Here is a 222,989-nt window from a genome sequence, read left to right on the forward strand (position 1 = left end):
GCGCATCGCCGCGCGACCCCAGCCGCAGCCGGAGGCGCGCACCCCGCTCGCCACCAGCTACGACGCCGACCGCGCCAGCCTCGACCAGCTCTTCGCCACCGCCAGCCGCCCGGCGGCCGCCGCTCCGGCGAGCAGGGGCGTCGCGACCGCCCGCGCCCGCGCCTCCGACGTGCGCGCCAAGGGCTGGATGACCGGGCCGAGCCCGGCGGCCGCGCTCGGCTTCTCCGAGACCGCGCCGAGCGAGCTCAAGACCAGCGGCTTCACCGGCCCGGCCGTGCAGCCCCTGCCGACGAATTTCGTCCAGAACTGAGCGGTCGCCGCTGCCGCCGGGATCCCGTGTCAGATGCCGGCGCCCTCGCTCGCCGCGCCGGCAAGCGCCCCGCGGCATGGGTCCCAGGTCGGTTCGCCGCCGAAGGTCTCGACCAGGCTGTCGATCAGCACGCGCACCTTGCCGGGCACATAGGCGCCCGGCGGCCGCACCACGTAGAGCCCGGTTTCCGGCAGTGGATAGTCGCGCAGCACCGCCTCCAGCCGCCCGGCCGCGATCGCGTCGCTGACGATGAAGGTCGGCACCATCGCCAGCCCGAGCCCGGCCTCGGCCCATTGCGTCAGCGTGTCGCCGCTGTCGGAGCGCAGCCGGCCCGAGGGGCGGATCGTCACGATCCGCCGGTTGACGCGGAAGTGCCAGTCCGGCAGCGCCGTGCCGGTATAGGCGAGGCATTCATGCGCTTCGAGATCGGCGGGAAGCGCCGGCCTGCCATGGCGGGCGAGATAGGCCGGGCTGCCGACCACCACGGTGTGGATCGTCGCGATGCGGCGCGCCACCAGGCTCGAATCCTTCAGGCTGCCGATGCGGACCGCGGCGTCGAAGCGCTCGCCGATCAGGTCGACCATACGGTCGCTCGCCTCGACGTCGAGGCGCAGGCGCGGATGGCGCACCGCGAGGTCGGCCAGCACCGGCGCGAGATGGCGGATGCCGAATGTCAGCGGCATCGACAGGCGCAGCCGCCCCGCCACGCCATCCGCCTGACGCGCCACCGCGTCGCGCGCCTCCTCCAGATCGGCGAGGATGCGCTCGCCACGCGCCTTGAACTCCAGCCCCGCCTCGGTGGGCGCGACTCCACGCGTGGTGCGGCTGAGCAGGCGCGTGCCGAGATCGGCCTCCAGCCGCGCCACCCGGCGGCTGACGATCGACTTCGCCAGGCCGAGCTGGTGCGCCGCACGGCCGAAGCCGCCGGCATCGACCACGGCGACGAAACTGCGGATATCGTCCAGCTCGGACATGAAGCGTTCCTCGACGAGCAACAGTTTAGTGCCCACTATGGGCATTCCGATGCCGCAAGTGAACCGCTACATCTGCCCCGAAGGCCCGCTGCCGTCGTCGCCCGGCGCAGCCGGCCCCGCATTCACCGGCCGACCGCGTCAGCCGACGCGATCCCAAGCCATCGATAATCGTGAGGAAGCCATGCTCGACAAGCTCAAGAAGCGCCGCACCCAGTACGCCCTCGGCAAGACCCTGCCCCTCTCCGAGGACAAGGTCGACGCGCTGATCCGCGAGGCGATCCGCCAGTCGCCCTCGAGCTTCAACTCGCAGAGCTCGCGCGCCGTGATCCTGTTCGGCAAGGAGAGCGACAAGTTCTGGTCGATCACCCGCGAGGCGCTGCGCGCCATCGTCCCGGCCGCCGATTTCGAGGCGACCAGCAAGAAGATCGACAGCTTCGCCGCCGGCGCCGGCACCGTGCTGTTCTTCGAGGACCAGGAGCCGATCAAGGCCCTGCAGGAGAAGTTCGCGCTCTACGCCGACAATTTCCCGATCTGGTCGCACCACTCGGCCGGCATGGCGCAGCTCGCCGTCTGGACCGCGCTGGCCGATGTCGGCATCGGCGCCAGCCTGCAGCACTACACCCCGCTGGTCGACGCCGAGGTCGCCAAGACCTGGAACCTGCCGGCGTCCTGGAAGCTGATCGCCCAGATGCCCTTCGGCTCGAACGAGGCCGGCTTCCCGGAGAAGAGCTTCATCGACGACGCGGTGCGCTTCCGCACCCATCGCTGAGACGCGCTGCCGGCGGGGCGGCGAGCCCGCCCCGTCTCCACGCCTGAAACGCAAAGCGCCGCCCGGCACGTGCCGGGCGGCGCTTTCATGTCCGCTACGCTTCGTCCGCGCTCAGGGCGTCTCGCCGACCGCCTGGAGATAGAGGTCGAGGATCGCCTCCTCTTCCTTGCGCTCCTCGAGGTCGCGCTTGCGCAGCGCGATCACCTTGCGCAGCACCTTGACGTCGTAGCCGTTGCCCTTGGCCTCGGCATAGACCTCCTTGATGTCGTCGGCGATGGTCTTCTTCTCTTCCTCGAGGCGCTCGATGCGCTCGACGATGCTCTTCAGCTGGTCGCCTGCAACCGGATCGTCCATTTTCAGACCTTTCAGTGGGTGATTGCCGGAGGGGTTCGCGCGGATGGGCGCCGAGGTCAAGCGCCAACCGGCGCGACTTCACATCTCCCGTGCCGCCGCCAGCGCACCGGGCATCAGGCGCGCCAGCCGCACGCCCCAGGCGCGGGCGGCATGGGGTTCGCCGATCAGGTCCTGCCGGATCTCGACCAGCGCGTCGAGCAGGCCGCGCCGCGTCGCGTGCCGGTCGATCGTGTCGCCCGGCAGCCCGCCGCGATAGGGCTCGTTGTCGCCGACGACGAGATCGCCCTCCGCCCGCAGCGCCGCGATCAGCGCGCGGGCGAGCCTGCCCTCCCCGTCCCAGAGCACGCCGGCCTGCCAGGGCCGCGGCACGCCCTTCCAGAACGGGGTAAAGGAGTGCAGCGAGACGATCGCCGGCGGATGGCCGGCGGCGAGCGCCTGCGTGACGGCGCGGTCGATCGCGGCGTCATAGGGCGCGTAGAAGCGCGCGACCCGCTCGGCGATGCCGGCCTCGTCGATGCGGGCATTGCCGGGCACGATCGCCCCGTCCGAGATGCGCATCACCAGGGTCGGATCGTCGCGGCCGCGATTGGGGTCGATCAGCAGGCGCGAGAAGCTGGAAAGCACCGCCGGCGCGCCGAGCGCGGCCGCCATGGCGCGCGTCATCTCGGCCGCGCCGATATCGTAGGCGATATGGCGCGTCAGCTGCGCAGCCGGCAGGCCGAGCCCGTCGAGCTGGGGCGGAATCGCATTGCTGGCATGGTCACAGAGCAGCAGCATCCCGGTCGCCGGATCGCCGGGGATGATCTCGACCTCGCCCGGCCGGAGGCCGCCGGCCTCGCTCTGCCCGTTCACATCCGCGCGCATCGCCGGCATCGGACCACATCGTCAAATCGCGGGTGACGCCCGCACGTCTGCGACATAGAAGGAGCCTGAACGAAAGTCGATCGTCGAGGGCGGGATCGCATGGGGGAGAGACAGGTGCAGCAACAAGATGGCGCAGTCGCGGCACGGCGCGCCGTCGCGCGCTCGATCTTCGACGCCGCCGTCGCCCGCGCCCATCCGCGCAGCTGGCTCGTCGACAATCTGCCCGAGCCCGGACGCGACGGCCGCCTGATCCTGCTCGCCGCCGGCAAGGCCGCCGGCAGCATGACCGCGCTGGCAGAAGCGCATTATCTCGACACGCTGCGCCTGCCACCGGCGCGCCTGCTCGGCCACGCCGTCGCCCGCCATGGCTACGAGGCGCCGACCCGCCACATCCCGATGGTCGCCGCCGGCCATCCCGTCCCCGACCAGGGCAGCATCGACAGCGCCGCGCACGCGCTGGCGCTGGCCTCGGCTGCCGGGCCGGAGGATTTCGTGCTGGTGCTGCTCTCCGGCGGCGGCTCGGCCAACTGGGTCGCGCCGGCCGGCACGCTGACGCTTGCCGAGAAGCAGGCGGTCAACAAGGCGCTGCTGCGCTCCGGCGCGCCGATCGGCGAGATGAACGTGGTGCGCAAGCACCTGTCGCGCATCAAGGGCGGCCGGCTGGCGCTGGCGGCCGCGCCGGCACGCCTGCTGACGCTCGCCGTCTCGGACGTGCCGCGCGACGACCCGACCGCGATCGCCTCGGGCCCGACCGTGCCCGATCCCAGCACGCTGGAAGAGGCGCGCGCCATCGTGGCGCGCTATCGCCTCGCCCTGCCGCCGGCGGCCGAGGCGCTGCTCGCCGATGCAGCGAGCGAAACGCCGAAGCAGGGCCACCCCGCCTTCGCCGGCAGCGAATACCGCATCGCGGCGCGCCCGGCCGACGCGATCGCCGCCGCCGTACGTGCTGCCGCCGAAGCCGGCTACGAACCGATCGATCTCGGCCCCGATCTCGAGGGCGAGGCCCGCGAGGTCGCCGCCGTCCAGGCCCGCCACGCCTTGGCGCTCAAGGCGGCCGGCCGGCGCGCCGCGATCATCTCGGGCGGCGAGCTCACCGTCACCATCGCCGGCGACGGCCGCGGCGGACCGAACCAGGAATTCGCCCTGGCGCTGGCGCTGGCGCTCGACGGTGCGCCAGGCATCGTAGCCCTCTCCGGCGACACCGACGGCACCGATGGCGGCGGCGGCGAGGCGACCGATCCGGCCGGCGCCCTGATCGACGAGACCACGCTGGCGCGCGCCCGCGCGCTCGGCCTCGATCCGGCCCAATCCCTGCGCCAGAATGATTCCACCGGTTTCTTCGCGCCGCTCGGCGACCTGCTGGAGACCGGCCCGACCCTGACCAACGTCAACGATTGCCGCGTGATCCTGATCGACCCATGACCCGCAGCGGACCGCATCTCCACAGCCGGCGCGCCTGGCGCGGCCTGCTCGCACCGGCGCTGGCCGCCGGCGCGCTGCTGGCCGCCAGCCAGCCCGCCTTCGCCGACCTGCGCATGTGCAACACCACCGCCAGCCGCGTCGGCGTGGCGCTGGGCTATCGCGATGCGCAGGGCTGGGTCACCGAGGGCTGGTGGAACCTGGCGCCGCGCTCCTGCGAGACGCTGCTCAGCGGCACGCTGGCGGCGCGCTTCTACTATGTCCACGCGGTCGACTACGACCGCGGCGGCGAGTGGACCGGCAAGACCTTCATGTGTACCCGCAACAGGGAGTTCACGATTCGCGGAATCGAGAACTGCCTGCCGCGCGGCTACGACCGGGCCGGCTTCTTCGAGGTCGACACCGGCGAGCAGAAGGGCTGGACCATCCAGCTGACCGACACCCAGGGCGGCGCTCCGGCGCGTCCCTGAGCGCGGCCTTACGGCGCGCCGTGCGGCCGGTGGCGATGAGGGCTTGCCCTCGGCCGCCGGATGCGCGAGGCCTGAACCAAACCACGTGACGAACGGCCGAAGGCCGACCAAGGAGATGACGACGCGATGAAGCGCGAACGGCGGATCAAGATCATCGCGACGCTGGGGCCGGCATCGTCCAGCCCGGAGATGTGCGCGGCCCTCTTCCAGGCGGGCGTCGACGTCTTCCGGATCAATATGAGCCACACCCAGCGCGAGACGCTGCCCGAGCGCATCGCCATGTTACGCGCGCTGGAGACGCAGTTCCGCCGCCCGGTCGGCATCCTCGCCGACCTGCAGGGCCCGAAGCTGCGCGTCGGCCAGTTCGGCGGCGACGGCGGCGCCATGCTGGAGAACGGCGCCCGCTTCGTGCTCGATGCCGACACCGCCCCGGGCGACGCGAAGCGCGTGCACCTGCCGCATCCGGAAATCCTCGAGGCGCTCGAGCCCGGCCACACCCTGATCCTCGACGACGGCAAGATCCGCCTCGTGGTCGAGAGCGCCACGCCCAAGCAGGCCGTGACCCGTGTCACCGTCGGCGGCCGGCTGTCCTCGCGCAAGGGCGTCAGCCTGCCCGACACCACCATCCCCGTCTCGGCGATGACCGAGAAGGACCGTTCCGACGCCGAGGCCGCGGCCGAGGCGGGCGTCGACTGGATCGCGCTCTCCTTCGTGCAGCGGCCGGAGGATATGGCGGAGCTCCGCAAGATCGTGCGCGGCCGGGCGCTGGCGCTCGCCAAGATCGAGAAGCCGCAGGCGGTACTGCGGCTGGAGGAGATCATCGAGGCCTCCGACGCGATCATGGTGGCGCGCGGCGATCTCGGCGTCGAGATGCCGCTGGAGAAGGTGCCGGGCACCCAGAAGCGCATCACCCGCATGGCCCGGCGCATGGGCAAGCCGGTCGTCGTCGCGACCCAGATGCTGGAGAGCATGATCACCGCCCCTGTGCCGACCCGCGCCGAGGTCTCCGACGTCGCGACCGCGGTGTTCGAGGGCGCCGACGCGGTGATGCTCTCGGCCGAGAGCGCCGCCGGCCAGTACCCGATCGAGGCGGTGACGATGATGAACCGCATCGCCGAGGAGGTCGAGAACGAGTCGGTCTACCGCTCGATCCTCGAGTCGCAGCGCGCCCTGCCGGAGGCCACCGGCGCCGACGCCATCGCCAAGGCCGCCCACGAGATCGCGACCACGCTCAACCTCAAGGCGATCGCCGCCTGGACCTCTTCGGGCTCGACCGCCTTCCGCATCGCCCGCGAGCGCCCGAACTCGACCGTGATCGCCCTGACGCCCAACCGGGCTACCGCCCGCCAGCTCACCCTGGTCTGGGGCGTGCACTCGGTGGTGACCAAGGACGCCAGCGACAATGACGACATGGCCTTCCGCGCCTGCAAGTTCGCGGTGCGCGAGGGCTATGCCGCGGCGGGCGACCGCATCATCGTCGTCGCCGGCGTTCCCTTCGGCACGCCGGGCGCCACCAACATGGTCCGCATCGCCTTCGTGGCGAAGGAGCATGTCGAGCGCGCCTGAGGCCGCGCCCGACCGCGCCATGGTCGGGGCCGGCGCCGGCCCCGACGCGCCCCCGCTGAGGCTGTGGCGCGCCGCATTGCCCTGCGGCGCGCGCGTGCTCTACTCCTGTGGCATCCGTCCCGGCAGGCAGCGACGCCCATGACCCTCACCGACATCGCCACCCGGACCTACAACCACAGCTGGCGGCTCGACCCGATCATCCGCAGCCTGCTCGACACCGATTTCTACAAGCTGCTGATGCTGCAGATGATCCGGCGCTTCCACCCGGACGTGCAGGTCACCTTCGGCCTGATCAACCGCACCGCCTCCGTGCGCCTCGCAGACATCGTCGACGAAGGCGAGCTGCGCGCCCAGCTCGACCATGCCCGCGCGCTGCGCTTCACCAAGAACGAGCTGATCTGGCTGGCCGGCAACAGCTTCTACGGCAAGACCCAGATGTTCGCGCCGGACTTCATCGCCTGGCTGGCCGAGTTCCGCCTGCCCGAGTACCAGCTGCGCAAGGTCGACGGGCAGTACGAGCTGACCTTCTCCGGCCCCTGGACCCACAGCATGATGTGGGAGATCCCGGCGCTGGCCATCGTCAACGAGCTGCGCTCGCGCGCCGCCCTGCGCGGCCAGGGCCGCTTCACGCTCGACGTGCTCTACGCCCGCGCCAAGGCCAAACTCTGGGACAAGGTCGAGCGGCTGAAGCAATTGCCCGATCTGCGCATCTCGGATTTCGGCACGCGCCGCCGCCACGGCCATCTCTGGCAGCGCTGGTGCGTCGAGGCGCTGAAGGAGGGGCTCGGCCCGACCTTCTCCGGCACCTCCAACGTGCTGCTCGCCATGGAGAACGACCTCGAGGCGATCGGCACCAACGCGCATGAGCTGCCCATGGTGCTCGCCGCCCTCGCCGAGGACGACGCGGCGCTGCGGCAGGCGCCCTATCGCGTGCTCGACGAATGGCGCCAGGTCTATGGCGGCAACCTGCTGATCGTCCTGCCCGACGCCTTCGGCACCACCGCCTTCCTCGCCGACGCCCCGGACTGGCTCGCCGACTGGACAGGCTTCCGCCCCGACAGCGCCCCGCCGATTGAGGCCGGCGAGCAGATCATCGCCTGGTGGCAGCGCCAGGGCCGCGATCCGCGCGGCAAGCTGCTGGTCTTCTCCGACGGGATGGACATCGATTCGATCGAGGCCGCCTATCACCATTTCCACGGCCGGGTCCGCACCAGCTTCGGCTGGGGCACCAACCTGACCAATGACTTCAGCGGCTGCTCGCCGGTCGGCGCGCCGGGGCTCGAGCCGATCTCGCTGGTCTGCAAGGTGATCAGCGCCAATGGCCGCCCGGCGGTGAAGCTTTCGGACAACCCCAACAAGGCGACCGGCACGCCGGACGAGATCGCCCGCTATCTGCGCGTCTTCGGCGGGGCGGACCGCAAGGCGCAGGCCGTCACGGTCTGAGCCCCTCGCGAGCGGAATCCTCACGACGCTGCGCCGACACCAGCAGCAGCATCGGCCGCTCCAGCTCCTCGGCGAGGCCGGGATTCTCGGCGATCTGCGCGGCGGTCGGTGCGAACTCCTCGACATGGCACACGGTGAACCCCGCCGCGATCAACCCATTCAACGTCGTGCCCAGCCTGCGGTGATGCTTGATCACCCCGTCGGCGAACCAGTTGGTGCGACGCTCGCCTTCCAGCGCGTAGCCGTTCACCGGCCAGGTCTTACGCCCGTCCTCGTCGCGGCTCCAATGCGGATGCGCCGCCGCCATGTAGATCGGGTGCTCGATGGTGAAGACGAGCCGGGCACCGGGTCGCAAGGCACGCCGGATCATGCGGACCAACCGGCCGAAATCCGCGATATAGTGAAAGGCCAGCGCGCTATACGCGAAGTCGAACGCCGCCGGCGCCAGGTCGAGCGTCTCGAGATCGGCGATCTCGTAGGCGATCGCCGGATCCTCGGTCAGCGCCTTGGCGCGCGCGATCATCCGGGCCGACACGTCCAGCCCCGTGACCGCAGCCGCCCCCTGCTCGCGCGCCCAACGGGCGAACCAGCCGAAGCCGCAGCCGAGATCGACCACCGCCTTGCCGGCCAGATCCGGCAGCAAGGCGCGCACCGCCGGCCATTCCGGCGCGGCGGCCAGCCCGTGCACCTGCCGCGGCAACTGGCTGTAGCCGGCGAAGAAGGCCGGATCGTCATAGATGTTCTGTGCCATTCAAGGCTCCGTCTCTGCCGGGGGGAGGCCAGGCTCGCGCGGCGCCCGCCGCCTTCGCGGTGAGACGGTCCGGCGAGCTGCGCACCTCGAGGCCGACGCGATCGGCACTCTGGCATCGCGCTTGTGCCGGCGGCCGGCGCACCAGGCGCGAAAATCGCGATGATGCGGCGACTATTCGGAAGCCCCCCGGAGGCTGTCAACGACCTCGCCGATCCGGAATACCCGCCCGGTGCCGGCCTCGCGGTAGAAATCCACCCGCACGCCGTTCCAGTGATAGTCGAGATGCCGGCCCTGGACCGGCAGCGTCGCGCGATCCGGCCAGAACAGGCCGACGCATGTGCCATCGGGGCGGCGCACGCTCGGATAGACCACGCCGTCGCTGCCCTCCCGGCGCAGCTTCGCGCCCAGCGCCTGCGCGGCGGCATAGTCGTCGGGCAGGAGACAGGGGCCTGCGCCCGCAGCCTCCCCGCGCAGATCGTGCAGCGACGCGTCGATCGTCAGCACCAGCTCGCGGAACTGCGAGGCCCAGCCCGGCGTCTCCGCCGTGCGCGCCATGAAGCGGGCATGATGGTGGATGGTCTCGAACAGCGCGGTCTCGAAGCCCTCCGCCGCATAGAGCACGCCGAAGCTGCCGTCGCTGAACCGGCTCGGCCGGTCGCGGCTGACATGGGTGAAGGGCGCCATCAGGAAGCTGGCGCCCGGGCCCGAGACGCGCCGCTCCGGCGGCACGAGGTCGAGATTGCCGACCGTCTCCATCAGCCGCGGATTGGTCTTCATCTCGGCGCTGAGCAGCAGCGGCCAGTCGGCCGGGTCGGCGATGTCCTCGAACAGGTCGATCGGCGGGAAGGCGCTGCGGATGATGCGCACCGCGCCCGGCCAGGCGACCCGCGACACCGACGGGGCGGCGCTCACCAGAGCCCGCGCTCGGCGTCGAGATAGCGGCGCACCCGCATCAGATCGGTGAGCTCGCCGCCGAGCATGACCTCCAGCGCCGAGCGGCCGGCGAAGGCGGTGTTGGCCGCCCTGATCCAGTCATAGCCGCGCTGGGGCTCGCGAAAGATCAGCCGCAGCGCCTTGTGGATGCCCATCAGGTTGGAGAGGCGCGCCTTGCCGTCGCGGTCGATCCGGCCGATCTCGCCGGCCTTCCAGCGGCGATAGCTGCGCAGCGTCTGGTCGAGGAGCACGCAGGCCTCCTCGTCGGTCAGCCCCCAGAGCCTGAACAGGTTGACCGCGGCACGGAACATCGCGGCCGCCTCGGCATCGCTGATCGCAGCCGGAGAGAAGGCGGGAGGAAGCGTCTCGACGGGCGAAAGCCGGTTCATGGCAACGTCTCCATATGGCATGATATGCAGATTTACTGCCATATGGCAAGAGACGGCCGATGAGAGTGCGGTGGTGTCCGCCGAGCGCGGCCTGAATCCTTGCGCGCAGAGGCGCCGGGAGGTCGACGACGGGAGAATCACGCCTGCCTTGCAATGGGGAGCGAGCCGCGGGCGTCGGCGAGCCTGCGTCTCGCGCGACTCACCGAAAGACGAAGCGGATGACAGGGCTGCGCCGGCGGCGATTCACGGCCGGCGCGGGCAACAGCCGGCTCGCGCGGACTGCGACTCAGGTGTCGCGGCCATCGACCTCCCTGGTCAGGGCCTTCACCGCGTCCTTGCCGGCCTCGAGCTGCGGGTAGACCGCCAGCGCCCGACGATAGGCCACCATGGCGCGCTTGTCGTCGCCCTGCTGGCTCAGGATCATGCCGAGCCCCATCATCGCGCCGTAATGGCGCGGCTCGCGCTTCAGCGTCTCGGCGATGTCGATCAGCGAGCGCGCCGGATCGCCGAGGAGGAAGAGCACGTTGGCGCGCTGGTTCCAGGCCTCGGCCCAGTCGGGACGCAGCGCGATGACACGGTCGAGCAGCTCGACCGCCAGCGGCAGATCCTGCGCCTGCGCAGCCGTGCGGGCCCGCGTCATCAGCAGGTCGGCGGTGTCGGAGCCCGAGCGGGCCCAGCGGCGCTGGATCAGCCCGGCGATGCCCTTCGCCTCCTCCGACGTCTTGGCGGCGGCGAGCCGCTCGAACAGCCGGTCCAGGGTCGCGGCCGGCCCGCGCGGCTCGGCGGGCGCCTCGACGGCCGGGGCTTCCCGCTCGGGCGGCGATTCGGCCTGGGCGACGGCGGTGCGCGGCACAAGCACGAGCAGCAGCGGGATCGACGCGAAGCGAAGGATGCGGAAGGCCTGCATGGCGGAAACCTGACGCCGCCGGCCGCCGCAGTCAAATCACGGGGCGGCGATGGCCGGCGCCCATGCGAAAAAAGCGGGCCGCAAGAACTGCGGCCCGCTCGATTCGGTGCGATGCGCGCGCAAGGCGGCCCGAAGGCCGCCCGCGACTCAGCCCTGGCGGGCCTTGAAGCGCTTCTGGACCTTGTTGATGATGTAGACGCGGCCCTTGCGGCGCACGAGCTGGTTGTCGCGATGACGGCCACGCAGCGACTTCAGCGAATTACGGATCTTCATAACTCAGACTCCCGTCGGCGAGCCTGCCGGCCCACCGGTCAAATATTCCCCGGCGCGACGTGGGCCGAGCGACCCTCATCGAACAAACGACCCGCGCGCCTGATGCGATGCCGGCTGTATAAGGATTTTTCGACGGAAGGCAAGGGGGAAGGCGCCCCGTCCCCTTACGCTAGGGCAAGAACCCTGCCATTGTGGCGCCATGCTCCCGTGGCTCCTGTCCGCCACGAAACGGAGCTCAGCCGGCAGGCGGTCGCTTCGGCGTCGCCGGGGCGGGCTGCAAGAGCTGGAGCCGACCGCCGATTGCCGACCCGGTTGCCGAAGACCTCGTGTCAGGACCTTGCGGGCTCCACGGCCGCAACCGATCTCAGGCAATGCCTATCTCAGGGAGCCTACCCCGATGTTCAACGCCAAATCTCTTCTCGATGCCCTGATCAGCGCCGGCAGCCAGGCCGGCGCCGCGGGCGGGGGGCAGCCCGGTGCCGGCGGCCAGCAGGGCGGCCTCGGCGGCCTGCTCGGCGGCCTCGCCGAACAGGTGCAGAAGGCGGGCGGGGCCGGCGGTCTCGCCGGCATGGCCGGCAAGATCCTCGGCCAGGCCGGTCAGGGCGTGCAGGACGCCGCCCGCGACACCGGCCTGCAGCGCGGGGCCGGCGACCTGGTCGGCCAGCTCTCGGGCAAGACGCCGGAGGAGATCGTCGCGCAGGTCCGCGGCATGCTCGGCAGCAACCAGCTCGCGGCCGGCGCCCTGCTCGGCGGCCTGGGCGCGCTGGTGTTCGGCACCTCGGCCGGCCGCTCCATCGCCGGCTCGGCCGCCAAGCTCGGCGGCGCCGCGCTGATCGGCGGCCTCGCCTACAAGGCCTGGCAGAACTATCAGGCCGGCAAGCCGATGCTCGGCGCCGACGACCAGCCGCTGCTGCCGGCGCCGCGCGGCTCGGGCTTCGAGGCGGAGGCGACGACCGAGACCGGCGCGCTGGTCTTCATCCGCGCCATGATCGCGGCCTCGACCTGCGACGGCCATATCGACGATGCGGAGCGCGCGGCGATCCTGGGCGGGCTGCGCCAGGTCGGCCACGACGCCGAGGCCAATGAATGGCTGGCGCGCGAGATGGCCAACCCGGCCAGCGTCGACCAGCTGGTCGAGGGCGCGCAATCGCCGGAGATGGCGGCGCAGATCTATACGGCAGCGCGCATCGCCATCAATCCCGACACCCCGGCCGAGAAGGACTTCCTGGCCGGGCTGGCCGGCTCGCTCGGCCTCGACGCCGAGCTGGTGGCGAACATCGACGCCGCCGCCAGCGCCGCCAAGGTTTGACGGCGCGAGACGAAAAAGCCCGGGCGGTTCACCCGCCCGGGCTCTCGTCGTGTCAGGCTCTCGCGCGCCTCAGGCGGCCGGGGCGCGCTTCAGGAACGCCTTCATCCGCTCCAGCGCCCGCTCGATGTTCTCCAGAGAGTTGGCGTAGCTCAGGCGGATGAAGCCCTCGCCGTGCACGCCGAAATCCGGGCCGCCGATCGTGGCGACGCCGGCGTCCTCGAGCAGGGCAGAGGCCAGCTTCTTGGCCTTCCAGCCGGTCTTCGAGACGTTCGGGAAAGCGTAGAAGGCGCCCTTCGGCGTGGCGCAGGAGACGTTCTCCATGGCGTTGAGCCCGGCGACCACCGCCTTGCGGCGCCGGTCGAACTCGGCCGCCATGGCGTGCACCGCGTCCTGCGGGCCGGTGAGCGCCGCGATGCCGGCCCATTGCGCCGGGGCGTTGACGCAGGAATGCGAGTTCACCGCCAGCTTGCGGGCATTGTCGTAGAGCGGCTTCGGCCAGACCGAGTAGCCCATGCGCCAGCCGGTCATCGCATAGGTCTTCGACCAGCCGTTGAGCAGGATCAGCCGGTCGCGGATCTCCGGATAGCTCAGCAGGCAGACATGCTTCTCGCCATCATAGAGCAGCTGGTCGTAGATCTCGTCCGACATCACCGCGACGTCGGGGAAGCGCGCCAGCCCGGCGACGAGCTTGTCGACCTCGGCCTTGGGCGTGACGCCGCCGGTCGGGTTGGCCGGCGAGTTGATGATCAGCAGGCGGGTGCGCGGCGTGATCAGCGACAGCGTCTCCTCGGCCGAGAAGGCGAAGCCGTTCTCCTCGCGGATCGGCACCGGCACCGGGGTCGCCCCGGTGAACTCGATCATCGAGCGATAGATCGGGAAACCCGGATCGGGATAGAGGATCTCGGCGCCCGGCTCGCCGAACATCAGGATCGCCATGAACATGGTGACCTTGCCGCCCGGAACGATCATCACCTCCTCGGGCGAGACCTCGACCTGAAAGCGCTTGTGCAGGTCGGCCGCCACCGCCTCGCGCAGCGGCAGGATGCCGTTGGCCGGGGTGTAGCCGTGATGGCCGTCGCGCAGCGCCTTCACCGCCGCCTCGACGATGTGGTCGGGCGTCGGGAAATCGGGCTGGCCGATGCCGAGATTGATGATGTCCTTGCCCTGCCGCTGCAACTCCGTCGCGCGGGCGAGCACCGCGAAGGCGTTTTCCTCGCCGATGCGCGAGAAGGCGGGAACGACGTGAAGCGTCATGGCGATCTTCCTCTCCTGACAGCCGCCGTCTTGCTGCGCGGCAACGTCACGGGCCTGTGTGCGGCCCCGGCAGTCTCTTGGCCGCAAAGCCTTCGGCGACGCAAGCCCGCCTTCGGCCGCCGGTACCTGCGCCAGAGGCCGAGCGGGGCAGCAATTGGAACACTTGCAAACTGGGCCGATCGGATTTTTGCTGGCGGCCGCGCCGAAACGGCGTCTGGCGCGGCCGCAACGGCTGCTGTATGCAGAATACAGCGCCCGTTCCGGTCATGCCGGCCACGTCGGCGCATGCCGGGACATATCGATCAAATCGTTTTAGGGTCTGACCAGGCGGCATGAAGTCCGCCCATGTCGCGAGAGGAAGACTGAGGATGGCCAAGACGCCGACAGGCAAGACGGGCGCGAAGAAGCCGGCCCGCCGCATCAAGCCGGAGCAGCTGCGCTCCAAGGCCTGGTTCGACAACCCCGCCAATGCCGACATGACCGCGCTCTATATCGAGCGCACCATGAATTTCGGCCTGTCGCGCGAGGAGCTGCAGTCGGGCCGCCCGATCATCGGCATCGCCCAGTCGGGCTCCGACATCGCGCCGTGCAACCGCCATCACCTCGAGCTGGCCAGCCGCGTCCGCGACGGCATCCGCGAGATGGGCGGCGTGCCCTTCGAGTTCCCGATCCATCCGATCCAGGAGACCTGCAAGCGGCCGACCGCCTCGCTCGACCGCAACCTGCAGTATCTCTCGCTGGTCGAGATCCTCTACGGCTACCCGATCGACGGCGTCGTGCTCACCACCGGCTGCGACAAGACCACGCCGGCCCAGATCATGGCCGCCGCCACCGTCGACATCCCGGCGATCGCCCTGCCCGGCGGGCCGATGCTCAACGGCAACTTCCGCGGCGAGCGCACCGGCTCCGGCACGATCGTCTGGAAGGCGCGCCAGATGATGGCCGCCGGCGAGATCGACTATCGCGGCTTCGTTGACCTTGTCGCTTCGTCGGCCCCCTCGGCCGGCCACTGCAACACCATGGGCACGGCCTCGACCATGAACGCGCTCGCCGAGGCGATGGGCATGACCCTGCCCGGCGCCGCCGCGATCCCCGCGCCCTATCGCGACCGCTACGAGATGGCCTATCTCACCGGCCGCCGCATCGTGGAGATGGTCTGGGAGAACCTGATCCCCTCCAAGATCCTCACCCGCGAGGCCTTCGAGAACACCATCGTCATCAACTCGGCGATCGGCGGCTCGACCAACGCCCCGATCCACGTCAACGCCATCGCCAAGCATATCGGCGTCAAGCTCGACAACGAGGACTGGACGAAGATCGGCTACGAAGTGCCGCTGCTGGTCAACATGCAGCCGGCCGGCGAGTATCTCGGCGAGGACTACTATCGCGCCGGCGGCCTGCCCGCCGTGATCGCCGAGCTGATCGCCAAGGGCAAGCTGAAGCCGGCCATCACCGCCAACGGCAAGACCCATATCGAGAACTGCGAGGGCGCCTTCGCCGAGGATCGCCGGGTCATCAAGACCTATGACGAGCCGATGAAGAAGGAAGCCGGCTTCCTCAACCTCTCGGGCAACCTGTTCGATTCCGCGATCATGAAGACCAGCGTGATCACCCCGGAATTCCGCAAGCGCTATCTCGAGAACCCGAAGGACCCGATGGCCTTCGAGGGCAAGGCCATCGTCTTCGACGGCCCGGAGGACTACCACCACCGCATCGACGATCCCTCGTTGGCGATCGACGAGCACTCGATCCTGTTCATCCGCGGCGTCGGCCCGGTCGGCTATCCGGGCGCGGCAGAGGTCGTGAACATGCGGCCGCCGGATTACCTGATCAAGAAGGGCGTCTCGGCGCTGGCCTGCGTCGGCGACGGCCGCCAGTCCGGCACCTCCGGCTCGCCCTCGATCCTCAACGCCTCGCCGGAAGCGGCGACCGGCGGCGGGCTCGCTCTGGTCAGGACCGGCGACATGGTGCGCATCGACCTGAAGAAGCGCACCGCCAACATCATGATCTCGGACGAGGAGCTTGCCGAGCGTCGCGCCGCCTTCAAGGCCGCCGGCGGCTACAAGTATCCCAAGAGCCAGACCCCCTGGCAGGAGATCCAGCGCAAGATCGTCGACGAGCTCTCCGAGGGCATGGTGCTGAAGCCGGCGGTCAAGTACCAGAAGATCCACAAGAAGTTCGGCGTGCCGCGCGACAACCACTGACCACGGCCGGGGCCGGCGGCGAAAGCCTCCGGCCCCGTTCGCATCCCGGTGCCCGGAGACGGCATGGAGCCCTTCATCGAGGCGATCGGCGCCGGCGGCATGCTGGCGCTCCTGGCGGTCGCAGGCGCCGTGCTCGGCGGGGCGCTGGGCCACTGGTTCGCGAAGCCCGGCCGCAAGCGGATGATCTCCGGCGCGATCATGGGGGCGCTCGCCCTGCCGCTCGGCGCCATCGCGCTGACGGTGCACCTCACCGCCCTGCTGATCGGGGCGTTCGCCATGGCGGCCGCGGTCGTCGTCGGCGGTTTTCTCGGCTGAGGCCGCCGGCGCGGCGCCGGCGCCTGGCATGAGCCACGTGCATCCGCATCCGCCCTGGGATGCGTCGCATCGGGGCTGACAATCCCTCGCGACGACGACACTATGCGCCACCAACCGAGGCGGCTCGTTTGAAACGATTGAAAATGCCCCAGCGCCCGCAGGCCGTTCCGCTCCTCGCATGTGATGGCGACCCTGTCGCCCCGGGCTGCGCGCGCCGCGGACGGGCGCTGGCCATGCACCGGCGGGCGACCGGAGCGCGCTCGTGAGCGGCTCCCTCCTCCTCGCCCCCGCCTGGGTCGGACAGAGCGGCCTCTGGCTCGTCGACGCCAAGGGGCGCCGCAAGCCGGTCGACGCCGAAGGTGCTGGCCTCTCGGACGATCTGGCCGACCGGCTCGAGAGCTGGATGGATTCCTTCGACGCGATCTATGACGAGGACGACGAGGCGGCCAGCGACTTCGCCGGCGACGCCGAGCGCGAGGCCTTCCTGCGCGAGGGCGAGGCGATCGCCGCCGCCATCCGCGCCGAGCTCGGCGACGACGAAGCGCTGGCGGTCGACCTGACCGGCTGGCGCGCGGGGGCCGCGCCATGACCCAGACCGTGCCGCCGCTGCTCGACTGGACTCCCCCGCCCTTCCCGCCCGCCAAAGTGCTCGACGGCCGCTGGTGCCGGCTGGAGCCGATCGACGCCGCCCGCCATGGCGACGACATCTGGGCGGCGATGCAGGGCCGCAACGATCTCTGGACCTGGATGCCGGCCGAGCCGCCCCCGACCCGCGAGGCCTATGGCGAGCTGCTCGCCGGCATGGCGGTCAAGCCCGGCATCGTGCCCTTCGCCGTGGTCGACAAGGCCGACGGCAAGGCCAAGGGCCATCTCTGGCTGATGGAGATAAGGCCCGAGCACGGCGTCTTCGAGGTCGGCTACATCACCTACTCGCCCTCGCTCCAGCGCACCCGCGTCGCGACCGAGGCGATCCATCTCTGCGGCGAGTACGGCTTCTCGCTGGGCTATCGCCGCTTCGAATGGAAGTGCAACGCCCTGAACGAGCCGTCGCGGCGCGCGGCGCTGCGCTTCGGCTTCCGTCACGAGGGGCTCTTCCGCCAGCATATGGTGGTCAAGGGCCGCAACCGCGACACCCACTGGTTCTCCATTCTCGACAGCGAATGGCCGGCCGTGTCAGAGGCCTTCCGCGCCTGGCTGGCGCCGGAGAATTTCGACGCGGCCGGCCGCCAGTTGCGGCCGCTGGAGAGCTTTCGCTCAGCCTGAGCGCATCACGTCCCGCCCGCTCGAGGGTCCGGGATCAGACAAGGACGAAGAAGGACCAAGGCGATGGCAGGACGTTTGAAGGGCAAGGTCGCGGTCATTACCGCGGCGGGACAGGGCATCGGCCGCGCGATCGCCGAGGCGTTCGTGGCCGAAGGTGCCACCGTCTGGGCGACCGACAAGGACGTCGCGCTGCTGGAGGGGATTCCGAAGGCCAAGAAGCGCAAGCTCGACGTGCTCTCGACCAAGGCGGTCGAGGCCTTCGCCGAGAAGGTCGGCCCGATCGACATCCTGGTGAACGCCGCCGGCTACGTGCATCACGGCACCGTGCTCGACTGTGACGACAAGGCCTGGGAGTTCTCCTTCGACCTCAACGTCAAGTCGATGCACCGCACGGTCAAGGCCTTCGTCCCCGGCATGCTCGCCGCCGGCAAGGGCTCGATCGTCAACATCGCCTCGGGCGCCGGCTCGGTGCGCGGCATCCCGAACCGCTATGTCTACGGCGCCACCAAGGCGGCCGTGATCGGCCTGACCAAGGCCGTCGCCGCCGACTACATCAAGAAGGGCATCCGCTCGAACGCGATCTGTCCCGGCACGATCCAGTCGCCCTCGCTCGACCAGCGCATCAAGGACCTGGCGCAGCTGCAGAACGTCAGCGAGGAGGCCGCCCGCCAGGCCTTCATCGATCGCCAGCCCATGGGCCGCCTCGGCACCGCCGAGGAGATCGCCATGCTGGCCGTCTACCTGGCCTCCGACGAGTCGAGCTACACAACCGGCCAGATCCATCTGGCCGATGGCGGCTTCGCCCTCTGAGCGGTCCGGCGCGATGCATGTCCTGATTACCGGCGCGGCCGGCATGGTCGGCCAGCGCCTGGCGGCGCGCCTCGCCCGCGAGGGCGCCTGCGCCGGGCGGCCGATCGCGCGGCTGACGCTGACGGACATCGTCGCGCCCCCGCGGCCCGCCGGCTTCGACGGGCCGATCACGATCCGCACCGAGGATTCCGGCACGGCCGCCAATGCGGCCGCGCTGGCCGCGCTGCGGCCGGACCTGATCTTCCACCTCGCCGCGATCATCTCCGGCGAGGCGGAACGCGATTTCGACAAGGGCTACCGCGTCAATCTCGACGGCATGCGCAACCTGCTGGAGGCGATCCGTGAGGAAAGCACCCGTAACGGCCCCTATGTCCCGAAGCTGGTGTTCTCCTCCTCGAGCGGCATCTTCGGCGCGCCCTTCCCGCCAGCGATCTCCGACGATTTCCACGCTACGCCCCTGACCAGCTACGGCACGCAGAAGGCGATCGGCGAATTGCTGCTGGCCGATTATTCCCGGCGCGGGCTCGTCGAGGGCGTCGGCATCCGCTTCCCCTCGATCGTCATCCGCCCCGGCAAGCCCAACGCCTCGGCCGGCGGCTTCTTCTCCGGCATCGTCCGCGAGCCGCTGCAGGGCCAGGAGGCGCTGCTGCCGGTCGGCGAGGACGTGCTCTTCACCCATGCCAGCCCACGCTCGGCCGTGGGCTTCCTGATCCACGCCGCCTCGCTCTCGCGCGAGGCGCTGGGCCCGCGCATCAACCTGACCATGCCCGGCGTCTGCGTCACGGTCGGCGAGCAGATCGCGGCGCTGCGCCGGATCGCCGGCGAGCGCGCCGTCAAGCTGATCCGCCGCGCGCCCGACGAGGCGGCGGCCACCATCGTCAAGGGCTGGCCGACGCGCTTCGAGGCCAGCCGCGCGCTCTCCCTCGGCTTCCGCGCCGAACGCGATTTCGACGAGATCATCCGCGTCCATATCGAGGACGATCTCGGCGGGCACCTTCCCACCTGATCCAAGAAAACACGAGGAAACACCCCATGCATGTTCTCGTTCTCGGCGGCGCCGGCATGGTCGGCCGCAAGTTCATCGAGCGCCTCGCCCGCGACGGCGCGCTCGGCGGCAAGCCGGTCGACAAGGTCACCGCGCAGGACATTGTCGCCGCCACCGCCCCGGCCGGCGCGCCCTTCGCCTTCGAGGCGATCGCCTCCGACATGTCGAAGCCCGGCGAGGCCGAGAAGCTGATCGCCTCGCGCCCGGAGATCATCATCCATCTCGCGGCGGTCGTCTCCGGCGAGGCCGAGGCCGATTTCGACAAGGGCTACCTGATCAATCTCGACGGCACGCGCTATCTCTTCGAGGCGATCCGCCATGCCGGCGACGGCTACAAGCCGCGCGTCGTCTTCACCTCCTCGGTCGCGGTCTTCGGCGCGCCGTTCCACGACAAGATCGAGGACGAGTTCTTCACCACCCCGCTGACCAGCTACGGCACCCAGAAGGCGATCGGCGAACTGCTGCTCTGCGACTACAGCCGCCGCGGCTTCTTCGACGGCGTCGGCATCCGCCTGCCCACCATCTGCGTACGTCCCGGCACGCCGAACAAGGCGGCCTCGGGCTTCTTCTCCAACATCATCCGCGAGCCGCTGAACGGCCAGGAGGCGGTGCTGCCGGTCTCCGACCAGGTCCGCCACTGGCACGCCTCGCCGCGTTCGGCCGTCGGCTTCCTCGTCCACGCCGCCACCATGGACACCGCCGCGATCGGCCCGCGCCGCGCGCTCACCATGCCGGGTTATTCCTGCACGGTGGCCGAGCAGATCGAGACGCTGCGCAAGGTCGCCGGCGACAATGTCGTCAAGCGCATCCGCCGCGAGATCGACCCGGTGATCGACGGGATCGTCGCCGGCTGGCCGCGCAACTTCGACGCTAAGCGCGCCGCCTCGCTCGGCTTCAAGGCGGAGAAGAACTTCGAGGAGATCATCCGCGTCCATATCGACGACGAGCTGGGCGGCACCTTCGTCGCCTGATCCGACACCGCAGCTGCAAAGCCGCCTGCGATGCCCGCCCCCGTGGCGGGCATCGTCATCTCCAGCGTCGCGATCGCGCTTCTGTCGAACGGCCGGCCGCCGCCGCCTCGCCGCCCCTCTAGGGCAGCTTGCGCAGCATCAGCGGCGCGCCCACGGCGGGGTCCTTGCGCCAGCCCCCGTCCTCGAAGACCAGTTCCACTGTGTGCCCGCGCCGGGCGATCAGGGCGAGCCTGCCGTCCAGGTATCGCCAGCCGACGGGATCGAAGATGGTGAGCCCGGTATCGGTGCAAGGCCCCTCGAACTGCACGAGCGCACCGCCTGCGGCCTTCCGCGGCTCGGCCGTCAGCCGCAGCCGGCAGGCCTCGCGCCCGCGCTGGCGCATCATCGCATAGACACCGGGCAGGCTGTCCCTGTCCGGGGCCGTGGCGGGATCGACCGGAGTCGGGCGGCTGGCGGCGGTGGCGGCCCGCTCGGCGGCGCTCGGCTCGCGCCGGGGCGCGGCACGGACATGGCCGGCGGGATCGAGCCCGTAGGCGGCGCCGTCGCTGCCCTTGCCCCGCCGGCCAGGCGAAGCCGCCTCGCCGAAGGCGATCACCACCTTGCCGGCGGCGTCGAGCAGGCGCGGCGCGCCGTCGACCACCGTCCAGGCCGTGACCTCCGCCAGGATCGGCAGCGCCCGCCGGCAGGTCGCCGGGAAACGGAGCTGGCGGCCATGCGGCACGGTCTCGGCGCCCAGCGTCACCGTGCAGCGGCGCGGCGCGCCGATCCGCTCGATGTCCCAGGCGCCGGCATAGGGGCGAAGCTGCGCCGGCAACTGCTCGCTGCCGGCGGGCAGCACGCGCGTCTGAGCCAGCGCCGGCAAAGCGCCGGCCAGCAGCAGAACCGCCGGCAGCAGCCGGCGGCAGGACGATGCCGGCCGCGCCATCGGGCGCGGCGGCGTCGTGCGGGCGATGCTCAGGCTTTCTTCCATGGCGTCTCGGCGACGGGCGTCTTCGGCCCCTTGCCATCGAACCACGAGACGAGGTTGTCCACCAGCAGCTGGCCCATCTGCTCGCGGGTGTGGACCGAGGCCGAGCCGACATGCGGCAGCAGCACGACATGGTCGAGCGCGATCAGCTCGGCCGGGACGCGCGGCTCGTCCTCGAACACGTCGAGGCCGGCCGACAGGATGGTCTTGTCCTGCAGCGCCTTGATCAGCGCCTGCTCGTCGATGACCGTGCCGCGGCCGACATTGACCACGATGCCGTTCGGGCCGAGCGCGGCCAGCACCTCGGCATTGATGATGTGGTGGGTCGAGGCGCCGCCGGGCGCGACCGAGACCAGCGTGTCGACACCCTTCGCCATCTCGACCAGCGAGGGATAGTAGCGATAGGCCACGTCCTCCTGGCGCGAGCGGCCGTGATAGACGATCTCGAGGTCGAAGGCCTCGAGGCGGCGGGCCACCGCCTTGCCGATGCGGCCGAGGCCGACGATGCCGACCTTGCGCTTGCGCAGCGAGCTGGTCAGCGGATAGGCGCCCTCCAGCCACTTGCCGGCGCGCAGATAGCGGTCGACCTGCGGCAGCTGGCGCACGGTGGCGAGCAGCAGGCCGATCGCGATGTCCGCGACCTCCTCGGTCAGCACGTCGGGGGTGTTGGTGACGATCACGCCGCGGCGGCCGGCCTCCTTGGCATCGACATTGTCGTAGCCGACGCCGAAATTCGCGACGATCTCCAGCTTGGGCAGCGCGTCGAACAGGCCGGCATCGATGCGCACATGCGAGCCGCCGCCGGCGACACCGCGGACGCGGGTCGAGAGTTCCGCCAGCATCTTCGCCTGGTCCGGGGCCTTCCACAGCTCGTGCACCGTGAAGCGCTGCTTGAGCTGGTCGGCGGCATAGGCCATCAGCGGGCCCGTCATGATGATTTCGGTCTTGGTCGCGTCCGTCATGGCCTGTGCTTTCGTGATGGGCTGATCAGGGATAAGCCGGTCCGGCTTGATTTCCAAACTTTGAAACGATTGAATAGATGTAGACCGCCCCGCCCCCCGGTGGAACGCCCGACATGCGCAGGGAGGGGCCGCTTGCGGAGCAGCCCGGCCGGCCCATGGCCGCCGGCCACGAGGCGACAGGCCCCGGCGGCGGCCCGATGCCGGCTATATAGTATGACTTATTCACGGCTGAGCGGGCCCCCCGGCCTCCCGGCGCGCCGCGAGGAAGCTCAGCGTGCTGTTGAGGCTGTCGATCACCAGCCCGCTCATCCGCACCGCCGCGAGCTCCGCATCCTGCTGCGCGATCGCCTCCAGCACGCGCTCGTGGTCGATCAGCGAGGCGGTGAAGACGAAGCGGTCGTCCGGCGCCTTCAGCAGCAGGGACCATTCGATCGTGGCGCAGACCAGCGGCACCATGCATTGCAGCGGCGGATTGCCGGTGGCGGCGAAGATCGCCGCGTGGAAGGCGAGATCGGCCCTGACACTCGGGTCCGAATAGGGCGGGTTGGCCGCTATGTCGCGGAAGGCGCGCTCGAGCCGGCGCAGATCCTCGCCGCTGCGCCGCTGCGCCGCGAGCCGGGCGGCGCTGGGTTCGACGAACTGGCGCAACTCGAAGAGATCGCGGATGAATTTCTCGGTCGGATCGGCACGGAAGTGCCAGGCGAGCACGTCCGGATCGAGCAGGTTCCAGGATTCGCGGGCCGCGACCCTTGTGCCGCTCTTCGGCCGCGCCTCGACCAGCCCCTTGCCGCTCAGGAACTTCACCGCCTCGCGATAGGCGGTGCGCGACACCGAGATCTCGCCCTTGAGATCCTCGACATTGGGCAACAGCGCGCCGGCGGGAACCTCGCCGCGGATGATCCTGACCGCGAGCTTCTGCGCCACCTGGGCGAAGAGGCGGTCGGGATTGATCCGGCTGCGATGGGCGGGCGTCGTCGGCATCGCGGATCGGTCCCGTTTTCTCCCCCGGCGCGACGGGCGCCCGGGCACCGATCCCGGCGCCCCCGGCGCTTGACACGCTTCTGTCTATGATATGACTTTATCGCCGGCTGAAACCGGCACCACAAGGGCTTCGTCCCTGCGCGCCGGCCTTCAGCCCGTCGGTCACATAAAAACCGATAAGTCACTCGCGGCAAATGCCGCCGAATTGGGAGGTGTGTCAGGCACCTCCGGGGAAACGAGACCGGGAGTTAAGGCAGTATGGCCTCAGTCCAGATCGCCGACGTGCGCAAGGCCTATGGGTCGACGCAGGTCATTCATGGCGTCAACATCGACATCGAGGACGGCGAGTTCGTCATTCTCGTCGGCCCCTCCGGCTGCGGGAAGTCGACGCTTCTGCGCATGATCGCGGGGTTGGAGAACATCTCCGGCGGCGAGATCCGCATCGGCACGCGCGTCGTCAACGACGTTCCGCCGAAGGAGCGCGACATCGCGATGGTGTTCCAGAACTACGCGCTCTATCCGCACATGACGGTGGCCGACAACATGGCCTTCTCGATGAAGCTGCGGAAGGCGCCGCAGGCGGAGATCGACCAGCGCGTCAACAAGGCCGCCCAGATCCTCGGACTGACCAACCTGCTCGAGCGCTATCCGCGCCAGCTTTCCGGCGGCCAGCGCCAGCGCGTCGCCATGGGCCGCGCCATCGTGCGCGATCCGCAGGTCTTCCTGTTCGACGAGCCGCTGTCGAACCTCGACGCCAAGCTGCGCGTGCAGATGCGCACCGAGATCAAGGAGCTGCACCAGCGGCTCAAGACCACCACCGTCTACGTCACCCACGACCAGATCGAGGCCATGACCATGGCCGACAAGATCGTCGTGATGCATGACGGCATCGTCGAGCAGATGGGCGCCCCGCTCGAGCTCTACGACCGCCCTGCCAACCTCTTCGTCGCGGGCTTCATCGGCTCGCCGGCCATGAACATGCTCAAGGGCACGATCACGGCCGAGGGCTTCGAGACCGTCGACGCGCAGGGCAAGAAGACGCTCTGGCCGATCGGCAATCACCCGGCCGATTCCAACGGCAAGGCCGCCGTCATGGGCATCCGCCCCGAGCATCTCGCCCTCGACCCCACCGGCATCCCCGCCGAGGTCGTGGTCATCGAGCCGACCGGCTCGGAGACCCAGGTCGTCGTGCGCAGCAGCGGCCAGGAAATGACCTGCGTCTTCCGCGAGCGCATCACCGCCAAGCCCGGCGAGACGATCAACATCCGTCCCGACACCTCGGTGACGCATCTGTTCGACGCCGGGACCGGCAAGCGCATCTGAGCGCCTCGGCCGCGGCCGCACGGAGAACACTCCGGCGGCCGGCACTGGCCCATCAGAAACAAACCGACGGGGCTCCCATGCAGGGCCCCGCGACCACAATCCGGAGGAGACAAACCGATGACCATTTCGAGACGTGACGTCCTCATCGGCGGCGCAGGCCTGGCGGCTGGCGCCACCATGTCCATGCCGTCCATCGCGCAAGCGAATATCGAGAAGGGCGCGACGCTGCGTGTGCTGCGTCCGACCAAGTTCGTCGATCCCGACCAGGCGATCTTCGACGAGAACACCGCGGCCTTCACCAAGGCCACCGGCGTCAATGTCCGCGTCGACTATGCGAGCTGGGAGGATCTCCGGCCGCAGACCGCGGTGACCGCCAATACCGGCGCCGGCCCCGACGTCGTCGTCGGCTGGGCCGACGATCCCCACATCTTTTCCGACAAGCTGGTCGACCTGACGCCGATCGCCGAGGACCTCGGCAAGAAGTATGGCGGCTGGTACCCGATCGCCGAGAAGTACGGCAAGAAGGACAAGACCGACACCTGGATCTCGATCCCGATGGGCGGCTCCGGCGGCCCGGCGGTCTATCGCGAAACCTGGGTCAAGGAGGCGGGCTTCGACAAGTTCCCGACCGACCATGCCGGCTTCCTCGACCTCTGCCGCAAGCTCAAGGCCAACGGCCACCCGGCCGGCTTCGCGCTCGGCAACGCCGTGGGTGACGGCAACGCCTTCTGCAACTGGCTCGTCTGGTCGCATGGCGGCTACATGGTCGACGAGAACAACAAGGTCGCGATCAACAGCAAGGAGACGATCGAGGCGCTGAAATACGCCAAGGCGCTCTACGAGACCTTCATCCCCGGCACGCTCTCCTGGCTCGACGTCGCCAACAACAAGGCGCTGACCGCCGGCGAAATCGGCCTGACGCAGAACGGCGTCTCGCTCTACTTCTCGATCAAGAACTCCAAGGACGAGAAGATCGCCGCGATCGGCAAGGACCTGAACCACGCGCCGATGCCGGTGGGTCCGGTCGGCCGGCCGACGGAAACCGCGCTGGTCATCAACGCGATGGTGTTCAAGCACACCAAGTTCCCGAACGCCGCCAAGGAATACCTCCGCTTCATGATGGAGAAGGAGCAGTACGACAAGTGGCTGACCGGCTGCTACGGCTACTGGACGCAGCCGCTCAAGGGCTATGCCCAGAGCAAGGTCTGGGAGGCCGATCCCAAGATCCTCGTCTATCGCGACACCTGGGAGCGCGCTCTGTGGAGCGGCTACAAGGGCGCGATCACCGAGGCGGCGGGCACCGTGAACGCCGAATACGTGATGGTGCAGATGGTCGCCTCCGTCTGCGCCGGCCAGTCGACGCCGGAACAGGCGGCGGCCGAGGCCGAACGCCGCGCCAAGCGCTACTACCGCACCTGACCAGTCGCGACCGCGCCGCCGGAGCCGGGCTCCCGCGGCGCGCTGCCATCACGGGGTAATGCGCCATGACGATAGCGGCGGAGACCCGGACCAATTACCAGCTCTCGCAGAGCTGGTTGGTCCGGCTGTTCGACTACAAGCCATTCCTGATCTTCATCTGCCTTCTGCCGGCCCTCGGGCTTCTGTTCGTCTTCCTGAGCTATCCGCTCGGGCTCGGCATCTGGCTCGCCTTCACCGATACGCGCATCGGGCGCAGCGGCGTCTTCATCGGGCTGGAGAACTTCCGGTCCCTGCTGGACGATCCGGTGTTCCTGATCTCGGTGTGGAACACCTTGCTCTACACCACGGTCGCGACCATCGGTAAGTTCGCGCTCGGCCTCTGGCTGGCGCTGCTGCTCAACAACCACCTGCCGTTCAAGTCGCTGCTGCGCGCCCTGATCCTGGTGCCGTGGATCGTCCCGACCGTGCTGTCGGCGATCGCCTTCTGGTGGATCTACGATCCCCAGTTCTCGATCATCTCCTATGTGCTGGTCGACGTGCTCGGCTGGCGCGACACCTATATCGACTTCCTGGGCTCGCCCTGGCCGGCGCGCTGGTCGCTGATGGCGGCGAATATCTGGCGTGGCATTCCCTTCGTGGCGATCTCGCTGCTGGCGGGCCTGCAGACGATCTCGCCGGCGCTCTACGAGGCGGCGATGCTCGACGGCGCCAATGCCTGGCAGCGCTTCCGCCATGTCACGCTGCCCATGCTGATGCCGATCCTGGCGATCGTGCTGACCTTCTCGGTGCTGTTTACCTTCACCGACTTCCAGCTGGTCTACGCGATCACCCGCGGCGGCCCGGTCAACTCGACCCATCTGATGGCGACGCTGGCCTTCCAGCGCGGCATCCCGGGCGGGCAGCTCGGCGAGGGCGCGGCGATCGCCGTCGCGATGATTCCCTTCCTCGTGCTGGCCACGCTGTTCAGCTACTTCGCACTCGCCCGGCGCAAATGGCAGCAGGGAGAAGACAATGACTGATCACGCTGCCACCGAAACCCGTGCACCGCTGACGGAGAAGGAGAATACGGGGGTGATCGACTGGTCCTCGGGACCGCGTCGCTTCATCACCGTCTACCTGCCGCTGTCGATCTTCGTGATCGTCCTGCTCTTCCCGTTCTACTGGATGGCGATCACCGCCATCAAACCGAACTCGGAGCTCTACGACTACAAGACCTACAACCCGTTCTGGGTGCAGTCGCCGACGCTGGAGAACATCAACCGGCTGCTCTTCCAGACGGACTATCCGCGCTGGCTCCTGACCACGATGACGGTCTCCGTCGCCGCGACCTTCCTGTCGCTCTTCGCCAGCGTCTTCGCCGCCTATGCGATCCAGCGCCTGAAGTTCAATGGCTCGCAATATGTCGGCCTGGCGATCTACCTCGCCTATCTGGTCCCGCCCTCGATCCTGTTCATCCCGCTGGCGACGCTGATCTTCCAGTTCGGGCTGTTCGACTCGCCGATGGCGCTGATCCTCACCTACCCGACCTTCCTGATCCCGTTCTGCACCTGGCTCCTGATCGGCTACTTCAAGTCGATCCCCTACGAGCTGGAGGAATGCGCCATGATCGACGGCGCGACCAGGCTGCAGACGCTCTGGAAGATCACCCTGCCGCTCGCCATGCCGGGCCTGATCTCGGCCGGCATCTTCGCCTTCACCCTGTCCTGGAACGAGTTCATCTATGCGCTCGCCTTCATCCAGTCGGCGGAGAAGAAGACGGTGCCGGTCGCGGTTCTGACCCAGCTCGTCGAGGGCGACGTCTACCACTGGGGCTCGCTGATGGCGGGAGCGCTACTCGGCTCCATCCCGGTGGCCCTGCTCTACTCCTTCTTCGTCGACTATTACGTTGCGTCCCTCACCGGGGCGGTGAAGGAATGAACGACCGCGGGCGGCATGCGCCGCCCGCATCTCACCTCAGGATCTGCAGACCGTGACCACCATTGCCTTCGTCGGCCTCGGCGCCATGGGCGCTCCCATGGCCGAGAATCTCGTCAAGCGTCAGTTCCGCGTCGTCGGCTTCGACATGCGCAAGGAGGCCAGGGAGGCGCTCGTCGCCGCCGGCGGCCACGAGGCCGACAGCGCCGCCGCGGCGGCCAAGGGCGCCGACACCCTCGTCCTGATGGTCGTCAACGCCGCCCAGGCCCGTGCCGTGCTGTTCGAGGGCGGCGCGCTCGAAGCGCTGGCGCCCGGCGCCTGCGTCGTGCTGATGGCGACCTGCTCGCCAGGCGACGTCGAGGCGATCGCCGCCGAGGTCGAGCGCAGCGGCCGCAGCTTCGTCGACGCGCCGGTCTCCGGCGGCGTCGCCGGCGCCCGCGGCGGCACCCTCACCATCATGGTCGGCGCCACCGCCGAGACCCTCGCCCGCGCCAGGCCGGTGCTCGACGCGCTCGGCGACAAGGTCTTCCATGTCGGCGGGAAGCCCGGCCAGGGCGCGACGGTGAAGACCGTCAACCAGCTGCTCTGCGGCGTCCATATCGCGGTGGCCGCCGAGGCGCTGTCGCTGGCCCAGAAGGCCGGCATCGACGGCGCAACCCTGTTCGAGATCATGGGCGGCTCGGCCGCCTCCTCCTGGATGCTGAAGGATCGCGGCCAGCGCATGCTCGCCGAGGACCCGCCTGTGTCCAGCGCCGTCGACATCTTCGTCAAGGATCTCGGCATCGTGCTCGATGCCGGGCGTGCCGCCAAGGCGGCGCTGCCGCTGGCCGCCGCGGCGCACCAGATGTTCCTCGCCGCCTCCGGCCTCGGCCATGGCGGGCGCGACGATTCCCATGTGGTGCGGGCCTACCGCGCCCTCAATCCGCGCGCCGACAACGATGCCTGATCCGGCCGCGGCGCAGCCCGCGCCCGGCCGTGACGCAAGGCGCCGCCGCCCCTCCTCAGCGGGGCGGCGCCGTCGTGCCGCGTACGACCAGCTCGGGCATCAGCACGATGCGCTGCGTCGGCGCGGCGGGATCGACGATCCGGCGCAGCAGCAGCTCGGCCGATTTCGCGCCCATGTCATGCTGGAAGTTCTTGACCGTGGTCAGCGCCGGATACCATTGCGCCGCCTCGCGGACATTGTCGCAGCCGACCAGCGAGAAATCCGTGCCGGCCTCCAGCCCGCGATGGCGCAGGCCGAGCATGGCGCCGAAGGCGATCAGGTCGTTGAAGCAGACGGCCGCCGTCGGCGGGTCCGGCAGGTCGAGCACCGCATGCAGGCCGACCAGCCCGTTCTCGCGGGTGCCGCTGGCGGCGTGGATCAGCGCCGGATCGAGCGGCAAGCCGTATTTGGCCAGGATCTCGCTGTAGCCGCGATGGCGGTTGAGCCCGGTCGAGACCCGCTGGTTGTCGCCGAGGAAGGCGATGCGGCGATGGCCGAGGCCGATCAGGTGCTCCATCGCCAGATGGGTGCCATGGCGGTCGTCCGAGCCGACGAAGTCGAGGCCGATCCCGTCGATCTCGCGCGAGAGCTGGAGCAGCGGCACCCGCTCCGCCATCAGCTGCTCCAGCGTGTCGGCGGTGCTGCCGCCGGCCAGGCAGACGATCATCCCGTCGGGCCGGTATTCCTTCAGCGTGGCGAGCACCCGGTCCTGCCGGTCGAGATCCTCGCCATAGGTGCCGAGCAGGATCGAATGCCCGTGCGCCGTCGCCGTCTCCTCGATCGCCGCGAGCAGCTCGGCGAAATAGGGGTTGGTGATGTCGTGGAAGCAGACGCCGATGATGTGGGTGCGGTCGGTGCGCAGCGCCGCGGCGCTGCGGTTGTAGCTGTAGCCCATCTCGCGGGCGATCTGCTGGACGCGCTGCTTCGTCGCCTCGGCGACGAGCGGGCTGTCGCGCAGCGCCAGCGAGACGGTGGCGGTCGAGACCGAGAGCCGGTCGGCGATGATCTGCAGCGTGACGCGGCCGCGATGGCCGTGGCGCGATCCGCCGGACGCCGCCCGCGATGACGCGATCGGAGCCGGTTCATCATCTGCCATCAGGCGTTTCTCCTCGGGCGGGGAGACCGCGGATCGCGAGCGCTGCCCGGCGATGCCCCTTCACCACCTCGTTTCCTCAATCTCACAGTTAACGGAGAAACAGAAGATGACCACTGCTAAAGAATCGATCGGCTTCATCGGCGTCGGCTTCATGGGCCAGGGCATGGCCTCCTGCATCGTGGGCAAGGGCTATCCCCTCACCGTCATGGCCCACCGCAACCGCGCGCCCGTCGAGGCGCTGAAGGCCGCCGGCGCCCAGGAAGCGGCGACGCCGAGGGAGCTCGCCGGTAAGGCCTCGATCATCTTCCTCTGCGTCACCGGCTCCCCGCAGGTCGAGGCGGTGATCAACGGTCCCGACGGCATCGCCGCCGGCGCCAAGCCCGGCACCATCATCGTCGACTGCTCGACCTCGGACCCGGTCCACACCGTGCGCATCGCGGGCGAGCTCGCCGCCAAGGGCATCCATCTCTGCGACGCGCCGCTCGGCGGCACCCCGGCCCAGGCCGTGCTCGGCCAGCTCTCGACCATGATCGGCGCCTCCGACGAGGTCTTCGCCCGCATCAAGCCGGTCTGCGAGACCTGGGCGCAGAAGGTGGTGCATCTCGGCCCGGTCGGCGACGGCCACAAGATGAAGCTCCTGAACAACTTCCTCTCGCTCGGCTATGCGGCGCTCTATGCCGAGGCGCTGACGCTCGGCGAGAAGATCGGCATCTCGCCGAAGACCTTCGACAGCGTCATCGGCGGCAGCCGCATGGATTGCGGCTTCTACCAGACCTTTATGAAGTATGTGCTGGAGCGCGACCGCGACGCCCACAAGTTCACCCTCGCCAACGCGCTCAAGGACGTGCGCTATCTGGAGAGCGTCGCCAACGCGGCCGGCGTGCCGAACCCGGTCGGCGGCACGGTGAAGAACGTCTTCGCCACCGCCGTCGCCGCCGGCAAGGGCGAGGAGTTCGTGCCGATGCTGTCCGATTTCGTCGCCGCGCAGTCGGGCGTCTCGCTCGCCGGCAAGAAGGGCTGAGTCCTTCGAACGCGGAACCGGGCCGCGCGCTGCGTTGTCCGGTTCCGGCTTCTACCGGGGCGGCCCGGCGCCGCTGTCCTGCGCCGGCTCAGGGCTTGCGGCTGGCACCTTCCGGCAGCGCCCGCACCCGCTCGCGATAGAGCAGGTAGAGCCCGGACGCGATGACGATGCCGGCACCGGCGAAGGTATAGGCGTCCGGCACGTCGCCGAAGACCAGCCAGCCCAGCGCCGCCATCCAGATGATCTGCGAATAGATGAAGGGCGCCAGCACGGTCGCCGGGGCGCGCTGATGCGCCAGGATCAGCAGCCAGTGGCCGATCGCCCCGAAGGCGCCGACCGCCACGAGCAGCACCCAGCTCAGCGTGTCCTGCGGCCAGGTCCAGACGAAGGGCAGCGCCGGCAGCAGCAGCACCATCCCGACCATGCCGGAATAGAACATCGTGGTCTCGGGCGGGTCGCTCGCCGCCAGCATGCGGGTGGTGATGCTGTAGAAGGCGTAGCAGAAGCAGCCCGCCACGCAGAACAGCGCCGCCGGATGCAAACCGCCGAGGCCGGGGCGCGTCACCACCAGCACGCCGATGAAGCCGACGCCGATCGCCACCAGCCGGCGCGGCCCGGCCCATTCGCCGAGCATCGGCCCGGAGAGCAGCGCCACCAGCAGCGGCCCGGCGAACATGATCGAGACCGTCTCGACCAGTTGCAGATACTGCAGCGCCAGGAAATTCAGCACTGTCGAGCCGAGCAGCAGCAGCGAGCGGAAGCCCTGCAGCCAGGGCCGGCGCGTGCGGGTGATGCCCGGCCGGCTCCACGGGTTCAGCATGAGCGAGACCAGCATCACGCTGACCACATAGCGCGCCAGCGCGACCTGCATCGGGTTGAGCGAGCCGCCCAGCCATTTGGCCGAGCTGTCGAGCAGGGAGAAGAACAGGACGGCGGCGGCGATCAGCGCGATGGCGGCCAGCCGGTTGCGACGCTCGTCTGGAGGCGGGGCGGGAGCGGCTGACACCAGGACGGACTCGTCGGGCCTTTTTTGAGGAACGCCCGACCATCAATGAACCGATTTAAATCGGCCCGCCAGCGTGCCTGCGCATGCCGATCATGCCCAGTGCGGGCACGCGCCGCCGGGGCCGCTCAGGCTGCGTCCTCGGCCTCGTCCTCGATGTCGTCGACATCGGCGCCGACCGCCGAGAGCCCCTTGGCCGCCTTGCGCAGCAGCTTGCGCAATTGCTTGCGCTCCTTGCCGTCGAGCCGCTCGAGCAGCTCCTCCTCGACCTGGGTCCAGACCGCGTCGAGCGCGGCCGCGGTCTTCTGGCCGTTCTCGGTGAGCGCGACCTGGACGAGGCGCCCGTCGCGGCCGCCGCCCTCGCGCGTCACCAGGCCCTGGAGCGAGAGCCGGCCGATGGTCTTGGAGACGGTCGGCGGCTTGACGCGCAGCAGCGTCGCCAGCTCGCCCATGGTCATCGGCGCCGGCTGGAGCGCCTTCAGCGCCTGCTCCTGGCCGGGAAACAGGCCGAGCGCGTTCAGCCGCTCGCCCATCCGCGCCCGGTGCAACCTCGCCGTGACCATCAGGGCCCGGCCCACACTTTTCTCGAGTGACTTGGTCATGAGCCGGCCCCTGGAAACGATTGCCGAAGCGGTTCGCCGGCTGTGCAATCGCGGGTTTTGATGACGGGCTGATGACAGCCGCGTCACGATCGCTAGACACGCGCCATTTTCGCCTCGACCCGGGCGAGAAAGGCGGCACGGCTCTCGGGCGTCGCCCGGTTCATGTCGTAATGGGCGAGATAGCTCATCCGCGCGGTGGGGTGGCAGAGCACGCGCAGGCCGCGCGTCACCAGCTTGCGGGGCGGATCGCCCATCAGCATGGTGCGCAGCCGCGAGCCGCCATAGCTGGTCACGGCGATGAGCCGGCGAACATGCCAGAGATTGGGGCGCACCCCGCCCTGGTCCATGGTGAAGGAGACGCCGGGCAGGAACACCCGGTCGAAATAGCCCTTCATGATCGCCGGGAACCCGTAGTTCCAGACCGGGAAGCTCAGCACCAGCGCCTCGGCCCGCTGCAAGCGCGCGACATGGTCGGCGACCGGCAGGCGGTTGGCCTGCGGGTCGTGATAGGCGACGCGCTCCTCGCGCGTCAGCACCGGCTGGAAGCCCTCGCCGTAGAGGTCGCAATCATCGACCGCGTGGCCGGCGCGCGCCAGGCTGTCGCGGATCGCACCGCGCAGCGCCGCGCCATAGCTCTCCGGATCGGGATGCGCGCTGAGGAGGAGAACCTGCATCGCCGCCTCAGCTGCCCGCGCCGGCCTCGCCGAGCGCCTTGAACAGGAAGGTCCGGCCCGAGCGGTAGTCGTAGTCCGGATCCTCCCAGGCGATCATCTTGCCGGGGTTGAGCAGGCCCTGCGGGTCGGCCTCGCGCTTGAAGGCGAGCTGGACCTCGTCGGTCTGCTTCATGCCGCCCTCCTCCAGCGTGTAGCGGTGGGGGTTGAAGATCGGCGCGCCCATCTCCTCATGGATCGCCATGATCTCCTCCAGCCGCTCCTCGCTGGTGAAGCGCACCATCGGCAGGCCGAAGCAGGTGACCTTGCCGTCGAAGCGGACGAATTCGAGATGGCAGGTCACCTCGTCGCCGAAGCGCGCATGGATCGCGTCGACCAGCTCGACCTGGTTCGGGAAGGGATAGAGCACCTGGAGATAGGTGATGCTCGGATCGACGCGCAGCGCCCGCAGCGTGGTGTGGTTCCAGGCCAGCTCATAGCTCGGCGGCAGGCCCTTCGCCTCCTCCGGCGTCAGCGTGTCGGAGCGCATCAGCAGCTGCGAGCCGCGGAAGCGCTGGGCGAAGGCGAGCAGCGAATCGAGCGCGAAATCGGCGACCATCACCAGCACGCAATGGCTGTTGCGCGGGATGAACTTGCGATGGCGCAGGAAGTAGTCGTGCGGCGCCGGCGCGGCGACCACGGCGAGGTTCTTGAGCGCCAGCCCGTCCTGCTCGCCGAGCGCATTGGCGAATTCGGTGGCGCCGCGCAGCGTGTCGAAGCCCATGATCACGTCGACCCAGGCATAGGCCGGGCCGAGCGGCATCTCGACCTCGGTGATGATGCCGTTGGTGCCGTAGGCATGCGCCACCTTGTGCAGGTCCTCGCCCTGGAGCTCGAGGATGCGCGGGCTCGCCTCCATGGTGGCGACGCGCAGGCGGATGATGTTGCCCCAGTCGCGCAGGCCGCCCCATTTGATCGAGCCGACACCGCCCGAGCCGCCGGCGACGAAGCCGCCGACCGAGGCCGTGTGGTAGGTCGAGGGGTGCAGGCGGATCTCCTGGTTCGAATGCGCCCGCGTCTCCGCGTCGATCTTCGAGAGGATCGCGCCCGGCTCGGCGACATAGCGGCCGGCCTCGATGCGCTTGACCTTGTTGAAGCCCGAGAGGTCGAGCACGACGCCGCCCGAAAGCGGCATGGCCTGGCCGTAATTGCCGGTGCCGGTGCCGCGCGGCGTCACCGGGATGCCGAGCGCATGCGCCGCCGCCAGCACCCGCAGCACCTCCTCCTCGCTGGTCGGCGAGACGACGATGTCGCCGACGACATGGTCGAGCTGGCGCTTCAGCGTCGGCGAATACCAGAAGAAGTCGCGGCTCTTCTGCTTGACCAGCGCCGGGTTCTCCTCGGTCCGGATCCCGTCGAGGCGGCTCTTCAGGGCGGCGATGTCGTAACGTGCGGTCATGCTCGGCTGCTCATCAGGTGATCGAGGTCGCGATAGTCCGGGAGGGTGCGGTCGATGGCGCGGCCGGCGACCAGCACGGTGCGGTCGGCCTGCGGCCGGGCGAAGAACTCGGTCCAGCTGCGCGCCCGGGTCAGGATCATGTCGGCCGGGCCGCCTGGCGCCAGCGTGCCGGCCCCGTCGAGCCCCATCACGGCGGCCGGCTCGCGGGTGATCGCCCGCACCCAGTCGCTCTCGCAATGGTCGAGCTGGAGGATGCGCGTGCCCTCACGCAGCACCTCGACCAGGTCGAGGTCGCCATAGGCGTAGAAGGGATCGCGCGTATTGTCGGAGGCGATCATCGCCGGCACGCCGGCCGCCCGCAATTCGTGCAGGGCGGTGACGCCGCGCCAGCGCGGGGTGCGACCGCGGCTGCGGTCCTGCAGGTACATGTTGCACATCGGCAGCGAGACCACGGCGATGCCGGCCTCGCGCACCTTGGCGACGATGCGCGCCTCGTCCTGCGGCGCCTGCAAGGCCAGCGAGCAGCAATGGCCGGCGAGGATACGCCCGCCGAAGCGATGGCGCAGCGCCGCATCGGCGATGTGCTCGAGCGAGCGCGCCGCCGGGTCGTTGGTCTCGTCGACATGGAAGTCGAGGTCGAAGCCATGCGCGATCGCTGTGCTAAACAGCGTGTCCAGCGCCGCATCGAGCTCCGGGATCATATAGGTGACGCAGCCGAGCAGCCCGTCGCCATGGCGGGTGACCGCATCGACGATCACGGCCATGTGCGCGGCATCGGCGACGAGCTCGACCCCGAAGAGCGGCGTGGCCTGCAAGGCGATGCGGCCGCGCCACTCCGCCCGCATCTCGGCGAAGACCGGCCAGGAGATGCCGATCTGCGCGCCGATCGAATCGAGATGGGTGCGGATCGCGGCGGTGCCGTGCGCCTGCGCACAGCGCAGGCCGAACGCCATGCGCGAGCGCAGGTCCTCCGCGCTCCAGTTCGCCTCGCGGTCGGCGCCGACCGCCGAGAGCGCGCCGGCGAAGGTGCCGTCGGGATTGGGCTGGCGCGGCCAGATATGGCCCTTGTCGAGATGGGTGTGCACGTCGACCAGCCGCGGCAGCACGATACCACGGTCGAGGTCGAGCACGGCTCCGCCGTCCGGCAGGCTGTCGGTGCCGGCCGGCAGCAGCGAGGCCAGCCGCCCCCCGGTGACGGCGATATCGGTGAGCGCGAAGCCGTCGGCATCGCTCGCCACGGTCGCGGCGTCGATCAGGCAGGCGGGCACCCTGGCATTGCGCAGCAGATAGTCCGCGGCGTCGGGGATTGCGGCGAAGCCGGTCGTCACGTCTGTCGTCTCCGGCTCGCCAATCCGCCCTCGCCCCGGCCCGAAGCGCCGGCGCGGCGCAGGATGCGGCCTCGGGTAGCCACGATCAAGCGCCATGCCCCGGCGACCGCATCGGCGTGAAGCGCCGCGGGGCCATCTCGCTGGCGCGGATATAAGCGCAACTGGCAGACGGCGCCCAGCCCCGGACCGATCGGAACCGGCACCGCCCCCTCCTTGTCCACCGCATCACGTCGCCGGAAGAGCCGCCGGGCCGGCATTTAAGGCCGAAGATCGCCGACTCGCGCCGCAGTCGCGGGTCTTCGCCCCTTGTCGCCTTCGCCGCAATGCAGCATGAGAGACGCAATCCTTTCGCAGCATCGGGGTTTCGCCATGACCGGACAGGCGCGCATCATCGACGGGAAGGCCGCGGCGGCCGCCCTGCGGGCCGAGATCGCGACGGAGGTCGCGGCGCTGACCACCTCCGGCCGCCCGGCCCCCGGACTGCACGTTGTCCTCGTCGGCGAGGACCCGGCCAGCCGCGTCTATGTCGGCTCCAAGGAAAAGCAGGCGGTCGAGGTCGGCATGGCCTCGGTCGTGCACCGCATGCCGGCCGAGACCGGCGAGGCCGAGCTGCTCGCCAAGGTCGCGGCCTTCAACGCCGACCCCGCGGTCGACGGCATCCTGGTTCAGCTGCCGCTGCCGAAGCATATCGACGTCGACAAGGTGATCGAGGCGATCGACCCGGCCAAGGACGTCGACTGCTTCCACCCGGTCAATGTCGGGCGCCTCGCCGCCGGCCAGGGCAAGCTCATCCCCTGCACCCCGCTCGGCGCCATGCTCCTGCTGAAGCAGGTGCTGCCCTCGCTCGCCGGGCTCGAGGCCGTGGTGATCGGCCGCTCCGGCATCGTCGGCCGGCCGATGGCGCAACTGCTGGTCCAGGCCGACTGCACGGTCACCATCGCCCATTCGCGCACCCGCGACCTGCCGGAGGTGCTGCGCCGCGCCGACATCGTCGTCGCCGCCGTCGGCCGCCCGCATTTCGTCAAGGGCGCCTGGATCAAGCCGGGCGCCACGGTGATCGATGTCGGCATCAACCGCCTGCCGGACGGCAAGCTCGCCGGCGACGTCGACTATGCCGAGGCGCTGACGGTCGCCGGTGCGATCACCCCGGTTCCGGGCGGCGTCGGCCCGATGACCATCGCCTGCCTGCTGCGCAACACCCTGACCGCCTACCGCGAGCGGCGCGGCTGAGCAGCCTGCCGCCTCACGGCCATCGACCAGCAAAAAGCCCCCGGCGAACGGCTCGCCGGGGGCTTTTTCGTCTGAGGGGTTAAGACGCGCACCAGGCGCGCCCGCCCTCACATATGGATGGCGCGCTTGTCGACGGCGAGCGCCGCCTCGCGGACCGCCTCGCCCAGCGTCGGATGCGCGTGGCAGGTGCGGGCGAGATCCTCGGAGGAGCCGCCGAACTCCATCAGCACGGTCACCTCGGCGATCAGGTCGCCGGCATGGGGGCCGATGATGTGGCAGCCGAGCACGCGGTCGCTCTCGGCGTCGGCCAGGAACTTCACGAAGCCGTCGGAATGCTTCATGGCGCGGGCGCGGCCATTGGCGGTGAAGGGGAACTTGCCGACCTTGTAGGCGACGCCCGCGGCCTTCAGCTCCTCCTCGGTCTTGCCGATCGCGGCGACCTCGGGGGCGGTGTAGACGATGCCGGGAATGGCGTCGTAGTTCACATGGCCGGCCTTGCCCGCGATGATCTCGGCCACCGCCATGCCCTCGTCCTCGGCCTTGTGGGCCAGCATCGGGCCGCGCACCACGTCGCCGATCGCGTAGATGCCGGGGACGTTGGTGCGGAAATGGTCGTCGATCACCACGCGGCCCTTTTCGAGCGCCACGCCGGCCTTGTCGAGGCCGAGCCCCTCGGTGTTCGGGCGGCGCCCGATCGCGACCAGCACGACATCGGCCGCGAGCGTGCTCGCCGCGCCGCCGGCCGCCGGCTCGACTGTGACGGAGGCGCCCTTCTTGCCTGTCTCGACCTTGGTGACCTTGGTGCCGAGATGGAAGGTGAAGCCCTGCTTCTCCAGGATGCGCTGGAACTGCTTGGCGACCTCGCCGTCCATGCCCGGCAGGATCCGGTCGAGATATTCGACGACGGTGACCTTGGCGCCAAGACGCGACCAGACCGAGCCGATCTCGAGCCCGATCACCCCGGCGCCGACCACGACGAGCTCCTTCGGCACGGAGGCGAGCTCGAGCGCGCCGGTCGAGGTGACGATCGTCTTCTCGTCGGTCTCGACGCCCGGCAGCGGGGCCGATTCCGAGCCGGTGGCGATCACGATCGCCTTGGCGTCCAGCTCCTGGGTCTTGCCGTCCTCGCCGGTGACGACGACCTTGCCGGCCGCCGGGATGCTGGCGGTGCCGTGGAAGGGCTCGATCTTGTTCTTCTTCAGCAGGAAGCCGACGCCGTTGACGTTGGCGTCGATCGTCTCCTGCTTGTGGGTCATCATCTGCTTGAGGTCGAGCTTGGGCGTGCCGACCACGACGCCGAGCGCCGGGAAGGTATGCGCGGCTTCCTCGAACATCTCGGAGGCGTGCAACAGCGCCTTGGACGGGATGCAGCCGACATTGAGGCAGGTGCCGCCATGGGTCTTGCGCTTCTCGACGACCGCGACCTTGAGGCCGAGCTGGGCGGCGCGGATGGCGCAGACATAGCCGCCGGGGCCGGTTCCGATGACGACGAGATCGTAGGCCGCAGCCATGGTGACATCCTTCCTTGCTGACGGGTGCGGGGCTGCGCTCAGCGCCCGCCCGTCACGTTCAATACGGTTCCGTTGGTGTAGGAGGCCTCGTCGGAGAGCTGCCAGGCGATCGCCTGCGCCACCTCTCGCGCCGTCCCCTCCCGCTTCATCGGCAGCTGGTCGCGGATCTGCGCCACGCGGTCGGGCTGGCCGATGCTGGCGTGGATCTCGGTGTCGATGATGCCGGGGCGCACCGCGTTGACGCGGATGCCCTCGGCGGCGACCTCGCGGGCGAGGCCGAGGGTGAACACGTCGATCGCGCCCTTCGAGGCGGCGTAGTCGACATATTGCCCGGCGCCGCTGAGCACGGCGGCCGCGGAGGACAGGTTGACGATCGCGCCGCCCTGCCCGCCATGGCGGGTCGACATCCGCTTCACCGCCTCCCGCGCGCACAGGAAGCTGCCGGTGACGTTGACCCGCAGCATCCGCTCGATGCGCGCGGCGCTCATCTCGTCGAGCCGGCTCTGCATGTCGACGATGCCGGCATTGTTGACGAGCGCGGTGAGGCGCCCGAGCCGGTCGGCCGCGGCGAAGATCGCCAGCACGTCGGCCTCGCTGCCGACGTCGCCCTTCACCGCCACGGCCTGGCGGCCATGGGCGTTGACGGCAGCGACCGTCTCCTCGGCGGCACGGGCGTCGGCATTGTAGTTGACGACGACGTCATAGCCGCGCTCGGCCAGGAGGACGGCCGTCGCCCGGCCGATGCCCCGGCTGCCGCCGGTCACGATCGCGATGCCAGCCACGCCCGCCTCCCTTCAGCCGTTCGTCTCAGAGGTCGAGGACGAGGCGCGCCGGGTCCTCCAGCGCCTCCTTGATGCGCACGAGGAAGGTCACGGCCTCCTTGCCGTCGACGATGCGGTGGTCATAGGAGACCGCGAGATACATCATCGGGCGGATGACGATCTGGCCGTTCACCACCACCGGACGCTCCTGGATCTTGTGCATGCCCAGGATCGCCGACTGCGGCGCGTTCAGGATCGGCGTCGACATCAGCGAGCCGTAGACGCCGCCATTCGAGATGGTGAAGGTGCCGCCCTGCATCTCCTCGATCTTGAGCTGGCCGTCGCGGGCCTTCTTGCCATAGGCCGCGATCGTCTTCTCGACGCCGGCGATCGACAGCTCGTCGGCATCGCGCACCACCGGCACCACCAGGCCCTTGTCGGTGCCGACGGCGACGCCGACATGATAGTAGTTCTTGTAGACGATGTCGGTGCCGTCGATCTCGGCATTGACCGCCGGAATCTCCTTCAGCGCCTGCACCGCGGCCTTCACGAAGAAGCCCATGAAGCCGAGCTTCACGCCGTGCTTCTTCTCGAACATGTCCTTGTACTGGTTGCGCAGCGCCATCACCGTCGACATGTCCACCTCGTTGAAGGTGGTCAGCATCGCGGCGGTGTTCTGGGCTTCCTTCAGGCGGCGCGCGATGGTCTGGCGCAGCTTGGTCATCTTCACGCGCTCTTCGCGCGAGGCGTCGTCGGCGACAGACGGGGCCCGGACCTGCGCCGGTGCCGGGGCGGGCGCCGCGGCAGCGCCGCCGGTCGCGATCGCGGCCAGCATGTCGCCCTTGGTGACGCGGCCATCCTTGCCCGAAGCCGGGACGGAGGACGGGTCGACGCCGCTCTCGGCGGCGAGGCGCGCCACGGCCGGGCCGGAATCGCCGGCCTTGGTCGCGGGCTGCACCGGGGTGTCGCCGGCGACCGCGCCGGCCTTGGCCTGCGCTTCGGCCGAGGTCGAGGCGCCCGACTTGCCGGCGGCCTGCGCCACGGCGGTCTCGTCCTTCTTCGGCGCGGCGGCGGCAGCGGCGCCGCCCTCGCTGATCGAGCCGAGCAGCGCGTTGACGCCGACGGTCTCGCCCTCCTTGGCGACGATCTCGCCGAGCACGCCGGCGGCCGGCGCGTTGACCTCGAGCGTGACCTTGTCGGTCTCGAGCTCGACCAGGGGCTCGTCGGCCTTCACCGCCTCGCCGGGCTTCTTGAACCACTTGCCGATCGTGGCCTCGGAAACGGATTCGCCGAGGGTCGGAACGCGGATTTCGGTCGCCATGTCAGGCCTCTTGTTCGTGTCTTTGTCAGGCGAAGGTCAGGCCGCGAAGGCCTCTTCGAGGAAGGCGTTGAGCTGGGCGAGATGCTTGGACATCAGGCCGGTCGCGGTCGCGGCAGAGGCCGGGCGGCCGACATAGCGCGGCCGCTTCGACTTCGAGCCGGCATGGCCCAGCACCCATTCCAGATAGGGCTCGACGAAGGTCCAGGCGCCCTGGTTCTTCGGCTCTTCCTGGCACCACACCACGTCCGCGCCCTTGAAGCGCGCCAGCTCCTGCGCCAGCGTCTTCAGCGGGAAGGGATAGAGCTGCTCGACGCGCAGCAGGTAGACGTCGTCGATGCCGCGCTTCTCGCGTTCCTCCAGCAGGTCGAAATAGACCTTGCCCGAGCAGAGCACGACCCGGCGGATCTTGGAGTCCTTGACCAGCTTGGTGGTCGAGGCGCCGCGCTCGGCGTCGTCGTGCAGCACGCGGTGGAAGGTCGAGCCCTCGGCCAGGTCCGACAGGTCGGAGACGCAGCGCTTGTGGCGCAGCAGCGACTTCGGCGTCATCAGGATCAGCGGCTTGCGGAAATCGCGGCGAAGCTGGCGGCGCAGGATGTGGAAATAGCTCGCCGGGGTCGAGCAGTTCGCCACCTGCATATTGTCCTCGGCGCACATCTGCAGGAAGCGCTCCAGACGGGCGGAGGAGTGCTCCGGCCCCTGGCCCTCATAGCCGTGCGGCAGCAGGCAAACGAGGCCCGACATGCGCAGCCACTTGCGCTCGCCCGACGAGATGAACTGGTCGAACACCACCTGGGCGCCGTTGGCGAAGTCGCCGAACTGGGCCTCCCACATCGTCAGCGCGTTCGGCTCCGACAGCGAGTAGCCGTATTCGAAGCCGAGCACCGCCTCTTCCGAGAGCATCGAGTTGATGACCTCGTAGCGGGCCTGGCCCTCGCGCACGTCGTTGAGCGAGGTGTGGCGGGCTTCCGTCTCCTGGTCGATCAGCACCGAATGGCGCTGCGAGAAGGTGCCGCGCTCGCAGTCCTGGCCGGAGAGGCGCACCGGATGGCCCTCGAGCAGCAGCGAGCCGAAGGCCAGCGCCTCGGCGGTCGCCCAGTCGATGCCGCTGCCGCTCTCCACCGCCTTGCGGCGGTTGTCGAGGAAGCGCTGGATCGTGCGGTGGACATTGAAGCCCTCCGGCACCGAGGTGATGCGGTCGGCGATCTCCTTGAGCACCTTTTCGGGCACGCCGGTCGCGCCGCGGCGCGGATCCTCGTCGTCCGAGCGGATCGCCTTCATGCCGGCCCAGCGGCCGTCGAGCCAGTCGGCCTTGTTCGGCTTGAAGGACTGGCCGGCCTCGAACTCGACCTCGAGCCTGGCCTTCCAGGCTGCGCGCATCTCGTCGAGCTCGCCGGCGGTGATCACGCCCTCGGCTTCGAGCTTGGTGGCGTAGAGCTCCAGCGTCGTCTTGTGGCCGCGGATCTTGCGGTACATCAGCGGCTGGGTGAAGCCCGGCTCGTCGCCTTCGTTATGACCGAAGCGGCGATAGCAGAACATGTCGATGACGACAGGCTTGTGGAACTTCTGCCGGAACTCGATCGCCACCTTGGCGGCGAACACCACCGCCTCCGGATCGTCGCCGTTCACGTGGAAGACCGGCGCCTCGACCATCTTCGCCACGTCGGACGGATAGGGCGAGGAGCGCGAATAGCGCGGATAGGTGGTGAAGCCGATCTGGTTGTTGATGATGAAATGCACCGAGCCGCCGGTGCGGTGGCCCTTGAGGCCCGACAGGCCGAGGCACTCCGCCACGACGCCCTGGCCGGCGAAGGCCGCGTCGCCATGGATCAGCAGCGGCAGCACAGTCGAGCGCTCGGTGATGTCGCCGAACTGGTCCTGCTTGGCGCGCACCTTGCCGAGCACGACGGGGTCGACGATCTCGAGATGCGACGGGTTGGCGGTCAGCGAGATATGGACGTTGTTGCCGTCGAACTCGCGGTCGCTGGAGGCGCCGAGATGGTACTTGACGTCGCCCGAGCCCTCGACGTCGTCGGGGGCGAAGGAGCCGCCCTTGAACTCGTGGAACAGGGCGCGGTGCGGCTTGCCCAGCACCTGGGTCAGCACGTTGAGGCGGCCGCGATGGGCCATGCCGAAGACGATGTCGCGCAGGCCGAGCGCGCCGCCGCGCTTGATGATCTGCTCGAGCGCCGGGACCAGCGACTCGCCGCCGTCCAGGCCGAAGCGCTTGGTGCCGGTGTACTTCAGGTCGAGGAACTTCTCGAAGCCCTCGGCCTCGACCAGCTTGTTCAGGATGGCGCGCTTGCCCTCGCGGGTGAAGGCGATCTCCTTGTCGGGGCCCTCGATGCGCTCCTGCAGCCAGGCCTTCTGCTCCGGGTCGGAGATGTGCATGAACTCGACGCCGATGGTCTGGCAGTAGGTCCGCTGCAGGATCGCCGTCATCTCGCGGATGGTGGCGAACTCGAGCCCGAGCACGTTGTCGATGAAGATCTTGCGGTCGAGATCAGCCTCGGTGAAGCCGAATGCTGCCGGCGACAGCTCCTCCGGATCCTTCTGGCCCTCGATGCCGAGCGGATCGAGCTGGGCGTGGAGATGGCCGCGCATGCGGTAGGCGCGGATCAGCATGATGGCGCGCACGGAATCGCGCGTCGCCTGCTGCACGTCGGAGGCCGACAGTGTCGCCCCGGCCGCCTTGGCCTTGGCGCCCAGCTTGTCGCCGATCGCCTTCTCCACCGCCGACCAGTTGCCATCCAGAGCCGAGACCAGCTCGCCGCCGGCCGGGATCGGCCAGTTCGGCTTCTTCCAGGAGGCGCCCTTGGCGTTGTCGACGACGGCCTGCCGGTCGTCGTGCAGCGCGGCGAAGAAGCCGCGCCACTGCTCGTCGACGGAATTCGGATCCGCCTGGTAGCGGGCATAGAGATCCTCGATATAGGCGGCGTTTCCTCCGTAGAGGAAGCCGGTCTGCGCGAGGGCCTCGTTGATGTCCTGACGAGCCATGATGCCTGCCGTCCTGTCCTGACCTTACCGCTTCGTCTTGTCGTCCCGCCCGGGGCGTCCCCGGGCGCAGTCTGTGATGCCGTCGCCTGCTCCGCCGCCGGGGCGGCGCGGCCGGGTCCGACCCCGCCGCGCCCTGGCCCGGCCGACGGCCGGAGGCGTCAGCCCTTCAACACCTCGACCAAGGTCTTTCCAAGGCGCGCCGGCGAGGGCGAGACCCGGATTCCGGCCGCTTCCATCGCCGCGATCTTGTCCTCGGCACCGCCCTTGCCGCCCGAGATGATCGCACCCGCATGGCCCATGCGGCGGCCGGGAGGCGCCGTGCGACCGGCGATGAAGCCGACCATCGGCTTCTTGCGCCCGCGCTTGGCCTCGTCCTTGATGAACTGCGCCGCGTCCTCTTCGGCCGAGCCGCCGATCTCGCCGATCATCACGATCGACTCGGTCTTGTCGTCGGCCAGGAACATCTCGAGCATGTCGATGAACTCGGTGCCCTTGACCGGGTCGCCGCCGATGCCGACCGCGGTGGTCTGGCCGAGGCCCTCATTCGTGGTCTGGAACACCGCCTCATAGGTCAGCGTGCCGGAGCGCGAGACGATGCCGACCGAGCCCGGGCGGAAGATGTTGGCCGGCATGATGCCGATCTTCGACTCGCCGGCGGTGACGATGCCGGGGCAGTTCGGCCCGATCAGGCGCGACTTCGAGCCAACCAGCGAGCGCTTCACCCGCACCATGTCGAGCACCGGGATGCCCTCGGTGATGCAGACGATCAGCGGGATCTCGGCGTCGATCGCCTCGCAGATGGCGTCGGCCGCGCCCGGAGGCGGCACGTAGACGACGGAGGCGGTCGCCCCGGTCTTCTCGCGCGCCTCGGCGACGGTGTCGAACACCGGCAGGCCGAGATGCAGCGCGCCGCCCTTGCCGGGCGAGGTGCCGCCGACGATCTGGGTGCCGTAGGCGATCGCCTGCTCGGAGTGGAAGGTCCCGTTCTTGCCGGTGAACCCCTGGGTGATGACCTTGGTGGTCTTGTCGATCAGGATGGACATGCGCTTTACCTCAAGCCTTCTTGATCGCGGCGACGATCTTCTGGGCGGCGTCGTCCAGATCGTCCGCCGGAATGACGTTCAGCCCCGAGTCGCGGATGATCTGCTTGCCTTCCTCGACATTGGTGCCTTCGAGGCGCACGACCAGCGGAACCTGCAGGCCCACGGCCTTGACCGCCGCGATCACGCCGCGCGCGATCACATCGCACTTCATGATGCCGCCGAAGATGTTGACGAGGATGCCCTTCACCTGCGGGTCGGCGGTGATGATCTTGAAGGCCGCGGTGACCTTCTCCTCGCTGGCGCCGCCGCCGACGTCGAGGAAGTTCGCCGGCTCCTCGCCGTAGAGCTTGATGATGTCGAGCGTCGCCATGGCGAGGCCGGCGCCGTTGACCATGCAGCCGATCGTGCCGTCGAGCGCGATATAGGCGAGGTCGTACTTGGAGGCCTCGATCTCCTTGGCGTCCTCTTCGGTCTCGTCGCGCAGCGGCATCAGCTCGGGATGACGGTAGAGCGCGTTGGAATCGAAGGAGACCTTGGCGTCGAGGCACTTGATCTGGCCCTGGGTGGTCAGGATCAGCGGGTTGATCTCGAGCATCGCCATGTCCTTGCCGACGAAGGCGTTGTAGACCTGCTCGATGACCTTGCCGGCCTGCTTGGCCTGGTCGCCGGAGAGGTTCAGCGCCTTGGCGACGGTGCGGCCGTGATGCGGCATGATGCCGGCCGCGGGATCGACCGAGAAGGTCAGGATCTTCTCGGGCGTGTCATGGGCCACGGCCTCGATGTCCATGCCGCCCTCGGTCGAGACCACGAAGGCCACGCGCGAGGTCTCGCGGTCGACCAGCGCCGAGAGGTAGAACTCCTTCTCGATGTCCGAGCCGTCCTCGATATAGAGGCGGTTGACCTGCTTGCCGGCCGGGCCGGTCTGCACGGTCACCAGGGTGTTGCCGAGCATCTCCTTGGCGAAGGCCTCGACCTCCTCCACCGACTTGGCCAGGCGCACGCCGCCCTTGGCCTCGGCGGGCAGCTCCTTGAACTTGCCCTTGCCGCGGCCGCCGGCGTGGATCTGGCTCTTGACGACGTAGAGCGGGCCCGGGAGCTTCCTGGCGGCCTCGACGGCCTCGGCCACCGACATCGCCGGGAAGCCGGCGGAGACGGGAGCCCCATACTCCTTCAGGATCGCCTTGCCCTGATATTCGTGGATGTTCATCTGCTCGGTTTCCCTAGAGGCGTGTGGCGGATGGCGGAGGCGGACGACGGCGCGAGACCTGCCCGCCCGCCATCCCGCCACGCGTTCGATGTCAGGCCAGCGACGGATCGACGGTCTTGCAGGCGTCGACCAGGCCCTGCACCGAGGCGACGGACTTGGCCAGCATCTCCTTCTCGGCGCCGTTCAGGCGGATCTTGACGACCCGCTCGACGCCCTTGGCGCCGATCACCACCGGCACGCCGACGAACATGTCGCGCACGCCGTACTGGCCCTTAAGATAGGCGGCGGCCGGCAGGACGCGCTTCTGGTCCTTGAGATAGCTCTCGGCCATGGCGATCGCGGAAGCCGCCGGGGCGTAGAAGGCCGAGCCGGTCTTCAGCAGGTTGACGATCTCGCCACCGCCCTTGCGGGTGCGCTCGACGATGGCGTCCAGGCGCTCCTGGGTGGTCCACTTCATCTTGACCAGGTCGGGCAGCGGCACGCCGGCGACGCCGGAATAGCGAACCAGCGGCACCATGTCGTCGCCATGGCCGCCGAGCACGAAGGCCGAGACGTCCTTGACCGAGACCTTGAACTCGTCGGCGAGGAAGTGGCGGAAGCGGGCGGAGTCGAGCACGCCGGCCATGCCGCAGATCATGTTCGGCTTGACGCCCGAGAACTTCTGCAGGGCCCAGACCATCGCGTCGAGCGGGTTTGTGATGCAGATCACGAAGGCCTTCGGGGCGTACTGGCGGATGCCCTCGCCGACCGACTTCATCACCTTGAGGTTGATGCCGATCAGGTCGTCGCGGCTCATACCGGGCTTGCGCGGCACGCCGGCGGTGACGATCACGACGTCGGCGCCCTTGATGTCCTCGTAGCTGTTGGTGCCGGTATAGGCGGCGTCGAAGCCGTCGACCGGAGCGGACTCGGCGATGTCGAGACCCTTGCCCTGCGGAATGCCGTCGGCGATGTCGAACAGGACGACATCACCGAGCTCCTTGAGGCCGGCGAGGTGAGCGAGCGTGCCGCCGATCTGTCCGGAACCGATGAGGGCGATCTTCTTGCGGGCCATTGGCGTATTCCCGTGGTTGGAGCCGAAAGCTGTTATGGAGCCTAAAAGCCGACGGTTCTTTGGCCCAAGCCGCCGCGCGGCTCAACCCTGCCCGCGACCCGGCTTTTTCGGGCATTTCGACCCGATTTCGCGCATGATGCAGCGAATAGCCCGTAGAATCAAAAGCTTAAGAAATCGGTGCCGCAAAAGCGCCGCAAAGCGGCCCGAAACCGGTCTGATGACATATTACAAATAATGTCATCTTCCCCGATTTTCTAGATCACCCCCGTCGCCAGCGTGCGCAGAACCACCCGGATCAGCGTGGCGAGCCGGGCATCGACCGAGGCCTGCGGCACGTCCCCCTCCAGTTCCAGCGCGGCCGGATGGATGAAGCGGTGGGTGGCGTCGATCACGAAGGCGATCGCCCGGTCGCGATCGCGCGGCTCGAAGGCGCCCGTGGCGATGCCCTCGTCGATGACCCGCTCGAACAGCGCGCGCACGCGGGCGCGATTGCGCCGACTGACCGCATGGCGCTTCGCCACCGCCTGCGACAGCGCCGCGAACAGATGCGGCTCCTCGTGCAGCAGGCCGCGATTGGCCCGCGCCAGCGCCAGGATCAGGCGCTCGAGCTTGTCGTCGGCGGGGTCGGGCCCGTCGGCGATGTCGGCAAGCCCGCGCTCGGCCGATTTCAGCCAGACGTCGACCACCGCGTCGATCAGGGCCGTGCGCGAGGGAAAGTAGCGGTAGACGTTGGCATGGGTCATGCCCGCCTCCTCCGCCACCGCGACCACGGTGAAGCGGCGCAGGCCGTGGAGGCGAAGATGCTCGCCGGCGACCGAGAGGATGCGGATCTCGCTCGGCTCGCGGGCGACCATCTCAGGTCTCCACCAGCCCGGTGCTGTCGCCGCTGGCCTGCGAGTCCCCGCGCCCGTGCGGATGCGCGAGATACTCGTCGGAGCGCATCTCGATCAGGCGCGAGACCGTGCGGTCGAATTCGAAGGCCTCGCGGCCGCTGGTCGCGACATAGAGCCCGGTCGGCTCGGCCGCGGCCGAGGCCACCAGCTTCACATGCGTCTCGTAGAGCGCGTCGATCAGGATGATGAAGCGCTTCGCCTCGTTGCGCCGGTCCATGTCCATCACCGGGATCTCGTCGAGGATGAGGGTATGGAAGCGTCGGGCGAGCGCGAGATAGTCGCTCGCCCCATAGGCGTTGGCGCAGAGATCGGCGAAGCTCGCCCGCGCCACCCCGCCGGCCGCCTGCGGCAGCCTCAGCGCATGGCCCTTGACCTCGATCGTCTCCGGCTGCCCTCGCGCCACCCCGGAAAGCCGCGCGAAGGCGCGGTCCAGCGCGGCACGCGCCGTTTCGTCCGCCGGCACATGGTAGACCGGGGCGTCGCCAAGCTTCTCCAGCCGGAAATCGGTGCGGGCATCGAGGCGCAGCACCTCGACCTTGCTCTGCAGCAGCGTGATGAAGGGGAGGAAGAGCGCCCGGTTCAGCCCGTTCTCGTAGAGCCGCGACGGCTCGACATTCGAGGTCGCCACCACCACCACGCCGGCGGCGAAGAGCGCGGTGAACAGCCGCCCGAGGATCATCGCATCCGCGATGTCGGTGACGGTGAACTCGTCGAAGCACAGCAGGGTCGCCTCGGCGGCGAGCGCGGCCGCGACCGGACCGATCGGGTCCGGCTCCTTGACCGTGCCGGCCTTCAGCGCCTGCCGGTAGGCGTGGATGCGCTCGTGGACATCGGCCATGAAGGCGTGGAAATGCACGCGCCTGCGGCTGGCGATCGGCGCCGTCTCGTAGAACATGTCCATCAGCATGGTCTTGCCGCGGCCGACCGAGCCCCAGACATAGAGCCCCTTCAGCGCCTCCGGCGCCGGCTGGTTGCGGCCGAACAGCCAGCCGAGCGCGCTGCTCTTGCGGGCGAGGCGGCGGCTGGCGAGCGCATCGCTCAACGCCTGCAGGCGCGCGACAACCGCCAGTTGGGCCTGGTCGCGCTCGATCGCGCCGGATTGGACGAGGGCGTCGTAGCGTTCGGGAAGAGTGCCGGGCATGGCCTGCAGCATGATGAGGGACCGCCCGGGGTTAAGCCAGCCGGCGCATGGCCGCAACCCCGGTGCAGCGCGTAAAACGCCCGCCTCGCCAGCACATATCGGAGGTCCGGCCTGAAATTGCCGCATTCCTCGGGCTTGCATCGGCGGCGGAAACGCCCATCTTCGGACACATCCAAGGGAAGATTCGCCTCCTGGCGGGCAGCGCGGACCAGCGCGATGTCAGGAGTTGCTCAGTGAACCGATCAGACGAACCGTCAGCCGGCCGTCTCGCCCGACAGGGCGAGGTCCGGCGCCTGTGGCCCGCCGAGCGGGACCTCTTCACCGCCCATCTGCTGCGCCTCGACCCGGCGACGCGGCGGGAGCGCTTCGGCACACCGGTCAACGACGCCTTCCTGCGCGACTACGCCGCCACGACCTTCGGCATCGACGGGCTGGTCTACGCCTATGTCGAGGCCGGCGAGGTGCGCGGCGCCGCCGAGCTGCGCGGGCTGGAGGAGATCGTGGTGCAGACCGGCGAGGCCGCCTTCAGCGTCGAGCGCGACTGGCGCCGCCGCGGCATTGGCGAGGCGCTGTTCCGCCGGCTGATCACCGCCGCGCGCAATCGCGGCATCGGCACGCTCTATATGACCTGCCTGCCCGAGAACGCCGCGATGCGGCGCCTCGCCCGCAAGTTCGAGGCGGAGATGGTCGGGGGCTTCAACGATGTCGAGGGCCGGATCGCGCCCGGCGCGCCGACGCCCTTCACCCTGCTCGACGAGGCGCTGGACAACGCCCAGAGCTTCGCCACCGCGGCCCTGTCGCTGCAGCGGCGCTTCTGGCGCCCTGCCCTGCTGCGCTGGCGCTGAGCGGGCCCGCCGCTCAGCGGTTGAGCGAGAGCGCCGCGCCGGACTTGGCGATGGCCCCGTTCATGGCGCCGCCGCTGGCGACCTTCAGCCGGGCCACCACCGAGCCGCCGCGCTGGTAGAGGTAGACCTCGCCATTGCGGTAGTCCCAGGCATTGACCTGCTGCAGGTCGCGGTTGCTGCAGCCATTGGCGCTGGCGCGGTAGAGATCGAGCGCGGGCGAGCTGGAGAGTTGCACGCGGCAGGAGCCGCCGGTCGCTTCCTGCGCCGTCCAGTTGCCGACGACGCCGTCGCGCGAACCGACCGAGCCGCCGCGACCGCCGCTGGTCGACGGCGCGGGACGCGGGTCGGCATTGGCGAGCTGGCCGCCGGGGGCGGCACCGGGCGCAGGCGCACCCGGCTGCGGTTCGAAGAAGGGATCGCTCTGCGGCGGCAGGCCGCCGCCAGGCTGGGCCGTCTGCGGCGGGGGATAGCCGCCCTGCGGATAGCCGCCCGGAGGCGGCAGCGGCTCGGCCGTCACCGGCGCCGACTGGATCGGCGGGGCCGTCTGCACGGGCTCGTTATAGATCGGCGCGCGCGCCACCGGCTGCCCGCCATAGCCGGGCCCGCCACCGAAACGTTGCGAGCCGGCACAGGCCCCGAGCGCCAGCAAAGGCAGGAGGCTCACGATCCGCAGCAGCGGCCGTGTCGTCAGGAGCGGCCTTGTCTTGGCAATCATCGTCGGCTTCTCGATGCTGGCTAGGTCGATCCGATTCTCGGTCATGCCGCCTGAACATGGCATGACCACGCCCCTGTATGCAAAATCACGGCACCCAGCCGCGCCCCGGAGTGTTCCCGCATGAAGCCGCTCAACCCGGACAGCATCCGCCCGCCCTTCGCCCGCTACAGCCATGGCGCCGAGGTGCCGGCCGGCCATCGCCTGGTGTTCTGTTCCGGCCAACTCGGCATCGCCGCCGACGGCACCATTCCACACGGCGTGCGCGAGCAGGCCGATCTCTGCTTCGCCAATATCGCGGCGATCCTGGCCGAGGCGGGGATGACGCTGGCCGACATCGTGCGCGTCAATGCCTATGTCACCGACCGCGCCCATATGAAGGGCTATATGGAATCGCGCGACGCCCATGTCGGCACGCCGCCGCCGGCCTCGACCCTGATGATCGTCTCCGGCTTCACCCTGCCGGAATTCAAGGTCGAGATCGAGGCCGTCGCCGCGGCGCCCGACCGCCGCCGGAAACCGGCCGCCGCCCTCACCGCGCCGCGCTTCTGAAAGCCGGGCCTCAGGCCGGGTCCGGCGCGCGCCAGGGATAGGTCCAGGTCTCGGTCAGCGCCTTGTCGCCATTGCGCAGGAAGGCGCGCAGATCCGCGGTCTGACCCGGCTCGACCAGCACGTCGACGAAGGCGCGGAAGCCCTTGGTCTTGGCGTTGGGCACCAGGAAGGCGCGCTGGATCGTGCCGTTCGAGATCGAGGGCACGATCTCGACCTTCTCCGGCTGCTTGAGATGGTAGGCGAGATCGCCGCCGGCGAAGTCGACGATGAAGCGGCGCGCATTGGGTGGCACCACCTCGCCCGAGCCCAGCGCCTTCGGCCGCGCCTGATAGGTGTTGAGCGCCCGCCCGCCCGGGTGCAGATCGTCGGCGTCGAGCATCGCATAGAGCTTGTAGCGGAAGCTGAACTCGCCGCCCGGCTCGAGCGGCACCTTCGGCGTCCACAGCGCCACGATGTTGTCGTTGGTCTCGTCGGTGGTCGGCAGCTCGATCAGCTCGACATGGCCCTCGCCCCAGTCGCCGTCCGGCTCGATCCAGTAGGACGGCCGCAGCTCGTAGGCGAGGTCGAGGTCCTGATAGTGCTCGAAGACGCGGTCGCGCTGCAGCAGGCCGAAGCCGCGCACATTGCGCTCGCCGAAATAGGAGGAGACCTGCTCACGCGGATTGCGCAGCGGCCGCCAGATCCACTCGCCGCTGCCGGAATGGATCATCAGCCCGTCCGAATCATGCAGCTCCATGCGGAAATCCTCATGGAAGCGCCGGTCGTTCTCGCCGGTGAAGAACATCGAGGTCAGCGGCGCCAGGCCGAGCCGCTCGATGCGCCGGCGCGGGAACAGCGTCGCCTGGATGTCGAGCACCGTCTCCTGGCCGGGATAGATCGCGAAGCGATAGGCGCCGGTGACCGAGGGCGAATCGAGCAGGGCGTGGACGATGACGTGCTCGGCATTGGCCGCCGGCATCTCGACCCAGAACTCGCGGAAGAAGGGGAACTCCTCGCCGTCGCGCACGCCGGCGCCGATCGCCAGCCCGCGCGCCGAGAGCCCGTAATGCTGGCCGCGGCCGAGCGCCCGGAAATAGCTCGCTCCGATAAAGGAGATCAGCTCGTCGAACACCCGCGGATCGTTGAGCGGATAGTGCAGGCGGAAGCCCGCGAAGCCGAGATTGACCGGCAGCGGTTTGTCGAACTTGGCGCGGCCATAGTCGAACAGGCTGGCCGAATACGGCACCGGCATCGGCACGCCGTCCCGGACCACGTTCACCGTCACCGGCCGGTTGAACAGGAAGCCGGGATGGAACATCTGCATGCGGAAGCCGGATTTCGACTGCGCCAGGAGCGCCTTGTCCGGCCGGAAGCGGATCTCGCGCCAGGTGTCGAAATCGAGCTTGGCCAGCGCTTCCGGCAGGCTTGGGCCGACCTCGTAGGGGGCGCTCGAAATTTCGCGCGCGCGCCGCTGCACGTCCGCGTAGCCGAAGCGCGGCTGCGGCGGCGATCCGGCCTGCTGCTCGGGCTGCTGCTGGGCCAGAACGGCGAAGGGCGCGGCGGAGGCGCACAGCACGGCGCTGAGGCCGGCGAGGACCCGGCGGCGGTCGGTCACGATCATGGTCGAAGTCAGTCCCGTCGAAAAGGCAGCGGAAGGCACGTTACGACAACGACTTAGGCGATGAAATGGGGCCGGTCTAGGGCGCGGCGGCGGCAGGGCGGCACCTGCGGCGACGCGTCCATGACCGGCGCGCGGGCTGCCCCGAAATTTCCATGATTCAACCGCCAGAAAACACTTGAAGCGGGGGGCGGTCATCCGTATATCGACCTCACCCAATTCGCACGTGCCTGTGGCCGCGTGCCGGTCGGTGGGCATCCGGACAAGAGGCCGGACAGCCGCCAGGGATGGGAAACGGACGGAGGGGGATGGACATCCCCTCGAGTCACGCTCCCGGCTTCCGCGCAAGCGAGAGCCGCTCCCGAACAGCGACCGGCAGCCGGAGGCGAAACCGGCGAACCCCGCACTCCACGGGGGACGCAGCTTAAAGCAACGACGGAGCGGGCTTTTTTGGTCTCGCCGGCTTTCCAAAGGCCGGCACCGAAGAGGCTTGTCCATCATTGCCGGGCGTGCGGGGTCTCCCCAATCGACGGTGTTCTCGGGTCCGGACGTCTCGTCCGCGGTCCTTGGCGTCTCCATCGCGCCTCGGAAAGCTGACGTGTCAACCGGCTACACGTCGTATCGGCGCCGATCGCGCCGGAAGAGGAGTCGCGCCGATGACCGAGCGCATCCGTGAATTTCTTCGCGACCGCCGTGAGGATGGTCCCTGCGTCGTGATCGACCTCGAGGTCGTTCGCGAGAACTATGTCGCCTTCTCCCGGGCGCTGCCGGACACCCGCGTCTTCTACGCGGTCAAGGCGAACCCGGCGCCGGAAGTGCTGCGCCTGCTGGCCAAGCTCGGCTCCTGCTTCGATTGCGCCTCGGTCGTCGAGATCGAGCTGGCGCTCTCGGCCGGCGCCACGGCGGACCGCATCTCCTTCGGCAACACCATCAAGAAGGAGCGCGACGTCGCCCGTGCCATGGAGCTCGGCGTGCGCCTGTTCGCTGTCGACTGCCAGGCCGAGGTCGAGAAGATCGCCCGTGCCGCCCAGGCCACCAAGGCCGAGGAGGTCCGCATCTTCTGCCGCATCCTCTGCGACGGTGCCGGCGCCGACTGGCCGCTCTCGCGCAAGTTCGGCTGCGTGCCCGAAATGGCGGCAGACGTGCTCGAGCACGGCCATCGCCTCGGCCTGCAGGCCTATGGCATCTCGTTCCATGTCGGCTCGCAGCAGGCGAACGTCAACGCCTGGGATTCCGCCCTTGGCTCGGCCTCGGCCGTGTTCAAGGAGTGCGCCACCCGCGGTCTGTCGCTGTCGATGGTCAACCTCGGCGGCGGCTTCCCGGCGCGCTATCTCAAGCCGATCCCGGGCGTCCCGGCCTATGGCGATGCGATCTTCCAGGCGCTGTCGAAGCATTTCGGCAACCGCCTGCCGGAGACCATCATCGAGCCGGGCCGCGGCATGGTCGGCGAGGCGGGCCTGATCGAGGCGGAGGTCGTGCTGATCTCGAAGAAGAGCGAGAGCGACGACGTTCGCTGGGTCTATCTCGATATCGGCAAGTTCAACGGCTTGGCCGAGACGATGGACGAGGCGATCCGCTACCCGATCCGCACCCAGCGCGACGGCGACATCACCGTGCCGTGCGTGCTGGCCGGCCCGACCTGCGACTCGGTCGACGTCATGTACGAGAAGGCGCCCTATATGCTGCCCTTCTCGCTCGAGATCGGCGACAAGGTCCTGATCGAGGGCACCGGCGCTTATACGACGACCTATTCGGCCGTCGCCTTCAACGGCTTCCCGCCGCTGAAGCAGTACGTCATCTGACGACGCGGGGGCGGCCGGTCCGCCCCCGTCTGCGATCGGGTCCGGCGAAGCGCCCTGCCCTCTCGGGGACAGGCCGTCCGGGATACCGGGCGGAGCGTCGCGCGCCTTCCTCGCGGAGGTGCGGGCGTGGCTCCCGCCGGACCCATTTTCACCATCCACGCTGCTGTGGCCGCTCTCGGGCGGCGCCGGGTAGGCCCGTGAGGACGGGCGCGCCGGCAGGAGGTGCGTCATGATCACGATCCGCGACGAGATCGCTGCCGATGTCCCGGCCCGCGAGGCCCTGCTCGACCGCTGCATGGGCGAGCGCCGCACCGCCAAGTCGAGTGAGCGCCTGCGCGAAGGCCGCCTGCCGGCCGAGGGCCTCGCCCTGACGGCCGAGCGCGACGGCGTCGTCGTCGCGACGGTGCGCCTCTGGCATGTCGAGGCCGAGGGCTGCCGGGCGCTGCTGCTCGGCCCGCTCGCGGTCGCTCCCGAATTGCAGGGCGAGGGACTGGGCAAGGCGATGATGCACGAAGCCATCGCGCGCGCCGCCGCGCGCGGCCACGGCGCCATCCTGCTGGTCGGCGATGCGCCCTATTACGCCCGCTTCGGCTTCGACGGCCGCGGCATGGCCGATCTCGCCATGCCCGGCCCGGTCGAGCGCGCGCGCTTCCTCGGCCTCGAGCTGCGCCCCGGCGCGCTCGCCGGCGCCAGCGGCGTGCTCCAGCCAGCGGGGGCGCTGGTCACCGCCGAGGGAACGGACGGGCTCCGACGTCGCGCCGCCTGAACCGGCCCGCGCGCCGGCAACCTCCGAAAGGCATTCCTGAGCCGGCTCGCGAGCACTGGCCGCGCGCCTTCCGTCATGCGATCGTCATGCGCGGCCGGCATCTGGACGGTGCCCGCCATCGCCCCATGCTGATCGCCCATATCTCAGACCTCCATATCCGCCCGCCCGGCCAGCCTGCCCATCGCGTCTCCGACACCTACGCGCGGTCGGCGCGCGCGCTGCAGGCCGTCGCGTCCCTCGACCCGCGGCCCGATCTCCTGCTGATCAGCGGCGACCTCGCCGATCGCGGCCTGCCGGAGGAATACGCCCATCTGCGCGCGCTGCTGGCGGGGCTCGACCTGCCGGTGCTGATGCTCCCGGGCAATCACGATGTCCGCGCGGCGATGATCGCCGGGCTCGACCTCGGCCCCCATGCCCACACCGGCGACGGCTTCGTGCAGTTCCTCGCCGATCTCGGCGGCCTGCGCCTCATCGGCCTCGACACGCTGGTGCCCGGCCAGAGCGCCGGCGCACTGTGCGAGACGCGGCTGGCCTTCCTCGAGGAAGCGCTGGCGACGGCGGGCGAGCGCCCCGTCGTCATCGCCATGCACCACCCGCCCTTCGACAGCGGTATCGCGCATATGGACCGGATCCGGCTGATCGAGGGCGCCGATCGTTTCCGCGCCATCGTCGGCCGGCACGCCGGGATCGAGCGCATCCTGTGCGGGCACCATCACCGGCCGATCCAGGCGCGTTTCGCCGGGACGATGGCGCAGATCGCGCCGAGCGTCAGCCATCAGGTCACGCTCGACCTCGCCCCCGACGCGCTCGCGACCATCCAGATGGAGCCGCCGGCCTATCACCTGCACAGCTACCGGCCGCAGACCGGGCTCGTCACCCACACCGCCTATGTCGAGCGCTTTCCCGGGCCGTTTTCCTTCGTCCGCGCGGCGGAGGCGACCTGAGCGCCGGATCGGGCCCGGGGAGGCCCGCAGGTTGACGCCCGCGGGCCCGCGCCATACCAGCCTCTGTTTGGCATCCAACCCAGGAGTGGAAAAGAATGACGGATTGGCCCGTGCACGGCGAGATCACAGGCCCGGTCGTGATGATCGGTTTCGGTTCGATCGGCCGTGGGGTGCTGCCGCTGCTCGAGCGGCATCTGAAATTCGACCGCAGCCGCTTCGTGGCGATCGCGCCGGATGACGACAACCGCCATATCCTGGACGAGCGCGGCCTGCGCTTCGTCAAGAAAGCCGTGACGCAGGAGAACTACCGCGAGCTCCTCACCCCCTTCCTCACCGAGGGCGGCGGGCAGGGCTTCTGCATCAACCTCTCGGTCGATACCGGCTCGCGCGACCTGATGGAGTTCTGCTCCGGCCTCGGCGCGCTCTATATCGACACGGTCAACGAGCCCTGGCTCGGCTTCTATTTCGACCAGAGCAAGGGCGTCGCCGACCGCTCGAACTACGCGCTGCGCGAGACCACGCTCGCCGCCAAGCGGGCGCGGCCGGCCGGTACGCCGACCGCCGTCTCCTGCTGCGGCGCCAATCCCGGCATGGCCTCCTGGCTGGCCAAGCAGGCGCTGGTCAACCTCGCCTCCGACCTCAACCTCAACACGCCGCTGCCGCGCAGCCGCGGCGAATGGGCCGCGCTGATGCGCCAGGCCGGGGTGAAGGGCATCCACATCGCCGAGCGCGACACCCAGCGCTCGCGCAACCCCAAGCCGCGCGGCGTCTTCGTCAACACCTGGTCGGTCGAAGGCTTCATCTCGGAATCGCACCAGCCCTCCGAGCTCGGCTGGGGCACGCATGAGCGCTGGATGCCGGACAATGCCCGCACGCATGAGAGCGGCTGCGGCGCGGCGATCTACCTGCTCCAGCCCGGCGCCGAGACCAAGGTGCGCAGCTGGTGCCCGACGCCCGGCGCCCAGTACGGCTTCCTCGTCACCCATAACGAGGCGATCTCGATCGCCGACTATTTCACCGCCACCGACGAGACCGGCAAGGCGATCTACCGGCCGACCTGCCACTACGCCTATCACCCCTGCAACGACGCCGTGCTCTCGGTGCACGAGATGTTCGGCAATGCCGGCAAGGCGCAGGAGGAGCACCACATCCTGACCGAGGACGAGATCGTCGACGGCGTCGACGAGCTCGGCGTGCTGCTCTACGGCCATGGCAAGGGCGCCTACTGGTTCGGCTCGCAGCTCTCGATCGAGGAGACCCGGACGCTCGCCCCCTATCAGAGCGCGACCGGCCTGCAGGTGACGTCCGCCGTGCTTGCCGGCATCGTCTGGGCGCTGGAGAACCCGAAGGCCGGGATCGTCGAGGTCGAGGAGATGGACTTCGCCCGCTGCCTCGAGATCCAGAAGCCCTATCTCGGCCCGGTGAAGGGCTACTACACCGACTGGACCCCGCTCGACGGCCGCCCGGGCCTGTTCCCGGAGGACATCGACACCAGCGATCCCTGGCAGTTCCGCAACTTCCTGGTCCGTTAAGCCGGAACCGCTGACCGCATGAAAAAGGCCCGCCTCGCGGCGGGCCTTTTTGCTGTCTCCCGCCCTGCGCGCTCAGTAGCGCGGCGAGGCGAAGCTGTTGGCGAACGGGTTGGCGCCGGAGCCGATGCGCGCGGGCAGCGTGCCTTCGCCATAGAGCTCGCCCGCCGCCGAATAGACCGGGCTCGCGATCGCGCCCTGCGTGGCATAGCGGTTCAGGCTGCCGACCGGCACGACCTTGCCGGGATCGAGATAGCTGCGCTTCTGCACGGTGACGCGCAGCGGCTCGCGCTTGCGCGCCTCGGCGGCGGAGGCGACGAGCGTCGTCACGGAGGCGGCGATGGCGAAGCCGGCGGCGAGGCGGACGAAAAGGCGCATGGACGTCTCCTTGAGCAGAGCCTCGGCCGAGCCGTGGGCAGGTGAAGCGACACCCCGGTCGAAGACCGGGCGGATGCAGTTGTTGTCGCCGCGCGCGCGGCGCGACGCAAGGGAATCCTCCGCTCAGCGCCCCTGCTGCGGCCGCCGCGGCGGGATGCGCAGATCGGGCGGTGGGCCATCGGGATCGAGCCAGGAAGCCTTGTGGCCTGACGACGCGACGCGCTGCACCGTGCAGGCAGCGTTGCGGACCTGCCCGAGCTTGGCGAAGGCGGCGCGCAGGCCCCGATCGTCGCCGGCGCTGAGAAGCTCGATCCGGTCGATCACGCAGCCGAGCTGGGCGCGATCGGCCGCGCGCCCCGGCGCAGCACACCACCAGCCGGTGAAGCCGAACGCCGCTTCCGCCCCGCCATGGCGAAAGCCGATACAGGCGCGGATGTGCTCGCCGTCGCTCATGCCGATATCGGCGGTCTCGACCGGTCCGAACTTGGTTTCCAGCGTGGTGACCGCGCCGCTCCGCGTCACCGAGAGCGCCCGCGCCGCGCTGTCGCGCACCAGCGAGACCAGGAAGGGCTGTCCCTCGCCGGCCGCGGTCTCCGCCTCGGGCGAGGCCGGCCGCATGCGCAGGGTCAGCCCGAGAAACGGGGTCTCGCCCTCGAACGCGCCGAAGGTCAGCACGTCCTCGCGGCGCTGGCCGTCGGCGCTGCGGCGCGCCTCGTAGCCGGTGCGGCGGCCGGCTTCGCTGGCCTCCAGCCCGAACAGCGCGACGGGCCTGGCGATCTCGACCCAGGCGGAGCCGTCCATCGCCGCCGGGAGTGCCTGCACGCGGACATCGCGCACGGCCGGCCGCGCAGCGGTCTCGGCCTGCGGAGCGACCTGGGCTACGGCAGGCTCGTCCGAACCGACCGAGAGCGCCGCCACCAGCGTCGCGGTGATGCCGACGCCGGTCGCAGCCGCGAGCGCGCGCCAGAGCAGCCCGGCCGGCAGCCCGGTCCGCAGCCCCATGCCGCGCGCCTGTCGCGGGCGCGCCCGCTCGGCCTTGCGGCGGGCGAGCCATGTCGCGAGAGCGCGCCAGCCGCGCAGGCCCGCGCGCCAGGCGCCGGCCAGCCCGGCCTCGACCGCGTCGGCGATGTCGATCAGCGTGCCGGCGAGATCCCGGCGCGCCGGCGCCCACCCGGTTTTCGCCGCGCGCTGCGGCCAGACGGCGCGCAGCCGCGCCCAATAAGCGACGATGAGTTGACCAGCCACCTCGGCACCCGTTTCCCGCCGGGCGACGGCGCCCCCGCGCCCCCGCCCGCCTGTCCTCGACCCTGCCGACAGGCTGCGACAGGGCGGTCAGCGGCGGGTTACCTCCGGCGCGCGATCGCGCGACAGGGTCAACGCCGGGTTAGACGACAGGGTTAACCGGAGGTCGCCCCGGCGGGCCGCCAGGCGCCGCATTGACTTTTGCCACGGGGGAGTGTTTGGGATGCCGTGACCGGCACGGCTCGCGTTCCGGCATTCGCGATGATGTCCAGCTCTGGTTTGTCCCCGTGACGATGCGTCCGACGACCAAAACCACGACCAAAACGGCGACGGGCAAAACCCGGACGCTGCGCTGACACGTCGCCTCGCTTCCGGGACACTCCCCCCCGGCCGGGGTCAAACGGCCGAACCCGCGATCACGATCAGCGGCACCGGCCTTCCCGGGGAGGCCGAACGGTTCGCCAGAAGGAATTCCGATAATGGGCTACAAGGTCGCGATCGCAGGCGCCACGGGCAATGTGGGCCATGAAATCCTCGACATCCTCGCCGAGCGGGCTTTCCCCGTCAGCGAGGTCGTCGCCCTCGCCTCGACCCGCTCGGTCGGCACCGAGGTCTCCTTCGGCGACAAGACGCTGAAGGTCTCGGCGCTCGAGCATTACGACTTCTCCGACACCGACATCTGCCTGATGTCGGCCGGCGGCGCCGTCTCGAAGGAATGGGCGCCGAAGATCGCGGCCCAGGGCTGCGTCGTCATCGACAACTCCTCGACCTGGCGCATGCATCCCGACGTGCCGCTGATCGTGCCCGAGGTGAACGCCGCCGCGGTCGCCGGCTTCTCGAAGATGAACATCATCGCCAACCCGAACTGCTCGACCGCGCAGCTCGTCGTCGCGCTGAAGCCGCTGCACGAGCGCTACGGCATCAAGCGCGTCGTCGTCTCGACCTATCAGTCGGTCTCCGGCGCCGGCAAGGAGGCGATGGACGAGCTGTTCAACCAGACGCGCGGCGTGTTCTCGGCCGGCGAGGTCGCCGCCAAGAAGTTCCCGAAGCGCATCGCCTTCAACCTCATCCCGCAGATCGACGTCTTCATGGAGGACGGCTTCACCAAGGAAGAGTGGAAGATGATGGCGGAGACCAAGAAGATCCTCGATCCGAAGATCAAGCTCACCGCCACCTGCGTGCGCGTGCCGGTCTTCATCAGCCATTCCGAGAGCGTCAACATCGAGTGCGAGAAGCCGGTGACGGCCGAGGAGGCGCGCGAGCTGCTGCGCCAGGCTCCCGGCCTGCTCGTCATCGACAAGCACGAGCCCGGCGGCTACATCACGCCCCACGAGGCGGCCGGCGAGGACGCGACCTATATCTCGCGCATCCGCGAGGACAACACGGTCGAGAACGGGCTGGCCTTCTGGTGCGTTTCCGACAATCTGCGCAAGGGCGCGGCGCTGAATGCGGTGCAGATCGCCGAGGTGCTGGTCAACCGCAAGCTGATCAAGCCGCGCAAGCAGGCCGCCTGAGGCCTCTCTGCTGCAAGAATATTGCGAGGCGGGCCGTGTGCCCGCCTTTTTTCTTTCGCCGACGCATGGCGGGCGTGTGGTAATCGCGCAGGAAGTCGCCATGCTCTTCGGCTAGCGTCAGCACGAATCGAGATCCGTGCCGCCTTGCCCGACACCATCACCCGCGTGCCCCTCTCCCCGGAGCCGGCCAAGGCCGAGCCGCCGCGCCGCGACAGCAGCCTGCGCGGCATCGGGCTGATGCTGCTCGGCAGCGTCTTCCTCTCCGCCGCCGACGTCGTCTCGAAGTACCTCACCGCCACCATGCCGGCGCTGCAGATCATCTGGCTGCGCTACGCCGCCTTCGCGGTGATCATGATCGCCATGGCGGCGCCCGGCGGCTTCGCGCTGATGCGGCCGAAGCGCGTCGGCATGCAAGTGCTGCGCGGCGTCGCGGTCACCGTCTCCTCGATTCTGTTCGTCTCCTCGCTGAAATACCTGCCGATCGCCGACGCGACGGCGACGAGCTTCGTCTCGCCGCTCTTCGTCACCGCGCTCTCGATCCCGCTGCTCGGCGAGAAGGTCGGCTGGCGGCGCTGGACGGCGACGGTGGTCGGGCTGATCGGCGTGCTGATCGTGGTGCGCCCCGGCGGCAGCGATTTCCAGGCCGCCTCGATCCTGCCCGTGCTCTCGGCCTCGAGCTGGGCCTTCGCCCTGATCGTCACCCGGCTGATGAGCGCGACAGAGAGCCCTGTGACCACGCTTGCCTGGTCGGCGATCACCGGCTGCCTGCTACTCTCGCTGGTCCAGCCGCTGACCTGGCAGCCGCTGACACAGGAGGCGCTCTGGCTCGGCCTGTTCATCGGCGTCTCCTCGACCATCGGCCACTGGTTCGTGATCCTGGCCTTCCGCCATGCCGACGCGTCGCTGCTGGCGCCGTTTTCCTATATCCAGCTGCTCTGGGCCTCGGTCTTCGGCTTCTTCCTGTTCGCGGTGCTGCCGGACCTCTTCACCCTGGTCGGGGCGGTGATCATCGCGGCCTCGGGGCTCTACACCGCCCATCGCGAGCGCATCCGGGCGCGCCAGGCGCTCGGGCGCTGAGCCGGCCTCATGCCGCCGGTCGCGCCGCATAGCGCGCCAGGAACATCCTGACCGCCTCGTCGACCACGCGGGCGACCTCGGCCTCGGAGGGCGGCTGGCGCAGCGCGTTGAACAGGCGCGGCCGCATCAGGGTCGACTGGCAGAGATCGACGAACTGCGCCGCGGCGAGCCCCGGCTCCTCGATCGCCAGCTCGCCGCCCGCACAGCGGCGCGACAGGAAGGCCGCCAGCCGCTGCGCGCCGACCATCGGCCCGCGCTCGTAGAATTCGCGACCCAGTTCCGGCATGCGCTCGGCCACGCCGAGCACGATGCGGTGCGCGCTCAGGGCGAACTCGCCGGTCAGCAGCCTGACCAGCCGTTCGCCGAAGCGCGACAGCGCCCGCACCAGATCGGGCTCGTCGCTCAGCGCCGCATACATCGCCTCTTTCTGCGCCTCGCGCTCGCGCTCGATCAGCGCGACGAAGAGATGCTCCTTGTCCTGGAAATACACGTAGAGCGTGCTCTTGGAGACGGTCGCGGCGGCAGCGATGTCGCTCATCGAGGCGCCGTCGAAGCCGCGCGCCGCGAAGACCTCGCGCGCGCCTTCGAGGATCTGGTGACGCTTGCCCGGATCGCCCCCGGCGACCCGGCGGTTGCGGGCCCGCGGCTTCGTCCGGGGCGTCTCGTCGCGCGTCTCTTTGGGCATCCCGCCCGCTTGTTCCACTCGCGCCATGCGCGCCACCCCTGCAAATAAGTCGAACCACACGGTTCGATTTGATCTTGATATGCAGTGCGCCGCCCTCTATTTCAACCGCCTGATCGAACCGGCCGGTTCGAATTATCTTCCGCCGGGACCTCGCATGGAGGCTTGCCGATGACCGCCGAGTCCAGCACCGGGACGACCAGCGACACGCGCCGCGACAGGCTGCGGCTCGTGCCCGCCGAGGCCGAGGGCGCCACCTCGCCGGCGGAAGCCCGCGCCGCCGAACAGCCCGCCGCCGCAACCAAGGCGCCGCCGCGCCAGCGCTCTGCCCTGAAGCGCGGCCTGCTCATCGCCGCCGGCATCGCAGCGCTGGGCGCCGCCGGCTGGTACGGGCTCGACTGGTGGCGCAACGGGCGCTTCATCATCACCACCGACGACGCCTATGTCGGCGCCGACATGGCGACGATATCCGCCCGGCTCTCCGCCAACGTCGCCGCCGTGCCCGTGACGCGCAACCAGCAGGTCAGGACCGGCGACACGCTGGTGCTGCTCGACGAGGGCGACCAGCGCATCGCGCTGGAGAGCGCCCGCGCCAAGAGCGCCACCGCCCGCGCCACGCTGTCGCGCGTCGATGCGCAGATCGCCGCCGCCGAGGCCGGGCTGACCCAGGCCAAGGCGCAGCAGGTCTCGGCCGAGGCAGCCGTCACCCGCACCGCCGCCGATTTCGACCGCGCCAACAGCCTCGCCGCCAAGTCCTACGGCTCGCAGGCGACGCTGGACGCCGCCACCGCCGCCCGCGACCAGGCCGCCGCCTCCCTCGCCAGCGCCCGCGCCGGCGTCGCCCAGGCCAGCGCCAATATCGACGTGCTCAAGGCACAGCGGCTGGAGGCCGCCCGCCAGATCGACGAGCTCAAGGTCGCCGAGGAGAAGGCGGAGCGCGATCTCTCCTTCACCCGCATCGTGGCGCCGATCGACGGGCTGGTCGCCAACACCAATGTCCAGCTGGGCGACCTCGTCGGCGCCGGCAAGCGGCTGATGTCGGTCGTCCCGCTCGACGCCGTCTATGTCGACGCCAACTTCAAGGAGACGCAGATCGGCCCGATCCGGATCGGCGACCGCGCCACCGTCACGGTCGACGCCCTGCCCGGGCGCAGCTTCGCCGGCACCGTCAGCGGCATCGCCGGCGGCACCGGCTCGGTCTTCACCCTGCTGCCGCCCGACAACGCCACCGGCAACTTCACCAAGATCGTCCAGCGCGTGCCGGTGCGCATCGCGCTGACGCCGGAAGCCAAGGCGCAGCATCTGCTGCGGCCGGGCATGTCGGTGGAGGTCTCGATCGACCCGCGCGGCCGCCCCGCCGCGCCCTGAGAGCCCCGGCTCTCGCCCCGAGGAGCCATTCCGCCCGGGAATGGCGGTCCGCCCAGGCCCGATCGCCCCATCGGGGCCTGGGCTGGCCGCGCCTGACGGCGCTCCTCGGGCCGGGAGCCGGGTTCCGTTCCGGGCCCTTGCAGGCCCATCACCGCGAGGCCCGCCATGGCCGCCGTCACTCCCTCCGCGCCGGCCGGCGCCAAGCCGGCCGAGGATGCCATCCCGCTGCGCCGGATCCTCGCCTTCACGGCGATGGTCTTCGGCATGTTCATGGCGATCCTGGACATCCAGATCGTCTCGGCCTCGCTGGCCGAGATCCAGGCCGGCCTCTCGGCCTCCAGCGACGAGATCGCCTGGGTCCAGACCGCCTACCTCATCGCCGAGGTGATCATGATCCCGCTGTCCGGCTATCTCAGCCGGGCGCTCTCCACCCGCGTCTTCTTCACCATCGCCGCGACCGGCTTCACCATCTCCAGCGTGCTCTGCGCCATGTCGAGCTCGATCAACGAGATGATCCTGTGGCGCGCGGTGCAGGGCTTCATCGGCGGCGGCATGATCCCCGGCGTCTTCGCCGCGGCCTTCACGATCTTCCCGGCCTCGAAGCGGCCGATCGTCTCGCCGCTGATCGGCCTGATCGCGACGCTCGCCCCGACCATCGGCCCCACCGTCGGCGGCTATCTCAGCCACGCCTTCTCCTGGCACTGGCTGTTCCTGGTCAACCTCGTGCCCGGTATCGTCGTCGCCATCGCCGCCTGGACGCTGATCGATTTCGACGAGCCGGACCACAGCCTGCTGCGCCGCTTCGACTGGCTGGGGCTCGCCGGCATGGCCGCCTTCCTCGGCAGCATGGAATACGTGCTGGAGGAAGGCACCCGGCTCGACTGGTTCGAGAGCCACGAGATCACCGCCTTCACCGTGCTGATGGTCGCGGGCGCCGTGATGTTCTTCTGGCGGGCGCTGACGCGCGACGACCCCATCGTCGACCTCTACGCCTTCCGTGACCGCAACTTCGCCTTCGGCTCGCTGTTCTCCTTCTCGATGGGCATCGGCCTCTACGGGCTGACCTATCTCTACCCGGTCTATCTCGGCCGCATCCGCGGCTATGACGCGCTGATGATCGGCGAGACGATGTTCGTCACCGGCCTGTGCATGTTCCTGACAGCGCCGGTCGCCGGGCGGTTGTCGCAGAAGCTCGACCCGAGGCTGATGATGATGATCGGCTTCGCGGGCTTCGCCGGCGGCACATGGATCGCCTCGCACATCACCTCGGACTGGGATTTCCACGAGCTGCTCTGGCCGCAGATCCTGCGCGGCTGCTCGCTGATGCTGTGCATGGTGCCGATCAACAACCTGGCGCTCGGCACGCTGCCGCCGCAGCAGCTCAAGAACGCGTCCGGCCTCTACAACCTCACCCGCAATCTCGGCGGCGCGGTCGGCCTCGCGCTGATCAACACCCTGCTCAACAACCGCACCGACCTGCACATCACCCGGCTGCACGAGATGGTCTCGGCCGGGCGGCAGGTGGCGGAGGAGAACATCGCGGCGCTGACGCAGCAGTTCTCGGCCTTCGGCGACGCGGCGGAGGCCATGGCACTGGCGGTGATCAACCAGCGTGTCCACAAGCAGGCGCTGGTCATGGCCTTCGGCGACGTCTTCCTGGCGCTGACCATGATCTTCGTCGCGCTGATCGTGCTTTCGCTGTTCATGCGTAAGCCCGCCGCACAGGCGCCCGCCGGGGCCGGCCACTGAGCCGCCGCGGGGCACCGCGCGCCCTGCGGCAAATCCGCCACGATGCGTCCCGGACAACCCGGAATGCCGGCCGGCGCAGGCCCGAGAGATTGACACGCGACTGCAACAAAGCCAAAAATACCATTAATATCAGTAGTTTAGACGTTTTCTAAACTACGCGATCCCGAGAAGATGAGTTCGGAAGGCGTCTTATGAGCATCGTGTCCATCAAGAGCGGCGGCGTGGCCAAGTCTCATGCGGACCAGATCCCGTGGCCGCAGAAGTCGCCGGCCGCCTGCCCGATCAACGCCGTGAAGGCGCGCCTGCGCAGCGTCGGCCTGCGCCCGACCCGCCAGCGCATGGCGCTGGGCTGGCTGCTCTTCGCCAAGGGCGACCGCCATGTCAGCGCCGAGATGCTCTATGAGGAGGCGCTGCGCGCTCGCGAGCCGCTCTCGCTCGCCACCGTCTACAATACGCTGCGCCAGTTCTCCGAGGCCGGCCTGCTGCGCCAGGTCTCGGTCTCGGGGCCGAAGACCTTCTTCGACACCAACGTCTCCGAGCACCACCACTTCTACAACGAGGACGACGAGACCGTCGTCGACATCCCCGGCTCCGAGATCCAGGTCTCTGGCCTGCCTCAGGCCCCCGACGGCATGGTGATCTCCTCGGTCGAGGTCATCGTGCGCCTGCGCAACGCCGACGGCCAGGAGACGCTGACCAAGCTCGCAGGCGGCCAGCGCGCGTGATCGTCTGCTCCTGCAACGTCCTGTCCTGCCGCCAGATCAAGGGCACGATCGCGCCCGATGGCAGCGGTCCGCGGACTGCGGGCGAGGCTTATGACTGCCTCGGCTGCAGCCCGGACTGCGGACGTTGCGCGCGCGAGGTCAGGGCCCTGCTGGCCGAGGCGCGCGCCGCCTGCGCCAGCCAGTGCGGCTCCTGCGCCAGCCGCGAGATCGAGTGCGCGGTCCATGTCTCCGTCGGCCTGATGATGGCCGGCGTCGAGCTCTCCCGGGACCGCGACGCGGCCTGATCCGACCCGCTGCGCGGCGACGCCGCCATACGCGCCTCTCCACTCTTTCCTTTCTGCTCCGGCTGCCCTAGATTAGGATCATTCTAAGTTAGCCGACCAGCAGGAGAGCCGGGATGAAGGGCGACAAGAAGGTCATCGACTACCTCAACAAGGGCCTGCGGTCCGAGCTGACGGCCATCAACCAGTACTGGCTGCATTATCGCCTGCTCGACAATTGGGGCCTGAAGGACATGGCCGCGATGTGGAAGAAGGAATCGATCGAGGAGATGGTCCATGCCGACCGCTTCGTCGACCGCATCCTCTTCCTCGAGGGCTTCCCGAACATGCAGCAGCTCGATCCGCTGCGGATCGGCGAGAACGTGCAGGAAGTCATCGAGTGCGACCTCAAGGCCGAGCTCGAGGCCCGCTCTCTCTACCAGGAAGCGGCGAAATACGCCCGCGAGGTCGGCGACTACCCGTCCGAGGACCTGTTCAAGGCGCTGATGAAGGACGAGGAAGGCCATATCGACTTCCTTGAGACCCAGCTCGACCTGATCGGTCGCATCGGCATCGAACTCTACACCCAGAAGCATGTCGGCGGCCTCGAGGGCGGCGACCACTGAGGCCGAGGGCGCGGCCGCCTCGGCCTCCTCGCCACGCGATCGGGCCGGCCCCACGGGGCCGGCCTTTTTCATGCGCCGGCCGGCGGCGCCGAGCGGGCTCGACGCCTGCGGAGCGCCGCCGCACCCGGCATGAATCGCTTTTCTCTGGCCGGCGCCCGACCATTGATTGCCGTGTCCCCGGCGCGCCGTCTACACGGTGCGTGCGGACTGCCAGCCGGCGCTCCGCCCGCGCGACAGGGACGATCGAGATGAGCTATCCGGACCTCCTTTCCTTCGCCGCGGGACTGCTCGTGACCGGAGCGCTCTCCGGCGTGCTCGCCGGCCTGCTCGGAATCGGCGGTGGCGGGATCATCGTGCCGGCACTGGCGCTGGCGCTCGCCGCGATGGGCTATGGCGGCGATGTCGGCCAGCATGTCGCAGTCGCGACCTCGCTCGCGATCATCATCCCGATCGGCCTCTCCAGCGCCCGCGCCCATGACGCCAAGGGCGCGCTGGACAGGCCGACCTTCAGGCTCTGGGCGCCGGTCATCTTCGTCGCCACGCTCGCCGGCGGCATCTCGGCCGGCCTCTTCCCGGGCAAGGTGCTCCAGGCGGTCCTCGGCTTCATGGCCTTCTTCATCGCCGCCAACATCCTCCTGCCCTTCCTCGAACGCCTGATGCGCCGGGTGCACGGATCGGCGACGGCCCAGCGCCTCTGCGCCGCCGTCATCGGCTATCTCTGCGCCCTGATGGGCACCGGCGGCGGCGCACTGAGCGTGCCGACGCTGGCGGCGTTCGGCCTGCCGATACACACAGCGGTCGGCACCGGCGCCGCCCTCGGCGTGCCGATCGCGCTGGCCGGCACCCTCGGCTTCCTGATCTCGGGCTGGAATGCCGAAGGCCTGCCGCCGCTCAGCCTCGGCTACATCAACCTGCCCGCTTTGGTCCTGATCGGCGGCGTCGCCTCGCTCACCGCGCCCTTCGGCGCCAGGCTCGCCCACAGGTTGCCGGCACGCACACTGAAGAAGGTCTTCGCGGTGTTCCTCGTCGTCGTCGGCGTCTCCATGCTCTGGGCGGCCTTCGGCTAGCCGGGCGCGGCGGCGCTTGCGAGCCATATTCGCGCCGCCTTTGCCGGCAGACTGGCCGTCACGATGCCGATGCCGCGCAGGAGAAGAGCATGAGCCGCCCGTCGCGCCCGCCGAGCCGCAGGGGGCTGCTCGCTGCCGGCATCGGGCTCGCCGCCCTGTCCCCGGCCCTGACGGCGAGGAGCGCCATGAGCCAGACCGCATCCGCCCATCCGATCGTCGCCTTCGCGCGCGACTTCGGCGCCGACGAAGCCCTGCAGACCAGGGTCGCGGCCTTGGTGGAGCAGCCGCCGACGACGGAGGAGGCGATCGGCTTCTACGGGACGACGGCCTACAACGCCACCGCCCGCAGCTTTCTCGCGACGGTAAAGCTGCTTGAGGACGCCAAGAAACTGACCTCCATCGAGGACAAGTACATCTACGAACTGCTGCAGCTCTGGAGCGAGGAGCGCACACTCGATTTCGCCAGCCTGCCGGAGCCGGCGAAGACGGTTTTCAGCCCCTTCGTCACGGGCGAGACGACGTTCGACGGCGAAGCGCAGGCTGCCGCCTACCGCCGGACGGTCTGGGAAAACTATGCCCGGGCGACCGAGCAGATCGAGGCACAGATCGCGGCCGGCGGCCGGGTTCTTCTCTCGATCGACGCCACCGGGGGCGACACGCTGTTTTTCGCGCTCGTCGCGCCCGAGATCGCGGAGCGCTGGCGCGACAGGGCGCTCGCCGAGCAGGACGGCTATCGTTCCGGCGTGCGCAGCCCGATGTGGGACCGCTTCTGGGACCATCTGAGCTACGCCGCGCGCGGCTTCTTCGCCGCCGAGGACAGCAAGGGCTACCCGCCGGGCACGCGCCGGCGCCGCGACGACATCCCCTTCGCGCAGGCCGGCTGAGAGCCCTGCCCATCGAGCATCCGGCCGCGCCTCTGCACGCAACGAAAAAGGCGGCGCGACCACCGGGTCGCGCCGCCTTTCGACTGTCTCGTCGGTCGTCGAAGGCGCCGGCCAGCGGCGCCTTCCACGCCCTCAGACGTAGCTGATGTTCGCGGCCTCGGGGCCCTTCTTGCCGGCGCGGATCGAGAAGCGCACGCGCTGCCCGTCCATCGGCGGCTGCAGGCCGCTGCGGCTCAGCGAGCTGACGTGCAGGAACACGTCCGGCCCGCCCTGATCGGGGGCGATGAAGCCGAAGCCGCGATCGGCGTTGAAGAACTTCACGGCGCCGTCGAACGGACCTTCCATCGGGGCGCTGGCGCCACGATCGTAGCCGCCGCGATCGCCGCGATCATAACCGCCGCCACCGCCATAGCCGCCGCCGAAATCGTCACGCGGGGGGCGCGGCGAGAACGGGCGCGCGCCGCCCGGGCCGCCTGCACCGCGCGGAGCGGCCGGGGTCGCGGTCGAGGCGTCGATGTCGTGCACGGCGACCACCTGCAGGCCGCGACGGCCCTCGCCGAGGTCGCACATGATGGTCGCACCGGGCTGCAGATCCTGCGGATCCAGCGGGCCGATGGAGGAGACGTGAACGAACACGTCGCCGGAGCCGTCCGAGGGAGAAGCGAAGCCGAAGCCCTTCTCCGGATCGAACCACTTGATCTTGGCTTCGATATTTTCGTGAGTGACGAAGGGAGCCGGGGCAGCGGGCTTGCGACGATCGAACATGAAACTTCAGTGGATAGTGACCGGGAGGCGGCAATCTAGCGCATGGATGCGCGCTCGTCATCGGGTCCGGGCGCAAAATTATCGCGCGATCACGGGCATACAACTAATGGATGCCCCTGCTGCGCCGACCACTATTCGCAGCTTTTAGGCCTCGCTGGCGCGGATCATCTGCACCTTTTTCGGCATATCGCCGACCGCCGGGACGAACTCGCCCGTCTGCTGGTCGAGCAGCATCAGCACGCCGGTCGCCACCGCGAAATACGCCCCGTAGAGCCGCAGCCGACCCTTGCTCTCGAGGATATTGACGCAAGGGAAAGAGCGGAGATTGTCGAGCGATTGCCGGATCGAGGCGAGCGCCAGCCGCTCGACATAGACGTCGAGCGATTCGTTGCGACCGCGCCCGCCGCTGCGCCGCGCCGCGGGCTCGATCAGCGTGATCCACTTGCCGATGAAGTCGCCGGGCGAGAGCGGACCCTGCGCGTCGTCGGCGAAGGCGCGGATGCCGCCGCAGCGCCCGTGGCCGAGCACGACGATGTGCTCCACCTTGAGCGCCTGCACGCCGTATTCCAGCGCGGCCGAGGTGCCGTGCAACTGGTCGTCCGGCGAGAAGGGCGGCACGAGATTGGCGACGTTGCGCACCACGAACATCTCGCCGGGGCTCGCATCGAAGATCACCTCAGGCGAGACCCGCGAATCGCAGCAGCCGATCAGCATGATCTTGGGCGTCTGGCCCTTCTCGCCGAGTTGCTCGTAGCGGCTGCGCTCGCGCACGAAACGGTCGTCGAGGAAGGTCCTGTACCCTTCGGTCAGGCGCTCGGGAAGCAGGGGAACTGGCTGGTCCATGGCGTATCTGGGAACAGGAGCGCGCGCTTTCGTCAAGAGCGAGCGCGCCGGCGACGCCTCAGTTCTTCGCGAGAACCGCCTCCAGGCGCTCGACCAGCGGCGCCGGATCGCCCTTGACCAGCAGGCGCTTGAGCCTTGCGCCCGCCCCTGCGGCGAGCACCACCTGCGAGCGCGGCACGCCGAGCGCCTTGGCGACCAGCGCCGTCAGCGCGGCATTGGCCTCGCCCTCCGTCGGCGCGGCGCGCACCCGCATCTTGAGCACCTGCCGGCCGTCCGACAGCGTCTCGACGCCGTCGACCGCGTCGCGCCCGCCCCGCGGCGTCAGCCGGACCTGCAGCTGAAGGCCCTCGCCCACCGCGCTCCAGGCCGCCATCGGGTTCAGAAGACGTTGGGATAGATGTAGCGGGTGATCACGCTCTGGATGAAGAAGATCAGCAGCAGCAGCAGCACCGGCGAGATGTCGATCCCGCCGAGATTGGGCAGCATGTTGCGGATCGGCCGCAGCGCCGGCTCGGTGACGCGGTAGAGGAAATCCCAGACCGAGGCGACGAACTGGTTGCGCGTGTTGACGACGTTGAAGGCGATCAGCCAGCTCAGCACGGCGGAGGCGATCAGGATCCAGACATAGAGGTTCAGCGCCAGCATCACGACGTCGAGAACGGCACGCATCGGGGATCCTCTTTCCAGCTCGGGCGCGCGGACGAGACCGTCCGCAATTGTTCCTGCAGAAGCGATTGACAGGAACACGACGCAGGGCCTAGAAGGCCAGCGCCTTGGGGCTGTAGCTCAGTTGGGAGAGCGCTGCAATCGCACTGCAGAGGTCAGGGGTTCGAATCCCCTCAGCTCCACCAAGGCTCTTCGTTACATCGTTGAAATTGCTGCTTTTCTCCCGAGGCAGCGGGGCTGTTCCCCAACTTGTTCCCCAACTTGTGATGCAATTCGGAACGGGCTGGAACGGGCCGATACGGTGATTTGCCGCACCTAGCCTGTCGTCATGAGATGCCGGGCCAGTCGAGCGGCATCGCGCTTGGCCTGCGTGATCCCATCGGATTACGTCGAGCCGGGCGGCAGATCGAACAGCGCGACGGGAAACGAGCGCGGCATCTGCGCCGCCTTAACGGTCGCGCAGATGCCGGAGCGCTGATCGCCAAGCTGCTTGGCTCTTTCGCGACGCCATACTCACCAGCGTTCGCCAGCTAGGCCGTGGTCATCCATGACGATCCACCTGATGAGGGACGCATCGCCGTCGGCTACTTAGTTCGAGTGACGGGGCGAAGATAGAAGCACCAGTGGCGTCATCATCTTTCTGTCACCTGCAAGGCGTCGTAGGGAACTCGGAGTGAGAACTTCTTTGATCGAAAGGAGTTAACCGAGGCGCGAGAGGATGGTTCGTTTTCTCCGGCAATCAAATGGGAGGAAAAGGCGTGCCGATACCCTATCCACTACCGGCCAACGAGGAGGATCGCCTCGCAGCTCTGGCGGAGTTCCATCTCATGGATACGCCGCCAGAGGAGGACTTCGACCGGCTTGCAAGCCTTGCCTCGCGCCTGTTTGACGTACCGATCGTGCTCGTCTCGCTGCTTGAGCGCGATCGGCAGTTCTTCAAGGCTCACATCGGGTTGGACGTATGCGAGACCAGTCGGGAAGTGTCTTTCTGCGCGCATGCCATCGTCCAGAATGATATTCTGGTTATCCCTGACGCCACCAAAGACCCGCGCTTTGCGGCCAACCCACTCGTCTTGGGGCCGCCCTTCATTCGCTTCTACGCCGGACACCCTCTGGTGACCCGTACCGGCGAGACGATAGGCACCGTTTGCCTGATCGACAACAAGCCTCGGGATGTCTTCACTGTCGAGGATCGACGTAACCTCGGCGATATCGCCATGCTCGTGATGGATCGCATGGAAATGCGACGCCTGGACTACTTCCGGTCGGTCAGCCAGGCCCGCTTCGAGAATATCGCTGAAACCTCGCCGGACGCGATCATTTGCTCGAACTCGGAAGGGGATATCACCTTCTGGAACAGGTCGGCTGAAAGGCTCTTCGGCTCCACCGCCGCAGAGATGCTTCATCATACAAGCGAAGTCATAGTGCCGGACAGCTGGCTGCGCATCTACGACGCCGAGATCGAAAGGCTTCGTAGCGGTCAGAGGATGGAGCTCGCCGACCGGACGATCGAACTATCGGGACTCCGCAAAGACGGACAGGAGTTTCCGGCAGAATTCTCCTTGTCGACCTGGCAGGAAGGTAACACGACGAGCGTAGGCGCAATCGTGCGTGACATCACTGAACGTCGCCAGAATGAGGATAGGCTTTTCCGACTTGCGTCGCTGGATGCCCTAACGGACCTGCCGAACCGGGGGGCTTGGCGCGAATGTGTGAAGCAGGTGCTTGAAGAAAGACATCCGGCAACGGTGCTCCTAGTCGATCTCGACGGCTTCAAGGAGGTCAACGACACGCTCGGCCATTCGGCCGGCGATGCCGTGCTCAAGGAGGTCGCCGGACGCCTTGTTGCCAATTGCGAGGATGCGATCATGGTCGCACGGCTGGGTGGCGACGAGTTCGTGGCGCTTATGCCCGGCAATGATGAGAAGCGTGCGCGAGCTATCGCGAGCCGATTGGTCATGGACATTGCCCAGCCATACGAGTTTGCCGGCCAGCCGATCGAGATTGGCGCGAGCGTTGGCGCCGCCTTGGCGCCGCAGCATAGTGACCGGCCAGAAGAGCTGCTCAGTGCAGCCGATCTTGCGCTGTATCGCGCGAAGGCAGCGGGTAAAGGACGCTACGAGATGTTCACGCCGGCCTTGCGTGAAGTTGCCATAGCGCGGCGAGCTTTCGAGCAGGAGCTGAAGCGTGCCTTTGAGCGGGGCGAGTTCGAGCTATTTTATCAACCGCAGTTCTCTACCGAACATCGTGACCTCACGGGCGCCGAAGCACTCATCCGTTGGCATCATCCGGACCGCGGACTGCTGACGCCGGCTTCATTCGTAGATGTACTCGGTAAGAAGCAGAGCGCCCCGGAGATCGGCCGGTGGATTCTGAGAACGGCCTGCCAGCAGGCCGCCCATTGGCGCTCCGAGGTCCCTGGGTTCCGAATGGGGGTCAACCTGTTCGAGGCACAGTTCCGATCGAACCACCTGCTCGATGTCGTCAAGGAGGCGCTAGAGGAAACCGATCTCGCGCCTGATGCGCTGGAGCTGGAGATTGTAGAGACCATTCTGCTGCGAAACGATACAGGCACGCTGCAGCTGTTGAGCGATCTAAGGACGCTCGGCGTGGGTTTGGCGTTCGACGACTACGGTACGGGCTTCGCTTCCCTGAGCCTACTGAAACGATATCCTGTGTCGCGCCTGAAGATCGACCGGTCTTTTATCCGTGACGTCAATGTCGATCAGGAAAATGGAGCCGTCGTCCAGGCGGTTCTCTATCTCGGGCGAAGCTTCCACATGGACGTCATCGCCGAAGGGGTCGAGACCGAAGATCAGTTCGAGTTTCTGAAGCAGCATGGCTGCCCGGAGGTTCAGGGCTATCTGTTCGGCAGGCCGATGCCGGCGAGTGAGTTCCACAAGCAGTTCATAGCGCCTCATTAAAAGCCAGCGCCAGCTCGTGTACGGGACCGAGAAAATCGGCCGGAGCGGCTACGGGCTCGGCGGACGAAATTGTCAGCATGCTCCTTCCGCTATCAAGCGCCATGCTCTGTGGCGGTCCGGTCCTCCATCCCTCATCGTCGCATGACGCGCCAGTCGCGCCCAGTCTCGCTTCGCCTGGGCTGCGCCAGCGCCGTAAAGCGCGCCGCCCGGCGGATCGGGCCCGGCGCACGCCTCCCCGGGCATTGTGGCGTCGTCGTCCGCCGGCACGACGCACGAACACTTCAGCGCGGCACGACTCAGACATAGAGCCGCCGTCGCGCGCGCGCTTCGAGGGCCAGCGAGGCGCCTGAGGTTTCAGACACAGCGGCGCATTTCGGCGGGCCTCATTGCGAGCCAGCGCTCCACGACTGCCCTCTCGCCACGCAGCATGGCGAGTCGGGCGGCCGGGAACAGCTCGCCGTCCTGCGGTCGGCGATTGCGCGGGATGCGGCTGCGGGGGATGCGGCTGCGGGGGATGCGGCGGAGCGGACGAGCCGGCACTGAAGCGAGCCCTGTCAAACCGCACGCCGCACGGCATGGCGGCCGCGCGATCCGGTCGGGACGGGCTCTTAGGATGAGATTAATTTATTTGAACGAATGCGAGCTGGATCGGCGGAGTCACTGCCCGTCAGCTCGGGCGCCCCAGTAAGGCCGTTAGCTCGAGCGGTTACGGCCTATCGGAGCGAGATCATGAAGGCGACCGTCAAGTTCAAGCTGTATCTCGCATTTTTATCCCTGGTTTGCTGCGTCATGGTCGTCTTCGCCTGCGGGTTCTTCGCCCTGCAGTCGGTCACCAAGCGGGTCGACGGCGTCGTCCAGGGCAATGTCATCCCGATGCAGGATCTGCAGATCGTCAGCGATTCCTACGCGGTCAATATCGTCGACACGGTCTGGAAACTGCTGAGCAAGCAGGTCGGCTGGGATGTGGCCGAGCGCAACGTCGAAACGGCTCTCGTCGAGAGCGTGAAGAGCTGGAAGCGCTACACCGAACGGCTGGTCGATCCGACCGAAAAGCAACAGGCCCAAGAGACCAGCGCGCTCATGGCGCGCGCCAACAGTGCCGCCGCGACCATCACCGCCTTGATCAAGGCCCGCGACGAAGCCGGCCTGCGTCAATTCGCGAACGAAGACCTGTACAAGGCCATCGAGCCCGTGACCGCCAAACTGGGCGACCTGACGAACCTGCAACTCAAGCTTGCCGGCGAACAGGGCCTTCAGGCGCAGTCGACGGCCGGAACGGCCACGATCCTCCTGTCCGCTCTGATGGTTCTGGCCCTGATCGCGGGCGTCATCGCGATGGTTTTCGTGTCGCGCGGCGTGGTGCGGCCTATCGGCGACATGACAGGAGCCATGACGCGTCTGGCCCATGGTGAGCGCGATGTCGCGGTGCCGGGCGTCGGCCGCCGGGACGAGATCGGCGAGATGGCCGATGCACTGCAGATCTTTCAGGAGAACGCCGCGCGGGTTCGTGCCCTCGAGGAGCAGGAGCGCGCGGCGGCTGCGGCGCGCCTGGCGCGCGCACAGGCGATGGAGTCCGTCGTCTCCGATGTCGGCGAGGTCGTGACGGCGGCGGCAGCCGGTGATTTCTCGGCCCGGCTCGATATCGAGGATGCCGATGCGCAGATGCAGAAGCTCGTCGCCGGCATCAACGAGATCAACGCCGTGGTGGATTCGGCGACGACGGAATTCGCAGAAGCGCTTCAGGCCATCGCGTCGGGCGATCTGACGCAGCGTGTCGAGACGGGGTATCGCGGCCGCTTCGCCGATCTCAAGAACGCCATCAACGACACGGTGGACCGGCTGTCGGCGACGGTCTCGACGATTCAGATGGCGGCATCGGATGTCGGAGTGGCCGCGCGCGAGATCAAGACGGGCGCCGACGACCTGTCGAAGCGGACCGAAGACCAGGCGAGCTCGCTGGAGGAAACGGCCGCGACGACCGAGGAGTTGGCGGCGAGCGTGAAGGCATCGGCGCAAGGGTCGAAGGATGCGGCGCGCATCGCCGACGTGGCGCGTCAGGCGGCCGAGAACGGTGGCGTCATCGCCGGGCAGGCCGTCGAGGCCATGGCCCGGATCGAGGGTGCCTCGCAGAAGATCTCGGACATCATCCGGGTGATCGACGACATCGCCTTCCAGACCAACCTGCTGGCGCTCAACGCGGCGGTGGAAGCGGCCCGGGCCGGCGACGCCGGCAAGGGCTTCGCCGTGGTCGCCTCCGAGGTGCGCACGCTGGCGCAGCGCTCCGGCGAGGCGGCCAAGGACATCTCCACCCTGATCTCCTCCTCCAACAGCGAGGTCGGCGAGGGCGTTAAGCTGGTGCGGCAGGCCGGCGAGGCGCTGACGCGCATCGTCGACGCGGCCCGCAAGGTGCAGGAGACGGTCGCCGAGGTCGCCGCGGCGTCCGCCGAGCAGGCCAACGGCATCGACGAAATGAGCCAGACCGTCGCGCATATGGACGAAATGACCCAGCAGAACGCGGCGCTGTCGGAAGAGAGCGCGGCCTCGGCCAATGCGCTGTCGGACCGGATTGGCCAGCTCAACGACCTCGTGGCGCAGTTCAGGACCAGCCGCGAGGCCAGGGCGATGCAGGCACAAGCCTACCCGGCCCCGGCCTATGCAACGGGAGGCGGCTCTGCCCGCAGCGCTGCGCGCCGCGCGCCGATATCCGCCGCCATCCCTGCGACGGCAGCCAACGACCCGGCCGGAGACAGCGAGCCGGAGCGCCTGCGCCAACTGGCGAAAGCCGCCTTCGCCCAGACCAGGGCCGCCCCGCTCAAGGTCGCCAACGCGCGCGCCCATAACGATGGCTGGGAGGAATTCTAGGCGCTGCCTCGACGCCGAAAGGACGCCGTTTCCGGCATATCCTTCGGCGCCCATGCGCTGCTGGCCGCATGAGGCCGAAGCATCCGAACCCCGATAGTTTGGGCCAGCACGACCGACTGAACCCGAACGCAAGAACGCCTCGCTGGCCAGTGCCAGCGGGGCTCACAGGCGCGGCCATCCGGCAGGCGTGCTGCCGGGCAAGCTTCGCAAGGACTGAGGCCATCTCATGGCTTCGGCGCCCCGTGCGGCTCCGCAAGCCACGTCGCGCGCGGCGCCGGTGCTGAAATCTCTTTCGAGCTGTGTCCTGCGACTCGTCGCAGCCGCGTTTCGGATGGGTGTCGACCCCGCGCCCTCAAGGTCGGCGAACGGCCGCTAGACCGCCACCTCGATGCGTCCGTCGTGCCGGCCTGTGTTGTCGATCTCCACGATGCGCGCCGGGTGCTCGGCTCATCGAAGCGGACTGGGCGGCTCATGCCGAGAGCTAGCCCTGCGGGCCGGAAACGCCCCTCAATCAGCGCGGGCCCTCTCTGTGGAGGCGACCGCCTAGAGCACGCCCTCGATCAGGCCGAGCTGCCGCGCCTCTTCCGCTTCGAGATACCAGTTCTCGGGGGCGCGGCTCAGCACCTGCTCCATGGTCACCGCCGAGCCGGCGATCAGGTTTTCAAAGCCCTCGTTCTGGATGCGGATCGACTGCTCGATCTCGTTGAGCTTGGCCTTGAGATTGGCGACGCAGGTGGTGAGGGGGCCGTCGAGCGTCACCGTCGCCTGGAGCTTGCGCTCGTGGATCATCAGCCGCGTGCCGCGCGAGAGATAGCGGTTCGAACGGGTGAAGAAGCTCATGAACGTGGCGCCCGCCGAATAGATCGCCGCCTTGCCGAGAAAGACGAAGCGCCGCGCCGGCTCCAGCGCGCTGTGGAAGCGGATGTCCTCCCCCATCATCCGCGCCACCTCCGGATCGCCGCCCAGCGTGCTGAGCTCGACGACGACGAGGCCCTCGGCCGGGGCCGCCAACAGCCGGTCGCGGAAGAAGGCGTACATCTGGTTGTCGACGGCACCGGCGAGCAGGATCGGCGGATTCATGAAGTCCCGTGCTTGCAGGCTGCGCCCGTGCAGATCGCCCGCCTCCGGGCTCTCCTGCGGCGCGAACCCGCTCGCGGCGCCCGCCGTTCCGCCTGTGGTGAAGCCTTGATCCGCCATGTCCGCTCCTCGTCCGTCTTGTGCGAAAATGCCCGAGGCGAGGATCGGTTCCGTCCCCGGGCACCATGACCGGATGCGCCCGAAACGGGCCGTTTGCGGGAACCCTGCGCCGCTTTCCGCGTAGTCTTGCTTCAGGGACGCCTTGCGCCATGCGCATGGCGTCCGTCACCAGGCCGGGGGGCTTAGCGCTTTGCAACCGAACCACGCCGATTCGACCGCGCACTGCGCGCACCGAAGCGAACGCATGCCGCGCGCGCGGCCGTCTCCCACGCAGCGTCGCAATCGCCGTGCCAAGGCCGCGATCGGCCCTGCCGAGCCCGAGCGACCACCTCACGCCGCCATCAGACGCAGACGCTGATCCGACCGTGCCACCGGGGGTCTTCTGCGCCCGGTGCCTCCTTATCGCCAGTACCGACAGACGCTTTTCAGGACGCTGCCCCGGCAGCTCCGCCTTTTCCGGGACCGTCGCCATGCCCAAACCTTTCGTGATCAACCCGCCGGTGTTCTTCGGCTCGCTGCTCATCATCGGGCTGTTCCTGGCTGTCGGCGTCGTGCTGCCCTCGCAGGCGGAGGCGATCTTCAGCGCCTTGCAGACGCGCATCCTCGCCGGCTTCGGCTGGCTCTATTTGCTGGCGGTCGGGGTCTTTCTCGCCGCGATGCTGCTGCTCTGCTTCAGCCGCTCCGGCGATCTCAAGCTGGGGCCCGACGATTCGACGCCGGATTTCAGCTTTGTCTCCTGGGTCGCGATGCTGTTTGCCGCCGGCATGGGCATCGGCCTGATGTTCTACGGCGTCGGCGAGCCGATGACGCATTACCTCACCCCGCCGACGGCCGAGCCGCGCTCGGTCGCCGCGGTGCGCGAGGCGATGTCCGTCACCTTCCTGCACTGGGGCATCCATGCCTGGGCGGTCTATGCCGTGGTCGGCCTGTCGCTCGGCTATTTCGGCTATCGCTACAACCTGCCGCTGACCATCCGCTCCGGCCTCTATCCGCTGCTGAAGGATCGGATCAACGGGCCGATCGGCCATGCGGTCGACATCTTCGCGATCGTCGGCACGGTGTTCGGCCTGGCGACGTCGATGGGCGCCGGCGTCACCCAGATCAATTCCGGCCTCAACTTCCTGCTCGGCGTGCCGATCGCGGCGCCGGTCCAGCTCGCGATCATCGTCTTCGTCACCGGACTTGCGACCATCTCGGTGCTGACCGGCCTCGACAAGGGTGTGCGCATCCTCTCGGAGCTCAACCTGCTGGTGGCGATCCTGTTGATGCTGTTCGTGCTGCTCGTCGGCCCGACGACCGAGCTGATGCGCGATTTCGTGCAGAATCTCGGGCTCTATCTCGACAGCATCGTGCTGCGCACCTTCAACATCTACGCCTATCAGCCGACGCCGTGGATCGACGCCTGGACGCTGTTCTACTGGGCGTGGTGGATCTCCTGGTCGCCCTTCGTCGGCATGTTCATCGCCCGCATCTCGCGCGGCCGCACGGTGCGGCAGTTCATCGTCGCGGTGCTGTTCATCCCGGCCGGCTTCACCTTCCTCTGGATGACCATCTTCGGGAACACCGCGATCTTCATCGACAAGGGCGTAGCGGCGGGGGCGCTGGGCACCGCGATCGCGCGCGATCTCTCGGTCGGGCTGTTCGAGTTCTTCACCTATCTGCCCTTCCCGGCGATCACCTCCACCCTCGCCATCATCCTGGTCGCGATCTTCTTCGTGACCTCGGCGGACTCCGGCTCGCTGGTGATCGACTCCATCGCCGCCGGCGGCGAGACCGAGACGACGACGCTGCAGCGGGTGTTCTGGTGCGGCTTTTCCGGGCTGGTCGCCGCGGTGCTGCTGCTGGCCGGCGGGCTGGCGGCGCTGCAATCGGTGACGATCGCCAGCGCCCTGCCCTTCGTGCTGACCATGCTCGCCCTGCTCTGGTCGCTGCTCGTCGGCATGCGCTCCGACCTGGCGCAGCAGCGGGCCGGCCTCGGCGGCGCCGCCACCGTCCCCGCCCATCCCGCCTCCGCCATCCCGTGGCAGCGGCGGCTGGCGCTGATGCTGCGCGCCCCGCGCGAAAGCGAGGTGAAGGCCTTCATCGAGCAGCATGTCCACCCGGCGCTGGCGCAGGTCGCGGGCGAGCTGACGGCGCGCGGGCGCCCGGCGAGCGTCGAGGACGGGGAAAACGGCGCTGTCGCGCTGCGCGCCACAGCCGAGACGGTGCGCGACTTCATCTATGGCGTCGCCGTCGCTAGCCACCGGGTGCCGGTGCTGTCGCCGCTGGTCGCCGGCAAGCCGGAGATGCGCTTCGAGGCCCGCACCTATTTCTCGAACGGCAGCAGCGGCTACGACGTGATGGGCATGGGGCGCGACCAGCTGATCGGCGACGTGCTGCTCCAATTCGAGCGCTATCTGAGCCTGGTGCAGTCTCCCGAGGCGCAACTGGTCCAGGCGGCGCCCGAGCATCTCCCCGATTCCTGAGCCCCGGATCGGCGATCCCCGTCACAGCCCGGCCGGCCTGACGAGCCGGCAAACCTTCGGCACGCGAAAAAACCGCGCGCGTGGCGGAACCCGGACGCCATTTGCGCGTAGTGACGCGTTGAGGGCGACTGGGCCGTGTGCTTGTCGTGTTTCCCACGGGCCGGGGGGCAGTTGCATTGCCGTTGAACGACGCACTCACGAGATTGCGCTCGCGCGAGGACGAGCTGACGCGCGTCCAGCGCATCGGCCAGATCGGCGGCCTCGAGGTCGATCTGCGCGAGGGTGGCTTCCGCAATACGCGCTCGCCGGAATATCTCGCCGTACACGGGCTCCCGCCCGACGCCGTCAACGAAAGCCACGAGGCCTGGGTCGCGCGAATCCATCCGGAGGATCGCGACCGCGTCCTCAGCCATTTCCACCGCAGCGTCTTCAGCGCCGATATGGACTACGAGTGCGAATACCGCATCGTGCGGCCCTCCGATGGCGAGACTCGCTGGATCCTCGCCAAGGCCGAGATCCAGCGCGACGCCGCGGACAAGCCGATCCGGCTGGTCGGCGCCCATATCGACATCACCGCGCGCCGCACCGCCGAGGAGCAGCGCGAGCTGATCGCCCGCGAGCTGCAGCACCGCATCGGCAACATTTTCGCCGTGGTCGGCAGCCTGATCTCGATGGCCGCACGGGCCGAGCCGGCCTCGGCCAAATTCGCCGCCGACATCGCCGGACGCATCGCGGCGCTGAGCCGGGCGCACAGCCTGGTGCTCGACCCCAAGGACGACGGCGCTAGCGACAATCTGCTCGATCTCGTCGGCCGGCTGATCGCGCCCTATCGTTCCGGCGAGCCGCCTCAGATCACCGTCGCAGGCGCGCATGTCGCCGTCGGGCGCGCGGCGGCGACCGCGATCGCGCTGGTGATCCACGAGCTCGCGACCAACGCCGTCAAGCACGGCGCGCTGTCCGTGCCGACCGGCCATGTCGAGATCGCGATCGAGGCGGCGGACGAAAGGGTGCTGCTGCGCTGGTCTGAGCGCGGCGGGCCGGTCATCGTCGGGGCGCCGCAGCGCCGCGGCTTCGGCAGCCTGCTGGTTGACCGGGCCGTCAGCGCGCAGCTGCGCGCCGAGATGCAGTTCGACTGGCAGCCCGCCGGCCTCGTCGTCACGATCGACATGCCGGCGGCCCGGATCCGGGTCTAGCGCGCCAAGCGGGCCTGCGCCGCGCACAGAGAGCCGCGCCTTTGCCGGGCGGCCCGCTGTTGGCGAGCGCGCCTCAAGCCCCCGCCGCAGCGGCCGGGGCGAAGGCGGCCTCCATCTCGCGGCGCACCCTGACCGCCAGGCTGCTCGCGTCATAGTCGACATCGGCCCAGCGCAGGCGCTCGCCCGCCTTGACCGCGCTCTTGAGCTTGACCTTGTGGGCGAGGCCGAGCGGCAGATAGCCCTGCGCCAGCGAATCCGCCGCCGGGGTCTGCTTGCCCCAGACGCAGAAGCCGCCCTCGCCGTCGAGCATCTCGCCGGCGGCGAGATCGCGCTTCGCCGTCGCGACCACGTCGGAGTTGAAGCAGACCGGTGCGCCGGTGGGCTCGCGCCGCAGCGCCACCGAGGCGACCGAGAGCCCGAGTTCGAGCCCGATCATATGCGTCGGCCGGTAGAGGCAGGCATAGCGCCCCGTGCTGTCGGGCAGCATCGCATATTCGCGGAAGCACTCGCGCGTATAGGCGCTGTCGCTCTCGATCACCACGAAGGTGCCCATCGGCAAAGCGTGGGCGACGTCCTTGCCGGCGCGATCGATCGAGGAGGTCACCTCGGTGACGCCGGCCTTCTCCAGCAGGCCGCCCTCGCTGCGCGGCTTGCAGATCTCGGCATGCTCGAAGCGGCTTGCCGGCGGAAAGGACAGCCCCTCCGCCTGCGCCTGCAGGCCGGTGGCGTTGCACACCGCCGTCATCTCGATGCCCGACTTGGTGCCGTCGATGAAGGAATTGAACATCTTCGGGTTGATCGAGCTGCGGTCGCGGATCTTGATGTAGCTGTCGAGGATGTCCCAGACCGTGTCGGGCGTGGAGGCATGATAGGTCGGGTGGTAGCGCGTGCCCTTGCCCGCCGCGACCACGGTGAAGCCGCAGGCCCGCGCCCAGTCGACCTGCTCGCAGATCAGCGCCGGCTGGTCGCCCCAGGCCAGCGAATAGACCACGCCGGCCGCCCGCGCCTGGCGCGCCAGCAGCGGCCCGGCCAGCGCATCCGCCTCGACATTGACCATGACGATATGCTTGCCGTTGGCGATCGCCGCCTGGGCGAAGCGGATGCCGGTGCCGGGATCGCCGGTCGCCTCGATGATCACCTCCACGGCCGGATGGGCGATCAGCCGGTCGGCATCGTCGAGGATCGCGGTCGTGCCGCGCGCCAGCGCATCGTCGAGCGAGGCGGCACCGTATTGCTGCTCCGGCCAGGAGGCGAGCCTCAGCTGGGCCCGCGCCCGCTGCGGATCGAGATCGGCGACGCCGACGAGATGCAGGCCCGCGGTCAGCCGGCACTGGCTGGCGAACATGGTGCCGAACTTGCCGGCGCCGATCAGGCCGACGGTCACCGGCCGGCCCGACGCCTGCCGCTCGAGAAGCATCCTGTGGAGATTCATGCTGACGATCGTCCTCCCGCTGCGCGTCCGCATCGCCGCCGGGCCGCGCGGGGCCGAAGGCGCGGCCCACCTGCGGACAAGCCCGGCCCGGTCGCGTCTGCCTCCCCCCGCGGCCCATTCTCGGTCGAGCCTTCGACGTCTGGCGGAAGGCTACAGCATCGCCGCGCGGGCTGGGAACCGGTGTCCGGCGCCGGCCGGCCATGCCGGCGCTCAACCGGGCGGGCCGGCCGCCGGCTCGGGGATGGCGTGGCCCTCGGCCGCGTAGCTGCCGAGCTTGTTGCGGAGCGTGCGAATGGCGATGCCGAGGAGCCTTGCGGCGCGGGTGCGGTTGCCGCCGGTTTCGCGCAGGGTCGCCAGGATCAGGTCGCGCTCGACCTCGGCGACGGGCAGGCCGACGAGCCGCTCCACCGCGCCGGTCTCGCCGCCCGTCCCGGCATCCGGGTCACGCTCCAAATCCCGGTCACGCTCCGTGGGCCGGGCTGAATTCTGGTCGAGGTCGTGCATCGCTCACGCTTGCCTTTCTCGCCCCCATCGCCCCGTCTGCCGGCGGGCAGAGCAGCAGCGCATGGTTAATGAAAGGTAAAATCGGCAGAGGCGACATTGACCGGGCGCCGACATGGCGGGCGACGCGACATCTTGCCCCCGCGAGCGGTTCCGGTGAGAATGGCGCCATGAGCAAGCCCCTTCTGACCGCAGCGGCCTGCGCCGCTCTTCTCGCCGCCTGCGTCCCCACCCGCGAAGCGCCGCCGGTGGTCCAGCCGCAGGCCTCCGCCGCCAAGATGATCATTCGCGACGGCGGCTCGCTCGTCCTGCCGGACGGAACGCGCGTTGTCCCTGACGCCGCCGGCGGCTTCTCGCTGCCCAATGGCGACTATGTGCAGCGCCACCGCAGCGGCGCGCTGATCCTGCCGACGGGTGCGCGCTGCGCGCCGACGCCATCCGGATATCGCTGCCCCTGAGCGGCACGCGACACGTCTTCTCTTGAAGGAGACGGGGCGCGGCCACCCTTGGCCGCCGCGCCCCGTGCCTGATCAGCTCTTCAGGCGGGCGTTGCACTGGCTCCAGTAGCCGCCGCCCTTCTGGATCCACTTCAACTCGCCATTGGCGTTGGCGGCCTTGTTGGCGTTGTACTGGTCGGCGCAGGTCTTGAGACGGGCCTTGCCGGCGGTCTCTTCCGAATATTTCGGCGCGACGGCCTTGGGGAACACGGCCGGCTTGGCCTTGCCCATCGGCTTGGCGGGCATCGTGTTGGCCGGCGCCGTGGCGGCGGGCGCCTCGTTCACCGCCGCGGCGGCTTCCGCCTCGGCAGCGTCGTCGTCACCGCACTGCGCGGCGCGGAACTGGTTCCATGTCTGGCCCTTGAGCGTGTTGGCGGTCTTGGCCGCCTGATACTTCACGCTGCACTCCTTCATGGAGAGTGCGGATGCCGGAGACGCGACGAAGGACGCCGCGAGACAGGCCGCGGCAGCCGACAGGACGAGATTTCTCATGGGAGCACTCCTTGGCGATGAGCCGTACTCATCCGCCTCAATCTAGGCGAGGATGCGACATTCCGCCACCATTCCGCAGCACGGCGCCGCGGCTGATTCGGAGCCTGCCAAGGAACCCTGGCGCCGCTGCTTCGTTACCTGCATCGAACCTGCCGATTCCATGCTCGGATCAGAGACGGAGCTTTGACGATGGACAGCGACAAGCGGATGCCCCCGGACGTGGAGAACGCCCAGGACCGGATCGAGGATGCCGCCGAGGGCGTGGCCGATCGCGCCGCGGATTTCGCCTCGCGCGCGGTCGACGAGGTCAAGGATCGCTATGACCGGACCAAGGCCAAGCTGGCTGAGATCGACCCGGCCGAATCGCTGCGCGATGCCGGCCGTTATGTTCAGGAGGCTGGCGAGGCGGCGGTCGATACCGTCGAGCGTCATCCGCTGGCGGCCTTCGCGCTCGGCGCGGCCAGCGTCGGCCTGATCGCCTGGGCGATCACCGGCCGCCGCGCCTCTTCGGAGTGGACCACGCTGCCCGACACCGGCCGCTTCACCCGCCTGCTGCGCGACTATGGCGAGGAGGCGCTGCAGACCGGCCGCAGCCTGCTCGGCAGCGGCCGCGAGCAGCTCGACAATTCGCGCGACTACCTCTCGCGCGGCCGCGACTATATCGACGCCGGCCGCGACTATGCCCGCGAGGGCGGGCGCCTGCTGGTCAAGCGCAGCCAGCGCGAGCCGCTGGCGGCCGCCGTCGGCGTCGGCCTGGCGCTCTATGCCGTTGCCTCGCTGCTGGGCTCCGGCTCGGCCAAGGCGCAGCCGGCCCGCCGCCGCACCAAGCGCTGAGCGCAGCGACATACATAGCCGGGCCGGCCGTGGCAGACGCCGCGGCCGGCCTTCGCTTGTCCGCGGCAGCTTTCGCAGCGCATAACGGCATAACGCTGCCAGGGAGCGCCGCCATGCCGTTCGAAGCCGACCTGCCGCCGCCGTCGCCGATCCTGCGCGAGCGCCTGGCGCCGGGGAACCTGCTGCGCGCCGGGATCAACCTCTCCAATTTCCTGCTGGTCAGCGGCCGCTCCTCCTCGGGCGAGCCGGAAGGGGTGGCGCCGGACCTGGCGCGGGCGCTCGCGGATCATCTCGGCACGGGCCTGCGCCTCGTGCCCTATGCCAATCCCGGCCTGCTGGCCGATGCTGCCCCGCGCGATGAATGGGATGTCGGCCTGATCGGGGCCGAGCCGCAGCGCGCCGAGGCGATCCGCTTCACCCCTGCCTATGCCGAGATCGCAGCGAGCTATCTGGTGCGGGCGGATTCGCCGCTGCGCGCGATCGCCGATGTGGATGCCGAGGGCGTCAGGATCGCGGTCACCGGTCGCACGGCGTATGGGCTCTGGCTCGACCGCGCCATCCGCAAGGCCGAACTAGTGCGCTCCGCCACTCTCGACGACGCCGCGCGCGATTTCGCCGAGAAGCGGCTGGACGCGCTGGCCGGCCTGCGCCCGCGCCTGCTGGCGGACGCCGTCGCCATGCCGGGCACGCGCATCCTCGATGGCCATTTCATGACGGTCCAGCAGGCGATCGGCGTGCCCAGGGCCAAGGCCGAGGCGGCGGACTACCTCGCCGGCTTCGTCGCCGCGGCCAAGCGCTCCGACTTCGTCGCAGCCCTGATCGCGAAGCACGGCGTGCAGGGGCTGAGCGTCGCCGCCTGACGCCGGCGCCTCACGTCCCGTCGGTGCCGGCGCCGCAGACCAGCGCGCAGATGCGGGCGCCGGCCGGCGGCACATAGCGCCCCGAACGCAACGCCGCCACCGCGGCAGCTCCCGACAGATCGGCGGCGATGCCGAACTCGAACCAGAGCGCGCGCGCCGCCTCCTCCATCTCCTCGTCGCTGATCAGCACGATCTCGTCGACATGGCGCGAGGCCTGCTCGTAGATGGCCTGGTCGGTGCGCCGGCAGGACATGGTGGCGACGCGGGTCTCCAGCCTGTCGAGCGTCACGAGATGCCCGGCGGCGAAGCTGGCATGCAGGGTCGGCGAGCCATAGGGCTCGATACCGACGATGCGCACCCTGGGCTTCAGCGCCTTCACCGCAGTCGACAGGCCGGTGATCAGCCCGCCGCCGCCGATGGCGACCAGCACCACGTCGACATCGGGAATCTCGTCGAGGATGTCGAGGCCGAGCGTGCCCTGCCCCGCCACCACCACCGGATCGCTGAACGGGTGGGCATAGGTCGCACCCGTCTCCTTCGCGAAGGCCAGCGCCGCCTCGTTGGCGTCGTCCCAAACCGCGCCGACGATCTCGACATCGGCGCCCCAGCGCTTCAGCTTAGCGACCTTGTCGGCCACGACATTGGACGGCAGGAAGATCTTGGCCCGGGCGCCGAGCACATGGGCGGAGCGGGCGATGGCGAGCCCGTGATTGCCGCCCGAGGCCGTGACAACGCCGCGCGCCAGCTGCTCGGGCGCCAGCGTCAGCAGCCGGTTCATCGCGCCGCGCGCCTTGAAGGAGCCGGCCGCCTGCAGCAGTTCGAGCTTGAGCGTCACCGCACCGCCGAAATCGGTCCCGCTGCCGAGCTGGCCAAAGGGCAGGATCGGAGTGCGCCGGACATAGGGCGCGATGCGGGCGCGGGCGGCGCGGATATCGTCGAGCGCGATCACGACAGGCTCCCGCGATAGGGTGCGGCGACGATCAGGCAGCAATTGCCCGGCTTGACCCGGCCCGGCTGGCGCCGCCCGTAGAGAATACCGTCGGCGGCGTAATGCAGCGTCTCGGGCGCCCGGGTCGGGTCCCAGGTGCAATGGATGCGCCCCGCCGGCTGGCCGGCGCTGACGCGCGCGCCATTGGCGTGGAAGGGCTCGAACACCCCGTCCATGGTGGCGTAGACATAGGCCGAGATGCCGGGCAGTTCGAGCACCTCGCCATCGCCGCGCCGTGGCTGCGGCGCCTCCTGCGCCAGAATGCCGAGATGGTCGAGCACATTGGCGACGCCGCGCCGGCAGACCTTCAGCGCCTCCAGCGAGACGGTGCCGCCGCCGGCCATCTCGGTGCCGACCGTGACCAGCCCCTGCCGGCAGGCGGTCGCCGTCGCGGTGCGCGGCTCTCCGAGATTGGAGATCACCACCGTCATCGGCGCGTCGAAGGCCCTGACCGCCGCGACGTTGCGGCGATGCAGCTCGGGATCCTCCGTCGGCTCGACGATCGCGCTGGGAATGATGTCGAGCGAGGAGCCGCCCGAGTGCAGGTCGAGGAAGGCGTCGCCCAGCGGCAGGATATGGTCGCTGACATAGGCGGCGATCTGCTGGGTGATGGTGCCGCGCGGATCGCCCGGGAAGCTGCGGTTGAAGTTGAGCCCGTCCACCGTCGAGGTGCGCTGGCCGCCGATCACCGCGTGGACATTGTTCGCCGGCATCAGGATCAGCCGGCCCTGGACGCGGCCCGGATCGAGGTCGCGGATCATCTCGCAGATGGTGATCGGCCCCTCATACTCGTCGCCGTGATTGCCGCCTTCGAGGATGGCGGTCGGCCCCGTGCCGTTCTTGATGATCGCCACCGGCACGCGCGTCGCGCCCCAGGCGTCGTCATGCGGCGAATGCGGGATCATCAGGAAGCCGACCTGCTTGCCGTCCTTCTCGGGATCGACGGTGAGGAAGGCCGAGGACGGCCGCGGCGCGGGCTTCTGGCGGGGCTGGGTCATGGCGGGGCTCGGGACAGAGGGATCGCGATGGCACGCGCGGGACTGAGCCGCTCCGGGCGGAAGCGGGCAGGATGAGGAGCGTTCCCCGCGCAGAGCGGGGAACGCGTCGCGGGCCGTCAGAGCGTCGGCAGCGGGTCCATCGGCATGTCGAGATATTTCCGGTGCAGCCGGTCGAGCTCGCCGTTCATCGAATTGAAGAAGATGAAGCCGTCGAGCCAGCGCACCAGATTATGCTGGTCCATCTGCACGCCCATATGGGCGGGGCTGCGCCGGATCACGAACTTGCGCTCGAACTCCTTGTTGGGGTTCTGCTTGGCCAGCGCCTGCGCCACGATCGAGTTCGTGGCGAGGAGATCGGCCTGGCCGGTGATGTAGGCCGCCGCAGCGGTGGCGTCGTCCTCGGTGCGCATGATCGAGGCCTTCGGCGCGGTGGAGGTGATGGCGAGCTCCTGCGTCGTGCCCTTGGCGGCGGCGACGCGGTTGGAGCCGATGGTCTCCGCACTGGTCACCGGCGAGGCCTTGGCGCCGTAGACGGCCAGGAAGGTGTTGGCATAGGGCGCGGTGAACTGGATCTGCTTGGCGCGCTCCGGCGTCAGCCCCATCACCGAGATCACGATGTCGACCTTGTCGGTCAGCAGGAAGGGGATGCGGTTGGCGCCGGTGATCTGCTGCATCTCCAGCTTCACGCCGAGGCCCTTGGCCACCATCTCCGCCAGCTCGATGTCGAAGCCGACCGGCTTGCGGCTGGCGTCCTGCGAGCCGAAGGGCGGCGCGTCGAGCGGCACGCCGATGCGTACCACGCCCTTCGACAGGATGTCCTGGAGCTTGTCGGCCCGGGCTTCCGCCGCGCCGAAGGCAGCGATGGCCATCGCCGCGAGACCTGCAAACAGCTTGCGCATCGTCTTCTCCCCTCGTTGTCGTGACCGGGACCGGTCCCTTTTGGCCTCAGTGCAGGACCGCGCTGAGGAAGGTCGTGAGTTCGGGCGTATTCGGCGCGGCGAGCACCGCCGCGGCCTGGCCTTCTTCGTGGATGCGGCCCTCGTGCATGAACACGACGCGCGAGCCGAACCGGCGGGCGAAGCCCATCTCGTGGGTGACGAGCATCATGGTCATGCCCTCCTCAGCCACGGATTCCAGAACCTTGAGCACCTCGCCGGTCAGCTCGGGGTCGAGCGCCGAGGTGACCTCGTCGAACAGCATCAGCTTCGGCCGCATCGCCAGCGAGCGGGCGATGGCGACGCGCTGCTGCTGGCCGCCGGAGAGCTGCGCGGGATAGGCGTCGAGCTTGTCCTCCAGCCCGACGCGGCGCAGCACCTCGCGGGCGATCTCGCGCGCCTCCTCGGGCGGCTGCTTCTTCACCACCCGCGGCGCCAGCGTGATGTTGTCGCTGACCGAGAGATGCGGGAACAGGTTGAACTGCTGGAAGACGATGCCGACCTGCTGCCTGAGCTTGCGCAGATTGGTGGCCGGGTCGTTGACCTTGACCCCGTCGACGGTGATCGCGCCGGCCTGGATCGGCTCCAGGCCGTTGACGCAGCGCAGCAGCGTGCTCTTGCCCGAACCCGAGCGGCCGATCACCGCCACGACCTCGCCGGCGGCGATGTCGAGCGACACCCCCTTCAGCACCGGCACGGCGCCATAACTCTTGCTGACATCCCGGATTTCAACGAGCGACATCGAGCTTCCGCTCGAGCGAGCGGCTCCATTGCGTGAGGGGGAAGCACATCGCGAAATAGATGCAGGCGACGGTGATGTAGACGGCGAAGGGCTGGTAGGTGCCGGCTGCGGTGAGCTGGCCCTCGCGGGTGAGCTCCACCAGCCCGATCACCGCCGCCAGCGAGGTGTTCTTGATCAGCTGCACCAGGAAGCCGACGGTCGGCGGGATGGCGATGCGCACCGATTGCGGGATGATGACGTGGCGCAGCTGCTCGGTGAGCGAGAGCCCGAGCGAGGCGCCGGCCTCCCACTGCGTCCGGGCGATAGAGGTCAGCGCGCCGCGCCAGATCTCGCCGAGGAAGGCCGCGCCATAGACCGAGAAGGCCACCGCCGCCGCCAGCCACGGATTGACCGAGATACCGATCAGCGGCAGGCCGAAGAAGATCAGGAAGAGCCAGACCAGCAGCGGCGTGCCCTGCACGACATGGATGTAGCAGGCCGCCAGCCAGCGCAGCGGCGCCACCGCCATGATCCGCATGATCGCGATGGCGAGCCCGAGCACGGAGGCGCCGATAAAGGCGGTCGCGGTCAGGGCGAGCGTCCAGCGCGCCGCCGCGACCAGGTACATGACGTCGACGAGGCCGAATTCGCGGATCATCGGACGAACACCAGCCGGTAGACCAGGGCGAACAGCCCGCGGAAGCCGAGCGCCAGCCCGAGATAGAGCACGCCGATCACCGTGTAGACCTCGAAATCGCGGAAGGTGCGCGACTGCACGATCGAGGCGGCGTGGAACAGGTCCTCGACCGAGATCTGCGAGGCGACGCTGGTCGCCAGCATCAGCAGCACGAACTGGCTGGCCAGCGCCGGGAACATCGCCTTCAGCGCCGGGAAGACCACGATGTAGCGGAAGACCTGCAGGCCCGAGAGCCCGAGCGAATGGCCGGCCTCGATCTGCGCCTTGGGGATCGCTTCCAGCCCGGCACGGACGATCTCGGTGGTGTAGGCGCCGAGATTGATCACCAGCGCGATCATCGCCGCGGTGAGCCCGTCGAGCCGCAGGCCGAGGCTGGGCAGGCCGAAGAAGATCAGGAAGAGCTGGACGAGCAGCGGGGTGTTGCGGATCACCTCGACATAGGCGCCGATCAGCGTCCTGAGCCAGGTCGGCCCATAGGTGCGGCCGGCGGCGCAGAGAACCCCGATCACCAGCCCGCCGATCATCGCCACGGCCGAGAGCAGCAGCGTGACCATCACGCCGTCGAGGATCGATTCCCACGCGGCGAAGACGTCCCGAAACTGCAGGCCGTATTTCATCGCGGCCGCCTCCGCCCGCTTCGGACGCGGCGGCGCTGTGCGGCCCTGGACCTGTGCGCCGATGGCGACATGTCGTTTTCCCCTCTTTACGGGGAGGCTGGTTTGTTTCTTATTTGATGTCAAGCTTCACATATGAAACGAGAACGGCATGAGCGAGCCCATCGATCCGCCGGCCGAGGACCGGACCGCCTATGCCGCGCCGGCGCTCGAAAAAGGGCTCGACATCCTCGAACTGCTCGCCGAGGTCGGCGAGCCGATGTCGACCCGCGCCATCGCCGAGAGCCTGAAGCGCTCGAAAAGCGAGATTTTCCGCATGGTCTTCGTGCTGCAGCAGCGCGGCTATCTCGAGCGCGAGCCCGGCTCCGACCGGCTCGGCTTGTCGCGGCGGCTGTTCGACCTCGGTATCCGCACGCCCGGCGGCAAGCAGCTCACCGGCGTCGTCCTGCCGCTGATGGAGCGCTTCAGCGAGGAGACCGGCCAGGCCGCCCATCTCGTGGTGATCAGCCGGGCCCAGACGGTGGTGCTGGCGACGACCGCCGGCCATCTCGACGCCAGCGTGATCGTTAGGCCGGGCTATGGCCGCCCGGCGCTGGAGGCCAATTCCGGCCTGCTCATCCTCGCCTTCCAGTCGCAGGCGCGCCGATTGGCGCTGATGCGCCATGCCGACGCGGCGACGCAGGACCTGCTCGCCGCCCCCGAGACATTGCAGATTTTCGCGCAGATCCGCGAGGACGGCCACCGCATCGCCCCCAGCCGCGACATCCTCGCCGTGACCGACATCGCCTGCCCGGTGCTAGGCCGCGCCGGCCATGCCGAGGCGGCGATCCTGGTGCCCTGCCTGCGCCGCCACGGCGTCGCCACCGACGAGCGCGCGATTCTCGCCGCCCTCAAGGCGCGGGCGCAGGAGGCGGCGCTGCACCTGCCCTATGGCTGAGAAATCGCGCAATCGGGCGCGATTGCCCCATGCGGACCGCATGACGGCCACAGACTATCCAAGATCGCGCGCGAAAACCCTCCTCACAGCAACAAGGGGCGCAAGAGGAGGATGTCGATGAGCCAGACCCAGACCCACACCGAAGCGCCGGTGATGACCGATCCGGAATGGATCGCGCTGGAGAGCATCAGCGAGGAAACCCGCCGCTTCATCTTCGGGGACGCCATGCTGCGCTTGCTCCAGGGCCGCGGCTTCGCCGAGCCCGGCGACGAGCGCTGGAACGTGACGCCGGAAGGCCAGCAGGCGCTCGAGGCGCGCAACTGACCACGTCCGCCCGCTCAGGCGGGACAGGCTTGCATCACGGTCGCCGACCGCCCATCTGCGGCGGACGCGATCCGTTTGCGCCCGGAGGCCCGTCCCGATGAAGCGTCCCGTCACCGTCAGCATTTCGCATTCGCTCGGCCGCGACGGCGCCAGGGGGCGTCTCGTCGGCGGGCTCGACCGCGTCAGGGACCGTATCGCCGGCTTCGGCCTGAGCCTCGTCGAGGAGCGTTGGGAGGCCGATACCCTGCATTTCGGCGTCGCCGCGCTCGGACAGACCGTGTCCGGCCGCATTGAGGTCGAGGAAGACTTGGTCAGGGTCGAGGTCGCCCTCCCCTGGCTTCTCGCCAGCTTCGCCGACAAGCTGCGCGACCGCGTCGAGGCGCAGGGGCGCATCCTGCTCGAACATCTCCCCAAGAAGAGCTGAGAAGCGGCCCGCCGCGCCCGGCTCAGCCCTCGCCCGCCAGCGGGTGCAGGTCGCGCACCAGGCTCTTCAGGCGCTCGTCGAGGATATGGGTGTAGATCTGCGTCGTGGCGATGTCGGCATGGCCGAGCAATTCCTGCACGACGCGCAGATCCGCCCCGTTCTGCAGCAGGTGGCTGGCGAAGGCATGGCGCAGCACATGCGGGCTGACCTTGGCCGGTGACAGCCCCGCGGCCGCCGCGAGCCCCTTGAGATCGCGCGCGAAGGCCTGCCGCGTCAGGTGCCCGCTCTCGCCATCCGAGGGAAAGAGCCAGCGGCCCTCGCCGGCCCCGCCGGCCTTCAGCGCATCGAGATGCGCCAGCGCCGCCAGGCGCGCCGCCTCGTTGAGCGGCACCAGCCGGTCCTTGTCGCCCTTGCCGCGCACCACCAGGAAGCGCTCGCGCGTCGTCGCGGCCGAGAGCGGCAGCGCGATCAGCTCGGAGACGCGCAGGCCCGTGGCGTAGAGCATCTCGATCAGGCAGCGCATGCGCAGCGCCCGGGCCCGCGCCGCCGGCGACAGGTCGTCGCGCGCGGCCTGCGCCTGCGCCGCGCCGAACAGCGCGTCGACCTCGGCGACGGACACCATCTTGGGCAGCGGCCGGCCGAGACGCGGCCCCTCGATCGCCGCGGTCGGATCGGTGCCGACGAGCCCTTCCGTGTAAAGGAAGCGATGGAACTGGCGCACCGCCGAGAGCCGCCGCGCCGCCGAGGATGCCTTCAGCCCGCGCTCGGAGAGGTCGGCGAGGAAGGCGCGCACCCCGTCCGGCGTCATCTCGCCCGGCCCGCCTCTGGCAGCGGCAAAGGCGAGATAGTCGGCGATGTCCCGCTCATAGGCGTCGAGCGTGTTGCGTGCCGCGCCGCGCTCGGCCGCCAGCATGTCGAGGAACGCCTCGAGCCAGCGGCGCCCCTGCCGGCTCATTTCTGCAACTTCTCGGGCGGGATCACCTCGATCATCTCGCGCGGCTGCGGCTGGACGAAGGTGACGAGCGCCAGCATGCCGCCGGCGATCAGCCCGGCGATCACGGCGAGGAAGGTCAGGAACTTGAACAGAGTCGGCACGGCCGGCCTTTCCTCTCGTAACCCCTCGGTTATTCCCGATCGCGTGGCCGGGAGGCAAGGCCCGCCGTCTCGCCCAGCCGCGCCGGACGCAGGCCGCGCAGGCTGCTGCCGGTCAGGAACCCGTCCGGCCCGGCGAGATCGGCGAGGCGCAGCGATGCCTCCCGCGCCTGCCCGCTCTCGATCAGGGCACGGCGCAGCACGCCCGGCAGCAACCCGTCGCCGACCGGCGGCGTCAGCAGAACCCCGTCGCGCGGCAGGAAGACATTGGCGCGGGGCGTCTCGGTGACGAGCCCTTCGCGGTTGAGTAGTAGTGCATCGTCGAAGCCGGCGGCGGTGGCCGTCGCGAACGGCCGCTCCCAGCGCCCGCGCCGCGTCGTCTTGTGGCGCGCGAACGGGTCGGCGGCATCGCTGCCCTCGATCGCCATCAGCACGGCAGGCTTGGCCGGAGCGCTGTCCTGCGGCAGCGGGACGGCCTGCAGGTCGAGGCGACCATCGCGCCGCACTTCGAACCGCACCCGCATGTCGCCCGTGCCGTCGAACCCTGCGACGAGCGTGTCTAGCCGGCTCATGATCTCGCCCCCGTCGTAGGCGAAACCCAGCAGCGCGGCGGAGGCTTCCAGCCGCGCAAGATGCAGCGGCAAATGGCGGTAGCCCGCGCCGGCGACCCAGCGCAGCGTCTCGAACAACCCGTAATCCGCGGCGAGATCAGTCAGCACCCGCGCCTTGAGCCGGCATTCGGCATATTCCGCCTTAGGATCGGAATCGACGACGATGCCGCCGCCGGCGCCATAGACGCCGCTGCCGTCCGGCATCAGCGTCGCGGTGCGGATCGCCACGTTGAAGCGCAGCGCCCCGTCGGGCGCGATCGCGCCGATCGAGCCGGTATAGGCGCCACGCGGCCTGTCCTCGAGCTCGGCGATGATCTCCATCGCCCGGATCTTCGGCGCCCCCGTCACCGAGCCGCAGGGGAACATGGCGCTGAGCAGCCCGCCCGGCGTCACCTCCGGCCGCAGCCGGCCGACCACGTCCGAGGTCAGCGTGTGCAGGGTCGGATAGGTCTCGACCCGGAACAGCTCCGGGACCGCGACCGAGCCGGTCTCGCTGATCCGGCCGAGATCGTTGCGCAGCAGGTCGACGATCATCAGGTTCTCGGCGCGCTGCTTCGGGTCTGCGCGCAGGGCCGCGGCCGCCGCCACGTCGGCTTGCGGATCCGCGCCGCGCGCCGCGGTGCCCTTCATCGGCCGGGTCAGGGCCGCACCATGCGCCGCCGTCACGAACAGCTCGGGCGAGACCGAGAGCAGCGTCGCCTCGCCGGTCGAGACCAGCCCGCCATGCGCCACCGGCTGCTCCGCCCGCAGCGCCGCATAGAGCGAGAGCGGCTCACCCGCATGGCGGAAGCCGATCGGAAAGGTCAGGTTGATCTGGTAGGCGTCGCCGGCATGCAGATAGGCGAGCACGCGCCGGACGCGCGCCGCATGGGCCTCGGCATCGAGCCCGAAGGCGAGATCGTGCAGCGGCGCCGGCGGCGGCAGCGCGCCGAGCGCCCTGTCGAGCCGGCCCGGCGCGATGATCTCCGGAGCATGGAACAGTCCGAACCAGAGCAGCGGCAGCGCGCGCTCGCGCGGCAGGAGCGGCGCCAGCCGCGGCTCCAGCACATGACCGAGCTCATAGGACAGGAAGCCGGCCGCGTGCAGCCCTTGCGCCTGCGCATCCTCCAGCCGGGCGAAGGCGTCCGCCACCGCGTCGGGCGCATCGGCGCGCACGATCGCGACCGGGTCGCGGTAGAGCGTGGCCGGCGCAGCCGGCGCGTTGCGGTCCTCCAGCAGGACATGGGGCGTCCGCGGCCAGTCGATCCCGCCGATCTCGCGCCGCCCCGTCATCCCCATCCCCGTCAAGCCGTCCCGACCACCCGGCGGGTAGCAGCCAGAGTTGCGCGCCGGGGTCAAGGCTGGGCCATCGCGACGCCATGAAGGCGTGGCGACGCGCCGGCACCCATGCTAGAGCGGCCGAAGGGGAAACGATGCGACGATGATGCCTGACACGGTCGAGACCACGGATATCGCAGCGCTGCGCGCCGCTCTCGGCGGCCGCGCCGTGGTTCTGGTCGGGATGATGGGGTCCGGCAAGAGCTCGGTCGGCAAGCGCCTGGCGGCCCGTCTCGGCCTGCCCTTCGTCGATGCCGACACCGAGATCGAGACCGCCGCCGGCATGACGATCCCCGAAATCTTCGCCCAGCGCGGCGAGGCCGAGTTCCGCGACGGCGAACGCCGCGTCATCGCCCGCGTGCTCTCGACCCGCGCGCCCCTCGTGCTCGCCACCGGCGGCGGCGCCTTCATGAACCCGGAGACACGCGCACGCATCGCCGAGCTCGGCGTCTCGCTCTGGCTCAAGGCCGAGCTCGACGTGCTGATGCGCCGGGTGCGCAAGCGCGCCAACCGGCCGCTGTTGAAGACGCCCGATCCCGAAGGCACGATGCGCCGGCTGCTGGCCGAGCGCGAGCCCGTCTATGCCGAGGCCGACGTCACCGTGATCTCGCGCGACGATCCCCATGAGGTCGTCGTGTCCGACACGCTGGCCGCCCTCGGCGACTATCTGCACCGGACCAACGCCTCATGACCGCCGCCCCTTCGTCCGCCGCCGCTCCGGCGGCTCCGATCACCGTGCCGGTCGCGCTGGCCGAGCGCTCCTACCACATCCGGATCGGCCGCGGCCTGCTGGCCGGCGCCGGCGCGGCGATCGCCGGCCTCGCCCCCGGGGCGCGGGCGGCCATCGTCACCGACGAGAACCTCGCGGGCCTGCACGCCCCGGCGCTCGAGGCTTCGCTCGCGGCCGCCGGCATCGCCGCGACGCGCCTGACCATCCCGCCGGGCGAGGCGTCGAAATCCTATGCGCGCTTCGCCGCACTCTGCGACGGCCTGCTCGCCGCCAAGATCGAGCGCAACGACCTCGTCATCGCGCTGGGCGGCGGCGTGGTCGGCGATCTGTCCGGCTTCGCGGCGGCGGTGCTGCGTCGCGGCGTCCGCTTCGTCCAGATTCCGACCAGCCTGCTCGCCCAGGTCGATTCCTCGGTCGGCGGCAAGACGGGCATCAATTCGCCCCATGGCAAGAACCTGGTCGGCGCCTTCCACCAGCCGGCGCTGGTGCTGTGCGACACCGCCCTGCTCGACACCCTGAGCGAGCGCGAATTCGCCGCCGGCTATGCCGAGGTGGTGAAGTACGGGCTGATCGACGATGCCGGCTTCTTCGACTGGTGCGAGGCCAATTGGCGCCGCGTCCGTGCCGGCGGTCCGGAGCGCGACCATGCGGTGGCGACCTCCTGCCGCGCCAAGGCGGCGATCGTCGCCCGCGACGAGCGCGAGGACGGCGACCGCGCCCTGCTCAATCTCGGCCACACCTTCGCCCATGCGCTTGAGCGGCTCACCGGCTACGATTCGGCCAGGCTGGTGCATGGCGAGGCAGTGGCGATCGGGCTCAGCCTCGCCTTCCGCTTCTCGCAGGCGCTCGAGCTCTGCCCGGGGCAGGATGCGGGGCGCGTCGCCGCCCATCTCGCCGCCTGCGGCCTGCCGACACGGCTTCAGGACGTGCCCGGCGGCACCGGCGACGCCGACGCCATCGTCGAGGCGATGACGCAGGACAAGAAGGTCCGCCGTGGCGCCCTGACCTTCATCCTGGCCCGCGGCATCGGCCGCAGCTTCATCGCCCCGGGCATCCCGGCCGAGACGGTGCGCGACTTCATCGCCCGCGAACTCGCCGGCGCCTGAGGCGTGGGCGGTCTCCGCCAACTCTTAGTCGGCTGCCCTCATTCGCCGGCGGTCACCGGGCGGTCCTGCACGAGATACTGCGCGCGGGCGAGCGCGGCGAAGCGGCCGCCGCGGGCGACCAGCTCGTCGAAGCTGCCGCTCTCGACCACCCGGCCCTGCTCGAACACCAGGATGCGGTCGGCGTTGCGGATCGTCGCCAGCCGGTGGGCGATCACGAAGGTGGTGCGGCCGCGCATCACCTCGTCCAGTGCCTTCTGCAGCTTGGCCTCGGTGGCGGCGTCCAGCGCCGAGGTCGCCTCGTCGAGGATCAGGATCGGCGGGTCCTTCAGCAGGGCGCGGGCGATGGACAGGCGCTGGCGCTCGCCGCCCGAGAGCGTGCGCCCGCGCTCGCCGACGATGGTGTCGAGCCCGTCGGGCTGGCGCGCCATCACCTCGGCGGCCTGCGCCCGCTCCAGCGCCTGCATCATCTCGGCGTCGGTGGCGTCCGGCTTGCCGACGCTGAGGTTCTCGCGGATCGTCCGGGCGAACAGCATCGGCTCCTGGAACACCACGCCGATATTGCGCCGGAGCGAGATCAGCGAGACGTCGCGGATGTCGATCCCGTCGGCGGTGATCCGCCCCGATTGCGGATCGAAGGCGCGGTGCAGCAGGCCGAGCGTCGTCGACTTGCCCGAGCCGGTCGAGCCGACGATCGCGATGGTCTCGCCGGGCCTGGCGGCGAAGGAGACGTCGCTGACGGCCGGGCGCTTGCCGTCATAGGAGAAGGAGACGTCCTCAAAGGCGACCGCCCCGCTCAGCCGGCCGGCATCGGGCGCCGCCTGCAGGTCGCGCACGGCCGGCACGGTGTCGAGCACCGCGAAGAACTCGCGCATCTTCGGCGCCTGCATGAAGATGAAGTTCACGAAGCCGACGATCTGCTCCAGCCGCCCGATCAGCATGGTGGCGAAGCCCATGAAGGTGACGATCTCGCCGACCGTGGTCTGTCCCTGCATCAGAAGCCAGGTGCCGACCACGAAGATCGAGAGCACGGTCAGCGTCGCGGAGGCGCGGGTGGCAATCGTCGCCACCGCCCACCAGGTCAGCACCGGGATCTGCGCCTCGAGCAGGCTGGCGATGGTGTTGCGCAGGCCGCGCACCTCCGCCTCGACCCGCGTGAAGCTCTGCACCACGGGAATGTTGCCGAGCGCGTCGGAGGCCCGCTCGGCCAGGCTGGAATGATAGCCCTCGACATGGCTCTGCAGCCTGTCGGTCTTGCGCAGCACATAGGCCGTCAGCGCCCCGAACAGCACGACCAGCCCGATCAGCACCAGGCCGAGCTGCCAGTTCTTCCAGAGCGTGAAGGGCAGCAGCACGAAGAGCGCGACGAAGCTGGCGCAGTGCTCGCGGAAGAAGGAGAGCCACAGCCCCCACATTGCGCTGGTGCCGTCGAGCATCACCTTCAGCACGCGGCCGGAATGGGTCTGGGCGTGATAGGAGAGCGGCAGGCTGAGCGCGTGCTCGAAATAGCGCGCCATCACCGCCAGCCGGCTGCGATGGGCCAGCCGGTCGGCGTGCAGCGCGACGAAGACGCCGATGCCGATATTGGCCAGGCCGAAGCCGATCCAGGCCGCGAGCAGTACGGCGATGTCGGCCCAGCCCGGCCGCTGGCCGCTGCCCTGGAAGGCGGTGAGCCGGTCGATCAGCGCGCCGAACAGCATCGGCTCGGCGAAGGCGGCGCCGGCCAGCAATACGTTGGCGAGCGCCAGCAGCGCGCCGAGGCGCCGCTCCGGCCCGAGTTCGCCCAGCACGCGGGCATAGAGGGCGATCAGGCTCATGCGGGCGCCATCCTTCCGGCCGGACCGGGCGATCGAGGTCTCCCGTCCTTAGGCCGCGGTCGATAAACGCCGGATGAACCGGCCGGCCGCCACCCGTCAGGGCGCGACGATCAGGGCCCAGTAGACCTTGTATTTCGAGCTCGGCGAATAGGCGGTGGCGATGCCCATGCGCGTCGCCTTCGGCGTCTTCATCACCCGGTCGTGCTGGGGCGAATCGCGCCAGCCGGAGAACGCCTCGGCCAGGCGCCGGTAGCCTGCCGAGAGATTGGCCTCGGCTCCGGCCTGCCCGCCGCGGGCGAGCCGCGCCTTGACCGCCTCCGCCTGCGCCGGCTTGTCGGCCGCCGCCATGGCGCGCGCCTCCTCCTCGGCCGCCTGCATCAGCGCCGGATCGAGCGCCAGCACGCCGAGGCCGGCATTGAGCCGGTAGGCGGAGATCGTCGCGCGCGCCGCCTCCGCATCGACCTGCGCGGAGGCCGCGCCGAGATCGCGATAGAAGGCAGGCTGCTGCTGGCGCGCCGGCTCGGTGCAGCCGGCGATGTTGAACAGGGCGAGCGCGGCTGCAAGTGCGACCGGGCAGCTCATCGCCCGGCTCCGTGCCGGCCGCGCGCATTGGGTGTCCATGGAATCATTCCTTGTCGTCTGGCTTGGCGGCGGCGGGCGCGGGGGTCTCGGCGGGTGCCGGTTCCGATGGCGTATCCTCGTCTTCAGCGGCAGGCGCGGCCGGCGGCGGCGCCTGCTCCTCCGTCCCGGCCGGGCGGCGGCGGCGGCGCACGCCGGCGACCGCGGTCGCGATGTTCTCCAGAGAGCCCTCGATCCCCTCCAGCCCGCGCACGGCGAGCTGCGGCACGGAAGCCGCCGGCTCCATCGTGGCTAGCTTCTTGTGGATGACGAAGTTGAGGTCGCTGGTGACCCGCCCGACGATGTCGACCTCGCCCACCACGCAGACCAGGTCGAAGTCCATGGTCGTGGTGCCGAGCTTCTTGAACATCACCGACGGCGGCGGCTTCTTCAGCACGTCGCCATGGGCTTCGCCGGCCTCGGCCAGGAGCGTGCGTACCGCCTGCGGATCGTAGCTGCGCGGCACGCTGATCGAGATCAGCACGCGGCCGGTCCGATCGCTGCGGACCCGGTTGCGCACCACGCCGGTGATCAGGTTGGAGTTCGGCACCACGACGGTCGAGCGGTCGAAGGTCTCGATCTCGGTCGAGCGCACATTGATACGCCGCACGATGCCCTCGGCATCGCCGACCACCACCTGGTCGCCTACCCGGATCGGCCGCTCCCAGAGGAGGATCAGCCCCGAGACGAAATTCGACACCACCGATTGCAGGCCGAAACCGATACCGACCGAGAGAGCCGAGGCCACCAGCGTCAGCCGCTCCAGGCTGAGGCCGAGCGACGACACCGCCAGCGCCACCGCCGCGATATAGCCGACATAGCCTGCTGCAGTGGTGATCGAGTTGCGCAGGCCGACATCGAGCGCCGTCGTCGGCAGGAACTTGGTCTCGAGCCAGCCCTGCAGCGAGCGCGTCGCGGTCAGCCCGAGCACGAAGACCAGCACGCCCACGACGATCGAGGAGAGCGAGATCGTCACCCCGCCGACCTGGAAACCGAAGAAGGCCGCGCGCAGCGAGGCGAAGAAATCGTCCGATTCCAGCCCCCAGGGCGCGAAGGCCAGCATGATGACTGCGACGATCAGCACGATCTTCAGGAAGCCAGTGAGAACCACCGCTATCTTGTCGAGCGTCGTGGCGCGCAGGCCGACGCCGGCGCGCAACATCAGGGCGAAGCGCCCCTCGCCGGTGAGCAGGCCGGAAATCCCGTACTCGATCAGCGGGCTCAGCAGCAGGAACATCCCGGCCAGGATGCCGAGCCAGAGCACCTGCTCGGTCAGGAAGGTCGCGAAGACGACATAGCCGAGCGACACCGAGACGATGACGGCGAGCCCGACCGCCCAGCCGATGAAGCGCCCGGAGCCCAGGCTCTTGCCGTCGACCGGCACATAGGGGCCGAGGCAGGCCTCCTGCTCGATCTCGGCATGGTCGCGCAGCTGGTAGAGCCCGACGATCAGCGCGGCCGCGAACGTGAGCGCCACCACTCCGCGCACCGCGATCGACAGCATCAAGCCCGCCGCGATCGCCTGCAGCCAGGCCTCCAGCACAGAACCGACCGCGAGCACGGCCGCCAGCGCGCTGGCCGTGCGCAGCACCGCGCGCGCCGTATGCTCCTGCACGCTGACCAGCCGACGCTGCGGCTCGCCCGGCGCGAACAGCGCCTCCGCCAGGCCGCGCACGAAGGCGAAGATCGCCAGGCCGAACACCACGGCCAGCACCACCGGCTGGATGCGCGGCGGCAGCAGGCCGGCGGTCTTGAGCGCGGCGTAGAGCAGCCAGCTCGCCAGGGCCGGCGGGGCCGCCAGCGCGATCAGCCGGATCGCGGCGATATAGGGAACGAGCGCGCCGCTGCCGCTCTGCTGCGCCGCCAGCCGCGCCTTGAGCCGCGGCATGTAGCGGGCGCGCGCCAGATAGAGGCCGATCGCGCCGAGCAGCGCGAAACCGACCAGCAGCCCGCGCTCGGTGAACAGGGCGCGCGCGACGATCGACGACCAGTCGCCGAAGACCTGTTGCGAGGCGGCGATGTCGGAGGGCAGCCCGTAAGCCGCCATGGTCCAGACCTCGGGCGCCAGCAGCGACGGACCGGCTGTGAAGAGCTCCTTGGCGAAGAGATCCCGCCGCAGGTCGCCGATCTTCACCTGGGCCTGCTGCGCCTGCACCAGGGCGGCGCGGGCGATCTTGAGGGTCTCGTCGGCCTCGGCGAACTGCTTCTCGCGCGTCTCGCGCTCCTGCACGACCTCGGCGGTCTCGGCCGGAGCCTTGGCCTCCGGCCGCGGGCCGAGCTGCTCGAGCCGCACCTTTGCCTGCTCGACGCGCGGCGCCTGCTCGTCGATCAGCGTCCGCAGCTGGTCCTGCAAGGGCTGGAGACGCTGCCGCTGGCGCTGCAACTCGGCGTCGGTGATGCCCTGGCGCGCCATCACCGTCTCGACCTGCGCGATTTCGGCGCGGAGCGAATCGAGCTGCGCGCGCGGCGCGATCGTCTGCGCCGGCGCCTGGGCGAAGGCGGCCGGAGCCAGAGCGACGGGCGCCAGGGCGACGGCAAGCGCCAGCATCAGCGCGGCGGCGAGGCGGGCGAGCGCCGGGGCGAGCCGGAGCCGGTCTGCGAGGGTCAGCGACATGCGGGAGCAACCGGGTTGATTCGCGCTGCGGCCGAGAATCGCCGCGAGACAGCTGCCGAGGCAAGGCGGCACGAAGGGGCGTCGAAGAGCCGCGAGGACATCGGCATCCTGTGAAGCGTGGCAGGGCGGGCGTTGTCCCCGGCAAAACCGTCAGCATCATGGCGGAGACGAGAGGCCTCGGCTATCAGCACGCCCCCGTGCCGCCGTCCGTCATGCTGCGGGCACAGTCCTGTCGGAGATGCGGCGAATGCCACGCCTGCCTGCCCTCGCCCTCCTGCTGCTGCTCGTCCCCGTCGCCGGCCTCGCCGTGCCGGAGCCCGATCCCGGCCTGCCGCGCGGCGCGGTCCCCGCAGCCGCGATCCAGCTTGATCCCCGCCCCGACACGGATACGGCGCCGGCCCGGCCGGCCCCCACGCCAGACCCCGCCCCCGCGCCGGCTCCACCGCCCGGTCCGGTGCCGGCGTCGCGCCCGACGCCGACGCCCTTCACCTTGCCCGACACCGAGGTCTGGCCGATCCGGGCGAACGCGCTCGGGCGCGACTACCGGGTCTATGTCGGCCTGCCTGAATCCTATGCGCGCCAGCCGCAGCGGCGCTATCCGGTGCTGTTCGTCACCGATGCCGACTACGCCTTCCCGCTGATCCGCAGCATCGCCGCGCGCCTCGGCAACCGCGCCCATGGGCTGGAGGAGTTCATCCTGGTCGGCCTGTCCTATTCCGACGGCGACAGCCCGCTCTACAGCCGGCGGCGCGACTACACGCCGACGCCGAACGGCGAGCGCACGCCCGACCCGTCCGGACGCCGGCCGGTCTTCGGCGAGGCCGAGGCCTATCGCCGCTTTCTCGCCGACCAGCTGATGCCCTTCGTCGCCGCGACCTACCGCACCGACCGCAACCGCAACATCTATGCCGGCCATTCCTATGGCGGGCTGTTCGGCCTTCACATCCTGCTGACCGCGCCGGAGATGTTCTCGCACTACATCATCGGCAGCCCCTCGCTCTGGTTCGACGACCGGGTAATGATCAAGCGCGAGGCCGAGCGGGCGAAGACCGAGAAAGACCTGCCGGCGAGGGTCTACATGGCTATCGGCTCCTACGAGACCACCGCGCCGGGCAATGACGATCCGCGCCACAGCCGCAGCCTCGACATGGTCGCCGACCTGCGCGGCTTCGAACGCGCCCTGCGCTCGCGCGCCTATCCCGGCTTGGCCCTTGAGACCGAGGTCGTCGCCGAGGAAGACCATCTCAGCGTCTTCCCCGCGATCATCTCGCGTGGGCTCGCCTGGGCCCTGCCGGCGAGGCGCCGCTGAGGCGGGCCTTCAGTCCTTGCGGCGCTTGCCCGGCTTGGTGCGGTTGCGGAAGCTGGCATTGCCGAGCCCGGTGCCGATGGTCAGCACGGCCCAGTGCTCGACATCCTGCATGAAGGGCGTTTCGCTCAGCCCCTGGACCACCGCGTCGTTGTGCATGGTCACGATGGTCTCGTGCCCGCCGATCTCCGGCATCATCTCGCGGATGCTGTCGACGAGGTTGAAGCGCTCGCTCGACCAGTTGCCCGGCAGGTTCTGCGCGCCGCGGTTGATGGCGCCGTCCGGCTCGATCAGGCCGGGACAGCCGACGCCGATGAAGGGCGCCGGGCGCAAGCCATCCTTCTCCGCCGCCTTGATCTGCTCGCGCAGCATCTTGCCAAGCCGCGCCACCGCCTCCTCGCGGCCGGGCTCCTCGTCGGCATGGCGCCAGAGTTCGCTGGTCGAGACCCGCGCCTTGGAGAGGTCGGGCACCTTCTTCTGGCGCAGTTCGACGATGCCGGCGCGGATGTTCGAGCCGCCGATATCGACCGCGACCAGGCTGTCGAAGGCCTCGAATATCCAGGCGGGGGCGAGATGGGCGCTGCCGACCAGCCCGGCCTCGTCGGGATGATGGCGCACCGGCACCAGGTCGATGGCGTGGCCTTCCGTCTGCAGGATGATGCCGGCGCGCGCGATGGCGAGTTCGCCGACGCGGCTCTGCCGCAGCCCGCCGCCGATGACGATGCGTTCCACCTGCTTCCAGGCCTTCTGGCGCAGGAAGCGGCGGATCACGAAGGCGAGCGACTGGGCGAAGCGCTCGATCGCGGAGAGGATCAGCGCGGCCTCGCGCGCTTCGCCGTTCTCGATCAGCGCGTCGAGCTCCGACTTGCTCGGCTCCTTGCCGATCCCCGCCAGCGGATCCTCGCCCGCATCGGCGAGATGGCGGCGCAGCTCGGCCAGATGCTCCATGAAGGCGCCGCGGCTGGCGCGATCGCCGACGAAGCCCTCGCCGTCGCGGATTTCGAGATTGTAGCTGGTCACCACCACCGAGGGCAGCTCGTCGGCTCCGTGGACGCCCTTGGCGCCCGGCTTCGTCGCGACTGCTACCGCCATGGCTTTCCCCCTTGCTGCTGGTTCCGCGCGAACCGCGCATGGTCGGAAACCACCCAGGCGCCGCTCGGTTCCGCGCCTCCACAGCCGCATGGCCCTCCTGCGGCATTTGCGCGCCCGCGGCGATTGACCTGCGCGGCCGCTTCGGCCTCCATGGCCGCAGGCGACCCGGCGAGACGGACCGGCGCATCCGTTCCGGGGGGACCAGGCCATGATCGAGACAATCCTCCGCGCGATCGTGATCGGCATCGGCGCGACCGCGCTGCTCGATCTCTGGGCGCTGCTGCTCAACCGCACGCTGGGCCAGCCCATGGCGAACTGGGCGGTGATCGGGCGCTGGTTCGCCTATCTGCCGCGCGGCCGCTTCATGCACGACACCATCGCCCAGACGCCGCCCGTGGCCAACGAGCTCGCCATCGGCTGGACCATGCACTACCTCGTCGGCATCCTCTTCGCGGCGAGCCTGCTGGCGATCTGGGGGCCGGGCTGGGCCCTGGCGCCGACGCTCCTGCCTGCGCTCATCGTCGGCGTGGTCACGGTCGGCTGCGGCTGGTTCATCCTCCAGCCCGGCATGGGCTTCGGCATCGCCGCCAGCCGGCGGCCCAATCCCGGCCAGATCCGGCTGATGGGACTGATCAACCATGTGGTCTTCGGCCTCGGCCTCTACCTCACCGCGCTCCTGATCCGCTGACCGGCGAACGCGGCGGCGGATTGACCGGCGCGCGCCGGCGCGGCAAGCCGGGCGGCAGCGCAGCCTTGCGCGGCTTCAACCCGTCGGATGCCTGCTCGTGAAACCCTGGATCCAGCTCGGACAATCTGCCCTGCCGGATGGCGGCACGCTCAAGCTCCTGCAGCGCGGCGAGGCCGAGTTCTCCATCACGCTCGGCGCCAACGAGCTGATGAATTCGCGCCTGCGCGGCTCCGAAGAGGCGCTGGCGACGCTCGTGCTGGCGCGTCTGGCCGATCGGCCTGCCCCGCGCCTGCTGATCGGCGGGCTCGGCATGGGCTTCACCCTGCGCGCCGCGCTGGCCGGCCTGCCGCCTGCCGGCGCCGTCACCGTCGCCGAGCTGCTGCCGGCGGTGATCGACTGGGCCCGCGGGCCGCTGGCACCGGTCTTCGCCGGCAGCCTCGACGATCCCCGCGCCGAGATCCGTCAGGCCGACGTCTCGCGGGTGATCGACGCCGTCCCGGCCGCCTGGGACGCGATCCTGCTCGATGTCGACAACGGCCCGGACGGGCTGACCATGGCGGCGAACGACCGGCTCTACGACCATGCCGGCCTCGGCCGGGCCCGCGCGGCCCTGCGCCCGGGCGGCGTGCTGGCGATCTGGTCGGCCGCGCCCGACCGGGCCTTCACCCGCCGGCTGGAAAGCGCGGGCTTCGCGGTCGAAGAAGCGAAGGTGCGCGCCCGCCCCGGCGCGGGCGCCCGCCACGTCATCTGGCTGGCGACGCCGAAGCCGGCCGGCTCGCGCCCGGCACCTGCGACCGCGCGACCGGGAACAGGGGGGCGCCCGCGCCGTTGATCGGGCAGAGATGGTCTTCGCGAGGAGGACGTGATGCCCGCCAGATCCAAGGCCCAGCAGCGCGCCGCCGGCGCGGCGCTCGCCGCCAAGCGCGGCGACATGCCCCGCAGCGAGCTCAAGGGCGCCTCGCGCGAGATGGTCGAGAGCATGAGCGAGCGCGAATTGCGCGAGCTCGCGGCGACCAGGCGCAAGGGCAAGCCCGAGCGGATCGGCGAGGACTGACCGGCTAAGCGCGCGACGGCACAGCGATAACACCCGCCACCAACGAAAAAAGGCCAGCCGCGCGGGCTGGCCTCGTCGCGACGCGCCAGGGCGCGTCGTCATCGCCTCCAGCTCACTCGGCCGGGGTCATCTCGATGCTGTAATGGCCGCACCAGTCGCTGTTGGCCACCACCGGCCAGAGGCCGCGCGCATCGGGACCGGGCTGCGAGACCGGCGGGTTGAAGCGGCACAGGCCCTGGGCGGAGCGCACATCGCCGCTGTTCGACTTGTGGGCCTCGAAGAACTTGCAGCTCTCGCAGTGCACGGACGCGGACATGGGATCGACCTCTCGGAAACGGCAAGGGCCCTGAAGCCCCGATGACTTCAGTTTAGAATAATTATAATTCTAAAGTCAACGATCGGAGGAACGCGCCGTGCCGCTCGCAGAGCCTGCCGGCCCGCCTTATCCGCAGCCTCGCTCCGTCGACCTGCATCGATCGCGCCGAGGCGCGACGCGCCGCCGGAGGCTTTCGCGTCGATCCGCGCGGCCAGCAGAGCGCGCTCAGCCGCCGCCGCTGGTCAGGAAACCGGCGCCCTGCGCGCAGTCATTGCCGCTGGTGACCACGCCGACGCCGTCCTCGCGCGGCACCACCGTGATCTTCATGCCGCGGTCGAGCGTGCCGAGCATCATGCCGCCCTCCCAGCGCGCCGTGCCGCGATAGCGCAGCGTGTGGGCCTTGCGGCCCCTGCCGACGACGCATTCCATCTCGACCGTCCAGCCCTTGCCGGCCTGGCGCGCCGCGATCACCGTCGAGCGGTTGCCCTGGCTGACCTCGGCGCCCCAGCTATAGGCGTCGCCACTCAGCTGTGCGCGGGCGGGCAAGGCGACGAGGCCCGTAGCGGCCACAGCGACCGCGAGGGCAAGGGTGGCGAATGACGTCATGGTCGGTCTCTCGAAAAGGGGCCGCGCGCCCGAAGCGTCGTCGCCGCGCCGAAGCCCCATAGCGCGCGTCGGATGACGGCCGGAAGCGGTGCAGGACGCGCCGGCCCATGCGTTGCAAGGCGGCTCTGACGCGCAGGCACCCGTCATGTCATAGAAGAGCGGTAAGCGAACGGCGTGCGGGGCCCTCGGGAGCCGCGTCCGGGACAGACGACGAGAACCGCGATGACGCGCCAAGGATCGCCCGCCGAGGTCTTCGCGGCCTTCCTCAAGCTCGGCCTGACATCCTTCGGCGGGCCGATCGCCCATCTCGGCTATTTCCGCGACGAGCTGGTGCTGCGCCGCAAATGGCTCGACGAGGCCGGCTATGCCGAACTGGTGGCGCTCTGCCAGTTCCTCCCCGGCCCGGCCTCCAGCCAGGTCGGCTTCGCCCTCGGCCTTCTGCGCGGCAACAGCCTGCTCGGCGGGCTCGCGGCCTGGTTCGCCTTCACCATGCCCTCCGCGCTCCTGCTGCTGGCCGCCGCGCTCGGGGCGAAAGCCACGGGCGGCCCGCTCGCCGACGGCGTGATCCACGGTCTCAAGCTGGTCGCCGTCGCGGTGGTGGCGCAGGCGGTCTGGGGCATGGCGCGCACGCTCGCGCCCGACCGCAGCCGCGCCGCGATCGCACTCCTGGCGGCGGCCATCGTGCTGCTCGCCGGCGGCTCGCTCGGCCAGATCGGCGCCATCGCGCTCGGCGCTCTTTCCGGCCTGTGGCTCTGCCGCGGCCCGACCGCCGACGCGCCTGCCGGAATGCACTTCCCGGTCGGCCGGCGGCAGGGCGCTGTGGCGCTGGCGCTCTGCGCCGGACTGCTCGTCGCGCTGCCGTTGCTCGCCCATGCCGGCGCCGGGCCGGCGCTCCAGCTCTTCGACGCCTTCTATCGCGCCGGCGCACTGGTCTTCGGCGGCGGCCATGTCGTGCTGCCGCTGCTGCAGGCGGAGGTGGTGGCGCCCGGCTGGACGACGAACGAGGCCTTCCTCGCCGGCTACGGCCTGGCGCAGGCGGTGCCGGGCCCGCTCTTCACCGTCGCGGCCTATCTCGGCGCGGTGATGATCCCGGCGCCGAACGGCGTCGCCGGCGCGCTGATCGCACTCTCAGGCGTCTTCCTGCCCGGGCTGCTGCTGGTCTACGGCATGCTGCCCTTCTGGGAGGCGCTGCGCGCCCGCCCCGCCGCCCGTGCAGCGATGCGCGGCGCGAACGCGGCGGTTGTCGGCATTCTCGGCGCGGCGCTCTACAGCCCGATCTGGACCAGCGCGATCCTGTCTCCCGCCGATGTCCTGCTGGCGCTCGCCGGCCTGCTCGCGCTCACCATGTGGAAGGCCCCGCCCTGGACGGTGGTGCTGGCGCTGGCCGCCGCCGGCGCGCTCACTGCTCTGGTGTGAAGCCGAGCCCGGTCGGCCCAACGGAAAAGCCGGCCGCTAATCATCGAAAAAGCGGAGAACGGATGGTGTCCCGGAAGGGATTCGAACCCCTGACCTACGGTTTAGGAAACCGCCGCTCTATCCTGCTGAGCTACCGGGACGCCTGGGACATGGCCTTGTCTCTGGCTCATAGCACACCGCTGCGGCAGGTCAACGAACCGGGCTTCCGGCCTGGTCGAAGCGGCCCTCGCGCATTTTTTTCAGGCTGCCGCGCGATTCGCCGCCAGGCGCCGACAAGGCCCGGGCATGGCGAATGGTTCGCCACTGGCTACCAGACCGGAGAACGAACATGACGCGCACCAGGAAGAGCCTCGCCGCCGCCGTCGCCGCTCTCGCGCTCGGCGCATCCGTCTTCGCCACCGCCTCGGACGCCGAGGCCCGCCCGCGCTATCGCGGCGCCGCCATCGGTGCCGGCATCGTCGGCGCGCTCGCCGTCGGCGCGCTCGCCGCGGCTGCCGCCCGCCCCGCCTACGGCCATGGCTATTACGAGCCGGTCTACAGCTACGGCCCGGCCCCGGTGCGCCGCTGCCACCTCGTCGACCGGGTCAACTATTACGGCGATGTCATCGGCACCCGCCGGGTCTGCCGCACCTATTACTGAGACCGCCTTTTCCTGAGACCGCTTGCCTTTCGAGACCCCGACGGCCGCCCTCCCCGGCCGTCCCCACTGCCCGCCGATTCGCTCGGCGGGCTTTTTTTTGCGTGGGAGGCCGCTCTGTCGTCCGGCGTCAGCCGGTCGACATGGTCAGCGGCGGCTTCACCTCCGGCGGCACCGGCGAGACATAGCCGCCGGCGGCCGCGACGCGCCGGGCGTGGTCGGCCTTGGCCGCCGCCATCAGCGCCGGATCCTCCAGAACCGCGGCGCCGAGCCCGGCCATCGCCTTGGCGACCTGGACCATCGCCTTGTGGGCGGCGGGCGTCTTGCCCTGCGCCACCACCTGCCAGCTGTGCAGCGGCGTGCCGATCGCGATCGAGGGCGCGTGCGACTGCACCGTCGGCACCACCCAACTGACATCGCCGATATCGGTCGAGCCGATGGCCGGGTTGCGGGCGGCGTCGAGCGGCACGGTGAAATCGGCCAGCGGCGCGTCGGTCGGCGGCATGCCGATCGCGTGCCAGGCGGCGGCGATATCCTTGGGCGAGAGCGTCGCGCGGATCTGGCGGGCGAAGGCGAGGTCGGCCTCGTCGAAGCGCGGCGGCCCGAGCTCCTCCATCACGCCCTGCAGGGCGCTTTCGAGCGGGCCGTTGCCGATCACGTTGGAGACCGCGCTGACGATGCGCATCTCGACCGAGGTTTCGGTCATCAGCGCGGCGCCCTGCGAGATCTTGCGGACACGCTCCACCAGTTCGAGCATGCTCGCGAGGTCGCGGGCGCGGATCGAGTAGCGCACGCGGGCATGGGCCTGCACGACGTTGGGCGCGATACCGCCGGTATCGAGCACCGCATAGTGCACCCGCGCATCGCTCGGCATGTGCTCACGCATATAGTTGACGCCGACGCTCATCAGTTCCATCGCGTCGAGCGCGCTGCGCCCGAGCTCGGGCGAGGCGGCGGCGTGCGAGGCGCGACCGGTGAAGATGAAGTCGGCGCGGGTGTTGGCGAGCGAGAGCGGCGGCGCCACCTCCCAGAAGCTATTGGGATGCCAGGAGATCGCGACATCGGCGTCCGAGAAGGCGCCGGCGCGCACCATGAAGGCCTTGGCGGCGCCGCCCTCCTCGGCCGGGCAGCCGTAATAGCGCACGCGGCCGGGGCGGCCGGTCGCTGCCAGCCACTCCTTCATCGCCACCGCCGCCAGCATCGCGGCCGAGCCGAGCAGGTTATGGCCGCAGCCATGGCCGTGGCCGCCGGCCTCGACCGGGCGCGGCTCGGCGATGCCGGCCTCCTGGCTCAGCCCGGGCAGCGCGTCGTATTCGCCCATGAAGGCGATGACCGGCCCGCCCTCGCCGGCCTCGCCCATCACCGCGGTCGGAATGCCGGCGATCTGTTCGGTGACGCGGAAGCCCTGATGGCGCAGCTCGGCGGTGTGCTCGGCGCAGGAGCGGGCCTCGGTGTAGCAGACCTCGGGCATGCCCCAGACCCGGTCGCTCAGGGCGATGAGCCTGTCCTTGCAGGCGTCCACCTGCCGCCAGAGATCGTTGCGGTTGTCCATGCCGGGCCTCGTCGTCCTGCTCCGTGATGGCTCCCCTTGTCGCAAGCCGGCGGCGACGCGTCCAGAGAGCCCGCGCGACGCTTGACCTTCGCGCCGGGTTTTGCCTGATGCGCGTCATGGCCCGCCGCAAGCTTCTCTTCGTCGCGACCGAGGACTGGTTCTTCGCCTCGCATTTCCTGCCGATGGCCCGCGCCGCCGCGGAGATGGGCCTCGACGTCGCCGTGATCGCCCGCGAACGCCGGCATCGCGCCGTCATCGAGGCGACGGGCGCTCGCCTGATCCCGCTCGAGGCGGAGCGCCGCAGCATCGCGCCGCTTGCCCTGATCCGGCAGGTCGCGGCGCTGAAGCGGCTGATCGCCGCGGAGAACCCCGACATCCTGCACTGCATCGCGCTGAAGCCGATCGCGCTGGCCGGGCTCGCCGGGCGCCTCGCCGGGGTCCAGCGCCGGGTCTACGCCCTGACCGGGCTCGGCTTCCTCGGCGCCAGCCAGGGCGTGGCGGCCGATGCGGCGCGCCTCGCGGCGCGTCTCTGGCTGCGCCAGGTCGTCGACGGGCCGCAGGTGCGCTTCCTCTTCGAGAACCCGGACGATCCGCTGACGCTCGGGCTCGATCCCGCTGACGCCGCCAAGGTCGCGATCGTCGGCGGTGCCGGCGTCGACCCGCTGATCCTGATGCCCGAGCCGATGCCGGCCATGCCGCCACTGCGCGTCGCTGTGGTGGCGCGCATGCTCTGGTCGAAGGGCGTCGATCTCGCGGTCGAGGCTGTGGCGCTCGCCCGCGAGCAGGGCGCGCGCGTCGAGCTGACGCTGCACGGCGCGCCCGACCCGTCGAACCCCAAGGCCGTGCCGGAAGCGACGCTGAAGGCCTGGGCCGCCCGGCCGGGGGTCAGCTGGGCCGGCCCGACCCGTGACATCGAAGGCGTCTGGCGCCGCAACCATGTCTGCTGCCTGCCCTCGCGCGGCGGCGAGGGCCTGCCGCGCACCCTGCTCGAGGGCGCGGCCTGCGGCCGGGCGCTGCTCACCACCGACGTGCCGGGCTGCCGCAGCTTCGTGCGCGACGGGCAGGACGGCTTCGTGGTGCCGCCGAACGACGCCACGGCGCTGGCGCAGGCCCTGGTCAGGCTCGCCGCCTCGCAGGGCAAGCTCGAGCGCATGGGCGCGAGCGCCCGCGCCCGCCTGCTCGCCGGCTATACGGAGCGCGACGTGATGGACGCGGTGAAGGCGCTCTACCGCGATCTGCTGGCCAGGCCGCAGGCGGAGCTGACGGTGTGAGCCCCGCCCCGCAGGCGCCGATGCCGGCCGAGGACCGCGCCGCCTTCATCCGCACGCATACGCGCCTGCTCCCGGTGCCGCACGCGCCCGAGATCCTGCTCCACGTCGCGCAGGAGGCCACCGAGCTCTGGCAGAAGACCGAGGAGGAGCTGGCGACGATCGGCCTGCCGCCGCCCTTCTGGGCCTTCGCCTGGGCGGGCGGACAGGCGCTGGCCCGCCATCTGCTCGACCATCCGGACCTGGTCGCAGGCCGCACGGTGCTCGACTTCGCCAGCGGCTCGGGCCTGGTCGGCATCGCCGCGATGAAGGCTGGCGCCCGCCATGTCCTGGCCGCCGATATCGACGCCTTTGCGGGCAGCGCGATCGGCCTCAACGCCGCGGCGAACGGCGTCGCGCTGGAGGTCACGCTCGACGATCTGGTCGGCCGCGATGGCGACTGGGACGTCGTGCTCGCCGGCGACATCTGCTACGAGCGCGAGCTGGCCGCGCGCGTCATCGCCTGGCTCGACCGGCTCTCGCGCCGCGGCGCCACCGTGCTGATCGGCGATCCGGGCCGCAGCTACCTGCCCAAGGACAGGCTCGACGCGATCGCCACCTATCAGGTGCCGGTGACGCGGGCGCTTGAGGATGCGGAGATCAAGAAAAGCTCGGTCTGGAGGCTGAAGCCGGGCTAGCTGGCGGCCCGCCTTCAGGTGATCGCCTCTTTCAGGTCGACCGTGCCGCGCACCCCGATGGCCGCGTAATTGCGCTTCAGCCAGCGCTTGGCCGCGGCGCGGCCCATGTCGCGCAGGCGCAGCAGGAAGTCCCATTCGGCGTTGAGGCGCGACGAGCTGGTCAGCTTGGCCAGTGGCTGGCCGCCATCGATCCGGTGCACCAGCACGCGCTTGTAGTCCTTGGTCGAGAGCTTGCCCTCGTCGATCAGGCGCGTGACGAAATCGATGGCGCGCAATTCGCGCAGCAGCGAGGCGTTGAAGGTGATCTCGTTCAGCCGGTCCTGGATGGCGCGCGCATTGGTCGGCAGCTCCTTGCGCTCCAGCGGGTTGATCTGCACCAAGAGCACGTCGTCGCCCTGCGTCTCGTAGAACAGCGGGAACAGCGGCGGATTGCCCATATAGCCGCCGTCCCAATAGGGCTGCCCATCGATCTCGACCGCCTGGAACAGCATGGGCAGGCAGGCCGAGGCCATCAGATGGTCGGCGGTCAGCTCGTCGCGGGTGAACACCCTGATCTTGCCGGTGCGGACATTGGTCGCCGAGATGAACAGGTTGACGTCGGCGCAGCCGCGCACCTTGTCGAAGTCGATCAGGTCGGCGATCACCCCGCGCAGCGGATTGATGTTGAGCGGATTGATGTCGTAGGGGCTCGCCACCTTCGAGAACAGCTCGAACCAGATCAGCCCCGGCGGACGCCCGTCACTCCAGGCGCCGAGGAAGGTGTCGATCAGCGAGCGCTCCGAGCCGCCATATTTGCCGTCGACGCTGATGCGCCGCCAGAAGCCCTCGAGCGCGCTTCGCGCCCCGTCCGCCCCGCCGACCAGCCAGCCCTCGGTGAGCACGACCGCGTTCATCGCGCCCGCGCTCGCCCCGGTGATCGCCTCGATGGCGAGGCGTCCGTCGGCGAGGATCTCGTCGAGCACGCCCCAGGTGAAGGCGCCGTGCGCGCCCCCGCCCTGCAGCGCCAGGCTGATCGGCTTCTCGGCCTTCGGCCCCGCCAGCCCCCGGACCGGCGGGACGCGCCGCTGCTTGCGGCCGGTCACGCGGCGGTCCAGCCGCCGTCCATCGGCAGGACGGTGCCGGTGATCGACTTCGCCGCGTCCGAGCAGAGATAGACCGCCAGCGCCGCCACCTGCTCGACCGTGACGAACGCCTTGGTCGGCTGGGCGGTGAGCAGCACGTCGTTGATCACCTGCTCCTTGGTGAGGCCGCGCGCCTTCATCGTGTCGGGGATCTGCTTCTCGACCAGCGGCGTCCAGACATAGCCGGGCGCGATCGCGTTGACGGTGATGCCCTTGGTCGCGACCTCGAGAGCGACCGTCTTGGTGAAGCCGGCGATGCCGTGCTTGGCCGCGACATAGGCGCTCTTGAACGGCGAGGCGACGAGCGCGTGGGCGCTGGCGGTGTTGACGATCCGGCCCCAGCCCTTGCGCTTCATGCCCGGCAGCGCGGCACGGGTGGTGTGGAAGGCGGAGGACAGGTTGATTGCGATGATCTGGTCCCACTTCTCCAGCGGGAACTCGTCGACCGGCGCGACATGCTGGATGCCGGCATTGTTGACGAGGATGTCGACCGCGCCGAACTCCTTCTCGGCCTCGGCCACCATGGCCGCGATCTCGGCCGGCTTGGTCATGTCGGCGGCGGAATAGCGCGCCTTGACCTTGAACTCGCTTTCGATGGCCGCGCGCTCCTTCTCGACCGCGTCAGCATCGCCGAAGCCGTTGATCACGACATTGGCGCCCTCGGCGGCGAGCGCGCGGGCATAGGCCAGCCCGATGCCGGAGGTCGATCCGGTGACGAGGGCGGTACGATCCTTGAGGAACATGGGCGGCTCCTGACATTTGGCCCGGGAAGGCTTAGCTTACCGGTGAGAGCTGGCCGATGGGCCAGCGGGCGGCTCCGGTCGCAGGACGGTGCCCCATGTGTTATCGCGACGCAACATGAGCAGACCCGAAACAGCCGATCACGATCACGCGCACAGCGGGCACGGCCATCATGACCACGATCATGACGGCTGCCGGCATGCGCATGACCATGCCCGCTCCGCCGGCGCCGGGCTGGCGCGCGCAGAGCGCATCTGCCGCGAACGCGGCCTGCGGCTGACGCCGATCCGGCGCAAGGCGCTCGAGGCGCTCTATGCCGATCACCGCCCGGTCGGCGCCTACGACCTCGCCGACCGCGTCTCGCCGCCGGGCGGGCGCCGCCTCGCGCCGATCTCGATCTATCGGGCGCTGGAGTTCCTGGTCGAGCAGGGCTTCGTCCACCGGCTGAGCTCGCGCAACGCCTTCATCGCCTGCCCGCACGGCCATGGCGCCGGCGAGGCGGTCGCCTTCCTGATCTGCGAATCCTGCGGCGGCGTCGACGAGGACGCCTCGGCGGCGATGCGCGAGGCGGTGCGCGGCATGGCCGAGCAGCGCCGCTTCAAGCCGCGGCAGCAGGTGGTCGAGATCGTCGGCCTGTGCGAGCATTGCCGCGGCACCGAGAGCGCTTGACGATCGGGAGATGAGGGCGCACTTCAGCCCCGGCGACCCGATCCAGGCCCGAAACCGGACCAGCCCATGACCGAACCGCTTTCCGACTGCCTGCCAGAAGGCCCGCGCGCCGAACCCGCGGAACGGCTGCGCACGGTGCCGGTGATGGTCGGGCACGTCCAGGTCGGCGGCGGTGCGCCCATCGTCGTCCAGTCGATGACCAACACCGACACCGCCGACATCACCGCGACCGTCGGGCAGGTGGCGGCGCTGGCGCGCGCCGGCTCGGAGCTGGTGCGCATCACGGTCGACCGCGACGAAGCCGCGGCCGCCGTGCCCCATATCCGCGAGCGGCTCGACATTCTCGGCATCGACGTGCCGCTGGTCGGCGACTTCCACTATATCGGCCACAAGCTCCTGGCCGATCATCCGGCCTGCGCCGAGGCGCTGGCCAAATACCGCATCAATCCCGGCAATGTCGGCTTCAAGGACAAGAAGGACCGGCAGTTCGGCCAGATCGTCGAATTGGCGATCCGCCACGGCAAGAGCGTGCGCATCGGCGCCAACTGGGGCTCGCTCGACCAGGAGCTGCTCACCGCGCTGATGGACCAGAACGCCCGCTCCGCCCGCCCGCTCGAGGCGCGCGCGGTGATGCGCGAGGCGATGGTGCGCTCCGCCCTGTTCTCGGCCGCACGCGCCGAGGAGATCGGCCTCGGCAAGGACCGCATCATCCTCTCCGCCAAGGTCTCCGGCGTGCAGGACCTGATCGCGGTCTATCGCATGCTGGCCCAGCGCGCCGACTACGCCATCCATCTCGGCCTGACCGAAGCCGGCATGGGCTCCAAGGGCCTCGTCGCCTCCTCCGCCGCGCTCGGCGTGCTGCTGCAGGACGGGATCGGCGACACGATCCGCTTCTCCCTGACGCCGGAGCCCGGCGGCGACCGCACGCTCGAGGTCAAGGCCTCGCAGGAGCTGCTGCAGACCATGGGCTTCCGCGCCTTCGTACCGCTGGTCGCGGCCTGCCCGGGCTGCGGCCGCACCACCTCGACCGTGTTCCAGGAGCTGGCGCGCGACATCCAGAGCTGGATCTCGACCTCCATGCCGGAGTGGAAGACGCGCTATCCCGGTGTCGAGACCCTGAACGTCGCGGTGATGGGCTGCATCGTCAACGGACCCGGTGAATCCAAGCATGCAGACATCGGCATCTCGCTGCCCGGCACCGGCGAAAGCCCGACCGCGCCCGTCTTCATCGACGGCGAGAAAGCGGTGACGCTGCGCGGCCCCGGCATCGCCGCCGAGTTCAAGGCGATGGTCCAGGATTATGTCGAGCGCCGCTACGGCGCGCGTGCCGCCGCTGCCGAATAGGAACCGCCCGGCCGCTGCGGCGTCTTTGCCTCGCGCAGGCGGCGTGCTAGAGCGCGCGGCCTTTTCGTTGCGCCGCAACACTTCCGGAGCGTCCCCATGACGCAGGACCAGCAGACCCGGCCGGCCACACGGCCGGAGGACGATCGCTACGGCCTCGACGAGCCGGGCTCCGGATCCGGCCACGGCTCCCAGGGCATGGCCGCGCTGATGCTCGGCGCGCTGGGCGTCGTCTTCGGCGACATCGGCACCAGCCCGCTCTACGCGCTGCGCGAGACGGTGCTGGCCGCCGCCGGCGGCGAGAGCGGCGCGCCGGTCCAGCGCGAGATCATCATCGGCGTCCTCTCGCTGATCCTGTGGTCGCTCGTCATGGTCGTCACGCTGAAATACGTCGTGCTGCTGCTGCGCGCCGACAACAACGGCGAAGGCGGCATCCTGACCCTGGTGGCGCTGGCGCAGCGCGGCCTCGGCCGGGCGCGCACCGGCACGGTGCTGTTCCTCGGCATGGCCGGCGCCGCGCTGTTCTACGGCGACACGGTGATCACGCCTGCGATCTCGGTGCTCTCGGCGATCGAGGGCATCAAGCTCGTCACGCCGGTGCTTGACCCCTATATCGTGCCGCTGGCCTCGGTGATCCTGATCGCGCTCTTCCTGGTGCAGAGCAGCGGCACGGGCAAGATGGCGATCTTCTTCGGCCCGGTGATGCTGGTCTGGTTCCTGACGCTGGCCGGGCTCGGCGTGCTGCACATCACCGACGATCTCAGCGTGCTGCACTCGATCAACCCCTATCACAGCCTGCGCTTCTTCGTGGACCATCCCGGCGTCTCGCTGGCGGTGCTCGGCTCGGTCTGTCTCGCCGTCACCGGCGCCGAGGCGCTCTATGCCGACATGGGCCATTTCGGCCGCTCCCCGATCCGCGCCGCCTGGCTCTGGCTGGTCTTCCCGGCGCTGTGGCTGAACTATCTCGGCCAGGGCGCGCTGGTGCTCTCCGACCCGTCGGCGATCGAGAACCCGTTCTACCGCCTCGCGCCGCAGGGCCTGCTGCTCCCCTTCGTCATCATGGCGACGGTGGCGACGATCATCGCCAGCCAGGCCGTGATCACCGGCGCCTTCTCGCTGACGCGCCAGGCGATCCAGCTCGGCCTGCTGCCGCGCATGGAAATCCGGCACACCTCCGAGCACACCTCGGGCCAGATCTACATCCCGCGCATGAACCTGCTGCTGCTGGTCGTGGTGCTGGTGCTGGTCTGGACCTTCCGCACCTCCTCCAACCTCTCGCACGCCTACGGCATCTCCGTGTTCGGCACGATGGTGGTGAGCTCGCTGCTGGCCTGCATCGTCATCCGCCACCATTGGGGCTGGAGCTGGCCGGCGACGATCGCGCTGATGACGCCGTTCCTGATCGTCGACGTCGCCTTCTTCTCGGCCAACCTGCTCAAGCTGCTCAGCGGCGGCTATGTCCCGATCCTGCTCGCCTTCGTGCTGATCGTGCTGATGTGGACCTGGGTGCGCGGCTCGAAGATCCTGTTCGACAAGACGCGCAAGAGCGACGTGCCGCTGCTGGAGCTGGTCGGCATGCTGAGCCGCAGCCCGCCGCACCGGGTCAAGGGCATGGCGGTGTTCCTGACCGGCGACCCGGAGACCGCGCCGGCCTCTCTGCTGCACAACCTGAAGCACAACAAGGTGCTGCACGAGCGCAACGTCATCCTCACCGTGCGCGCCGCCGATACCCCGCGCGTCGCCGATGCCGAGCGCGTGCGCCTGTCGCGCATCACCGACGATTTCTGGCGGATCGAGATGGTGTTCGGCTATATGGAGAGCCCGAACGTGCCGCGCGGCCTGGCGCTGCTGCGCAAGCAGGGCTTCAAGTTCGACATCATGTCGACCTCGTTCTTCCTGTCGCGCCGCTCGATCAAGCCGGCGGCGAAATCGGGCATGCCGATCTGGCAGGACAAGTTCTTCATCGGCCTGACCAAGAGCGCCACCGACGCCACCGACTTCTTCCAGATCCCGACCGGCCGCGTGGTCGAGGTCGGGACCCAGGTCACGGTCTGAGCCTCGCGGCCCGGCGGGCCGCGATCAGTTGCGGCGCCGCGCGCTGAACTCCGCCGCCGCCCGCAGCATCGCCGCCTCCGGCCCGAAGCCGGCGAGCGCGTCGATCGCCTCGGCGCTGAAGCGGTCGCGGGCGCCGCGCGCCGCGTCGAGCCCGAGTGCCGCCACCAGCGTCGCCTTGCCCTTGGCGCCGTCCTTGGCGGTGGCCTTGCCCATCTCCTCGGGGCTGGCCTCAACGTCGAGAATGTCGTCGGCGACCTGGAAGGCCGCGCCCAGCGCCCGGCCATAGCGCTCCACCGCCGCCATGGCGGCGGTGTCAGCCCCGCCCAGCCTTGCGCCGATGGTGACGCTGCCGGCGAGCAGCGCCCCGGTCTTCATCGCCTGCAGCCGCAGGATCTCGGCCTCGTCCAGCGCCTGCGCGACGCCGTCCGGAGAGAAGCGCGCCTCGGCCGCGAGATCGAGCATCTGGCCGCCCGCCATGCCGCCGAGGCCGAGCGCGCGGGCCAGCCCCAGCACGATCGCGGCGCGCGTCTCGCCGTCGGCGCAGGTCGCGGGATCGGCCATCACGTCGAAGGCCAGCGTCAGCAGCGCGTCGCCGGCGAGGATCGCGGTCGCCTCGTCGAAGGCGCGATGCACGGTCGGCCGGCCGCGGCGGGTGTCGTCGTCGTCCATCGCCGGCAGGTCGTCATGGACCAGCGAATAGCAATGCGCCAGCTCGACCGCGGCGCCCGCTCGCAAGCCCGAGGCCTCCGGCACGCCGAAGAGCCGCGCGGCCTCGACCACGAGGAAGGGGCGCAGCCGCTTGCCGCCGCCGAGCGCGCCGTGCCGCATCGCCGCCACCAGCCGCTCCGGCCGGTGGATCTCGCCGGGCAGCACGCGCGGCGCCAGCAACTCCCCGAGCAGCGCCTCGATCGCCGCGGCGGTCCGGCCGAGCGCCTCGGAGAGATCGGTCGCGGGGGCGATCGCAGCTGCGGAACTCATGGGCCATACTCGCGTTCGCTGCAGGGCTCGCAGCGATCGGGGCTTGCCGGAGGTCGTCCTGATCGTCAAGCGTGGGGGCATGGCGCGCATGACAGACACTCCGGCTTCCGGACGGCCCCGCCGGCGCGGCGGCTTCGTCCGAATCGTTCTCCTGCTCTGCCTGGGCCTCGGCCTGAGCTTTCTCGCCGCGCTGCTGGCCTATCGCGTCCTGCCGGCGCCTTCGACGCTGATGATCGGCCGCTGGCTCAGCTTTCGCGGCGTCGAGCGCGACTGGGTGCCTCTGGAGCGCATCTCGCCCCACCTGGTCCGCGCCGTGATCGCGGCCGAGGACCAGCGTTTCTGCAGCCATGCCGGCATCGACTGGGGCGAGCTCAACGCCGTGCTGCGCGACCGCGACGGACCGAGCCGCGGCGCATCGACGCTGACCATGCAGACCGCCAAGAATCTCTTCCTCTGGCCGGGCCGCTCCTATGTCCGCAAGGCGATCGAGCTGCCGATGGCGCTGGCGCTGGACGCCGCCTGGCCGAAGCGGCGGATCATCGAGGTCTATCTCAACGTCGCCGAATGGGGCGACGGGGTCTTCGGGGCGGAAGCGGCGGCGCAGCGCTATTTCAGGAAGCCCGCCGCCCGGCTCACCCAGGCCGAGGCTGCCCGCCTTGCCGGCGCGCTGCCAAACCCGATCCTGCGCGATCCGTCGCGGCCGAGCCGCGGCCTGCAGGCGGCATCTGGCCGGGTGCAGCGGCGCATGGCCCAGCTCGGCCCGCTCGGCGACTGCGCCCTGCCCGCCGCCGGTGCACAGCTCGCGCCAGATTTTCTGGGCCACACACTAGCCAGCGCCCGCGCGAGCGTGTAAAGGCCACGCCTCAGCACGATGTGACGTCGTCACGACCGTGGTGCGGGCCGAACGGCCCGGGCACCACCTCGCGGCGGCATGATGGAGAGTAGCATGGCCGTTCCGAAGAGAAAGACGTCGCCGTCGAAGCGTGGCATGCGCCGCTCGGCCGACGCGCTGAAGCAGCCCACCTATGTCGAGGACAAGAACTCCGGCGAGCTGCGTCGTCCGCACCACATCGACCTGAAGTCCGGCATGTATCGCGGGCGTCAGGTTCTCAAGACCGAGGCCTGAGACCGGCCGGGCGGCCCTCGCGCCGCCTGCCCGACCAGACGTGAAGCCGGCCGCGAGGCCGGCTTTTTGTCGTTGGCGGTTCAGATACCTGCTGCGCCGATGACGGCGCCAGACTAAAAGCCCACACGAGCACGACCGACGCGACGAAGACCTGTGCCAGGCAGCGCGGGCGATGCCCGCTAGCTGCGGCGCTGCGTCGGCTGTCCCGAGAGGCGTGGCGCCGGTTGTGCCGCCTGGCGATAGGCCCGGGCCGCCTCGGCCGGCGTCGCCCGCCCCGCCCCGGCGAAGGGGCCGATCTCGGCCCGCGACGCCGCCATCTGCACGATCAGCGCCGCCGGGACGCGCGCGCCGAGCATCGCCCTGCGCTGCGTCCGCCGCCGCTCGCCCGTCGCGGGCCAAGCGCTTCCCGCCTCTGGCTGATCCACCATCGCTTTGTTCCGGCACGCCGAGGATGTCGGCGGACCTGAAACAGCAACCGCGATGCCACGCTTAACCGACCCTTAACGCAAAGACGTGCATCATTTCGAAACAGGTGATGCCGCCCCGGCAGGCGCGCACTCGCCTCATTCCCTGCCGTCGAGGCTTCAGACAGATGCCCGCGCCTTCCATCCTCGACAACCGAGGCAACTGGATCGTCGAGCCCCGGAACCTGCTCTCCTCGCTGGGAGAGGTCGTCTACACCTGGGACATGGAGAGCGACGAGCTGCGCTTCGGGCCGAACGCGGTCGAGGTGCTGGGCGCGATCTCGCAGGCGGCGCTCACCCGCGGCCTCGCCTTCGCCGGGCTGGTCGAGCCCGGCAGCGGCCGCAGCCGCTACGACGCCATCGTCTCGACCGGCGCGCGCGACCTCGGCGAGGGCGCGGTCTACCGCACCCGCTACGCCGCCAATCTCGCCGGCCGCCGCATGTGGATCGAGGATGCAGGGCGCTGGTTCGGCGGCCTCGACGGCCGCCCGGCCCGCGCCCATGGCGTCCTGCGGCTCGAGCGGCTGGTCCGCCCAGAGGAACTCGATGTCGAGCGCGGCGATTTCGGCGAGCGCGCCACGCTGATCGACCGGGTCGAGACCACCCTGTCCGAGGATCTTCCGGCCGAGAAGCCGGTCGCGCTGCTGGTCGCGGCGATCGACGGGCTGCAGGTCGACGGGCTCAAGATCGACGGCTGCATCGACCCGGAGATGACCGAGGAGGTGGTGCGCGAGGTGCAGCGCCGGCTCTATGCGGTGATGCGCCGGCGCGACCAGTTGCTGCGCTATTGCGGCGACCAGTTCGCCGTGCTGCTGAGCGGCTGCCCCGCCGACCAGGTCGAGGCCGCGGCGCGGCGCTTTTCCACCGCCGTCGCCCGCTCGGCGATCGAGACCTCGCGCGGCATCGTGCTGGGACGCCTGCGAATCGGCGCCGCCATCGCGCCCGACCTGACGCGCCATGCCGGCACACTGGTCGAGGCGGCCGAGCACGCGCTGGAAGACGCCCGCGCCTGCGCCGCCGAGGACGCCGTGCTGGCCCGGCGCGCCCCGCGCCAGTCGAGCGGCCAGCCGCGCCCGGCCGTCAGCCTCGAGGCCGAGGCCCTGGCAGCGCTCAACGACCGCCGCATCCGGCTCGCCTTGCAGCCGGTCGTGCGCGCCGCCGGCCGCCAGGTCGCCTTCAGCGAGGCGCTGCTGCGGGTCGAGCGTCCGAACGGGGGCGGCTTCATCGCCACCGCCGAGCTGATCCCGCTGCTCGAGCAGCGCGGGCTGGTGCGCCTGTTCGACCATCGCGTGCTGGAACTGGCCATGGGCCTGCTCGCGGAGGATCCGCATGCGGTGCTCTCGGTCAACGTCTCGCCGCGCTCGCTCGACGATCCGGAATGGCTCGCCGCCTTCCTGTCCTGCACCGCCGGACGCCAGGACATCGCGACGCGCCTGATCGTCGAGATCACCGAGACCGCCACCGTCGAGAACCCCGAGCGCGTCGCCCGGCTGCTGACCCAGGTCAAGGAGCGCGGCGCCCGCATCGCCATCGACGATTTCGGCGCCGGGCACACTTCGCTGCGCCATCTGCGCACCTTCCCGATCGACATCCTCAAGCTCGACGGCGCCTTCACCCAGAACCTGCGCCGCTCCACCGACGACCGCTTCTTCGTCCGCACGCTGCTCGACCTCGCCCGCCATCTCGAGGTCGAGACGGTGGCCGAATGGGTCGACGACGAGATGCAGGCGGCGATGCTGTGCGAATGGGGGGTGACCTATCTGCAGGGTCACCTGATCGGCAAGGCCGAGCTGCCGCAGCCCGAGCCTGTCGCGGCCGAGCCGGCACTGCCGGCCCGCCGCAGCGCGCGGGCCTGACGGCCCGCCGCAAAAGCGCCCGCCGGGCTCAGCTGCCGGCGAGCTTGTCCAGTCGCTCGCGCATGGCGTTGAGCTCGCGCTTCAGCTCGCCGAGATCGTCGGAGGCCGGTGCCGCCTGGTTCTCCTGCTGCGCCTGCGCGGTCGCGGCGGCGAACGGGTTGAACATCCGGAAGGCGTCGGTGAACATCGCCATATTGGCGCGGGTCTGCGCCTGCAGCGCGTCGATCGCCCCGCCGCCGAAGGCCTTGCTCATCTGCTCGCGGAACTGGTTCTGTTCCTGGGTGAGCTTGTCCATCGAGAATTCGAGATAACGAGGCACCAGCGCCTGCATGCTGTCGCCATAGAAGCGGATCAGCTGGCGCAGGAAGGCGATCGGCAGCAGGTTCTGCCCGTCCTTGCTCTCTTCCTCGAAGATGATCTGCGCCAGCACCGAGCGGGTGATGTCCTCGCCGCTCTTGGCGTCGTAGACGACGAAGTCTTCGCCCTTGCGAACCAGCCCGGCCAGATCTTCCAGCGTCACATAGGAACTCGTACCCGTGTGGTAGAGGCGACGATTGGCGTATTTCTTGATGACGGTCGGTTCTTTTTCGTTGGCCATCGACATCCACACGACTTGATCCGGACTGTCACCCACAGGGGCGGATGCGTCCGGCTTGCGTTTCCCTGACGCGACGATAGCCCTTCAGCAGTGCGCTGCAAGCTTTTTGAGGGCGGGTGCGAAATGACCAGCGCCCCGCCGCCCGCCGCGACGCTGCGCCTGTCTTGACGCCGTCGCTTCGCCCTTCGAAGGTGAGCGCGAAAGCCGTACGGCGCAGCCGCGGCGGCTCGCGATCTGGAAGGAAGACAATGCCCATGGCCGATAATGACATCGTGATCGTCGGTGCAGCCCGCACCGCCGTCGGCGCCTTCAACGGCGCCTTCGCCACCGTGCCGGCGCATGATCTCGGTTCCGCCGCCATCAAGGAGGCGCTGATCCGCGCCAAGGTCGAGGCCGGCGAGGTCGACGAGGTCGTGATGGGCCAGATCCTGACCGCGGCGCAGGGCCAGAACCCCGCCCGCCAGGCGGCCATGAACGCCGGCATCCCGCAGGAGGCGACCGCCTGGGGCCTCAACCAGCTCTGCGGCTCGGGCCTGCGCGCCGTGGCGATCGGCCTGCAGCAGATCGCCAATGGCGACGCCGACATCATCGTCGCCGGCGGCCAGGAATCGATGTCGCTCGCCCCGCACGCCGCGCATCTGCGCTCCGGCACCAAGATGGGCGACACCAAGTTCCTCGACACCATGATCAAGGACGGGCTCTGGGACGCCTTCCACGGCTACCATATGGGCACCACCGCCGAGAACGTCGCGGCCAAGTGGCAGATCTCCCGCGACGAGCAGGACGCCTTCGCCGTCGCCTCGCAGAACAAGGCCGAGGCCGCCCAGAAGGCCGGCAAGTTCAAGGACGAGATCGTCCCCTTCACCATCTCGACCCGCAAGGGCGACGTGGTGGTCGACACCGACGAATATCCCCGCCACGGCGCCACGCTCGAGTCGATGGCCAAGCTCAGGCCCGCCTTCTCGAAGGACGGCACCGTGACCGCCGGCAACGCCTCGGGCATCAATGACGGCGCCGCGGCGCTGGTGCTGATGACCGCCAAGGAAGCCGCCAAGCGCGGCCTGACCCCGCTCGCTCGCATCGCCTCCTGGGCGACCGCCGGCGTCGATCCGGCGATCATGGGCTCCGGCCCGATCCCGGCGACCCGCAAGGCGCTGGAGAAGGCCGGCTGGAAGATCGGCGACCTCGACCTGGTCGAGGCCAACGAGGCCTTCGCCGCGCAGGCGCTCGCGGTGAACAAGGATCTCGGCTGGGATCCGGCGATCGTCAACGTCAATGGCGGCGCCATCGCGCTCGGCCATCCGATCGGCGCCTCGGGCGCCCGCGTGCTGGTGACGCTGCTGCACGAGATGGCCAAGCGCGACGCCAAGAAGGGTCTGGCCACGCTGTGCATCGGCGGCGGCATGGGCATCGCCATGGCAGTGGAGCGCTGATCGCGCTCCGCTCCCGGCCGGCGGCCGGGCGGACGGCGCCTTGATCGGCGTCAAACCGCCCGTCGCCGAAAGGGGGCATGGTCCGCGGGCGGACGGTTCGCCGTCCGCCGCGCCCGGCCGCAGAGGGGTCGAGCGTCGCAAGAACGGCGCAAGAACGTAGAGCACAGGGAGAAGATGGCATGGCCAAGGTCGCATTGGTTACCGGGGGGACGCGCGGCATCGGCGCCGCCATCTGCAAGGCTCTCAAGGAGGCCGGCTACACGGTCGCCGCCAATTACGGCGGCAACGACGAGGCCGCCGCCAAGTTCAAGGCCGAGACCGGCATCCCGGTCTATAAATGGGATGTGGGCGACTACGACGCCTGCGCCGCCGGCATCGCCAAGGTCGAGGCCGAGAACGGCCCGGTCGACGTGCTGGTCAACAATGCCGGCATCACCCGCGACGGCTTCTTCCACAAGATGACCAAGGAGCAGTGGTCGGCGGTCATCCGCACCAATCTCGATTCTCTGTTCAACATGACGCGGCCGGTTATCGAGGGCATGCGCGCCCGCAGCTTCGGCCGGATCATCGTGATCTCCTCGATCAACGGCTCGAAGGGCCAGATGGGCCAGGTCAACTATTCCGCCGCCAAGGCCGGCGATATCGGCTTCGTCAAGGCGCTGGCGCAGGAGAACGCCAACAAGGGCATAACCGTCAACGCGATCACGCCCGGTTATATCGGCACCGACATGGTCTCGGCCATGCCGGAGGAAGCGCTGAAGCGCGTCGTCGCCGGCATCCCGATGGGCCGCCTCGGCAAGCCCGAGGAGATCGCGCAGACCGTGGTCTTCCTCGCCTCCGACAACGCCGCTTTCGCCACCGGCGCGACCTTCGCGGTCAATGGCGGCCAGTACATGGCCTGACGCCCTCGCCGGGCGGCGCTCCGGCGTCGCCCGGCCCCCGCCCGGATGCGGGCGCGGCGGTTTGCGATGAGCCCCGCCGCTGGCGTATGGCGGGAGGCCCGCCGGCGCCGGCGGCCTGCCGCCACCGGACTGCCGCATGACCTCCCGTACCGCCACCCTGTCCGGCTTCGTCGCCATCCTGCTCTGGTCGACGCTCGCCCTGTTCTCGACCATGGCGAGCCGCGTGCCGGCCTTCCAGCTCGTCGCCATGACCTTCGCGATCGGCGGCCTGCTCGTGCTCGGTCTGGCGGCGCTGCGCGGGCGCCTGCATCTGGCGCGCCCGACGCTCGCCTCCTTCCTGCTCGGCTTCTACGGGCTCTTCGGCGACACGATCCTCTATTACGCCGCGGTCAGGACCGCGGCGCCGGCGGAAGCCAACCTGATCCATTATCTCTGGCCGCTGCTGATCGTGATCTTCGCGGCGCTGCTGCCCGGCGGCCGGCTGCAGCTGCGCCATCTGCTCGGCGCGCTGATCGGGCTTGGCGCGACAGCCCTGCTGATCTCGGCCAATCTCGGGGCGGGCGCGGGGCTTCAACCCGGCCATCTGCTCGCGGCACTCGGCGCCGTGGTCTGGGCAAGCTATTCGGTTGTCTCGCGCCGCTTCGCCGCCGTGGCCTCGGAGAGCCTCGGCGTCACCATGCTCGGCTGCGCCGTGCCGGCGCTCATGGCGCATCTCGCCTTCGAGACGACGCTATGGACCCCGACGCCGGGCGAATGGGCCGGCATCGTCGGGCTCGGCCTCGGCGCGATCGGCTTCGCCTTCGCCAGCTGGGACATCGCGATGAAGCAGGGCGACGTCGCCCTGCTCGGCGCCGCCTCTTATGCCTCGCCGCTGATTGCGACGATCCTGCTGGTGCTGGCGGGCTATGCCGCGGCGAGCTGGCTGCTCGCCGTCTCCTGCCTGCTGATCATCGCCGGCGCGCTGGTCGCGACCTTCGGGCCGGGCGCGCGAAGCGCCGCCGCCTGAGCCGTCACGGCGCGAGCATGCGGGTCTCGTAGGCGTAGACCGTGCGGAAGCCCAGCCGCCTGTACAGCTCATGCGCCAGGCCGTTGGTCTGGTCGACCTGGAGATAGGCGAGGCGACAGCCCTGCCAGGCGGCCCAGCCCATCAGCCCCTGCACGATCGCCTTGCCGAGGCCGCGCCCGCGCAGGCTCTCGTCGACGATCACCGCGCCGATCTCGGCCATGCCGCGCTCGGCCACGCTCATCGCATAGGCGGCCGGGCGCCCCTCCAGCATCAGCGTGGCGAAGGCCGCCGGCACCCGCACGCCGCCGACGATCGCGGCGAGATGGTCCCGATTGCGCTTGGCGCCGGTCTGCAGCGCCGCGACGCCGTCGGTCCAGGCCGGTTCGGCTACCGGCGTCAGCACCAGCCCCTCGATCGAGGCCGCCGCGGCCGGATCCAGCTCCGCCACCATGCCGTAGGAGGCGGTCTCGACCCGGTAGCTGCGCGCATCGAGCCGCTCGCGCAGGCCGTCCGCCATCAGCGGCGTGAAGCGGATGCGCGGCGGCAGTCCGGCCTCGCGATAGCGCGCCTCGACGAAGGCGAGCGTCGCATCGTCCATATCGGCCCCGGCCCGCAGCGCCGTCGCCGAATTGGCGCGGCCGGAATAGCCGTTGGCGAAGCGCACCACCCAGTCGTCGACGATCAGCGTGGTCGGCGCCGGCCAGGCGTTGACGATACGGGTCTCGCAGGCGCTCGCCAGCGCCAGATCGGTCTCGACGGGGCTCATCGCCCGCCTCCCGCGGGCCGCGGACGCGGGCGCCAGCCGGGCTCGGCCATCTCGAAGCCGGCGAAGTCGAAGCCCGGCGCCACCGTGCAGCCGACCAGCGTCCAGGCGCCGAGCGAGGTCGCGCTCTGCCAGCAGCCGGCCGGCACCACGATCTGCGGGCGCTGGCCGGTGGCGAGCGCGGTGCCGAGATGATGCGCCGAGGCATCGTGGCCATTTGCGGAGAGCGTGATCACCAGCGGCGCCCCGGCATAGTAATGCCAGATCTCGGCGGCATCGACGCGATGCCACTCAGAGGTCTCGCCGACGCCGAGCAGATAGTAGATCGCCGTCGAAAAGCCGCGCCCCGCCGGCCCCTGCGGATCGCGGAAGGTCTCGCGGTAATGCCCGCCTTCCGGATGCGGCCGCAGGTCGAGCAGGCGCACGACCTCGGCCGCCGTCATGTCGTCGAGACGCGTCATCGCGCTGGCGGGCTCCGCGGCTCAGAAGCGGTTTTTGGCCTCGCGCAGCGCGGCGAACACCGCGCCCGCCGGCTTGCCGACCAGGCCGAGCGTCGCCGCCAGCGCCTCCTGCCCGGCGCGGAAGAACGGGTTGCTCGCCTTCTCCTCGCCGACCGTGGTCACCGACCAGAAGCGCCCGCTCTCCTTGGCGGCTTCCGCCTCGGCGAGACGGCTGGCGACCGCCGGGTTGGCCGGGTCCATCGCCGCGGCGAAGCGGGCATTGGACAGGGTGTAGTCGTGGCCGGTGATCAGCGTGGTCGCCTCCGGCAGTTCCATGATGCGCGAGACCGAGGTCCACATCGCCTCCATGCGGCCGGGCATGACGCGGCCGCAGCCCATCACGAAGACCACGTCGCCGACCAAAGCGAGCGCGGCGCGCGAGCTGACCAGGCTGAGATGGCCCTCGGCATGGCCGGGCGTCGCCCAGACCGCGAAGGGATAGTCGCCGACCGAGACGCTGTCGCCCTCGGCGATGACGGTATCGACCGGCGCGCCCTCGCGGGCGGCGGCGGGCGCGAAGACCTGGGCGCCCGTCGCCTGCTTCAGCGCGGCGATGCCCTGGACATGGTCGGCATGCTCATGGGTGACGAGCACGCGCGAGATCTCCCAGCCCTTCTCCTTCGCCGCGGCGAGCACCGCCTCGGCGTCGGGCACGTCGACGGCGGCGCAGATCCCGCTCGCCGGGTCGCGCAGCAGGGCGCCGGTGTTGTCGCTGAGCGTGCGGAAGACGTGAATGTCGAGGGCCATGCCGGACTCCTGGTCGGGACGATCGAGGTCTGCCCTCTCCTTAGCGCCTGCCGGCCGCCCGCCCAAGCCCGCAAGCCGGGCGCCCCTCCGGCCCGGAGCGGACTTGCGCCGGCGGGCCATGCAGGCCATCTCCTCTGGCATGGCCCTGGATATCGTCGACCTGCGCGCCTTCTACGCCGGCCCGCTCGGGCAGATCGCGCGCCGCGCCGTCGGGCGGGCGATCATCGGCCTGTGGCCGGACTGCCGGCGCCAGCGGGTGGTGGGCCTCGGCTTCGCCACCCCCTATCTGCCGCTGATCGGCGGCGAAGCCGAGCGCGTCATCGCCTTCATGCCGGCAGCGCAGGGCGTGGTGAACTGGCCCTCGCGCGGGCTCTCCGCATCGGCCCTGGTCGAGCCGACCCTGCTGCCGCTGCCGACCGCCTCGGTCGACCGCATGCTGGTCGTGCATGCGCTGGAGGAGACCGAGAGCCCCGAGGACCTGCTGGAGGAGGCCTCTCGCGTGCTCAGCCCCGGCGGACGGCTGATCCTCGTCGCGCCCAATCGTCGCGGCCTCTGGGCGCGGATGGACACCACCCCCTTCGGCCATGGCCGGCCCTTCAGCCGCTCGCAGCTGGAGAAATTGATGCGCGGGGCGATGTTCTCGCCGGAGAACTGGGCGGAAGCGCTCTATGTCCCGCCTCTGCGCCGCGCGCTCTTCCTGCGCTCGGCCCCGGCCTGGGAGAAGGTCGGCGCCGGGCTGTCGCTGCCCTTCGCCGGCGTGCACGTCATCGACGCCACCAAGCAGTTCCACCGGCGCGCGCCCCTGCGTGCGACGCGGCGCAGCTTCGCCTTCCGGCCGATCCTGCTGCCGCAGCCGAGCCCGAGCGCCCGCCAGCCCCATTCCGTCACGAAGACGCCGTCTTCGGGTTGACAATCGCGCCACCTCGCGGCCAAGGTCCGCCGCCTTTTCCCACCCGCCACGAACCGCGCACGCCACGCAAGCCGGCCGTTGCGACGCAATGCGGGATCAGAACCGGATGTCGATGCGAAGCTATCTCGATTTCGAAAAGCCCGTCGCCGAGCTCGAGGCGAAGGCCGATGAACTGCGCGCACTCGACGAGAAGGGTGACGACTATTCGCTCGGCGAGGAGATCGCCAAGCTCGAGGCCAAGGCGGGGCAGACCCTGAAGGACCTCTACGGCGCGCTCTCGCCCTGGCAGAAGACCCTGGTCGCCCGCCATCCGCAGCGCCCGCATTTCCTCGATTATTGCGCCGGGCTGATCACCGAGTTCACCCCGCTGGCCGGTGACCGCAGCTTCGGCGAGGACGAGGCGATCGTCGGCGGCTTCGGCCGCTTCCGCGGCGAGCCGGTCTGCGTAATCGGCCAGGAGAAGGGCAACTCGACCGAGACCCGCCTGCGGCACAATTTCGGCATGCCGAAGCCCGAGGGCTATCGCAAGGCGATCCGTCTGGTCGAGATGGCCGACCGCTTCGGCCTGCCGGTGCTGAGCTTCGTCGACACCGCCGGCGCCTATCCGGGCATCGAGGCGGAGGAGCGCGGCCAGGCCGAGGCCATCGCCCGTTCGACCGAGAGCTGGCTCGGCCTGCGCACGCCGAGCGTCGCGCTGGTCATCGGCGAGGGCGGCTCCGGCGGTGCCATCGCCATCGCCGCCGCCAGCCAGGTGCTGATGCTCGAGCACGCGATCTATTCGGTGATCTCGCCGGAAGGCGCGGCCTCGATCCTCTGGCGCGACACCGCCAAGGCGCGCGACGCCGCAACCGGCATGAAGATCACCGCGCAGGACCTGCTGAAGTTCGGCATCATCGACGGCATCGTCGGCGAGCCGACCGGCGGGGCCCATCGCGATCCGCAGGCGGCGATCGCCCGCGCCGGCGACGCGATCGAGGCCGCGCTGGCCGGGCTCGCTGACCTCGGCGGGGAGGAGATCGTCGACCGCCGCGCCGAGAAATATCTGGCGATCGGCCGTTCGCTCTGAGCCGGCGCGACGCTGCGTCGCCCTGCGTCATCTGGCGCGGGCGGCCGATGTCGTGCTAGAATTCGTCAAGGCTAACGGCTCCTCAACCGTCGACGCGGCATAATTCGGCCGTGATCTGCGGCTCAGGGTCGAGCCGTGACGCCCGAGTGATGGGATTGACGACGTGGCTGTGAAACATCTCGCGCTCACCGCGCTGATCGCTCTCACGCTGGCTGCCTGCGAAGAGGACCGCTATCGCGGCTCCGCCCGCCATAACATCCCGATCCCGTCGGCGACCTATGCGCTGATGTCCGAGAAGGGCATGAGCAAGAGCCAGCCCATCCTGATCCGCTCCTACAAGAAGGAATCGGAGCTCGAGGTCTGGAAGCAGCGCGCCGACGGCAAATACGCCCTGCTCAAGACCTATCCCATGTGCCGCTGGTCGGGCCAGCTCGGCCCGAAGAAGCGCGAGGGCGACCGCCAGGCGCCGGAAGGGTTCTACGCCATCGGCCCGGCGCAGATGAACCCGAACTCGTCCTTCTACGTCTCGTTCAACATGGGGTATCCCAACGCCTATGACCGTTCGCATGGCCGCTCCGGCGCGCATCTGATGGTGCACGGCGCCTGCTCCTCGGCCGGCTGCTATTCGATGACGGACGACCAGATCGGCGAGCTCTACGCCCTGGTGCGCGAGGCCCATAACGGCGGCCAGCGCGCCGTGCAGATGCAGGCCCTCCCCTTCCGCATGACGCCGGAGAACCTGGCCAAGCACCGGCTCGATCCCAACATCGCCTTCTGGAAGAACCTGAAGGAAGGCTCCGACATCTTCGAGGTGACCGGCCAGGAGCCGGCTGTCGGCGTCGCCGGCGGCCGCTACGCCTTCAACGGCGGCAACAGCCCCGCCGTGGCGCAGAAGCGCCAGGAAGACGAGCTCAAGGTCGCGGCGCTGGTCTCGAAGGGAACGCCCGCGGTGCGCCTCGTCTATGACGACGGCGACCAGCACGCCTCCTTCAAGCGCCAGCTCGCCCAGTCGGGCGCCGACACCATGAACCGCTCCGTCTCCTGGGGCTCGCGCGATGTCGGCATCAGCCGCGTCGACGCGCTGATCGGGCCGCGCGTCGTCGTCCTCGACGACAAGGGCCGCACCAAGGCGACCGTCCGCGCCAGCTCGGCCGACAACGATGTGGTGCTCGCGGCCGTCCGCGGCGCCGCCGAGGAGCCCGCCGCCAAGGAGCCGGTCGCCGAGAGCAAGCCTGCGGCCCGCGACGCCGCCAGCGCCGTCGCCCGGGCGACGGCCGCCGCGGCCGAGCCCGCGCCGCTGCAGACCGCCTCCGCCGCCACCGACGCCCCCTTCTTCCGCCGGGCGCTGAGCTTCATGCCGCTGTTCGGCAACAGCTCGTCGAGCACGCAGGAGCAGGCGCCCGTCGCCTCCGTGGTGCCCGACAGCCCGCAGGCCGTCACCGCGCCGCTGCCGCCCCGCCGCGCGCCGGCGCTGCGCACCTCGCGACTCGACCAGCCCGAGGCCGCCTACGCCAGCAAGCCCGGCAATCGCTGATCCTTAAGACGCGGCGCCCGACGGTCCCGCGCTCGTCCGACGACGAAACGCCCGCCCCCGGTCTACGGGAGCGGGCGTTCTTCGTTTCAGGGGCGTCGACGCACAACCTAGGCCGGGCGGCACCGGCCGTGACCGCTGTCGAAAGCAGCCGACCCCAACCCGCCCGGCAGAAACGCGCTATGCCGCGAGCGCGCGGAGATCGGGCGTACGCAGATGCCAGTCGGTGACCCGCTGGAACGCGCTGCCGAGGCCGGCGAGGAAGCGCTCGCTCGCCGGTGCGCCGAGCAGCTGGATGCCGACCGGCAGGCCGCCCTGCGAGAAACCGGCCGGCAGCGCGAGGCCCGTGGCATCGACGAAGTTGCCGGCGCGGGTGAACACCGCCGGCGAGCTCATATCCTCGGCGACATCGCTCAGCGGCACGGCCGGATCGGCGAGGCCCGGCGTCAGCAGCGCATGATACTGCCCGCACCAGCGCCGCCAGAGCGCCTGCATCTCGGCGTGATAGGCGAGCGCCGCCAGATAGTCGCTGGCCGCAATCGCCCGGCCGCTCAGCACGCGGGTGCGGACGCCCTCGCCGAAGCGCAGGCCGGGCTCGTCGATCTGCCCGCCATGATAGGCATAGGCCTCCGCGGCGATGATCACGCCATTGGCCGTCATCAGCCGCAGGAAGTCGAAGGGCACCCGCACGGTTTCGACGCTGGCGCCGAGCGCGCGGAAGGTCTCTTCCGCCGCGACGGTGGCGCTGCGCACATCGGCGTGCACCGGCACCGGATAGTCGGCCGGGTCGAGCGCGGCGATGCGGATGCCGGCGAGGGGGCGGGCGGGATCGGCCTGAGGCGCCGGGGTGACCGGGCCGCCCTGGCCTGCGCCTGTGCGGACCGCCTCGGTCAGCAGCAGCGCGTCCTCGGCGGTGCGCGCCAGGAAGCCGATCGTGTCGAGCGTCGGCGAGAGCGGAATCGTGCCGGCGGCCTCGATGCGCCCGCGCGAGGTCTTGAGGCCGGTGACGCCGTTGGCCGTCGCCGGGATGCGGACGGAGCCGCCGGTGTCGGAGCCGAGCGCGGCCGGCACCAGCCCGGCCGCGACCGCAACCCCGGACCCGCTCGACGAGCCGCCGGGAATGCGCGGCTCGGCCAGGTCCCAGGGATTGAGCGGCGTGCCGAGATGGGGGTTGGTGCCCCAGCCGCCGAAGGCGAACTCGACCATCTGCGTCTTGCCGAGCAGCACCATGCCGGCGGCGACGAGCCGGCTCACCACCGGCGCCGTCTCCTGCGCGACGCGCTCGCGCCAGGCATGCGAGCCGGCGGTGGTGACCTGCCCGCGAATGTCGCAGAGATCCTTCACCGCGATCGGCAGCCCGTCGAGCGGCCCGAGCGGGTAGCCGGCGGCGCGGCGCCGGTCGGCCGCCTCGGCCAGATGTCGCGCGCCCGCCTCGTCGACCAGGACGAAGGCGTTGAGCGCTCCGTCGAGCCGCCGGATCCGGTCGAGATAGTGATCCGCGAGCTGGCGGCTGGTGAAGGTTCCGGCCGCGAGGCCGGCGGCGAGCGCGGTGAGGCTCGCCGACGTCAGGTCAAGCATGGAGATCTCGAAAAGGAATGGCCGACGGCTCGGCCGCCGGCCGGGGCAAGGGTCAGCGCTTGTTCCAGGCCGGGATCGGGAAGACCGGCTTGGTGGTGGCGACGTCCTTGGGCCAGACCGTCTCCATCTTGCCGTCGGGCTGCGCCTGCAGCACCGGGAACGGCATCTTCAGCTGCTTGCCGGTCTCGTCGATCGCATAGGGGCCGGCGAGCACGGTGACCTTGTCGGAGAGGTCGAGCGAGGCCTTCTTCAGGGCAGCGGCATCGGTGCCGCCGGCCTTCTTGATGATCTCCTCGGTCAGCACGCCGGCGCCATAGGCCAGCACGGTCTGGTAGTCCGGGGCGAACTCGGCCTTGGGGAACTTGGCGGCATAGGCGTCGGCGAACTGCTGCCGGTTGAGGCCCGCCGTCACCGCCCAGTTGATCGCCGGGTGATAATTGGTGTGGCTGAAGATGTAGGCCCCGTCCTTGCCGACGGCGGAGGCGAACTGCGGCGTGGAGGCGTACTCCATGAAGACGAAGGGGAAGTTGATGTTCAGCTGCTTCATCTGGCGCAGGATGCTGATCTGGTCGCCCTCATAAGCGGCCGGGAACAGCGCTTCCGCCCCGCTGGCGCGGACCTTCTGCAGGATCGTCGAGAAGTCCTTCTGCCCCTTCGGGAACTTCTCGATCATCACCAGCTCCATGCCGGCCTGCTTGACCAGCTCGCGCCCGCCCTCGGCCTCGCCGGTCGGATAGGGCTCGTCGGAGTGGATGATCGCCACCTTCTTGATGCCGAGATCCTTCGCCAGCTCGGTCGAGGCGCGCAGGATCGCGGAGACCGGCATCTGCGTGCCGGAGACCATGAACTTGAAGCCCTGGCGGTAGAGATCGTTGCTCGCGGCCGACCAGACCATCATGTACTTGCCGTGCCGCTCGGTCACGGTCGCGGCGGCGGCCGTCAGCGTCGAGCCGAAGGGGGCGAACACCATGTCGACCTTCTCGTCGACGATCAGGTTCTCGTAGACCCGGGTCACCATCTGCTTGTCGCTGCGATCGTCGAGCTTGACGATCTCGACCGGCACCTTCTTGCCGTTGACCTCGATGCCGCCGCGCTTGTTGACGTCCTCGACCCAGATGTCGACGCCGCGCGCGCCCGACTGCGACGCCAGCGCGAAGCTGCCGGTCGACGACACCGTCATGCCGATGCGGATCTTGTCCTGCGCCTGCGCCTGCGAGGCCGCCGCGAGCGCACCCAGCGCGATTCCCGCCGCCATCCGGACCAAACGTGCACGCATGAAACTCTCCTCCCTGCTATCCAAAGACATCGGTTCCCCACCGATGTGAGCCCTTTCGGCTTGCGACGGAGCCTTATCCAGACAACATATAACGTCAAGTAATAGTTGTGGTGCCCATGAAGCTGAATTTCAGACAGACGGAAATCCTGTGGGCCATCGTCATGGCCGGCTCGTCGAGCGGCGCCGCGCGCCTGCTCAACGTCAGCCAGCCCGCGGTGAGCAAGATGCTCTCGCAGATCGAGGCGCAGCTCGGCGTCAGCCTGTTCGAGCGGGTCCGCGGCAAGCTGCAACCGACCGACCAGGTGCGCCTGCTCTTCGAGGAGATCTCCAAGGCCCAGAAGGTCATGCGCCGGGTCAACGACGTCGCCGACAGCCTATCCAAGCAGGGGGGCGGCGCCCTGACCCTGGCCTCGATCCCCAGCCTCGCCCAGGCCATCCTGCCGAAGACCATCGCCCGCTTCCACCAGGAGCATCCGGAGATCGTCGTGCGGCTCGACACCGGCGCCGTGCCCGAGCTGATCGAGGCCGTGCTGCAGGGCGAAGCCGAGCTCGGATTGCTCGTCATGCTCACGGATCACCCGTTTCTGACGGTCCTTCCGCTGCTGGAGGGACGTTTGCTCGCCGCGATCCCGCGCACGCACCCGCTCGCGGCCAAGACCTCGGTGGCGCTCGCCGACCTCTCGCCACACCCGCATATCCTGGTCGGCAGCCGCATGCCCTTCGGCATGCTGGCGAGCAGCGCCTTCGAGCAGGCCGGCCTGCCCTGCCGCGTCTGCGCCGACGTGCCCAACAGCCAGCAGGCCTGCGCGCTGGTCAATGCCGGCGTCGGCATCGCCCTGGTCGACGAGTTCACCACCAGCAACATGTTCTGGCCCGATGTGGTCACCCGCCCGCTGAAGGAGCGCATCGGCCTGCGCACCAGCATCGTCTACAGCCGCGACCGGCCGCCGAGCCCGCTGGCCCGCCACTTCATCGACCTGCTGCGCTCGTGACGGCCAGCGGACCGACCGAGCCGAAGCACCGAGGACGATCAAGCTGCCGACAGTTAAAGGGTGATGACAAGTAACCTGTGGTTATGATAGCCCTGCCGTCGTGTCCGGATGAACACGGGACCGGCGGAGCGGGAGGCGAGATGTCAGCTGCGGGCACCATCACGGCGGACGAGGCCAGCGAGCGCCACGACAGGCAGGGCGAGCGGCTGCGCGGACGCATCGCCGCCGGGTTCTTCCTGGCGGTGATCTGCGCGCTGGCGATCGTGCCTGTCGCGACCGGCAACACCTCCTTCGCCTTCTACCTGATGCTCTGGATCACGCTGGCGAGCGCGCTCAACATCGTGGTCGGCTTCACCGGCTACCTGCCCTTCGGCTACGTGGTGTTCTACGGCGTCGGCGCTTATGCGGCGGGCATCTGCTACAAGGTGCTCGGCTGGCCGATCCCGCTGGCGCTCGCCGCCTCCGGCGCCGCCGGCATCTGCCTGGCGCTGCTGCTCGCCCCGACGCTGCGGCTCAAGGGCGTGTATTTCGGCATCGTCAGCCTGGCGCTCGCCACCATCGTGCGCCTCGTCATCGCCAACCTGCCCTCGGAGGTCACGGGCGGCAGCATGGGGCTGATCCTCTCCTCGTCGAACAACCCGACGCACAGCTACTACGCCATGCTGATCGTCATGTCGGCGACGCTGCTCTGCGTGCTCTGGCTGGCGCAGTCGGCGCTCGGCAAGGCGCTGAAGGCGATCCGCGACGATGACGGCGCCGCCGCCTGCATCGGCGTTGACGTGCCGCGCACCCGGATGATCGCCTGGCTGCTGGCCGCCCTGTTCCCGGCGCTCGCCGGCGGGGTCGAGGCCTGGCACACCAACATCATCGACCCGGAATACGCCTTCCACGTGCTGATCACCGCCAAGAGCATAGTCTACGCCATGGCCGGTGGCTTCGGCACCATCATCGGCCCCGTGGTCGGCGCCGCGGCGCTGCTCGGGATCGACCATCTGATCTGGCAGAAGTTCCCGCTGATCAACCTGCTGCTGCTCGGCCTGGTGATCATCGCGCTGATGCTCTTCCTCCCGCGCGGCATCGTCGGGACCGTCCTGAAGCGCCGGCCGCAGCTGCGCCGCTACATCGCCTGAGGGAGACATCTGGTGAGCGGGCTTCTTCTCCAAGGCATCGTCAACGGCCTGATCATGGGCGTGATCTACGGCCTGATCGGCGCCGGTCTGAACATCGTGTTCGGCGTGCTGCGCGTCGTGAACTTCGCCCATGGCGAGTTCGTCATCCTGGGCGCCTATTTCGCCTGGTTCCTACTGCAGGCGCTCGGCATCCAGCCCTTCCTGGCCATGCCGCTGACCTTCGCGGTCTTCTTCGGCGCGAGCTACCTGCTCTATTTCGCGCTGATCCCGCCGCTCAACAAGGCGGACGATCCGGAGATCTCGTCGCTGCTGCTGATGTTCGGCGTCTCGATCTCGCTGGGCGCGCTGATGCTGCTGGTCTTCGACGCCGACGCCCGCTCTCTGGCGATCGACATCGAGCCGGTCTTCCTGACATTCGGCGACGTGGTGGTGCCGACGGTGCGCCTGCTGGCGCTGGCGGTCGCGCTGGTCATCGTCGCGCTGCTCGCCTTCTTCCTCTACCGCACCCATACCGGCAAGGCGCTGCGCGCCATCATCATGAACCGCGACGCGGTGCGCATCGTCGGCATCAAGGTCGAGCAGCTCTCGGCGGTGGCCTTCGGCCTCGGCATCGGGCTGGCCGGCGTCACCGGCATCCTGACCGCGCTGGTCTTCCCGTCCTTCTCGCCCTTCGTCGGCGCCGACTACACGCTGATCGGCTTCGTGGTGATCGTGCTGGGCGGGCTCGGGCATCCGATCGGCGCCATGCTCGGCGCCATGCTCTTCGCCGTCACCGAGCAGGTCGCCTCGATCTACTTCAACCCGTCGATCGCCACGATCTGCGGCTTCGTCCTGATGGTCGCCACCATCTTCATCCGCCCCACCGGCCTGCTCGGCCGGCAGGCGCTGCGCTGAGGGAGGCCGGACATGCTCAAGGTCGAAGGACTGAAGAAGCGCTTCGGCGGCGTCGTCGCCCTCAAGGGCGTCGACTTCCATCTGCCGCGCAAGTCGATTCTCGGCGTGATCGGGATGAACGGCTCGGGCAAGACCACGATGCTCAACTGCATCAACGGCATCTACCTGCCCGATTCCGGCAGCATCCGCCTCGACGGGCAGGAGATCGGCGGCCTGCCGGTCCATGTCGTCGCGCGGCGCGGCATCGGCAGGACCTTCCAGGTGCCGCGCGTCTTCTCCCATCTGTCGCTGCTCGACAATCTCGACGTCGCCCAGGGCCAGATGGGCCGCAGCGCCTCCGAGCGCTACGAGGCCGCCTCCTACTGGCTGCGCAAGGTCGAGCTCTTCCCGCTGCGGCACAATTTCGCCGAGGAGCTCTCGGGCGGCCAGCAGAAGCTGCTGGAGCTCGCCCGCATCATGGTGGCCAAGCCCAAGGTCATCCTGCTCGACGAGCCCTTCGCCGGCGTGAACCCCGGCCTGGCGCAGCTCCTGATCGCGATCATCGCCGAGCTGCCGCGCGAGCACGACTGCTCGGTCGTCCTCGTCTCGCACGACCTCACCTCGATCTATCAGCTCTCGCATCATGTGATCGTGCTGAACGAGGGCGCCCTGCTCTGCGAGGGCGACGCCGACACCGTGCGCAACGATCCCGCCGTCATCGAAGCCTATCTGGGAACCTGAGATGTCCAGCCCCGCAATGGCCATCCGGAACGTCACCGTGGCGTATCACGGCGACATCACCATCCTGAACGACGTGAGCATCGAGGCGCGCGCCGGCCAGGTCACCGGGATCATCGGCCCCAACGGCGCCGGCAAGTCGACCGCGCTGAAGACCTTCTTCGGCCTGCTGCCGCTGCGCTCCGGCGCGGTGACGCTGCACGGCCAGGACATCAGCCGGCAGAAGCCGCATGATCGCGCCGGCCAGGGCGTCGCCTTCGTGCCGCAGCACCGCAGCCTGTTCGCCGACCTCTCGGTCGAGGACAATCTGGTGCTCGGCTGCTGGGTGTTCCGCAAGGACAAGGCCCGGGTGCGCCGGCGCATCGAGGCGATCTACGAGCGCTTCCCGATCCTGCGCGAGAAGCGGCACGACCCGGTGTCCAGCATGAGCGGCGGCCAGCAGCGCTTCGTCGAGTTCGGCCGGGCGCTGCTGCTCGAGCCCTCGGTGATCCTGCTCGACGAGCCGACCGCGATGCTCGCGCCGAAAATCTCGCGCGAGTTCTACACCCTCATCCGCGAATTCGCCGACGAGGGCATGACCGTGATCCTGGTCGACCAGAACGTGCGCCGCTGCGCCGAGATCTCCGACCATCTCTACATCCTGGAACTCGGCCGCAACAAGGCGGACGGCAGCCGCGAGCAGTTCCAGGAAGGCTCCGCGCTGCGCGACATGGTCGCCGCCTGGATGGACTACAAGATCGACTGACGACGGAGCATGCAGGTGACCACGACGATCGGCTTCATCGGCCTGGGGATGATGGGTCTTCCCATGGTCGAGAACCTCGCGAACCGCGGCGAGGCGCAGGTCGTCGCCTTCGACCGCGACCCCAAGGCGCTGGAGCGCCTCGCGGCGCTGCCCGGCTACGGCACGACGCTGTCGCATTGCGGCCGCATCGAGGACCTCGCCGGCTGCGACGTGGTGATCACCATGCTGCCCAACAGCGCGATCACCTCGCGCGTCATCGCGGGCGAGCCGGGGGCACCCGGCCTGGCGCAGATCCTGCGCGCCGGCGCCACGGTGATCGACATGGGCTCCTCCGACCCGACCGAGACGCTGCGCCTGGCGCCGATCCTGGCCGAGGCCGGCATCGGCTTCGTCGACGCGCCGGTCTCGGGTGCCGTCGCCAAGGCGCGCACCGGCACGCTCGCGATCATGGCCGGCACCGACGAGGCAACCTGCGCCCGCATCGAGCCGATCCTGTCGCGCATGGGCGCCACCCTGATCCGCACCGGCGCGGTCGGCTCGGCCCATGCGATGAAGGCGCTCAACAACTATGTCTATGCCGCGGGCCTCCTGGCCGTCTCGGAAGCGGTGCTGATCGCCGAGCGCATGCAGCTCGACCCGGCGATCTTCGCCGACGTGCTCAACGCCTCCAGCGGCCGTAACGTCGCCAGCGAGACCAAGCTGAAGCAGTTCATCATCCCGCGCGACTTCGCCGGCGGCTTCGCCATGGCGCTGCAGGCCAAGGACATCGCCACCGCGACCCGCCTGCAGGCGGTGACCGGGGTCGATGCGCCGCTGCTGGCGCTCTGCGACGGCTTCTGGAAGGAAGCGCTGGCGCAGGCCGAGCCCGGCGCCGACAATACCGCGATCTACCGCCATGTCGCCGCCCGCTCCGCGGGCGAGGCGGCCTGAGCGGCGGACAACTGCCTAGAGCCCGAGGGAGGCCCCATGTCGCTGATCCAGATCCGCAAGCGCAGCCTGGTCGTCGAGACGACCTATCACGAGGGCGGGCCTACCCCGGACAAACCGCTGAAGCTCGCCGCCGCCAGCGCCGTCATCGCCAACCCCTATGCCGGGCGCTACGAGCCCGACCTGATGCCGTTCATGGCCGAGCTGCGCTCGCTTGGCACCCTGCTGGCGACCGAGCTGGTCGAGACGCTTGGCGGCAAGGAGAATATCGAGGTCTACAGCAAGGCCGCCATCGTCGGCCTCGACGGCGAGATGGAGCACGGCGCGGTCTGGCACGAGGCCGGCGGCTGGGCGATGCGCACCGTGCTGGGCGAGCCCAAGGCCATGGTGCCGGCCAACAAGGCGGTCGCGGTCGCCGGCTACCGCATGATGGTGCCGGTCCACTACATCCACGCCTCCTATGTCCGCAGCCATTTCAACAGCATCGAGATCGGCATCCAGGACGCGCCCAAGCCGCGCGAGATCCTGTTCGCGCTGGTAATGGGCACCGGCGGGCGCGTGCATTCGCGCCTCGGCGGCCTGCTCAAGGAGAAGGTCAGCGTAGGCGACGGCCAGCGCTGATCAGCGCTCCCGCCCCTGCGGCAAGATTGCAACGCCCGCCCCTATTCTCGGGGGCGGGCGTTTTTTCATGCAACGCGACAGATCCGACCCGCCCCTTTGCTTAGCCGGCGGGCAGGCTGCCCAAAGGATCGCCTTGCCGATATCCGGGAGCCGCAGATCAATCATGGTGAAAGCGTGGCAGCGCCTGCCTCGTCTGTTCACTGTGGGAGATCGCAATGGCCTTTCAGTATTTCCGGTCGGCGGGCGCTGCGGCGGCCCTGTCTCTCTGCGTCGCCGCCTCGGCCGCATCGGCCTCCGACCTGCCGAGCCGCAAGGGCGCGCCGCCGTCGGCACCCGTGCCGCCGAGCATCACCTGGTTCGACGTCGCCGTCAGCATCAAGGGCATGACGGACTATAATTTCCGCGGCATCTCGCAGACCGACCGCAAGCCGGCGGTGCAGGGCGGCGCCGAGCTGCAGATCTACGACAACCTGGTCTATCTCGGCGTCTATGCCTCGAATGTCGACCTGACCACGCGGCCCAATGCCGAGATCGACTTCTACGGCGGCATCCGGCCGAAATTCGGTCCCATCACCGTCGATCTCGGCGTCTGGCAGTATTACTATCCCGGCGAGAAGCAGTATATCGACCTGGCTGGCACCTATTGGACGCCGCGCAACACCGACTTCACCGAGGTCTACGGCAAGGTCAGCTACAATTACGAGGACAAGCTGACCCTCGGCGCCAACGTCTTCTATGCCTGGGACTGGCTCGGCACCGGCGCGCCCGGCACCTACGCCTCGCTGACCGCCAAGTACAACCTGCCCTTCCTCGAAGGCCTCTCGGTCTCGGGCGAGCTCGGCCATTACTGGCTTGGTACCACCAATCTGGCGATCTGGTCGAGCGTGCCGCCGGCGAACCTGCCGGACTACACCTACTGGAACGCCGGCCTGTCCTACACCTACAAGAACGTCACCGCCGACCTGCGCTACCACGACACCGACCTGTCGAAGAACAAGTGCTTCGCACTGACGGCCGACCCGCGCGGCATCGTCTCGGGCACCGGCCGGTCGCGCTGGTGCGGCCCGGCCGTGGTCGCCACCCTGTCCTTCGACATCACGGCGAGCAGCACCGGCATCTTCGCGCCGAAATGAGGTTGACGGGCGCGGCCACCGGGCCGCGCTCTCCGGCTTCCCTTTGACCTGCCTTGCGCCTCAGCCGGGCCCCATCAGGCCGCGGCCGAGCAGTTTCTCATAGGCGGTGATGACATGCTCCGGCACGGCGATCGCGCCGTCCGCGCCATAGGCGTAGCGGCGGCTGAGATAGCCGCGCGCGCCCATCAGCACATGCACCACCACCTCCAGCTCCTCGTCGCTGTAGTCCTCGACCTTGCCCGGCCCCCGCGCGCGCTTGAGCAGGCGGACATAGGCCGTCGAGATGTTGTCGAGATGGTGCTGGTAACCCTGCGGCGCGAAGATCTCGGCTTCGTTCAGGATGCGCAGGAACTCCGGCGTCTCGCGCAGGAAGTCGAAGAAGGCGCGGAAGCGGCCGACCTCCTTGGCGAGCTCGGGCGCGGCCGCATCGATGCGCTGCCGGATGAACTCGATCATCTCCTGGCCGATCGCCGGCAGCAGCTGGTCGAGCAGCTCCTGCCGGTTCTCGAAGTGATTGTAGAAGGTGCCCTGCGCCACGCCGGCGAGTTCGGTGATGCGCGCGACCGAGGCGTCGGCATAGCCGTAGCGACCGACCACGCGGGTCGCGGCCGCGAACAGCCGGCGCTTCACCTCGTCGTTCTTCTCGCTGCGCGTCAGCTTGCCTGCGCGTCGCCCGCTTGTCTTGCTGGCCTGTGCCGTCGACACCGTCATCTCCAAGGACGGGCCGTCCGGCCCGCCAGTCCTGCCGCCAGAATAGGCGAATCCGCCCGCAGCCTCCAGCCGCGCCGTCTCGTCGGATAGGTGGGGGCCGCCATCGTTCGCGGGCCCATCAGCGCAGCTCCTCGCGCAGCACGCGCTTCAGGATCTTGCCGGAGGGATTGCGCGGCAGCGTCTCACGCAGCATCAGCGCGCGCGGCGCCTTGAAGGCGGCGAGCCGTGCACGGCAATGCGCGACCAGCTCGTCCAGTGTCAGCGCCGTGCCGGGCTCCAGCACCACGAAGGCGACCGGCCGCTCGCCCCAGCGCGGATCGGGGGCGCCGATCACCGCGACCTCCCGCACCTGCGGCAATTCGAAGACCACGCGCTCCACTTCCGAGGAGGCGATGTTCTCGCCGCCCGAGATGATCATGTCCTTCATCCGGTCGGTGAGAAACAGGAACCCCTCGGCGTCGAGATAGCCCATGTCGCCGCTGCGGAACCAGTCGCCGTGGAAGGCGGCCGCGGTCTTCACTGGGTCGTTCCAGTAGCCGCGGGTGATCTTGGGGCCGCGCAGGCAGATCTCGCCGGCCTCGCCCGCCGGCAGCGCCTGCCCCGCCTCGTCGCGGATCGAGATCTCGACATGGGCGAGCGCCCGGCCGACCGAGCCGATCTTTTCGAGCTCGCGCCCGGCCTCCATCAGCGTGTCGCCGCTGCAGGTCTCGGTCAGCCCGTAGGCGTCGATATAGCGCCCGTTCGGGAAGCTGGCCCCGAAGGCGCGGATGCGGGCCTCCGGCGTGCGCTCGCCGCCGCCGATCACCCAGCGCAGGCTCGACAGGTCGAGCCCGCAGCCCGGCGCCTCGGCGAGCACGCCGCTGGTCATCACCGGCGCCATCCAGGCGCAATCCAGCTGCTCGGCCGCGATCGCCTCCAGCACCGCACGGGGCGTGTAGTCGCGGATGATGTGCAGCATGCCGCCCTGCCAGAGCACCGCCATGCCCGGCAGGTCGAAGGCGCCGACATGGTAGAGCGGGCCGACCACCAGCAGCCGGCTCTCCGCCGAGAGGCCGAGCGCCATCACATGGTCGCAGCACTTCCAGTAGAAATTCTCGTAGCTGTGCATCACCCCCTTGGGCCGGTCGGTGGTGCCGGAGGTGTACATCAGGCGAAACAGATCCTGCGGCCGGCGCGGCACCGCTTCCGCCGGCACAGCCCCTGCAGCCAGCCGCGTGCTGTCGGCACGCGCCGCGACGTCGACCAGCACCACCGGACAGGGCGTCCCGGCCGCCGAAGCCAGCTCCTCGTCGGCGACCAGCAGCTTCGCCCCGGCATCGCCGCAAATATAGCCGACCTCGTCGGCCGACAGCCGGAAATTGATCGGCAGGAACACCCCGCCGACATGGCCGACAGCGATGGCGATCTCGACGAAGGCGGCGCTGTTCTTCATCAGCACGGCGACGACGTCCCCCTCGCCGATGCCGCGCCCGCGCAGCCAGCCCGCGGTCAGCGCCACGCGCCCCGCCAGGGCCGCGTAGCCGATGCGGTGGCCCTCATAGGAGAGCGCCACGCGCTCCGGCGTGCGTGCCGCGTGGAAGCCGATGAAGCGCGAGAGATTGATCATTCCGTCCCCGTCGCAGGCGCCGCCCATGGCCGGGCGATCTCGTTTTCTGATTTATGACTCGTAATTCATATTTTGCTTGACGTCACCTGGTTCCGCCTCGACTATCCAGCCCGAAACCGCAGGCGGGCAAGGCCGTCGCGCGGTCTGCACGCCCGCCGGACCACGGCAGATAAGGGCGGCAGGAAGCCAGGGAGGAACGCATGTCCAAGACCGAATCCGGGCCGGACAGGGCCGGCATCGACCGCCGCAGCTTCATCGCCATCACGGCCGGCGCCGCCGGCACGGTCGCCGCGCCCTGGGTCGCACGCGCCCAGGCCAAGACCATCAAGGTCGCGATGCCGACCATCCTCTCGGGCCGAGTCGCGCAGCTCGGCACCTCCTCGCGCAACGCCGCGCTGATGGAGGTCGAGAAGATTAACGCCGCCGGCGGCCTCGCAGGCCGGACGATCGAGCTGGTCATCCGCGACACCAAGGGCCAGCCGCAGGAGGCCGCCCGCGTCGCCCGCGAGCTGATCAACACCGATGGCTGCGAACTGATGATCGACGCGGAGGCCTCGACCGGCGCCTTCGCCGTGCACGAGGTCGCCCGCGATCTCGGCGTGCTCTGCGTCCACACCAATTCCGAGACGTCCTCGCTCACCGCCGATCCGAAGCTGCGCCTCCCCAACGCCTTCCGCTGCTGCCGCCAGGGCATCCACGACTCCGTGGCCGGCGGCACCTATGCGGCCGAGATCGTCAAGGCCAAGAACCTGACACGCTGGGCGACCTGCTCGCCGGACTACGCCTACGGCCGCGACACCACGGCCGAGTTCGTGATGTACCTGAAGCGCTTCGCCCCCAATGTCGAGGTCATCAGCGAGGCCTGGCCGAAGATCTTCCAGGCCGACTACACCGAGGCGGTGACGAAGCTGCTGCAGGCCAAGCCGCAGGCGCTCTATTCCTGCCTCTGGGGCGGCGACCTGACCTCCTTCATCGACCAGGCCGCGATCTACGCGCTGTTCAGCCAGATGCAGTTCTTCGCGGTCAACATGGCCGACTACACCGCGCTGACCGCGGTGAAAAACCTGCCGCCCGGCATCCATTCCGGCAACCGCTACATCAAGACCTTCCCGAACACGCCGCAGAACGCCGGCTGGGGCGACGCCTACAAGGCCAAATACGGCGAGTATCCGACCAACTGGTCCTGGCAGAACGCGCTGGCGATCAACTTCCTCGCCGCCGCCGCCAGGAAGGCCGATTCCGCCGACGGCAAGAAGATCGCCGAGGCGCTGCGCGGCCTGACCATCGACTCGCCCTTCGGCGCCGACGGCAAGGTCACCATGCGCGCCGAGGATTCCACCCTGGTCGGCTATGCGGTCGGCTGGGGCACCACCATCCCGAAGGAGCCCTATGTGCCCGACATGAAGAGCGTGCCCTGGGAGCGCATCTTCGAGCTCGAGGCCGAGTGGAAGAAGAGCAAGGGCTACGCCTGACGCCGCCCCGGCGGGTGGCCGCGCCGGCGCGCCTGCGCCAGCGGCCGCCCGCCGACGACGCCCCTATGACGGATGGCCGCTGCTGCCGTCCCCCGCGCCGGCGAGACTGCCATGGACCTCAACGCCCTGACCGATTGCTTGGTCGCCCCGTCATGCCTGGTCACCCAGGTGACCAGCGGCTTCATCATCGGGATGCTGCTCTTCCTCGTCGCGGTCGGGCTCACGCTGATCTTCGGCGTGATGAAGATCGTGAACTTCACCCACGGCGCCTTCTACATGCTGGGCGCCTATTTCGCGATGACGGCGTTCCAGCTGACGCAGAGCTATGTGCTCGCCCTCCTGGCCGCCGGCCTCGGCGCCGGCCTGATCGGAGTCGTGGTCGAGCGCGGCTTCATGCAGCGCATCTACGGCGCCAACGTGCTGATGCAGCTCCTGGTCTGCTACGCGCTGGTGCTGATCATGGACGATCTGGTGCGCATCGTCTGGGGGCCGGAATTCAAGTCGATGGGCATGCCCGACGCCTTCCGGGTGCCGCCCTTCTTCGTGCTCGGCGGCGTGGTGCCGCCCTTCTACCTCTTCCTCATCGCCATGGCGCTGTTGATCGCGATCCTGCTCGGGCTGGCACTGGCACGCTCGCGCTTCGGCAAGACCATTCGCGCCGCCGCGCACAACCCGGCCATGGTCTCGGTGCTCGGCATCAACACAGGCCTGATCTTCACCTGCGTCTTCGCGCTGGGCTGCCTGCTCGCCGGGCTCGCCGGCGGGCTCGCCGCCCCGGTGCGCTCGCTGACGCCGGGCATGGGCTTCTCGATCCTGATCGAGTCCTTCATCGTCACCGTGATCGGCGGCATGGGCTCGATCGCCGGCGCGCTGGTCGGCGCGATCCTGCTCGGCCTGATCCGCACCTTCGGCGCGCTCGGCTTCCCGCTTTTCACCGAGGCGCTGATGTACCTGGCCATGGGCGTCGTGCTGATCGTGAAGCCGACCGGCCTGTTCGGGCGGGAGGGTGCCTGAGATGAACCGCCCCTCCCCCGCCCGCGACGTCGCCTTCGCCGCCATCGGCTTCGCCGTGCTCGCCGCGCTGCCGCTGCTCGTGACCAGCAGCGCCATGGTCGACTTCGTCATCCGCTGCGCCGCGCTCGGCCTGTTCGCCACCTCGCTCAACCTGCTCGTCGGCTATGGCGGCATGGTCTCCTTCGGCCACGGGCTGTTCTTCGGCCTCGGCGCCTATTCCTTCGGCATCGTCATGCAGCGCACCGGCATGCCGATCCCGCTCGCCATGCTGGCCGGACTCGCGCTCTCGGCGGCGGTCGGCCTCGTGGTCGGCGCGATCTGCGTCCGGCTGAAGGAGATCTACTTCGCCTTCGTCACCCTGGCCTTCCAGATGCTGGTGCACAGCATGATCATCGCCTGGGTGCCGGTCACCGGCGGCGACCAGGGCCTGCGCGGCGGCATCCCGCGCCCGCCCTTCCTCGGCATCGACCTCAGCGACCAGCGCCAACTCTACTGGTTCAGCGCCGCCGTGCTGGCGCTCGGCCTGCTGGCGCTGCGCCACATCGTCTCCTCGCCCTTCGGCTATTCGCTGCGGCTGGTGCGCGACAATCCGGTGCGCGCCGGCTTCCTCGGCATCGACGTCTACCGCACGCGGCTGCTCGCCTTCGTGCTGGCCGGCGTCTTCGCCAGCCTGGGCGGCATGATCATGAGCCTGTTCGTCTCGGGCGCCTATCCGGAGTTCGCCTTCTGGACCATGTCGGGCGAGGCCGTGTTCATCGTCATGCTCGGCGGCACGGCGAGCTTCCTCGGCCCGATGGTCGGCACCGTGCTGCTGCTGCTGCTGAACGACTTCGTCACCCGCGTGGCGGAGCATCACGGGCTGGTGCTCGGCCTCGTCATCCTCGGCTTCGCGCTGGGCTTGCGCAAAGGCCTGCTCGACTTCCTGATGGACTGGCTCGCCGCCCGGCGGCAACCCCGCGCCGCCGCGCCGGCGCCGACGGAAAGGACACGGTGATGGACGAGCGGACGATCGCGGTCGTGACCGGCGGTGCGAGCGGCATCGGCGCCGCCTGCTGCCGGGTGCTCGCGGCCAAGGGCTGCCATGTCGTGGTGCTCGACATCGACCTCGCCCGGGCGGAGGCGGTCGCCGCGGAGATCGGCGGCTCGGCCCGACGCGGCGATGTCGGCGACGAGGCGGCGCTGCGCGCCACCGCCGCCGCGATCGAGGCCGAGATCGGCCCGGTCGCGATCCTGGTCAACAGCGCCGGCGTGCTGCAGCCGGCGCTGCGGCCGACCGAGCTCTCGATGAAGACCTGGGACCATGTCGTCCATATCGACCAGCGCGGCACCTATCTCGCGGCGGTGGTCTTCGCCGAGGCGATGCTGCGCCGGCGTGCCGGCAGCATCGTCAACATCGCCTCGATCGCCGGCTCGCGCGCCATGCCGCTGCACGCCTATGCCCCGGCCAAGACGGCGGTGATCGCGATCACCCGCTGCCTCGCCGCCGAATGGGGGCCGGCCGGCATCCGGGTGAATTCGGTCTCGCCCGGCTATACCCGCACCCCCGCGCTCCAGGACGCGATCGACAAGGGCGAGCGCGACGTCACCAACCTCGTCGGGAGCGCGCCGATGGGCCGCCTCGTCGAGCCGGGCGAGATCGCGGAGGCGGTCGCCTTCCTCGCTTCGCCGCAGGCTTCCGCCGTCACCGGCATCGACCTGCCGGTCGATTGCGGCTGGCTCGCCGGCACCTCCTGGCACAGCTATGGCGGCTTCCGCGATCCCGGGAACGGCGCCGATGCTTGAGGTCCGCAACCTGGTGAAGGCCTTCGGCGGCGTGCGCGCCACCGACGATGTCAGCATGACCTTCCCGTCCGGCTCGCTGACCGCGATCATCGGGCCGAACGGCGCCGGCAAGAGCACTTTCTTCAACCAGCTTTCCGGCGCGCTCCGGCCCGATAGCGGCCAGATCCTGCTCGACGGGCAGGACCTGGTCGGGCTGAGCATCGGCGAGATCGTCCGCCGCGGCGTCGGGCGCGCCTTCCAGGTCGCCAGCATCTTCCCCTCGCTCACCGTCGAGGAAACCATGCTGGCGGCGGTCAGCGCCCATCACCGCCACGCCATGGCGCTGGCCGGCCGCTTTCCCCTGCCCTCGACCCGCGCCCATGCCGAGCACTGCATCGCGCTGGTCGGGCTCGCCGACAAGCGCGCCATGCTCGCCGCCAACCTCTCGCATGGCGACCAGAAGCTGCTCGACATCGCGCTAGCCCTGGTGCTGGAGCCGCGCGTGCTGCTGCTCGACGAGCCGACCGCCGGCATGGGGCCGGAAGAGCGCTGGCGGGTGATCGAGAAGGTGCGCGAGCTCTGGGAGACCCAGAAGATCACCGTGATCTTCATCGAGCACGACATGGACATCGTCTTCCGCATCGCGCCCTCGATCCGGGTGCTGAGCTATGGCCGGGTGCTCGCCGAGGGCACGCCGCAGGAAATTCGGACCAATCCGGCGGTGATCGAAGCCTATCTGGGCACCGACCACGAGGTGGCGGCATGAGCGGGCGCAGCGTCATCGAGATCGCCGGCATCGACGTCTTCTACGGCGCCAGCCAGATCCTGTTCGGCGTCGGCTTCAGCGTCGAGGAGGGCCAGACGATGGCGCTCCTCGGCCGCAACGGCGCCGGCAAGTCGACCACGATGAAGGCGATCGCCGGGCTCGCCCCGCCGAAACGCGGCAGCATCCGGGTGCGTGGCAGCGATTCAACCCGGATGAAGCCCTACGAGATCGCCCGGATCGGACTCGGCTTCGTGCCGGAGGACCGGCAGGTCTTCCCCGAGCACAGCGTCGACGACAACCTGCTGATCGCCCATAAGCGCGGGCCGGACGGACGCGATGACTGGAGCCTGGCCCGCATCTACGAGGTCTTTCCGCTGCTGACGCCTCTGCGCGCCCGCATGGCCGGGCGCCTCTCCGGCGGCGAGCAGCAGATGCTCGCCATCGCCCGCATGCTGATGGGCAATCCCGCGATCCTCCTGCTCGACGAGCCGAGCGAGGGCCTGGCCCCGATCATCGTCCAGCGCATCGGCGCGCTGATCCGGGCGCTGCGCGAGACCGGCGTCACCATCCTGATCGCCGAGCAGAACATGCATTTCTGCCTGGGGCTGGCGAGCGACGCCACGGTGATAGACAAGGGGCAGATCGTGTTCCGCGACAGCATCGCCGCCCTCAAGGCGAACGACGCCGTGCGCCAGCGCTATCTCGCACTCTAGACCCGCAGACCGCCGGGGAGCCAAGCCATGCCGACCATCAGCCAGGATCTCGCCCGCTTCGTCGCCGGCCTCTCGCCGCAGAGCCTGCCCGAGCCGGTGGCGGCCAAGGCCCGCGCCTGCCTGGTCAACGCCCTCGGCATGGCGGTGAACGGCTACGACACGCCCTATGCGCCCGTGGCCCGCAAGGCGGCGCTGGCGATGAACGGCGAGGTCGCGGCCGGCGCCACCCTGTTCGGCGACGGCCGGCGCAGCACGATCGGCGCGGCCTGCCTGGCCAACAGCGCCCTCTTCCACGGCCGCGCCCAGGAGGACAGCTGCGGCGCCGCGCATTTCGGCACCATCTTGATCCCGATGCTGCTCGCCATGGCGGAAGCCCGCGCCTATCCGCTCGAACGGCTGATCCCGGCGCTGGTCGCCGGCTACGAGGTCGGGGGCGTCTTCGAGACCGCCTTCGCCGGGCAGACGACGCCGAACGGCTTCCGCTCCTCGGCCACCTATGGCTGCATCGCCGCCGCGGCGGCGGCCGCCCGCTTCATGGATCTCGGCGAGGCGCAGATCGCGGCCGCGCTCGCCAATGCGGTCTCCTTCACCGGCGGCGTTCTGCAGCCCTTCGCCGACGGCAGCGACGAATGGCGCTACCAGGTCGGGCTCGTCGCCCGCAGCGGCCTGCTCGCCGCCGAGCTCGCCGCGGCCGGCTCGGTCTCGGCCGCGCACGCCTTCGAGGGCCGCGCCGGGCTGGTGCGCGCCTTCGCCCGCAGCGACGTGCCGGCGGACCTCCTCGCCGGGCTGGGCAGCGACTGGTCGATCCTGCGCGTCACCTTCAAGCCCTTCCCGGTCTGCGCCTTCAACCAGACCCCGGTGACCGGCGCGCTGGCGCTGCGCGACAGGCTCGGCGGGCGTGCGGTCGCGGCGGTGCGCGTGCGCATGAACCCCTACGAGACCGGCTATGCCGGCATGGATGCCACCGGCCCGTTCGCCTCGATCTCGGGCACGCTGATGAGCATCCCCTTCTGCATCGCGACGACGCTGGTCCACGGCGCGCCGAGCATGCGGCGCATGACCGATTACGCCGACGAGGCGGTGAACGCCCATGTCGCCCGCATCGCGCTGGTCACCGACCCGTCGGTGCCGGTGCTGAGCGCCATCCTCGAGGCCGAGACGGCGGAGGGCGACACCATCGTGCACGAGCAGCGGATGACCCCGGCGGACTACGCCTTCGACCGGACGACGTTGCGCGCCCTGCTCTCGCGCATCGGCCGCGAGCAGGGCCTGCCCGAAGCGCTGTTCGACCGGATCGAGGCGGTGGTCGACCGGCTGCCCGAAGGCGAGATCGGCGACCTGACCGCCCTCTTCGACACCCTGCCCGCCAGCCGCGCCGCCGCCTGAGGCGCAAGGCCGGCCCCCGCCGCTGCGGCCGGTCTGAGCGGCAGCGGCGGGCCTGCCGCCCCAGGGCCTTGCCAGATCAAAAATATGAACTATGAGTCATAAATCATATTATCAGGATTCCAGGAGGAGGCGATGACGGGAGCAGGCGAGGCCGCCGGCCGCAACGACCCCGTCGACCTGCCGGCGCTCTACCGCATGCTTATGCTGATCCGGCGCAGCGAGGAGCGCCTCGGCACCATGTTCGCCGATGGCGAGGTGCCGGGCTTCATCCATCTCGGCATCGGGCAGGAGGCGGTTTCCGCCGGCGTCATGGCGGCGCTGACGCCTGAGGACACCATCGCCTCGACCCATCGCGGCCACGGCCATGCGCTGGCCAAGGGCCTGCCGCTCGAGGGCTTCTTCGCCGAGCTGCTGGCGAAGGAGACCGGGCTCTGCCGCGGCCGCGGCGGCTCGATGCATGTCGCCGACATGTCGGTCGGCATGCTCGGCGCCAACGGCATCGTCGGCGCCGGGCTCTCGATCGCGCTCGGCAGCGCGCTCGCCCATCGCACCCTGAAGCGCGACGCGGTCTCGGTCGCCTTCTTCGGCGACGGCGCGCTGGCCGAAGGGCTGCTGCACGAATGCCTCAACATGGCGGCGCTCTGGCGCCTACCCATGCTGTTCGTCTGCGAGAACAATGGCTGGGGCGAGTTCCTGCCGACCAGCAAGCAATTGTCCTTCAAGCTGAAGGACCTCGCCGCCGCCTACCGCATCCCGCACCGCGCGGTCGACGGCAACGACGTCGCCGCGGTCGCCGCAGCCGCGGCCACGCTGGTCGCCGAGGTGCGCCGCGACGGGCCGCGCATCCTCGAATGCACCACCCACCGCGTGCGCGGCCATTTCGAGGGCGACGCGCAGAAATACCGCGACGCCGGCGAGCTCGCCGAACTGCATCGGCACGACCCGCTGACCATCGCCGCGCGCCGCCTCGCCGAGGCCGGCCTCGACGCGCAGGCCCTCGCGGCGATCGAGGCCGAGGTCGCCGCGGCGATCGAGACCGCGATGGCCGCCGCCCGCGCAGCAGCGCCGCCCGCCTTCGCCGAGGCGCTCGCCGACGTCTACAGCCCCCGACCGGCCGGGGAGGCCGCCTGATGGCCGAGATCCGCTATCTGCGCGCCATCAACCAGGCGCTGGCCGACGCGATGGCCGCCGACGACAGCGTCGTCCTGCTCGGCGAGGACGTTTCGGAGGCCGGCGGCGCCTTCGGCGCCAGCCGCGGCCTGCGCGAACGCTTCGGCCCTGAGCGCGTCATCGACACGCCGATCTCGGAGGCCGCCATCGCCGGCGCCGCGGTCGGGGCGGCGCTGAGCGGCCTGCGCCCGGTCGCCGAGATCATGTTCATGGACTTCACCACCCTGGTGATGGACGCGCTCGTCAACCAGGCCGCCAAGGCCCGCTTCATGTTCGGCGGCCAGCGCTCGGTGCCGCTGGTGCTGCGCACACCGCATGGCGGCGGGCTCGGCGCCGGGCCGCAGCACTCGCAGTGCCTGGAGGCCTGGTTCGCCCATGTGCCTGGGCTGAAGGTCGTCTGCCCGGCCGATCCGGCCAGCGCCTACGGGCTGCTGCGGGCGGCCATCGCCGATCCCGACCCGGTCGTCTTCGTCGAGAACAAGGCGCTCTACGCCATGAAGGCTGAGGCGCCGGAGACGATGCCGGTGCTGGAGATCGGCCGCGCCGCCACGGTGCGTCCCGGCCGCGACGTCACCATCGTCGCCTATGGCGCCGCGGTCCACACCGCGCTCGAGGCCGCCGGCACGCTCGCCGGCGAGGGCGTCGAGGCCGAGGTGCTCGACCTGCGCTCGCTCCAGCCCTGGGACGAGGCGGCGGTGCTCGCCTCGCTGTCGCGCACCCACCGGCTCGTCGTGGTGCACGAGGCGGTCGAGGCCTTCGGCGTTGGCGCAGAGATCGCCGCCCGCATGGCCGATATCGGCTTCGACGAGCTCGACGCGCCGATCGTGCGCGTCGCCGCGCCCTTCATGCCCGTGCCGTTCTCCAAGGGGCTGGAAGCCGCCTATCTCCCCTCCGCCGCACGCGTTGTCGACGCCGTGCGCCGCACCCTCGCCTGAAGGAGGCCGCGAATGTCCGCCCCCGTCGCCGACCGCGTCACCCTCGCCCGCCACGGCGCCGTGGCGGTGCTGACCATCGACAGGCCCGCCGCCCTCAACGCGCTCGACATGGAGACGCTCGCTGCGCTGGACGCGGCGGTTGCGGCGGCCGCCGCCGACCCCGCCATCCGCGTCGTCGTGTTCACCGGAGCGGGCGAGCGCGCCTTCGTCGCCGGCGGCGACATCGCCGATCTCGACAGCCGCCAGGGCCTGCGTCACTACCTCGAGCTCGGCGAGCGCCTGCACGGCGTCTTCCGCCGCATCGAGACGCTCGACAAGCCGACCATCGCCGCGGTCAACGGCTGGGCGCTCGGCGGCGGCACCGAGCTGGTGCTCTGCACCGACATCCGCATCGCCGCCGCTTCGGCGAAGTTAGGCCTGCCGGAGATCAATCTCGGCCTGTTTCCCGGTGCCGGCGGCTCGCAGCGCCTGCTGCGCCAGCTCTCGCCCTGCAAGGCCAAGGAGCTGATGTTCACCGGCGATCGCATCGACGCCGCCGAGGCGGAGCGGCTCGGCCTGATCAACCGCGTCGTGCCCGACGCCGCGCTGATGGAGCAGGTCCTCGCCATGGCGCAGGCCATCGCCGCCCGCTCGCCGCTGGTGCTCAAGCTGTTGAAGCGCACGCTCTCGGATGGCGCCGACATGCCGCTGCCGGCGGCGCTGCGCCACGAGCAGGCGATGATCGGCCTGGTGCTCGACAGCGCCGACGCGCATGAGGGCTGCCAGGCCTTCCTGCAGAAGCGCAAGCCGACCTTCACGGGCGCCTGAGCATGAGCGCCGCCACGCCCATCGTGATGCCCAAGCTCGGCCTGACCATGACCGAGGGGCTGCTCGCCGCCTGGCAGGTCGGCCCGGGCGACACGGTGCGCGCCGGCGACGTGCTCTTCGTGGTCGAGACCGAGAAGATCGCCACCGAGATCGCCGCGCAGCAGGACGGGCGGATCGGCGCGATCCATGTCCCCGAAGGCGAGACCGTCGCGGTCGGTACCGTGCTCGCCGAATGGGGCGACGGCACCCTCGTTCGCGAGAGTGCACTGCCGGTTTCCATTGCCGCGACGCCTGGCGCGTCGCCGTCGCCTCCGGCCGCTCTCGCCTCGGTAACCGCCGCGCCATCGCCTGCCGGCCGCTTGGTCGCCACCCCACTGGCCAAGCGCCTCGCCCGCCGGGCCGGGCTCGATCTCGGCGGCATCGCCGGCTCCGGGCCGCATGGGCGGATCAAGGCGATCGACGTGCAGGCGGCGCTCGACGTCGCCCCTGTGCCGGCCGAGGCAGCGCCTCGCGATGCCACACCCCGGAGCGGCGGCACGCGCCGCCCCGCGAGCGGCGTCGAGAAGGTCATCGCCCGCCGCCTCGGCGAAGCGAAGCGCACCATCCCGCATTTCTACGTGCTGGCGGAGGCGGACGTGACCGCGCTGCTCGCCCTGCGGGAGGAGCTGAACGGCGAGCCGGACCGGCCCCGGCTGAGCATCACCCACTTCATCATGGCCGCCGTCGGCCGCGCCCTGCTGGCGATGCCGGACTGCAACCGCGTCTGGGAGGACGAAGAGATCGTCTCCCTGTCGGCGAGCGATGTCGGCCTCGCCGTCGACGGCGAGCGCGGGCTGATGGTGCCGGTGCTGCGCGATGCCGGCAGGCTCTCGCTCGACGACGTGGCGCAGGCCTGCGCCGCGCTGGTGACGCGCGCCCGCGCGGGACGGCTCGACACCGCCGACCTCGCCGGCGGCGCGATCAGCGTCTCGAATGTCGGCATGTTCGGCGCCTCGCATCTGGTGCCGATCGTCAATCCCGGCCAGGCCGCCATTCTGGGCGTCGCCGCCGAGAAGCCGGTGTTCCGGCCCGACGCCGCCGGCGCGCCGGTTCTGCGCCGCGAGATCGGCCTCGTCCTCTCCTGCGACCACCGGGTGCTCGACGGCGTCCGGGCCGCGCGCTTTCTCGACCATGTCGTCGCCTTGCTCGCCCATCCGCTGCGCCTGCTGCGCGGCGCCCCTGTCGAACGGGACCAGCCATGAATTTCGACCTCACCGACGAACAGGGCATGCTCGTCGAGACCGCGCGGCGCGTCGGCGAGCGGTTCGGCCTCGACTACTGGCGCGATCTCGATGCCAACAAGGCCTTCCCGGCCGCGATCTGGCAGGAGATCTGCGACGCCGGCCTGAGCGCCATCGCGATCCCGGAGGACTATGGCGGCGCCGGCCTCGGCATGACCGAGTTGGCGCTGGCGGTGCACGCGCTCTGCGCCGCCGGCGGCGGCTCGACGCTCAGCCAGCTCTTCATGTGCAATCCGGTGTTCGGCGGCGTCACCATCAGCCGCTTCGGCACGCCCGAAATGAAGCGCGAGCTGCTGCCGGCGCTGGTCTCCGGCAAGGCGATGTTCGCCATGGCGCTGACCGAGCCCGACGCTGGCACCAACACGCTGGCGCTGCGCAGCTTCGCCCGTGCTGACGGCAATGGCTGGCGCCTCAACGGCCAGAAGCTCTGGATCACAGCCGTGCCGCAGGCGACCAAGATCCTGGTCGTGGCACGCACCCGCAAGCTTGAGGATGTCGGCCGCAAGACCGACGGCATCAGCCTCTTCCTCGTCGACACCGACCGCGCCGGCATCACCCACCGGACGATCGACAAGCTCGGCACCAGCACCATCCCGTCGAGCTCGGTCTTCTTCGAGGATGTCCGCATCGAGGGCCATGAGCTGGTCGGCACGCTGGACGGCGGCTTCCGCGAGCTGCTCGACGTGCTCAACACCGAGCGCATCGTCACGACCGCCGGCCTCACCGCCACCGCCGAGCTCGCCATCGCGCTGGCTTGCGACTATGCCCGCGAGCGCAAGGTCTTCGCCGGCGGGCCGATCGGCTCCTACCAGGCGATCCAGTTCCCGTTGGCCGAAGCGCGCATCCAGCTCGAATGCGCCAGGCTGATGAACCTCAAGGCGGCGACGCTCTACGATCTCGGCCGCCCCTACGGCACCGAGGCCAACATGGCGAAATACCTCGCCGGCCATGCCGCCGGGCTCGCCACCGACCGCGCCATCCAGACGCTGGGCGGCATGGGCTATTCCAAGGAATACCATGTCGAGCGGCTCTGGCGCGACGCCCGCCTGTTTCGCGTCGCCCCGGTCTCCGAGGAGATGATCCTCAACTACGTCGCCCAGCACGATCTCGGCCTGCCGCGCTCCTATTGAGCCGGCAGGCGGCGCGTTCCGGCGCTCAGCGCGGGAAGGTGACCAGCGTGCCGTAGAGCTCCTGCAGCTTCGCCTTCGCCGCCGGCGAGCTCTGATAGATCGCGACGAAGCGCAGCAGGCGCGCATCCTGCGCGCGGTCGCGCCGGGCGACGAAGCGGAAGGCGTAGATCGCGTCGTTCTCGAACAGCAGGGCGGAATCGGGCGCCAGCCCGGCCATGCGCGCGAAGGTCGGATAGGTCAGCGCCGCATCCATCTCCTCCAGCGTGCGGGCGATCTGCGGACCGTCGAGCTGCACGATGCGGATCGGCTTGGGATAGCCGGTGATCCCGTCCATGCCGACGCGGAAATCGGCGCCCGGCTTCAGCGTGACATAGCCGGCCTTCTGCAGCAGCAGCAGCGAACGGCCGGTGTTGACCGGATCGCCCGAAATCGCGATGCGCGGATTCTCCGGCAGCTCGGCCAGCGCCTTGTAGCGGCGCGAATAGAGGCCGAAGGGCGTGTTGTAGGCGATGCCGAGCGGCACCAGGTCGTAGCCGGTCTGGGCCTTGGTGAACTCCAGGAACGGCACATGCTGGAACAGGTTGAGGTCGATCTCGCGGTCGGCAAGCGCCCGGTTCGGCGTGTTCCAGTCGTTGAACTCGATGGTCTCGACCGGCAGGCCCTGCGCCGTCGCCTCCCGCGCCGCGATCTCGGCCGCCTGGTTGGAGACGCTGGTCGCCAACCCCAGCCGCAGCGGCTTCTCCTGCGCCACGCCGCGTCCGGCGATACCGGCCAGCGCGCCGGCGAGGATCAGGCGGCGGCTCGGGCGCGAAGCGCGGTCGGAAAGCAAAACCATAACAATTCCAATTCGATATCGCGTATGGACTGCGGCGCCCGACAGCACTATCGCTATGGCCGCCGCTTGGGAAGCCCTCGCGGCGACGCATGGCCACGGACGAGGGCGGAGAACGCGATGCATGGCGAATACAAGGTGCCGGGCGGCAAGCTCGTCACCGTCGATCTCTCCGTCGCCGACGGCCTGCTCGCCGCGGTGCGCGTCGCCGGCGACTTCTTCATCGAGCCCGACGAGGCGCTGGACGACATCGACGCCGCGCTGCGCGGCCTGCCGGCCACCGCCGATGCCGCGACGCTGGCGGCCGCGATCCGCGCCGGCCTGCGGCCCGAGGCCGAGCTGCTCGGCTTCAGCCCCGAGGCGGTCGCCATCGCTGTCCGGCGCGCGCTCGGCGTCGAGCGCAGCTGGCGCGACCATGAATGGCGCATCCTCGAGCCCGCGCCGCTGCCGCCGACCCTGCATCTGGCGCTCGACGAGGTGCTGGCCCGCGAGGTCGGCGCCGGCCGCCGCTCGCCGACGCTGCGCTTCTGGGAATGGGAGCGCTCCTGCGTGATCATCGGCGCCTTCCAGTCGCTGCGCAACGAGGTCGACATGGCAGCGGCCGTGCGGCTCGACGTCGAGGTGGTGCGGCGCATCTCCGGCGGCGGCGCGATGTTCGTCGAGCCCGGCACGATCATCACCTATTCGCTCTACGCCCCGGCCGAGCTGGTCGCCGGGATGAGCTTCGCCGAATCCTACGCCTTCCTCGACGACTGGGTGCTGGAGGCCCTGCGCTCGCTCGGCCTCGCCGCGAGCTACAAGCCGCTGAACGACATCGTCGGCCCGCTGGGCAAGATCGGCGGCGCCGCGCAGAAGCGCCTCGGCTCGGGCGCGGTGCTGCACCACGTCACCATGGCCTACGACATGGACGCGCAGAAGATGACGCAGGTGCTGCGCATCGGCCGCGAGAAGCTCAGCGACAAGGGCACGACCAGCGCCGCCAAGCGCGTCGACCCGCTGCGCAGCCAGACCGGCCTGCCGCGCGCCGAGATCGTCACCCGCATGCGCGAGACCTTCGTCGCCCGCCATGGCGGCACGCCGGACGAGATCACCGCCGAGGAGTATGCCGCCGCCGAGACGCTGGCCCGCGAGAAGTTCGCCAGCCGCGACTGGCTGGAGCGCCTGCCGTGAACGCAGCTCAGTTGACCCTGCCCTCAGCGCGGCTCAGCTGACGCGGCGCTTCTCCAGCTTGCGCGCCAGGGTGCGCCGGTGCATGCCGAGCCGGCGCGCGGCTTCGGAGATGTTGAAGCCGGTCTCGGCCAGCGTCTCGTGGATGCGCTCCCATTCGAGGTTCTTCAGCGAGGTCTGGCGGTTGGTCAGCGGCGCCTCGGTGTCGCCCTCGCTGCGGCCGAAGGCGGCCTCGATATCGTCGGTGTTCGACGGCTTTGCGAGGTAGTGGCAGGCGCCGAGCTTGATCGCCTCCACCGCCGTGCCGATGCTGGCGAAGCCGGTCAGCACGACGATCCGCATCTGCGGGTCGCGCTCGTGCAGCAGCTTGACACACTCCAGCCCCGAGCCGCCGACCAGCTTGAGATCGACCACGGCGTAATGCGGCAGCGGCGCGGCGAGCCGCTCGACCAGCATCTCCATGCCGTTGCAGACCGAGACCTCGTAGCCGCGCCGCTCGAAGGAGCGCGCCAGCGTCCGCGAGAAGGTCGGGTCGTCCTCGACGATCAGAAGGCGACGCTCAGTCGTCATCGTTCCGCTCCTGTGCCAGCCCGCCGACGGGCAGGGTCATCACCACCGACGCGCCGCCCTGCGGGCGGTTCCGCGCGCTCACCGTCCCGCCCATCTTGCGCATGACGTTGACTACGAGGAAGAGGCCGAGCCCGCCGCCTGGCCGCTGCTTGGTCGAGCGATAGGGTTTGCCGAACTCGGCGAGGATCGCCTCGTCGAAGCCGGGGCCACGATCCTCGACGGTCAGGACGAGGTCGTCGCCGCGGCGCGCCACCTGGATTCCCACCCAGTGCGGCGAGGCCTCCAGCGCATTGTCGAAAACGTTGAGGATGACCTGCTTCAGCGCCACGTCGGACACCATCGCCGTGTTCGGCGCGAAGCGGTTGAGATAGTGCAGCCGGGCGGGCGAGCGCAGCGTGCGCCATTCCGCCACCAGATCGTCGACGAAGGCACGCACATCGGTGCGCACCGAGCCCTCGCCGCGCGCTTCGCCCGACGACATCAGGATGCCCGTCACGATCGCCTTGCATCGGTCGAGCTGGGCCTGCATGTCGTCGATGTCCTGCATCAGCGAGCTGTCGGACGCGATCGGCCGCATGCGGCGCCAGTCGTTCAGGATCACCGACAAGGTCGCCAGCGGCGTGCCGAGCTCATGCGCCGCGCCGGAGGCGAGCAGGCCCATGCGCACGATATGGTCCTCCTCCGCCGCGCGCTGGCGCAGATCGGCGAGGCGCTGGTCGCGCAGGCGCAGATTGCGGCTGATGCGCTGGATGAACACCGCGAGCAGCCCGGCCGCCAGCACGAAGCAGACGAACATGCCGCTGATATAGAGCCGGAACAGGTCAAGCGCCCGCTCCGGCGGCAGCACCAGCGGGCGATGCAGCCCGGTCAGCACCACGAAGAGCCCTGCCGCGACCGAGGCCAGGACCCAGGTCGACCAGGCCTCGAGCAAGATGGCGCCGAGCGCCACCTGCATCAGATAGAGCACGATGAAGGGATTGGTCGCGCCGCCGCTGAGATAGAGCTGCAGGGTCAGCGCCGCCACGTCGACCAGGAGCTCGGCGAAGAGCTCGCCATTGCTGATCGACTGGCTGCTGCGATGGCGCAGCAGGCTGAAGACGTTGAGCAGGGCGAGCAGCGCGATCACCAGCGCCATCGGCGCCACCGGCAGCGCGATGCCGAACCAGCGCTCGACGATCACCATGGTCAGGATCTGCCCGCCGACCGCGACCCAGCGCAGCTGCATCAGTAGCTGCAGGTTCTCGCGATTGGTGCGGTCCTGCACGTTGAGCACGGCGGGGCTCGCCGGCCGCAGCGCCCTCAAGGTTCCGCTCCCGCGGGCCGGCGACGCCACTCCCAGCGCAGCACGAAGCCGGCGGCGAGCACCACCATCAGCGCCAGCGCGAACCAGGTCAGGGCATAGACGAGATGATGGTCGCGGAAGCGCACGATCGTCAGCCCGCCGACCGGCCAGCCGCCCGGATTGGCGCTTGCGTCGGCGTCGATGAAATAGGGCGCCGCACCGTCGAGCCCGGCATGGACGGCGATGGCCGCGACGTCGCGCGAATACCAGCGCCCGGCCGCGGGGTCGTTATGGCGCAGGAAGGCGCCCCCCGGCTCGCTCGGGCGCAGCAGCCCCGTCACCGTCACAGGGCCCTCCGGCAGGCCGGCCGCGCGGCTGTCCCGGCGGCGCCGCTCGGGTGGCACGAAGCCGCGATTGACCAGGACGGTGAAGCCGTCGGCGGCCCGCAGCGGCGTCAGCACCCAGAAGCCGCCGCCCAGTTCGGTCACGGCCTGCACCAGCGTCTCGCGCTCGTGCTCGAAGTGACCGGTGGCCGTGACGCGCAGATAGTCCTGCGCCGCGACGCCCGGCCAGAGCGACGGCCCCGGCGCCGGCACGGGCGCGGCATGGATGCGGGCCTCGACGCGCGCGATCAGGTCGCGCTTCCAGACCATGCGCTGGACCTGCCAGATGCCGAGGGCGCCGAAGCCCGCGGCACCGGCGAGGCCGAGCACGGCGATGACGGCGAGCCGGGCGGTGATGCGCATGGTCTCGTCCGGGCGGGTCCGCGGGGCTCAGCCGCGCGGACTCATCTCCTGCATCGGCATCATGTTGGTGTTGAGGTGGTACATGACCCAGAGCGAACCGGCGAGCGTGATCACCACGACGATCAGGGTGAAGACCAGCGCCATCATGGTCCAGCCGCCCTCGACCTTTCCGTTCATGTGCAGGAAGTAGACCATGTGCACGACGATCTGCACCACGGCGAGGCCCATCACGATGAAGGCCGTGACCTGCTTGTTCTCGATCGCGCCGCTCATCACCAGCCAGAACGGGATCGCGGTCAGGACGACCGAGAGCACGAAGCCGATCACATAGTCGCGCAGCGAGCCGTGTGCCTCCGCGACCGCGTGCGCGTCGTGCCCGTGATGATCATGGGCGACATGGCTGTCGGCGCTCATCGCAGCATCCCCATCAGGTAGACGAAGGTGAAGACGCCGATCCAGATGACGTCGAGGAAGTGCCAGAACATGCTCAGGCAGGCGATGCGGCGCCGGTTGGCCGCGATCAGGCCGTAGCGCTTGACCTGCACCATCAGCGTGACCAGCCAGAGGATGCCGAAGCTGACATGCAGCCCGTGCGTCCCGACCAGCGCGAAGAAGGCCGAGAGGAAGGCCGAGCGCTGCGGCGTGGCGCCGAGATGGATCAGGTGGGCGAACTCGTAGAGCTCGATCCCGATGAAGGCGAGGCCGAACAGGCCGGTGAGGCCGAGCCAGGCCAGCGTCCCGCCGACCCGGCCCTTGGCCATCGCCAGCATGGCGAAGCCGTAGGTGATCGAGGAGAACAGCAGCATCGCCGTGTTGAGGGCGACGAGGTTGAGGTCGAACAGGTCCTTCGGCGCCGGGCCGGCGGCGTAGTTGCCGCCGAGCACGGCGTAGACCGCGAAGAGGATCGCGAAGATGAGGCAGTCGCTCATCAGGTAGATCCAGAAGCCGAGCGCCGTGCTCGACCCTTCCGGATGGTGCGGCTCTTCCTTCAGGTGGAAGACCGGCGGCTCCGTGCCGGCGGAAAGCGTCTGGCTGGCCATCGCTCAGGCTCCCGTGCCTGCGAGCACGCGGGTGCGCTCGTCTTCGGTGCGCCGGACCTCCTCCTCCGGGATATGGAAGTCCCGGTGGTAGTTGAAGGTATGGGCGATGGTCACGGCGATGATCGCCGCGAAGCCGGCTGCCGCCAGCCACCAGATGTGCCAGATCAGGGCGAAGCCGAGCATGATGCTGAGCCCGGCGATCACCACGCCCGTGCCGGTGTTGCTCGGCATGTGGATCGGCTTGAAGCCGCCGAGCGGGCGCTGGTAGCCGCGCCGCTTCATGTCGGTCCAGGCGTCGTTGTCATGCACCACCGGCGTGAAGGCGAAGTTGTAGGCCGGCGGCGGCGAGGAGGTCGCCCATTCCAGCGTGCGCCCGTTCCAGGGGTCGCCGGTCAGGTCGCGCAGCTCGTCGCGCTTCCAGATGCTGTAGGCGATCTGCAGCAGGAAGGCGATGATGCCGAGCAGGATCAGGAAGGCGCCGAACCCGGCGATCCAGAACCAGATCTGCAGCGACGGATCGTCGAACACCCGCATGCGCCGCGTCACGCCCATCAGGCCGAGCACGTAGAGCGGCATGAAGGCCAGCCAGAAGCCGATCACCCAGAACCAGAAGGAGAACTTGCCGAGCAGCGGGTGCAGGCGGAAGCCGAAGGCCTTCGGCCACCAGTAGACCATGCCGGCGAACAGCCCGTAGAGCACGCCGCCGATGATGACGTTGTGGAAATGCGCCACCAGGAACAGGCTGTTGTGCAGCACGAAGTCGGCCGGGGGCACGGCGAGCAGCACGCCGGTCATGCCGCCGATCACGAAGGTCAGCATGAAGGCGATGGTCCACATCATCGGCGCCTCGAAGCGGATGCGGCCCCGGTACATGGTGAACAGCCAGTTGAAGATCTTCGCGCCCGTCGGGATCGAGATGATCATCGTCGTGATCCCGAAGAACGAGTTCACGCTCGCGCCCGACCCCATCGTGAAGAAGTGGTGCAGCCAGACCAGATAGGACAGGATCGTGATGACGACGGTGGCGTAGACCATCGAGGTGTAGCCGAACAGCCGCTTGCCCGAGAAGGTCGAGGCCACTTCGGAGAAGATGCCGAAGGCCGGCAGGATCAGGATGTAGACCTCCGGGTGGCCCCAGATCCAGATCAGGTTCACGTACATCATCGGGTTGCCGCCGAAGTCGTTCGTGAAGAAGTTAGTGCCGACATAGCGGTCGAGCGTCAGCAGGGCGAGCACCGCCGTCAGCACCGGGAAGGTCGCGACGATCAGCACGTTGGTGCACAGCGACGTCCAGGTGAAGACCGGCATCTTCATCATCGTCATGCCCGGCGCCCGCAGCTTGACGATGGTGCAGATCAGGTTGATGCCCGACAAGGTCGTGCCGACGCCGGCGATCTGCAGCGCCCAGATGTAGTAGTCGACGCCGACGCCGGGGCTGTAGCTGATGCCCGAGAGCGGCGGATAGGCCAGCCAGCCGGTCTGCGCGAACTCGCCGACGAACAGCGAGAACATCACCAGCACGGCGCCGGCCGTGGTCATCCAGAAGCTGAAATTGTTCAGGAAGGGGAAGGAGACGTCGCGCGCGCCGATCTGCAGCGGCACGACATAGTTCATCAGCCCCGTGACCATCGGCATCGCCACGAAGAAGATCATGATCACGCCATGGGCGGTGAAGATCTGGTCGTAGTGATGGGCGTTGAGATAGCCCTCGGAGCCGCCGAACGCCATGGCCTGCTGCAGGCGCATCATGATCGCGTCGGCGAAGCCGCGCAGCAGCATCACCAGGCCGAGCACCATGTACATGATGCCGATCTTCTTGTGGTCGACGCTGGTGAACCATTCGCGCCAGAGATAGCCCCAGAGCCGGAACCAGGTCAGCGCGCCGACGAGCGCGATGCCGCCCAGCGCCACCACCGCGAAGGTGGCGACCACGATCGGCTCGTGCAGCGGGAAGGCCTCGAGCGAGAGCTTGCCGAAGATCATCGTCTGAAGGGAGGAAGTGTCGGACACCGGGACTGCTCGCGTCAGGACTTCGAGGGCCGCGCCGGGACGAAGGGCAGCATCACGGACTGCGCCCGGCGGGAGAGGATGTCGGGAAGGGAGAGGCCCGAGCCGCGGATCGCGGTCGCCCGGCGGGCGGGCTCCTCCGGCCGCTGCCAGGTCAGCATGGCCTCGGCCTCCTCGACGGTGCAGATGCTGGCGATGTAACTCGCCTGCGGACCGAGTCCGCCGCCGCGCCGCGCATATTTGTCATGGGCCAGCGGCAGCGTCGTCGCGATGCCGGCGAGGCCGAGCCCGCCCTGCGCGTCGATCGCCATCATCTCGCTCTGACACATCTTGCCGGGCTCGACGCACATGTTGCGGATCAGGTCGAACAGCTTGGCCTCGACCGTGCCGTAGCGGCTGACCGGGACGTTCTCGCTCGGCCGCTCGAGCGCGAGATAGGCGGCGCGGTCGAGCCTGCCGCTCTCCGCCTTCGCCTTGGCGATCCAGGCGTCGAACTCCTCCTCGCTCTGGCCGAGGAAGGAAAAGCGCATGCCGGAGAAGCCGGCACCGCTGTAATTGGCCGAGAAGCCGACATAGCTGCCCGGCCGGTTGATCACGCCGTGCAGCCGCGTCTGCATCGCCGGCATGGCGTAGATCTGGCCGGCCAGCGCCGGGATGTAGAAGGAGTTCATCACCGAGGAGGCGGTGATGCGGAAATGGATCGGCCGGTCGACCGGCGCCGCCATCTCGTTGACGGTGGCGATGCCCTGCTCCGGGTAGATGAACAGCCATTTCCAGTCGAGCGCGACGACCTCGACCTCAAGCGGCCTCACTTCTTCCGGCACCGGCCGCCCCTTGGCGATCTGGTCGAGCCGGCGATAGGGGTCGAGCAGATGCGTGCCCATCCAGGTCAGCGCGCCGAGGCAGATGATGATCAGCAGCGGCGCCGCCCAGATCACCAGCTCAAGCCCGGTCGAGTGATCCCAGTCCGGCTCGTAGCGCGCCTTGTCGTTTCGGGCCCGGTAGCGCCAGGCGAAGATCACCACCAGCAGCATCACCGGCACGATGATCAGCAGCATCAGCGCGGTCGAGATCACCACGAGGTCGCGCTGCCGGGCGGCGATGTCGCCAGCCGGCTGGAGCACGACGAAGTTGCAGCCGCCGAGGAGCGCGAAGAGGGGCAGCAGACAGGCGACGCGGACGCGGCTCACGGTACAAACCTCTCCGGTTAACGCGGGACCAGCGAGCCGTATTTGCGCTGCAGCAAAGTTGACATTGGACAATTTGCCCAATGCGCTGGACAATTTGTCCAATCCCCCCGCCGCCGGCGATTGGGCAGGGAAAGGTCTGGAGGCCGCGTCGCTGCACTGCAACACGGCAAAACCCTCTCCAGCGGGCAGGATCCATGGCGCAGAGATCGATCATCGCCGAGAGCGACACCAGCCATCTGCCGGAACGGCACGGGGCGGTGAATCCGGGCGAGATCGCCATCGGCGTGATCATCGGCCGCACCTCCGAGTTCTTCGACTTCTTCGTCTATGCGATCGCCTCGGTGATCGTGTTCCCCAAGCTGGTCTTCTCGTTCACCGACCCGCTGACCGGCACGCTCTACTCCTTCGCGATCTTCGCGCTCGCCTTCGTCTTCCGGCCGCTCGGCACCCTGGTCTTCACCGCGATCGACCGCTCGGCCGGCAAGAACGCAAAGCTGACGCTGGCGCTCTTCCTGCTCGGCATCTCGACCTGCGCCATCGGCTTCCTGCCGGGCTATGACAGCATCGGCGCGGCCTCGATCTGGCTGCTGGCGCTAGCGCGCATCGGCCAGGGCGTGGCGCTCGGCGGCAGCTGGGACGGGCTGGCCTCGCTGCTCGCCCTCAACGCGCCGCCGCGCCATCGCGGCTGGTACGCGATGATCCCGCAGCTCGGCGCGCCGCTCGGGCTGATCGTCGCCAGCGGGCTCTTCGCCTTCTTCGTCGGCAACCTGACGGCGGAGGATTTCTACAGCTGGGGCTGGCGCTACCCGTTCTTCGTCGCCTTCGCCATCAACGTGGTCGCGCTCTTCGCCCGGCTTCGCATGGTGATGACGCCCGACTACCAGAAGCTGTTCGAGACCCGCGACCTTCAGCCGGCCAACGTCTCCGACACGCTGCGCCATGAAGGCCGCCATGTCGTGGTCGGCGCCTTCACGCCGCTCGCCAGCTTCGCCATGTTCCACATGGTCACCGTCTTCCCGCTCTCCTGGGTCTTCCTGTTCACGCAGGAGGGGCCGGCGCGCTTCCTCGGCATCGAGATCGTCGGCGCGATCTTCGGCACGCTGGCGATCGTTGCCTCGGGCCTGATCGCCGACCGGATCGGGCGGCGCTCGCTGCTCGCCGGCTGCGCCATCGCGATCGCGGTGTTCAGCGGCTTCGCCCCGCAGCTGCTGGATGCCGGCATCGTCGGCGAGAGCGTGTTCATGATCGTCGGCTTCGTGCTGCTCGGCCTGTCCTTCGGCCAGTCCTCCGGCGCCGTCGCCAACGCCTTCTCGCCGGCCTATCGCTATACCGGCTCGGCGCTGACCTCGGACCTCGCCTGGCTGTTCGGCGCCGGCTTCGCGCCGCTGGCGGCGCTGGTGCTCTCGACCAGCTTCGGCCTGCTCTCCGCCGGCGCCTATCTGCTCTCGGGCGCGGCCTGCACCCTGCTGGCGCTGCGCCTCAACCGACGCTGGGAGGCGAACCGCGCCGACAGGATCTGAACACCGCAGCCGGCGTGCGAGCCATATCGCCGCCATCTTCCCTGCGCACGGAGCGGCGGTAGCCCCCGCACGAAGCGGGCGGCCCGCAGGCAGGGACGGGACCGAGATCGCCATGAGCGACCAGCGCATCACGCTTCAACCCGTAGCCACCGCCGAGCTGGCGCGGTTCCGCGAGGAGCTGCAGCAGGCTTTCGCGGTCGCGGTGATCGAGGAGTTCGGGGCGGCTGACGACGGACCGGTGCCACCCGACGCGGTCGTCATGGAATCCTGCGAGGCACCGGGCGCCGAGGCGCTCCACATTCTCGTCGACGGCCGACGCGTCGGCGGTGCCGTCGTGCTCATCGACCGTGAGACCCACCGCAATTCGCTCGACCTGTTCTTCATTACCCCGGGCGAGCATGGCCGCGGCATCGGCCTCGACGCCTGGAGGGCGATCGAGCGGCGCTATCCCGACACGCGGGTCTGGACGACGCACACGCCCTATTTCGAGAAGCGCAACATCCATTTCTACGTCAACAAATGCGGCTTCAGCATCGTCGCCTATTATCATGCGCGCCATCCCGACCCGCATCGCGACGACGAGCCGGACCTGCCGGGCGACGGCGGCATGTTCCGCTTCGAGAAGGTGATGGCGCCTGCCATCTGAGGCCCGCGCGGGCGGCCGCCCAGCCCGGCCAAGTCTAGCCCAGCCAGGTCTTGACCCGGGCGCAGAGCGCGTTGGTCGAGATGCCGTAGCGGTCATGCAGCGTCGGCAGCGCGCCGGCTGCGAGAAAGGCGTCGGGCAGGCCGACCATGCGGAAAGCCGGGTGCACGCCGGCGCGCATCAGCAGCCCGGCCACCGCCTCGCCCAGCCCGCCATGCACGCTGTGGTTCTCCGCCACCACGACGAGCCGGCCCGGCCGCGCGCAGGCGGCGAGGATCGCTGCCTCGTCGAGCGGCTTGATCGTGGCGACGTGCAGCACGCCGCAGTCGACTCTGTCCGCCGCCAGCGCCGTCGCGGCCTCGAGCGCCCGCATCGTCATGATGCCGGAGGAGACGAAGAGCACGTCCGCCCCGTCGCGCAGGAGCTTCGCCTTGCCGAGCTCGAAACTGTAGCCGTATTCGTCGAGCACCAGCGGCACCTGCCCGCGCAGCAGCCGCATGTAGACCGGGCCCCGATGCTGCGCCATCGCCGGCACCGCCTGGGCGATCTCGTGGGCGTCGCAAGGGTCGATCACCACCATGTTCGGCATGGCGCGGAACAGGGCGAGATCCTCGGTCGCCTGATGCGACGGGCCGTAGCCGGAGGTCAGGCCGGGCAGCGCGCAGGCGATCTTCACATTCCGCTCTTCCTCGGCGATCGTCTGGTGGATGAAGTCGTAGGCGCGCCGCGAGGCGAAGACCGCATAGGTGGTGGCGAAGGGCGTGAAGCCTTCCGCCGCGAGCCCGGAGGCGGCGCCGAACAGGAGCTGCTCGGCCATGCCCATCTGGTAGTGCCGCTCGGGAAAGGCCTGCGCGAAGACGTGCAGGTCGGTGTATTTGCCGAGGTCGGCGGTCATGCCGAGGATCGACGGATCCTCCTGCGCCAGCGCGACCAGCGCATGCCCGAAGGGCGCCGCCATTGTGCGCTGGCCCTCGGCGGCGATCGAGGCGATCATCGCCGAGGTGGTGAGGCGCGGCCGATCGTGCTGCCCCCTGTCGCCAGCCCCCGTCATGCCGGCTTCCTCTCGTCGAGCGCGTCGAGCGCGAGCCGCCATTCATGCGGCTCGACGCGGATGAAATGGTTCTTCTCGCGCGCCTCGAGGAAGGGGACGCCCTTTCCCATCAGCGTATCGGCGACGATCATCGCCGGCCGGCCGCTGCCGGCCTGCGCTGCGGCGGCATCGAAGGCGTCGCGCACCGCCGCGAGATCGTTGCCGTCGACGCGGCGGACGAACCAGCCGAAGGCCGCGAGCTTCTCGGGCAGTGGCTCGAAACCCAGCACCGCGGTCGACGGCCCGTCGGCCTGCTGGTTGTTGACGTCGACGATGGCGATCAGATTGTCGAGCCGGTGATGGGCCGCCGCCATGATCGCCTCCCAGACCGAGCCCTCGTCGAGTTCGCCATCGGAGAACAGCGTGTAGACGCGGGCATCCGAGCCCTTGTGCTTCAGGCCGAGGCAGCGGCCGACCGCGATCGCAAGGCCGAGCCCGAGCGAGCCGCCCGACATCTCCATGCCCGGCGTGTAGCTCGCCATGCCCGACATCGGCAGCCGGCTCTCGTCGGCGCCGTAGCTCTCCAGCTCCTCCTCGGGCACGATTCCCGCCTCGATCAGCGCCGCATAGAGCGCAATCGCATAATGGCCGTTCGAGAGCAGGAAGCGGTCGCGCCCCTCCCACTCCGGATCGTCGGGCCGGTAGCGCATGGCATGGAAATAGGCGACCGCCAGCACATCGGCGATGTCGAGCGCCTGGGCGATGTAGCCCTGGCCCTGGACCTCGCCCATCAGCAGGGCATGGCGGCGGATCCCCCAGGCCCGCCTTTCGAGCGAGACATTGTGGCCGCGCGGCGCGGGGCTCATCGGCGGGCCTCCCGCGCACGGGCGATCGGAGATGCGCCGGGCTCAGCCATGGATCAGCATCCCGCCGTTCACGTCGATCACCGCGCCGGTGACATAGGCCGAGAGGTCGGACGCGAGAAACAGGAAGATCCCCGCCACGTCGCGCGCCTCGCCGAGCCGGCCGAGCGGGATGCCCCTGACGATCTCCGCCCGCATCGCATCGCTGAGCTTGCCCGCGGTGATGTCGGTCTGGACCAGGCCGGGCGCGACGCAGTTCACCCGGATACCGTCCGGCCCGAACTCGCGCGCCATCGCCTTGGCGAGGCCGAGCACGCCGGCCTTGGCCGCCGAGTAATGCGGGCCGCCGAAGATGCCGCCGCCGCGCTGCGCCGAGACCGAAGACATGCAGGCGATCGCGCCCTGCCGGCGCGCCCGCATCGACGGGAGAAAGGCCTGGCTCAGGAACAGGACGCCCTTGGTGTTGACGTCCTGGATGCGATCCCAGCTCGCCTCGTCGATCTCCAGCGTCTTCACCGGCTGCGTGATGCCGGCATTGTTGATCAGGATGTCGAGCACGCCGAAGGCGCCGAGCACCCGCTCGGCCGCCTGCGTGCAGGAGGCCTTGTCGGCCACGTCGCAGCACAGCCCGAGATGCTGCGGTCCGAGCTCGGCGGCGGCCGCCTGCGCCGCCGCCCCGTCGATGTCGAGGATGGCGACGCGCGCGCCGTGCTCGGCGAAGAGCAAGGAGGTCGCCCGCCCGATGCCGCGCGCGCTCGCCGCCCCCGAGATCGCAGCCGTCTTGCCCGCCAGCAGCATGCCCTGTCCCCCGCGCATCCATCCCTTGCCTGAGGGTGGCTCATGCTGGCGGCGATGGACAACGCAAAGAATACGCGATGACATGAACCAAATTCATCGATCGCTCCGCACACGCGCGATAGGTCGGGAGACAAAGCCATGCGACGCCTGCCCCTCTCCGCGCTCCAGGCCTTCGAGGCGGCCGCGCGCACCGGCTCCTTCCGCGCCGCCGGCGAGGAACTCGGCATCTCGCCCAGCGCGATCAGCCATGCGGTCCGCAAGCTCGAAATCCTGATCGGCGCCGCTTTGTTCGAGCGCCAGAGCCGTGCCGTGCATCTCAACGTCGCAGGCGAGGCGCTGCTGCGCCATGTCACCGCCGGCTTCGACGAATTGCGCCAGGGCATCGAGACGGTCGGCGCCCGCTCGGGCAACCTGCTGCGGCTGCACTGCGCCCCCTCCATGGCGGCGCAATGGCTGCTGCCGCGCCTGCGCGACCTGCTGGCCGCGCAGCCAGGGCTGGAGGTCAGGCTGGCGGCCGGCGTCGACTATCCGCGCTTCGAGCACGACGCCTTCGACGCCGACATCTGCTACGGCCCGCCGCGGCAGGAGGGACTGATCACCGTGCCGCTCGGCGAGGAGACCGTCACCCCGCTCTGCGCCCCGGAGATCGCCGCCCGGATCGCCACGCCGCGCGACCTGCTCGAACAGACGCTGATCGAGAGCGACAACAAGCGGGTGCGCTGGGCCGGCTGGTTCGCCGCCAACGGCCTCAGCCCGCCGGGCCCCCGCGGCGCGCGCTTCGACCGCTCGTTCATGGCGATCGCAGCGGCGGTGGACGGGCTCGGCGTCGCTCTGGAATCGACCCGTCTCGCCGAGCGCGAGATCGCCGACGGCCGGCTGGTGCGGCCGCTCGCCGGTCGCGCCAGCGATATCGGCTATGTCGGCCATTACCTGGTCTTCCCGCGCGTCGCCAAGGCGCGCCGGCCGATCCGCCTGTTCGCGCACTGGCTGACCCGCGAGCTCGGCCTGCCCGAACCCGCGCTCTGAGCCCCGCGATCCCAGCCCCTCCGCGGGGAGGCGGCAACGGCGGCACCACCGGCAGGCACGCCCCGCAAACGAGATCGGGGGCCATGGGCCCCCGATCGTCGCTCCGTCACCGTGGCGATTGTCCGCGCTACCCCGCCATCATCTTCGGCAGGAAGGTCACGATCTGCGGGAAGACCGTGATCAGCACGAGGAGCAGCATCAGCACGAAGAAATAGGGGATCGCCGCCTTCGTCACCTGCAGGATGTTCTTGCCGGTGATGCTCTGCAGCACGAAGAGGTTGAAGCCGACCGGCGGGGTGATCTGCGCGGCCTCGATCAGCACCACCACGAAGATGCCGAACCAGAGCAGGTCGATCCCGGCCGCCTGGACCATGGGCAGCATCACCGAGGAGGTCAGCACGATGATCGAGATGCCTTCGAGGAAGCAGCCGAGGATCAACATGAAGACCGCGAGAACCGCTAGCAACGCATAGGGCGAGAGCTGCATCGCCTGCACCCAGATCGCCAGCGAGCGCGGAATGTCGACGAAGGCGACGGCGATGGTCAGGCAGGCGGCGCAGGCGATGATGAAGGAGATCATGCAGGAGGTCCGCATGGCCGCCATCAGCCCGTCCATGAAGGTGGCGCGCGTCAGCCCGCCGCCGACAGCGGCCAGGATCAGCGCCCCGATCACGCCGATGGTCGCGGCTTCGGTCGGCGTCGCGACGCCGCCATAGATCGAGCCGACCACCGAGGCGATCAGCAGCGCCACAGGGATCAGCCGGCGCGAGCGGTAGACTTTCTCGAAGAAGGGCACGGAGGGCTCGGCCGCCGGCATCTTGTCGGGGTTGAGCAGGCTCCAGATCGCCGTGTAGCCCATGAAGAGCAGCATCAGCAGCAGGCCCGGCAGCACGCCGGCGATGAACAGCCGCGAGATCGAGACCTCGGCCGTGACCCCGTAGACGATCATGATGATCGAGGGCGGGATCAGCAGGCCGAGCGTGCCCGAGCCCGCCAGCGTGCCGATCGTCATGTTGAGTGGATAGTTGCGCTTCTCCAGCTCCGGCACGCTGATGCGGCCGATGGTGGCGCAGGTCACCGCCGAGGAGCCGGCGACCGCCGCCATGATGCCGCAGCCCAGCACGTTGACGTGGAGCAGCCGCCCCGGCAGGCGCGAGACCCAGGGCGCCAGGCCCTGGAACATGTCCGCCGAGAGCCGCGAGCGGAACAGGATCTCGCCCATCCAGATGAAGAGCGGCAGCGAGGTCAGCGCCCAGCCCCAGCTGGAATCCCACAGGGTGGAGGCGATCAGCGAGCCCATCGGCGCCGTGGTGAACAGCGCCATCATCAGCATGCCGACGCTGAGCAGCGACAGCGCCACCCAGACGCCGCCGGCGAGCAGCAGCAGCAGCGAGGCGGCGAGAACGAGGGAGGCGAGAGCGGTGGTGTCCATCGTCGCAGCGCCTTATGCCACCGGCCGGTCGAGCTCGAGCTCGTCGGGTGCCTCGTAGCGCGGCCTGCCGCCGCCGATCAGCCAGACGAGCTCGTCGATGAAGGCGACGGCCAGCGCCGTCACCCCGATCGCGACGCCGGTCTGCGGAATCCAGAACGGCATGGCCAGCAGGCCCGGGCTGACGTCGTTGAAGGCGTGCGATTGCAGCGCCAGCGACGCGATATGCCAGGCCAGGAACGAGACGACGACGGTTCCGAGCAGGCAGGCCAGGATCTCGACGCGGTGGCGCCAGTGCTGCGGCAGCTTGTCGACGATCAGGTTGATGCGGACATGCCCGCCGCGGCGGAAGGTGTGCGCGAGCCCGAAGAAGGTCGAAGCCGCCAGGCACATGCCCGCCGCTTCGGTGGCGTCGAGCGTGACGCCCCGGAAGCGAGCGAGAATCTGGGCCAGGATGGCCAGGCCGATGCCGACCATGAAGGCGGCGGCGAGATAGCCGCACGCCTCGTAGAACTTGTCGAGAATCCCGCGCATCGCCGGTCGCTCCGCTATCGTTTTGGGGAGAAGGTCGCGTGCGGGAAGCGGTTACTTCAGGCTCTTCTGATAGGTCTCGTAGACTGCCTTCTCCTCCGCGGTGGCGCCGGCGAGCCAGTCGGCGACCATGCCCTTGCCGGCGGCCTCGATGGCGTCGAGGATGTCCTTGGGCGACTGGGCGATGGCGACGCCATGGCTCTTCAGCACGCCCTCGCGCTCCTCCGCCGCCTTCTTCGACATCTCCCAGCCGCGCGTGGTCGCGGCCTCGCCGGCCTCCAGCACCACCTTCTGCGTCGCCGCGTCGAGCTGGCGGAAGGCCCGCTCGTTCACCAGGATCGCGTTCTTGTTGTGCATCGTACCGGTGTAGGTGAAGTTCTTGACGTAATCCCAGATCTGCACGTCCGTGCCGGTCTGCGCGCTGGTCCACAGCGCCTGGATCATGCCGGTCGAGAAGGCCTGCGGCACTTCGGCGAAGGGCAGGATCAGCGCCTCCATGCCGAGTTTCTCGCCCATGATCTGGGTCTGCTTCGAATAGATGCGCAGCTTCTGGCCCTTGAGGTCCGCCAGCCCCTTGAGCGGCGCCTTGGTGTAGAAGCCCTGGCCCGGCCAGGCGACGTAGGTGATGGCGCGCATGCCGTTCTTCTTGAACAGCGCCTCGAAGAAGGGCTTCTGCGCCTCGGTCAGCTTGGTCGCCTGCTCATAGGTGGTGGCGACGCCGGGGATGTTGTCGAGATTGTACATCGCGCCTTCGTTGCCGTAGACGCCGAGGCGGATCTCGCCGATCTGGATCTGGCCGGACTGGACCGCGCGCTTGACCGCGTCGAGCTTGATCAGGCTGTCATGCGAGCGCAGGTCGATCTTCAGCTTGCCGCCGCTCTTCTCCTCGATCTCCTTGATCATCTCCCGGATGTTCTGGGTGAAGAAGCTGCTCTCCGGATAGCCGGAGGCCATGGTCCAGCTCGTCTGGGCGCTGGCGGGAGCGGCGAAGCCCAGGCTGACGGCAAAGGCGGTGGCAAGGGCGGCGGACGCGATCAGAGCTCTGCGGTTCATGGTTCCCCTCGTTCTTGTCGCGCCGCTCGCGGCCGCGCTTGGTTCCGGCGCCGGCGCGGCCCGAAAGACCGCACGATGCTGGAGAGATAGTCCACTGCGTTCCGGCGATAGCAGCCAATTGAATTTATCTGTTCTTGCGATAGATTTTATTTATGGGCGCAGATGGCGGCCTGAAAATTGCATTCTGTCCGGGAGCCCGCCGCCATGCCGAACTGGACGCTGAAGCAGCTGGAAAGCTTCGTCTGGGTCGCCAAGCTCGGCAGCTTCCGCGCCACGGCCGAGCGGCTGAACACCACCCAGCCGAACATCTCGGTGCGCATCTCGCAGCTGGAATCGGTCCTCGGCGTCCGGCTGTTCCATCGCGATTCCGGCTCGGTGGCGCTGACGCCGAACGGTCACTCCCTGCTGGCGCAGGCCGAACGGGTGCTGCAGGCCTCGGAGGAGTTCTCGCAGCAGTCGATCCGCTCCGACCAGCAGATCGGGGTGCTGCGCCTCGGCGTCGCCGAGCTGATCGCCCAGACCTGGCTGCACGAATTCCTGCTCGACCTGCGCCAGGTCTTCCCCAATGTCGACGTCGAGCTCAAGGTCGACCTGACGTTGAACCTGCGCGAGGAACTGGTCTCGCGCTCGCTCGACCTCTGCCTGCTCAACGGGCCGATCTCCAACTTCAACATCACCAATCTCGATCTCGGCTCGGTGCCCTATCTCTGGACGGCCTCGCCCAGGCTCGGCCTCGCCGGCCCGGCGGACATCGCCACGCTCGCCGGCCATTCGATCCTGACCCATGCCCGCTCGACCCGGCACTTCGTCGAGCTCTCGGCGCATTTCCGCGATCTCTGGGAGAAGCCGGTGCGGATCGTGCCGTCGAGCAGCCTCTCCGCCTGCCTGCAGATGACCCTGGACGGGCTCGGCATCGCGCCCCTGCCGCGCACCCTGGTCGCCAGGGAGCTCGCCGCGGGCACGCTCGTCGAGATCGCCTATGACTGGATGCCGAGCGCGCTGGCCTTCACCGCCTCCTTCGCCCACACCCCGGCGAGCTTCCTGCTGCGGCGCTCGGCGGAGCTCGCCATGGAACGGGCCGCCAAACGCCATTGAGGCAGCCTCAGCACGCAGAGCCTCCCGAGCGCGCCTGCCGCCGATAAATCCCGCTTATCGATTAGCATAGAGAATAATAATTCGACGACATCGGCCGCCGCGTTCCATCCTCGGGTTGAGACAGGCAACGGAGGCGATCGCGTCATGTCCATTCTCGGGGCCCGCCTGGGCGTCGACATCGGGGGAACCTTCACGGACGTCGTGCTCGAGCAGGGCGGACAGCGGTTCTCGACCAAGGTCCTCACCACCTATTCGGCCCCCGAGGACGCGATCGTCGAGGGCATGCACCGGGTCTGCGAGAAGGCCGGCATCGCCGCCTCCGCCATCGGCCAGATCATCCACGGCACCACGCTGGCGACCAATGCGCTGATCGAGCGCCGCGGCGCCAAGACGGCGCTGATCACCACCGAGGGCTTCCGCGACGTCATCGAGATGCGGACCGAGAGCCGCTTCGAGCAATACGACCTCAACCTGACGTTGCCGGAGCCGCTGCTGCCGCGCAATCGCCGCTACACCGTGAAGGAGCGCATGGACGCGCGCGGCAACGTGCTGCTGCCCATCGACCGCGCCGCGGTCGAGGCGCTGGCCGACGAGCTGAGCGAGGCCGGCTATGAGAGCATCGCGGTCGGCCTGCTGCACTCCTATGTCAACGACGCGCATGAGCGCCTGATCCAGGAGGTGCTGGCCGAGCGCCTGCCAGGCGCGATGATCTCGCTCTCCTCCGAGGTCTCGCCGCAGATGCGCGAATACGAGCGCTTCAACACGACGATCGCCAACGCCTACATCAAGCCGCTGATGAAGAGCTATCTCGTCAGGCTGAAGGGCCGGCTCGCCGCCGAGGGCGCCAGTTGCCCGATCTTCCTGATGCATTCGGGCGGCGGCATCATCTCGCTCGACAGCGCCTCCGAATTCCCGGTGCGCCTGGTCGAATCCGGCCCGGCCGGCGGCGCGGTCTTCGCGGCCGACATTGCCGCCCGCCACGGGCTGAAGAAGGTGCTCTCCTTCGACATGGGCGGCACCACCGCCAAGATCTGCCTGATCAAGAACTACACGCCGAAGACCGCCCGCGTCTTCGAGGTGGCCCGGACCTATCGCTTCAAGAAGGGCTCCGGCATGCCGATCTCGATCCCGGTGATCGACATGGTCGAGATCGGCGCCGGCGGCGGCAGCCTCGCCCATGTCGACTCGATGAACCAGATCCGCGTCGGGCCCGAAAGCGCCGGCTCCGAGCCCGGCCCGGCCTGCTATGGCCGCGGCGGCACGCGGCCCGCCGTGACCGACGCCGACGTCGTGCTCGGCAAGATCGACCCCGACAATTTCGCCGCCGGCACGATCCCGCTCCATGCCGACCGCTCGGCCGCCGCGCTGGAAGGCGAGATCGGCGGCCGGCTCGGCATGGACGCTCAGGAGAGCGCCTGGGGCGTCGCCGAGGTGGTCGACGAGAACATGGCCAACGCCGCCCGCGTCCACGCCGTCGAGAACGGCGAGGACCTGTCCGAATACACGATGATCGCCTTCGGCGGCGCCGCTCCGCTACATGCCGGCCGGCTCTGCGAGAAGCTCGGCATCGCCCGCTGCCTGGTGCCGCCCGGCGCCGGCGTCGGCTCGGCGATCGGCTTCCTGCGGGCGCCGTTCAGCTTCGAGGCCAACCGCACCCTGTTCATGCGCCTCGCCCAGTTCGACGCGATCCGCGTCACCCGGCTCTTCGTCGAGATGGAGGACGAAGCGACGCGCGTCGTGCGCTCCTGCGGCTGGAGCGGCGCGATCCAGGCCGAGTACAAGATCTATATGCGCTATGCCGGCCAGGGCTGGGAGATCCCGGTGACGCTGACGCCGGAGGAGGCGCGCGCCGCCGATCCGGCGGTGATCCTGGCGCGCTTCGAGCACGAATACGCCAATCTCTTCGGCCGCACCGTGCAGGGGCTGGCCGCCGAGATCACCGTCTGGTCGGTCAACGCCCATACCCCGCAGGATGCGGTCGCCCCGGTCGTCCCCGTCGGCAGCCTCGAGGACGCCCCGGCAGCCGGCGGACGCTCGCTCTTCGATGCCGGCCTCGGACGCCGCGTCGAGGCCGGAGCCTATAGCCGCACCGCCCTGCCGCCCGGCAGCCGCATCGCCGGCCCCGGCGTCGTCACCGAGGACGAGACCACCATCGTCCTGCCGGCCAGCCGCTTCGCCGTCACCCTGACCGATGGCTGCATCGACATTCGCCTCACCGACGCGCAGAGCCCCGCCGCGGCGACCGAGCGCAAGGAGCCCGCCCATGTCTGAGATCTCCCGGGTCGCCTACCAGGTCATGTGGAACCGCCTGATCTCGGTCGTCGAGGAACAGGCGCAGGCGCTGATCCGCACCTCCTTCTCCACCTCGGTGCGCGAGGCCGGCGACCTCTCGGCCGGCGTCTACAACGAGAAGGGCGAGATGCTGGCGCAGGCGGTCACCGGCACGCCCGGCCACGTCAACGCCATGGCCGATGCCGTCGCGCATTTCATCCGTCGCATCGGGCGCGAGAACATCGCCGAGGGCGATGTCTACATCACCAACAACCCCTGGGAAGGCACCGGCCACCTGCACGACATCACCGTCGTCAGCCCCTCCTTCCACCAGGGGCGGCATGTCGGCTTCTTCGCCTGCACGGCCCATATCGTCGACATCGGCGGGCGCGGCTTCGGCGGCGACGCCAACTCGGTCTACGAGGAAGGCCTGCACATCCCGATCATGAAGTTCGTCGACCGCGGCACGGTCGACCAGACGCTGGTCACGATCATCCGCGGCAATGTCCGCGAGCCCGACCAGCTGGTCGGCGACATCTACGCGCTGGCGACCTGCAACGAGATCGGCCATCGCCGGCTGGTCGACATGATGGTCGAGTTCAAGCTGGCCGATCTCGGCGGCATCTCCGGCTTCATCCTGACCAATTCGCGCCAGGCGACGCTGGAGAAGATCGCCGCCCTGCCGCGCGGCGAGGCCGACGGCGCAATGCGCATCGATGGCTACAGCCGGCCGATCGACCTCAAGGTGAAGATCACCATCGCCGAAGACGGCGTGCTCTGCGACTGGGACGGCACCTCCGGCGTCGACAAGAACGGCATCAACGTGCCGCTGGTCTACACCAAGGCCTATACCTGCTACGCACTGAAATGCGCGATCGCGCCCGAGATCCCGAACAACGCCGCATCGCTGGAGCCCTTCCGCGTCACGGCGCCGGAGCACACCATCGTCAACGCGGTCTGGCCGGCGCCGGTGGCGCTGCGCCACATCATCGGCCACATGGTGCCCGACACGATCTACGACGCGCTCGACAAGCTACTGCCCGGCCTCGTCCCGGCCGAGGGCGCCGGCAGCCTCTGCAATTTCCAGGTCTCGCTGCGCCCGCGCAGCGACGGCCCCTGGCCGGCCGATCCGGTGCGCGCCGAGGTGCTGACCTTCAACTCCGGCGGCTCGGGCGCCCGCCCGGCGCTCGACGGCATGAACGCCACCGCCTTCCCCTCCGGCGTGATGACCATGCCCGTCGAGGCGACCGAGCAGGTCGGCCCGGTGATCGTCTGGCGCAAGGAGCTTCGGCCGGATTCCGGCGGCAAGGGCCGCAATCGCGGCGGCCTCGGCCAGCATGTCGAGGTCGGCGCCTGGGAGGGCTACGAGTTCGACATCCAGGCGATGTTCGATCGCGTCCACCATCCCGCCCGCGGCCGGCGCGGCGGCGGTGGCGGCGCGCCGACCACTGTGGCGCTCGACGACGGCACCGCGATGAAGGGCAAGGGCAAGCAGTTCGTGCCGCATGGCCGCAAGGTGGTCATGGCCTTCCCCGGTGGGGCCGGCTACGGCGCGCCGCAGGAGCGCGCGCCGGAAAGGATCGAGCGCGACCTGGCGCTGGGCTATATCTCGGCGGACGCCGCACGCACCGATTACGGCCTGTCCGCGGATCGGATCTCGGCGATCCTGTCCGCGGCGCGGCGAGGCGAGCTGCCGCGCTGACCTGACCGAAGCCGCGCATCCCATCGAGAGAGTGCGATCATGAAACTGCCCTCGAACCGTTTCCTCGTCGCGATCCGGAGCGGCCAGCCGCAGATCGGCCTGTGGCTGAGCCTCGCCAGCCCCTACGCCACCGAGGCCGTCGCCGGCGCCGGCTTCGACTGGCTGCTGATCGACGGCGAGCATTCGCCCAACGACCTTGCCAGCGTGATGAGCCAGTTGCAGGTGCTGGCCGCCCATCCGGTGACGACGATCGTCCGGCCCGAATGGAACGACACCGTGCTGGTGAAGCGCCTGCTCGACATCGGCGCCCCCGGCCTGCTCTTCCCGATGGTGCAGACGCCCGAGGAAGCGGCGCAGGCGGTCGCCGCGACGCGCTATCCGCCGCGCGGCGTGCGCGGCGTCAGCGGCTGCACCCGCGCCAACGGCTTCGCCCGGATGAGCGACTATTTCAGCCGCATCGAGGACGAGACGGCGGTGATCGTGCAGGTCGAGACCCGTGCCGCGCTGGTGCAGGCGCTGGAGATCGGCAAGGTCGACGGCGTCGACGGCGTCTTCTTCGGCCCGGCCGACATCGCCGCCGATCTCGGCATGCTCGGCAAGCCGAACGATCCGGCGGTCTGGGAGGTCATCCGCGCCACGGCCCGCGAACTCATGGCCGCCGGCATCCCGGTCGGCACGCTGGTGTTCGACCCCAAGCTGGCGCGCAGCCTGCTCGCCGAGGGCTTCTCCTTCGTCGCCTGCGGCTCGGATGCGGTGCTGCTGGCACGCGGCGCCGACAGCCTGCTCGGTGTGATGAAGGGCTGAGCTCCCGCCCGGGCCTCAGGCCCTGGCCGGGGCCTGCGCCGTCGTCTCGCAGCGCGTCCGGCTGAAGCGGATCGGCGACCGCACGCCGACGAGCTGCCCCTCGGTCGGGTGCACGGCGCGCTCGAAGAAGCCCGTCGCCACGAGATGCGGATCGGCGAGCAGTTCGTCGAAGCCGTTGACCGGGGCGCAAGGCACGTCGGCCGCCTCGAGCAGCTCCAGCCAGGCGGCGCTGCCGCGCGCCGTCAGACAGCCGGCGAGCCGCTCATAGAGCGTGTCGATCATCGCGGCGCGGGCGGCATTGTCGTCGAGCGCCGGCTCCGCCGCCCAGTCCTCGCGCCCGGCGGCGCGGAAGAAGGCGCGCCAATGCGCCGCCGTATAGGGCATCGCCGCGATATGCCCGTCCGCGGTGCGATAGGGCCGGCGATGGCGCGACAGCACCCGCCCATAGCCGGGCGGGCCGAGCGGCGGCTCGAAGCTGCGCCCGCCGAGATGCTCGACGGCGAGGAAGGCCACCATCGCCTCGAACATCGGGATCTCGATCGCCTGCCCCTCTCCGCTCACCGCGCGGTGATAGAGCGCGGCGTTGATCGCCCCGACCGCGAACAGCGCCGTGGTCTTGTCGGCGACGATGGTCGGCGCGTAGCGCGGCGCGTCCCCGGCCTGCGCCGCCAGCGCGGCCCAGCCGGAGGCGGCCTGGATCACGTCGTCATAGGCCGGCCGGTCGCGATAGGGCCCATCCTGCCCGAAGCCGACGATGGCGCAGTAGATCAGTCGCGGATGCGCCGCCAGCAGCGGCTCGGGGGCGAGCCCGACGCGCCGCGCCGCGTCCATCCGCATGTTGTGGACGAGGACGTCTGCCCCCGCCACCAGCTCCCGCAGCGCCGCGCGGTCGCCCTCCTGCTTCAGGTCGAGCGTGATGCTGCGCTTGTTGCGATTGCAGTTGAGGAAAGCGGCGCCCATGCCGGGCGAGCGTGCCGGGCCGGGCGCCCGCATGATGTCGCCGCCCGGCGGCTCGACCTTGACGACCTCGGCGCCCATCTCGCCGAGCGTCTGCGTCGCGTAGGGGCCGGCGATGACCGTGGTCAGGTCGACGACCCTGATCCCGTGGAGCGGCCCCGGCATGGCGTCGGCCCTTCGCTCAGCGGGCCGTGAAGCCGCCATCGACCGGCAGCGCCACGCCGGTGACGAAGGAGGCGTCGTCCGAGGCGAGCCAGAGCACGGCATGCGCCGCCTCCTCCGGCCGGCACAGCCGCCCCATCGGCACCGAGGCGAGCAGCCTCGCCTGGTTGGCCTCGGCTTCTTGCGGATCGCCCGAGCGGCCGGTGAAACCGATCTTCATCGGCGTGTCGGCGAGGCCGGGGCAGACCACGTTCACCCGGACATTGTCGGGCGCGAAGGTCTGCGCCAGCGACTTGGTCAGGCCGACGACGGCGAATTTCGCGGTCGAGTAGATCGGCGAGAACATCGAGCCCATCAGCCCGGAGATCGAGGAGGTGAAGACGATCGCCCCGCCGCCGCGCTTGCGCATGTGCTTGATCGCCTCGCCGGCCCCCAGCGCCGCCGAGGTGACATTGAGCGCGATCGCCTGGTCATAGGCCGCGAGGTCGAGATCCTCGATGCCGGCCGGGCCGGGAATGCCGGCATGGGCCCAGAGCACGTCGAGCCCGCCCAGCGCCGCCGCCGCATCGTTGATCGAGGAGCGCATCTGCTCCGGCTGCGAGAGATCGGCCTGGATCGTCGCGATCGTATGGCCCTTCGCCTTCGCATCGTCCGCGAGCGCGGCCAGTGCCTCGGCGTTGATGTCGATCGCGGCGACCCGGGCCCCCTCGCGCAGGAAGAGATCGACGCCGGCGCGCCCCATGCCGGAGGCGGCGGCGGTGACGATGACGAGCTTGTCGGCTAGGCGCATGATGGTCTCTCGCGAGGGGGATAGCGGGTCGATGGGAAGCACGCCGCCGCCGCCCGGACGACGGAGGACGGGCCGAACGGAGGGCTGGCCGCCCGGTGGGCCGGACGGCCAGAGGGTCACTTGACCAGCGGGCAGCCGCCATCCTTGAGCGGCCGGAAGGCGCGATCGGCCGGGATGGTCGCGAGCACCTTGTAGTAGTCGAAGGCCTTCTTGGACTCGGCCGGCTTCTTGACCTCGACCAGCATCATGTCATGCAGCACGCGTCCGTCCTCGCGCAGCGAGGTCTTGCCGAAGAGCGGATCGTCGAAGGTGCCGGCCGCGCGCATCGCCTTGACCACCGCAGCGCCATCCTTGGCCGAGCCGACCTTGGCGACCGCCTCGAGATAGGCCAGCGTCGCCGAATAGGCGCCGGCCTGGTTCATCGAGGGATGGCGGCCATTGCTGCGCTTGGCGAAGCGCTCGCCGAAGGCGCGGGTCTTGTCGTTCAGGTCCCAGTAGAACGCCGTGGTCAGCTGCAGACCCTGCGCCACCGGCAGGCCGAGCGAATGGATGTCCGAGATGAAGAGCAGCATGCCGGCGAGCTTCTGCCCGCTCTGCACGATGCCGAACTCGGAGGCCTGCTTGATCGTATTGATCGTGTCGCCGCCGGCATTGGCCAGCGCGATGACATCGGCCTTCGAGGCCTGCGCCTGCAGCAGATAGGACGAAAAGTCCTTGGAGTCGGTCGGGTGGCGCACCGCACCGACGACCTGCCCGCCATTCTGCTTCACCACGCTGCCGGCGTCCCGCTCCAGCGAATGGCCGAGCGCGAAATCCACCGTCAGGAAGAACCAGGACTTGCCGCCGGCTTTGGTGATCGCATCGGCCGTGCCGTGCGAGAGCGCCCAGGTGTCGTAGGTCCAGTGCACGGAGTTCGGCGTGCAGGCCTTGCCGGTCAGGTCCGAGGTGCCCGAGGCGGTGAACAGCGCCACCTTGTTCTTCTCCTGCGCGATCGGCGCGATCGCCAGCGAGATCGCGCTTGTCGGCAGGTCGACCAGCGCGTCGACGCCGTCGGTGTCGAACCATTTGCGGGCGATGGCGCTGGAGACGTCCGGCTTGTTCTGCGCGTCGGCCGCGACGACCTCGATCTTGAAGCGCTCCGAGCCCGGCCGCTTCATGAAGTCCTCGACCGCCATCTGGGTCGCGACCGTGGCGCCCGGCCCGCCGATATCGGAGAAAATGCCGGACATGTCGGCCAGGACGCCGAGCTTCACCGGTATCTCCTGCGCGGTCGCGGTCTGCGCCGCCCCCGCGATCAGCGCCGCCAGCGCGACGCCACTCCATCCCCTGGTCCTGTTCCCAGCCATCGATGTCCTCCCCGGAGCCTGCGGCTCTCGCGAACGCCCGTGCTGCGGGCACGCTTATTCTTGTTTATGAATTCAAAAAACATGATCGTGAATATACTGTCAAGCCACGGCAGGGCTTGCCGGCCAGGCCCCGCTTCGGCTTGATCGGACGCGGCGGCGCGGGCAGATGGACGGATCGCCGTCCCGTAAGCGCGGAAGCAGGGTTAAGATGCTGGTCAGGCAAGCGGCGAACGTTCTGGAGCTGATGGAGTACTTCGCCCGCCGCAAGCGGCCGGCGACCATGGCCGAGATCGCCGACGATCTCGGCTGGCCGCGCTCCAGCACCTTCAACCTGGTCGGCACCGTCGCCGAGAAGGGCTGGCTCTACGAGCCGCGCCAGCGCGGCAGCTTCTATCCGAGCCCGCGCTGGCTGACGCTCGCCCGCATCGTCGCCGATGCCGAGCCCCTGCCCGAAAGCGTCCACCGGCTGGCGGCACACATCGCCGAGGAGACCGGCGAGACCACGGCCATCGCAGCCCTGGCCGGCACCTCGGCGCTGTTCCTGGAGGTGGTGGAATCGAGCCAGGCGGTCCGCTATTTCGCCGCGGTCGGCGACCGCGTCCCGCTCCATGCCAGCTCGGTGGGCCGGGCGATCCTGGCGCAGCACACACCCGAGGAGCGCCGCAGCATCTACCGCAAGCTGAGTTTCGAGCAGTTCTCGGCGACGACGCCGATCTCGGTCGAACGCATCGAGGCCGAGCTCGAGGAGGCGGCCGAGCGCGGCTATCATCAGAGCGCGTCGGAATACATCCCCGACCTCGCCGGCGTCTCGCTCGCCCTGCCGGTCGGCGCGCGCCGGCTCGCCATCGTCGTCGCCGGCCCGACCTCGCGCTGCCTGGAGCGCCGACCAGCCACCGCCACGATCATGTCGGGCGCGGTCGCCGCGCTGCTGGAGGAACTGCCGCGGGCCGAGTGAGGCCGGCAACGATCGCCACGGGACCGGGCTTGCGCCCGCTCATCGCCGGGTCGCGCTCGCAGCGGCGCCGCCTGCTCTCGGCGCGCCGCCGCCGGCCCGCTAAGAGGATACGAAAGCCCCGCCGGTTAAGTGCATTGGCCCATCGGCGAGGACAACGCCGCAGGCACAGCGACGCCGTACTTCACCACAGCCCACGCAAAAGGCGCAGGGCCGGTCCCCGTCAGCCCGTCTGCTCCGCACCAGCCGCGAAGAACCAGGAGAGGAAGCGGTTGCCGCTCAGGGCGGCGAAGGGAATCTCCTCCTGTGCGCAGAGGCCTGGCGCGCCGATCACGCCGGTCCGCAAGAGATCGAGCACCGCGGCGACATGGACGGCGGCGGTGCGGCGCATCGCGCTGACCGTGCTGCCGCCGATCGTCGCCGGGGCGACCTCGCGGGTGAACTGCTCCTCCACGCGGCGCCCATTGTCCCGGGAGGTCGCGCTGATCGAAACCAGCAGGCGATCGTCGACGATCTCCGGCAGCGCGTTGAGGAAGAGGTTGCGCAGGAGATCGATCCTGCCGCGCAATTTCAGGTCGTCGAGCAGGAAGCGCATATAGTCGAGATGGCCGGGATAGCGGATCGTGCGCGAGGTCAGCCGGGCGACCTTGCCTTCCAGGCGCGCGCACAGGCTGGCCGGAATACTGCCGGAAATGAAGTCCTCATAGTCGCGGCCGCCGAGGCGCAAGCTGCGGAGATCGCTGAGGGCCGGCAGGCTGGCACGCCTGCCGTCGACCAGCGCCGTCGAGGGCTGGATGTATTCGCGCAGCAGCGCATCGACATCCCAGGTCAGCCCGTAGCCGAGCCGATTGACCGGCTCGCGCGGCAAGGTGCCGATGCGGACATCGATCTCGGCCGCCCCCGAACTCCGGGAGACCAGATCGAGCACCAGCTGCGAGACGAGGCCCGGCGCGATACCACATTGCGGTATGAAGCAGCCGGCGGCCGAGCCGGCCTCATGGCGAACGGCATCGAGGACGGCGGTATCGTCGCCGAGATCCAGATAGTGAATGCCGCTGCGGCGCGCCGCGGCGGCGACCATCGGCGTCGCCGAGGCCGGCAGGGCTGCGACGACGGCCTGCGACTGCGCCAGGAGCCGGTCGAACAGAGCGCTGTTGCCGGGATCGACCTCCGCCATCGGCAGGCCGAGTTCCTCGCTCCTGCGGCGGGCCGGCTCGGTCGGGTCGACGAGGATCGCCTCGAATTCCGGCGCCTCCTTCAGCAGCAGCGCCAACGCCGAGCCGACGCGGCCGGCGCCGACGATCACCACCTTGAACGGATGCGCGGCCTGTCGCACGGGCTCAGCCATGGAAGCGCGAGAGGAATGCCTTGAGGCGTTCATTGTCGGGCCGGCGCAGGATGGTCTCGGGCGAGCCCTGCGCAACGATACGGCCATTCTCCATGAACACGACCCGGTCGGATACGTCGGCCGCGAACGAGATCTCGTGGGTGACGATGACCATGGTCATGCCCTGATTGGCGAGATCGCGGACCACGCCGAGCACTTCCCCGACGAGTTCGGGATCGAGCGCGCTGGTGACTTCGTCGAGCAGGAGCGCGTCGGGCTGCATGGCGAGCGCCCGGGCGATGGCGACACGCTGCTTCTGGCCGCCCGAGAGCTGGTCCGGCCGGGCGTCGCGCTTCTCGGCGAGGCCGACCTTGGCGATGTAGTCCATCGCGATCTCGACAGCCTCGGCGCGCGATTTCCGCTGCACGATCACCGGGCCCTCGATGACGTTCTCCAGCACGCTCATATGCGGAAACAGGTTGAAGTGCTGGAAGACCATGCCGACATGGCGGCGCAATTCGCCCTGCCCGAGCAGATCGCCGTTGCCGCGATGCTTCTCGCCGACGCGGCGGTTGCGGAAGAGGATCTCGCCGGCGTCGGGCTTCTCCAGCATGTTCATGCAACGGATGAAGGTCGACTTGCCGGAGCCGGAAGGGCCGATGATCGAGACGACCTCGCCGGCCGTGAGGGCGAGATCGATGCCATGGAGCACGGTCAGCGCCCCGAAGCATTTGGTGATGCCGCGGGCCTCGAGCACGATATCGGCGGCGTTCTGGGCCGAAGCCGATGCCGGGTAAGCAGCTGCGGGTGAAACGGAGGTCATGGGCGCTCTCGCTCAGTTGCCGCGGCGCATGCGGTATTCGATGTAGTCGGCGAACTTCATCATCGGGAAGAGAATGACGAAGTAGAGCACCGCCACTACCGTGTAGGATTCGAGCGGCCGATAGGTCTGGCCGTTGACGATGCTGGCCATATAGGTCAGGTCCGCGACCGAGATCACCGAGACCAGCGAGGTGTTCTTGAACTGGGTGACCGACTGGTTGATGAAAGCCGGCATCATCCGCCGGATGGCCTGCGGCAGGATGATGCGCCGCATCACCTGCCAGCCGGACATGCCGATCGCGGCGCCAGCCTCGAACTGGCCCTTGTCGATCGAGACGATGCCGCCGCGAAAGACCTCGGCATAGAATGCCGCCGCATAGAGAGAGAGCGTCAGCAGCGCCGCGGCCCAATTGGGCATGTCGAAGCCGAGCAGCAGCGGCAACGCGTAATAGATCCAGAGCAGTTGGACCAGCAGCGGCGTGCAGCGAAACAACTCCTGGAAGCCTTGCGCGAACCAGTTCAGCGGCCCGATGCCCGAGAGCCTGGCGAAGCAGACGGCGAGGCCGAGGACCAGGCCGATCGCGATCGACCCAACCGTGTAGAGGACGGTGATCCACGCCCCCCACAGGAAGAGATCGCGGGCCTGGATGATCGGGGCGAAGCTCCAAGTATACATGTCTTGCTAGCCTTCCTTGGGGAAGGGCGGCGCTTTTCGCGCCGCCCTCTGCTTCAACCGCCGAAGCCAAAGCCTTCCGGCATGTCGTCGAGCGTGATGCCGAAGGGCGCCAGGCTGTTGACGATCCAGGTCTGATTGTTGCCGATGCGGCGATTGTACTCGGCCCAGGCCGAGATGAAGGCGCGCCATTTCTCGTCGCCCTTCCAGTTCATCGCGACCACCGACGGCGTCGAGAGAACCGGGCTCGGCACCATCACCTTGCCGATGCCGTTGGCCCGCTTGGTCATCACCAGCCCGTTGAGCATGGTGTTGACGAGGCCATCGGCCTTGCCGCTGACGACGGCGACGATCGCCTCGTCGCGCGTCTTGAAGCGCAGCATCTTGGCCTTGGGCAGGTATTGCTGGGCGATCAGGTCCTGTGAGGAGCCGAGATCGACCGAGAAGGTATATTTGGCGTCGTTGAGCTCGGCCCAGCTCAGCTTGGACAGCTCCGGCTTCGGAGAGACGATGACGAAGCTGTTGAAGTAGGTCGGCGCCGAGAAGGCCACCGACATGGCGCGCTGCGGCGTCGCGGTCACGCCGAGGGCGAGGTCGACCTTGCCGCTCTGCACGTCCAGGATCGAGTTCGGCCAGCTCGACTCCACCACTTCCAGCTTGACGCCGAGCGTCTTGGCGATGTCGCGCGCCATCTCGATGGCGAAGCCGCGCCATTCGCCGGTGCGCGGATCCTTGTTGAAATACGGGTCCTCGTTGATGATGCCGGGAATACGCAGCACGCCGCGCGACCGTACGGCTTCGATGCTGTCCTGCGCCTGCGCCGGCGACTGGAATGCAGCCAAGCCCAGGCCAGCCGCAAAAATGGCACTGATGATCTTCTTCACGACGATTGCCTCCGTTCCCTTGCCGATGATTGTCGGTCTTGCCCCCGGCTTACCGGGGTATCGGAGGAGCCTAAGGAAGGCACCTCAGCAAACAATGCGAGAGTAGACCGCTCGCCTACCGGTTTTCTTATATGTTCCGGGCGCTCTCGAAGGCCGCCAGGCTGGCTTCGAGCGCTTTCAGGTTCTCGGGCCGGAGCGGGGCGAGCGGCGCACGCACCTCGGGCGAGATCGCGCCGCTGTGCGCCAGGGCCGTCTTGACGGGCACCGGGTTGCTTTCGATGAAAAGATGGCCGGTGACGTCGAACAGAGCCTGGTGGAGACGGCGCGCCTCGCTTGTCTCGCCCCTGCCCCAGGCGGCGCACAGAGCCACGATTTCCCGCGGCAGCAGGTTCGAGGCGACGCTGGTGACGCCATCGGCGCCGACCGCGAGGAACGGCAGGGTCAGCCCGTCATCGCCGGAATGGACGACGAAATCCTCGCCGAGCGCGCGCCGCAGCTCGGTGATCCGCTCGGTCCTGCCGCCGGCCTCCTTGATCCCGGCGATATGGGGATAGGCCTTGGCCAGCCGCGCCGCCGTCGCCGTAGCGATTTCGACGCCGGTTCGGCCGGGCACGCTGTAGAGCATGATCGGGATGGTCACGGCTTCCGCAACGGCCGCGAAATGCGCGTAGAGGCCATCCTGCGAAGGCTTGTTGTAATAGGGCGTGACGACGAGGATGCCGTCGGCGCCGAGGGCTTCCGCGCGCTTCGCCTTGGCGACGGCAAGAGCGGTCGCGTTCGAGCCCGTGCCGGCCATGACGAAGGCACGCCCCTTCGCCGCAGCGACCGTGACGCGGATGACCTCGTCTGCCTCCGCTTCGGACAGGGTCGCCGCCTCGCCGGTCGTGCCGACCGGCACCAGGCCGGAGACACCCGCAGCCAGCTGGACTGCGATCAGGCGCTCGAGGGCGGGCACGTCGACCACGCCGTCGCGGAACGGCGTGACGAGGGCGGTGAAGACGCCGGACAGGCGGCGGCGCAGCTCTGAATCGATCATCGTTTTCGCTTTCATCTCAAATCAGTCGATGACGACCTTGGTCTCGCTCATTTCGCGCAAGGTCATGTGGATGCCTTCGCGGCCGAGCCCGCTGGACTTGATGCCGCCGAAGGGCACGTTCTCGGCGCGGAAATCGGGGCCTTCGTTGATCATCACCCCGCCGACCCGCAGCTCGCGCGAGAAGCGCTTCACCAGCGCATGGTCGTTGGTGAAGAGGCCGGCCTGCAGGCCGTAGGGGCTGTCGCTGACCTCGCCGATCACCTCGCCGGGATCGCTGAAGCGGCGCACTGCCAGCACCGGGCCGAAGGTCTCGCTGCGAACGAGCTCGGCCTCCGCCGGGACATCGTCGAGCAGGGTCGGCGCGAACACCGTTCCACGGCGCCGGCCGCCGGCGACGACGCTGGCGCCCTGCGCGACGGCGAGCTTGACCCGCCGCTCGACCTCGGCAGCCGCCGGCTCGTCGATGACGGTGCCCATCACCGTCGCTTCATCGGCGGGATCGCCGGTGCGGACAGTCTCGATGCGCGCCGTGATGCGCTCGATCATCGTGTCGCGGATCGCCTCGTGCAGATAGAGGCGCTTCACGGCGGCGCAGCTCTGGCCGGCGATCTCGAAGCGATGCTCGATCGCGGTCTGCGCGGCACGGTCGAGATCGGCATCCGGCATCACGATCAGAGGGTCGTTGCCTCCGAGCTCCATCAGGCAGCGCACGAGGCCGGAGGCGTTCTTGAGCGCGAGGCCCGCACTGGGGCCGCCGGTGAAGCTCAGCAGGTCGATATCGCCGCTGGCGATCATCGCCGCGACCTCGGCTCCACCATGGACGACGCTGAACAGCCCCTCCGGGAAGCCCGCCTCGACCGCGAGCACGCCGAGGCGATCGGCCGCGAGCGGAGCCTTCGGCGACGGCTTGGCGACGACGGCATTGCCGGCAGCGATGGCGGGGCCGAGCTTGTGGCAGAGCAAGTTGAGCGGGTAGTTGAACGGCGTGATCGCGCCGACGACGCCGGCCGGCTCGTAGGTGATCGCGGCGAGCTTGCTCGGGGCGCCCGCCACGATCGCCGTCGGCAGCACCTCGCCATGCAGTACGGTGATCGCATCGCCGCTGAGGCGCAGCGTGTTCTGGGCGCGACGGACCTCGTTGCGCGCCTCGGTGATCGTCTTGCCGACCTCCGCGCAGATGATCTGCGCCATGCCTTCGGCATCCTCGGCGAGCAGCGCGGCGAGGCGGTAAAGCAGGCCCTTGCGCTCGGCCGGCGTGCTGAAGCGGAAGGCGCGCCAGGCCTTGCGGGCCGCACGCAGCGCATCGGCGACCGAGACCTCATCGGCGGCCTCGACCGTCCCGACGCTCACGCCGGAGAAGGGGTTGAAGACGTCGATCGCCGGCTGGGCGCGATGTCTGAAAGAGTGTTTCGCGAGAGTGCTGTTCACGGCTCTAGGTCTCCGTCTGATCCATCGAAAAACTGGCGAGCGCGGCGAGAGACACCGGCCGCAGCGGCCAGCGCGGCGGCGACGCCGGCGGCAATGGCTCGCCCCGCAGTTCAGCCAGCGTCGGGCCGCAGAAGCGCCCCTGGCACGCACCCAGCCCGAAGCGCCCCATCAGCCGGATTTCGCGGGCCGAGGCCTCTGCCGGCAGCGCCGTGAAATCGGCATAGCGACGCCCCTCGCAGCGGCAGATCATGGTTTCGGGCGAAGGCAGCGTGGGCGGGCTCTTCAGCGCGTCGGCAAGATCGCGCTGGAACGCGCGCGCCTTGCCGAGTGCTGCCTCCAGCGCTGCAACGGGCACCGCGCGCCCCAGGCGCGCGAGCACGGCGGCGGCGGCGCGCTGGCCATCGAGCAGAGCCGCATCGGCGCCGACAATCTCGCGGCCGTCTCCGGCAAGGACGACCGGGACGTCCGCCTCCGGAGCCGGCAAAGAGATGCCGACGCGGTTCGGTTCGAGCCCGTCATGAACCAGCAGCTGCCGGGCCTGGAGCACGCGTTCGACCGTCCCGAGGCGGACGCGGATCGCCAGCCCCTGCCCGGCCTCGCTGACGCCGAGCACCTCGCTGTCGAGGCGATAGGGCACGCGGTTCAAGGCGAGCGCCGTCGCATAGGCAGCAGCCTCGGCGAGCTGCGGCCCCGCCATCATCAGGCTGGCCAGAGCCTTCGGCCGGCTCCAGGGCTTTCCGCGCTCCAGCACCGCCAGCGGCGGATTGCCGGCGCGGGCCAGCTGCGCCGCGACGGCAAGCAGCAGCGGCCCGCTGCCGGCGACGACGATCGGGCCTTCGGGCGGCCGCCCGGTCTCCTTGAGCAGGACCTGGGCGCCACCGGCGCTCATCACGCCCGGCCGTTCCCAGCCTTCGAACGGACGAATCCTCTCGACCGCGCCCACTGCGACGATCGCGGCCCGGACGGGACGCGCAAAGACCTGGCCGGCCCGGCGATCCTCGCACAGGAACCGCCCTGCCCCGTCGACGCCAAGGAAAACGCTCGATGTCCGCAGCTCGATCCGCGCCGCGACCCGTTCCAGGCGTGACGTCAGCTGGGTCCAGTTGCGTCGGTGCCGAGCCGGACCTCTCCAGATCTGTGGCGCGTCGGGCGCCGGCTGCCGATGGATGGCGCCGCCGAGCCGCTCGCGCTGCTCGACCAGCAGGACCCGCAGGCCGGCCTCCGCAAGGGAGACGGCCGCAGCAACGCCCGCCGGCCCGCCCCCGACGACAAGAATCGGCAGCTCACTCATGGCCTGCTCGCTCATGGTGCGGTCCGAGGCTGGGCGGCGGAGCAAGCCGCATCCCCGGTCGCGCCGGCGTCAGGCAGGCCTCGACGGCGCCTTCGCCCAAGACCGCGACGACGCAGGCCTGACAGGCCCCGATTCCGCAGAAGACGCGCCCCGGCACGATGCCGCCCCCGGCGCCGAGATCGGCGATGCCGGCGCGCAGCAAGGCCGCGGCGATAGTCTCGCCCGGGCGGAAGGAAACCGGGCGATCGATCCAGTAGAAGCACGGATTCATGCCAGAGCCTCGACTCTGGAGAAGCGCTGGGGCGCGAGCATCGAGAGATCGACGCCTGGCGCCTCGCCGAGGATCATCCGGGCGGCGTAGGCACCCATGAACGGGCCCAGGCAGATGCCGTCGCCCTCGAATCCGGTGGCGATGGTGACGCCTCCCAGATGCGGGTGCGGTCCGATGATCGGCAGGCCGTCGCGCGACGCGGTGCGCACGCCGGCGAAAGTCCGCAGCACGCGGCGCTCGCGCAGCGGCGGATAGAGATCGAGGGCATCGCGCAGGATCGCCGAAATCGTGACGGCATCGGTCGTGTGGTCGCAGCGATGCTCCTCGCGGCTGCCGCCGATCAGGAACTGGCCGGTGACCAGCGGATCGATGACGAGGCCGATATGGGCGTTGTCACGGACGATGCCGCGCTTGGCGGCCAGATAGGAGGCCGCCATCAGATGCCCGTCGATCGCCGGCCGACCGGCGGCGGCGCGGTCGGTCACCACCATCTGGCCCTTGCGCGGGATCAGGATGTCGCCGAGCCCGAGCAGGCCGACCGAGCCCATTCCGGCCGCGACCAGCACCGCATCGGCCGCCAGCACGTCGCCCCGGACCGCGACGCCGACTGCCTGCCCGGCCCGCATGACGATCTCGGAGACGGACGCGTTGCGCCGGACCGTGACGCCGCTGCCCTGCAGCAGGCGCTGGGTGATCTCGTAGCCCAGCGCATGCCCGTCATCGGGGATTTCGAGGGCGAAGCAGACGCCGTCGCCGAGGCCGGGAATGCGGCTGAGCAGCGTCGGCCGGTCGACATCGAGCACGCGCTCGCCGGCTGCGGCGAGATCGGCGCCATGCTCGGCGACGAGATCGGCTTCGAGCGGCGTGCGCGCGACCAGGAAGGTCGAGCGGCGATGGAACAGGCCGCCGAGCAATCCATCGGCCTCGCAGGCTCCATAGAACGCGCGGGCGTGACGGGCGAGGTCCATCATCGGCCCGGGCTTCTTGCTCGCGACCGAGACCGCGCCATCCGACGCCCCCGTCGCGCCGGCGGCGGGACCTGACGCGTCGAGCAGGGTCACCCGCGCCCCGGCGGCCGCCAGGAAATGCGCGGCCGCCGCGCCGACGATTCCGGCGCCGATCACGGCGACATGGAGGGAAGCAGAGCGAGCCATGCGAGGCGGCGGGCGTCCTGGAAAACGATGCGCAAGCCTCGTTCGCACGGCCTTCCGGGTCGATCCAAATGATCCGCCCCGACTTGCACCATTGTTTGCAAGTGGCGGAGACGGGCGGCCTATGGATAAGAGTGGGGCTCCCCGCCGCGGAACGAACCATGCGCGAAGCCAATCTGACGCTGATCCAGACCTTCTTCATCGTCGCGCGCGACGGCTCCTATTCGGCCGCGGCACGCAAGCTGGGGATGAGCTACCAGTCGGCCGCGAACCATGTCCGCCGGCTCGAGCAGGTGCTGGAGGAGCGCCTCGTCCTGTCCGAGCAAGGCGCAAAGACGGTGATGCTGACGCCGCGCGGGCGCAGCCTCTACAAGCTGCTGCTGCCGGAGCTGGACACGGTGCTGGCAAGGCTCGAACGCACGCTCGACAAGGAGCGGCCGGTGCTGCGCATCGGCCTGCCGCAGGCGATCTTCTACTATCTGCTGCCGCCGATCCTGACCCGGTTCCGCGAGCTCTTCCCGCAGGTCGAAATCCTCGCCTATGAGCGCGACACCGCCCTGCCGGAGATGATCAAGGATGGCAGCCTCGACCTGTGCATCACCGAACGCTATTTCGGCGACCCGAATGTGCCGCAGCATCTGGTCTGCAGCTATCGGCCGGCGCTCGTCTTCCCGACGGCCTGGGGAGCGGCGCCCGCGCCCGGCGCGATTCGGGAATGGGCGAAGGGCCGCCCCTTCGTGACCTATGAGCCCGGCCAGCTGCTGCGCAACCTCGCCATCGACTATCTGCGTCCGGACGGCTCGGAGATGGAGATCACGATCTCGACCTCCGGCAGTTCGAGCGTGAAGCGCTGCGTCGAGACCGGGCTCGGCTACGCGGTCATCCCGGCCTGGTGCATGGACGGGACCGAGAGCACGGTGACGGCGATCGGCTTGCCGGAACTGCCCGAAATTCCGATCTATTTCGGCGAAGCCAGCTTCCTGGCGCGCAACCCCTACGTCGTCGCATTACGGCGACTATGCGTGGGCTTCACCTCAGCGATGGGCTAGACGCCGCGTCGCTCCGATCGCCGCCGCGACATGATCCGTCTTCCGCGAAGCACCACCCCGATCGCCGGCGATCGGACAGCGGGCGTTTGACGCCTCAGCGGGGAGCCAGACTTGTCAGTTGGCGGATCTGCGGCTGCGGAGCTGCGGGCTCTCGTCCTGCGCCGGATGGCGCTTCGCCTCGCCCTTGCGGAGCGCATCGCTGACAGCCGCGAAAACGGGTTGTTGAACCCGAGACTCGCCTGACCGCTCAACGGTTTTAAGGGAGGTTGCTAAGCAAGAAAGTGGAGTGGCGCGCCCGAAAGGATTCGAACCTCTGACCCTCAGATTCGTAGTCTGATGCTCTATCCAGCTGAGCTACGGGCGCGTGCCGCGGAGGCGATTGACGTCGTCTCCGTCGATGAATGCGGACTTAAAGGCTTCGTCCGCGCTTGGCAAGCCCGTTCGTGCAGGTTCGCGCCAGGTTTTTTCGCCATCCACAGATCGCCCTGCGGCGCGCTGTGGCGGCTGCGGGTCAGAGCGCCGCGATCCGGGCGGCGGGCCGCTTGGGCAGCTTCTCGGCCATGCCGTAGAGCGCCTCGCGCCGGTCGAGCTCGCGCCAGACATCCTCCGGCGTGATGCCGATCCCGGCCCAGAGCACCACGAGATTGTAGACGAGGTCGGCGCTTTCCTCGATCGCGGCCTGGCGCCGGCCGCGCACCGCCTCGAGCGCGACCTCGACCGCCTCCTCCGCCAGCTTCTTCGCCATTTTGGGCACGCCGGCGCGCGCCAGCCGCGCAGTGCGCGACAGGCCGGGGTCGCGGCGGCGGGCATCGAGGACGGCGGCGTGGAGCCTGGAGACGGAATCGGTCATTCCGCCAGGATCGCCCGCGCATGTAAGGCTTTCGTGACAGTCGCGCGGCTTGTGCTGACCGCCGGCGCGGCGGCCTTGGGCTCAGCCCGCCGCGAACGGCTCGAACAGGCGCGCCACCTCGACATAGACCTCGCGCTTGAACGGGATGATCAGCGCAGGCGTCTCGGCCAGCGGCACCCAGCGCCAGGCGTCGAACTCCGCCTTGTGACCGCCGACGGGGGTGAGGATGTCGATCTCGTCCTCGTCGCCCTCGAAGCGCAGCGCGAACCATTTCTGCGCCTGGCCGCGATAGCGCCCGCGCCAGGCCTCCTTGCCGATCTCCCGCGGCAGGTCGTAGCTCAGCCAGCCCGGCGCCTCGGCCAGCAGCGAGACGGAGGCGACGCTGGTCTCCTCGCGCAGCTCGCGATAGGCGGCGGCGAGCGGCGCCTCGCCGGGATCGATCCCGCCCTGCGGCATCTGCCATTCATGGCCGGGCGCGACATGCTCGCGCTGGCTGCGATTAGCGCGCCGGCCGACGAAGACGTGCCCCTCGCGGTTGAACAGGGCCAGTCCGACACAGGGCCGGTAGCCCGCGGGCGGTCGCGTCATCATCTCAGGGAACCGGTGCTCTGCGGATTGCGGAAACTGCGGGCGGCGCTGACCGGGACGAGGACGAGGCCCTTGCCCTCCAGCGTGCGGGCCCAGCGGCCGATGCGCTCGACCGTGACCGGCAGGGCGCTCGCCGTCGCCACCGCGATGCCGAGTTCGCGCGCCAGCAGTTCGAGGCGCTGCAACTCGGCGTCGATCGCCTCGCCGCGCGCCACCGTGTCGAGCGCGATGTCGGCCTTCAACGCCGGGATGCGCGCGCGCGCCGCGCCGGGCGCCAGCAGGCTGCGGGCGGAGGAGCCGTCGTCGACCACCATCAGCCCGCGCCCGGCGATCTCGCGCAACAGCGGCGACAAGGCCGCCTCGTCGGCAGTGAGGCGGCCGCCCAGGAAGTTGACGATGCCGACATAGCCGGTGAAGCGCCCGAGCGCCCAGCGCAGCCTGTCGAGGTTCTCCGCGCCCTTCGGCCCGGTCAGCAGCGTGTGCGGCCCCGGATCGTTGTCGGGATAGTCGAACGGCTCCATCGGAACCTGCAGGAAGGCCTCGTGACCGTCGGCCCGGGCGCGCGCCACGGTCTTCTCGAGATCGGCGCCATAGGGCGCGAAGGCGAGCGAGACCTCGCCCGGCAGCCGCGCGATCGCCTCGCTGGTCGCGCTCTGGCTGATGCCGAGGCCGCCGACCAGGATGGCGATGCGCCCGACCGGCGCGACGGAGGGCGCCGGTCCGAGCGGACGGGCATAGACCTGCAGCGGCGTGACGCCGTCGCCGACCTTCGGCAGCGGGCCCTGGCGGGTGCGCTCGACCAGCCGCGGATCGGGCGACGGGGCGAGCCAGACGCCGCCCTCGTCGGGAATGGTGATGACGATCGCGCCGGGCACGTCGGAACCGGGACGCACCACGGTGACGCCGGCCTGCGATTCGAGCTGGCCGGCTGTGGCCGGGCCGCCCGCCTGGCGCACCGGCGCGGTTTCGGCGACGGGCTGCGCCGCGGCCTGCTCCGGCGCGGGCGGCCTGATCCTGATCTCGGCGATGGCGATCGGCTCGCCGCCATCGGGATCGCGCTTCACCAGGGCATAGAGGACGAGGCCGGCGAGCAGGGCTCCGAGCGCGATGCCGCCGCCGCGCAGGGCATGGCGAAGCCAGCGCGGCCGCCGGCGGCGCAGCCGCCTGCCCTGCCCCAAGGGCCGATCGAGATCGCTGAGCGGCAGTCCCGCCAAGAAGCCGTCCCCCGCTGCTGCGGTCCGGGCCGAATCAGCCCGCTGCGCTAGAGTCGGATGATTCGCCCCGGAATCAACCGCCAATGCGGAAAACGCCCCTCACGGGGCGTTGTCGCGCGACAGGGGCGGCCGGTGCCGCCCCGTCTGGATCCTCGTGGCGTCAGTCCTGCTTCTTCGGCTCGTCCTGAGCCGGCTTCGCCTCGACAGGTGCCGGGGCCGGCGTCGGGGCGGGCGCGGCGGCGTCCTTCTTGACGCCGCGCAGCAGGTCGAGCGCCGCGGAGAGCTGGGTGTCCTTGGCCGGGTCGGTCGGGACATAGGAGGGCGAGCCGGTCTGCTCGTCCTTCTCGTCGCCATTGCGCAGATGGCCCTTGAGCGAGGCCTCGCCCTTGTTGTCGACCTTGTCCTTCAGCTCGGCCGGCACGTCCTGGATGATCTCGACGTCGGGCGTGATGCCCTTCGCCTGGATCGAGTTGCCGGACGGGGTGTAGTAGCGCGCCGTGGTGAGCCGCAGCCCGCCATTGTCGCCGAGGCGGATGACGGTCTGCACCGAGCCCTTGCCGAAGGAGCGCGAGCCCATCACGGTCGCGCGCTTGTGGTCCTGCAGGGCGCCGGCGACGATCTCGGCCGCCGAGGCCGAGGAGCCGTTGATCAGCACGACGATCGGCTTGCCCTTGGTCAGGTCGCCGGCCTTAGCGTTGAAGACCTGGGTCTCCTCGGCGTTGCGGCCGCGCGTCGAGACGATGCGCCCGCGATCGAGGAAGGCGTCGGAGACCAGCACCGACTGGTCGAGACGGCCGCCGCGGTTGTTGCGCAGGTCGATGATGTAGCCCTTCAGCTTGTCGGAGCCGATCTCGCTGTCGAGCTTGTCGATGGCCTTGCGCAGGCCCTCATAGGTCTGCTCGCTGAAGGTGCCGATGCGGATGTAGCCGACATCCTTCTCGACGCGCTCCTCCACCGCCGGGACGACGATGTTCGAGCGGGTCAGCGTGAACTCCAGCGGCTCTGGCTTGCCGGCGCGCTCGATCTTCAGCACGACCTGGGTGTTGATGATGCCGCGCATCTTCTCGACCGCCTGATTGAGGCTGAGCCCCTTCACCTCGGCGCCGTCGATCTGGCGGATGATGTCGCCGGTCAGGATGCCGGCCTTGGAGGCGGGCGTGTCGCGAATCGGGCGGGCGACCTTGAGGACGCCGTCCTCCATCGTCACCTCGATGCCCAGCCCGCCGAACTGGCCGCGCATGTCGATGTCCATGTCGCGGAAGCTCTTGGCGTCGAGGAACGCCGAATGCGGATCCAGCGACGAGACCATGCCGTTGATCGCGGCCTCGATGAGCTTCTGCTCGTCGGGCTTCTCGACATAGTCGGTGCGGATCTTCTCGAAGATGTCACCGAAGAGGTTGAGGCTGCGATAGACCTCGGCGGAGGCCGCCACGGCCCGGTTCGAGGTGAACAGACCCGTCTGCGTCGCAAGACCGGTGAGCCCCGCCCCGGCGATCGCGCCTGCGAGAACGAGAGAGACCTTGCGCATCATCCGCGAACCTTTTCGCTTTGCGGTTTTGTCCACCACGGCGCCGGATCGATCGACACGCCGTCTTTTCTGAATTCGACATAGAGGACCGGCTCCCCGGTCCCCGCCCCGACATTGGCGGCGGCGGCCTCTGCCGTCTCGCCCATTGCCGCGACCGGTTCGCCGGCGAGCACGAACTGGTTCAGCGAAACATCGATACGCTGCATGCCCGCCAGAAGGATATAGTAGCCGTTGCCGGCGTTGAGTATCAAGAGTTGGCCGAAGGACCGGAACGGTCCCGCATACACCACCCAGCCATCCGAAGGTGACGAAACAACGGCGTTGGGCCGCGTGGAGAACGAGATTCCGCGCGCGGGCGCCCCCATATCGTCCGGCGCGCCGAAACCACGCAATCGTGATCCCGCCACCGGCAGCGGCAGCATGCCCCGCGCCTCATTGAAGGCGATCTTCGGCGCCAGCCGCGCCGGGTCGCGGAAGGCGAGCTTGGCCATGCGCTCGCGCTGCTCGCGCGTCTCCGCCTCCAGCGCGGCGCGCGCCGCCTCCGCCGCGCGATTCGCCGCCGAGATGTCCTTCTCCATGCGCTCGACGAAATCGCGCAGGGTCTTCGCCTCGGCGGCCAGCGCGCTCGCGGCGCGGCGCTGGGCCTCGATGTCGCGCGCCGCGCCCGTCTCGCGCTCGCGCCGCGCCTCGACGAGGGAGGCCAGGCGCGTGCGCTCGCCGGCGAGATCCTCCATCTCCTGCGCGATCGCCTGGCGTTCGCTGGCGATGCCGTCGCGCAGGCGCACCAGTTCGGCGAGATCGGTGGCGAGGATGGTGATCTCCTGGCGAAGATCGGGAACCACGGCGCCGAGCAGCATGGAGGCCCGCACCGCCTCGAGAATGTCCTCCGGCCGCACCAGAACCGCCGGCGGCGGGCGCCGGCCGATACGCTGCAGCGCCGCCAGCACCTCGGCGATCAGCCCGCGGCGGCTGTCCAGCGAGCGGCGGATCGCCGCCTCGCTGCTCTGCAGCAGGCCGAGCCGCTTTTCCAGCGCCGCGAGCCGCCCCTCGGCCGCTTGCGTCTTGCCGGCGGCGTCGAGCAGGGCGGCGTTGAGCCGCGCCCGGTCGGCCCGGATCTCGGCGATCTCGGCCTCCAGCCGGGCGCGCGCCTCGGCATTGCCGGCGAGCCGCGCCTCGATCGCCTTGAGCTCGGCCTCGCGCGCCTGCTTCTCCTCGCGCTTGCGCTGCATCTCCCCGGCGAAGCGCTCGGCCTCGGGCGCCTGCGCCTCCGGCTCCTGCGCCGCAAGGGGCCCAGCGAGCAGGCAGCCGCAGACGAGCAGCGGCAAGGCGGCCGCGGCGCGGCGGCGAATCGGGGCGGCCTTGCGGGTCATGCCCGATGATAGGGGTGGCGGGACATGATCGTCATCGCCCGGTAGAGCTGTTCGAGTGCCAGGGCGCGCACGATCTGGTGCGGCATGGTCAGCGCGCCGAAGCACAACACCAGCCCGGCCCGCTCGCGGATCTCCTGCGCCAGCCCGTCCGCCCCGCCGATCACCAGCGTCGCCGTGGGGGTGCCGGCGTCGCGCGCTGCCGCGAGACGGTTCGCGAAGGCCTCGCTGTCGAGGCTGCGGCCGCGCTCGTCGAGCGCGATCACCAGCCCGGAGGCCGGCAGGCGCTCGCCGATCAGGCGCGCTTCCTCGCGCTGGCGCTCCTCTGGCCGGCGCGCCCGGCTCTCCGCCAGCTCGACGATGTCGGGGCCGGAGAAGCCGAGGCCGCGCGCGAGCCCAAGCCCGCGCTCGTGATAGCGGCTGCAGAGGTCACGCTCCGGCCCGTCCTTGAGACGGCCGACGGCGATCAGGCCGAGGCGCATGGCGAGCCGGCGTCAGCCGACCAGACGCTCATGCGGCCTGTCGGCGCCCCACATCTTCTCGAGATTGTAGAACTGGCGCACTTCGGGCCGGAAGATGTGGATGATCAGGTCACCGGTATCGATCAGCACCCAGTCGCAGGCCGGCTGGCCCTCGACCTTCGGCGTCGGATAGCCCGCGGCCTTGAAGGCCTCGATCAGGCTGTCAGCGATGGCACCGACATGACGGTTCACCCGGCCGGAGGCGATGATCAGGGCATCGGCCAGGGATGTCTTGCCGACGAGATCGATCACCGTGATGTCCTCGGCCTGCATCTCCTCGAGGATGCGCAGGGCGAGCTCGACGCCGGCGGCGGCAGGGTTCTCGGTGATATGGGCCGGCGGCAGCGGGCTTGGTTCCGCTTCGCCGATGGGTTCACGGGTCAGTTCAGTGTCCTCGCCTGACGACGCGCTCATGGCGCGACGGGTTTCATTTTAGGGCTGGAGGCCCTCGACTTCAACTGCGTCGGCGCTTTCGCGCAGTTTTGTCGAGGACAGATCGGAGCGCCGGCCGTGCAGGAATATCCAGGCCGGTGGGGTGCGCACCGCCAGCGCCGCGCCCTGATTCTCGGGCAGGCGCCAGCGCGCCATCCAGTTCGCCGCCGGCGAGGCGACCGAGACATGGGTGGTGCCCGGCCGGTCGATCACCGCGATCGGCATCATCCGCGCGATCGCCCGCCACTCGTTCCAGCGATGGAAATTGGCGAGGTTGTCCGAGCCCATGATCCAGACGAAGCGCACGCCGGGGCAGCGCCGCATCAGCGCCCGCAGCGTGTCCGCCGTATAGCGGGTGCGCATCTTGGCTTCGATCCCGGTTATGTGGATCCGGCCATGGTCGGCGAGCTCGCGCGCCTGCTGGAGGCGGTCGGCCAGCGGCGGCAGGCTGTTGTTGTTCTTCAGCGGATTGCCGGGCGTGACGAGCCACCAGACACGGTCGAGCTGCAGGCGCCGCAGCGCCGTGATGCTCGCCATGCGATGGCCGTCATGGGGCGGGTTGAAGCTCCCGCCGAACAGCCCGACGCGCAGCCCGGGGGCGTGCGGCGGCAGGCGCAGATCCTCGCGCCTCACGGGCGTACCTGTCCCCGGCCGTGTACCCGGTACTTGAAGGAGCACAGCTGCTCGACGCCGACGGGGCCGCGCGCATGCATGCGCCCGGTGGCGATGCCGATCTCGGCGCCGAAGCCGAACTCGCCGCCATCGGCGAACTGGGTCGAGGCGTTGTGAACGACGATGGCCGAATCGACCTCCGCCAGGAAGCGTTCCGCCGCCGCTTCGTCGGCGGTGACGATCGCGTCGGTGTGGTGCGAGCCGTAAGCCTCGATATGGGCGATGGCCGCGTCGAGCCCGTCGACGACCTTCACCGCGATGATGCGGTCGAGGAACTCGGTCGCCCAGTCCGCCTCCCCGGCCGCGACGACGCGCGGATCGACCGCGACGGTCGCGGCGTCGCCGCGCACCTCGCAGCCCGCATCGAGCAGGGACTGGACCAGCGGCGCCAGATGCGTCCCGGCGCAGGCCTGGTCGACCAGCAGCGTCTCGGCCGCGCCGCAGACGCCGGTGCGGCGCAGCTTGGCGTTCAACAGGATGCTGCGCGCCATGGCGAGATCGGCCGCGGCATGGACGTAGACATGGCAGTTGCCGTCGAGATGGGCGAAGACCGGCACGCGCGCATCAGCCTGCACCCTGGCGACCAGGCTCTTGCCGCCGCGCGGCACCACCACGTCGACATTGCCGCCGAGCCCGGCGAGAATCGCCCCCACCGCATCGCGGTCGCGCGTCGGCACCAGCTGGATCGCCTCGCGCGGTAGGCCGGCGTCGGCGAGGCCCGCCTGCATCGCCTCAGCGATGGCCGAGGCGGTGCGGAAGCTGTCGGAGCCGGCGCGCAGGATCGCGACATTGCCGCTCTTCAGGCACAGCGCGCCGGCATCGGCGGTGACGTTGGGCCGGCTCTCGAAGATCACCGCGACGATGCCGAGCGGCGTCGCGACCCGCTCGAACTCCAGCCCGTTCGGCCGGGTCCACTGCGCCAGCACCCGCCCGACGGGATCGGGCAGCGCGGCGATCTCGGCCACGGCCGCGGCGATGGCTTCCAGCCGCGCCGGGTCGAGCGCCAGCCGGTCGATGAAGGAGGCGGCCTGGCCGGCGGCGCGCGCATCGGCGAGGTCGGCCTCGTTGGCGGCGAGGATGGCCGGCGCCTGCGCGCGCAGAGCCTCGGCCATCGCCGTGAGGGCGGCGTCGCGGCGCGCGGACGGCGAATTGGCGACCTGCCGGGCGGCCGCCCGCGCCGCGCGGCCGAGCGCCAGCATCAGCGCGGCGACGTCGCCGTTCTCGTTATCGGGCGCGGGAATCCGCCGTGCGCTCTCAGTCGTCATTCTGGGCCCGATGCTTCCTCATGCGCCGCGATCGTAGCCGACCCGCAGCGCCATGTCGTCCCGGTGCACCATTTCGGCCCGTCCGGGATAGCCCAGAATGGCCGGGATGTCGCGCGAGGCGGTGCCGAGCACCCGTCCGGCCTCGTGCGCGTCATAGGCGACGAGCCCCCGGCCGATCTCGACGCCGTCGCGATCGCGGATCGTCACCGCGTCGCCGCGGCTGAAGGCGCCCTCGATGCGGGTGACGCCGACCGGCAGAAGGCTGGCGCCGCCGGCGAGCGCGCGCGCGGCGCCCTCGTCGACATGCAGCGTGCCGCGCGGCTCCAGCGTGCCGGCGATCCAGGTCTTGCGCGCCGTCGCCGGCGTCGAATGGCTGAGGAACCAGGTGCAGCGCCCGCCCTCGGCGATGCGCCGCAGCGGATTCTTGCCGCGCCCGTCGGCGATCAGCATATGGGCGCCGCCGGCGGTCGCGATCTTGCCCGCCTCGATCTTGGTGCGCATGCCGCCGCGCGAGAGCTCGGAGGCCGCCCCGCCGGCCATCGCCTCGATCGCCGGGGTGATCGCCGGCACCAGCGGGATCAGCTGGGCCGAAGGGTCGGCCTGCGGCGGCGCGGTGTAGAGCCCGTCAATGTCGGAGAACAGCACCAGCAGGTCGGCGCCGGCCATGGTGGCGACGCGCGCCGCCAGCCGGTCGTTGTCGCCATAGCGGATCTCCGAGGTGGCGACCGTGTCGTTCTCGTTGATCACCGGCACCGCGCGCAGGTCGAGCAGGCGACCGAGCGTGGCACGGGCGTTGAGATAGCGCCGGCGCTCCTCGGTATCGGCGAGGGTCAGCAGGATCTGCCCGGCGACCAGCCCGTGATGGCCGAGCGCCTCGGCCCAGTTGCGGGCGAGCGCGATCTGGCCGATCGCGGCGGCCGCCTGGCTTTCCTCGAGCTTCAGCGCACCGGCCGGCAGCTTCAGCACGGTGCGTCCAAGCGCGATGGCGCCCGACGAGACCACGAGCACGTCGGCGCCGCCGGCATGCAGCTCGGCGAGGTCCTCCGCCAGCGCCGCGAGCCAGGCATGGCGCAGCCGCCCGGCGGCGCGGTCGACCAGCAGCGACGAGCCGACCTTCACGACGATCCGGCGGAACTGGGCGAGGGCGGGCGTGCTCACGCGGATGAAACCGATACTGGACGATGGCGGCGCGACGAGGGGCGCACCGGGATCCGGGGATGCCTGACGTTTCGTCTTGGGCAATTCCGCGCGCTTGTAAAGCACGCGACACGCAACCCGCCCTTCCGCGAGCGCAGGCGGGGCGGCATCATCCGGTCGCCTCGAGCACGGTCGCCAGCCAGAAGAACTGGTAGCCGATATGGAAGGCGGCGACTGCCAGTTGCACCGAGCGCCGCCGCGTCAGGCAAGCGACGACGCACAGCGCCAGGCCGAGCGGGATCTGCACGACATAGGCCGTGCTGAACTGCCCCCAATGCTCAGCGCCCTTGATCGCGGTGTCGACGATGTCGAAGAAGAAGGTCAGTGCGAACAGGCCGAAGAACCAGCGCCTTCGGTCGAGGAAGAACTCCTCGTAGTCGCCATACTCGTCGAGATCGTCGGGGAAGAGCAGCGCCGAGATCAGGAACAGCGTGATCGCGTAGAAGATCAGGAACAGGAAGATGCCGAAATTCAGGTTCGGCACCCGCGACAGCGCGAACTCCCACCACCAGAACAGCACCAGCTCGACCAGCATCGAGAACACCCACATCAGGTGGATGGCCGAGCGGCGGTGGCGCTTGGGGTGCTGGATCAGCCCGGCGATCCCGGTGAGCAGGCGGGTGATGCCGAGCCCGATCACCATGCCCATCACGATGCGGATATGCGGGAAGAGTTCGTGGCTGGGCGCTGGGTCCATGGAGCCTCGTCGAACGCGATCGCCAGGAGCCGCGATCGCCAAGAGCAAAGCATGAGGCCTCGCCGCGACCAAGCCCGCCTCCTCGCGCATTCTCCGCGAAGGCCCTCCGGACGGCGCGACCCGAGGCCTGGGCGGCGCAGCCCAGGCGCCGCGCAGCGGCTGCGAACCGGAAAAGCGCACGCCCGTTTGAAAAATACTGGCGTTTCGCCGGCTTGTCTGCTAGCCGAGCCGCAATTCGATCATCCGTCCCGCCCCGGGACCGCTTTTGCGTCCGCGATCCGGACGAGGATTTCAGGAGAGTTGTGAATGCAGGTTCTCGTGCGCGACAACAACGTCGACCAGGCTCTTCGCGTTCTGAAGAAGAAGATGCAGCGCGAAGGCGTGTTCCGCGAGATGAAGCGTCGCGCCGCCTACGAGAAGCCCTCCGAGCGCCGCGTGCGCGAGCAGGCCGACGCCGTGCGCCGCGCCCGCAAGCTGGCCCGCAAGCAGGCCCAGCGCGAAGGCCTCATCGCCAAGCCGAAGCCCCGCGTTCGCGGCTGAAGCCGAGGCGAGGCCCGCGTCGGGGGCGCATCGGCTGCGCACCCATGTCGGTAGCCATCGCGACGTTTTTCCCGTAAATCGCTGCGCGCGGGCACCGCTTTCGCCCGTGCAACAGAGAGAAGGCCCGCCTTGAAGAACCCGAACGACCGCCATTTCACCGACCGTCAGGCCAAATCCGCCAGTGCGAAGAAGGCCCTGCTGGAGCGTTTCAAATCGCGCCCCGGCCCGGACGACCCGGTAATGGTGCAGCGACGGGCCGAGCGCGAGGCGATCGCCGCGGCGCGCCTCGCCCGCGAGGCGGAGAAGGAAGAGGCTCGCCGCGAGGCCGAGCGTCTGGCGGCCATCGAGCGCGCCGCCCGCGAGGAGGCCGAACGCATCGCCGAGGCCGAGCGCGAGGCGATCCGCAAGGCCGAGCAGGCCAAGCGCGATGCCGAGCGTCCGCGCCGCGTCCTGCTCGAAGCCGTGCAGTACATGGAAATGCGGGTGGCCGGCAAAGGCCGCCGCTGAGCCGAGCGCGCAGCGCAAGACCAGAAGAAGCCGCCTCCGGGCGGCTTTTTTATTTCCCTAAGGGAACATCACTCTTTCCCTGACGGATCAAAGTTACCCCTCCTTGGCTCTTGCCTTCCCGGTCCGCGACCGGAAGTCTTGCGGATCAACGGCCGCAAGAGCCGCAATAGACCGTTCCGGCACCGCCGGCGCGGCCTCAGGGAGGGAAGCATGACGTCAGACGCGACGACGACTCGCGCCGACAGGCGCCGTTTTCTCAAGATCGCCGGACTGGCCGGGGCGGGCACGATCGCCATGCCGCAGGTCAGCCGGGCCCAGACCGTCACCTGGAAATTCCAGTCGACCTGGCCCACCAAGGACATCTTCCACGAATTCGCCGGTGACTTCGCCAAGCGGGTCAACGAGATGACCGGCGGCCGGCTCAAGCTGGACGTGCTGGCGGCCGGCGCGGTGGTGCCCGCCTTCCAGCTCCAGGACGCGGTGCATGCCGGCATCCTCGATGGCGGCCACGGCGTCAGCGCCTACTGGTACGGCAAGAACAAGGCCTTCTCGCTGTTCGGCACGCCGCCGGCCCTGGGCTGGGACGCCACCAACTTCCTGTCCTGGATGAACTATGGCGGCGGCTACGACCTCTACAACGATCTCGTCACCAACCAGATGAAGCTCAACATCGTCGGCCTGTTCTCCGGGCCGATGCCGTGCCAGCCGCTCGGCTGGTTCAAGAAGGAGCTGAAGACGGCGGACGACTTCAAGGGACTGAAATACCGCACCGTCGGCCTCGCCGCCGATCTCAAGCGCGAGATGGGTGCGGCGGTCACCATCCTCGCCGGCGGCGAGATCGTGCCGGCCCTGGAGCGCGGCGTCATCGACGGGGCGGAGTTCAACAATCCCTCTTCCGACGCCATCCTCGGCTTCTCCGACGTGGCCAAGGTCTTCATGCTGCAGAGCTACCATCAGGCGGCGGAGAGCTTCGAGCTGCTGTTCAACAAGGGCAAGTTCGACGCGCTCTCCGGCGAGCAGAAGGCGATCGTCAAATATGCCGCCGAGGCCGCGTCCTCCGACATGAACTGGAAGGCGATCGATCGCTATTCCAAGGATCTCGAGATGCTGCGCGGCAAGGGCGTCAACGTGATCAAGACGCCCGAGGCGATCCTCAAGGCCCAGCTCGCCGCCTGGGACAAGGTGCTCGAGAAGCTCGGTGGGGAGAACGCCTTCTTCAAGAAGGTGGTCGATTCGCAGAAGGCCTGGGCCAAGCGCACCGTCGCCTACGAGCTGATCAACACCCCGCCGGCCGAGCTCGCCTACGACCACTTCTTCAAGAGCTGACGCTGCGCCTGCGCGTCACCGGGCCGGGAAACCGGCGTCGGTGACGCCGGCGACGAGAGCGGTCTCCGCGGCACGTCCCCGTGCCCGCGGCGATCAGCGCCCGCCACCGCCGCGGCTGGCGGCGGGCGTTCGCGCCCGGCCGCGTTGCGGACCGGCGGCCCCCGCCTTCCTCCTGCACCGGGACGATGCGATGCGTTGGATTCTCGCCGTCGACAGGGTCAATACCGCCATCGGCAAGCTTGCCGGCTGGACGATCCTGATCCTCACTCTGGCGATCTGCTACGAGGTCTTCGCCCGCTACGCGCTGCGCAGCCCGACCGAATGGGCCTTCGACGCGAGCTACATCCTCTACGGCACGCTGTTCATGCTGGCCGGTCCCTACACGCTGGCGCGCAACGCCCATGTCCGCGGCGACTTCCTCTACCGCGCCTGGGCGCCGCGCACGCAGGCCTGGCTCGACCTCGTGCTGTTCTTCCTGTTCTTCTTCCCGGGCATCATCGCCCTCGCCTGGGCCGGCTACAACTTCGCCGCCTTCTCCTGGGCGATCCGCGAGCATTCCTCCAATTCGCCCAACGGCCCGCCGCTCTACCACTTCAAATCGCTGATCCCGATCGCCGGCGTGCTGATGACGGTCCAGGGCATCGCCGAGGTCGGGCGCTGCATCATCTGCCTGCGGACGGGGCAATGGCCGCCGCGGCTGCACGATGTCGAGGAGACCGAGAAGGTCATCCTCGACCATGCGGCCGAGCTCTCCGGCTCCTCCCAGCAGAAGGCGATCTGAATGTTCGGCATGACCAATCCCGAGCTGGGCGTGCTGATGCTCGGCCTGTTCATCGTCTTCATCATGTTCGGCTTCCCGATCGCCTTCACCCTGATGGCCCTGGGCGTCGGCTTCGGCTATATGGCGATGGGCGACACCATCTTCGCCCTGGTGGTGCAGCGGACCTATTCGGTGATGGCGAGCGACGTGCTCGTCTCGATCCCGCTCTTCATCTTCATGGGCTACATCATCGAGCGGGCGAACATCCTCGACCGGCTGTTCCATTCGCTGCAGATCGCGCTCGGCAACGTGCCGGGCTCCCTCGCCATCGCGACGCTGGCGACCTGCGCCATCTTCGCCACCGCCACCGGCATCGTCGGCGCCGTGGTCACGCTGATGGGGCTGCTCGCCTTCCCGGCCATGCTGCGCGCTGGCTACGATACCCGCCTCTCGGCCGGCGTGGTCTGCGCCGGCGGCTGCCTCGGCATCCTGCTGCCGCCGAGCGTGATGCTGATCCTCTACGGCGCGACCGCCGGCGTCTCGGTGCCGAAGCTCTATGCCGGCGCCTTCTTCCCCGGCCTGCTGCTGGCGGCGCTCTACATGATCTACGTGCTGGTGCGCTGCATCATCAATCCGGCGCTGGCCCCGAAGCTGCCGCGGGAGGAGACCGAGGTACCCTGGAGCACCGCACTCCGGGCGCTGGCGACCAGCTTCTTCCCGCTGACCCTGCTGATCATGTCGGTGCTGGGCGCCATCTTCTTCGGCTTCGCCACGCCGACGGAGGCCGCCGGCGTCGGCGCCATGGGCGCGCTGCTGCTCGCCGCGGCCTATCGCTCGCTCAGCTTCGGCAAGGTCAGGGAATCGGTGGTCCTCACCGCCCGCACCTCGGCCATGGTCTGCTGGCTCTTCGTCGGCTCCTACATCTTCTCCTCGATCTTCGCGATCCTCGGCGGGCACGAGCCGATCAAGACGCTGGTGCTGGCGCTCGACCTGTCGCCGACCATGTTCCTGATCACCGCGCAGATCATCATCTTCATCCTCGGCTGGCCGCTGGAATGGACCGAGATCATCGTGATCTTCGTGCCGATCTTCCTGCCGCTGCTCGAGCTGTTCCAGATCGATCCGCTGTTCTTCGGCATCCTGATCGCCCTGAACATCCAGACCTCGTTCCTGTCGCCGCCGGTGGCGATGGCGCCCTTCTATCTCAAGGGCATCGCACCGCCACATGTCAGCATCAACCAGATCTTCGCGGGGGTGATGCCCTATCTCGGCCTCGTCCTGTTCGCGATGGTGATCGTCTACGTCTTCCCGGGCGTGGCGCTCTGGCTGCCGAGATACCTGTACGGCTGAGGGGGCGGGGGCCGGCGGGACATGGTGCCCGCCGGCCTCAGTCGAAGGTCGGCAGCAGCGCCTGCGCGAAGGCGCGATAGCGCGCGAAGGCCGGCGCATAGGCGGCAGCGGCGGCCAGATCGGGCAGGAAGCGCCGCTCGGCGCGGGTGAAGCCGGCCGCGGCAGTGGCGTGATCCGGCTGGAGGCCGAGGCCGACGCAGGCGATGGCGGCGAGGCCGAGCGTGGTCAGCTCGTGATCGGCCAAGCGGACCAGCGGCACGCCGAGCACGTCCGCCTTGATCTGCGCCAGCAGGTCGTTGCGCGCCAGCCCGCCCGCCAGCCTGATCTCGCGCGGCGCGGCGCCGCCCTCGCCGATCGTCGCGACGATATGGGCGAGCGAGAAGGCGAGCCCCTCATAGACTGCGCGCGCGATCGCCGCCTGCCCGGTATCGAGCCCGAGGCCGAGCAGCGCGCCGCGCGCCCGCGGCTTCCACCAAGGCGTGCGCTCGCCGGCAAGATAGGGCAGGAAGCTCAGCCCCTCGGCCCCCGGTGCCACGGAAGCCGCCGCCGCGTCGATCGCCGCGAAATCGGCGTCGCGCAGCAAGGTCCGGCGCGCCCATTCCAGCGTGCTGCCGGCGGCCGCCGTCGAGCCGCGCAGCAGCCAAGCCGCACCGAAGGGCACGCTGTAGACCCGCTGTGCGGGATCATCGACCGGCGCTGCCGAGGCCAGGCCGAAGGAGGTGACCGTGCCCGAAATGTCGAGCGCCTCGCCCGGCTGCGCGATGCCGCTGCCGAGATAGGCGCATTTGCTGTCGAAGGTCGCGGCGATCACCGGGATCGTGCCGCCGCCGAAGCGCCCAGCCAGCCCGGCGGCCAGCGGCGCGATGGTTTCGCCGATCGCAACCGGTCGCCCGAAGCGCGGCGCCTCCGCCGGCGACAGGCCGAGCCTGGCCTCGGCATCGGCCGGCCCGAGGCGCAGCGCCGTATAGGCGTTGAGGGTGGCGCAGCCGCTGAGATGGAAGCTCAGCCAGCCGGTGGCATCGACGAAATGCCGGGTCCGGGCCGCGATCTCCGGCTGCTCGCGGCACAGGCGCAGCCAATGCGGCCAGGGGTCGGAGATCAACGGGCGATAGCGCGCCTGGGCCCCGAAGGCGGTCGCGACACGGGCCACATCCGGCAGGGAGCGGCTGTCGGTGTACATCGCCGCCTGCGTCAGCGGCGTGCCGTCTCCATCGAGCGCGACATAGCCGGCGAGCGGGCCGGCGGCGGTGACGGCATCCGGCCTGATGCCGGCCTTCGCCGCCTCGTCCAGCGCCGCGTCGAGCAGCGCCCGCCAATGCGCCGGCGACTGCTCGAAGCGCTCTCCCGCGACCTCGGACTCGACCGGCGCGCCCCAGGACCACAGACGGCTGCCATCGCTGCCCAGCGCCGAGACCCGCAGGCTCTGCGTGCCGAGATCGACCGCGAGCAGGGTGCGGATACCGCCCGCCCGGCTCATCGCCCGCCGCCGAGTTCCGCCAGCACCGCGGCATTCGCCGCCATGCCCTTGACGATCATCGAGCGGTCGGAGCCGAGCGCGACGAAGCGATAGCCCAGCGCCGCATAGGCCTTGGCCTGCTCGGCATTGCGCACCAGCGAGCCGGCGAGCTTGCCATGGGCGGCGGCGGCCGCCGCCACCTTCTCCAGCGCCGCCCGGAAGGCTGGCACCGCCGGATCGCCATCGAGCCCCAGTGCGATGCCGAGATCGGTCGGCCCGACGAAGAGCACGTCGATGCCGTCCACCGCCGCGATCGCCTCGACATTCGCCAGGCCGAGCGCCGATTCGATCTGCGCCACCATCAGGAGATTGTCGTTCACCTCGGCGAGATAGCGCCGGTACTGCAGCCCGTAGTCGCTGTTGCGGGTCGAGGTCGCGGCGCCCCGCATCCCGAGCGGCGGGATGCGGGCATAGCGCATCACCGTCTGCGCCTGCTCTTGCGTCTCGACATTCGGGATCATCAGCCCGGCCGGGCCGAGATCCAGCACCTGCTTGAACATGTCGGCCTCGATCACCGGCACGCGCACGATGGCGGCGGTGTCGAAGCGGGCCATGGCCTGGAGCTGGTGCGCCAGCTCGCGATGGTCGCGCGAGCCGTGCTCGAGATCGATCAGCGCCCAGTCATAGCCGGCGAGCCCGGCGATCTCGGCGGAATCGGCCGAGCCCATGTTCAGCCAGGTTCCCGCGAAGAACCGCGCCTGCAAGGCGCGGTGGCGTGCCCATTTCATCCCGACATGTCCTCCCGGCGGCCGATCGCGACGCCATGTTCATAAGAGGACAGAATACGACATAAAACAACAGGCGTCGCAGTCGCCGCCGCTGTTGCCGTTCAGCGCGCGCCGGCCCCTTCCGCAGTGCGCAGGCGCACGATCTCGGCGAGCCCCGCCCAGGGACCGGGCGGCAGCGCGTCGGTGAACAGCGTGTCGGCCTGCGAGAGGTGCCCGACCGAGGCCATGGCGGGCCGGCCGAACTTGCTGCGGTCCGCCACCACAAAGGCGCGCCGGCCGCAGCCGAGCACGGCCTGGGTCAGCCGGTGCTCGTCGAGCGAGAAATCGAGGATCTCGCCGCTCTCGGTGATCGCGACGACGCCGAGCACGCTGTAGTCGAGCCGGAAGCGCTCGATGAAGCCGGCAGCGGCATCGCCGTTCACCGCGAGATCGCGATTGCGCACGCTGCCGCCGACGATGGTGATCGCGAAGCTCTCGCGCTCGGCCAGCAGGGTCACGACGTTGATGTTGTTGGTGACGATACGCAGCGCCCGCTTGTCGCGCAGCCTCAACGCCACCGCCTCAGCCGTGGTGCCGATGTCGAGGAAGACCGAGGAGCCGTCCTCGATCTCCTCGGCCACCATCGCCGCGATCAGCTCCTTCTCGTGCTGGAAGCTGCCGCGACGCGCCTCATAAGGAAGATTGGCGGTGCTGGAGCGGAAGGCCGCGCCGCCATGGAAGCGGGTCAGCACGCCGCCGTCGCAGAGCAGCGCCAGATCACGCCTTATCGTCTGGGTGGTGACGCCGAGCCGGGTCGCGGCCTCCTCGATCATCACGAAGCCGTCCTCGCGCGCCTGCTGCACGAGCGCGAGCTGGCGCGGATTGAGGGAGGCTGTCATGCGGGGCGGGCCGGACACGCTGGAGGAAACAGCGGCGACCATGCGGGCGGCGCGGCGCGAAGTCCAGCGCCGGCGCAGCGTGTCAGTCTAGATGTGCAACGCCTGGCCGAGCGCCTTCAGTGCCGCCTCCTGGAAGCCTTCGCCCAGCGTCGGATGCGCGTGGATCGTCCCCGTGACGTCCTCCAGCCGCGCGCCCATCTCGATGGCGAGCCCGAAGGCGGCCGAAAGCTCGGACACGCCCTGCCCGACGGCCTGGACGCCGAGCACCAAGTGATTGTCGGCCCGCGCCACCACGCGCACGAAGCCCGTCTCGGCATGGCGGGTCATCGCCCTTCCATTGGCGGCGAAGGGGAACTGCCCGGTCTTGATCTCGAAGCCGGCCTTCCTGCCCGCCGCCTTGGCCTCCGTCGGCGACAGCCCGGCCGAGACGATCTCGGGATCGGTGAAGCAGATCGCCGGGATACAGGCCTTGTCCCAGGCCCGGCGCTCGCCGGCGACGATCTCCGCCACCATCTCGCCCTGCGCCATGGCGCGATGCGCCAGCATCGGCTCGCCGGTGACGTCGCCGATGGCGTAGATGCCGCGCATCGCGGTCTCGCAGCGTTCGCCAATGCGGATGAAGCGCCCGTCCATGTCGAGCACCAGGTTCTCCAGGCCGAGCCCGTCGGTGACCGGGCGGCGGCCGACCGTGACGAGGACGCGCTCGGCCGGCAGGCTCTTCTCCTTGCCGTCAGCGGTCTCGATGCGCAACCCGTCGCCTTTCGGCGTCGGCCCGAGCGCCTTGGCGCCCGTCAGCACCGTCACGCCGAGCCCCTCGAGATGCTTGGCGACCGGCGCGGTGAGCTCCTGATCATAGAGCGGCAGGATGCGTTCCTGCGCCTCGACCACCGTGACCTTGCTGCCGAGCTTGGCGAAGGCGGTGCCGAGTTCGAGCCCGATATAGCCGCCTCCGACCACGACCAGCCGCTTCGGCAGCTCTGTCAGCGCCAGCGCCCCGGTCGAGGAGATCACCCGGCCGCCGAAGGGCAGCATCGGCAGTTCGACCGGCGCCGAGCCGGTGGCGATCACCACCGCCTCGGCGCTGATCGTCTTCGGCCCGGTCTCGGTCTCGACGATCACAGTCTTGCCGTCGCTGAAGCGCGCCTGGCCATGGACGATCTTGACCTTCGCCCTGCGCAGTAGCGCGGCGACGCCGTTGTTGAGCCGCTGGACGATACCGTCCTTCCAGGCGACCGCCTGCTTGAGGTCGAGGGCCGGCGCCGAGACCGAGAGGCCGAAGGGCGTCGCCCCGGCCGCGGCCTGCGCCGCCTTCTCGAATTCCTCGGCGACATGGATCATCGCCTTGGACGGGATGCAGCCGACGTTGAGGCAGCTGCCGCCGAGCTTGGTGCTCTCGACGATGACGGTGTCGAGGCCGAGCTGCCCGGCGCGGATGGCGCAGACATAGCCGCCCGGGCCGGCGCCGATGACGAGCAGCTTGCAGGTGATGTCGGTCATGGCGCGCTCCCGCCGCTCACAGGTCCACGAACAGGGTCGCGGGCGTCTCCAGCAGCTCCTTCAGGCGCTGCACGAACACCGCCGCGTCCCAGCCGTCGACGACGCGGTGGTCGAAGCTCGACGACAGGTTCATCATCTTGCGCGGCACGAAGCCGGCGCCGTCCCAGACCGGCCGCACCACCATCTTGTTGACGCCGACGATCGCGACCTCCGGATGGTTGATCACCGGCGTGGTGGCGATGCCGCCGAGCGCGCCCAGCGAGGTGATGGTGATGGTCGAGCCGCCGAGCTCCTCGCGGCTGGCACTGCCGTCGCGGGCCCGCTCGGCGAGGCGCGCCAGTTCCAGCGCACAGCCCCAGAGGTCGCGCGCCTCGGCATGGCGAACCACCGGCACGACCAGGCCGGACGGCGTCTGCGTCGCGATGCCGATATGCACGCCGGCATGCCGGTGCACGATGCCGGCCTCGTCGTCATAGAGCGCGTTGAGCGCCGGCTGCTCTGCGAGCGCCTTGACCATGGCCCGCATCAGGAAGGGCAGCAGCGTCAGCTTCGGGCGCTCGGCCGTCGGCTTCTTGTTGAGCGCGGCGCGCAGGTCCTCGAGCGCCGAGACGTCGACCTCCTCGACGATCGTGATGTGCGGGATGCGCGATTTCGACAGCGCCATCTTCTCGGCGATCCGCCGCCGCAGGCCGACGACCTTGACCTCGGTCACGCCGGTCCGGGCGACCAGCCCGCTGGCCGGAGCATCCGGGCCGCGGCGGAGGAAAGCGTCGAGATCCTCATGGGTGACGCGGCCGGCCGGGCCGGAGCCCTGGACCTGGCGCAGGTCGATGCCCGCCTCACGGGCGGCGAGCCGGACCGCGGGCGAGGCCAGCGGCTTTTCGCCGGGAGCGCGGCGCGCAGCGGGAGCGCTCGCCACCGGTGCCGCCCTGGCCGCCGCACGGGCGAGCGTTTCGACCGCGGCCGGCTTCGGCGCTGGCGAGCTCGGGTCCACCGCTGCGGGTGGCGCGCTCTTCGGCTGCGTGGTCTTGGGCGGCGCACTCTTAGGAGCGTTCTCGGCCGCGGCGGCCGCGGGAGGCTCGGAACCACCGTCCGGCTCCGATTCGCGCTTGGGCTCCGGCTCCGGCTCGCCGGCCGCACCGGCGACCTTCAGCTTCACCAGCGCCGAGCCGATCGCGACCGTGTCGCCGATCTCGGCCCCGACCCAGGTCACCTCGCCATCGACCGGCGAGGGGATCTCCACCGTCGCCTTGTCGGTCATCACCGCGGCGATCAGGTCGTCCTCGCGGACGACGTCGCCGACCTTGACGTGCCATTCGACCAGCTCGGCCTCGGCGATGCCCTCGCCGACATCCGGCAGCTTGACGATGCGCTCGGCCATCAGCGTGCCTCCGTGATCGCGCGCAGCGCCTGCCCGAGGCGGGCCGGGCCGGGGAAATAGTCCCATTCCTGCGCATGCGGATAGGGCGTGTCCCAGCCGGTGACGCGCATCACCGGCGCTTCGAGATGGTAGAAGCAGTGCTCCTGCACCAAAGCGGCCAATTCCGCGCCGAAGCCCGAGGTCAGCGTCGCCTCGTGCAGCACGATGCAGCGCCCCGTCTTGGCGACGGAAGCGGTGATCGCCTCGAGATCGAGCGGCACCAGCGTGCGCAGGTCCAGCACCTCGGCGTCGATGCCGGTATCCTCGGCCGCGGCCAACGCGACATGCACCATGGTGCCATAGGCGAGGATGGTCACCGCCTCGCCTTCGCGGCGCAGCGCCGCCTTGCCGAGCGGCAGGGTGTAGTGGCCGTCGGGCACGTCGGCGAGCGGGTGCTTCGACCAGGGTGTCACCGGCCGGTCGTGATGCCCGTCGAACGGGCCGTTATAGAGCCGCTTGGGCTCGAGGAAGATCACCGGGTCGGGATCCTCGATGGCGGCGATCAGCAGGCCCTTGGCGTCATAGGGATTGGACGGCACCACCGTCTTCAGCCCGGCGACATGGGTGAACAGGGCTTCCGGGCTCTGGCTGTGGGTCTGCCCGCCGAAGATGCCGCCGCCGGTCGGCATGCGGATCACCATCGGGCAGGTGAAGTCTCCGGCCGAGCGGTAGCGCAGCCGCGCCGCCTCCGAGACGATCTGGTCATAGGCCGGGTACATGTAGTCGGCGAACTGGATCTCGACGCAGGGGCGCAGGCCATAGGCCGCCATGCCGATCGCCGTGCCGACGATGCCGAGTTCGCTGATCGGCGCGTCGAAGCAGCGATTGACCCCGTATTTCTGCTGCAGCCCATGGGTGCAGCGGAAGACGCCGCCGAAAAAGCCGACATCTTCGCCGAAGACGACGACATTGTCGTCGCGCCCCATGGAGACGTCGAGCGCCGAACGGATCGCCTCGATCATGGTCATGCGGGGCATCAGACCGATCCTCCGACACGCAACGCCCGTCTTTCCGGGGCGCCCTGCAGGGGCGAGCCCGGAACCCGTGGCCACGAGGATGCAGGCATGACCGCGGCGCTGCGGGAGCGCGCCGGACTGGACTGGACTGGCGAGGTGTTCATGGCTTCCGGGCTCATCGCTGCGCGATGCCCCGGAAAGACGGCGTGGTTCGCGCGCATCCTCACACCCCGATCTGCTGGCGCTGGCGGCGCAGATGCGGCGGCAGCTCGGCGTAGACGTCCTCGAAGATGTCGCGGGCCGAGGGCTTGCCGCCGGAATGCAGCGTGCCGAAGCTCTCGGCCTCCTTCTGCGCCGCGATCACCGTCGCCATCACCTCGGCCTCGGCCTGCTTGTGGCGCTCCTCCGACCAGGCGTCGATCACGACGAGATGCTGCTTCAAGCGCTCGATCGGGTCGCCCAGCGGCCATTCGTCCGATTCGGTCTTCGGCCGGTAGGCGGAGGGGTCGTCGGAGGTGGAATGCGCCCCGGCGCGATAGGTGACGTATTCGACCAGCGTCGGGCCGAGATTGCGCCGGGCCCGCTCGATCGCCCATTTCGCCACGGCATAGGTGGCGAGATAATCGTTGCCGTCGACCCTGAGCGCCGGGATGCCGAAGCCGAGGCCGCGCGCCGCGAAGGTGCCGGAGCCGCCGCGCGCGATGCCCTGGAAGGTCGAGATCGCCCACTGGTTGTTGACGACGTTGAGCACGACCGGCGCCTTGTAGGTCGAGGCGAAGACCAGCGCGGCATGGAAATCCGATTCCGCCGTCGAGCCGTCGCCGACCCAGGCTGCGGCGATGCGGGTGTTGCCCTTGATCGCCGAGGCCATCGCCCAGCCCACCGCCTGCACGAACTGGGTGGTGAGATTGCCGGAGATCGAGAAGAAGCCGTTCTCCTTGGAGGAGTACATCACCGGCAGCTGCCGCCCGCGCAGCGGATCGCGGGCGTTCGAGTAGATCTGGCACATCATCTCGACGAGTGGATAGTCGTGCGCGATCAGCAGCCCCGCCTGGCGATAGGTCGGGAAGTTCATGTCCTGCGGGCCGAGCGCGATGCGGAAGGCGCAGGAGACCGCTTCCTCGCCGGTGTGCTGCATGTAGAACGAGGTCTTGCCCTGGCGCTGGGCCATCTGCATGCGCGCATCGAAGGCGCGCAGCGTCATCATGTGGCGCAGGCCCCGTGTCAGTTCCTCGGCCGAGAGCTCCGGCACCCAGGGACCGACCGCCTCGCCCTCGCGGTTGAGCACGCGGATGATCGAATAGGCCAGGTCGCGGATCTCGCGCGGCTCGACATCGACCGGCGGGCGATCGACCGTGCCGGCGCGCGGAATGACGACATGGGAGAAATCGGGCTTCTCGCCCGGCCGGCTCGGCGGCTGCGGGACGTTGAACCGCAATGGTGAGGAGGTGGTCATGTCCGCGCTCCCTAGATCCTGCCGGTCCAGCATCCCGCCATCCGGAGATGGCGGCAAGACGGCGGCCGGGCCGATCGCGGGCGCCCCTCGCGCCCTGCCGGCCTGATCCTCAGATGCTAGCGCCGCAGCGGCGCGGAATCTTGCCGTAATGGCCTTGCCTTCGGCTCATCGGCGGATGATCTTTCCGACATCAGAGGAAATGACGGACGAAACATCCGATGACCGCCAGATCCCGCCGCGCCGAGGCACTCGACGCTATCGACAAGCGCATCCTCTCCGCCCTGCACCGCGACGGGCGGCTGACGATCAACGCGCTGGCCGAGCAGGTCAGCCTCTCGCCCTCACCCTGCTGGACACGGGTGAAGCGGCTGGAGGAGAGCGGCGCGATCGAGCGCTATGTCGCGGTGCTGAACCACAAGGCGCTCGGCCTCGACAATGTCGTCTTCATCGAGATCACCCTCGACAAGCATGACGACAAGCTGCTCGATTCCTTCGGCGAGGCGCTGGCGCGGATCCCCGAAGTCGTCGAGGCCCATCTCGTCACTGGCGACTATGACTACCTGGTCAAGGCGGTGGTCAGCGGCACGGCCCATTACGAGCGCTTCCTGCGCGAGAAGATCTACCGGCTCCCGGGCCTGCGCCATTCGCGCAGCACCTTCGGGCTGCGCGCGCTCAAGCGCTCGATCTCCGTCGACCCGCTGACGATCGAGACGGACTGAGCGCTCGGCCTGTCCCCGCGCCGGCGCGCGCCCTCCCGGCCCGCGCGCGGCCGGCCGGGATCGACAAGCCGGCGCGAGAAGCGGCGTGCCCTCAGGCCCACTCGCCCTTGCGGAACACCGGGGTGCGGCTGCCGTCGGCGCCGATGCCGTCGATGTCGATCTGGCCGGAGCCGATCATCCAGTCGATATGGATCAGGCTCTTGTTGCCGCCCTGCGCCGCGATCTGCTCCGGCGTCAGCTTGGTGCCGTCGACGAAGCACTTGGCGTAGCACTGGCCGAGCGCGATGTGGCAGGAGGCGTTCTCGTCGAAGAGCGTGTTGTAGAACAGGATGCCGCTCTGCGAGATCGGCGAGGAATGCGGCACCAGCGCCACCTCGCCGAGCCGGCGCGCGCCCTCGTCGGTGTCGAGCACCTTGGCCAGCACGGCCTCGCCGCGGCTGGCCTGCGCCTCGACGATGCGTCCGCCCTCGAAGCGCACCGAAATGTCCTCGATCAGGGTGCCCTGATAGGAGAGCGGCTTGGTGCCCGCCACCCGGCCCTCGACGCGCAGCGCGTGCGGGGTGGTGAAGACCTCTTCGGTCGGGATGTTGGCGTTGCAGGTCACGCCGTTCTTGGCGGTGGCGGCGCCGCCCGCCCATTCGTGCCCGTCTGCCAGGCCGATGGTCAGGTCGGTGCCCGGGCCGCTGAAGTGCAGCGCCGCGAAGCGGTGACCGTTCAGCCAGCGCGTGCGGGTCGCCAGCGCCGCATTATGGTCGGCCCAGGCCGCGATCGGATCGTCGCGGTCGACGCGGGAGGCGGCGAAGATCGCTTCCGCCAGCCGGCCGACCGCGACCTCCTCGGCGTCGCCGGCGAAGACCTGCCGGGCCCAGGCCGCGCCCGGGAAGGCGACGATGTTCCAGTTGATGTCGAAATTCGCGATCTTTTCCAGCGCCGGCTGGTAGGCGACCGAATTCGCCTTGTTGGCGCGCGCGACCTTGGCCGGATCCTCGCCCGAGAGCAGCATCGGATTGTCGCCGACGATGGCGAGGCGGGCGGTGTTGGCGGCGAAGGCCTTGCCAATGCCGTCATAGAGCCAGCCCGGCGCCCGGTCGAAGCTGGCATCGGCGGCATGACGATAGCGCGCCAGCGTCAATTGCTCGTCGGCGAGCATCGGCGTCACCAGCCCGGCACCGGCCTTGTAGGCGTGCTCGGCGATCAGCCGGACCAGCGGCAGCGCCGCGACGGGGGCGGTCAGGAACAGGTCCTGCCCCGGCTGGAGATTGAGGCCGACCTTGACCGCGACCTGCGCAAGGCGGTCGAGCTTCACTGGGTCGATGCCGGAACCATGCGTCTTCATGCGGACCTCGCAGCCGATTCGAACAGGGCCGCATTGCCGGCCCGAAACGCGGCGAGGTCAACCGCCGCGACGACGCGGGCGACGCGACGGGAATGCCGGGCGGGACCGAAAACCCCGCCCTGCGGGCGCGCTCAGACCTGATGCGCTCAGACTTCGCGCGGTCAGACTTGGCGCGCCACCATCATCTTCTTGACCTCGGCGATCGCCTTGGCCGGGTTCAGCCCCTTCGGGCAGGCATTGGCGCAGTTCATGATCGTGTGGCAGCGATAGAGCCGGAACGGGTCCTCGAGATTGTCGAGGCGCTCGCCGGTGGCTTCGTCACGCGAATCGATCAGCCAGCGATACGCCTGCAGCAGCGCGGCCGGGCCGAGATAGCGGTCGCCGTTCCACCAGTAGCTCGGGCAGGAGGTCGAGCAGCAGGCGCACAGGATGCACTCGTAGAGGCCGTCGAGCTTCTCGCGATCCTCGCGGGCCTGCGACCATTCCTTCTCGGGCGCCGGCGTCGTCGTCTTGAGCCAGGGCTCGATCGAGGCGTGCTGCGCGTAGAAGCGGGTCAGGTCGGGGACGAGGTCCTTGACCACCGGCATATGCGGCAGCGGGTAGATCGCGACCTTGCCAGAGGAGCCCTTGGAGCCGCCGCACTCGTCGATGCCGGTGGTGCAGGCGAGCCCATTCTTCCCGTCCATGTTCATGGCGCAGGAGCCGCAGATGCCCTCGCGGCAGGAACGCCGGAAGGTCAGCGTCGGGTCGACCTTGTTCTTGATCCAGATCAGCGCGTCGAGCACCATCGGGCCGCAATCGTCGCGGTCGACATAATAGGTGTCGGTGCGCGGATTGGCGCCCGTATCCGGGTCCCAGCGATAGACCTTGAACTCGGTGACCTTCTTGGCGCCGGCCGGC

The 222,989-nt window shown here is 69.6% G+C and carries 218 protein-coding genes and 3 tRNA genes (1 of these 221 running past the window's edge); 105 read left to right on the forward strand and 116 right to left on the reverse strand.

What is annotated here, in order from left to right:
* On the forward strand, positions 1–310 hold a 310-nt coding region (locus tag ABE438_RS05165; RefSeq protein ID WP_346501475.1), incomplete at its 5' end, for a hypothetical protein.
* 29 nt (positions 311–339) lie between these two features.
* On the opposite strand, the gene ABE438_RS05170 is transcribed toward ABE438_RS05165, so the two are convergent.
* A complete protein-coding gene (locus ABE438_RS05170) occupies positions 340–1,284 on the reverse strand; it encodes a LysR family transcriptional regulator (protein WP_346501476.1) in 945 nt (314 codons plus the stop codon).
* Between the two features lie 181 nt (positions 1,285–1,465).
* On the opposite strand from ABE438_RS05170, the gene ABE438_RS05175 reads away from it, so the two are divergent.
* Positions 1,466–2,053: a nitroreductase family protein gene (locus tag ABE438_RS05175; protein ID WP_346501477.1), complete on the forward strand. Its 588-nt coding sequence runs from the start codon at positions 1,466–1,468 to the stop codon at positions 2,051–2,053.
* A gap of 111 nt (positions 2,054–2,164) precedes the next feature.
* Here ABE438_RS05175 and ABE438_RS05180 read toward each other — a convergent pair whose 3' ends face one another.
* Together ABE438_RS05180 and ABE438_RS05185 are read right to left on the reverse strand one after the other, a co-directional pair.
* Positions 2,165–2,407: a DUF2312 domain-containing protein gene (locus ABE438_RS05180; RefSeq protein ID WP_346501478.1), complete on the reverse strand. Its 243-nt coding sequence runs from the start codon at positions 2,405–2,407 to the stop codon at positions 2,165–2,167.
* A 78-nt stretch (positions 2,408–2,485) separates the two neighbouring features.
* On the reverse strand, positions 2,486–3,271 hold the full coding sequence (locus ABE438_RS05185) for an N-formylglutamate amidohydrolase (protein ID WP_346501796.1): 786 nt from the start codon (positions 3,269–3,271) through the stop codon (positions 2,486–2,488).
* Between the two features lie 114 nt (positions 3,272–3,385).
* On the opposite strand from ABE438_RS05185, the gene ABE438_RS05190 reads away from it, so the two are divergent.
* From ABE438_RS05190 to pncB, 4 genes are all read left to right on the forward strand, one after another.
* On the forward strand, positions 3,386–4,693 hold the full coding sequence (locus ABE438_RS05190) for a glycerate kinase type-2 family protein (protein WP_346501479.1): 1,308 nt from the start codon (positions 3,386–3,388) through the stop codon (positions 4,691–4,693).
* Complete coding sequence (locus tag ABE438_RS05195) at positions 4,690–5,160, forward strand: DUF1036 domain-containing protein (RefSeq protein ID WP_346501480.1); 471 nt, start codon at positions 4,690–4,692, stop codon at positions 5,158–5,160. The genes ABE438_RS05190 and ABE438_RS05195 overlap by 4 nt, the downstream gene beginning before the upstream one ends.
* A gap of 126 nt (positions 5,161–5,286) precedes the next feature.
* Positions 5,287–6,726 (forward strand): pyruvate kinase, encoded by a 1,440-nt coding sequence (pyk, locus tag ABE438_RS05200; RefSeq protein ID WP_346501481.1) that lies wholly within the window; start codon positions 5,287–5,289, stop codon positions 6,724–6,726.
* 138 nt (positions 6,727–6,864) lie between these two features.
* Positions 6,865–8,169 (forward strand): nicotinate phosphoribosyltransferase, encoded by a 1,305-nt coding sequence (gene pncB, locus ABE438_RS05205; RefSeq protein WP_346501482.1) that lies wholly within the window; start codon positions 6,865–6,867, stop codon positions 8,167–8,169.
* Here pncB and ABE438_RS05210 read toward each other — a convergent pair.
* From ABE438_RS05210 to ykgO, 5 genes are all read right to left on the reverse strand, one after another.
* Positions 8,159–8,920: a class I SAM-dependent methyltransferase gene (locus ABE438_RS05210; protein ID WP_346501483.1), complete on the reverse strand. Its 762-nt coding sequence runs from the start codon at positions 8,918–8,920 to the stop codon at positions 8,159–8,161. The two genes, pncB and ABE438_RS05210, sit on opposite strands and share 11 nt — an antisense overlap.
* A gap of 171 nt (positions 8,921–9,091) precedes the next feature.
* Entirely contained in the window at positions 9,092–9,835 is a 744-nt protein-coding gene (locus ABE438_RS05215) for an RES family NAD+ phosphorylase (RefSeq protein WP_465248565.1), read from the reverse strand.
* Positions 9,829–10,242, reverse strand: coding sequence for an MbcA/ParS/Xre antitoxin family protein (locus ABE438_RS05220; protein ID WP_346501485.1), 414 nt, complete (start codon positions 10,240–10,242; stop codon positions 9,829–9,831). The genes ABE438_RS05215 and ABE438_RS05220 overlap by 7 nt, the downstream gene beginning before the upstream one ends.
* A gap of 286 nt (positions 10,243–10,528) precedes the next feature.
* On the reverse strand, positions 10,529–11,149 hold the full coding sequence (locus ABE438_RS05225) for a tetratricopeptide repeat protein (protein ID WP_346501486.1): 621 nt from the start codon (positions 11,147–11,149) through the stop codon (positions 10,529–10,531).
* 147 nt (positions 11,150–11,296) lie between these two features.
* Positions 11,297–11,422: a type B 50S ribosomal protein L36 gene (ykgO, locus tag ABE438_RS05230; RefSeq protein WP_066615235.1), complete on the reverse strand. Its 126-nt coding sequence runs from the start codon at positions 11,420–11,422 to the stop codon at positions 11,297–11,299.
* A 397-nt stretch (positions 11,423–11,819) separates the two neighbouring features.
* Between ykgO and ABE438_RS05235 the strand changes: the two genes are divergently transcribed.
* Positions 11,820–12,731 carry a tellurite resistance TerB family protein gene (locus ABE438_RS05235; protein ID WP_346501487.1) on the forward strand — a complete coding sequence of 304 codons (912 nt, stop codon included), beginning with the start codon at positions 11,820–11,822 and terminating at the stop codon, positions 12,729–12,731.
* Between the two features lie 69 nt (positions 12,732–12,800).
* On the opposite strand, the gene ABE438_RS05240 is transcribed toward ABE438_RS05235, so the two are convergent.
* On the reverse strand, positions 12,801–13,985 hold the full coding sequence (locus ABE438_RS05240; RefSeq protein ID WP_346501488.1) for a pyridoxal phosphate-dependent aminotransferase: 1,185 nt from the start codon (positions 13,983–13,985) through the stop codon (positions 12,801–12,803).
* A 368-nt stretch (positions 13,986–14,353) separates the two neighbouring features.
* Here ABE438_RS05240 and ABE438_RS05245 point away from each other — a divergent pair, with 368 nt between their 5' ends.
* The 7 genes from ABE438_RS05245 (at position 14,354) to denD (ABE438_RS05275) (ending at position 20,593) form a co-directional block, all read left to right on the forward strand.
* Positions 14,354–16,189 carry an IlvD/Edd family dehydratase gene (locus ABE438_RS05245; RefSeq protein ID WP_346501489.1) on the forward strand — a complete coding sequence of 612 codons (1,836 nt, stop codon included), beginning with the start codon at positions 14,354–14,356 and terminating at the stop codon, positions 16,187–16,189.
* A gap of 63 nt (positions 16,190–16,252) precedes the next feature.
* Entirely contained in the window at positions 16,253–16,504 is a 252-nt protein-coding gene (locus ABE438_RS05250) for a hypothetical protein (protein WP_346501490.1), read from the forward strand.
* A 262-nt stretch (positions 16,505–16,766) separates the two neighbouring features.
* The gene (locus ABE438_RS05255; RefSeq protein ID WP_346501491.1) at positions 16,767–17,093 is read left to right on the forward strand and encodes a hypothetical protein; all 327 of its coding nucleotides are present in this window, start codon (positions 16,767–16,769) and stop codon (positions 17,091–17,093) included.
* Positions 17,094–17,101: 8 nt separating this feature from the next.
* Positions 17,102–17,767, forward strand: coding sequence for a GNAT family N-acetyltransferase (locus ABE438_RS05260; protein ID WP_346501797.1), 666 nt, complete (start codon positions 17,102–17,104; stop codon positions 17,765–17,767).
* Between the two features lie 63 nt (positions 17,768–17,830).
* Complete coding sequence (locus tag ABE438_RS05265; protein WP_346501492.1) at positions 17,831–18,577, forward strand: SDR family oxidoreductase; 747 nt, start codon at positions 17,831–17,833, stop codon at positions 18,575–18,577.
* A gap of 13 nt (positions 18,578–18,590) precedes the next feature.
* On the forward strand, positions 18,591–19,583 hold the full coding sequence (gene denD / locus ABE438_RS05270) for a D-erythronate dehydrogenase (RefSeq protein WP_346501493.1): 993 nt from the start codon (positions 18,591–18,593) through the stop codon (positions 19,581–19,583).
* 26 nt (positions 19,584–19,609) lie between these two features.
* Complete coding sequence (denD, locus tag ABE438_RS05275; RefSeq protein WP_346501494.1) at positions 19,610–20,593, forward strand: D-erythronate dehydrogenase; 984 nt, start codon at positions 19,610–19,612, stop codon at positions 20,591–20,593.
* 118 nt (positions 20,594–20,711) lie between these two features.
* Here denD (ABE438_RS05275) and ABE438_RS05280 read toward each other — a convergent pair whose 3' ends face one another.
* The 3 genes from ABE438_RS05280 to ABE438_RS05290 all read right to left on the reverse strand — a co-directional run bounded on the left by ABE438_RS05280 (position 20,712) and on the right by ABE438_RS05290 (position 23,503).
* On the reverse strand, positions 20,712–21,563 hold the full coding sequence (locus ABE438_RS05280) for an AprI/Inh family metalloprotease inhibitor (protein WP_346501495.1): 852 nt from the start codon (positions 21,561–21,563) through the stop codon (positions 20,712–20,714).
* Complete coding sequence (locus ABE438_RS05285; RefSeq protein ID WP_465248566.1) at positions 21,548–22,492, reverse strand: 2-hydroxyacid dehydrogenase; 945 nt, start codon at positions 22,490–22,492, stop codon at positions 21,548–21,550. The genes ABE438_RS05280 and ABE438_RS05285 overlap by 16 nt, the downstream gene beginning before the upstream one ends.
* Before the next feature lie 252 nt (positions 22,493–22,744).
* On the reverse strand, positions 22,745–23,503 hold the full coding sequence (locus ABE438_RS05290) for a FadR/GntR family transcriptional regulator (RefSeq protein WP_346501497.1): 759 nt from the start codon (positions 23,501–23,503) through the stop codon (positions 22,745–22,747).
* A gap of 258 nt (positions 23,504–23,761) precedes the next feature.
* Between ABE438_RS05290 and ABE438_RS05295 the strand changes: the two genes are divergently transcribed.
* The 5 genes from ABE438_RS05295 to ABE438_RS05315 all read left to right on the forward strand — a co-directional run bounded on the left by ABE438_RS05295 (position 23,762) and on the right by ABE438_RS05315 (position 29,105).
* Complete coding sequence (locus ABE438_RS05295; RefSeq protein WP_346501498.1) at positions 23,762–24,826, forward strand: ABC transporter ATP-binding protein; 1,065 nt, start codon at positions 23,762–23,764, stop codon at positions 24,824–24,826.
* 117 nt (positions 24,827–24,943) lie between these two features.
* Positions 24,944–26,245: an ABC transporter substrate-binding protein gene (locus ABE438_RS05300; RefSeq protein WP_346501499.1), complete on the forward strand. Its 1,302-nt coding sequence runs from the start codon at positions 24,944–24,946 to the stop codon at positions 26,243–26,245.
* Positions 26,246–26,310: 65 nt separating this feature from the next.
* Positions 26,311–27,264, forward strand: a complete 954-nt coding sequence (locus ABE438_RS05305; protein WP_346501500.1) for a carbohydrate ABC transporter permease — start codon at positions 26,311–26,313, stop codon at positions 27,262–27,264.
* Positions 27,257–28,162, forward strand: coding sequence for a carbohydrate ABC transporter permease (locus ABE438_RS05310; RefSeq protein WP_346501501.1), 906 nt, complete (start codon positions 27,257–27,259; stop codon positions 28,160–28,162). Before ABE438_RS05305 ends, ABE438_RS05310 begins: the two co-directional genes overlap by 8 nt.
* Positions 28,163–28,214: 52 nt before the next feature.
* Positions 28,215–29,105: an NAD(P)-dependent oxidoreductase gene (locus ABE438_RS05315; protein ID WP_346501502.1), complete on the forward strand. Its 891-nt coding sequence runs from the start codon at positions 28,215–28,217 to the stop codon at positions 29,103–29,105.
* Between the two features lie 55 nt (positions 29,106–29,160).
* Here ABE438_RS05315 and ABE438_RS05320 read toward each other — a convergent pair whose 3' ends face one another.
* A complete protein-coding gene (locus ABE438_RS05320; RefSeq protein WP_346501503.1) occupies positions 29,161–30,240 on the reverse strand; it encodes a LacI family DNA-binding transcriptional regulator in 1,080 nt (359 codons plus the stop codon).
* A gap of 106 nt (positions 30,241–30,346) precedes the next feature.
* Between ABE438_RS05320 and ABE438_RS05325 the strand changes: the two genes are divergently transcribed.
* Complete coding sequence (locus ABE438_RS05325) at positions 30,347–31,261, forward strand: NAD(P)-dependent oxidoreductase (RefSeq protein ID WP_346501504.1); 915 nt, start codon at positions 30,347–30,349, stop codon at positions 31,259–31,261.
* Between the two features lie 88 nt (positions 31,262–31,349).
* Here the strand turns inward: ABE438_RS05325 and ABE438_RS05330 are convergent, their stop codons facing one another.
* The 5 genes from ABE438_RS05330 to ABE438_RS05350 all read right to left on the reverse strand — a co-directional run bounded on the left by ABE438_RS05330 (position 31,350) and on the right by ABE438_RS05350 (position 36,303).
* On the reverse strand, positions 31,350–32,270 hold the full coding sequence (locus ABE438_RS05330; protein WP_465248567.1) for a DMT family transporter: 921 nt from the start codon (positions 32,268–32,270) through the stop codon (positions 31,350–31,352).
* Between the two features lie 122 nt (positions 32,271–32,392).
* Positions 32,393–32,866 carry a MarR family winged helix-turn-helix transcriptional regulator gene (locus ABE438_RS05335; RefSeq protein ID WP_346501506.1) on the reverse strand — a complete coding sequence of 158 codons (474 nt, stop codon included), beginning with the start codon at positions 32,864–32,866 and terminating at the stop codon, positions 32,393–32,395.
* Positions 32,867–32,958: 92 nt separating this feature from the next.
* Positions 32,959–33,540 (reverse strand): NAD(P)H-dependent oxidoreductase, encoded by a 582-nt coding sequence (locus tag ABE438_RS05340; RefSeq protein WP_346501507.1) that lies wholly within the window; start codon positions 33,538–33,540, stop codon positions 32,959–32,961.
* A gap of 7 nt (positions 33,541–33,547) precedes the next feature.
* Positions 33,548–34,975, reverse strand: a complete 1,428-nt coding sequence (locus tag ABE438_RS05345; protein ID WP_346501508.1) for an FAD-binding oxidoreductase — start codon at positions 34,973–34,975, stop codon at positions 33,548–33,550.
* Complete coding sequence (locus ABE438_RS05350) at positions 34,972–36,303, reverse strand: cytosine deaminase (RefSeq protein ID WP_346501509.1); 1,332 nt, start codon at positions 36,301–36,303, stop codon at positions 34,972–34,974. Before ABE438_RS05350 ends, ABE438_RS05345 begins: the two co-directional genes overlap by 4 nt.
* A 369-nt stretch (positions 36,304–36,672) precedes the next feature.
* Between ABE438_RS05350 and folD the strand changes: the two genes are divergently transcribed.
* Positions 36,673–37,533 (forward strand): bifunctional methylenetetrahydrofolate dehydrogenase/methenyltetrahydrofolate cyclohydrolase FolD, encoded by an 861-nt coding sequence (folD, locus tag ABE438_RS05355; RefSeq protein ID WP_346501510.1) that lies wholly within the window; start codon positions 36,673–36,675, stop codon positions 37,531–37,533.
* Positions 37,534–37,640: 107 nt separating this feature from the next.
* Here the strand turns inward: folD and lpdA (ABE438_RS05360) are convergent, their stop codons facing one another.
* The 9 genes from lpdA (ABE438_RS05360) to zapE form a co-directional block, all read right to left on the reverse strand.
* Positions 37,641–39,044 carry a dihydrolipoyl dehydrogenase gene (gene lpdA / locus ABE438_RS05360; RefSeq protein WP_346501511.1) on the reverse strand — a complete coding sequence of 468 codons (1,404 nt, stop codon included), beginning with the start codon at positions 39,042–39,044 and terminating at the stop codon, positions 37,641–37,643.
* 38 nt (positions 39,045–39,082) lie between these two features.
* Positions 39,083–39,826 carry an SDR family oxidoreductase gene (locus ABE438_RS05365; protein ID WP_346501512.1) on the reverse strand — a complete coding sequence of 248 codons (744 nt, stop codon included), beginning with the start codon at positions 39,824–39,826 and terminating at the stop codon, positions 39,083–39,085.
* Between the two features lie 25 nt (positions 39,827–39,851).
* Positions 39,852–41,126: a 2-oxoglutarate dehydrogenase complex dihydrolipoyllysine-residue succinyltransferase gene (odhB, locus tag ABE438_RS05370; protein WP_346501513.1), complete on the reverse strand. Its 1,275-nt coding sequence runs from the start codon at positions 41,124–41,126 to the stop codon at positions 39,852–39,854.
* Positions 41,127–41,162: 36 nt separating this feature from the next.
* Complete coding sequence (locus tag ABE438_RS05375) at positions 41,163–44,120, reverse strand: 2-oxoglutarate dehydrogenase E1 component (RefSeq protein WP_346501514.1); 2,958 nt, start codon at positions 44,118–44,120, stop codon at positions 41,163–41,165.
* Positions 44,121–44,278: 158 nt separating this feature from the next.
* Positions 44,279–45,163 (reverse strand): succinate--CoA ligase subunit alpha, encoded by an 885-nt coding sequence (gene sucD, locus ABE438_RS05380; RefSeq protein WP_346501515.1) that lies wholly within the window; start codon positions 45,161–45,163, stop codon positions 44,279–44,281.
* Between the two features lie 10 nt (positions 45,164–45,173).
* Positions 45,174–46,370 carry an ADP-forming succinate--CoA ligase subunit beta gene (sucC, locus tag ABE438_RS05385; RefSeq protein ID WP_346501516.1) on the reverse strand — a complete coding sequence of 399 codons (1,197 nt, stop codon included), beginning with the start codon at positions 46,368–46,370 and terminating at the stop codon, positions 45,174–45,176.
* 91 nt (positions 46,371–46,461) lie between these two features.
* On the reverse strand, positions 46,462–47,424 hold the full coding sequence (mdh, locus tag ABE438_RS05390; protein ID WP_346501517.1) for a malate dehydrogenase: 963 nt from the start codon (positions 47,422–47,424) through the stop codon (positions 46,462–46,464).
* A 254-nt stretch (positions 47,425–47,678) separates the two neighbouring features.
* Positions 47,679–48,278 (reverse strand): TetR/AcrR family transcriptional regulator, encoded by a 600-nt coding sequence (locus ABE438_RS05395; RefSeq protein ID WP_346501518.1) that lies wholly within the window; start codon positions 48,276–48,278, stop codon positions 47,679–47,681.
* A gap of 1 nt (position 48,279) precedes the next feature.
* A complete protein-coding gene (gene zapE / locus ABE438_RS05400) occupies positions 48,280–49,470 on the reverse strand; it encodes a cell division protein ZapE (RefSeq protein ID WP_346501519.1) in 1,191 nt (396 codons plus the stop codon).
* A gap of 221 nt (positions 49,471–49,691) precedes the next feature.
* Here zapE and ABE438_RS05405 point away from each other — a divergent pair, with 221 nt between their 5' ends.
* Complete coding sequence (locus tag ABE438_RS05405; RefSeq protein ID WP_346501520.1) at positions 49,692–50,303, forward strand: GNAT family N-acetyltransferase; 612 nt, start codon at positions 49,692–49,694, stop codon at positions 50,301–50,303.
* Between the two features lie 13 nt (positions 50,304–50,316).
* Here the strand turns inward: ABE438_RS05405 and ABE438_RS05410 are convergent, their stop codons facing one another.
* Positions 50,317–51,063 carry an AprI/Inh family metalloprotease inhibitor gene (locus ABE438_RS05410; protein WP_346501521.1) on the reverse strand — a complete coding sequence of 249 codons (747 nt, stop codon included), beginning with the start codon at positions 51,061–51,063 and terminating at the stop codon, positions 50,317–50,319.
* A gap of 75 nt (positions 51,064–51,138) precedes the next feature.
* Between ABE438_RS05410 and ABE438_RS05415 the strand changes: the two genes are divergently transcribed.
* Positions 51,139–51,567 carry a RidA family protein gene (locus tag ABE438_RS05415; protein ID WP_346501522.1) on the forward strand — a complete coding sequence of 143 codons (429 nt, stop codon included), beginning with the start codon at positions 51,139–51,141 and terminating at the stop codon, positions 51,565–51,567.
* 10 nt (positions 51,568–51,577) lie between these two features.
* On the opposite strand, the gene ABE438_RS05420 is transcribed toward ABE438_RS05415, so the two are convergent.
* Positions 51,578–53,167, reverse strand: a complete 1,590-nt coding sequence (locus ABE438_RS05420; protein WP_346501523.1) for an OpgD/OpgG family glucan biosynthesis protein — start codon at positions 53,165–53,167, stop codon at positions 51,578–51,580.
* A 653-nt stretch (positions 53,168–53,820) separates the two neighbouring features.
* On the opposite strand from ABE438_RS05420, the gene ABE438_RS05425 reads away from it, so the two are divergent.
* The 4 genes from ABE438_RS05425 (at position 53,821) to ABE438_RS05440 (ending at position 58,208) form a co-directional block, all read left to right on the forward strand.
* Entirely contained in the window at positions 53,821–54,966 is a 1,146-nt protein-coding gene (locus ABE438_RS05425; RefSeq protein ID WP_346501524.1) for a type III PLP-dependent enzyme, read from the forward strand.
* A gap of 229 nt (positions 54,967–55,195) precedes the next feature.
* Positions 55,196–55,732 (forward strand): GNAT family N-acetyltransferase, encoded by a 537-nt coding sequence (locus ABE438_RS05430; protein ID WP_346501525.1) that lies wholly within the window; start codon positions 55,196–55,198, stop codon positions 55,730–55,732.
* Between the two features lie 86 nt (positions 55,733–55,818).
* Complete coding sequence (locus ABE438_RS05435) at positions 55,819–56,676, forward strand: phosphodiesterase (RefSeq protein ID WP_346501526.1); 858 nt, start codon at positions 55,819–55,821, stop codon at positions 56,674–56,676.
* Positions 56,677–56,771: 95 nt separating this feature from the next.
* Positions 56,772–58,208, forward strand: coding sequence for a homospermidine synthase (locus tag ABE438_RS05440; protein ID WP_346501527.1), 1,437 nt, complete (start codon positions 56,772–56,774; stop codon positions 58,206–58,208).
* A gap of 72 nt (positions 58,209–58,280) precedes the next feature.
* Here ABE438_RS05440 and ABE438_RS05445 read toward each other — a convergent pair whose 3' ends face one another.
* Together ABE438_RS05445 and ABE438_RS05450 are read right to left on the reverse strand one after the other, a co-directional pair.
* Complete coding sequence (locus tag ABE438_RS05445; RefSeq protein WP_346501528.1) at positions 58,281–58,583, reverse strand: hypothetical protein; 303 nt, start codon at positions 58,581–58,583, stop codon at positions 58,281–58,283.
* Positions 58,584–58,706: 123 nt separating this feature from the next.
* Entirely contained in the window at positions 58,707–59,828 is a 1,122-nt protein-coding gene (locus ABE438_RS05450; RefSeq protein ID WP_346501529.1) for a hypothetical protein, read from the reverse strand.
* Positions 59,829–60,304: 476 nt separating this feature from the next.
* Here ABE438_RS05450 and ABE438_RS05455 point away from each other — a divergent pair, with 476 nt between their 5' ends.
* Positions 60,305–61,339: an aspartate-semialdehyde dehydrogenase gene (locus tag ABE438_RS05455; protein WP_346501530.1), complete on the forward strand. Its 1,035-nt coding sequence runs from the start codon at positions 60,305–60,307 to the stop codon at positions 61,337–61,339.
* 144 nt (positions 61,340–61,483) lie between these two features.
* The gene (locus ABE438_RS05460) at positions 61,484–62,416 is read left to right on the forward strand and encodes a DMT family transporter (RefSeq protein ID WP_346501531.1); all 933 of its coding nucleotides are present in this window, start codon (positions 61,484–61,486) and stop codon (positions 62,414–62,416) included.
* A gap of 7 nt (positions 62,417–62,423) precedes the next feature.
* On the opposite strand, the gene ABE438_RS05465 is transcribed toward ABE438_RS05460, so the two are convergent.
* Positions 62,424–63,101, reverse strand: a complete 678-nt coding sequence (locus ABE438_RS05465; RefSeq protein ID WP_346501532.1) for a TetR/AcrR family transcriptional regulator — start codon at positions 63,099–63,101, stop codon at positions 62,424–62,426.
* 168 nt (positions 63,102–63,269) lie between these two features.
* Between ABE438_RS05465 and ABE438_RS05470 the strand changes: the two genes are divergently transcribed.
* From ABE438_RS05470 to ABE438_RS05500, 7 genes are all read left to right on the forward strand, one after another.
* The gene (locus ABE438_RS05470) at positions 63,270–64,466 is read left to right on the forward strand and encodes an HlyD family secretion protein (RefSeq protein ID WP_346501533.1); all 1,197 of its coding nucleotides are present in this window, start codon (positions 63,270–63,272) and stop codon (positions 64,464–64,466) included.
* Positions 64,467–64,631: 165 nt separating this feature from the next.
* Entirely contained in the window at positions 64,632–66,215 is a 1,584-nt protein-coding gene (locus ABE438_RS05475; RefSeq protein ID WP_346501534.1) for a DHA2 family efflux MFS transporter permease subunit, read from the forward strand.
* Positions 66,216–66,406: 191 nt separating this feature from the next.
* Positions 66,407–66,940, forward strand: a complete 534-nt coding sequence (gene irrA, locus ABE438_RS05480; RefSeq protein WP_346501535.1) for an iron response transcriptional regulator IrrA — start codon at positions 66,407–66,409, stop codon at positions 66,938–66,940.
* Complete coding sequence (locus tag ABE438_RS05485; RefSeq protein WP_346501536.1) at positions 66,937–67,224, forward strand: (2Fe-2S)-binding protein; 288 nt, start codon at positions 66,937–66,939, stop codon at positions 67,222–67,224. The genes irrA and ABE438_RS05485 overlap by 4 nt, the downstream gene beginning before the upstream one ends.
* A gap of 113 nt (positions 67,225–67,337) precedes the next feature.
* The gene (bfr, locus tag ABE438_RS05490; RefSeq protein ID WP_346501537.1) at positions 67,338–67,826 is read left to right on the forward strand and encodes a bacterioferritin; all 489 of its coding nucleotides are present in this window, start codon (positions 67,338–67,340) and stop codon (positions 67,824–67,826) included.
* Positions 67,827–68,074: 248 nt separating this feature from the next.
* Positions 68,075–68,893, forward strand: a complete 819-nt coding sequence (locus ABE438_RS05495) for a sulfite exporter TauE/SafE family protein (protein ID WP_346501538.1) — start codon at positions 68,075–68,077, stop codon at positions 68,891–68,893.
* An 89-nt stretch (positions 68,894–68,982) separates the two neighbouring features.
* Positions 68,983–69,777, forward strand: coding sequence for a hypothetical protein (locus ABE438_RS05500; RefSeq protein ID WP_346501539.1), 795 nt, complete (start codon positions 68,983–68,985; stop codon positions 69,775–69,777).
* Between the two features lie 132 nt (positions 69,778–69,909).
* Here the strand turns inward: ABE438_RS05500 and ABE438_RS05505 are convergent, their stop codons facing one another.
* The 4 genes from ABE438_RS05505 to ABE438_RS05520 form a co-directional block, all read right to left on the reverse strand.
* Positions 69,910–70,542, reverse strand: a complete 633-nt coding sequence (locus ABE438_RS05505) for a cold-shock protein (protein WP_346501540.1) — start codon at positions 70,540–70,542, stop codon at positions 69,910–69,912.
* Positions 70,543–70,686: 144 nt separating this feature from the next.
* Positions 70,687–71,385, reverse strand: coding sequence for a carbonic anhydrase (locus ABE438_RS05510; RefSeq protein ID WP_346501541.1), 699 nt, complete (start codon positions 71,383–71,385; stop codon positions 70,687–70,689).
* 58 nt (positions 71,386–71,443) lie between these two features.
* The gene (locus ABE438_RS05515) at positions 71,444–71,758 is read right to left on the reverse strand and encodes a DUF167 family protein (RefSeq protein WP_346501542.1); all 315 of its coding nucleotides are present in this window, start codon (positions 71,756–71,758) and stop codon (positions 71,444–71,446) included.
* 5 nt (positions 71,759–71,763) lie between these two features.
* The gene (locus ABE438_RS05520; protein ID WP_346501543.1) at positions 71,764–72,054 is read right to left on the reverse strand and encodes a YggT family protein; all 291 of its coding nucleotides are present in this window, start codon (positions 72,052–72,054) and stop codon (positions 71,764–71,766) included.
* A gap of 106 nt (positions 72,055–72,160) precedes the next feature.
* Between ABE438_RS05520 and ABE438_RS05525 the strand changes: the two genes are divergently transcribed.
* From ABE438_RS05525 to ABE438_RS05535, 3 genes are all read left to right on the forward strand, one after another.
* Positions 72,161–72,236 (forward strand) — tRNA-Ala (locus ABE438_RS05525).
* 642 nt (positions 72,237–72,878) lie between these two features.
* A complete protein-coding gene (locus tag ABE438_RS05530) occupies positions 72,879–74,975 on the forward strand; it encodes a putative bifunctional diguanylate cyclase/phosphodiesterase (RefSeq protein WP_346501544.1) in 2,097 nt (698 codons plus the stop codon).
* 729 nt (positions 74,976–75,704) lie between these two features.
* Positions 75,705–77,837 (forward strand): HAMP domain-containing methyl-accepting chemotaxis protein, encoded by a 2,133-nt coding sequence (locus tag ABE438_RS05535; RefSeq protein WP_346501545.1) that lies wholly within the window; start codon positions 75,705–75,707, stop codon positions 77,835–77,837.
* Between the two features lie 543 nt (positions 77,838–78,380).
* Here the strand turns inward: ABE438_RS05535 and ABE438_RS05540 are convergent.
* The gene (locus ABE438_RS05540) at positions 78,381–79,034 is read right to left on the reverse strand and encodes a peptidase S14 (RefSeq protein ID WP_465248558.1); all 654 of its coding nucleotides are present in this window, start codon (positions 79,032–79,034) and stop codon (positions 78,381–78,383) included.
* A gap of 470 nt (positions 79,035–79,504) precedes the next feature.
* Between ABE438_RS05540 and ABE438_RS05545 the strand changes: the two genes are divergently transcribed.
* Together ABE438_RS05545 and ABE438_RS05550 are read left to right on the forward strand one after the other, a co-directional pair.
* Entirely contained in the window at positions 79,505–81,499 is a 1,995-nt protein-coding gene (locus ABE438_RS05545; protein ID WP_346501546.1) for a BCCT family transporter, read from the forward strand.
* 182 nt (positions 81,500–81,681) lie between these two features.
* Complete coding sequence (locus ABE438_RS05550; protein ID WP_346501547.1) at positions 81,682–82,692, forward strand: sensor histidine kinase; 1,011 nt, start codon at positions 81,682–81,684, stop codon at positions 82,690–82,692.
* 73 nt (positions 82,693–82,765) lie between these two features.
* Here ABE438_RS05550 and ABE438_RS05555 read toward each other — a convergent pair whose 3' ends face one another.
* Both ABE438_RS05555 and ABE438_RS20360 read right to left on the reverse strand, forming a co-directional pair.
* Entirely contained in the window at positions 82,766–84,124 is a 1,359-nt protein-coding gene (locus ABE438_RS05555; RefSeq protein ID WP_346501548.1) for an NAD(P)H-dependent oxidoreductase, read from the reverse strand.
* A 210-nt stretch (positions 84,125–84,334) separates the two neighbouring features.
* Positions 84,335–84,628 (reverse strand): helix-turn-helix domain-containing protein, encoded by a 294-nt coding sequence (locus ABE438_RS20360; RefSeq protein ID WP_465248559.1) that lies wholly within the window; start codon positions 84,626–84,628, stop codon positions 84,335–84,337.
* A gap of 167 nt (positions 84,629–84,795) precedes the next feature.
* On the opposite strand from ABE438_RS20360, the gene ABE438_RS05565 reads away from it, so the two are divergent.
* Positions 84,796–85,083, forward strand: coding sequence for a hypothetical protein (locus ABE438_RS05565; RefSeq protein ID WP_346501549.1), 288 nt, complete (start codon positions 84,796–84,798; stop codon positions 85,081–85,083).
* A gap of 72 nt (positions 85,084–85,155) precedes the next feature.
* Here ABE438_RS05565 and ABE438_RS05570 read toward each other — a convergent pair whose 3' ends face one another.
* Positions 85,156–85,614: a hypothetical protein gene (locus tag ABE438_RS05570; RefSeq protein ID WP_346501550.1), complete on the reverse strand. Its 459-nt coding sequence runs from the start codon at positions 85,612–85,614 to the stop codon at positions 85,156–85,158.
* 189 nt (positions 85,615–85,803) lie between these two features.
* On the opposite strand from ABE438_RS05570, the gene ABE438_RS05575 reads away from it, so the two are divergent.
* On the forward strand, positions 85,804–86,448 hold the full coding sequence (locus ABE438_RS05575; protein WP_346501551.1) for a hypothetical protein: 645 nt from the start codon (positions 85,804–85,806) through the stop codon (positions 86,446–86,448).
* A gap of 113 nt (positions 86,449–86,561) precedes the next feature.
* Complete coding sequence (locus ABE438_RS05580) at positions 86,562–87,308, forward strand: transporter substrate-binding domain-containing protein (protein WP_346501552.1); 747 nt, start codon at positions 86,562–86,564, stop codon at positions 87,306–87,308.
* Positions 87,309–87,318: 10 nt separating this feature from the next.
* On the opposite strand, the gene ABE438_RS05585 is transcribed toward ABE438_RS05580, so the two are convergent.
* The 6 genes from ABE438_RS05585 to ABE438_RS05610 all read right to left on the reverse strand — a co-directional run bounded on the left by ABE438_RS05585 (position 87,319) and on the right by ABE438_RS05610 (position 92,264).
* Positions 87,319–88,257, reverse strand: coding sequence for a threonine ammonia-lyase (locus tag ABE438_RS05585; RefSeq protein ID WP_346501553.1), 939 nt, complete (start codon positions 88,255–88,257; stop codon positions 87,319–87,321).
* Positions 88,254–89,294: a succinylglutamate desuccinylase/aspartoacylase family protein gene (locus ABE438_RS05590; RefSeq protein ID WP_346501554.1), complete on the reverse strand. Its 1,041-nt coding sequence runs from the start codon at positions 89,292–89,294 to the stop codon at positions 88,254–88,256. Before ABE438_RS05590 ends, ABE438_RS05585 begins: the two co-directional genes overlap by 4 nt.
* Positions 89,295–89,410: 116 nt before the next feature.
* Positions 89,411–90,193, reverse strand: coding sequence for a transporter substrate-binding domain-containing protein (locus ABE438_RS05595; RefSeq protein ID WP_346501555.1), 783 nt, complete (start codon positions 90,191–90,193; stop codon positions 89,411–89,413).
* 46 nt (positions 90,194–90,239) lie between these two features.
* Positions 90,240–90,971 (reverse strand): amino acid ABC transporter ATP-binding protein, encoded by a 732-nt coding sequence (locus tag ABE438_RS05600; RefSeq protein WP_346501556.1) that lies wholly within the window; start codon positions 90,969–90,971, stop codon positions 90,240–90,242.
* Entirely contained in the window at positions 90,958–91,608 is a 651-nt protein-coding gene (locus tag ABE438_RS05605; RefSeq protein WP_346501557.1) for an amino acid ABC transporter permease, read from the reverse strand. Before ABE438_RS05605 ends, ABE438_RS05600 begins: the two co-directional genes overlap by 14 nt.
* Positions 91,605–92,264, reverse strand: a complete 660-nt coding sequence (locus ABE438_RS05610; protein ID WP_346501558.1) for an amino acid ABC transporter permease — start codon at positions 92,262–92,264, stop codon at positions 91,605–91,607. The genes ABE438_RS05605 and ABE438_RS05610 overlap by 4 nt, the downstream gene beginning before the upstream one ends.
* Before the next feature lie 148 nt (positions 92,265–92,412).
* Between ABE438_RS05610 and ABE438_RS05615 the strand changes: the two genes are divergently transcribed.
* The 3 genes from ABE438_RS05615 to ABE438_RS05625 all read left to right on the forward strand — a co-directional run bounded on the left by ABE438_RS05615 (position 92,413) and on the right by ABE438_RS05625 (position 93,946).
* Positions 92,413–93,198: an IclR family transcriptional regulator gene (locus tag ABE438_RS05615; RefSeq protein ID WP_346501559.1), complete on the forward strand. Its 786-nt coding sequence runs from the start codon at positions 92,413–92,415 to the stop codon at positions 93,196–93,198.
* A 117-nt stretch (positions 93,199–93,315) separates the two neighbouring features.
* A complete protein-coding gene (locus ABE438_RS05620; RefSeq protein WP_346501560.1) occupies positions 93,316–93,522 on the forward strand; it encodes a hypothetical protein in 207 nt (68 codons plus the stop codon).
* 97 nt (positions 93,523–93,619) lie between these two features.
* Positions 93,620–93,946 carry a polyhydroxyalkanoic acid system family protein gene (locus tag ABE438_RS05625; protein ID WP_346501561.1) on the forward strand — a complete coding sequence of 109 codons (327 nt, stop codon included), beginning with the start codon at positions 93,620–93,622 and terminating at the stop codon, positions 93,944–93,946.
* A gap of 22 nt (positions 93,947–93,968) precedes the next feature.
* On the opposite strand, the gene ABE438_RS05630 is transcribed toward ABE438_RS05625, so the two are convergent.
* Genes ABE438_RS05630 through ABE438_RS05640 form a run of 3 tightly spaced genes read right to left on the reverse strand, consistent with a single transcriptional unit; the run spans position 93,969 to position 96,921 of the window.
* A complete protein-coding gene (locus ABE438_RS05630; RefSeq protein ID WP_346501562.1) occupies positions 93,969–94,901 on the reverse strand; it encodes a site-specific tyrosine recombinase XerD in 933 nt (310 codons plus the stop codon).
* Positions 94,898–95,041, reverse strand: coding sequence for a histidine kinase (locus ABE438_RS05635; RefSeq protein ID WP_346501563.1), 144 nt, complete (start codon positions 95,039–95,041; stop codon positions 94,898–94,900). Before ABE438_RS05635 ends, ABE438_RS05630 begins: the two co-directional genes overlap by 4 nt.
* Positions 95,042–95,070: 29 nt before the next feature.
* Entirely contained in the window at positions 95,071–96,921 is a 1,851-nt protein-coding gene (locus ABE438_RS05640) for an aminodeoxychorismate synthase component I (RefSeq protein ID WP_346501564.1), read from the reverse strand.
* A 151-nt stretch (positions 96,922–97,072) separates the two neighbouring features.
* Between ABE438_RS05640 and ABE438_RS05645 the strand changes: the two genes are divergently transcribed.
* Positions 97,073–97,657, forward strand: a complete 585-nt coding sequence (locus ABE438_RS05645; RefSeq protein ID WP_346501799.1) for a shikimate kinase — start codon at positions 97,073–97,075, stop codon at positions 97,655–97,657.
* Positions 97,654–98,802 (forward strand): 3-dehydroquinate synthase, encoded by a 1,149-nt coding sequence (aroB, locus tag ABE438_RS05650; protein WP_346501565.1) that lies wholly within the window; start codon positions 97,654–97,656, stop codon positions 98,800–98,802. Before ABE438_RS05645 ends, aroB begins: the two co-directional genes overlap by 4 nt.
* A gap of 38 nt (positions 98,803–98,840) precedes the next feature.
* Here aroB and ABE438_RS05655 read toward each other — a convergent pair whose 3' ends face one another.
* The 3 genes from ABE438_RS05655 to ABE438_RS05665 form a co-directional block, all read right to left on the reverse strand.
* The gene (locus tag ABE438_RS05655; RefSeq protein ID WP_346501566.1) at positions 98,841–100,616 is read right to left on the reverse strand and encodes a glucan ABC transporter ATP-binding protein/ permease; all 1,776 of its coding nucleotides are present in this window, start codon (positions 100,614–100,616) and stop codon (positions 98,841–98,843) included.
* Positions 100,617–100,712: 96 nt separating this feature from the next.
* Complete coding sequence (locus tag ABE438_RS05660) at positions 100,713–101,237, reverse strand: CAP domain-containing protein (protein ID WP_346501567.1); 525 nt, start codon at positions 101,235–101,237, stop codon at positions 100,713–100,715.
* A 4-nt stretch (positions 101,238–101,241) separates the two neighbouring features.
* Positions 101,242–103,848: a DUF3772 domain-containing protein gene (locus tag ABE438_RS05665; RefSeq protein ID WP_346501568.1), complete on the reverse strand. Its 2,607-nt coding sequence runs from the start codon at positions 103,846–103,848 to the stop codon at positions 101,242–101,244.
* Between the two features lie 247 nt (positions 103,849–104,095).
* Here ABE438_RS05665 and ABE438_RS05670 point away from each other — a divergent pair, with 247 nt between their 5' ends.
* Positions 104,096–105,157, forward strand: coding sequence for an alpha/beta hydrolase (locus ABE438_RS05670; RefSeq protein WP_346501569.1), 1,062 nt, complete (start codon positions 104,096–104,098; stop codon positions 105,155–105,157).
* Positions 105,158–105,166: 9 nt separating this feature from the next.
* Here the strand turns inward: ABE438_RS05670 and ABE438_RS05675 are convergent, their stop codons facing one another.
* The gene (locus ABE438_RS05675) at positions 105,167–106,246 is read right to left on the reverse strand and encodes an ROK family protein (RefSeq protein ID WP_346501570.1); all 1,080 of its coding nucleotides are present in this window, start codon (positions 106,244–106,246) and stop codon (positions 105,167–105,169) included.
* Positions 106,247–106,454: 208 nt separating this feature from the next.
* On the opposite strand from ABE438_RS05675, the gene ABE438_RS05680 reads away from it, so the two are divergent.
* From ABE438_RS05680 to ABE438_RS05690, 3 genes are all read left to right on the forward strand, one after another.
* On the forward strand, positions 106,455–106,934 hold the full coding sequence (locus ABE438_RS05680; RefSeq protein ID WP_346501571.1) for a DUF2938 domain-containing protein: 480 nt from the start codon (positions 106,455–106,457) through the stop codon (positions 106,932–106,934).
* 97 nt (positions 106,935–107,031) lie between these two features.
* A complete protein-coding gene (locus ABE438_RS05685; protein ID WP_346501572.1) occupies positions 107,032–107,766 on the forward strand; it encodes a spermidine synthase in 735 nt (244 codons plus the stop codon).
* Between the two features lie 33 nt (positions 107,767–107,799).
* Positions 107,800–107,988, forward strand: coding sequence for a DUF3008 family protein (locus ABE438_RS05690; protein ID WP_346501573.1), 189 nt, complete (start codon positions 107,800–107,802; stop codon positions 107,986–107,988).
* Between the two features lie 112 nt (positions 107,989–108,100).
* On the opposite strand, the gene ABE438_RS05695 is transcribed toward ABE438_RS05690, so the two are convergent.
* Positions 108,101–108,304 carry a hypothetical protein gene (locus ABE438_RS05695; protein WP_346501574.1) on the reverse strand — a complete coding sequence of 68 codons (204 nt, stop codon included), beginning with the start codon at positions 108,302–108,304 and terminating at the stop codon, positions 108,101–108,103.
* Between the two features lie 225 nt (positions 108,305–108,529).
* Positions 108,530–108,910, reverse strand: coding sequence for a hypothetical protein (locus ABE438_RS05700; RefSeq protein WP_346501575.1), 381 nt, complete (start codon positions 108,908–108,910; stop codon positions 108,530–108,532).
* Positions 108,911–109,132: 222 nt separating this feature from the next.
* Here ABE438_RS05700 and chrA point away from each other — a divergent pair, with 222 nt between their 5' ends.
* Positions 109,133–110,326 (forward strand): chromate efflux transporter, encoded by a 1,194-nt coding sequence (chrA, locus tag ABE438_RS05705; protein ID WP_346501576.1) that lies wholly within the window; start codon positions 109,133–109,135, stop codon positions 110,324–110,326.
* 63 nt (positions 110,327–110,389) lie between these two features.
* Here chrA and ABE438_RS05710 read toward each other — a convergent pair.
* Positions 110,390–110,466 (reverse strand) — tRNA-Arg (locus tag ABE438_RS05710).
* Between the two features lie 188 nt (positions 110,467–110,654).
* On the opposite strand from ABE438_RS05710, the gene ABE438_RS05715 reads away from it, so the two are divergent.
* Complete coding sequence (locus ABE438_RS05715; RefSeq protein ID WP_346501577.1) at positions 110,655–110,966, forward strand: hypothetical protein; 312 nt, start codon at positions 110,655–110,657, stop codon at positions 110,964–110,966.
* Positions 110,967–111,093: 127 nt separating this feature from the next.
* On the opposite strand, the gene ABE438_RS05720 is transcribed toward ABE438_RS05715, so the two are convergent.
* Positions 111,094–112,515, reverse strand: coding sequence for a M20 family metallopeptidase (locus tag ABE438_RS05720; protein WP_346501578.1), 1,422 nt, complete (start codon positions 112,513–112,515; stop codon positions 111,094–111,096).
* Between the two features lie 116 nt (positions 112,516–112,631).
* Here ABE438_RS05720 and ABE438_RS05725 point away from each other — a divergent pair, with 116 nt between their 5' ends.
* On the forward strand, positions 112,632–113,786 hold the full coding sequence (locus ABE438_RS05725; protein ID WP_346501579.1) for a glycosyltransferase family 4 protein: 1,155 nt from the start codon (positions 112,632–112,634) through the stop codon (positions 113,784–113,786).
* Positions 113,787–113,806: 20 nt separating this feature from the next.
* Positions 113,807–114,460, forward strand: a complete 654-nt coding sequence (locus tag ABE438_RS05730; protein WP_346501800.1) for a class I SAM-dependent methyltransferase — start codon at positions 113,807–113,809, stop codon at positions 114,458–114,460.
* A 14-nt stretch (positions 114,461–114,474) separates the two neighbouring features.
* Here the strand turns inward: ABE438_RS05730 and ABE438_RS05735 are convergent, their stop codons facing one another.
* Positions 114,475–115,542 (reverse strand): patatin-like phospholipase family protein, encoded by a 1,068-nt coding sequence (locus tag ABE438_RS05735; protein ID WP_346501580.1) that lies wholly within the window; start codon positions 115,540–115,542, stop codon positions 114,475–114,477.
* Complete coding sequence (locus ABE438_RS05740; RefSeq protein ID WP_346501581.1) at positions 115,539–116,324, reverse strand: 3-hydroxybutyrate dehydrogenase; 786 nt, start codon at positions 116,322–116,324, stop codon at positions 115,539–115,541. Before ABE438_RS05740 ends, ABE438_RS05735 begins: the two co-directional genes overlap by 4 nt.
* A 115-nt stretch (positions 116,325–116,439) precedes the next feature.
* On the opposite strand from ABE438_RS05740, the gene ABE438_RS05745 reads away from it, so the two are divergent.
* The 3 genes from ABE438_RS05745 (at position 116,440) to ABE438_RS05755 (ending at position 120,387) form a co-directional block, all read left to right on the forward strand.
* Complete coding sequence (locus ABE438_RS05745; protein WP_346501582.1) at positions 116,440–116,991, forward strand: transcriptional repressor; 552 nt, start codon at positions 116,440–116,442, stop codon at positions 116,989–116,991.
* Positions 116,992–117,057: 66 nt separating this feature from the next.
* Positions 117,058–118,335: a flavodoxin-dependent (E)-4-hydroxy-3-methylbut-2-enyl-diphosphate synthase gene (gene ispG / locus ABE438_RS05750; protein WP_346501583.1), complete on the forward strand. Its 1,278-nt coding sequence runs from the start codon at positions 117,058–117,060 to the stop codon at positions 118,333–118,335.
* A 96-nt stretch (positions 118,336–118,431) separates the two neighbouring features.
* Positions 118,432–120,387, forward strand: a complete 1,956-nt coding sequence (locus tag ABE438_RS05755; protein ID WP_465248560.1) for a potassium transporter Kup — start codon at positions 118,432–118,434, stop codon at positions 120,385–120,387.
* 24 nt (positions 120,388–120,411) lie between these two features.
* On the opposite strand, the gene ABE438_RS05760 is transcribed toward ABE438_RS05755, so the two are convergent.
* Positions 120,412–121,365 carry a polyprenyl synthetase family protein gene (locus ABE438_RS05760; RefSeq protein ID WP_346501584.1) on the reverse strand — a complete coding sequence of 318 codons (954 nt, stop codon included), beginning with the start codon at positions 121,363–121,365 and terminating at the stop codon, positions 120,412–120,414.
* A 43-nt stretch (positions 121,366–121,408) separates the two neighbouring features.
* On the opposite strand from ABE438_RS05760, the gene mtgA reads away from it, so the two are divergent.
* Both mtgA and rpmF read left to right on the forward strand, forming a co-directional pair.
* Positions 121,409–122,218, forward strand: a complete 810-nt coding sequence (gene mtgA, locus ABE438_RS05765; RefSeq protein WP_346501585.1) for a monofunctional biosynthetic peptidoglycan transglycosylase — start codon at positions 121,409–121,411, stop codon at positions 122,216–122,218.
* Positions 122,219–122,311: 93 nt separating this feature from the next.
* On the forward strand, positions 122,312–122,491 hold the full coding sequence (gene rpmF / locus ABE438_RS05770) for a 50S ribosomal protein L32 (protein WP_346501586.1): 180 nt from the start codon (positions 122,312–122,314) through the stop codon (positions 122,489–122,491).
* A 179-nt stretch (positions 122,492–122,670) separates the two neighbouring features.
* Here rpmF and ABE438_RS05775 read toward each other — a convergent pair whose 3' ends face one another.
* Positions 122,671–122,847 (reverse strand): hypothetical protein, encoded by a 177-nt coding sequence (locus ABE438_RS05775; protein ID WP_346501587.1) that lies wholly within the window; start codon positions 122,845–122,847, stop codon positions 122,671–122,673.
* 236 nt (positions 122,848–123,083) lie between these two features.
* Between ABE438_RS05775 and ABE438_RS05780 the strand changes: the two genes are divergently transcribed.
* A complete protein-coding gene (locus ABE438_RS05780; RefSeq protein ID WP_346501588.1) occupies positions 123,084–124,811 on the forward strand; it encodes an EAL domain-containing protein in 1,728 nt (575 codons plus the stop codon).
* Between the two features lie 28 nt (positions 124,812–124,839).
* Here the strand turns inward: ABE438_RS05780 and phaR are convergent, their stop codons facing one another.
* Positions 124,840–125,409 (reverse strand): polyhydroxyalkanoate synthesis repressor PhaR, encoded by a 570-nt coding sequence (gene phaR / locus ABE438_RS05785; RefSeq protein ID WP_346501589.1) that lies wholly within the window; start codon positions 125,407–125,409, stop codon positions 124,840–124,842.
* Positions 125,410–125,663: 254 nt separating this feature from the next.
* Between phaR and ABE438_RS05790 the strand changes: the two genes are divergently transcribed.
* The 3 genes from ABE438_RS05790 (at position 125,664) to yddG (ending at position 128,750) form a co-directional block, all read left to right on the forward strand.
* Positions 125,664–126,842, forward strand: a complete 1,179-nt coding sequence (locus tag ABE438_RS05790; RefSeq protein ID WP_346501590.1) for an acetyl-CoA C-acetyltransferase — start codon at positions 125,664–125,666, stop codon at positions 126,840–126,842.
* 179 nt (positions 126,843–127,021) lie between these two features.
* A complete protein-coding gene (gene phbB, locus ABE438_RS05795) occupies positions 127,022–127,744 on the forward strand; it encodes an acetoacetyl-CoA reductase (RefSeq protein ID WP_346501591.1) in 723 nt (240 codons plus the stop codon).
* A gap of 136 nt (positions 127,745–127,880) precedes the next feature.
* The gene (yddG, locus tag ABE438_RS05800) at positions 127,881–128,750 is read left to right on the forward strand and encodes an aromatic amino acid exporter YddG (RefSeq protein WP_346501592.1); all 870 of its coding nucleotides are present in this window, start codon (positions 127,881–127,883) and stop codon (positions 128,748–128,750) included.
* Between the two features lie 4 nt (positions 128,751–128,754).
* Here yddG and ABE438_RS05805 read toward each other — a convergent pair whose 3' ends face one another.
* The 3 genes from ABE438_RS05805 to gloB are packed head-to-tail and all read right to left on the reverse strand — an operon-like array spanning position 128,755 to position 130,760.
* Positions 128,755–129,516, reverse strand: a complete 762-nt coding sequence (locus ABE438_RS05805; RefSeq protein WP_346501593.1) for a GNAT family N-acetyltransferase — start codon at positions 129,514–129,516, stop codon at positions 128,755–128,757.
* Positions 129,513–129,956, reverse strand: a complete 444-nt coding sequence (locus tag ABE438_RS05810) for a cupin domain-containing protein (RefSeq protein ID WP_346501802.1) — start codon at positions 129,954–129,956, stop codon at positions 129,513–129,515. Before ABE438_RS05810 ends, ABE438_RS05805 begins: the two co-directional genes overlap by 4 nt.
* A gap of 39 nt (positions 129,957–129,995) precedes the next feature.
* Positions 129,996–130,760 (reverse strand): hydroxyacylglutathione hydrolase, encoded by a 765-nt coding sequence (gloB, locus tag ABE438_RS05815; RefSeq protein ID WP_346501594.1) that lies wholly within the window; start codon positions 130,758–130,760, stop codon positions 129,996–129,998.
* A gap of 139 nt (positions 130,761–130,899) precedes the next feature.
* Here gloB and ABE438_RS05820 point away from each other — a divergent pair, with 139 nt between their 5' ends.
* The 3 genes from ABE438_RS05820 (at position 130,900) to ABE438_RS05830 (ending at position 134,270) form a co-directional block, all read left to right on the forward strand.
* Positions 130,900–131,670 (forward strand): class I SAM-dependent methyltransferase, encoded by a 771-nt coding sequence (locus ABE438_RS05820; protein WP_346501595.1) that lies wholly within the window; start codon positions 130,900–130,902, stop codon positions 131,668–131,670.
* A gap of 112 nt (positions 131,671–131,782) precedes the next feature.
* Complete coding sequence (locus ABE438_RS05825; RefSeq protein WP_346501803.1) at positions 131,783–132,736, forward strand: acetyl-CoA carboxylase carboxyltransferase subunit alpha; 954 nt, start codon at positions 131,783–131,785, stop codon at positions 132,734–132,736.
* 163 nt (positions 132,737–132,899) lie between these two features.
* On the forward strand, positions 132,900–134,270 hold the full coding sequence (locus ABE438_RS05830) for a murein L,D-transpeptidase family protein (protein ID WP_346501596.1): 1,371 nt from the start codon (positions 132,900–132,902) through the stop codon (positions 134,268–134,270).
* Positions 134,271–134,447: 177 nt separating this feature from the next.
* Here ABE438_RS05830 and ABE438_RS05835 read toward each other — a convergent pair whose 3' ends face one another.
* Both ABE438_RS05835 and ABE438_RS05840 read right to left on the reverse strand, forming a co-directional pair.
* Positions 134,448–135,845: an amidase gene (locus tag ABE438_RS05835; protein WP_346501597.1), complete on the reverse strand. Its 1,398-nt coding sequence runs from the start codon at positions 135,843–135,845 to the stop codon at positions 134,448–134,450.
* Between the two features lie 52 nt (positions 135,846–135,897).
* A complete protein-coding gene (locus ABE438_RS05840) occupies positions 135,898–137,121 on the reverse strand; it encodes an amino acid ABC transporter substrate-binding protein (protein ID WP_346501598.1) in 1,224 nt (407 codons plus the stop codon).
* Between the two features lie 116 nt (positions 137,122–137,237).
* Between ABE438_RS05840 and ABE438_RS05845 the strand changes: the two genes are divergently transcribed.
* From ABE438_RS05845 to ABE438_RS05880, 8 genes are all read left to right on the forward strand, one after another.
* Entirely contained in the window at positions 137,238–138,113 is an 876-nt protein-coding gene (locus ABE438_RS05845; protein WP_346501599.1) for a LysR family transcriptional regulator, read from the forward strand.
* 140 nt (positions 138,114–138,253) lie between these two features.
* Entirely contained in the window at positions 138,254–139,243 is a 990-nt protein-coding gene (locus tag ABE438_RS05850; RefSeq protein WP_346501600.1) for a branched-chain amino acid ABC transporter permease, read from the forward strand.
* Positions 139,244–139,255: 12 nt separating this feature from the next.
* A complete protein-coding gene (locus ABE438_RS05855; protein WP_346501601.1) occupies positions 139,256–140,137 on the forward strand; it encodes a branched-chain amino acid ABC transporter permease in 882 nt (293 codons plus the stop codon).
* A 12-nt stretch (positions 140,138–140,149) separates the two neighbouring features.
* On the forward strand, positions 140,150–140,857 hold the full coding sequence (locus ABE438_RS05860; RefSeq protein ID WP_346501602.1) for an ABC transporter ATP-binding protein: 708 nt from the start codon (positions 140,150–140,152) through the stop codon (positions 140,855–140,857).
* 1 nt (position 140,858) lies between these two features.
* Positions 140,859–141,599, forward strand: coding sequence for a branched-chain amino acid ABC transporter ATP-binding protein (locus tag ABE438_RS05865; protein WP_346501603.1), 741 nt, complete (start codon positions 140,859–140,861; stop codon positions 141,597–141,599).
* Between the two features lie 15 nt (positions 141,600–141,614).
* Positions 141,615–142,529, forward strand: coding sequence for an NAD(P)-dependent oxidoreductase (locus ABE438_RS05870; protein ID WP_346501604.1), 915 nt, complete (start codon positions 141,615–141,617; stop codon positions 142,527–142,529).
* A gap of 36 nt (positions 142,530–142,565) precedes the next feature.
* On the forward strand, positions 142,566–143,147 hold the full coding sequence (locus ABE438_RS05875; RefSeq protein WP_346501605.1) for an amino acid synthesis family protein: 582 nt from the start codon (positions 142,566–142,568) through the stop codon (positions 143,145–143,147).
* Between the two features lie 215 nt (positions 143,148–143,362).
* Entirely contained in the window at positions 143,363–144,280 is a 918-nt protein-coding gene (locus ABE438_RS05880; protein ID WP_346501606.1) for a TorF family putative porin, read from the forward strand.
* Positions 144,281–144,340: 60 nt separating this feature from the next.
* Here ABE438_RS05880 and ABE438_RS05885 read toward each other — a convergent pair whose 3' ends face one another.
* Both ABE438_RS05885 and ABE438_RS05890 read right to left on the reverse strand, forming a co-directional pair.
* The gene (locus ABE438_RS05885) at positions 144,341–144,985 is read right to left on the reverse strand and encodes a TetR/AcrR family transcriptional regulator (RefSeq protein ID WP_346501607.1); all 645 of its coding nucleotides are present in this window, start codon (positions 144,983–144,985) and stop codon (positions 144,341–144,343) included.
* 124 nt (positions 144,986–145,109) lie between these two features.
* Entirely contained in the window at positions 145,110–146,597 is a 1,488-nt protein-coding gene (locus ABE438_RS05890; RefSeq protein WP_346501608.1) for an AMP-binding protein, read from the reverse strand.
* Between the two features lie 200 nt (positions 146,598–146,797).
* On the opposite strand from ABE438_RS05890, the gene ABE438_RS05895 reads away from it, so the two are divergent.
* From ABE438_RS05895 to ABE438_RS05950, 12 genes are all read left to right on the forward strand, one after another.
* On the forward strand, positions 146,798–148,069 hold the full coding sequence (locus ABE438_RS05895; RefSeq protein WP_346501609.1) for an ABC transporter substrate-binding protein: 1,272 nt from the start codon (positions 146,798–146,800) through the stop codon (positions 148,067–148,069).
* A gap of 111 nt (positions 148,070–148,180) precedes the next feature.
* Positions 148,181–149,083 carry a branched-chain amino acid ABC transporter permease gene (locus ABE438_RS05900; protein ID WP_346501610.1) on the forward strand — a complete coding sequence of 301 codons (903 nt, stop codon included), beginning with the start codon at positions 148,181–148,183 and terminating at the stop codon, positions 149,081–149,083.
* 1 nt (position 149,084) lies between these two features.
* Positions 149,085–150,077 (forward strand): branched-chain amino acid ABC transporter permease, encoded by a 993-nt coding sequence (locus tag ABE438_RS05905; RefSeq protein WP_346501611.1) that lies wholly within the window; start codon positions 149,085–149,087, stop codon positions 150,075–150,077.
* On the forward strand, positions 150,077–150,865 hold the full coding sequence (locus ABE438_RS05910; protein ID WP_346501612.1) for an SDR family NAD(P)-dependent oxidoreductase: 789 nt from the start codon (positions 150,077–150,079) through the stop codon (positions 150,863–150,865). The genes ABE438_RS05905 and ABE438_RS05910 overlap by 1 nt, the downstream gene beginning before the upstream one ends.
* On the forward strand, positions 150,858–151,610 hold the full coding sequence (locus ABE438_RS05915; protein ID WP_346501613.1) for an ABC transporter ATP-binding protein: 753 nt from the start codon (positions 150,858–150,860) through the stop codon (positions 151,608–151,610). The genes ABE438_RS05910 and ABE438_RS05915 overlap by 8 nt, the downstream gene beginning before the upstream one ends.
* Positions 151,607–152,323: an ABC transporter ATP-binding protein gene (locus tag ABE438_RS05920; RefSeq protein ID WP_346501614.1), complete on the forward strand. Its 717-nt coding sequence runs from the start codon at positions 151,607–151,609 to the stop codon at positions 152,321–152,323. The genes ABE438_RS05915 and ABE438_RS05920 overlap by 4 nt, the downstream gene beginning before the upstream one ends.
* 27 nt (positions 152,324–152,350) lie before the next feature.
* Positions 152,351–153,709 carry an MmgE/PrpD family protein gene (locus ABE438_RS05925; protein WP_346501615.1) on the forward strand — a complete coding sequence of 453 codons (1,359 nt, stop codon included), beginning with the start codon at positions 152,351–152,353 and terminating at the stop codon, positions 153,707–153,709.
* A 132-nt stretch (positions 153,710–153,841) separates the two neighbouring features.
* The gene (locus ABE438_RS05930) at positions 153,842–154,840 is read left to right on the forward strand and encodes a thiamine pyrophosphate-dependent dehydrogenase E1 component subunit alpha (protein ID WP_346501616.1); all 999 of its coding nucleotides are present in this window, start codon (positions 153,842–153,844) and stop codon (positions 154,838–154,840) included.
* A complete protein-coding gene (locus ABE438_RS05935; protein WP_346501617.1) occupies positions 154,840–155,814 on the forward strand; it encodes an alpha-ketoacid dehydrogenase subunit beta in 975 nt (324 codons plus the stop codon). Before ABE438_RS05930 ends, ABE438_RS05935 begins: the two co-directional genes overlap by 1 nt.
* A gap of 12 nt (positions 155,815–155,826) precedes the next feature.
* Complete coding sequence (locus ABE438_RS05940; protein WP_346501618.1) at positions 155,827–156,621, forward strand: enoyl-CoA hydratase/isomerase family protein; 795 nt, start codon at positions 155,827–155,829, stop codon at positions 156,619–156,621.
* 2 nt (positions 156,622–156,623) lie between these two features.
* Positions 156,624–157,862 carry a dihydrolipoamide acetyltransferase family protein gene (locus ABE438_RS05945; RefSeq protein ID WP_346501619.1) on the forward strand — a complete coding sequence of 413 codons (1,239 nt, stop codon included), beginning with the start codon at positions 156,624–156,626 and terminating at the stop codon, positions 157,860–157,862.
* Positions 157,859–159,031, forward strand: coding sequence for an acyl-CoA dehydrogenase family protein (locus tag ABE438_RS05950; RefSeq protein ID WP_346501620.1), 1,173 nt, complete (start codon positions 157,859–157,861; stop codon positions 159,029–159,031). The genes ABE438_RS05945 and ABE438_RS05950 overlap by 4 nt, the downstream gene beginning before the upstream one ends.
* Positions 159,032–159,056: 25 nt before the next feature.
* On the opposite strand, the gene ABE438_RS05955 is transcribed toward ABE438_RS05950, so the two are convergent.
* Positions 159,057–159,866, reverse strand: a complete 810-nt coding sequence (locus tag ABE438_RS05955; RefSeq protein ID WP_346501621.1) for a MetQ/NlpA family ABC transporter substrate-binding protein — start codon at positions 159,864–159,866, stop codon at positions 159,057–159,059.
* 117 nt (positions 159,867–159,983) lie between these two features.
* Between ABE438_RS05955 and ABE438_RS05960 the strand changes: the two genes are divergently transcribed.
* Positions 159,984–161,033, forward strand: a complete 1,050-nt coding sequence (locus ABE438_RS05960) for a lipoate--protein ligase family protein (protein ID WP_346501622.1) — start codon at positions 159,984–159,986, stop codon at positions 161,031–161,033.
* 33 nt (positions 161,034–161,066) lie between these two features.
* On the opposite strand, the gene ABE438_RS05965 is transcribed toward ABE438_RS05960, so the two are convergent.
* Genes ABE438_RS05965 through cyoA form a run of 7 tightly spaced genes read right to left on the reverse strand, consistent with a single transcriptional unit; the run spans position 161,067 to position 167,865 of the window.
* Positions 161,067–161,600, reverse strand: a complete 534-nt coding sequence (locus tag ABE438_RS05965) for a response regulator transcription factor (protein WP_346501623.1) — start codon at positions 161,598–161,600, stop codon at positions 161,067–161,069.
* Positions 161,590–162,903 carry an ATP-binding protein gene (locus ABE438_RS05970; protein WP_346501624.1) on the reverse strand — a complete coding sequence of 438 codons (1,314 nt, stop codon included), beginning with the start codon at positions 162,901–162,903 and terminating at the stop codon, positions 161,590–161,592. The genes ABE438_RS05965 and ABE438_RS05970 overlap by 11 nt, the downstream gene beginning before the upstream one ends.
* Complete coding sequence (locus ABE438_RS05975) at positions 162,900–163,628, reverse strand: SURF1 family protein (protein ID WP_346501625.1); 729 nt, start codon at positions 163,626–163,628, stop codon at positions 162,900–162,902. The genes ABE438_RS05970 and ABE438_RS05975 overlap by 4 nt, the downstream gene beginning before the upstream one ends.
* Positions 163,629–163,655: 27 nt before the next feature.
* Positions 163,656–164,042, reverse strand: coding sequence for a cytochrome o ubiquinol oxidase subunit IV (cyoD, locus tag ABE438_RS05980; RefSeq protein ID WP_346501626.1), 387 nt, complete (start codon positions 164,040–164,042; stop codon positions 163,656–163,658).
* Positions 164,039–164,668, reverse strand: a complete 630-nt coding sequence (gene cyoC, locus ABE438_RS05985; protein ID WP_346501627.1) for a cytochrome o ubiquinol oxidase subunit III — start codon at positions 164,666–164,668, stop codon at positions 164,039–164,041. The genes cyoD and cyoC overlap by 4 nt, the downstream gene beginning before the upstream one ends.
* Before the next feature lie 3 nt (positions 164,669–164,671).
* The gene (gene cyoB / locus ABE438_RS05990; RefSeq protein WP_346501804.1) at positions 164,672–166,651 is read right to left on the reverse strand and encodes a cytochrome o ubiquinol oxidase subunit I; all 1,980 of its coding nucleotides are present in this window, start codon (positions 166,649–166,651) and stop codon (positions 164,672–164,674) included.
* Between the two features lie 41 nt (positions 166,652–166,692).
* The gene (gene cyoA, locus ABE438_RS05995) at positions 166,693–167,865 is read right to left on the reverse strand and encodes a ubiquinol oxidase subunit II (RefSeq protein ID WP_346501628.1); all 1,173 of its coding nucleotides are present in this window, start codon (positions 167,863–167,865) and stop codon (positions 166,693–166,695) included.
* A gap of 194 nt (positions 167,866–168,059) precedes the next feature.
* Between cyoA and ABE438_RS06000 the strand changes: the two genes are divergently transcribed.
* Entirely contained in the window at positions 168,060–169,385 is a 1,326-nt protein-coding gene (locus ABE438_RS06000; RefSeq protein ID WP_346501629.1) for an MFS transporter, read from the forward strand.
* Positions 169,386–169,497: 112 nt separating this feature from the next.
* Positions 169,498–170,031, forward strand: coding sequence for a GNAT family N-acetyltransferase (locus ABE438_RS06005; protein WP_346501630.1), 534 nt, complete (start codon positions 169,498–169,500; stop codon positions 170,029–170,031).
* A 34-nt stretch (positions 170,032–170,065) separates the two neighbouring features.
* Here ABE438_RS06005 and ABE438_RS06010 read toward each other — a convergent pair whose 3' ends face one another.
* From ABE438_RS06010 to ABE438_RS06020, 3 genes are read right to left on the reverse strand one after another with little or no spacing between them, the layout of a single operon-like run.
* Entirely contained in the window at positions 170,066–171,079 is a 1,014-nt protein-coding gene (locus tag ABE438_RS06010; RefSeq protein ID WP_346501631.1) for a transketolase family protein, read from the reverse strand.
* Positions 171,076–171,924, reverse strand: coding sequence for a transketolase (locus ABE438_RS06015; RefSeq protein WP_346501632.1), 849 nt, complete (start codon positions 171,922–171,924; stop codon positions 171,076–171,078). The genes ABE438_RS06010 and ABE438_RS06015 overlap by 4 nt, the downstream gene beginning before the upstream one ends.
* A 42-nt stretch (positions 171,925–171,966) precedes the next feature.
* Positions 171,967–172,719: an SDR family NAD(P)-dependent oxidoreductase gene (locus ABE438_RS06020; RefSeq protein ID WP_346501805.1), complete on the reverse strand. Its 753-nt coding sequence runs from the start codon at positions 172,717–172,719 to the stop codon at positions 171,967–171,969.
* Positions 172,720–172,857: 138 nt separating this feature from the next.
* Here ABE438_RS06020 and ABE438_RS06025 point away from each other — a divergent pair, with 138 nt between their 5' ends.
* Complete coding sequence (locus tag ABE438_RS06025; protein WP_346501633.1) at positions 172,858–173,745, forward strand: LysR substrate-binding domain-containing protein; 888 nt, start codon at positions 172,858–172,860, stop codon at positions 173,743–173,745.
* Between the two features lie 127 nt (positions 173,746–173,872).
* On the opposite strand, the gene ABE438_RS06030 is transcribed toward ABE438_RS06025, so the two are convergent.
* The 3 genes from ABE438_RS06030 to ABE438_RS06040 are packed head-to-tail and all read right to left on the reverse strand — an operon-like array spanning position 173,873 to position 176,758.
* A complete protein-coding gene (locus ABE438_RS06030; RefSeq protein WP_346501634.1) occupies positions 173,873–175,177 on the reverse strand; it encodes a TRAP transporter large permease in 1,305 nt (434 codons plus the stop codon).
* 12 nt (positions 175,178–175,189) lie between these two features.
* Positions 175,190–175,708 (reverse strand): TRAP transporter small permease, encoded by a 519-nt coding sequence (locus ABE438_RS06035; RefSeq protein WP_346501635.1) that lies wholly within the window; start codon positions 175,706–175,708, stop codon positions 175,190–175,192.
* 51 nt (positions 175,709–175,759) lie between these two features.
* The gene (locus ABE438_RS06040; protein ID WP_346501636.1) at positions 175,760–176,758 is read right to left on the reverse strand and encodes a TRAP transporter substrate-binding protein; all 999 of its coding nucleotides are present in this window, start codon (positions 176,756–176,758) and stop codon (positions 175,760–175,762) included.
* A 204-nt stretch (positions 176,759–176,962) separates the two neighbouring features.
* Between ABE438_RS06040 and ABE438_RS06045 the strand changes: the two genes are divergently transcribed.
* From ABE438_RS06045 to ABE438_RS06060, 4 genes are all read left to right on the forward strand, one after another.
* Positions 176,963–177,853 (forward strand): LysR family transcriptional regulator, encoded by an 891-nt coding sequence (locus ABE438_RS06045; protein WP_346501637.1) that lies wholly within the window; start codon positions 176,963–176,965, stop codon positions 177,851–177,853.
* Between the two features lie 144 nt (positions 177,854–177,997).
* On the forward strand, positions 177,998–180,124 hold the full coding sequence (locus tag ABE438_RS06050) for a hydantoinase/oxoprolinase family protein (protein ID WP_346501638.1): 2,127 nt from the start codon (positions 177,998–178,000) through the stop codon (positions 180,122–180,124).
* On the forward strand, positions 180,117–181,826 hold the full coding sequence (locus ABE438_RS06055) for a hydantoinase B/oxoprolinase family protein (protein ID WP_346501639.1): 1,710 nt from the start codon (positions 180,117–180,119) through the stop codon (positions 181,824–181,826). Before ABE438_RS06050 ends, ABE438_RS06055 begins: the two co-directional genes overlap by 8 nt.
* A 39-nt stretch (positions 181,827–181,865) precedes the next feature.
* The gene (locus ABE438_RS06060) at positions 181,866–182,630 is read left to right on the forward strand and encodes an HpcH/HpaI aldolase family protein (RefSeq protein WP_346501640.1); all 765 of its coding nucleotides are present in this window, start codon (positions 181,866–181,868) and stop codon (positions 182,628–182,630) included.
* 15 nt (positions 182,631–182,645) lie between these two features.
* Here ABE438_RS06060 and ABE438_RS06065 read toward each other — a convergent pair whose 3' ends face one another.
* From ABE438_RS06065 to ABE438_RS06075, 3 genes are all read right to left on the reverse strand, one after another.
* Positions 182,646–183,752, reverse strand: a complete 1,107-nt coding sequence (locus ABE438_RS06065) for a CaiB/BaiF CoA transferase family protein (RefSeq protein ID WP_346501641.1) — start codon at positions 183,750–183,752, stop codon at positions 182,646–182,648.
* 16 nt (positions 183,753–183,768) lie between these two features.
* Positions 183,769–184,539: an SDR family NAD(P)-dependent oxidoreductase gene (locus tag ABE438_RS06070; RefSeq protein WP_346501642.1), complete on the reverse strand. Its 771-nt coding sequence runs from the start codon at positions 184,537–184,539 to the stop codon at positions 183,769–183,771.
* A gap of 116 nt (positions 184,540–184,655) precedes the next feature.
* The gene (locus tag ABE438_RS06075; RefSeq protein ID WP_346501643.1) at positions 184,656–185,885 is read right to left on the reverse strand and encodes an ABC transporter substrate-binding protein; all 1,230 of its coding nucleotides are present in this window, start codon (positions 185,883–185,885) and stop codon (positions 184,656–184,658) included.
* 208 nt (positions 185,886–186,093) lie between these two features.
* Here ABE438_RS06075 and ABE438_RS06080 point away from each other — a divergent pair, with 208 nt between their 5' ends.
* The gene (locus ABE438_RS06080; RefSeq protein WP_346501644.1) at positions 186,094–186,840 is read left to right on the forward strand and encodes an IclR family transcriptional regulator; all 747 of its coding nucleotides are present in this window, start codon (positions 186,094–186,096) and stop codon (positions 186,838–186,840) included.
* A gap of 220 nt (positions 186,841–187,060) precedes the next feature.
* On the opposite strand, the gene ABE438_RS06085 is transcribed toward ABE438_RS06080, so the two are convergent.
* The 9 genes from ABE438_RS06085 to ABE438_RS06125 form a co-directional block, all read right to left on the reverse strand.
* The gene (locus tag ABE438_RS06085) at positions 187,061–188,185 is read right to left on the reverse strand and encodes a saccharopine dehydrogenase family protein (protein WP_346501645.1); all 1,125 of its coding nucleotides are present in this window, start codon (positions 188,183–188,185) and stop codon (positions 187,061–187,063) included.
* Positions 188,178–188,987 (reverse strand): amino acid ABC transporter ATP-binding protein, encoded by an 810-nt coding sequence (locus ABE438_RS06090; protein ID WP_346501646.1) that lies wholly within the window; start codon positions 188,985–188,987, stop codon positions 188,178–188,180. Before ABE438_RS06090 ends, ABE438_RS06085 begins: the two co-directional genes overlap by 8 nt.
* Positions 188,988–188,999: 12 nt before the next feature.
* Positions 189,000–189,662: an amino acid ABC transporter permease gene (locus ABE438_RS06095; RefSeq protein ID WP_346501647.1), complete on the reverse strand. Its 663-nt coding sequence runs from the start codon at positions 189,660–189,662 to the stop codon at positions 189,000–189,002.
* Positions 189,663–189,715: 53 nt separating this feature from the next.
* Positions 189,716–190,501, reverse strand: a complete 786-nt coding sequence (locus ABE438_RS06100) for a transporter substrate-binding domain-containing protein (protein WP_346501648.1) — start codon at positions 190,499–190,501, stop codon at positions 189,716–189,718.
* Positions 190,502–190,670: 169 nt separating this feature from the next.
* Positions 190,671–191,579, reverse strand: a complete 909-nt coding sequence (dapA, locus tag ABE438_RS06105; RefSeq protein ID WP_346501649.1) for a 4-hydroxy-tetrahydrodipicolinate synthase — start codon at positions 191,577–191,579, stop codon at positions 190,671–190,673.
* A gap of 21 nt (positions 191,580–191,600) precedes the next feature.
* Positions 191,601–193,007: an aldehyde dehydrogenase family protein gene (locus tag ABE438_RS06110; RefSeq protein ID WP_346501650.1), complete on the reverse strand. Its 1,407-nt coding sequence runs from the start codon at positions 193,005–193,007 to the stop codon at positions 191,601–191,603.
* A 4-nt stretch (positions 193,008–193,011) separates the two neighbouring features.
* Positions 193,012–194,313 carry an FAD-dependent oxidoreductase gene (locus ABE438_RS06115; RefSeq protein WP_346501651.1) on the reverse strand — a complete coding sequence of 434 codons (1,302 nt, stop codon included), beginning with the start codon at positions 194,311–194,313 and terminating at the stop codon, positions 193,012–193,014.
* Complete coding sequence (locus tag ABE438_RS06120) at positions 194,291–194,569, reverse strand: 2Fe-2S iron-sulfur cluster-binding protein (RefSeq protein WP_346501652.1); 279 nt, start codon at positions 194,567–194,569, stop codon at positions 194,291–194,293. Before ABE438_RS06120 ends, ABE438_RS06115 begins: the two co-directional genes overlap by 23 nt.
* A complete protein-coding gene (locus tag ABE438_RS06125) occupies positions 194,566–195,723 on the reverse strand; it encodes an NAD(P)/FAD-dependent oxidoreductase (RefSeq protein ID WP_346501653.1) in 1,158 nt (385 codons plus the stop codon). Before ABE438_RS06125 ends, ABE438_RS06120 begins: the two co-directional genes overlap by 4 nt.
* A 158-nt stretch (positions 195,724–195,881) precedes the next feature.
* Here ABE438_RS06125 and ABE438_RS06130 point away from each other — a divergent pair, with 158 nt between their 5' ends.
* Positions 195,882–196,769, forward strand: a complete 888-nt coding sequence (locus tag ABE438_RS06130) for a LysR family transcriptional regulator (protein ID WP_346501654.1) — start codon at positions 195,882–195,884, stop codon at positions 196,767–196,769.
* Positions 196,770–197,056: 287 nt separating this feature from the next.
* On the opposite strand, the gene ABE438_RS06135 is transcribed toward ABE438_RS06130, so the two are convergent.
* From ABE438_RS06135 to ABE438_RS06190, 12 genes are all read right to left on the reverse strand, one after another.
* Positions 197,057–197,133 (reverse strand) — tRNA-Arg (locus ABE438_RS06135).
* 147 nt (positions 197,134–197,280) lie between these two features.
* Positions 197,281–197,619: a phosphoribosyl-ATP diphosphatase gene (hisE, locus tag ABE438_RS06140; protein ID WP_346501655.1), complete on the reverse strand. Its 339-nt coding sequence runs from the start codon at positions 197,617–197,619 to the stop codon at positions 197,281–197,283.
* An 81-nt stretch (positions 197,620–197,700) separates the two neighbouring features.
* A complete protein-coding gene (locus ABE438_RS06145) occupies positions 197,701–198,210 on the reverse strand; it encodes an RNA pyrophosphohydrolase (RefSeq protein ID WP_465248561.1) in 510 nt (169 codons plus the stop codon).
* Positions 198,207–199,421, reverse strand: coding sequence for a divergent polysaccharide deacetylase family protein (locus ABE438_RS06150; protein WP_346501656.1), 1,215 nt, complete (start codon positions 199,419–199,421; stop codon positions 198,207–198,209). The genes ABE438_RS06145 and ABE438_RS06150 overlap by 4 nt, the downstream gene beginning before the upstream one ends.
* A 160-nt stretch (positions 199,422–199,581) precedes the next feature.
* On the reverse strand, positions 199,582–200,949 hold the full coding sequence (locus tag ABE438_RS06155; protein WP_346501657.1) for a S41 family peptidase: 1,368 nt from the start codon (positions 200,947–200,949) through the stop codon (positions 199,582–199,584).
* The gene (locus ABE438_RS06160; protein WP_346501658.1) at positions 200,949–202,319 is read right to left on the reverse strand and encodes a murein hydrolase activator EnvC family protein; all 1,371 of its coding nucleotides are present in this window, start codon (positions 202,317–202,319) and stop codon (positions 200,949–200,951) included. Before ABE438_RS06160 ends, ABE438_RS06155 begins: the two co-directional genes overlap by 1 nt.
* Positions 202,316–202,798: a 23S rRNA (pseudouridine(1915)-N(3))-methyltransferase RlmH gene (gene rlmH / locus ABE438_RS06165; protein WP_346501659.1), complete on the reverse strand. Its 483-nt coding sequence runs from the start codon at positions 202,796–202,798 to the stop codon at positions 202,316–202,318. Before rlmH ends, ABE438_RS06160 begins: the two co-directional genes overlap by 4 nt.
* Before the next feature lie 12 nt (positions 202,799–202,810).
* Positions 202,811–203,251 (reverse strand): ribosome silencing factor, encoded by a 441-nt coding sequence (gene rsfS, locus ABE438_RS06170; RefSeq protein WP_346501660.1) that lies wholly within the window; start codon positions 203,249–203,251, stop codon positions 202,811–202,813.
* 18 nt (positions 203,252–203,269) lie between these two features.
* Positions 203,270–203,902 (reverse strand): nicotinate-nucleotide adenylyltransferase, encoded by a 633-nt coding sequence (locus ABE438_RS06175; protein ID WP_346501661.1) that lies wholly within the window; start codon positions 203,900–203,902, stop codon positions 203,270–203,272.
* On the reverse strand, positions 203,899–205,140 hold the full coding sequence (locus ABE438_RS06180; protein ID WP_346501808.1) for a glutamate-5-semialdehyde dehydrogenase: 1,242 nt from the start codon (positions 205,138–205,140) through the stop codon (positions 203,899–203,901). Before ABE438_RS06180 ends, ABE438_RS06175 begins: the two co-directional genes overlap by 4 nt.
* A gap of 84 nt (positions 205,141–205,224) precedes the next feature.
* Positions 205,225–206,364 (reverse strand): glutamate 5-kinase, encoded by a 1,140-nt coding sequence (gene proB, locus ABE438_RS06185; RefSeq protein WP_346501662.1) that lies wholly within the window; start codon positions 206,362–206,364, stop codon positions 205,225–205,227.
* A 148-nt stretch (positions 206,365–206,512) separates the two neighbouring features.
* Complete coding sequence (locus ABE438_RS06190; RefSeq protein WP_346501663.1) at positions 206,513–207,100, reverse strand: hypothetical protein; 588 nt, start codon at positions 207,098–207,100, stop codon at positions 206,513–206,515.
* Positions 207,101–207,406: 306 nt separating this feature from the next.
* On the opposite strand from ABE438_RS06190, the gene rpsU reads away from it, so the two are divergent.
* The 5 genes from rpsU to ABE438_RS06215 all read left to right on the forward strand — a co-directional run bounded on the left by rpsU (position 207,407) and on the right by ABE438_RS06215 (position 211,583).
* Positions 207,407–207,640, forward strand: coding sequence for a 30S ribosomal protein S21 (rpsU, locus tag ABE438_RS06195; RefSeq protein WP_346501664.1), 234 nt, complete (start codon positions 207,407–207,409; stop codon positions 207,638–207,640).
* Positions 207,641–207,769: 129 nt separating this feature from the next.
* Entirely contained in the window at positions 207,770–208,147 is a 378-nt protein-coding gene (locus tag ABE438_RS06200) for a DUF6481 family protein (RefSeq protein ID WP_346501665.1), read from the forward strand.
* A 210-nt stretch (positions 208,148–208,357) separates the two neighbouring features.
* A complete protein-coding gene (locus ABE438_RS06205; RefSeq protein ID WP_346501666.1) occupies positions 208,358–209,473 on the forward strand; it encodes a TRAP transporter substrate-binding protein in 1,116 nt (371 codons plus the stop codon).
* Positions 209,474–209,663: 190 nt separating this feature from the next.
* Positions 209,664–210,254: a TRAP transporter small permease subunit gene (locus ABE438_RS06210; RefSeq protein WP_346501667.1), complete on the forward strand. Its 591-nt coding sequence runs from the start codon at positions 209,664–209,666 to the stop codon at positions 210,252–210,254.
* A 9-nt stretch (positions 210,255–210,263) separates the two neighbouring features.
* Positions 210,264–211,583 carry a TRAP transporter large permease gene (locus ABE438_RS06215; RefSeq protein ID WP_465248568.1) on the forward strand — a complete coding sequence of 440 codons (1,320 nt, stop codon included), beginning with the start codon at positions 210,264–210,266 and terminating at the stop codon, positions 211,581–211,583.
* A 37-nt stretch (positions 211,584–211,620) separates the two neighbouring features.
* Here ABE438_RS06215 and ABE438_RS06220 read toward each other — a convergent pair whose 3' ends face one another.
* The 7 genes from ABE438_RS06220 to ABE438_RS06250 form a co-directional block, all read right to left on the reverse strand.
* The gene (locus ABE438_RS06220; RefSeq protein WP_346501669.1) at positions 211,621–213,060 is read right to left on the reverse strand and encodes a xylulokinase; all 1,440 of its coding nucleotides are present in this window, start codon (positions 213,058–213,060) and stop codon (positions 211,621–211,623) included.
* A complete protein-coding gene (locus ABE438_RS06225; protein WP_346501670.1) occupies positions 213,057–213,827 on the reverse strand; it encodes an HpcH/HpaI aldolase family protein in 771 nt (256 codons plus the stop codon). Before ABE438_RS06225 ends, ABE438_RS06220 begins: the two co-directional genes overlap by 4 nt.
* Positions 213,828–213,928: 101 nt before the next feature.
* Positions 213,929–214,705, reverse strand: coding sequence for a DeoR/GlpR family DNA-binding transcription regulator (locus tag ABE438_RS06230; protein WP_346501671.1), 777 nt, complete (start codon positions 214,703–214,705; stop codon positions 213,929–213,931).
* Between the two features lie 87 nt (positions 214,706–214,792).
* On the reverse strand, positions 214,793–216,202 hold the full coding sequence (gene lpdA, locus ABE438_RS06235) for a dihydrolipoyl dehydrogenase (RefSeq protein WP_346501672.1): 1,410 nt from the start codon (positions 216,200–216,202) through the stop codon (positions 214,793–214,795).
* A gap of 16 nt (positions 216,203–216,218) precedes the next feature.
* On the reverse strand, positions 216,219–217,583 hold the full coding sequence (locus tag ABE438_RS06240) for a dihydrolipoamide acetyltransferase family protein (protein WP_346501673.1): 1,365 nt from the start codon (positions 217,581–217,583) through the stop codon (positions 216,219–216,221).
* Positions 217,583–218,599, reverse strand: a complete 1,017-nt coding sequence (locus tag ABE438_RS06245; RefSeq protein ID WP_346501674.1) for an alpha-ketoacid dehydrogenase subunit beta — start codon at positions 218,597–218,599, stop codon at positions 217,583–217,585. The genes ABE438_RS06240 and ABE438_RS06245 overlap by 1 nt, the downstream gene beginning before the upstream one ends.
* A 202-nt stretch (positions 218,600–218,801) precedes the next feature.
* On the reverse strand, positions 218,802–220,034 hold the full coding sequence (locus tag ABE438_RS06250) for a thiamine pyrophosphate-dependent enzyme (RefSeq protein WP_346501675.1): 1,233 nt from the start codon (positions 220,032–220,034) through the stop codon (positions 218,802–218,804).
* Between the two features lie 218 nt (positions 220,035–220,252).
* On the opposite strand from ABE438_RS06250, the gene ABE438_RS06255 reads away from it, so the two are divergent.
* On the forward strand, positions 220,253–220,753 hold the full coding sequence (locus ABE438_RS06255; RefSeq protein ID WP_346501676.1) for an Lrp/AsnC family transcriptional regulator: 501 nt from the start codon (positions 220,253–220,255) through the stop codon (positions 220,751–220,753).
* Between the two features lie 91 nt (positions 220,754–220,844).
* On the opposite strand, the gene ABE438_RS06260 is transcribed toward ABE438_RS06255, so the two are convergent.
* Both ABE438_RS06260 and ABE438_RS06265 read right to left on the reverse strand, forming a co-directional pair.
* Complete coding sequence (locus ABE438_RS06260; protein WP_346501677.1) at positions 220,845–222,089, reverse strand: aminopeptidase; 1,245 nt, start codon at positions 222,087–222,089, stop codon at positions 220,845–220,847.
* 161 nt (positions 222,090–222,250) lie between these two features.
* On the reverse strand, positions 222,251–222,989 hold the 3' portion of the coding sequence (locus ABE438_RS06265) for a succinate dehydrogenase iron-sulfur subunit (protein ID WP_346501678.1). The gene runs 59 nt beyond the window's last position; only the last 739 of its 798 coding nucleotides appear in the window; its start codon lies beyond the right edge, outside the window — the gene reads right to left on this strand; the stop codon is at positions 222,251–222,253.

Source organism: Allobosea sp. TWI1241 (assembly GCF_039673065.1).
In the GTDB taxonomy this organism is placed as follows: Bacteria; Pseudomonadota; Alphaproteobacteria; order Rhizobiales; family Beijerinckiaceae; genus Allobosea.

Coding starts and splice junctions, on each gene's coding strand:
- ABE438_RS05170 (WP_346501476.1), bottom strand. CDS start 1,284: ATGTCCGAGCTGGACGATATCCGCAGTTTCGTCGCCGTGGTCGATGCC.
- ABE438_RS05175 (WP_346501477.1), top strand. CDS start 1,466: ATGCTCGACAAGCTCAAGAAGCGCCGCACCCAGTACGCCCTCGGCAAG.
- ABE438_RS05180 (WP_346501478.1), bottom strand. CDS start 2,407: ATGGACGATCCGGTTGCAGGCGACCAGCTGAAGAGCATCGTCGAGCGC.
- ABE438_RS05185 (WP_346501796.1), bottom strand. CDS start 3,271: ATGCGCGCGGATGTGAACGGGCAGAGCGAGGCCGGCGGCCTCCGGCCG.
- ABE438_RS05195 (WP_346501480.1), top strand. CDS start 4,690: ATGACCCGCAGCGGACCGCATCTCCACAGCCGGCGCGCCTGGCGCGGC.
- pyk (WP_346501481.1), top strand. CDS start 5,287: ATGAAGCGCGAACGGCGGATCAAGATCATCGCGACGCTGGGGCCGGCA.
- pncB (WP_346501482.1), top strand. CDS start 6,865: ATGACCCTCACCGACATCGCCACCCGGACCTACAACCACAGCTGGCGG.
- ABE438_RS05210 (WP_346501483.1), bottom strand. CDS start 8,920: ATGGCACAGAACATCTATGACGATCCGGCCTTCTTCGCCGGCTACAGC.
- ABE438_RS05220 (WP_346501485.1), bottom strand. CDS start 10,242: ATGAACCGGCTTTCGCCCGTCGAGACGCTTCCTCCCGCCTTCTCTCCG.
- ABE438_RS05225 (WP_346501486.1), bottom strand. CDS start 11,149: ATGCAGGCCTTCCGCATCCTTCGCTTCGCGTCGATCCCGCTGCTGCTC.
- ykgO (WP_066615235.1), bottom strand. CDS start 11,422: ATGAAGATCCGTAATTCGCTGAAGTCGCTGCGTGGCCGTCATCGCGAC.
- ABE438_RS05235 (WP_346501487.1), top strand. CDS start 11,820: ATGTTCAACGCCAAATCTCTTCTCGATGCCCTGATCAGCGCCGGCAGC.
- ABE438_RS05240 (WP_346501488.1), bottom strand. CDS start 13,985: ATGACGCTTCACGTCGTTCCCGCCTTCTCGCGCATCGGCGAGGAAAAC.
- ABE438_RS05245 (WP_346501489.1), top strand. CDS start 14,354: ATGGCCAAGACGCCGACAGGCAAGACGGGCGCGAAGAAGCCGGCCCGC.
- ABE438_RS05250 (WP_346501490.1), top strand. CDS start 16,253: ATGGAGCCCTTCATCGAGGCGATCGGCGCCGGCGGCATGCTGGCGCTC.
- ABE438_RS05265 (WP_346501492.1), top strand. CDS start 17,831: ATGGCAGGACGTTTGAAGGGCAAGGTCGCGGTCATTACCGCGGCGGGA.
- denD (WP_346501493.1), top strand. CDS start 18,591: ATGCATGTCCTGATTACCGGCGCGGCCGGCATGGTCGGCCAGCGCCTG.
- denD (WP_346501494.1), top strand. CDS start 19,610: ATGCATGTTCTCGTTCTCGGCGGCGCCGGCATGGTCGGCCGCAAGTTC.
- ABE438_RS05280 (WP_346501495.1), bottom strand. CDS start 21,563: ATGGAAGAAAGCCTGAGCATCGCCCGCACGACGCCGCCGCGCCCGATG.
- ABE438_RS05285 (WP_465248566.1), bottom strand. CDS start 22,492: ATGACGGGCCCGCTGATGGCCTATGCCGCCGACCAGCTCAAGCAGCGC.
- ABE438_RS05290 (WP_346501497.1), bottom strand. CDS start 23,503: ATGCCGACGACGCCCGCCCATCGCAGCCGGATCAATCCCGACCGCCTC.
- ABE438_RS05295 (WP_346501498.1), top strand. CDS start 23,762: ATGGCCTCAGTCCAGATCGCCGACGTGCGCAAGGCCTATGGGTCGACG.
- ABE438_RS05300 (WP_346501499.1), top strand. CDS start 24,944: ATGACCATTTCGAGACGTGACGTCCTCATCGGCGGCGCAGGCCTGGCG.
- ABE438_RS05305 (WP_346501500.1), top strand. CDS start 26,311: ATGACGATAGCGGCGGAGACCCGGACCAATTACCAGCTCTCGCAGAGC.
- ABE438_RS05310 (WP_346501501.1), top strand. CDS start 27,257: ATGACTGATCACGCTGCCACCGAAACCCGTGCACCGCTGACGGAGAAG.
- ABE438_RS05320 (WP_346501503.1), bottom strand. CDS start 30,240: ATGGCAGATGATGAACCGGCTCCGATCGCGTCATCGCGGGCGGCGTCC.
- ABE438_RS05325 (WP_346501504.1), top strand. CDS start 30,347: ATGACCACTGCTAAAGAATCGATCGGCTTCATCGGCGTCGGCTTCATG.
- ABE438_RS05335 (WP_346501506.1), bottom strand. CDS start 32,866: ATGACCAAGTCACTCGAGAAAAGTGTGGGCCGGGCCCTGATGGTCACG.
- ABE438_RS05340 (WP_346501507.1), bottom strand. CDS start 33,540: ATGCAGGTTCTCCTCCTCAGCGCGCATCCCGATCCGGAGAGCTATGGC.
- ABE438_RS05345 (WP_346501508.1), bottom strand. CDS start 34,975: ATGACCGCACGTTACGACATCGCCGCCCTGAAGAGCCGCCTCGACGGG.
- folD (WP_346501510.1), top strand. CDS start 36,673: ATGACCGGACAGGCGCGCATCATCGACGGGAAGGCCGCGGCGGCCGCC.
- lpdA (WP_346501511.1), bottom strand. CDS start 39,044: ATGGCTGCGGCCTACGATCTCGTCGTCATCGGAACCGGCCCCGGCGGC.
- odhB (WP_346501513.1), bottom strand. CDS start 41,126: ATGGCGACCGAAATCCGCGTTCCGACCCTCGGCGAATCCGTTTCCGAG.
- ABE438_RS05375 (WP_346501514.1), bottom strand. CDS start 44,120: ATGGCTCGTCAGGACATCAACGAGGCCCTCGCGCAGACCGGCTTCCTC.
- sucD (WP_346501515.1), bottom strand. CDS start 45,163: ATGTCCATCCTGATCGACAAGACCACCAAGGTCATCACCCAGGGGTTC.
- sucC (WP_346501516.1), bottom strand. CDS start 46,370: ATGAACATCCACGAATATCAGGGCAAGGCGATCCTGAAGGAGTATGGG.
- mdh (WP_346501517.1), bottom strand. CDS start 47,424: ATGGCCCGCAAGAAGATCGCCCTCATCGGTTCCGGACAGATCGGCGGC.
- ABE438_RS05395 (WP_346501518.1), bottom strand. CDS start 48,278: ATGGTCGCCCGCGAGCCGAGCGAGATCCGCATCCTCTCGGTCGCCGGC.
- zapE (WP_346501519.1), bottom strand. CDS start 49,470: ATGCTGCAGGCCATGCCCGGCACTCTTCCCGAACGCTACGACGCCCTC.
- ABE438_RS05410 (WP_346501521.1), bottom strand. CDS start 51,063: ATGACCGAGAATCGGATCGACCTAGCCAGCATCGAGAAGCCGACGATG.
- ABE438_RS05415 (WP_346501522.1), top strand. CDS start 51,139: ATGAAGCCGCTCAACCCGGACAGCATCCGCCCGCCCTTCGCCCGCTAC.
- ABE438_RS05420 (WP_346501523.1), bottom strand. CDS start 53,167: ATGATCGTGACCGACCGCCGCCGGGTCCTCGCCGGCCTCAGCGCCGTG.
- ABE438_RS05425 (WP_346501524.1), top strand. CDS start 53,821: ATGACCGAGCGCATCCGTGAATTTCTTCGCGACCGCCGTGAGGATGGT.
- ABE438_RS05430 (WP_346501525.1), top strand. CDS start 55,196: ATGATCACGATCCGCGACGAGATCGCTGCCGATGTCCCGGCCCGCGAG.
- ABE438_RS05435 (WP_346501526.1), top strand. CDS start 55,819: ATGCGCGGCCGGCATCTGGACGGTGCCCGCCATCGCCCCATGCTGATC.
- ABE438_RS05440 (WP_346501527.1), top strand. CDS start 56,772: ATGACGGATTGGCCCGTGCACGGCGAGATCACAGGCCCGGTCGTGATG.
- ABE438_RS05445 (WP_346501528.1), bottom strand. CDS start 58,583: ATGCGCCTTTTCGTCCGCCTCGCCGCCGGCTTCGCCATCGCCGCCTCC.
- ABE438_RS05455 (WP_346501530.1), top strand. CDS start 60,305: ATGGGCTACAAGGTCGCGATCGCAGGCGCCACGGGCAATGTGGGCCAT.
- ABE438_RS05465 (WP_346501532.1), bottom strand. CDS start 63,101: ATGCCCAAAGAGACGCGCGACGAGACGCCCCGGACGAAGCCGCGGGCC.
- ABE438_RS05470 (WP_346501533.1), top strand. CDS start 63,270: ATGACCGCCGAGTCCAGCACCGGGACGACCAGCGACACGCGCCGCGAC.
- ABE438_RS05475 (WP_346501534.1), top strand. CDS start 64,632: ATGGCCGCCGTCACTCCCTCCGCGCCGGCCGGCGCCAAGCCGGCCGAG.
- irrA (WP_346501535.1), top strand. CDS start 66,407: ATGAGCATCGTGTCCATCAAGAGCGGCGGCGTGGCCAAGTCTCATGCG.
- bfr (WP_346501537.1), top strand. CDS start 67,338: ATGAAGGGCGACAAGAAGGTCATCGACTACCTCAACAAGGGCCTGCGG.
- ABE438_RS05495 (WP_346501538.1), top strand. CDS start 68,075: ATGAGCTATCCGGACCTCCTTTCCTTCGCCGCGGGACTGCTCGTGACC.
- ABE438_RS05500 (WP_346501539.1), top strand. CDS start 68,983: ATGAGCCGCCCGTCGCGCCCGCCGAGCCGCAGGGGGCTGCTCGCTGCC.
- ABE438_RS05505 (WP_346501540.1), bottom strand. CDS start 70,542: ATGTTCGATCGTCGCAAGCCCGCTGCCCCGGCTCCCTTCGTCACTCAC.
- ABE438_RS05510 (WP_346501541.1), bottom strand. CDS start 71,385: ATGGACCAGCCAGTTCCCCTGCTTCCCGAGCGCCTGACCGAAGGGTAC.
- ABE438_RS05515 (WP_346501542.1), bottom strand. CDS start 71,758: ATGGCGGCCTGGAGCGCGGTGGGCGAGGGCCTTCAGCTGCAGGTCCGG.
- ABE438_RS05520 (WP_346501543.1), bottom strand. CDS start 72,054: ATGCGTGCCGTTCTCGACGTCGTGATGCTGGCGCTGAACCTCTATGTC.
- ABE438_RS05530 (WP_346501544.1), top strand. CDS start 72,879: ATGGATACGCCGCCAGAGGAGGACTTCGACCGGCTTGCAAGCCTTGCC.
- ABE438_RS05535 (WP_346501545.1), top strand. CDS start 75,705: ATGAAGGCGACCGTCAAGTTCAAGCTGTATCTCGCATTTTTATCCCTG.
- ABE438_RS05540 (WP_465248558.1), bottom strand. CDS start 79,034: ATGGCGGATCAAGGCTTCACCACAGGCGGAACGGCGGGCGCCGCGAGC.
- ABE438_RS05545 (WP_346501546.1), top strand. CDS start 79,505: ATGCCCAAACCTTTCGTGATCAACCCGCCGGTGTTCTTCGGCTCGCTG.
- ABE438_RS05555 (WP_346501548.1), bottom strand. CDS start 84,124: ATGAATCTCCACAGGATGCTTCTCGAGCGGCAGGCGTCGGGCCGGCCG.
- ABE438_RS20360 (WP_465248559.1), bottom strand. CDS start 84,628: ATGCACGACCTCGACCAGAATTCAGCCCGGCCCACGGAGCGTGACCGG.
- ABE438_RS05565 (WP_346501549.1), top strand. CDS start 84,796: ATGAGCAAGCCCCTTCTGACCGCAGCGGCCTGCGCCGCTCTTCTCGCC.
- ABE438_RS05570 (WP_346501550.1), bottom strand. CDS start 85,614: ATGAGAAATCTCGTCCTGTCGGCTGCCGCGGCCTGTCTCGCGGCGTCC.
- ABE438_RS05575 (WP_346501551.1), top strand. CDS start 85,804: ATGGACAGCGACAAGCGGATGCCCCCGGACGTGGAGAACGCCCAGGAC.
- ABE438_RS05580 (WP_346501552.1), top strand. CDS start 86,562: ATGCCGTTCGAAGCCGACCTGCCGCCGCCGTCGCCGATCCTGCGCGAG.
- ABE438_RS05590 (WP_346501554.1), bottom strand. CDS start 89,294: ATGACCCAGCCCCGCCAGAAGCCCGCGCCGCGGCCGTCCTCGGCCTTC.
- ABE438_RS05595 (WP_346501555.1), bottom strand. CDS start 90,193: ATGCGCAAGCTGTTTGCAGGTCTCGCGGCGATGGCCATCGCTGCCTTC.
- ABE438_RS05600 (WP_346501556.1), bottom strand. CDS start 90,971: ATGTCGCTCGTTGAAATCCGGGATGTCAGCAAGAGTTATGGCGCCGTG.
- ABE438_RS05605 (WP_346501557.1), bottom strand. CDS start 91,608: ATGATCCGCGAATTCGGCCTCGTCGACGTCATGTACCTGGTCGCGGCG.
- ABE438_RS05610 (WP_346501558.1), bottom strand. CDS start 92,264: ATGAAATACGGCCTGCAGTTTCGGGACGTCTTCGCCGCGTGGGAATCG.
- ABE438_RS05615 (WP_346501559.1), top strand. CDS start 92,413: ATGAGCGAGCCCATCGATCCGCCGGCCGAGGACCGGACCGCCTATGCC.
- ABE438_RS05620 (WP_346501560.1), top strand. CDS start 93,316: ATGAGCCAGACCCAGACCCACACCGAAGCGCCGGTGATGACCGATCCG.
- ABE438_RS05625 (WP_346501561.1), top strand. CDS start 93,620: ATGAAGCGTCCCGTCACCGTCAGCATTTCGCATTCGCTCGGCCGCGAC.
- ABE438_RS05630 (WP_346501562.1), bottom strand. CDS start 94,901: ATGAGCCGGCAGGGGCGCCGCTGGCTCGAGGCGTTCCTCGACATGCTG.
- ABE438_RS05640 (WP_346501564.1), bottom strand. CDS start 96,921: ATGACGGGGCGGCGCGAGATCGGCGGGATCGACTGGCCGCGGACGCCC.
- ABE438_RS05645 (WP_346501799.1), top strand. CDS start 97,073: ATGCCTGACACGGTCGAGACCACGGATATCGCAGCGCTGCGCGCCGCT.
- aroB (WP_346501565.1), top strand. CDS start 97,654: ATGACCGCCGCCCCTTCGTCCGCCGCCGCTCCGGCGGCTCCGATCACC.
- ABE438_RS05655 (WP_346501566.1), bottom strand. CDS start 100,616: ATGAGCCTGATCGCCCTCTATGCCCGCGTGCTGGGCGAACTCGGGCCG.
- ABE438_RS05660 (WP_346501567.1), bottom strand. CDS start 101,237: ATGGACACCCAATGCGCGCGGCCGGCACGGAGCCGGGCGATGAGCTGC.
- ABE438_RS05665 (WP_346501568.1), bottom strand. CDS start 103,848: ATGTCGCTGACCCTCGCAGACCGGCTCCGGCTCGCCCCGGCGCTCGCC.
- ABE438_RS05670 (WP_346501569.1), top strand. CDS start 104,096: ATGCCACGCCTGCCTGCCCTCGCCCTCCTGCTGCTGCTCGTCCCCGTC.
- ABE438_RS05675 (WP_346501570.1), bottom strand. CDS start 106,246: ATGGCGGTAGCAGTCGCGACGAAGCCGGGCGCCAAGGGCGTCCACGGA.
- ABE438_RS05680 (WP_346501571.1), top strand. CDS start 106,455: ATGATCGAGACAATCCTCCGCGCGATCGTGATCGGCATCGGCGCGACC.
- ABE438_RS05690 (WP_346501573.1), top strand. CDS start 107,800: ATGCCCGCCAGATCCAAGGCCCAGCAGCGCGCCGCCGGCGCGGCGCTC.
- ABE438_RS05695 (WP_346501574.1), bottom strand. CDS start 108,304: ATGTCCGCGTCCGTGCACTGCGAGAGCTGCAAGTTCTTCGAGGCCCAC.
- ABE438_RS05700 (WP_346501575.1), bottom strand. CDS start 108,910: ATGACGTCATTCGCCACCCTTGCCCTCGCGGTCGCTGTGGCCGCTACG.
- chrA (WP_346501576.1), top strand. CDS start 109,133: ATGACGCGCCAAGGATCGCCCGCCGAGGTCTTCGCGGCCTTCCTCAAG.
- ABE438_RS05715 (WP_346501577.1), top strand. CDS start 110,655: ATGACGCGCACCAGGAAGAGCCTCGCCGCCGCCGTCGCCGCTCTCGCG.
- ABE438_RS05720 (WP_346501578.1), bottom strand. CDS start 112,515: ATGGACAACCGCAACGATCTCTGGCGGCAGGTGGACGCCTGCAAGGAC.
- ABE438_RS05725 (WP_346501579.1), top strand. CDS start 112,632: ATGGCCCGCCGCAAGCTTCTCTTCGTCGCGACCGAGGACTGGTTCTTC.
- ABE438_RS05730 (WP_346501800.1), top strand. CDS start 113,807: ATGCCGGCCGAGGACCGCGCCGCCTTCATCCGCACGCATACGCGCCTG.
- ABE438_RS05740 (WP_346501581.1), bottom strand. CDS start 116,324: ATGTTCCTCAAGGATCGTACCGCCCTCGTCACCGGATCGACCTCCGGC.
- ABE438_RS05745 (WP_346501582.1), top strand. CDS start 116,440: ATGAGCAGACCCGAAACAGCCGATCACGATCACGCGCACAGCGGGCAC.
- ispG (WP_346501583.1), top strand. CDS start 117,058: ATGACCGAACCGCTTTCCGACTGCCTGCCAGAAGGCCCGCGCGCCGAA.
- ABE438_RS05755 (WP_465248560.1), top strand. CDS start 118,432: ATGACGCAGGACCAGCAGACCCGGCCGGCCACACGGCCGGAGGACGAT.
- ABE438_RS05760 (WP_346501584.1), bottom strand. CDS start 121,365: ATGAGTTCCGCAGCTGCGATCGCCCCCGCGACCGATCTCTCCGAGGCG.
- rpmF (WP_346501586.1), top strand. CDS start 122,312: ATGGCCGTTCCGAAGAGAAAGACGTCGCCGTCGAAGCGTGGCATGCGC.
- ABE438_RS05775 (WP_346501587.1), bottom strand. CDS start 122,847: ATGCTCGGCGCGCGCGTCCCGGCGGCGCTGATCGTGCAGATGGCGGCG.
- ABE438_RS05780 (WP_346501588.1), top strand. CDS start 123,084: ATGCCCGCGCCTTCCATCCTCGACAACCGAGGCAACTGGATCGTCGAG.
- phaR (WP_346501589.1), bottom strand. CDS start 125,409: ATGGCCAACGAAAAAGAACCGACCGTCATCAAGAAATACGCCAATCGT.
- ABE438_RS05790 (WP_346501590.1), top strand. CDS start 125,664: ATGGCCGATAATGACATCGTGATCGTCGGTGCAGCCCGCACCGCCGTC.
- phbB (WP_346501591.1), top strand. CDS start 127,022: ATGGCCAAGGTCGCATTGGTTACCGGGGGGACGCGCGGCATCGGCGCC.
- yddG (WP_346501592.1), top strand. CDS start 127,881: ATGACCTCCCGTACCGCCACCCTGTCCGGCTTCGTCGCCATCCTGCTC.
- ABE438_RS05805 (WP_346501593.1), bottom strand. CDS start 129,516: ATGAGCCCCGTCGAGACCGATCTGGCGCTGGCGAGCGCCTGCGAGACC.
- ABE438_RS05810 (WP_346501802.1), bottom strand. CDS start 129,956: ATGACGGCGGCCGAGGTCGTGCGCCTGCTCGACCTGCGGCCGCATCCG.
- gloB (WP_346501594.1), bottom strand. CDS start 130,760: ATGGCCCTCGACATTCACGTCTTCCGCACGCTCAGCGACAACACCGGC.
- ABE438_RS05820 (WP_346501595.1), top strand. CDS start 130,900: ATGGCCCTGGATATCGTCGACCTGCGCGCCTTCTACGCCGGCCCGCTC.
- ABE438_RS05825 (WP_346501803.1), top strand. CDS start 131,783: ATGCGAAGCTATCTCGATTTCGAAAAGCCCGTCGCCGAGCTCGAGGCG.
- ABE438_RS05835 (WP_346501597.1), bottom strand. CDS start 135,845: ATGCTTGACCTGACGTCGGCGAGCCTCACCGCGCTCGCCGCCGGCCTC.
- ABE438_RS05840 (WP_346501598.1), bottom strand. CDS start 137,121: ATGCGTGCACGTTTGGTCCGGATGGCGGCGGGAATCGCGCTGGGTGCG.
- ABE438_RS05845 (WP_346501599.1), top strand. CDS start 137,238: ATGAAGCTGAATTTCAGACAGACGGAAATCCTGTGGGCCATCGTCATG.
- ABE438_RS05850 (WP_346501600.1), top strand. CDS start 138,254: ATGTCAGCTGCGGGCACCATCACGGCGGACGAGGCCAGCGAGCGCCAC.
- ABE438_RS05860 (WP_346501602.1), top strand. CDS start 140,150: ATGCTCAAGGTCGAAGGACTGAAGAAGCGCTTCGGCGGCGTCGTCGCC.
- ABE438_RS05865 (WP_346501603.1), top strand. CDS start 140,859: ATGTCCAGCCCCGCAATGGCCATCCGGAACGTCACCGTGGCGTATCAC.
- ABE438_RS05875 (WP_346501605.1), top strand. CDS start 142,566: ATGTCGCTGATCCAGATCCGCAAGCGCAGCCTGGTCGTCGAGACGACC.
- ABE438_RS05880 (WP_346501606.1), top strand. CDS start 143,363: ATGGCCTTTCAGTATTTCCGGTCGGCGGGCGCTGCGGCGGCCCTGTCT.
- ABE438_RS05890 (WP_346501608.1), bottom strand. CDS start 146,597: ATGATCAATCTCTCGCGCTTCATCGGCTTCCACGCGGCACGCACGCCG.
- ABE438_RS05895 (WP_346501609.1), top strand. CDS start 146,798: ATGTCCAAGACCGAATCCGGGCCGGACAGGGCCGGCATCGACCGCCGC.
- ABE438_RS05900 (WP_346501610.1), top strand. CDS start 148,181: ATGGACCTCAACGCCCTGACCGATTGCTTGGTCGCCCCGTCATGCCTG.
- ABE438_RS05905 (WP_346501611.1), top strand. CDS start 149,085: ATGAACCGCCCCTCCCCCGCCCGCGACGTCGCCTTCGCCGCCATCGGC.
- ABE438_RS05910 (WP_346501612.1), top strand. CDS start 150,077: ATGGACGAGCGGACGATCGCGGTCGTGACCGGCGGTGCGAGCGGCATC.
- ABE438_RS05915 (WP_346501613.1), top strand. CDS start 150,858: ATGCTTGAGGTCCGCAACCTGGTGAAGGCCTTCGGCGGCGTGCGCGCC.
- ABE438_RS05920 (WP_346501614.1), top strand. CDS start 151,607: ATGAGCGGGCGCAGCGTCATCGAGATCGCCGGCATCGACGTCTTCTAC.
- ABE438_RS05925 (WP_346501615.1), top strand. CDS start 152,351: ATGCCGACCATCAGCCAGGATCTCGCCCGCTTCGTCGCCGGCCTCTCG.
- ABE438_RS05930 (WP_346501616.1), top strand. CDS start 153,842: ATGACGGGAGCAGGCGAGGCCGCCGGCCGCAACGACCCCGTCGACCTG.
- ABE438_RS05935 (WP_346501617.1), top strand. CDS start 154,840: ATGGCCGAGATCCGCTATCTGCGCGCCATCAACCAGGCGCTGGCCGAC.
- ABE438_RS05940 (WP_346501618.1), top strand. CDS start 155,827: ATGTCCGCCCCCGTCGCCGACCGCGTCACCCTCGCCCGCCACGGCGCC.
- ABE438_RS05945 (WP_346501619.1), top strand. CDS start 156,624: ATGAGCGCCGCCACGCCCATCGTGATGCCCAAGCTCGGCCTGACCATG.
- ABE438_RS05950 (WP_346501620.1), top strand. CDS start 157,859: ATGAATTTCGACCTCACCGACGAACAGGGCATGCTCGTCGAGACCGCG.
- ABE438_RS05955 (WP_346501621.1), bottom strand. CDS start 159,866: ATGGTTTTGCTTTCCGACCGCGCTTCGCGCCCGAGCCGCCGCCTGATC.
- ABE438_RS05960 (WP_346501622.1), top strand. CDS start 159,984: ATGCATGGCGAATACAAGGTGCCGGGCGGCAAGCTCGTCACCGTCGAT.
- ABE438_RS05965 (WP_346501623.1), bottom strand. CDS start 161,600: ATGACGACTGAGCGTCGCCTTCTGATCGTCGAGGACGACCCGACCTTC.
- ABE438_RS05975 (WP_346501625.1), bottom strand. CDS start 163,628: ATGCGCATCACCGCCCGGCTCGCCGTCATCGCCGTGCTCGGCCTCGCC.
- cyoD (WP_346501626.1), bottom strand. CDS start 164,042: ATGAGCGCCGACAGCCATGTCGCCCATGATCATCACGGGCACGACGCG.
- cyoC (WP_346501627.1), bottom strand. CDS start 164,668: ATGGCCAGCCAGACGCTTTCCGCCGGCACGGAGCCGCCGGTCTTCCAC.
- cyoB (WP_346501804.1), bottom strand. CDS start 166,651: ATGATCTTCGGCAAGCTCTCGCTCGAGGCCTTCCCGCTGCACGAGCCG.
- ABE438_RS06000 (WP_346501629.1), top strand. CDS start 168,060: ATGGCGCAGAGATCGATCATCGCCGAGAGCGACACCAGCCATCTGCCG.
- ABE438_RS06005 (WP_346501630.1), top strand. CDS start 169,498: ATGAGCGACCAGCGCATCACGCTTCAACCCGTAGCCACCGCCGAGCTG.
- ABE438_RS06010 (WP_346501631.1), bottom strand. CDS start 171,079: ATGACGGGGGCTGGCGACAGGGGGCAGCACGATCGGCCGCGCCTCACC.
- ABE438_RS06015 (WP_346501632.1), bottom strand. CDS start 171,924: ATGAGCCCCGCGCCGCGCGGCCACAATGTCTCGCTCGAAAGGCGGGCC.
- ABE438_RS06020 (WP_346501805.1), bottom strand. CDS start 172,719: ATGCTGCTGGCGGGCAAGACGGCTGCGATCTCGGGGGCGGCGAGCGCG.
- ABE438_RS06025 (WP_346501633.1), top strand. CDS start 172,858: ATGCGACGCCTGCCCCTCTCCGCGCTCCAGGCCTTCGAGGCGGCCGCG.
- ABE438_RS06030 (WP_346501634.1), bottom strand. CDS start 175,177: ATGGACACCACCGCTCTCGCCTCCCTCGTTCTCGCCGCCTCGCTGCTG.
- ABE438_RS06035 (WP_346501635.1), bottom strand. CDS start 175,708: ATGCGCGGGATTCTCGACAAGTTCTACGAGGCGTGCGGCTATCTCGCC.
- ABE438_RS06040 (WP_346501636.1), bottom strand. CDS start 176,758: ATGAACCGCAGAGCTCTGATCGCGTCCGCCGCCCTTGCCACCGCCTTT.
- ABE438_RS06045 (WP_346501637.1), top strand. CDS start 176,963: ATGCCGAACTGGACGCTGAAGCAGCTGGAAAGCTTCGTCTGGGTCGCC.
- ABE438_RS06050 (WP_346501638.1), top strand. CDS start 177,998: ATGTCCATTCTCGGGGCCCGCCTGGGCGTCGACATCGGGGGAACCTTC.
- ABE438_RS06055 (WP_346501639.1), top strand. CDS start 180,117: ATGTCTGAGATCTCCCGGGTCGCCTACCAGGTCATGTGGAACCGCCTG.
- ABE438_RS06060 (WP_346501640.1), top strand. CDS start 181,866: ATGAAACTGCCCTCGAACCGTTTCCTCGTCGCGATCCGGAGCGGCCAG.
- ABE438_RS06065 (WP_346501641.1), bottom strand. CDS start 183,752: ATGCCGGGGCCGCTCCACGGGATCAGGGTCGTCGACCTGACCACGGTC.
- ABE438_RS06070 (WP_346501642.1), bottom strand. CDS start 184,539: ATGCGCCTAGCCGACAAGCTCGTCATCGTCACCGCCGCCGCCTCCGGC.
- ABE438_RS06075 (WP_346501643.1), bottom strand. CDS start 185,885: ATGGCTGGGAACAGGACCAGGGGATGGAGTGGCGTCGCGCTGGCGGCG.
- ABE438_RS06080 (WP_346501644.1), top strand. CDS start 186,094: ATGCTGGTCAGGCAAGCGGCGAACGTTCTGGAGCTGATGGAGTACTTC.
- ABE438_RS06085 (WP_346501645.1), bottom strand. CDS start 188,185: ATGGCTGAGCCCGTGCGACAGGCCGCGCATCCGTTCAAGGTGGTGATC.
- ABE438_RS06090 (WP_346501646.1), bottom strand. CDS start 188,987: ATGACCTCCGTTTCACCCGCAGCTGCTTACCCGGCATCGGCTTCGGCC.
- ABE438_RS06095 (WP_346501647.1), bottom strand. CDS start 189,662: ATGTATACTTGGAGCTTCGCCCCGATCATCCAGGCCCGCGATCTCTTC.
- dapA (WP_346501649.1), bottom strand. CDS start 191,579: ATGATCGATTCAGAGCTGCGCCGCCGCCTGTCCGGCGTCTTCACCGCC.
- ABE438_RS06115 (WP_346501651.1), bottom strand. CDS start 194,313: ATGAGCGAGCAGGCCATGAGTGAGCTGCCGATTCTTGTCGTCGGGGGC.
- ABE438_RS06120 (WP_346501652.1), bottom strand. CDS start 194,569: ATGAATCCGTGCTTCTACTGGATCGATCGCCCGGTTTCCTTCCGCCCG.
- ABE438_RS06125 (WP_346501653.1), bottom strand. CDS start 195,723: ATGGCTCGCTCTGCTTCCCTCCATGTCGCCGTGATCGGCGCCGGAATC.
- ABE438_RS06130 (WP_346501654.1), top strand. CDS start 195,882: ATGCGCGAAGCCAATCTGACGCTGATCCAGACCTTCTTCATCGTCGCG.
- hisE (WP_346501655.1), bottom strand. CDS start 197,619: ATGACCGATTCCGTCTCCAGGCTCCACGCCGCCGTCCTCGATGCCCGC.
- ABE438_RS06145 (WP_465248561.1), bottom strand. CDS start 198,210: ATGATGACGCGACCGCCCGCGGGCTACCGGCCCTGTGTCGGACTGGCC.
- ABE438_RS06155 (WP_346501657.1), bottom strand. CDS start 200,949: ATGCGCAAGGTCTCTCTCGTTCTCGCAGGCGCGATCGCCGGGGCGGGG.
- ABE438_RS06160 (WP_346501658.1), bottom strand. CDS start 202,319: ATGACCCGCAAGGCCGCCCCGATTCGCCGCCGCGCCGCGGCCGCCTTG.
- rlmH (WP_346501659.1), bottom strand. CDS start 202,798: ATGCGCCTCGGCCTGATCGCCGTCGGCCGTCTCAAGGACGGGCCGGAG.
- rsfS (WP_346501660.1), bottom strand. CDS start 203,251: ATGAGCGCGTCGTCAGGCGAGGACACTGAACTGACCCGTGAACCCATC.
- ABE438_RS06180 (WP_346501808.1), bottom strand. CDS start 205,140: ATGCTGGCGCTCGGCCGCGCGGCGCGGGCGGCCGCCCGGCAGGTCGCC.
- ABE438_RS06190 (WP_346501663.1), bottom strand. CDS start 207,100: ATGGACCCAGCGCCCAGCCACGAACTCTTCCCGCATATCCGCATCGTG.
- rpsU (WP_346501664.1), top strand. CDS start 207,407: ATGCAGGTTCTCGTGCGCGACAACAACGTCGACCAGGCTCTTCGCGTT.
- ABE438_RS06205 (WP_346501666.1), top strand. CDS start 208,358: ATGACGTCAGACGCGACGACGACTCGCGCCGACAGGCGCCGTTTTCTC.
- ABE438_RS06210 (WP_346501667.1), top strand. CDS start 209,664: ATGCGTTGGATTCTCGCCGTCGACAGGGTCAATACCGCCATCGGCAAG.
- ABE438_RS06215 (WP_465248568.1), top strand. CDS start 210,264: ATGACCAATCCCGAGCTGGGCGTGCTGATGCTCGGCCTGTTCATCGTC.
- ABE438_RS06220 (WP_346501669.1), bottom strand. CDS start 213,060: ATGAGCCGGGCGGGCGGTATCCGCACCCTGCTCGCGGTCGATCTCGGC.
- ABE438_RS06225 (WP_346501670.1), bottom strand. CDS start 213,827: ATGAAATGGGCACGCCACCGCGCCTTGCAGGCGCGGTTCTTCGCGGGA.
- ABE438_RS06230 (WP_346501671.1), bottom strand. CDS start 214,705: ATGACAGCCTCCCTCAATCCGCGCCAGCTCGCGCTCGTGCAGCAGGCG.
- lpdA (WP_346501672.1), bottom strand. CDS start 216,202: ATGACCGACATCACCTGCAAGCTGCTCGTCATCGGCGCCGGCCCGGGC.
- ABE438_RS06240 (WP_346501673.1), bottom strand. CDS start 217,583: ATGGCCGAGCGCATCGTCAAGCTGCCGGATGTCGGCGAGGGCATCGCC.
- ABE438_RS06245 (WP_346501674.1), bottom strand. CDS start 218,599: ATGCCCCGCATGACCATGATCGAGGCGATCCGTTCGGCGCTCGACGTC.
- ABE438_RS06250 (WP_346501675.1), bottom strand. CDS start 220,034: ATGACCACCTCCTCACCATTGCGGTTCAACGTCCCGCAGCCGCCGAGC.
- ABE438_RS06255 (WP_346501676.1), top strand. CDS start 220,253: ATGACCGCCAGATCCCGCCGCGCCGAGGCACTCGACGCTATCGACAAG.
- ABE438_RS06260 (WP_346501677.1), bottom strand. CDS start 222,089: ATGAAGACGCATGGTTCCGGCATCGACCCAGTGAAGCTCGACCGCCTT.